At 65.8% G+C, this 225,604-nt stretch carries 213 protein-coding genes, 2 pseudogenes and 1 riboswitch (2 of these 216 running past the window's edge); of the genes and pseudogenes, 121 read left to right on the forward strand and 94 right to left on the reverse strand.

What is annotated here, in order from left to right:
* Positions 1 to 1,774, reverse strand: partial view of an acyltransferase family protein gene (locus E5554_RS09400; protein ID WP_136186620.1) — the 5' portion only. It extends 80 nt beyond the left edge of the window; the window shows 1,774 of its 1,854 coding nt (coding positions 1-1,774); the start codon lies at positions 1,772 to 1,774; its stop codon lies off the left edge, out of view.
* 139 nt (positions 1,775 to 1,913) lie between these two features.
* On the opposite strand from E5554_RS09400, the gene E5554_RS09405 reads away from it, so the two are divergent.
* Positions 1,914 to 3,242: a cytochrome P450 gene (locus tag E5554_RS09405; protein WP_136186621.1), complete on the forward strand. Its 1,329-nt coding sequence runs from the start codon at positions 1,914 to 1,916 to the stop codon at positions 3,240 to 3,242.
* Positions 3,243 to 3,307: 65 nt separating this feature from the next.
* On the opposite strand, the gene E5554_RS09410 is transcribed toward E5554_RS09405, so the two are convergent.
* Positions 3,308 to 4,678, reverse strand: coding sequence for a 3-deoxy-7-phosphoheptulonate synthase class II (locus E5554_RS09410; protein ID WP_136186622.1), 1,371 nt, complete (start codon positions 4,676 to 4,678; stop codon positions 3,308 to 3,310).
* Between the two features lie 127 nt (positions 4,679 to 4,805).
* Complete coding sequence (locus E5554_RS09415) at positions 4,806 to 5,171, reverse strand: Rap1a/Tai family immunity protein (RefSeq protein ID WP_017502598.1); 366 nt, start codon at positions 5,169 to 5,171, stop codon at positions 4,806 to 4,808.
* Positions 5,172 to 5,324: 153 nt separating this feature from the next.
* Here E5554_RS09415 and E5554_RS09420 point away from each other — a divergent pair, with 153 nt between their 5' ends.
* Positions 5,325 to 6,338, forward strand: a complete 1,014-nt coding sequence (locus tag E5554_RS09420) for a 2-hydroxyacid dehydrogenase (protein ID WP_136186623.1) — start codon at positions 5,325 to 5,327, stop codon at positions 6,336 to 6,338.
* On the opposite strand, the gene E5554_RS09425 is transcribed toward E5554_RS09420, so the two are convergent.
* Together E5554_RS09425 and cysS are read right to left on the reverse strand one after the other, a co-directional pair.
* A complete protein-coding gene (locus E5554_RS09425; RefSeq protein ID WP_136186624.1) occupies positions 6,319 to 9,207 on the reverse strand; it encodes a CHAT domain-containing tetratricopeptide repeat protein in 2,889 nt (962 codons plus the stop codon). The genes E5554_RS09420 and E5554_RS09425 overlap by 20 nt on opposite strands.
* Before the next feature lie 63 nt (positions 9,208 to 9,270).
* Complete coding sequence (cysS, locus tag E5554_RS09430; RefSeq protein ID WP_136186625.1) at positions 9,271 to 10,785, reverse strand: cysteine--tRNA ligase; 1,515 nt, start codon at positions 10,783 to 10,785, stop codon at positions 9,271 to 9,273.
* An 86-nt stretch (positions 10,786 to 10,871) separates the two neighbouring features.
* On the opposite strand from cysS, the gene E5554_RS09435 reads away from it, so the two are divergent.
* From E5554_RS09435 to E5554_RS09445, 3 genes are all read left to right on the forward strand, one after another.
* On the forward strand, positions 10,872 to 11,633 hold the full coding sequence (locus E5554_RS09435) for a MerR family transcriptional regulator (protein WP_136186626.1): 762 nt from the start codon (positions 10,872 to 10,874) through the stop codon (positions 11,631 to 11,633).
* A gap of 251 nt (positions 11,634 to 11,884) precedes the next feature.
* Positions 11,885 to 12,577: a Bax inhibitor-1/YccA family protein gene (locus tag E5554_RS09440; protein ID WP_037517646.1), complete on the forward strand. Its 693-nt coding sequence runs from the start codon at positions 11,885 to 11,887 to the stop codon at positions 12,575 to 12,577.
* A 2-nt stretch (positions 12,578 to 12,579) separates the two neighbouring features.
* Positions 12,580 to 12,861 carry a zf-TFIIB domain-containing protein gene (locus tag E5554_RS09445; RefSeq protein WP_004208131.1) on the forward strand — a complete coding sequence of 94 codons (282 nt, stop codon included), beginning with the start codon at positions 12,580 to 12,582 and terminating at the stop codon, positions 12,859 to 12,861.
* Positions 12,862 to 13,015: 154 nt separating this feature from the next.
* Here E5554_RS09445 and E5554_RS09450 read toward each other — a convergent pair whose 3' ends face one another.
* The 3 genes from E5554_RS09450 to E5554_RS09460 form a co-directional block, all read right to left on the reverse strand.
* On the reverse strand, positions 13,016 to 13,309 hold the full coding sequence (locus E5554_RS09450; protein WP_122927875.1) for a GIY-YIG nuclease family protein: 294 nt from the start codon (positions 13,307 to 13,309) through the stop codon (positions 13,016 to 13,018).
* Between the two features lie 109 nt (positions 13,310 to 13,418).
* Entirely contained in the window at positions 13,419 to 16,217 is a 2,799-nt protein-coding gene (polA, locus tag E5554_RS09455) for a DNA polymerase I (protein WP_136186627.1), read from the reverse strand.
* 61 nt (positions 16,218 to 16,278) lie between these two features.
* Positions 16,279 to 17,370, reverse strand: coding sequence for an FUSC family protein (locus tag E5554_RS09460; protein WP_136186628.1), 1,092 nt, complete (start codon positions 17,368 to 17,370; stop codon positions 16,279 to 16,281).
* A gap of 105 nt (positions 17,371 to 17,475) precedes the next feature.
* On the opposite strand from E5554_RS09460, the gene E5554_RS09465 reads away from it, so the two are divergent.
* Positions 17,476 to 18,279, forward strand: a complete 804-nt coding sequence (locus E5554_RS09465) for a transporter (protein WP_136188303.1) — start codon at positions 17,476 to 17,478, stop codon at positions 18,277 to 18,279.
* A gap of 61 nt (positions 18,280 to 18,340) precedes the next feature.
* Here the strand turns inward: E5554_RS09465 and E5554_RS09470 are convergent, their stop codons facing one another.
* On the reverse strand, positions 18,341 to 19,489 hold the full coding sequence (locus E5554_RS09470) for a serine hydrolase (RefSeq protein ID WP_136186629.1): 1,149 nt from the start codon (positions 19,487 to 19,489) through the stop codon (positions 18,341 to 18,343).
* A gap of 155 nt (positions 19,490 to 19,644) precedes the next feature.
* Between E5554_RS09470 and E5554_RS09475 the strand changes: the two genes are divergently transcribed.
* On the forward strand, positions 19,645 to 20,487 hold the full coding sequence (locus E5554_RS09475; RefSeq protein WP_136186630.1) for an alpha/beta hydrolase: 843 nt from the start codon (positions 19,645 to 19,647) through the stop codon (positions 20,485 to 20,487).
* A gap of 115 nt (positions 20,488 to 20,602) precedes the next feature.
* Here the strand turns inward: E5554_RS09475 and nadB are convergent, their stop codons facing one another.
* The 8 genes from nadB to E5554_RS09515 form a co-directional block, all read right to left on the reverse strand.
* Positions 20,603 to 22,222: an L-aspartate oxidase gene (gene nadB / locus E5554_RS09480; protein ID WP_136186631.1), complete on the reverse strand. Its 1,620-nt coding sequence runs from the start codon at positions 22,220 to 22,222 to the stop codon at positions 20,603 to 20,605.
* Positions 22,223 to 22,356: 134 nt separating this feature from the next.
* The gene (locus tag E5554_RS09485) at positions 22,357 to 23,286 is read right to left on the reverse strand and encodes an ABC transporter ATP-binding protein (protein ID WP_136186632.1); all 930 of its coding nucleotides are present in this window, start codon (positions 23,284 to 23,286) and stop codon (positions 22,357 to 22,359) included.
* A 217-nt stretch (positions 23,287 to 23,503) separates the two neighbouring features.
* Complete coding sequence (locus E5554_RS09490; protein WP_136186633.1) at positions 23,504 to 23,791, reverse strand: LysR family transcriptional regulator; 288 nt, start codon at positions 23,789 to 23,791, stop codon at positions 23,504 to 23,506.
* A gap of 84 nt (positions 23,792 to 23,875) precedes the next feature.
* Positions 23,876 to 24,313, reverse strand: a complete 438-nt coding sequence (locus tag E5554_RS09495; protein ID WP_029547593.1) for a RidA family protein — start codon at positions 24,311 to 24,313, stop codon at positions 23,876 to 23,878.
* Positions 24,314 to 24,332: 19 nt separating this feature from the next.
* Entirely contained in the window at positions 24,333 to 25,592 is a 1,260-nt protein-coding gene (locus E5554_RS09500) for an aminotransferase class V-fold PLP-dependent enzyme (protein WP_136186634.1), read from the reverse strand.
* Positions 25,589 to 26,725 (reverse strand): aminotransferase class I/II-fold pyridoxal phosphate-dependent enzyme, encoded by a 1,137-nt coding sequence (locus tag E5554_RS09505; protein ID WP_136186635.1) that lies wholly within the window; start codon positions 26,723 to 26,725, stop codon positions 25,589 to 25,591. The genes E5554_RS09500 and E5554_RS09505 overlap by 4 nt, the downstream gene beginning before the upstream one ends.
* A gap of 157 nt (positions 26,726 to 26,882) precedes the next feature.
* Complete coding sequence (locus E5554_RS09510) at positions 26,883 to 29,453, reverse strand: TonB-dependent receptor (RefSeq protein ID WP_026109329.1); 2,571 nt, start codon at positions 29,451 to 29,453, stop codon at positions 26,883 to 26,885.
* Positions 29,454 to 29,704: 251 nt separating this feature from the next.
* Positions 29,705 to 30,307: a TlpA disulfide reductase family protein gene (locus tag E5554_RS09515; protein WP_136186636.1), complete on the reverse strand. Its 603-nt coding sequence runs from the start codon at positions 30,305 to 30,307 to the stop codon at positions 29,705 to 29,707.
* Positions 30,308 to 30,350: 43 nt separating this feature from the next.
* Between E5554_RS09515 and argH the strand changes: the two genes are divergently transcribed.
* From argH to E5554_RS09535, 4 genes are read left to right on the forward strand one after another with little or no spacing between them, the layout of a single operon-like run.
* A complete protein-coding gene (argH, locus tag E5554_RS09520) occupies positions 30,351 to 31,718 on the forward strand; it encodes an argininosuccinate lyase (protein WP_136188304.1) in 1,368 nt (455 codons plus the stop codon).
* Positions 31,719 to 31,723: 5 nt separating this feature from the next.
* Positions 31,724 to 31,990, forward strand: a complete 267-nt coding sequence (locus tag E5554_RS09525) for a hypothetical protein (RefSeq protein ID WP_004208112.1) — start codon at positions 31,724 to 31,726, stop codon at positions 31,988 to 31,990.
* Between the two features lie 25 nt (positions 31,991 to 32,015).
* Positions 32,016 to 33,281: a diaminopimelate decarboxylase gene (gene lysA, locus E5554_RS09530; RefSeq protein ID WP_037517384.1), complete on the forward strand. Its 1,266-nt coding sequence runs from the start codon at positions 32,016 to 32,018 to the stop codon at positions 33,279 to 33,281.
* Complete coding sequence (locus tag E5554_RS09535) at positions 33,281 to 34,039, forward strand: NAD(P)-dependent oxidoreductase (RefSeq protein ID WP_136186637.1); 759 nt, start codon at positions 33,281 to 33,283, stop codon at positions 34,037 to 34,039. Before lysA ends, E5554_RS09535 begins: the two co-directional genes overlap by 1 nt.
* Here the strand turns inward: E5554_RS09535 and E5554_RS09540 are convergent.
* The gene (locus E5554_RS09540; RefSeq protein WP_037507792.1) at positions 34,020 to 34,643 is read right to left on the reverse strand and encodes a response regulator; all 624 of its coding nucleotides are present in this window, start codon (positions 34,641 to 34,643) and stop codon (positions 34,020 to 34,022) included. The two genes, E5554_RS09535 and E5554_RS09540, sit on opposite strands and share 20 nt — an antisense overlap.
* Positions 34,644 to 34,695: 52 nt before the next feature.
* Entirely contained in the window at positions 34,696 to 35,349 is a 654-nt protein-coding gene (locus tag E5554_RS09545) for a TetR/AcrR family transcriptional regulator (protein WP_026109325.1), read from the reverse strand.
* Between the two features lie 90 nt (positions 35,350 to 35,439).
* Between E5554_RS09545 and E5554_RS09550 the strand changes: the two genes are divergently transcribed.
* The 3 genes from E5554_RS09550 to E5554_RS09560 are packed head-to-tail and all read left to right on the forward strand — an operon-like array spanning position 35,440 to position 39,622.
* The gene (locus tag E5554_RS09550; RefSeq protein ID WP_017501881.1) at positions 35,440 to 36,954 is read left to right on the forward strand and encodes an efflux transporter outer membrane subunit; all 1,515 of its coding nucleotides are present in this window, start codon (positions 35,440 to 35,442) and stop codon (positions 36,952 to 36,954) included.
* The gene (locus E5554_RS09555; RefSeq protein WP_010336804.1) at positions 36,947 to 38,083 is read left to right on the forward strand and encodes an EmrA/EmrK family multidrug efflux transporter periplasmic adaptor subunit; all 1,137 of its coding nucleotides are present in this window, start codon (positions 36,947 to 36,949) and stop codon (positions 38,081 to 38,083) included. The genes E5554_RS09550 and E5554_RS09555 overlap by 8 nt, the downstream gene beginning before the upstream one ends.
* Before the next feature lie 12 nt (positions 38,084 to 38,095).
* Complete coding sequence (locus E5554_RS09560; protein ID WP_004208105.1) at positions 38,096 to 39,622, forward strand: DHA2 family efflux MFS transporter permease subunit; 1,527 nt, start codon at positions 38,096 to 38,098, stop codon at positions 39,620 to 39,622.
* A gap of 78 nt (positions 39,623 to 39,700) precedes the next feature.
* Here the strand turns inward: E5554_RS09560 and E5554_RS09565 are convergent, their stop codons facing one another.
* Positions 39,701 to 41,098 (reverse strand): amino acid permease, encoded by a 1,398-nt coding sequence (locus tag E5554_RS09565; RefSeq protein WP_136186638.1) that lies wholly within the window; start codon positions 41,096 to 41,098, stop codon positions 39,701 to 39,703.
* Positions 41,099 to 41,246: 148 nt separating this feature from the next.
* Between E5554_RS09565 and E5554_RS09570 the strand changes: the two genes are divergently transcribed.
* The 12 genes from E5554_RS09570 (at position 41,247) to E5554_RS09625 (ending at position 51,878) form a co-directional block, all read left to right on the forward strand.
* Positions 41,247 to 41,969, forward strand: coding sequence for a hypothetical protein (locus tag E5554_RS09570; RefSeq protein ID WP_136186639.1), 723 nt, complete (start codon positions 41,247 to 41,249; stop codon positions 41,967 to 41,969).
* 193 nt (positions 41,970 to 42,162) lie between these two features.
* Complete coding sequence (gene ffh, locus E5554_RS09575) at positions 42,163 to 43,653, forward strand: signal recognition particle protein (protein WP_010335520.1); 1,491 nt, start codon at positions 42,163 to 42,165, stop codon at positions 43,651 to 43,653.
* A 41-nt stretch (positions 43,654 to 43,694) separates the two neighbouring features.
* On the forward strand, positions 43,695 to 44,135 hold the full coding sequence (gene rpsP, locus E5554_RS09580) for a 30S ribosomal protein S16 (RefSeq protein WP_004208098.1): 441 nt from the start codon (positions 43,695 to 43,697) through the stop codon (positions 44,133 to 44,135).
* A gap of 5 nt (positions 44,136 to 44,140) precedes the next feature.
* Positions 44,141 to 44,635, forward strand: a complete 495-nt coding sequence (gene rimM / locus E5554_RS09585) for a ribosome maturation factor RimM (RefSeq protein WP_004208097.1) — start codon at positions 44,141 to 44,143, stop codon at positions 44,633 to 44,635.
* Positions 44,636 to 44,666: 31 nt separating this feature from the next.
* Entirely contained in the window at positions 44,667 to 44,933 is a 267-nt protein-coding gene (locus tag E5554_RS09590) for a hypothetical protein (RefSeq protein WP_004208096.1), read from the forward strand.
* Positions 44,930 to 45,328 (forward strand): type II toxin-antitoxin system VapC family toxin, encoded by a 399-nt coding sequence (locus E5554_RS09595; RefSeq protein WP_017501876.1) that lies wholly within the window; start codon positions 44,930 to 44,932, stop codon positions 45,326 to 45,328. Before E5554_RS09590 ends, E5554_RS09595 begins: the two co-directional genes overlap by 4 nt.
* Positions 45,325 to 46,836 carry a serine hydrolase domain-containing protein gene (locus E5554_RS09600; RefSeq protein WP_136186640.1) on the forward strand — a complete coding sequence of 504 codons (1,512 nt, stop codon included), beginning with the start codon at positions 45,325 to 45,327 and terminating at the stop codon, positions 46,834 to 46,836. The genes E5554_RS09595 and E5554_RS09600 overlap by 4 nt, the downstream gene beginning before the upstream one ends.
* Before the next feature lie 54 nt (positions 46,837 to 46,890).
* A complete protein-coding gene (locus E5554_RS09605) occupies positions 46,891 to 47,163 on the forward strand; it encodes a hypothetical protein (RefSeq protein ID WP_004208093.1) in 273 nt (90 codons plus the stop codon).
* A complete protein-coding gene (trmD, locus tag E5554_RS09610) occupies positions 47,160 to 47,897 on the forward strand; it encodes a tRNA (guanosine(37)-N1)-methyltransferase TrmD (protein ID WP_037507758.1) in 738 nt (245 codons plus the stop codon). Before E5554_RS09605 ends, trmD begins: the two co-directional genes overlap by 4 nt.
* A gap of 5 nt (positions 47,898 to 47,902) precedes the next feature.
* A complete protein-coding gene (gene rplS, locus E5554_RS09615) occupies positions 47,903 to 48,271 on the forward strand; it encodes a 50S ribosomal protein L19 (RefSeq protein WP_004208091.1) in 369 nt (122 codons plus the stop codon).
* A gap of 326 nt (positions 48,272 to 48,597) precedes the next feature.
* Positions 48,598 to 51,294 carry a TonB-dependent receptor gene (locus tag E5554_RS09620; protein WP_136186641.1) on the forward strand — a complete coding sequence of 899 codons (2,697 nt, stop codon included), beginning with the start codon at positions 48,598 to 48,600 and terminating at the stop codon, positions 51,292 to 51,294.
* Positions 51,295 to 51,362: 68 nt separating this feature from the next.
* Positions 51,363 to 51,878, forward strand: coding sequence for a GNAT family N-acetyltransferase (locus tag E5554_RS09625; protein ID WP_136186642.1), 516 nt, complete (start codon positions 51,363 to 51,365; stop codon positions 51,876 to 51,878).
* Between the two features lies 1 nt (position 51,879).
* On the opposite strand, the gene E5554_RS09630 is transcribed toward E5554_RS09625, so the two are convergent.
* The 9 genes from E5554_RS09630 to E5554_RS09670 form a co-directional block, all read right to left on the reverse strand.
* On the reverse strand, positions 51,880 to 53,151 hold the full coding sequence (locus tag E5554_RS09630; RefSeq protein WP_136186643.1) for an MFS transporter: 1,272 nt from the start codon (positions 53,149 to 53,151) through the stop codon (positions 51,880 to 51,882).
* Between the two features lie 172 nt (positions 53,152 to 53,323).
* Positions 53,324 to 54,121 carry an RNA methyltransferase gene (locus E5554_RS09635; RefSeq protein WP_136186644.1) on the reverse strand — a complete coding sequence of 266 codons (798 nt, stop codon included), beginning with the start codon at positions 54,119 to 54,121 and terminating at the stop codon, positions 53,324 to 53,326.
* A gap of 88 nt (positions 54,122 to 54,209) precedes the next feature.
* Complete coding sequence (locus tag E5554_RS09640) at positions 54,210 to 55,205, reverse strand: sensor domain-containing diguanylate cyclase (RefSeq protein ID WP_136186645.1); 996 nt, start codon at positions 55,203 to 55,205, stop codon at positions 54,210 to 54,212.
* A gap of 137 nt (positions 55,206 to 55,342) precedes the next feature.
* Positions 55,343 to 55,615: an HPr family phosphocarrier protein gene (locus E5554_RS09645; RefSeq protein WP_004208085.1), complete on the reverse strand. Its 273-nt coding sequence runs from the start codon at positions 55,613 to 55,615 to the stop codon at positions 55,343 to 55,345.
* Positions 55,612 to 56,016 carry a PTS sugar transporter subunit IIA gene (locus tag E5554_RS09650; protein ID WP_004208084.1) on the reverse strand — a complete coding sequence of 135 codons (405 nt, stop codon included), beginning with the start codon at positions 56,014 to 56,016 and terminating at the stop codon, positions 55,612 to 55,614. The genes E5554_RS09645 and E5554_RS09650 overlap by 4 nt, the downstream gene beginning before the upstream one ends.
* A gap of 22 nt (positions 56,017 to 56,038) precedes the next feature.
* Positions 56,039 to 56,977 carry an RNase adapter RapZ gene (gene rapZ, locus E5554_RS09655; protein WP_136186646.1) on the reverse strand — a complete coding sequence of 313 codons (939 nt, stop codon included), beginning with the start codon at positions 56,975 to 56,977 and terminating at the stop codon, positions 56,039 to 56,041.
* Entirely contained in the window at positions 56,974 to 57,408 is a 435-nt protein-coding gene (locus E5554_RS09660) for an HPr kinase/phosphatase C-terminal domain-containing protein (protein WP_004208082.1), read from the reverse strand. Before E5554_RS09660 ends, rapZ begins: the two co-directional genes overlap by 4 nt.
* A gap of 117 nt (positions 57,409 to 57,525) precedes the next feature.
* On the reverse strand, positions 57,526 to 59,121 hold the full coding sequence (locus E5554_RS09665) for an ATP-binding protein (protein ID WP_037517344.1): 1,596 nt from the start codon (positions 59,119 to 59,121) through the stop codon (positions 57,526 to 57,528).
* The gene (locus tag E5554_RS09670) at positions 59,090 to 59,794 is read right to left on the reverse strand and encodes a response regulator transcription factor (RefSeq protein WP_004208080.1); all 705 of its coding nucleotides are present in this window, start codon (positions 59,792 to 59,794) and stop codon (positions 59,090 to 59,092) included. The genes E5554_RS09665 and E5554_RS09670 overlap by 32 nt, the downstream gene beginning before the upstream one ends.
* A gap of 284 nt (positions 59,795 to 60,078) precedes the next feature.
* Between E5554_RS09670 and E5554_RS09675 the strand changes: the two genes are divergently transcribed.
* From E5554_RS09675 to E5554_RS09685, 3 genes are all read left to right on the forward strand, one after another.
* Positions 60,079 to 61,680 carry a phosphoenolpyruvate carboxykinase gene (locus E5554_RS09675; protein WP_136186647.1) on the forward strand — a complete coding sequence of 534 codons (1,602 nt, stop codon included), beginning with the start codon at positions 60,079 to 60,081 and terminating at the stop codon, positions 61,678 to 61,680.
* 126 nt (positions 61,681 to 61,806) lie between these two features.
* On the forward strand, positions 61,807 to 62,124 hold the full coding sequence (locus tag E5554_RS09680) for a hypothetical protein (RefSeq protein ID WP_004208078.1): 318 nt from the start codon (positions 61,807 to 61,809) through the stop codon (positions 62,122 to 62,124).
* A gap of 137 nt (positions 62,125 to 62,261) precedes the next feature.
* The gene (locus E5554_RS09685) at positions 62,262 to 63,110 is read left to right on the forward strand and encodes a ferredoxin--NADP reductase (RefSeq protein WP_010335536.1); all 849 of its coding nucleotides are present in this window, start codon (positions 62,262 to 62,264) and stop codon (positions 63,108 to 63,110) included.
* Positions 63,111 to 63,321: 211 nt separating this feature from the next.
* Here the strand turns inward: E5554_RS09685 and E5554_RS09690 are convergent, their stop codons facing one another.
* The 6 genes from E5554_RS09690 to E5554_RS09720 all read right to left on the reverse strand — a co-directional run bounded on the left by E5554_RS09690 (position 63,322) and on the right by E5554_RS09720 (position 69,785).
* Positions 63,322 to 65,154 carry a DUF885 family protein gene (locus E5554_RS09690; protein ID WP_136186648.1) on the reverse strand — a complete coding sequence of 611 codons (1,833 nt, stop codon included), beginning with the start codon at positions 65,152 to 65,154 and terminating at the stop codon, positions 63,322 to 63,324.
* Between the two features lie 138 nt (positions 65,155 to 65,292).
* Positions 65,293 to 65,787: a hypothetical protein gene (locus E5554_RS09695; RefSeq protein WP_136186649.1), complete on the reverse strand. Its 495-nt coding sequence runs from the start codon at positions 65,785 to 65,787 to the stop codon at positions 65,293 to 65,295.
* A 340-nt stretch (positions 65,788 to 66,127) separates the two neighbouring features.
* Positions 66,128 to 67,282, reverse strand: coding sequence for a hypothetical protein (locus E5554_RS09700; RefSeq protein ID WP_136186650.1), 1,155 nt, complete (start codon positions 67,280 to 67,282; stop codon positions 66,128 to 66,130).
* Complete coding sequence (locus E5554_RS09705) at positions 67,279 to 67,710, reverse strand: hypothetical protein (protein WP_168708696.1); 432 nt, start codon at positions 67,708 to 67,710, stop codon at positions 67,279 to 67,281. The genes E5554_RS09700 and E5554_RS09705 overlap by 4 nt, the downstream gene beginning before the upstream one ends.
* A 274-nt stretch (positions 67,711 to 67,984) precedes the next feature.
* Entirely contained in the window at positions 67,985 to 68,431 is a 447-nt protein-coding gene (locus tag E5554_RS09710) for an NfeD family protein (protein ID WP_136186652.1), read from the reverse strand.
* 382 nt (positions 68,432 to 68,813) lie between these two features.
* Positions 68,814 to 69,785 (reverse strand): SPFH domain-containing protein, encoded by a 972-nt coding sequence (locus E5554_RS09720; protein WP_136186653.1) that lies wholly within the window; start codon positions 69,783 to 69,785, stop codon positions 68,814 to 68,816.
* A 77-nt stretch (positions 69,786 to 69,862) separates the two neighbouring features.
* Between E5554_RS09720 and E5554_RS09725 the strand changes: the two genes are divergently transcribed.
* Both E5554_RS09725 and E5554_RS09730 read left to right on the forward strand, forming a co-directional pair.
* Complete coding sequence (locus E5554_RS09725) at positions 69,863 to 70,678, forward strand: CoA ester lyase (protein WP_136188305.1); 816 nt, start codon at positions 69,863 to 69,865, stop codon at positions 70,676 to 70,678.
* A 16-nt stretch (positions 70,679 to 70,694) separates the two neighbouring features.
* The gene (locus E5554_RS09730; protein ID WP_136186654.1) at positions 70,695 to 71,630 is read left to right on the forward strand and encodes an L-lactate dehydrogenase; all 936 of its coding nucleotides are present in this window, start codon (positions 70,695 to 70,697) and stop codon (positions 71,628 to 71,630) included.
* A 13-nt stretch (positions 71,631 to 71,643) separates the two neighbouring features.
* Here the strand turns inward: E5554_RS09730 and E5554_RS09735 are convergent, their stop codons facing one another.
* Both E5554_RS09735 and E5554_RS09740 read right to left on the reverse strand, forming a co-directional pair.
* Entirely contained in the window at positions 71,644 to 72,597 is a 954-nt protein-coding gene (locus tag E5554_RS09735) for a quinoprotein relay system zinc metallohydrolase 1 (protein WP_136186655.1), read from the reverse strand.
* Positions 72,594 to 73,430: a quinoprotein dehydrogenase-associated SoxYZ-like carrier gene (locus tag E5554_RS09740; RefSeq protein ID WP_136186656.1), complete on the reverse strand. Its 837-nt coding sequence runs from the start codon at positions 73,428 to 73,430 to the stop codon at positions 72,594 to 72,596. The genes E5554_RS09735 and E5554_RS09740 overlap by 4 nt, the downstream gene beginning before the upstream one ends.
* A gap of 84 nt (positions 73,431 to 73,514) precedes the next feature.
* On the opposite strand from E5554_RS09740, the gene E5554_RS09745 reads away from it, so the two are divergent.
* Both E5554_RS09745 and E5554_RS09750 read left to right on the forward strand, forming a co-directional pair.
* Positions 73,515 to 74,066 (forward strand): rhodanese-like domain-containing protein, encoded by a 552-nt coding sequence (locus E5554_RS09745; RefSeq protein WP_136186657.1) that lies wholly within the window; start codon positions 73,515 to 73,517, stop codon positions 74,064 to 74,066.
* An 88-nt stretch (positions 74,067 to 74,154) separates the two neighbouring features.
* On the forward strand, positions 74,155 to 74,598 hold the full coding sequence (locus E5554_RS09750; protein WP_017501382.1) for a pseudoazurin: 444 nt from the start codon (positions 74,155 to 74,157) through the stop codon (positions 74,596 to 74,598).
* A 63-nt stretch (positions 74,599 to 74,661) separates the two neighbouring features.
* Here E5554_RS09750 and E5554_RS09755 read toward each other — a convergent pair whose 3' ends face one another.
* From E5554_RS09755 to E5554_RS09770, 4 genes are read right to left on the reverse strand one after another with little or no spacing between them, the layout of a single operon-like run.
* Positions 74,662 to 77,166 carry an FtsX-like permease family protein gene (locus E5554_RS09755; protein ID WP_136186658.1) on the reverse strand — a complete coding sequence of 835 codons (2,505 nt, stop codon included), beginning with the start codon at positions 77,164 to 77,166 and terminating at the stop codon, positions 74,662 to 74,664.
* A gap of 24 nt (positions 77,167 to 77,190) precedes the next feature.
* Complete coding sequence (locus tag E5554_RS09760; protein WP_004208064.1) at positions 77,191 to 77,883, reverse strand: ABC transporter ATP-binding protein; 693 nt, start codon at positions 77,881 to 77,883, stop codon at positions 77,191 to 77,193.
* Positions 77,884 to 77,894: 11 nt separating this feature from the next.
* Positions 77,895 to 79,211, reverse strand: a complete 1,317-nt coding sequence (locus E5554_RS09765) for an efflux RND transporter periplasmic adaptor subunit (protein WP_136186659.1) — start codon at positions 79,209 to 79,211, stop codon at positions 77,895 to 77,897.
* Positions 79,212 to 79,263: 52 nt separating this feature from the next.
* The gene (locus E5554_RS09770; RefSeq protein ID WP_004208062.1) at positions 79,264 to 79,464 is read right to left on the reverse strand and encodes a hypothetical protein; all 201 of its coding nucleotides are present in this window, start codon (positions 79,462 to 79,464) and stop codon (positions 79,264 to 79,266) included.
* A 183-nt stretch (positions 79,465 to 79,647) separates the two neighbouring features.
* Between E5554_RS09770 and E5554_RS09775 the strand changes: the two genes are divergently transcribed.
* A complete protein-coding gene (locus E5554_RS09775) occupies positions 79,648 to 81,057 on the forward strand; it encodes a sigma-54 dependent transcriptional regulator (RefSeq protein WP_202600499.1) in 1,410 nt (469 codons plus the stop codon).
* Positions 81,047 to 82,387, forward strand: a complete 1,341-nt coding sequence (locus tag E5554_RS09780) for a HAMP domain-containing sensor histidine kinase (protein ID WP_048937703.1) — start codon at positions 81,047 to 81,049, stop codon at positions 82,385 to 82,387. The genes E5554_RS09775 and E5554_RS09780 overlap by 11 nt, the downstream gene beginning before the upstream one ends.
* An 18-nt stretch (positions 82,388 to 82,405) precedes the next feature.
* Here E5554_RS09780 and E5554_RS09785 read toward each other — a convergent pair whose 3' ends face one another.
* Complete coding sequence (locus E5554_RS09785) at positions 82,406 to 83,452, reverse strand: NADP(H)-dependent aldo-keto reductase (RefSeq protein ID WP_010335553.1); 1,047 nt, start codon at positions 83,450 to 83,452, stop codon at positions 82,406 to 82,408.
* 201 nt (positions 83,453 to 83,653) lie between these two features.
* On the opposite strand from E5554_RS09785, the gene E5554_RS09790 reads away from it, so the two are divergent.
* Both E5554_RS09790 and E5554_RS09795 read left to right on the forward strand, forming a co-directional pair.
* A complete protein-coding gene (locus E5554_RS09790; protein ID WP_004208058.1) occupies positions 83,654 to 84,304 on the forward strand; it encodes a DedA family protein in 651 nt (216 codons plus the stop codon).
* 117 nt (positions 84,305 to 84,421) lie between these two features.
* Positions 84,422 to 85,075 carry a YjbE family putative metal transport protein gene (locus tag E5554_RS09795; RefSeq protein WP_136186660.1) on the forward strand — a complete coding sequence of 218 codons (654 nt, stop codon included), beginning with the start codon at positions 84,422 to 84,424 and terminating at the stop codon, positions 85,073 to 85,075.
* A 21-nt stretch (positions 85,076 to 85,096) separates the two neighbouring features.
* On the opposite strand, the gene E5554_RS09800 is transcribed toward E5554_RS09795, so the two are convergent.
* Genes E5554_RS09800 through E5554_RS09815 form a run of 4 tightly spaced genes read right to left on the reverse strand, consistent with a single transcriptional unit; the run spans position 85,097 to position 90,047 of the window.
* Positions 85,097 to 86,140, reverse strand: a complete 1,044-nt coding sequence (locus E5554_RS09800; RefSeq protein WP_017501375.1) for an AbrB family transcriptional regulator — start codon at positions 86,138 to 86,140, stop codon at positions 85,097 to 85,099.
* A 4-nt stretch (positions 86,141 to 86,144) separates the two neighbouring features.
* Entirely contained in the window at positions 86,145 to 87,446 is a 1,302-nt protein-coding gene (locus tag E5554_RS09805) for a CitMHS family transporter (RefSeq protein WP_097384243.1), read from the reverse strand.
* Between the two features lie 34 nt (positions 87,447 to 87,480).
* Positions 87,481 to 88,971: a porin gene (locus tag E5554_RS09810; protein WP_037512768.1), complete on the reverse strand. Its 1,491-nt coding sequence runs from the start codon at positions 88,969 to 88,971 to the stop codon at positions 87,481 to 87,483.
* Positions 88,972 to 88,973: 2 nt separating this feature from the next.
* Positions 88,974 to 90,047, reverse strand: a complete 1,074-nt coding sequence (locus tag E5554_RS09815; RefSeq protein ID WP_136186661.1) for an ABC transporter substrate-binding protein — start codon at positions 90,045 to 90,047, stop codon at positions 88,974 to 88,976.
* Between the two features lie 106 nt (positions 90,048 to 90,153).
* On the opposite strand from E5554_RS09815, the gene E5554_RS09820 reads away from it, so the two are divergent.
* Together E5554_RS09820 and E5554_RS09825 are read left to right on the forward strand one after the other, a co-directional pair.
* Positions 90,154 to 90,807, forward strand: a complete 654-nt coding sequence (locus tag E5554_RS09820) for a response regulator transcription factor (protein ID WP_004208051.1) — start codon at positions 90,154 to 90,156, stop codon at positions 90,805 to 90,807.
* Positions 90,797 to 92,209 carry a sensor histidine kinase gene (locus E5554_RS09825; RefSeq protein WP_097384241.1) on the forward strand — a complete coding sequence of 471 codons (1,413 nt, stop codon included), beginning with the start codon at positions 90,797 to 90,799 and terminating at the stop codon, positions 92,207 to 92,209. Before E5554_RS09820 ends, E5554_RS09825 begins: the two co-directional genes overlap by 11 nt.
* Positions 92,210 to 92,303: 94 nt before the next feature.
* Here E5554_RS09825 and E5554_RS09830 read toward each other — a convergent pair whose 3' ends face one another.
* Positions 92,304 to 94,340 (reverse strand): tetratricopeptide repeat-containing sulfotransferase family protein, encoded by a 2,037-nt coding sequence (locus E5554_RS09830; protein ID WP_136186662.1) that lies wholly within the window; start codon positions 94,338 to 94,340, stop codon positions 92,304 to 92,306.
* 448 nt (positions 94,341 to 94,788) lie between these two features.
* On the opposite strand from E5554_RS09830, the gene E5554_RS09835 reads away from it, so the two are divergent.
* Both E5554_RS09835 and E5554_RS09840 read left to right on the forward strand, forming a co-directional pair.
* Positions 94,789 to 97,416 (forward strand): TonB-dependent receptor, encoded by a 2,628-nt coding sequence (locus E5554_RS09835; protein ID WP_136186663.1) that lies wholly within the window; start codon positions 94,789 to 94,791, stop codon positions 97,414 to 97,416.
* A 50-nt stretch (positions 97,417 to 97,466) separates the two neighbouring features.
* Positions 97,467 to 97,739, forward strand: a complete 273-nt coding sequence (locus E5554_RS09840; RefSeq protein ID WP_136186664.1) for a hypothetical protein — start codon at positions 97,467 to 97,469, stop codon at positions 97,737 to 97,739.
* A gap of 4 nt (positions 97,740 to 97,743) precedes the next feature.
* Here the strand turns inward: E5554_RS09840 and E5554_RS09845 are convergent, their stop codons facing one another.
* From E5554_RS09845 to ubiG, 3 genes are all read right to left on the reverse strand, one after another.
* Complete coding sequence (locus E5554_RS09845; protein ID WP_136186665.1) at positions 97,744 to 98,337, reverse strand: YdeI/OmpD-associated family protein; 594 nt, start codon at positions 98,335 to 98,337, stop codon at positions 97,744 to 97,746.
* A 247-nt stretch (positions 98,338 to 98,584) separates the two neighbouring features.
* On the reverse strand, positions 98,585 to 99,118 hold the full coding sequence (locus E5554_RS09850) for an energy transducer TonB (protein WP_125987420.1): 534 nt from the start codon (positions 99,116 to 99,118) through the stop codon (positions 98,585 to 98,587).
* A gap of 385 nt (positions 99,119 to 99,503) precedes the next feature.
* Entirely contained in the window at positions 99,504 to 100,238 is a 735-nt protein-coding gene (ubiG, locus tag E5554_RS09855; protein WP_136186666.1) for a bifunctional 2-polyprenyl-6-hydroxyphenol methylase/3-demethylubiquinol 3-O-methyltransferase UbiG, read from the reverse strand.
* Between the two features lie 352 nt (positions 100,239 to 100,590).
* On the opposite strand from ubiG, the gene E5554_RS09860 reads away from it, so the two are divergent.
* The 4 genes from E5554_RS09860 (at position 100,591) to E5554_RS09875 (ending at position 105,014) form a co-directional block, all read left to right on the forward strand.
* Complete coding sequence (locus E5554_RS09860) at positions 100,591 to 101,856, forward strand: aspartate kinase (protein WP_004208043.1); 1,266 nt, start codon at positions 100,591 to 100,593, stop codon at positions 101,854 to 101,856.
* A gap of 163 nt (positions 101,857 to 102,019) precedes the next feature.
* Positions 102,020 to 103,033, forward strand: a complete 1,014-nt coding sequence (locus E5554_RS09865) for a nitronate monooxygenase (protein ID WP_017501365.1) — start codon at positions 102,020 to 102,022, stop codon at positions 103,031 to 103,033.
* 85 nt (positions 103,034 to 103,118) lie between these two features.
* Entirely contained in the window at positions 103,119 to 103,877 is a 759-nt protein-coding gene (locus E5554_RS09870; RefSeq protein WP_136186667.1) for a hypothetical protein, read from the forward strand.
* 201 nt (positions 103,878 to 104,078) lie between these two features.
* Positions 104,079 to 105,014: a hypothetical protein gene (locus tag E5554_RS09875; protein ID WP_136186668.1), complete on the forward strand. Its 936-nt coding sequence runs from the start codon at positions 104,079 to 104,081 to the stop codon at positions 105,012 to 105,014.
* Positions 105,015 to 105,021: 7 nt separating this feature from the next.
* Here the strand turns inward: E5554_RS09875 and E5554_RS09880 are convergent, their stop codons facing one another.
* Positions 105,022 to 105,459: a helix-turn-helix domain-containing protein gene (locus E5554_RS09880; protein WP_136186669.1), complete on the reverse strand. Its 438-nt coding sequence runs from the start codon at positions 105,457 to 105,459 to the stop codon at positions 105,022 to 105,024.
* 102 nt (positions 105,460 to 105,561) lie between these two features.
* On the opposite strand from E5554_RS09880, the gene E5554_RS09885 reads away from it, so the two are divergent.
* Together E5554_RS09885 and sugE are read left to right on the forward strand one after the other, a co-directional pair.
* A complete protein-coding gene (locus E5554_RS09885; RefSeq protein ID WP_136186670.1) occupies positions 105,562 to 106,302 on the forward strand; it encodes an SDR family oxidoreductase in 741 nt (246 codons plus the stop codon).
* A 128-nt stretch (positions 106,303 to 106,430) separates the two neighbouring features.
* A complete protein-coding gene (sugE, locus tag E5554_RS09890; protein WP_017501361.1) occupies positions 106,431 to 106,751 on the forward strand; it encodes a quaternary ammonium compound efflux SMR transporter SugE in 321 nt (106 codons plus the stop codon).
* Here sugE and E5554_RS09895 read toward each other — a convergent pair.
* A complete protein-coding gene (locus E5554_RS09895) occupies positions 106,723 to 107,418 on the reverse strand; it encodes a winged helix-turn-helix transcriptional regulator (protein WP_136186671.1) in 696 nt (231 codons plus the stop codon). The genes sugE and E5554_RS09895 overlap by 29 nt on opposite strands.
* Before the next feature lie 124 nt (positions 107,419 to 107,542).
* Here E5554_RS09895 and E5554_RS09900 point away from each other — a divergent pair, with 124 nt between their 5' ends.
* The 5 genes and pseudogenes from E5554_RS09900 (at position 107,543) to E5554_RS09920 (ending at position 110,303) form a co-directional block, all read left to right on the forward strand.
* Positions 107,543 to 107,989 carry a VOC family protein gene (locus E5554_RS09900; RefSeq protein WP_004208034.1) on the forward strand — a complete coding sequence of 149 codons (447 nt, stop codon included), beginning with the start codon at positions 107,543 to 107,545 and terminating at the stop codon, positions 107,987 to 107,989.
* Positions 107,990 to 108,019: 30 nt separating this feature from the next.
* A complete protein-coding gene (locus E5554_RS09905; protein ID WP_136186672.1) occupies positions 108,020 to 108,379 on the forward strand; it encodes a DUF1428 domain-containing protein in 360 nt (119 codons plus the stop codon).
* Positions 108,380 to 108,547: 168 nt separating this feature from the next.
* Entirely contained in the window at positions 108,548 to 109,348 is an 801-nt protein-coding gene (locus E5554_RS09910) for a VOC family protein (RefSeq protein WP_136186673.1), read from the forward strand.
* Complete coding sequence (locus E5554_RS09915) at positions 109,348 to 109,839, forward strand: VOC family protein (RefSeq protein WP_010337558.1); 492 nt, start codon at positions 109,348 to 109,350, stop codon at positions 109,837 to 109,839. The genes E5554_RS09910 and E5554_RS09915 overlap by 1 nt, the downstream gene beginning before the upstream one ends.
* Positions 109,836 to 110,303: pseudogene (locus tag E5554_RS09920) on the forward strand (SRPBCC domain-containing protein). Before E5554_RS09915 ends, E5554_RS09920 begins: the two are co-directional and overlap by 4 nt.
* Here the strand turns inward: E5554_RS09920 and E5554_RS09925 are convergent.
* The 3 genes from E5554_RS09925 to E5554_RS09935 all read right to left on the reverse strand — a co-directional run bounded on the left by E5554_RS09925 (position 110,266) and on the right by E5554_RS09935 (position 113,378).
* Positions 110,266 to 111,225 (reverse strand): hypothetical protein, encoded by a 960-nt coding sequence (locus E5554_RS09925; protein ID WP_136186674.1) that lies wholly within the window; start codon positions 111,223 to 111,225, stop codon positions 110,266 to 110,268. The pseudogene E5554_RS09920 and the gene E5554_RS09925 sit on opposite strands and share 38 nt — an antisense overlap.
* Before the next feature lie 233 nt (positions 111,226 to 111,458).
* A complete protein-coding gene (locus E5554_RS09930) occupies positions 111,459 to 111,854 on the reverse strand; it encodes a hypothetical protein (protein WP_136186675.1) in 396 nt (131 codons plus the stop codon).
* A 264-nt stretch (positions 111,855 to 112,118) separates the two neighbouring features.
* Positions 112,119 to 113,378, reverse strand: coding sequence for an oligogalacturonate lyase family protein (locus tag E5554_RS09935; RefSeq protein ID WP_136186676.1), 1,260 nt, complete (start codon positions 113,376 to 113,378; stop codon positions 112,119 to 112,121).
* A 239-nt stretch (positions 113,379 to 113,617) separates the two neighbouring features.
* Here E5554_RS09935 and E5554_RS09940 point away from each other — a divergent pair, with 239 nt between their 5' ends.
* From E5554_RS09940 to E5554_RS09955, 4 genes are all read left to right on the forward strand, one after another.
* Positions 113,618 to 113,911: a hypothetical protein gene (locus tag E5554_RS09940; protein WP_247594421.1), complete on the forward strand. Its 294-nt coding sequence runs from the start codon at positions 113,618 to 113,620 to the stop codon at positions 113,909 to 113,911.
* A 74-nt stretch (positions 113,912 to 113,985) separates the two neighbouring features.
* Entirely contained in the window at positions 113,986 to 114,720 is a 735-nt protein-coding gene (locus E5554_RS09945) for an EF-hand domain-containing protein (protein WP_136186678.1), read from the forward strand.
* A 14-nt stretch (positions 114,721 to 114,734) separates the two neighbouring features.
* Positions 114,735 to 117,467 carry a TonB-dependent receptor gene (locus tag E5554_RS09950; protein WP_136186679.1) on the forward strand — a complete coding sequence of 911 codons (2,733 nt, stop codon included), beginning with the start codon at positions 114,735 to 114,737 and terminating at the stop codon, positions 117,465 to 117,467.
* A gap of 78 nt (positions 117,468 to 117,545) precedes the next feature.
* Positions 117,546 to 118,082, forward strand: coding sequence for a hypothetical protein (locus E5554_RS09955; RefSeq protein ID WP_136186680.1), 537 nt, complete (start codon positions 117,546 to 117,548; stop codon positions 118,080 to 118,082).
* Positions 118,083 to 118,150: 68 nt separating this feature from the next.
* Here E5554_RS09955 and E5554_RS09960 read toward each other — a convergent pair whose 3' ends face one another.
* Entirely contained in the window at positions 118,151 to 119,317 is a 1,167-nt protein-coding gene (locus E5554_RS09960; protein ID WP_125998088.1) for a pyridoxal phosphate-dependent aminotransferase, read from the reverse strand.
* A gap of 144 nt (positions 119,318 to 119,461) precedes the next feature.
* Positions 119,462 to 120,619: a pyridoxal phosphate-dependent aminotransferase gene (locus tag E5554_RS09965; protein ID WP_136186681.1), complete on the reverse strand. Its 1,158-nt coding sequence runs from the start codon at positions 120,617 to 120,619 to the stop codon at positions 119,462 to 119,464.
* Positions 120,620 to 120,815: 196 nt separating this feature from the next.
* Here E5554_RS09965 and ptsP point away from each other — a divergent pair, with 196 nt between their 5' ends.
* The 6 genes from ptsP (at position 120,816) to ftsH (ending at position 128,466) form a co-directional block, all read left to right on the forward strand.
* Positions 120,816 to 123,089: a phosphoenolpyruvate--protein phosphotransferase gene (gene ptsP / locus E5554_RS09970; RefSeq protein WP_004208020.1), complete on the forward strand. Its 2,274-nt coding sequence runs from the start codon at positions 120,816 to 120,818 to the stop codon at positions 123,087 to 123,089.
* Positions 123,090 to 123,163: 74 nt separating this feature from the next.
* Complete coding sequence (locus E5554_RS09975) at positions 123,164 to 124,102, forward strand: helix-turn-helix domain-containing protein (RefSeq protein ID WP_136186682.1); 939 nt, start codon at positions 123,164 to 123,166, stop codon at positions 124,100 to 124,102.
* Positions 124,103 to 124,198: 96 nt separating this feature from the next.
* Complete coding sequence (locus E5554_RS09980) at positions 124,199 to 125,140, forward strand: hypothetical protein (protein WP_010336235.1); 942 nt, start codon at positions 124,199 to 124,201, stop codon at positions 125,138 to 125,140.
* Between the two features lie 10 nt (positions 125,141 to 125,150).
* On the forward strand, positions 125,151 to 126,098 hold the full coding sequence (gene tilS, locus E5554_RS09985) for a tRNA lysidine(34) synthetase TilS (RefSeq protein ID WP_125987463.1): 948 nt from the start codon (positions 125,151 to 125,153) through the stop codon (positions 126,096 to 126,098).
* A 129-nt stretch (positions 126,099 to 126,227) separates the two neighbouring features.
* Complete coding sequence (locus E5554_RS09990) at positions 126,228 to 126,419, forward strand: hypothetical protein (RefSeq protein WP_017502470.1); 192 nt, start codon at positions 126,228 to 126,230, stop codon at positions 126,417 to 126,419.
* 100 nt (positions 126,420 to 126,519) lie between these two features.
* The gene (ftsH, locus tag E5554_RS09995) at positions 126,520 to 128,466 is read left to right on the forward strand and encodes an ATP-dependent zinc metalloprotease FtsH (protein WP_004208015.1); all 1,947 of its coding nucleotides are present in this window, start codon (positions 126,520 to 126,522) and stop codon (positions 128,464 to 128,466) included.
* Positions 128,467 to 128,540: 74 nt separating this feature from the next.
* Here the strand turns inward: ftsH and E5554_RS10000 are convergent, their stop codons facing one another.
* Positions 128,541 to 130,523 (reverse strand): oleate hydratase, encoded by a 1,983-nt coding sequence (locus E5554_RS10000; RefSeq protein ID WP_136186683.1) that lies wholly within the window; start codon positions 130,521 to 130,523, stop codon positions 128,541 to 128,543.
* 326 nt (positions 130,524 to 130,849) lie between these two features.
* Between E5554_RS10000 and guaB the strand changes: the two genes are divergently transcribed.
* The 3 genes from guaB to E5554_RS10015 all read left to right on the forward strand — a co-directional run bounded on the left by guaB (position 130,850) and on the right by E5554_RS10015 (position 134,259).
* A complete protein-coding gene (gene guaB, locus E5554_RS10005) occupies positions 130,850 to 132,307 on the forward strand; it encodes an IMP dehydrogenase (protein WP_004208012.1) in 1,458 nt (485 codons plus the stop codon).
* 165 nt (positions 132,308 to 132,472) lie between these two features.
* Positions 132,473 to 133,648, forward strand: coding sequence for an RsmB/NOP family class I SAM-dependent RNA methyltransferase (locus tag E5554_RS10010; protein WP_136186684.1), 1,176 nt, complete (start codon positions 132,473 to 132,475; stop codon positions 133,646 to 133,648).
* A 92-nt stretch (positions 133,649 to 133,740) separates the two neighbouring features.
* A complete protein-coding gene (locus tag E5554_RS10015; RefSeq protein ID WP_017503174.1) occupies positions 133,741 to 134,259 on the forward strand; it encodes a tetratricopeptide repeat protein in 519 nt (172 codons plus the stop codon).
* Between the two features lies 1 nt (position 134,260).
* Here E5554_RS10015 and E5554_RS10020 read toward each other — a convergent pair whose 3' ends face one another.
* The 3 genes from E5554_RS10020 to E5554_RS10030 form a co-directional block, all read right to left on the reverse strand.
* Positions 134,261 to 134,761 carry a GNAT family N-acetyltransferase gene (locus E5554_RS10020; protein WP_136186685.1) on the reverse strand — a complete coding sequence of 167 codons (501 nt, stop codon included), beginning with the start codon at positions 134,759 to 134,761 and terminating at the stop codon, positions 134,261 to 134,263.
* 75 nt (positions 134,762 to 134,836) lie between these two features.
* A complete protein-coding gene (locus E5554_RS10025; RefSeq protein ID WP_136186686.1) occupies positions 134,837 to 135,472 on the reverse strand; it encodes a hypothetical protein in 636 nt (211 codons plus the stop codon).
* Positions 135,473 to 135,566: 94 nt separating this feature from the next.
* A complete protein-coding gene (locus tag E5554_RS10030) occupies positions 135,567 to 137,003 on the reverse strand; it encodes a sigma-54 dependent transcriptional regulator (protein WP_017503171.1) in 1,437 nt (478 codons plus the stop codon).
* 154 nt (positions 137,004 to 137,157) lie between these two features.
* On the opposite strand from E5554_RS10030, the gene E5554_RS10035 reads away from it, so the two are divergent.
* The 6 genes from E5554_RS10035 to E5554_RS10060 all read left to right on the forward strand — a co-directional run bounded on the left by E5554_RS10035 (position 137,158) and on the right by E5554_RS10060 (position 141,494).
* Positions 137,158 to 137,283, forward strand: a complete 126-nt coding sequence (locus E5554_RS10035) for an aa3-type cytochrome c oxidase subunit IV (protein ID WP_004208006.1) — start codon at positions 137,158 to 137,160, stop codon at positions 137,281 to 137,283.
* 36 nt (positions 137,284 to 137,319) lie between these two features.
* Entirely contained in the window at positions 137,320 to 138,444 is a 1,125-nt protein-coding gene (locus tag E5554_RS10040; protein ID WP_136186687.1) for an NAD(P) transhydrogenase subunit alpha, read from the forward strand.
* A gap of 183 nt (positions 138,445 to 138,627) precedes the next feature.
* Positions 138,628 to 138,939 carry an endonuclease domain-containing protein gene (locus tag E5554_RS10045; protein WP_247594443.1) on the forward strand — a complete coding sequence of 104 codons (312 nt, stop codon included), beginning with the start codon at positions 138,628 to 138,630 and terminating at the stop codon, positions 138,937 to 138,939.
* A gap of 1 nt (position 138,940) precedes the next feature.
* Positions 138,941 to 139,225 carry an NAD(P) transhydrogenase subunit alpha gene (locus E5554_RS10050; RefSeq protein WP_004208003.1) on the forward strand — a complete coding sequence of 95 codons (285 nt, stop codon included), beginning with the start codon at positions 138,941 to 138,943 and terminating at the stop codon, positions 139,223 to 139,225.
* Entirely contained in the window at positions 139,225 to 140,646 is a 1,422-nt protein-coding gene (locus E5554_RS10055) for an NAD(P)(+) transhydrogenase (Re/Si-specific) subunit beta (protein ID WP_037517256.1), read from the forward strand. Before E5554_RS10050 ends, E5554_RS10055 begins: the two co-directional genes overlap by 1 nt.
* A 155-nt stretch (positions 140,647 to 140,801) precedes the next feature.
* The gene (locus tag E5554_RS10060; RefSeq protein ID WP_004208001.1) at positions 140,802 to 141,494 is read left to right on the forward strand and encodes an amino acid racemase; all 693 of its coding nucleotides are present in this window, start codon (positions 140,802 to 140,804) and stop codon (positions 141,492 to 141,494) included.
* A gap of 24 nt (positions 141,495 to 141,518) precedes the next feature.
* Here E5554_RS10060 and folP read toward each other — a convergent pair whose 3' ends face one another.
* Together folP and E5554_RS10070 are read right to left on the reverse strand one after the other, a co-directional pair.
* Positions 141,519 to 142,643 carry a dihydropteroate synthase gene (folP, locus tag E5554_RS10065; protein WP_136186689.1) on the reverse strand — a complete coding sequence of 375 codons (1,125 nt, stop codon included), beginning with the start codon at positions 142,641 to 142,643 and terminating at the stop codon, positions 141,519 to 141,521.
* An 80-nt stretch (positions 142,644 to 142,723) separates the two neighbouring features.
* Complete coding sequence (locus E5554_RS10070; protein WP_010336249.1) at positions 142,724 to 143,857, reverse strand: site-specific DNA-methyltransferase; 1,134 nt, start codon at positions 143,855 to 143,857, stop codon at positions 142,724 to 142,726.
* A 288-nt stretch (positions 143,858 to 144,145) separates the two neighbouring features.
* On the opposite strand from E5554_RS10070, the gene E5554_RS10075 reads away from it, so the two are divergent.
* On the forward strand, positions 144,146 to 144,484 hold the full coding sequence (locus E5554_RS10075; RefSeq protein WP_004207998.1) for a metalloregulator ArsR/SmtB family transcription factor: 339 nt from the start codon (positions 144,146 to 144,148) through the stop codon (positions 144,482 to 144,484).
* A 69-nt stretch (positions 144,485 to 144,553) separates the two neighbouring features.
* Here E5554_RS10075 and E5554_RS10080 read toward each other — a convergent pair whose 3' ends face one another.
* From E5554_RS10080 to E5554_RS10115, 8 genes are all read right to left on the reverse strand, one after another.
* Positions 144,554 to 144,982 carry a DUF2147 domain-containing protein gene (locus E5554_RS10080; RefSeq protein WP_017503164.1) on the reverse strand — a complete coding sequence of 143 codons (429 nt, stop codon included), beginning with the start codon at positions 144,980 to 144,982 and terminating at the stop codon, positions 144,554 to 144,556.
* Between the two features lie 134 nt (positions 144,983 to 145,116).
* Positions 145,117 to 146,106 (reverse strand): type II secretion system F family protein, encoded by a 990-nt coding sequence (locus tag E5554_RS10085; protein ID WP_004207996.1) that lies wholly within the window; start codon positions 146,104 to 146,106, stop codon positions 145,117 to 145,119.
* 18 nt (positions 146,107 to 146,124) lie between these two features.
* Complete coding sequence (locus E5554_RS10090; protein ID WP_136186690.1) at positions 146,125 to 147,123, reverse strand: type II secretion system F family protein; 999 nt, start codon at positions 147,121 to 147,123, stop codon at positions 146,125 to 146,127.
* Between the two features lie 62 nt (positions 147,124 to 147,185).
* Positions 147,186 to 148,481, reverse strand: coding sequence for a pilus assembly protein CpaE (locus E5554_RS10095; protein WP_136186691.1), 1,296 nt, complete (start codon positions 148,479 to 148,481; stop codon positions 147,186 to 147,188).
* Position 148,482: 1 nt separating this feature from the next.
* Entirely contained in the window at positions 148,483 to 149,136 is a 654-nt protein-coding gene (locus tag E5554_RS10100) for a CpaD family pilus assembly protein (protein WP_136186692.1), read from the reverse strand.
* A gap of 16 nt (positions 149,137 to 149,152) precedes the next feature.
* Positions 149,153 to 150,706, reverse strand: coding sequence for a type II and III secretion system protein family protein (locus tag E5554_RS10105; protein ID WP_136186693.1), 1,554 nt, complete (start codon positions 150,704 to 150,706; stop codon positions 149,153 to 149,155).
* Between the two features lies 1 nt (position 150,707).
* A complete protein-coding gene (cpaB, locus tag E5554_RS10110) occupies positions 150,708 to 151,721 on the reverse strand; it encodes a Flp pilus assembly protein CpaB (protein WP_136186694.1) in 1,014 nt (337 codons plus the stop codon).
* 51 nt (positions 151,722 to 151,772) lie between these two features.
* Positions 151,773 to 152,246 (reverse strand): prepilin peptidase, encoded by a 474-nt coding sequence (locus E5554_RS10115; RefSeq protein ID WP_010336255.1) that lies wholly within the window; start codon positions 152,244 to 152,246, stop codon positions 151,773 to 151,775.
* A 49-nt stretch (positions 152,247 to 152,295) separates the two neighbouring features.
* Here E5554_RS10115 and E5554_RS10120 point away from each other — a divergent pair, with 49 nt between their 5' ends.
* From E5554_RS10120 to E5554_RS10130, 3 genes are read left to right on the forward strand one after another with little or no spacing between them, the layout of a single operon-like run.
* Positions 152,296 to 153,249, forward strand: a complete 954-nt coding sequence (locus tag E5554_RS10120; RefSeq protein WP_136186695.1) for an alpha/beta hydrolase — start codon at positions 152,296 to 152,298, stop codon at positions 153,247 to 153,249.
* Positions 153,246 to 154,349, forward strand: coding sequence for an FAD-binding oxidoreductase (locus tag E5554_RS10125; RefSeq protein ID WP_136186696.1), 1,104 nt, complete (start codon positions 153,246 to 153,248; stop codon positions 154,347 to 154,349). The genes E5554_RS10120 and E5554_RS10125 overlap by 4 nt, the downstream gene beginning before the upstream one ends.
* 21 nt (positions 154,350 to 154,370) lie before the next feature.
* Positions 154,371 to 154,547: a DUF1508 domain-containing protein gene (locus tag E5554_RS10130; RefSeq protein WP_004207987.1), complete on the forward strand. Its 177-nt coding sequence runs from the start codon at positions 154,371 to 154,373 to the stop codon at positions 154,545 to 154,547.
* Positions 154,548 to 154,585: 38 nt separating this feature from the next.
* Here E5554_RS10130 and rnhA read toward each other — a convergent pair whose 3' ends face one another.
* Genes rnhA through ispH form a run of 3 tightly spaced genes read right to left on the reverse strand, consistent with a single transcriptional unit; the run spans position 154,586 to position 156,971 of the window.
* Positions 154,586 to 155,032, reverse strand: coding sequence for a ribonuclease HI (gene rnhA, locus E5554_RS10135; protein WP_004207986.1), 447 nt, complete (start codon positions 155,030 to 155,032; stop codon positions 154,586 to 154,588).
* A complete protein-coding gene (gene thrB / locus E5554_RS10140; RefSeq protein ID WP_136186697.1) occupies positions 155,029 to 156,006 on the reverse strand; it encodes a homoserine kinase in 978 nt (325 codons plus the stop codon). Before thrB ends, rnhA begins: the two co-directional genes overlap by 4 nt.
* 5 nt (positions 156,007 to 156,011) lie before the next feature.
* Positions 156,012 to 156,971, reverse strand: coding sequence for a 4-hydroxy-3-methylbut-2-enyl diphosphate reductase (gene ispH, locus E5554_RS10145; RefSeq protein WP_136186698.1), 960 nt, complete (start codon positions 156,969 to 156,971; stop codon positions 156,012 to 156,014).
* A gap of 167 nt (positions 156,972 to 157,138) precedes the next feature.
* Here ispH and E5554_RS10150 point away from each other — a divergent pair, with 167 nt between their 5' ends.
* The 9 genes from E5554_RS10150 to tatC all read left to right on the forward strand — a co-directional run bounded on the left by E5554_RS10150 (position 157,139) and on the right by tatC (position 164,346).
* Positions 157,139 to 157,747: a hypothetical protein gene (locus E5554_RS10150; RefSeq protein WP_010336260.1), complete on the forward strand. Its 609-nt coding sequence runs from the start codon at positions 157,139 to 157,141 to the stop codon at positions 157,745 to 157,747.
* A gap of 129 nt (positions 157,748 to 157,876) precedes the next feature.
* Positions 157,877 to 159,604 carry an arginine--tRNA ligase gene (gene argS / locus E5554_RS10155; RefSeq protein ID WP_136188306.1) on the forward strand — a complete coding sequence of 576 codons (1,728 nt, stop codon included), beginning with the start codon at positions 157,877 to 157,879 and terminating at the stop codon, positions 159,602 to 159,604.
* Positions 159,605 to 159,623: 19 nt separating this feature from the next.
* Positions 159,624 to 160,343 carry an SPOR domain-containing protein gene (locus tag E5554_RS10160; RefSeq protein WP_004207980.1) on the forward strand — a complete coding sequence of 240 codons (720 nt, stop codon included), beginning with the start codon at positions 159,624 to 159,626 and terminating at the stop codon, positions 160,341 to 160,343.
* 55 nt (positions 160,344 to 160,398) lie between these two features.
* Positions 160,399 to 161,409, forward strand: coding sequence for a beta-N-acetylhexosaminidase (gene nagZ, locus E5554_RS10165; RefSeq protein ID WP_136186699.1), 1,011 nt, complete (start codon positions 160,399 to 160,401; stop codon positions 161,407 to 161,409).
* Between the two features lie 17 nt (positions 161,410 to 161,426).
* On the forward strand, positions 161,427 to 162,209 hold the full coding sequence (locus tag E5554_RS10170) for a ScpA family protein (RefSeq protein WP_136186700.1): 783 nt from the start codon (positions 161,427 to 161,429) through the stop codon (positions 162,207 to 162,209).
* A complete protein-coding gene (gene scpB, locus E5554_RS10175; protein WP_004207977.1) occupies positions 162,206 to 162,799 on the forward strand; it encodes an SMC-Scp complex subunit ScpB in 594 nt (197 codons plus the stop codon). Before E5554_RS10170 ends, scpB begins: the two co-directional genes overlap by 4 nt.
* A 28-nt stretch (positions 162,800 to 162,827) precedes the next feature.
* Positions 162,828 to 163,067 carry a twin-arginine translocase TatA/TatE family subunit gene (locus E5554_RS10180; RefSeq protein ID WP_004207976.1) on the forward strand — a complete coding sequence of 80 codons (240 nt, stop codon included), beginning with the start codon at positions 162,828 to 162,830 and terminating at the stop codon, positions 163,065 to 163,067.
* 26 nt (positions 163,068 to 163,093) lie between these two features.
* Positions 163,094 to 163,558, forward strand: a complete 465-nt coding sequence (locus E5554_RS10185; RefSeq protein WP_136186701.1) for a translocase — start codon at positions 163,094 to 163,096, stop codon at positions 163,556 to 163,558.
* Positions 163,555 to 164,346, forward strand: coding sequence for a twin-arginine translocase subunit TatC (tatC, locus tag E5554_RS10190; RefSeq protein WP_037510477.1), 792 nt, complete (start codon positions 163,555 to 163,557; stop codon positions 164,344 to 164,346). The genes E5554_RS10185 and tatC overlap by 4 nt, the downstream gene beginning before the upstream one ends.
* Positions 164,347 to 164,381: 35 nt before the next feature.
* Here tatC and E5554_RS10195 read toward each other — a convergent pair whose 3' ends face one another.
* Both E5554_RS10195 and E5554_RS10200 read right to left on the reverse strand, forming a co-directional pair.
* Positions 164,382 to 164,510 carry an entericidin A/B family lipoprotein gene (locus E5554_RS10195; protein WP_004207973.1) on the reverse strand — a complete coding sequence of 43 codons (129 nt, stop codon included), beginning with the start codon at positions 164,508 to 164,510 and terminating at the stop codon, positions 164,382 to 164,384.
* Between the two features lie 372 nt (positions 164,511 to 164,882).
* Positions 164,883 to 165,860 (reverse strand): cell wall hydrolase, encoded by a 978-nt coding sequence (locus E5554_RS10200; protein ID WP_136186702.1) that lies wholly within the window; start codon positions 165,858 to 165,860, stop codon positions 164,883 to 164,885.
* Positions 165,861 to 166,057: 197 nt separating this feature from the next.
* Between E5554_RS10200 and E5554_RS10205 the strand changes: the two genes are divergently transcribed.
* The 23 genes from E5554_RS10205 (at position 166,058) to E5554_RS10315 (ending at position 192,121) form a co-directional block, all read left to right on the forward strand.
* Entirely contained in the window at positions 166,058 to 167,050 is a 993-nt protein-coding gene (locus E5554_RS10205) for a cysteine synthase A (protein ID WP_136186703.1), read from the forward strand.
* Between the two features lie 42 nt (positions 167,051 to 167,092).
* Positions 167,093 to 167,410, forward strand: a complete 318-nt coding sequence (locus tag E5554_RS10210) for a hypothetical protein (protein ID WP_004207970.1) — start codon at positions 167,093 to 167,095, stop codon at positions 167,408 to 167,410.
* 6 nt (positions 167,411 to 167,416) lie between these two features.
* Positions 167,417 to 168,640: a Gldg family protein gene (locus tag E5554_RS10215; protein WP_136186704.1), complete on the forward strand. Its 1,224-nt coding sequence runs from the start codon at positions 167,417 to 167,419 to the stop codon at positions 168,638 to 168,640.
* A 183-nt stretch (positions 168,641 to 168,823) separates the two neighbouring features.
* Positions 168,824 to 169,321 carry a division/cell wall cluster transcriptional repressor MraZ gene (locus tag E5554_RS10220; protein WP_004207968.1) on the forward strand — a complete coding sequence of 166 codons (498 nt, stop codon included), beginning with the start codon at positions 168,824 to 168,826 and terminating at the stop codon, positions 169,319 to 169,321.
* Entirely contained in the window at positions 169,318 to 170,265 is a 948-nt protein-coding gene (gene rsmH, locus E5554_RS10225) for a 16S rRNA (cytosine(1402)-N(4))-methyltransferase RsmH (protein ID WP_136186705.1), read from the forward strand. The genes E5554_RS10220 and rsmH overlap by 4 nt, the downstream gene beginning before the upstream one ends.
* Entirely contained in the window at positions 170,262 to 170,915 is a 654-nt protein-coding gene (locus tag E5554_RS10230) for a hypothetical protein (RefSeq protein ID WP_004207966.1), read from the forward strand. Before rsmH ends, E5554_RS10230 begins: the two co-directional genes overlap by 4 nt.
* Complete coding sequence (locus tag E5554_RS10235; protein ID WP_004207965.1) at positions 170,915 to 172,618, forward strand: penicillin-binding protein 2; 1,704 nt, start codon at positions 170,915 to 170,917, stop codon at positions 172,616 to 172,618. Before E5554_RS10230 ends, E5554_RS10235 begins: the two co-directional genes overlap by 1 nt.
* Positions 172,618 to 174,060, forward strand: coding sequence for a UDP-N-acetylmuramoyl-L-alanyl-D-glutamate--2,6-diaminopimelate ligase (locus E5554_RS10240; protein WP_136186706.1), 1,443 nt, complete (start codon positions 172,618 to 172,620; stop codon positions 174,058 to 174,060). Before E5554_RS10235 ends, E5554_RS10240 begins: the two co-directional genes overlap by 1 nt.
* Entirely contained in the window at positions 174,057 to 175,448 is a 1,392-nt protein-coding gene (gene murF / locus E5554_RS10245; RefSeq protein WP_048938798.1) for a UDP-N-acetylmuramoyl-tripeptide--D-alanyl-D-alanine ligase, read from the forward strand. Before E5554_RS10240 ends, murF begins: the two co-directional genes overlap by 4 nt.
* Complete coding sequence (gene mraY, locus E5554_RS10250) at positions 175,448 to 176,521, forward strand: phospho-N-acetylmuramoyl-pentapeptide-transferase (protein ID WP_136186707.1); 1,074 nt, start codon at positions 175,448 to 175,450, stop codon at positions 176,519 to 176,521. The genes murF and mraY overlap by 1 nt, the downstream gene beginning before the upstream one ends.
* Positions 176,522 to 176,525: 4 nt before the next feature.
* Entirely contained in the window at positions 176,526 to 177,899 is a 1,374-nt protein-coding gene (gene murD, locus E5554_RS10255) for a UDP-N-acetylmuramoyl-L-alanine--D-glutamate ligase (RefSeq protein WP_136186708.1), read from the forward strand.
* Positions 177,900 to 177,961: 62 nt separating this feature from the next.
* Positions 177,962 to 179,164, forward strand: coding sequence for a putative peptidoglycan glycosyltransferase FtsW (locus E5554_RS10260; RefSeq protein ID WP_010336276.1), 1,203 nt, complete (start codon positions 177,962 to 177,964; stop codon positions 179,162 to 179,164).
* On the forward strand, positions 179,161 to 180,327 hold the full coding sequence (murG, locus tag E5554_RS10265) for an undecaprenyldiphospho-muramoylpentapeptide beta-N-acetylglucosaminyltransferase (RefSeq protein ID WP_004207959.1): 1,167 nt from the start codon (positions 179,161 to 179,163) through the stop codon (positions 180,325 to 180,327). The genes E5554_RS10260 and murG overlap by 4 nt, the downstream gene beginning before the upstream one ends.
* 139 nt (positions 180,328 to 180,466) lie before the next feature.
* Entirely contained in the window at positions 180,467 to 181,894 is a 1,428-nt protein-coding gene (murC, locus tag E5554_RS10270) for a UDP-N-acetylmuramate--L-alanine ligase (protein WP_007711639.1), read from the forward strand.
* Entirely contained in the window at positions 181,894 to 182,091 is a 198-nt protein-coding gene (locus E5554_RS10275; RefSeq protein ID WP_004207957.1) for a hypothetical protein, read from the forward strand. Before murC ends, E5554_RS10275 begins: the two co-directional genes overlap by 1 nt.
* 5 nt (positions 182,092 to 182,096) lie before the next feature.
* The gene (gene murB / locus E5554_RS10280) at positions 182,097 to 183,023 is read left to right on the forward strand and encodes a UDP-N-acetylmuramate dehydrogenase (RefSeq protein ID WP_210729815.1); all 927 of its coding nucleotides are present in this window, start codon (positions 182,097 to 182,099) and stop codon (positions 183,021 to 183,023) included.
* 121 nt (positions 183,024 to 183,144) lie between these two features.
* The gene (locus E5554_RS10285; protein WP_136186710.1) at positions 183,145 to 184,101 is read left to right on the forward strand and encodes a D-alanine--D-alanine ligase; all 957 of its coding nucleotides are present in this window, start codon (positions 183,145 to 183,147) and stop codon (positions 184,099 to 184,101) included.
* Complete coding sequence (locus E5554_RS10290; RefSeq protein ID WP_136186711.1) at positions 184,094 to 185,053, forward strand: cell division protein FtsQ/DivIB; 960 nt, start codon at positions 184,094 to 184,096, stop codon at positions 185,051 to 185,053. Before E5554_RS10285 ends, E5554_RS10290 begins: the two co-directional genes overlap by 8 nt.
* 3 nt (positions 185,054 to 185,056) lie before the next feature.
* Positions 185,057 to 186,340 (forward strand): cell division protein FtsA, encoded by a 1,284-nt coding sequence (gene ftsA, locus E5554_RS10295; protein WP_004207952.1) that lies wholly within the window; start codon positions 185,057 to 185,059, stop codon positions 186,338 to 186,340.
* Between the two features lie 108 nt (positions 186,341 to 186,448).
* Complete coding sequence (ftsZ, locus tag E5554_RS10300) at positions 186,449 to 187,915, forward strand: cell division protein FtsZ (RefSeq protein ID WP_017501206.1); 1,467 nt, start codon at positions 186,449 to 186,451, stop codon at positions 187,913 to 187,915.
* Between the two features lie 127 nt (positions 187,916 to 188,042).
* Positions 188,043 to 189,983: a tetratricopeptide repeat protein gene (locus E5554_RS10305; RefSeq protein WP_136186712.1), complete on the forward strand. Its 1,941-nt coding sequence runs from the start codon at positions 188,043 to 188,045 to the stop codon at positions 189,981 to 189,983.
* 9 nt (positions 189,984 to 189,992) lie between these two features.
* The gene (locus tag E5554_RS10310) at positions 189,993 to 191,144 is read left to right on the forward strand and encodes a deoxyguanosinetriphosphate triphosphohydrolase (RefSeq protein WP_136186713.1); all 1,152 of its coding nucleotides are present in this window, start codon (positions 189,993 to 189,995) and stop codon (positions 191,142 to 191,144) included.
* A gap of 590 nt (positions 191,145 to 191,734) precedes the next feature.
* Complete coding sequence (locus tag E5554_RS10315) at positions 191,735 to 192,121, forward strand: hypothetical protein (protein ID WP_136186714.1); 387 nt, start codon at positions 191,735 to 191,737, stop codon at positions 192,119 to 192,121.
* Between the two features lie 176 nt (positions 192,122 to 192,297).
* Here the strand turns inward: E5554_RS10315 and E5554_RS10320 are convergent, their stop codons facing one another.
* Positions 192,298 to 192,822 (reverse strand): CvpA family protein, encoded by a 525-nt coding sequence (locus E5554_RS10320; RefSeq protein WP_063977132.1) that lies wholly within the window; start codon positions 192,820 to 192,822, stop codon positions 192,298 to 192,300.
* 10 nt (positions 192,823 to 192,832) lie between these two features.
* On the reverse strand, positions 192,833 to 194,200 hold the full coding sequence (gene radA, locus E5554_RS10325; protein ID WP_010336315.1) for a DNA repair protein RadA: 1,368 nt from the start codon (positions 194,198 to 194,200) through the stop codon (positions 192,833 to 192,835).
* An 89-nt stretch (positions 194,201 to 194,289) separates the two neighbouring features.
* On the opposite strand from radA, the gene E5554_RS10330 reads away from it, so the two are divergent.
* Together E5554_RS10330 and E5554_RS10335 are read left to right on the forward strand one after the other, a co-directional pair.
* The gene (locus tag E5554_RS10330; RefSeq protein ID WP_136186715.1) at positions 194,290 to 194,991 is read left to right on the forward strand and encodes an endonuclease/exonuclease/phosphatase family protein; all 702 of its coding nucleotides are present in this window, start codon (positions 194,290 to 194,292) and stop codon (positions 194,989 to 194,991) included.
* Positions 194,992 to 195,278: 287 nt separating this feature from the next.
* Positions 195,279 to 195,668 carry a hypothetical protein gene (locus E5554_RS10335; RefSeq protein WP_136186716.1) on the forward strand — a complete coding sequence of 130 codons (390 nt, stop codon included), beginning with the start codon at positions 195,279 to 195,281 and terminating at the stop codon, positions 195,666 to 195,668.
* 236 nt (positions 195,669 to 195,904) lie between these two features.
* Here the strand turns inward: E5554_RS10335 and E5554_RS10340 are convergent, their stop codons facing one another.
* The 3 genes from E5554_RS10340 to E5554_RS10350 form a co-directional block, all read right to left on the reverse strand.
* Positions 195,905 to 197,146: a hypothetical protein gene (locus tag E5554_RS10340; protein ID WP_136186717.1), complete on the reverse strand. Its 1,242-nt coding sequence runs from the start codon at positions 197,144 to 197,146 to the stop codon at positions 195,905 to 195,907.
* A 141-nt stretch (positions 197,147 to 197,287) separates the two neighbouring features.
* Positions 197,288 to 197,467, reverse strand: coding sequence for a hypothetical protein (locus tag E5554_RS10345; RefSeq protein WP_348769748.1), 180 nt, complete (start codon positions 197,465 to 197,467; stop codon positions 197,288 to 197,290).
* A complete protein-coding gene (locus tag E5554_RS10350; RefSeq protein WP_136186718.1) occupies positions 197,464 to 199,803 on the reverse strand; it encodes a GH92 family glycosyl hydrolase in 2,340 nt (779 codons plus the stop codon). Before E5554_RS10350 ends, E5554_RS10345 begins: the two co-directional genes overlap by 4 nt.
* A gap of 115 nt (positions 199,804 to 199,918) precedes the next feature.
* On the opposite strand from E5554_RS10350, the gene E5554_RS10355 reads away from it, so the two are divergent.
* Positions 199,919 to 200,620 carry a glutamine amidotransferase gene (locus E5554_RS10355; RefSeq protein ID WP_136186719.1) on the forward strand — a complete coding sequence of 234 codons (702 nt, stop codon included), beginning with the start codon at positions 199,919 to 199,921 and terminating at the stop codon, positions 200,618 to 200,620.
* 18 nt (positions 200,621 to 200,638) lie between these two features.
* Here E5554_RS10355 and E5554_RS10360 read toward each other — a convergent pair whose 3' ends face one another.
* From E5554_RS10360 to E5554_RS10370, 3 genes are read right to left on the reverse strand one after another with little or no spacing between them, the layout of a single operon-like run.
* Positions 200,639 to 201,649, reverse strand: coding sequence for an SMP-30/gluconolactonase/LRE family protein (locus tag E5554_RS10360; RefSeq protein WP_136186720.1), 1,011 nt, complete (start codon positions 201,647 to 201,649; stop codon positions 200,639 to 200,641).
* Positions 201,646 to 202,749, reverse strand: a complete 1,104-nt coding sequence (locus tag E5554_RS10365) for a Gfo/Idh/MocA family oxidoreductase (RefSeq protein ID WP_136186721.1) — start codon at positions 202,747 to 202,749, stop codon at positions 201,646 to 201,648. The genes E5554_RS10360 and E5554_RS10365 overlap by 4 nt, the downstream gene beginning before the upstream one ends.
* Before the next feature lie 28 nt (positions 202,750 to 202,777).
* Complete coding sequence (locus E5554_RS10370; RefSeq protein WP_004211034.1) at positions 202,778 to 203,047, reverse strand: LuxR C-terminal-related transcriptional regulator; 270 nt, start codon at positions 203,045 to 203,047, stop codon at positions 202,778 to 202,780.
* 296 nt (positions 203,048 to 203,343) lie between these two features.
* On the opposite strand from E5554_RS10370, the gene E5554_RS10375 reads away from it, so the two are divergent.
* The 10 genes and pseudogenes from E5554_RS10375 (at position 203,344) to E5554_RS10420 (ending at position 213,336) form a co-directional block, all read left to right on the forward strand.
* The gene (locus E5554_RS10375) at positions 203,344 to 204,690 is read left to right on the forward strand and encodes a gluconate:H+ symporter (RefSeq protein WP_136186722.1); all 1,347 of its coding nucleotides are present in this window, start codon (positions 203,344 to 203,346) and stop codon (positions 204,688 to 204,690) included.
* Between the two features lie 84 nt (positions 204,691 to 204,774).
* Complete coding sequence (locus E5554_RS10380) at positions 204,775 to 205,452, forward strand: FCD domain-containing protein (protein WP_017501752.1); 678 nt, start codon at positions 204,775 to 204,777, stop codon at positions 205,450 to 205,452.
* Positions 205,453 to 205,582: 130 nt separating this feature from the next.
* The gene (locus E5554_RS10385) at positions 205,583 to 205,867 is read left to right on the forward strand and encodes a hypothetical protein (RefSeq protein ID WP_136186723.1); all 285 of its coding nucleotides are present in this window, start codon (positions 205,583 to 205,585) and stop codon (positions 205,865 to 205,867) included.
* A gap of 99 nt (positions 205,868 to 205,966) precedes the next feature.
* Positions 205,967 to 206,067, forward strand: a riboswitch (glycine riboswitch).
* Between the two features lie 175 nt (positions 206,068 to 206,242).
* Positions 206,243 to 207,406 (forward strand): glycine cleavage system aminomethyltransferase GcvT, encoded by a 1,164-nt coding sequence (gcvT, locus tag E5554_RS10390; protein WP_048937461.1) that lies wholly within the window; start codon positions 206,243 to 206,245, stop codon positions 207,404 to 207,406.
* Positions 207,407 to 207,432: 26 nt separating this feature from the next.
* Positions 207,433 to 207,804: a glycine cleavage system protein GcvH gene (gene gcvH / locus E5554_RS10395; protein WP_004207946.1), complete on the forward strand. Its 372-nt coding sequence runs from the start codon at positions 207,433 to 207,435 to the stop codon at positions 207,802 to 207,804.
* Between the two features lie 152 nt (positions 207,805 to 207,956).
* Positions 207,957 to 209,315 carry an aminomethyl-transferring glycine dehydrogenase subunit GcvPA gene (gene gcvPA, locus E5554_RS10400; protein WP_136186724.1) on the forward strand — a complete coding sequence of 453 codons (1,359 nt, stop codon included), beginning with the start codon at positions 207,957 to 207,959 and terminating at the stop codon, positions 209,313 to 209,315.
* Complete coding sequence (gene gcvPB / locus E5554_RS10405; protein WP_048937462.1) at positions 209,312 to 210,883, forward strand: aminomethyl-transferring glycine dehydrogenase subunit GcvPB; 1,572 nt, start codon at positions 209,312 to 209,314, stop codon at positions 210,881 to 210,883. The genes gcvPA and gcvPB overlap by 4 nt, the downstream gene beginning before the upstream one ends.
* A 73-nt stretch (positions 210,884 to 210,956) precedes the next feature.
* Complete coding sequence (locus tag E5554_RS10410; RefSeq protein ID WP_136186725.1) at positions 210,957 to 211,673, forward strand: DUF938 domain-containing protein; 717 nt, start codon at positions 210,957 to 210,959, stop codon at positions 211,671 to 211,673.
* Between the two features lie 405 nt (positions 211,674 to 212,078).
* Positions 212,079 to 212,378, forward strand: a pseudogene (locus tag E5554_RS10415) (DUF938 domain-containing protein); the annotation flags it as partial.
* 76 nt (positions 212,379 to 212,454) lie between these two features.
* Positions 212,455 to 213,336, forward strand: a complete 882-nt coding sequence (locus E5554_RS10420; protein WP_136186726.1) for a hypothetical protein — start codon at positions 212,455 to 212,457, stop codon at positions 213,334 to 213,336.
* On the opposite strand, the gene E5554_RS10425 is transcribed toward E5554_RS10420, so the two are convergent.
* From E5554_RS10425 to E5554_RS10460, 8 genes are all read right to left on the reverse strand, one after another.
* A complete protein-coding gene (locus E5554_RS10425; protein WP_004207939.1) occupies positions 213,293 to 215,284 on the reverse strand; it encodes an ATP-binding protein in 1,992 nt (663 codons plus the stop codon). The genes E5554_RS10420 and E5554_RS10425 overlap by 44 nt on opposite strands.
* A 122-nt stretch (positions 215,285 to 215,406) precedes the next feature.
* Complete coding sequence (locus tag E5554_RS10430) at positions 215,407 to 216,639, reverse strand: aminotransferase class I/II-fold pyridoxal phosphate-dependent enzyme (protein ID WP_004207938.1); 1,233 nt, start codon at positions 216,637 to 216,639, stop codon at positions 215,407 to 215,409.
* A gap of 133 nt (positions 216,640 to 216,772) precedes the next feature.
* Complete coding sequence (locus E5554_RS10435) at positions 216,773 to 217,018, reverse strand: acyl carrier protein (RefSeq protein WP_010336300.1); 246 nt, start codon at positions 217,016 to 217,018, stop codon at positions 216,773 to 216,775.
* Between the two features lie 164 nt (positions 217,019 to 217,182).
* On the reverse strand, positions 217,183 to 217,461 hold the full coding sequence (locus E5554_RS10440) for an ETC complex I subunit (RefSeq protein ID WP_004207936.1): 279 nt from the start codon (positions 217,459 to 217,461) through the stop codon (positions 217,183 to 217,185).
* A gap of 56 nt (positions 217,462 to 217,517) precedes the next feature.
* Positions 217,518 to 219,968 (reverse strand): ATP-dependent helicase HrpB, encoded by a 2,451-nt coding sequence (gene hrpB, locus E5554_RS10445; protein WP_136186727.1) that lies wholly within the window; start codon positions 219,966 to 219,968, stop codon positions 217,518 to 217,520.
* Positions 219,969 to 220,085: 117 nt separating this feature from the next.
* Positions 220,086 to 221,603, reverse strand: a complete 1,518-nt coding sequence (locus E5554_RS10450; protein ID WP_136186728.1) for an arylsulfatase — start codon at positions 221,601 to 221,603, stop codon at positions 220,086 to 220,088.
* 121 nt (positions 221,604 to 221,724) lie between these two features.
* Entirely contained in the window at positions 221,725 to 222,504 is a 780-nt protein-coding gene (locus E5554_RS10455; protein ID WP_097384181.1) for a TSUP family transporter, read from the reverse strand.
* 207 nt (positions 222,505 to 222,711) lie between these two features.
* Entirely contained in the window at positions 222,712 to 223,737 is a 1,026-nt protein-coding gene (locus tag E5554_RS10460) for a polyprenyl synthetase family protein (RefSeq protein ID WP_004207933.1), read from the reverse strand.
* A gap of 161 nt (positions 223,738 to 223,898) precedes the next feature.
* Here E5554_RS10460 and E5554_RS10465 point away from each other — a divergent pair, with 161 nt between their 5' ends.
* Positions 223,899 to 224,177 carry a chorismate mutase gene (locus tag E5554_RS10465; RefSeq protein ID WP_004207932.1) on the forward strand — a complete coding sequence of 93 codons (279 nt, stop codon included), beginning with the start codon at positions 223,899 to 223,901 and terminating at the stop codon, positions 224,175 to 224,177.
* 5 nt (positions 224,178 to 224,182) lie between these two features.
* Here the strand turns inward: E5554_RS10465 and E5554_RS10470 are convergent, their stop codons facing one another.
* Complete coding sequence (locus tag E5554_RS10470; RefSeq protein WP_136186729.1) at positions 224,183 to 225,157, reverse strand: cupin-like domain-containing protein; 975 nt, start codon at positions 225,155 to 225,157, stop codon at positions 224,183 to 224,185.
* A 72-nt stretch (positions 225,158 to 225,229) separates the two neighbouring features.
* Positions 225,230 to 225,604, reverse strand: partial view of a DMT family transporter gene (locus E5554_RS10475; RefSeq protein ID WP_136188307.1) — the end only. Its footprint extends 528 nt past the window's final position; only the last 375 of its 903 coding nucleotides appear in the window; the start codon falls outside the window, past its right edge; its stop codon occupies positions 225,230 to 225,232.

Here is a 225,604-nt window from a genome sequence, read left to right on the forward strand (position 1 = left end):
TGGTGCAGCGGCGGGCATCGCATAGCCGGGCCATCGGATCGATCAGCTTCACGCCCCGTGCCTGCCAGCGGGCAAACAGTGCGCGCAGATTGCGGGTGCGGGCCTCGATCGTGGCGCGGTCCACGCCCTGCGCCTGCGCAAGATCGCCGGCGCGGGCGAGATGGGCCAGGTGGCGCGGCACGTCGAAGGGCTGGGGTGGCACCGGTCCGATCAGGATGACCTGCCGTCCTTCGGCGCGCAGAGCATGGATGGTGGCGTCGAGTTTCGCGACGAAGGTGGGATCATCAAATTCGCCATTGGCCCAGAAGGCGGCGAGATAGACGCGGCGAATGGCCGGATCGGCACGGATGGCGGCAAAGGCGGCCTGGTTGGCGCGGGCGCAGCGGGCATCCTTGGGCGCGTCATAGCCCAGCACCGGCGGGCAACTGGACGTGGTGCGCTCAATCAGTGCGCGGCCTTCTGCCCTGGCCTTGAGCGACAGGGCATAGGCCATTTCCACGCCATGGCTGTCGCCCCAGAGCAGGGCATCGGGTCGGACCCTGGCACCGAGAATGCAGGGCTGGGCACCGCGGGCGAATGTGTCGTGGCAGGCCTTGCGCGCGGGGCTGATGTCGGTGCGGCCGGCGGCGAGTTGCAGCACCTGGGGCACAAAGCGCTGCGGCCAGCCGCCCATCGCCAGCAGCGACAGCGACAGGAGGCACAGCAGCGCCATGGCGCCGCCGGTGAACTGGAAGATGCGCCGGGCGGGGATGCGGCGGGCGTCGCGGAAGGGACGCTCGACGAAGCGCCAGGAGAGGATGGCGGCGACCAAGGAGGCTGTCACGACCGTGATGGCCGTCGATCCGGTCAGGGCCGCATCGGTCGCATATTCGGTGAAGACGATCAGCGGCCAGTGCCACAGATAGAGGGAGTAGGAGATGAGGCCCACGCCGACGAAAAGGCGCAGGCTGAGCAGGCGCCCGACGCTGGTACCCGGCGCGCTGTGCAGCAGCAGCGCCGCGCCCAGCACCGGGGGCAGGGCGGTGATGCCGGGGAAGACGGTTTCGCGGGAGTAGAAGATGACGGCGAAGGCGACAGATAGAAGGCCACTCCACGCAAGCGCCTCCCGCAGCCAGCGCGCCCGTGCGGCCGGGATGGCTCCGAGCGCCAGCAAGGCGCCCGCAAATAATTCCCAGGCGCGGGTGGGCAGCAGGTAGAAGGTGAAGCCGCTGGTGTCGCGCTGAAGCGTGATCGCCAGTGCCAGCGACAGCGCGGCGATCGCGCCGACGATCAGGCGGCGCCAGCGGGCGGCAAAGCGCGCGACCAGCATCAGCAGGATCGGGAAGCCGAGATAATATTGCTCCTCCACCGCCAGCGACCAAGTGTGGAGCAGGGGCTTTACGTCGGCGCCGCCGGCGAAATAGCCGGTGTCGGTGAAGAACCAGAGGTTGGAGGCGAACAGCGTGGCGGCGAGCGCGGATTTCGGCACGCCTTCTATATCGCCGGGCAGATAGAGCCAGCAGGCCGCCGCCAGCACGGCCAGGATCATCAGGCTGAGCGCCGGCATGATCCGGCGGAAGCGGCGTTCGTAGAAATGGACGAGCGAGAAGCGCTGTTCATCCACCTCGCGCGCGATGATGCCGGTGATGAGGAAGCCGGAGATCACGAAGAAGATGTCGACGCCGACATAGCCGCCAGAAAAGCCGGGCACATGGGCGTGGAAGAACAGCACCGGCAGGATGGCGATGGCGCGCAGCCCGTCAATGTCGCGGCGATAACGACCCGCCCCGATCATGCTGCTTTCCTGTGGTGCCGACCCATGCATGGCGCTGTCCTAGCGCGAAAGCCCTGCGATTTGCTTTACCATTTTGCCGTCGTTGACAGCGGCAGGGCGAATGATATGATCCAATGTATATCATAAATGGGTGAGGATCATGCGCGACTACGCCACGGCGGACTTCTACAAGGATGTGGATCTGGTTGATGATCCCCATGCCTATTTCGACTTTCTGCGCGCCCAGGGGCCGGTGACGCGGCTGCCCCATCGCAATGTGGTGGCGGTGACGGGCTATGAGGAAACGGTGCAGGTGATGCTCGATACCGAGCATTTTTCCAGCATCAACGCCGTGACCGGGCCGATGACGGACCTGCCCTTCACGCCGCAGGGCGACGACATCGCGGCGGAACTGGAGGCGGCGCGGCCCAAGATCGCCTTCGCCGACCAGATCGTGACGGAAAGCGGCACCCGTCATGCCAAGCTGCGGTCGGTGATCGGCAGCCTGTTCACCCCCAGCCGCTTGAAGGCGCTGGAGCCATCCCTCTATGCGACCGCCGACAGCCTGATCGACGAGTTTGCCGCCGATGGTAAGGTCGATCTGGTGCGCCAATATGGCGGCCCCTATGCGACGCTGGTGATCGCCGACCTGCTGGGCATCCCGGCCAAGGGGCGTGCGGCCTTCCGCATCCTGCTGGAAGGGGCGGTGCCGGCCCAGATCGACGGATCGCCCGAGGATCTGAAGCACAACCCGCTGGTCGGCCTTGGCAAGCATATGTTCCGCTACATCGCCTGGCGCCGCTTCCTGAACCATCCGGCGGTGCTGCCGGTGCGCAGGCTGCTGGGCGCGGACACGGGGAAGAAGGACATATTGACGACGCTGGCGCTGGCGAAGTTCCCGGATGGGACGAGCCCGACCCTGGTCGATCTGACGGCGATGGCGGCCTTCCTGTTCGGGGCGGGGCAGGACACGACCAACCGGCTGCTGGCCAACGCCTTCCGCATCATTGCGATCCGGCCGGATATCCAGGCCCAGTTGCGCGCCGACCCCAAGCGCATCCCCAATTTCCTGGAGGAAGTGCTGCGCTATGACGGGTCGGTGAAGAGTGGCGGGCGCATCTGCACGCGGACGACAGAGCTGGGCGGGGTCGAGATCAAGGCGGGGACGACGATCCTGATGTCGCACATGGCCGCCAATCGCGATCCGCGCCGCTTCGACAATCCGGCGCAGTTCGACATGGATCGGCCGCGTGCCAAGGAGCATCTGGCCTTTGGCCGGGGTGCCCATACCTGCATCGGCGCGCCGCTGGCCCGGCGCGAGGTGGCGGTCAGCATCGAACGGCTATTGGCGCGGATGGGCAATATCCGCCTGTCTCCGGCCCATCATGGGTCGGGTGAGGCGCTGCGCTTCGATTATGAGCCCACCTATATATTGCGGGCGCTGCGGCACCTGCATCTGGAGTTCGACCCGATCGCGGATCCCGGCTGAACAGGGGGCAGAGGCCGGATGAACCGGCCCCTCCTTGCGGTTCGGAGGGGCCGGTTCCTTTTTCGTCAGGCCGCGGCGCGGCGTTCCTTCAGTTCCTCGTTCAGCATTTCTGCCAGCAGGAAAGCCAGTTCCAGGCTCTGCGCCGCATTGAGGCGCGGATCGCAATGGGTGTGATATCGATCGGCCAGACCTTCGTCGGTGATCGCGATCGCGCCGCCGGTGCACTCGGTCACATTCTGGCCGGTCATTTCGGCATGGATCCCGCCGCCGAACGTCCCTTCGGCGCGATGCACGGCAAAGAAGCCGCGCACTTCGGCCAGGATGCGGTCGAACGGCCGCGTCTTGTAGCCATTGGCGGCCTTGATGACATTGCCGTGCATCGGGTCGCAGGACCAGACCACCGAATGCCCCTCGCGCTTCACCGCGCGCACCAGCTTGGGCAGGCCGGCCTCGATCTTGTCATGGCCATAGCGGGTGATGAGCGTGATGCGCCCGGCTTCCCGCTTCGGGTTCAACAGGTCGAGCAGGCGCAGCAATTCGTCCGGCTCCAGGGTCGGGCCGCACTTCATGCCGATCGGGTTGCCGATGCCGCGCAGATATTCGACATGGGCCGACCCCTCGAAGCGGGTGCGGTCGCCGATCCACAACATGTGCGCCGAGGTGTCATACCAGTCGCCGGTCAGGCTGTCCTGACGGGTCAGCGCCTGTTCGAACGGCAGCAGCAGCGCTTCATGGCTGGTGTAGAAGCTGGTGCCGCCAAGCTGGGGCACGCTGTCCGCGTCCAGGCCACAGGCACGCATGAAGTCGAGCGCCTGGCCGATCTGGTCGGCCATCGCCTCGAACTTCGCGGCCCAGGGGCTGCGACCCATGAAATCGAGCATCCAGCCATGCACCCGGTCGAGGCTGGCATAGCCGCCGGTCGAGAAGGCGCGCACCAGGTTCAGCGTCGCCGCCGACTGGTTATAGGCGCGGATCATCCGCTGCGGATCGGGCTCGCGCGCTTCGGGCGTGAAGGCGATGTCGTTGACATTGTCGCCGCGATAGCTGGGCAGTTCCACGCCGCCGATCGTCTCGGTATCGGCCGAGCGGGGCTTTGCGAACTGGCCCGCCATGCGGCCGACCTTCACCACCGGCAGCTTCGAGGCGAAGGTCAGGACGACCGCCATCTGCAGCAGCACGCGGAACGTGTCGCGGATATTGTTCGGATGGAACTCGGCAAAGCTCTCGGCGCAATCGCCGCCCTGCAGCAGGAAGGCTTCGCCGTTCGCGACGCGGCCAAGATCGGCCTTCAGATTCCGTGCCTCGCCCGCAAAGACGAGGGGCGGAAACTGGCCAAGCTGGGCCTCTACCGAGGCAAGCGCCTCCTGGTCCCGATAAAAGGGCATCTGGATGCCCTTATGCTCCCGCCAGCTTTCCGGCGTCCACTTCGCCGCCACGTCGAGTCTCCTTCACGTCAAAAAAATAGGGGCCGCATCTACGCGCAACCGCCCGGCAGGGCAAGTTTATAGCGGTTGCGGCGCCTCTTTGCGCAAGGATACTATCGATCAGACTGATCGAGCGGCTTTATTTCTGGCAGGGATAGCGATCGTTGAGGGCGATGCTGACCAGCGCCGACGCCGCCGCGCCGCGCTGATCGGGGTAGCGCTCCAGATAGGCGACCACGGTGCTTTTTACATCCTCGGCCGCCATCCGCTTGGGCCAGCAGACGGTGCGGGCGCGGCCCAGGAACATCTCCTTGCGGATGCCGTCGGTCGCCCCGGCGATGTATGCGGTGCAGGCCAGCTTATATTCCGGCGCCTTGTTGCGGCATTTGGCGAGCAGGCTGGTGCCGGTCTCGAACATGTAGATGCCGCCTTCGTCCGATGCAGGCGGTGGCGGCGGAACCTTGCTCGATGACGCGGCGGCGATCGCCAGCAGAAGCGCAAACATGGGGGCGGGGCACTCATATCGGATCGTTGAGGATGCGACGCAAAGTGCCGTCTTTGCGATAGCCTGTCCAACCGGACTGGCCGACATGTGAAACGGACTGGCTCAGTATATGCCGCGGCTTGACGATGGCGGGCGGGCGGGCACTATGGCGCCATGCGCATCGCGATCTTCGGCACCAAGGGCTATGACCGGCATTTCCTGTCGGCCGCCAATCAGGGACATGAACTGCATTTCCTGGAACCCCGTCTGGACGCGGACACCGCGAGCCTGGGCGAAGGGTTCGAGGCGGTCTGCGTGTTCGTCAACGACCGTCTGGACGCGGCCGTGCTGGCCAAGCTGGCGGCGGGCGGCACGCGGCTGATCGCGCTGCGCTGTGCCGGCTATAATAATGTCGATCTGGTCGCGGCGGCGGATCTGGGGCTGACGGTAGTGCGGGTGCCGGCCTATTCGCCCCATGCGGTTGCCGAATTCACCGTCGCGCTGCTGATGGCGCTCGACCGGCGCATCCATCGCGCCTGGGCGCGGGTACGGGAAAATAATTTCGCGCTGGACGGGCTGATCGGCCGCAACCTCCATGGCCGGGTGGCGGGCGTGATCGGCACCGGGCGGATCGGCGCGCTGGTCGCCCGCACGCTGAAGCTGGGCTTTGGCTGCGAGGTGCTGGCAAGCGATGTGATCGAAGACCCAGACCTGCTGGCGATGGGCGTGCGCTATGTGCCGCCACGCGACCTGCTGGAACAGGTCGACATCGTCTCGCTCCATTGCCCGCTGACCCCGGATACGCGCCATATCATCAATGCCGACGCGATCGGCCGGGCGCGCGATGGACTGGTGATCGTCAATACCAGCCGCGGCGCGCTGATCGATACGCAGGCGCTGGTGGCGGGGCTCAAGTCACGCAAGATCGGCGGTGTCGCGCTCGACGTCTATGAGCAGGAGGCCGACCTGTTCTTCGAGGATCTGTCCAACGAGATTATCGAGGATGATCTGTTCCAACGACTGCTGACCTTCCCCAATGTGCTGGTCACCGGGCATCAGGCCTTTCTGACCGAAGAGGCGCTGGCGAGCATCGCAGAGACGACGATGACCAATATCAGCGATTTCGCCGCCGGTCGTCCGCTCGCCAACCGGGTCGATCCGCAAGCGGCTATTGCCCCACGAGGATGAACGGCGCCCAGACATAGGGCTGCACCGCGTCGGGTTTGCCGGACCGGATCAGCTTCAGCATCGCCCGTTGCAACGCCACCCCGCGATAGGCGCCGCGCCGGTTGGCCTTGACCGTCTCGACCGTGATGAAGGTGCCGGCATCGTCCCGCACCGGCCAGTGCGACACCAGCAGGGCGCCGGCGCCGGCATAGCGGAATGCCTGGGCCAGGCCGGAATAGGTCGGCGCCTGGGCGCTGCTGCCGGCGGCGGTGTTGCAGGCGGACAGGATCACCCAGTCAGCACCGATCCGCATCTGCGCCACTTCCGATGCCGTCAGTATCCCGTCATTGCCGGAATCCGTATCGGGGGACGACAGCAGCAGGGCCGGTTCGTCCAGTCCCTCCATCTGGCCGCCGACCAGCCCATGGGTGGCGAACAGCATGACCGAATAGGGGCGCAGGTCGCTGGTGCGCAGGATCGCCTCGCTGGCATTCGCGCCGATCAGCAACCGGGCATGATCGGGGCCGAAATAGCGCGCAACCGATCGCAATTCCTCGGCCGATCCGGGCAGGGGCGGCAATTGCGCCAGCGTGGCCGCGCCGCCGCCGCGCTGCTTGAGGGCGATCGCCTGCGTCTCCTGCGAAAAGGGCAGGGGCGCGCCGATGCCCAGCATCCGGTCATCCTGCGCCGCCAGCTTTTGCGGCACGACGGGGCGGAAGCCGCTGTCGATCCGCAGCGCATAGCGCCGGATCAGCCAGGGTGTGTTCCGGTCGATATGCTCCACCGGCTTTTGCGGCAGCATGGCAAAGGGCAGGGCAGCAAAGGCACCGGTCGGCACGACCCGCAGGCGCGGCGCCTTGCCCAGCGCGTCTTGGACATCGGGCGTGAAGATCTGGGTGTAGAGGATATGGGCGCCTTCCTGGTCGAAGCCGGTGGCGCTCAGCGATGCGCGCAAGCGCGCGATCCGGCCGACCAGATCGGCGCGCGTCTCCTGCGCCCGGATGATGGCGGTCCGTTCGCGGCTGACGGCCAGGATATAGACGCCGTCAAAGGCAGGCGTCACCGCCAGCAGCGCCTCGTCCGCCGCCAGATTGGCGCGCAGCGATGCCAGGTCGGGCAGGGCGCCGCCGCGCGCCTCCAGCCATCGGGGGAAATCATGGGCGATGGCGGTGCGGTCGGCATCGACCTGCTTGGCGAGCGTAGCACGACTGGCGCGTGCAGCCGCGACGCCTTCGTCGCGGGCGAGCGCCTGCAGCAACAGGCTGTCGGCGGCCTGTAGCGCGCGGGTCCGGTCCTGCAGCGCGCGGACCCGGTTGCCCAGTGCGGGGTCGTCCACCATCCGCTGCGCGACCAGATGATTGGCCTGGACGATGCCCGATCCGGCAAGCAGGGCCATCGCGTCCATCGCTAGCCCGGCGTCGCGCGCCTGTGTCGCGATCGCCAGCACGCTGTCCAGCGCGGCGCGCTGATCCTCAGTCAGGGCGCCGTCCTCCTGCAGGCTGAGGCTGGTGCGCAGCAGCGCGATCAGCCGGCAGGCCGCATCGACGCTGTCGCCGCCATTGGCCCAGGCGGACAGCATGCCGGCATTGGCGATGGCGAAGCCGGGCAGATTGTCGAGTTGGCGGGTCTCCCGGTCGAAATCGGCGGCGGCAGCGCGCGCCTCGTCCATCCGGCCGGCCTGGATCAGCGCCGGGATCAGAAAGGGATAGACGCGCTGCCCCATGTCGCGATCCTCGGCGCTGCCGGTACGGCCGCGGGCCAGCGCGGTCTGTAGCCGGCTGATCGCTTCTTCCCTGCGTCCCTGGGCGAAAGCGGCGACGCCGGCAAAGGCCAGCGCGCGTGCGGATTGCGGACTGGTGTCACCTTCGATGTCACGAAAGCCGCGCTCGGCCTCCAGGAACAGCGGTTCGGCCTCGTCATAGCGTTCCAGCGGCAGCAGCAGATTGCCGAGATTCTGCAGCGCGAAATCAAAGGCGAGGCTCTTCGTGCCGCTGGTCTCGCGCTTGATCGCGATCGATCGTTCCAGATAGGCGAGGCTTTCGTTGCGCCGCCCGGTGCGCGAGAGCAGCAGGCCGAGCGCTTCGAGCGCGCGGGCATAATTGGGATGCTTGCGATCGACATGGTCGGTCGCGGTATCCACCGCCAGACGGGCATAGATTTCCGCCTCGGCATCGCGATCCGCGCGCGAGAGCATCTGCGCATACATATAATAGGCGCCGACCGCGTCCGCGCTGTTCTGGCCGCTGGCGGCGACCCGCGCCTCCATGCTGCGGCGCTGCGCCTCGACCGCCTCGCTGTTGCGGCCAAGCCGGGACAGTGCCTGGGCATGGGCGAAGGCGATGTTGGACTTCAGCATCATCGCCGATTCATCCAGTGCCTTGGGATCGGTGCGGGCGAAATAGCCGTCGATATAGCGGCTGGCTTCGGCCAGCGTCTCGACCCCGGCGCCGATCTGGTTCAGCGTGACCTGGACATAGCCTTTGATTGACAGGCCCTGCATCCAGTAGATCGGATAGGCGTCGCGGAAGGGCGACAGCAGGGCAAGGCCGCGGTCCGCATGAGCGAGCGCGTCGGGGTTGCGGCCGTCGATCTGGTCCATCGACGACAGGTTGATGAGCGCGACCCCTGCCAGCGGATGGGCCTCGCCCTGCACCTTGCTGTGGGATGCCGCCGTTTCGAGCGCTGTCCAGGCGTCGCGCGTCTTCTGCGACATGGACAGGGCATAATCGTCGCTCTCGAACAGCGCGTCGGCCTTGTCCTCCAGCGCGTAGAGCCGGGCATAGCGCGGGTCATCGGTGCGGAAGGCAGGCGGCGGGGCGGCGGCAGCGGGCAGCAGCGCGGGGCCGGCCAAGGCCAGCAGCAACGCGCCCGCGCGCGTGGAAAACAGCATGATGCGCCCCACTTTTCTCGACCCGATACCGTCTTGGGTCGAACCCGGGACGGCGTCAAGCCATCAGGCCAGTGTCAGGCGCCAGTCCCAGCGCAGCGTATCGCCGTCCATCACCTCGACCCCGCGCGCGATCAGCGCGTCGCGTATCTCGTCCGACAGGGCGAAATCCTTCTCGGCGCGGGCGGCGGTGCGGCGTTCCAGTTCGGCCTCGATCTCTTCCGGTGTGATCTGCGCATCCTTGGGCTGCACCCGCAACTCGGCGCGGGTGAGGTCGAGCAGGCGCAGGCCCAGCGCCTGCTCGAACGCGGCGATCAGGCACAGCTTCTCGTCGACCGGCACCTTCTTCATGCTGATCGCTTCCTCCAGCAGCGGCAAGGCGCGGGGCGTCATCAGGTCGTCGGCGATCGCGGCGTCGAACTGCTCCAGCAGCGGCACCAGCTTGGGGTGAAGATTGGCACGCAGATAATCGAGCGTCACCGACTGCCAGGTGATCCCCTCGGCCCGGCTTTTCAGCCCCTCGACACCCATGACCAGCCGCTTGAGGCGGGTCAGTGCGGCGGCCAGATTGTCGGCGCTGAACTCCAGCTCGCTGCGATAATGGGCGCCCAGGCACAGCAGGCGATAGGCGATCGGATGCACGCCGGCATCGACCAGGCTGAACAGGGTGGTGAAGCCGCCCTTCGACTTCGACATCTTCCCCTGCCGGTCGACCAGGAAATTATTGTGCATCCACCAGCGCGCGCCGGTGAAGTCGGGCTGCGCATCGGTGCAGCCGCAATAGGCCTGGTTCTGGGCGATCTCGTTGGGATGATGAATCTCGCGATGATCGATGCCGCCGGTATGGATGTCGAACGGCTGGCCGAGGCGGGCCTGGCTCATGACCGAGCATTCCAGGTGCCAGCCCGGCGCGCCCTTGCCCCAGGGGCTGTCCCATTCCATCTGGCGCTGCTCGCCCGGCGGCGACTTGCGCCAGATGGCGAAGTCGCTCGGGTTGCGCTTGCCCGCCACCGGGTCGATGCGGGCGTGGGCGGCATCGTCGCGACCACCGGCCAGCGCACCATAATTGGGCACGGTCGAGCTGTCGAAATAAAGGCCGCTCTCCAGTTCGTAGCAATGCGCGTCGGCGATCTTCTGCGCGAACGCGATCATCTGCGGCACATAGTCGGTCGCGACCGTCCATTCGCTGGGCGCCATGATGTTGAGGTCGGCGATATTGGCCTTGAATGCTTCGGTATAATGGGCCGCGATGTCCCAGATGCTCTTGGCGCTGGCGCGGGCGGCGGCCTCCATCTTGTCGTCGCCGGCATCGGCGTCCGACGTCAGATGGCCGACATCGGTGATGTTGATGATCTGGGTGACGTCCAGTCCCTTCCACAGCAGGGTACGGCGCAGCGTGTCGACGAACACATAGGCGCGCAGATTGCCGATATGGGCATAATTATAGACGGTCGGGCCGCAGCTATAGACGCGCGCATGGTCGGGCTCGATCGGCGCGAACGGCTCGATCGACCGGGTCAGGCTGTTGAACAGGCGCAGGGGCGCATCGCTATGCTGGTCTTGGCTCATGGCGCCAGCCATGTCGCGAGACGGCGCGATCGTCAACGGGGCAGGTACCTCAAAAAAAGCGCTTGAACTTGACCTTGGGTCAAGCGGTAGCAGGGGGCATGACCGATATATTGGATATTGCCGCCGTCGCCCGCGCCACCGGCCTCACCAGCCGGGCGCTGCGTTTCTATGAGGCGCGCGGGCTGGTCGCGCCGCTGCGCACCGCATCGGGGCGGCGCCTGTTCGGCCCGGCCGAGCTGGCGCGGCTGCATGAATTGCTGGCGCTCAAGCGCGCAGGGCTGAGCCTCGCCCAGATCAAGACGTTGTTCGACGGTCGGCCGATCGACCTTGGCGCGCTGCTGCGCGCGCAGGTCGCGGCGATCGACGCGCAGGCGCAGGAACTGGCGCAGGCGCGCAGCCATCTGGAAACCGCCTTGTCCCGCATCGACCGTGGCGAGCCGCTCGATGCCGCGACCTTTTGCTCGCTGATCCGCAGTGGAGGAAGCATGACCATGCAAGAAGAATGGAAGGCGGTCAGTGGCCGCTATATCAGCGCCCAGGCCGAGGCCGATTTTGCCGAGACGATGCCCAACATGCCGGCCGATTTCGATCAGGCGGCCTATAGCGCGCAATGGGCGGACCTCACCGCCCGGATCGAGGCGGCGCTGCCACTCGACCCGGCCAGCGCCGCAGCCGGGGCCTTTTATGACGAATGGCAGGCGCTGCTCGCGCCCTTCACCGCCATCGCCACGCCGGCGATGATGGAGGGGGTGACGCGGATGTACGACCATGTCGACGAGTGGAAGGACGAGCGGCAGCCGCCCTTCGCCTCGGACGTGTGGGACTTCATCCGCAGCGTCGGCGCGGCGCGCCGAATGTAATAAATTGTTGCTCGGGCGGTGGCGCCTTGCGCGATCGTCCGGGCCACCCGATATTGCTGGAGCGGACCGGGCCCCTCTGGCGACATGGATCTCTTCCCCCTTGATCCAGGTCGCGATGTCGGACCGCATCGGGTGCGCCCGGTGCAGGTTTTGTGGCAATTCCCCCCTCTTTTTGCCGCAGGAGACCGCACCGGGCTCACTCGAACCACATTTATGATGGAGTGAGTGAAGCCGTGAACAATCCCGTACGCATGCCGGGCTATGGTGCCAGCCAGACGGCGCAGACCGATGCTGGCCTGCGCGCGCACATGCTCGGCGTTTTCCGCAATATGGGCATCGGCCTGGTCATCACCGGCCTGGTCGCCGCCCTGGTCGGCAATACCCCCGTGCTGGCCGCTGCCATCTTCGGCACGCCGCTGAAGTGGGTCGCGATCTTCGCCCCACTGGCCTTTGTCTTCTTCTTCAGCTTCCGCATCGACAAGATGACGACGGCTGGCGCGCGCACTGCCTTCTACGCCTTCGCGGCGGTGATGGGTGTGTCGCTGGGCAGCGTCTTCCTGGTCTTCACCGGCGGCAGCATCGCCCAGGCCTTCTTCTCGGCGGCGGTGATGTTCCTTGCCATGGCGCTCTGGGGCTATACCACCCAGCGTGACCTGACCAAGATGGGCAGCTTCCTGATGATGGGCCTGATCGGCATCGTCGTCGCCAGCCTGATCAACATCTTCATCGGCTCGTCGGCGATGGCGATGGTCATCTCGATCATCGGCGTGGTGGTCTTCACCGGCCTCACCGCCTGGGACGTGCAGCGCATCAAGTCGGAATATTTCTATTATGCCGGCCATGAGGTGGCGCAGAAGATGCAGGTGATGGGCGCGCTGTCGCTATACCTCAACTTCGTCAACCTGTTCCAGATGCTGCTGAGCCTGACCGGCGAGCGCGAATAAGCATGCGGGATCAGGCCACCGTGTCGGCCATGCTCTGCCCGGTCTGCCATGTGGGGCTCCACATGAGCGACCGGCAGGGGGTGGAGATCGACTATTGCCCGCAATGTCGCGGCGTCTGGCTGGACCGGGGCGAACTCGACAAGATCATCGAGCGTTCGGTTCAGCCGGCTCCGGCGCCCGCCGCGCCACAGATGAGTTATCGCCCGGACCGCGACTATCGCGACGATGGGCGCGGCTATCCCAAGAAACGCCGGAAGAGCTTTCTGGAAGAACTGTTCGATTGAGAAAAAGGCCGGTCCCGATGGGGCCGGCCTTTTTCGTTGGAAGGGGGAAGAAGAGAGATCCCAGCCTGGGCTGGGATGACGGCAGTGGATAGTGGTTCCTATACTCCGTCATGCCAGCGAAGGCTGGCATCCCACTTCCTTCTGGCGCCGCGCTTCAGTCCATGTGCAGCGTATCGAATAAATCCTGCCATTTGGGATTGATGCTTTCGATCAACTGCACTTTCCACTCGCGCTTCCACGCCTTCATCGCCTTTTCTCGGGCGATGGCATCGATGATCGCTGCATGCCGCTCGGCATAGACCAGGCGATCCAGACCATATCGGCGACAGAAGTCCGAACCCGTCCCGTCGCGATGCTGCATGGTTCGATGCGGCAGGCTGGATGTCACGCCAATATACAACACGCCATAAGCGCGGTTCGTCATGATATAGATCCAGCCGCCCGTCATGGCCGTGATGCTGCGTCAAAAGGCATTGGGATGCCAGCCTTCGCTGGCATGACGGGGAGTGGAGGGTCACAGCCCGGTCATGCCAGCAGATGTTGGTATCTTGGATTTTTTAGTGCGCCGCGCCCCAACTCGGGCCGGTGCCGATTTCCACGCCCAGCGGCACGGACAGGCTGACCATCGGTTCGGCGGCGCTTTCCATGACCTGGCGGATCACCTTGCTCGCCGCCTCGACATCGGCTTCGGGCAGTTCGAACACCAGTTCGTCATGCACCTGCAGCAGCATGCGCACGCGCGGCAGGCCGGCGGCTTCGAGCGCCGGGCCCACGCGGGCCATCGCCCGCTTGATGATGTCGGCGCTGGTGCCCTGGATCGGCGCGTTGATCGCGGCGCGTTCGGCGCCCTGCCGTTCGTGCTGGACCGCGGCCTTGATGCGCGGGAACCAGGTCTTGCGGCCGAACAGGGTTTCGGTGAAGCCGTTGGCGCGCGCCTTTTCCAGTGTCTCGTTGATATAGACGCTGATGCCGGGGAAGCGCTCATAATAGCGGCTGATCATGTCCTGCGCCTCGTCGGCGCTGATTTCCAGCCGACCGGCCAGCCCCCAGCGCGAAATGCCGTAGAGGATCGCGAAGTTGATCGTCTTGGCGCGGCCACGCGTGTCGCGATTGACCTCGCCGAACAATTCCATGGCCGTGCGGTTATGAATATCCTCGCCCTGCTCGAACGCGTCCTTGAGCGCGGGCACGTCGGCCATGTGCGCGGCCAGCCGCAGCTCGATCTGGCTATAGTCCGCCGCCAGGATGACATTGCCGGGTTCGGCGACGAAGGCGTGGCGGATCTGCCGGCCGATCTCGGTGCGGATCGGGATATTCTGCAGGTTGGGATCGGTCGAGGACAGGCGGCCGGTCTGGGCGCCGGTCAGCGAGTAGCTGGTATGGACCCGGCCGGTGTCGCGGTTGATCTGCTGCTGCAGCGCGTCGGTATAGGTCGACTTGAGCTTGGAGAGCTGGCGCCATTCCAGCACCAGCCCGCAAATGGCCGAGCCTTCGGCCTTGAGCTTCTCCAGCACGGTGACGTCGGTGGAATAGGTGCCGCTCTTGCCCTTCTTGCCGCCTTTGAGGCCCATTTCGTCGAACAGCACGACGCCGAGCTGCTGCGGCGATCCGATGGTGAAGGGATGGCCGGCGAGTTCGTGGATTTCGGCTTCGAGGCCAGCGATCGACTGCGAGAAGCTGCCCGAGAGGCGGGACAGGGCTTCGCGGTCGACCTTGATCCCCTGCCGCTCCATGCCGGCGACCACCGGGATCAGCGGCCGGTCGACCAGCTGGTAGACCCGCGTCGCGCCTTCGGCCGGCAGGCGGCCCGACAGCTTGTGCCACAGACGCCAGGTGACCTCGGCATCCTCGGCGGCATAGGCGGTGGCCTTGTCGAGCGGCACATGGGCGAAGCTGATCGCCTTCTTGCCGGTGCCGGTCACCTCCTTGAAGCTGATGCAGGTGTGATTGAGGTGGGCGCTCGCCGCCTCGTCCATGCCATGGCCGCCCAGCGACTTGCCGGCGTCGAGGTCGAAGCTCATCACCATCGAATCGTCGATCGGCGTCACCTCCAGCCCGACGCGGGCGAGGACGTTGAGGTCATATTTGATATTATGGCCGACCTTGAGCACCGCATCGTCGGCGAGCAGGGGCTTGAGCAACCGGATCGCGTCATCGAGCGCGATCTGCTGCGGCACTTCGCCGAACATGTCGTCCGCGGAGCGATGGGCGAGCGGGATGTAGCAGGCGCGGCCGGGGCCAGTGGACAGGCTGATGCCGACCAGGCCTGATTCCATGCTGTCGAGCGCATCGGTCTCGGTATCGACCGCGACCACGCCGAGCGCGCGGGCTTCGTCGATCCAGACCTGCAGCGCCTCGACCGTGGTGACGGTTTCATAGAGGGCGCAGTCGATCGGCGGATGCTCGACCTCGATTACCGGGGGCGGCGGTGGCGCGTCGGCGCCGCTGGTCGCAGCGGCCGCGCTGGCGACCGCAACCGTAGCGGCCGGCGCGCCCAGGCGGTTGAGCAGGGTCTTGAAGCCATGATGCGACAGGAAGGCCTGCAACGGCTCCTTGGGAATGCCCTTCAAGGTCAGGTCGTCCAGCGGCTCGGGCAGGTCCATGCTGTCATGCAGCGCGACCAGCCGGCGCGACAGGCGCGCCATGTCGGCATGAGCGATGAGGTTTTCCTGCATCTTCGACTTCTTCATCGAAGGGGCCGCGTCCAGCGCTGCTTCCAGCGTGCCATATTCGGTGATCAGCTTGGCCGCCGTCTTGGGGCCGATGCCCGGCACGCCCGGCACATTGTCGACGCTGTCGCCCATCAGCGCCAGCACATCGCCCAATTGCTCGGGCAGCACGCCGAACTTGCCCATGACATAGTCGGCGCCGCGCCGCTCATTCTTCATCGTGTCGTACATGTCGACGCCGGGCTGGATCAGCTGCATCAGATCCTTGTCGGAACTCACGATGGTGACATGCCAGCCGGCGCGCACGGCGGCCTGGGTGTAGCTGGCGATGATGTCGTCCGCCTCGAACCCGGCTTCCTCGATGCAGGGGAGCGAGAAGGCGCGGGTGGCGTCGCGGATCATCGGGAACTGGGGGACCAGATCCTCGGGCGCGGGCGGCCGGTTCGCCTTATATTGATCATACATGTCGTTGCGGAAGGTGTGGCTGCCCTTGTCCAGCACGACGGCCAGATGGGTCGGGCCTTCCGCTTTGCCCAACTCCTCGGCCAGCTTCCAAAGCATGGTGGTATAGCCATAGACCGCGCCGACCGGCTGGCCATGCTGGTTGGTGAGCGGCGGAAGCTGGTGATAGGCGCGGAAGATATAGCCGCTGCCGTCGACCAGATAGAGATGATTCTGCTGAGACATGGGGCAGGGGATAGCGGGGATTGGCCCGCCGCTCCAGTGCCGGGCGCTCCTGTATCCGCGCTTATACGCCGCCGCTCTCGCCGCTGGCCGGGGCGGTCGCTTCGTCGGTGCGCCGGCCGCTCAGCAAATGGCCGACCAGCAGCACCGGCATCAGCACGGCCATGCCGATGAAGATCGCCATCAGCCGCTCGACGCCCGGTTCCAGCACCAGCTGGTCATAGCGGTCGGGCACCAGCATCACCAGCACCGCCAGGGTGAACTGGGTGCCGACATAGCGATGGGTCGGATCGCCATTTTCCAGATGCCGGCCCAGCATCACGCCGATCGCGGTGGCGCCCAGCAGCAGCGCCATATTGTCGGCACCCGCGACCAGGAAGAAGGCCGCGAACAGGGCGCCGCCGATGCAGCCGATCATGCGTTGCAATATGCGCTGGCTGACCGGGGCGAGGCCGCTCGACCCGATGCCGGTGACCGGCAGCAGCATCACCGCCATGATCATGATCGCGCCCTGCGCCAGCGCGGGCACAGGAATCCAGGCATTGAGCGCCACCAGCAGCGCCAGCGCCACGCCGGCCTGCAGCGCGTGGCGCAGCGAATCCCCGTGCCAGCCCGCGCCGGTCGCGGCGGGCGTGCGTTTGGCCGGCCAGCGGCGGCGCAGCGTCAGGGTGGAGGCCAGGCTGACGATCAGGCTGGCGGCGATGCCGGCCAGCGTTTCCAGCACGCGGGTCTGGACGAATTCGGGCAGGGCGATCGCGGGATGCTCGATCTTGTCGAGTACGACCATCGCATAGGTCAGGCCGAAGAAGAGCCAGGCATAGGAACGGCGCGAGGTGATCGCGGCATAGAGGCTGATCGTGCCCATCAGCGCCAGCGCCGCGGCGGCGGCGGGCCAGTAGCCGACAATGAAGGGCGCGCTGCCCAGCGCGATCAGCCCGCCCGCGACCGTACCGACGATCCGCAGCACGCCGCGCGCCAGCGTTTCGGCGGCATGGCCACGCATCACCATATAGCCGGCAAAGGCGGCCCAGGAGACATGGGTGGCACCGAGCAGATGGGCGAGCAGGATCGCGCCCAGCACCGACAGCGCACATTCCAGTTCATCGATGGTGCGCGGCGTCACGCGGTCGAGCAGCGAGGAAAAGGGGCGCGGCATAGGGACTTAGTGCCGCAGCGGGACAGTAAAGGCCAGCGCGGGATATTTGCCGCTTCCTATCCGTTTCGTTGCGCTGGAAACAGATTGGGAAGGGGAGGGCATGTGATGCGGGCATGGGGCGCGGCGATGCTGCTGGCGATGGCGGCGCAGGGTGGCGCGGCCTGGGCGCAGGATGATCGGGAATTCTGCGCCGACCGGCCGGGGCTCGACACGCCGCCCTGCACCATGGCGCCGGGCAAGGTTCAGGTCGAACTGGGGCTGGGCGACTGGACCCGCGAGCAGGATGCGGAGAACCGCATCGACACTGTGAACGTCGGCGACGCATTGCTGCGCATCGGCCTGACCGACAGCCTGGAAGCGCAACTGGGCTGGACCGCCTTTGGCCATGTGCGCACGCGCGATCGGGCGACCGGCGCGGTCGAGCAGGACAGCGGCATCGGCGACATGCGCGTCGCGCTGCGGCAGAATTTGCGCAATCCCGATGGTTCGGGCTTCTCGATCGCGGTCATGCCCTATGCCAGCCTGCCGACCGGCGGCGACGCGATCGGCGAGGGTGATTGGGGCGCCGGGATGCTGGTGCCGATCAGCTATGATCTGGGCCATGGCTTGACGCTCCAGGCCACGCCAGAAGTGGATGCGGCGGTCGATGAGGATGGCGATGGCCGGCATCTCGCCTATGGCAGCGTTGCCGGGCTGGGCTTCGATATCAGCGACAACCTGTCCGGATCGATCGAGGCATCGCTGATGCGCGACGATGATCCCGGCGGCCATGCCACCCAGGCGCTGGCCGGGCTGTCGCTGGGCTGGCAGGCGGGCGACGACATGCAGTTCGATGCCGGCGCCAATCTGGGCCTCAACCATGACAGCCCCGACGCCGAACTCTATGTCGGCATCGTCAGGCGCTTCTGATCCTTAGAGCATCGTCCGATTAGGGTGAAACGGAGGATGCTCTAATTTTCTTCAGAATGTTCTAGCGCTTCTCGTGATTGGCGACCACGGCGCGCGAGACGGCCTGCATCAGCTGCCAGCGTTCGGGGATCGAGACGGTGGTGCTGCCGATCATCACCGCAACTGCATAGCTGGTGCCGTCGGGCGCGGTCATGATGCCGACATCATTATAGCCCGTCGATCGCGGCGGCAGATCCTGCCCGGTGCCGGTCTTGTGCATATAGGTCCAGCTATGGGGGACACCGCCCTTGATCCGCTGCGGCCCGGTCTTGGCTTCCTCCATGAAGTTCATCAGCACGCGGGCCGATGCGGAAGAGAGCATGTCGCCTTCCTTGAGCTTGGCCAGCGCCTGCACGATCGACGCCGGCGCGGCGCCATCGGGCGGGCTGGCGAGATAATTGTCGAGCGCCTTCTGCCGCACCGACATGGGCAGCGCGGCGCGGGCGGCGTAGAAATTGCGGCCGATCGAATAATCCTGTCGCCAGTCGAGGCCGGCGGTGGTCGATTGCAGCAGGCGTTCGCCCGGACCAAAGCGGATATTGGCGATGTGGCGGCGCGCCAGATAGCCGCGCACCGCGTCCGGCCCGCCGACCGCGCGCAGCAGCGTGTCGTTGGCGGTATTGTCGCTCTGCGTCATCGCGCGGCGCATCAGGTCGGAATAGGTGGTGGTCCAGCCGCCCGATCCCACCATCGCCGCGCTCGGCTGGTGGAACAGGGTCAGATCCTTCTTCGTGATGGTGGTCGAATCGGCGAGACGAATCTTGCCGCGATCGACCGCGTCCAGGAAGGTCATCGACACCCACAGCTTCGACACGCTCTGCTGCGGGAACAGGGCATTGCCATTATAGGCGACGGTCCAGTCCGCCCCGACCCGGCGCACCGCGATGCCGACCTTGCCGCGGAAGCTCTGACCCAGATTCTGGATCACGCTGACGAGTGCGGGCGAGGGCTGCTCGCGCTGGTCGATATCCTTGTAGGGGGCGGGGGGATTGGCGACCTGCTTGATCGGCCATGTGTTGGTCGTGGGCTGCACCGTCTGGCGCGGCGGATTATTCGGTCGCGCGCTGCTGGCCTGGGCACCCGGCTGGGGTGGCGCGCCGACGCAGGCGGACAAGGCAACCACCGCAAGCACAAGGCGCGACGAGACGCGCCTGCTATCATTCGAACTCATCACTAACCCCGCACTTCAAGCCGTTACAAGGCGCGGCGACCCGCATTGTAGGCAAGGACGATGCGACGAATGATTCCACAATTGCGATGTAAGGAGTCTGAACGGCGGAACGGCGCTCAGTTGCGATTCAGCGGCGGGGCGGCAATAGGGAGCGGATGACGGATGGACTGATGGATCGACGCAGCCTGCTCTGCGGCGCGGGCGCGCTTGCAGCGGGATGGGCGATGCCGGCACTGGCGGCGGATTTTGCCTCGCGCCGGATCATGGTGACGGTGCGCGGCAGCGGCCGGGACGTGCTGCTGATCCCCGGTCTTGCCAGCGGTCCGGGCATCTGGAACGGCGTGACGGGGCAGATGCCGGGCTATCGCTGGCATCTGGTCCATGTCCGCGGCTTTGCTGGACTGGCCGCCGACGCCAATGGCAGTGGGCCGGTGGTGCAGCCGGTGGCGGACGAGATTGCCCGCTATATCGCTGCCGCGGGACTGCTGCGGCCGGCGGTGGTCGGGCACAGCATGGGCGGCACGCTGGCGATGATGCAGGGCCTAAAAGGCCTCGCCAGCCGGGTGATGGTGGTCGACATGCTGCCCGCCGGGGCGGCGATGGTCGGCGGCACCGCCAATGGCATGGGCTATCTGGCCGACCAGCTGAGCCAATATTTCACCGGCACGGCGGCCGGGCGCCGCTACCTCGCCCAGATCGTCGCGCAGGCGCCGGGGGCGGAGGGCAGCAATCCGGAGGTGATCGCCACCGCGCTGCGTGACCTGGCCAATACCGATCTTGGTCCCCAGCTCGGCCGGATCGGGGTGCCGATGTCGGTGGTCTATGCCGTCGGCGCGGACCAGGCCCAGTCGGTCGAGATCACCCGGCGCTTCCGGGCCGCCTATGCGGCCAAGAAGGACGCGAAGCTGATGCCGATCGGGCCGAGCGGCCATGTCGTGATGGCCGACCAGCCGACCCGGTTCAATGCGGCGCTCGGCAATTTCCTCAAGGGCGTTTGACCTCGATCAAAGCGCGGGCCTGGATCGGCGCTAATTTGGTCGGCGAGACGACGCCCCTGGCGTTTGCTCCTCCTCCCTTCAAAGGCGCGGCTGCCCGGCCGCGCCTCTTTTTTGGTCAGGGCGCCAGCACCGTGTCGACGGCTTGCGCCAGCGTCTCGGGATAATCGAGCGTGTAGTGCAGGCCCCGGCTTTCCTTGCGATGGAGCGCCGAGCGGACCACCAGCCGGGCGACTTCGAGCAGGTTGCGCAGCTCGATCAGGTCCGGCGTGACCCGGAAATTGCCGTAATATTCATCGACTTCCTTCGACAGCAGGTCGATGCGATGCTGGGCGCGCTCCAGCCGCTTGGTTGTGCGGACGATGCCGACATAGTCCCACATGAAGCGGCGGATTTCCTTCCAGTTATGCTGGACGATGACCTCTTCGTCGCCATTGGTGACGCGGCTTTCGTCCCATGGCCGGATTGGCGGAGGGGCGGGCAGTTCGTCCCAATGGGCGCGGATATGCTTGGCCGCTGCCTCGCCGAAGACGAAACATTCAAGCAGCGAGTTGGAGGCGAGGCGATTGGCGCCGTGCAGGCCGCTTTCGGTCACTTCGCCCGCGGCATAGAGGCCGGGCAGGTCGGTGCGGCCGTCCAGGTCGATGATGACGCCGCCACAGGTATAATGCTGCGCCGGGACGACCGGGATCGGTTCCTTGGTGATGTCGATGTCGAGGTCGAGCAGCCGGGCATAGATGGTCGGGAAATGCTGCTTCACGAACTCGGGCGGCTTGTGACTGATGTCGAGATGGACATAGTCGAGGCCAAGCCGCTTGATCTCATGGTCGATGGCGCGCGCCACCACGTCGCGCGGCGCCAGTTCGGCGCGGGCGTCGAACCGGGGCATGAAGCGCTCGCCACCGCCGGGCACGCCGGGCGGGAGCTTCAGTTGGCCGCCTTCGCCGCGCACCGCCTCGGTAATCAGGAAATTCTTGACCTCCAGATTATAGAGGCAGGTGGGGTGGAACTGGTTCATCTCCATGTTCGACACGCGGCAGCCCGCGCGCCAGGCCATGGCGATGCCGTCACCGGTCGCGCCACGCGGCGCGGTGGAGAAGAGATAGGTACGGCCCGCGCCGCCGGTGCAGAGGATGGTCGCGCGGCCGAGGATCGTGTCGACATGGCCGGTCTGCTTGTTGAAGGCATAGACGCCCCAGACATGGCCGTCGCCCGAATAGCGTTCGCCATGGCGCGAGGTGATGAGGTCGACCGCGACCATATCCTCCATCAGGGTGATGTTGGGATTGGCGCGCGCGGCCTTGAGCAATGCGACCTGCACGGCATGGCCGGTGGCGTCGTCGACATGGACGATGCGGCGATGGCTGTGGCCGCCCTCGCGCGTCAAATGCCAGCGTTCGCCGAACTCGTCGCCATCCCCCTCTTCATTGGGATTGAAGGGCACGCCCAGTTCCGCCAGCCGCTCGATCGCGGCGGGGGCTTCGGAGACGACAAACTCGACCGTGTCCTGATCGTTGAGGCCGGCGCCCGCGACCATCGTGTCATGGACATGGGCCGCAAAACTGTCACCCGCATCGAGTACCGCGGCAATGCCGCCCTGCGCCCAGTTGGTCGATCCGCCATCCAGCGCGCCCTTGGCCAGCACCACCACCTTGCGATCCTGCGCGAGGTTGATGGCGGCTGTCAGCCCGGCCGCGCCGGAACCGATGATGACGACGTCATGGGTGATGGTGGGCATGAACTGGCCTTCTATTTCCCAATATCCGTTCGCCCTGAGCGAAGTCGAAGGGCCAGGCCGAACGCAGTGAGGTTTTGCCTTCGCTACGCTCAGGCGTGGGCTTCGACAAGCTCAGCCCGAACGGAGATTTTCGGTCACGCAGCCGCCGTCAGGTTGAGGAAGACATCCTCCAGGTCGGGGTCGCGGGTGACCACGTCGACGATGGCGAGGCCGCCGGCCTGCACTGCGCTCAGCACCTGGCCCGCATTGGCGCGGTTCTTCATATAGGTGATGGTGAGGGTGCGCTCGTCGGTCAGTTCGACCTTCTCGAAGCTGGGATCGCTGGGCGGGGTGGCGATGTCGCGGTCGACCGTCACCTGCACCACCTTTTCCTGCGCCATCGCGATGAGCTCGCGGGTCGGCTTGTCGGTGATGACCCGACCATGGTTGATGATGCCGATGCGGTCGCACAGTTCCTCGGCCTCTTCGAGATAATGGGTGGTGAGGACGATCGTCACCCCCATGGCGTTCAGTTCCTTCACATAGGCCCAGAGCTGCTGGCGCAACTGCACATCGACGCCGGCGGTGGGTTCGTCCAGCACCAGGATCGGCGGCGAATGGACCATCGCCTTGGCCACCAGCAGCCGGCGCTTCATGCCGCCCGACAGCGTGCGGGCATAGGCATTGGCCTTGTCCTCCAGATGGACCGCGCGCAGCAGCTCCATCGAGCGGCGCTTGTCCTTTGGCACGCCATAATAGCCGGCCTGGTTCTCCAGCGTCTCGAACGGCGTGAAGAAGGGATCGAAGACGATCTCCTGCGGCACGATGCCGATGCTGTTCTTGGCATTGCGTGGATTGGCGTCGATGTCGAAGCCCCAGATGCTGGCCGAGCCGCTGGTCTTGTTGACGAGGCCGGCGAGGATGTTGATCGTGGTCGACTTGCCGGCGCCATTGGGGCCGAGCAGGCCATAGATCTGGCCGCGCGGGATGGTGAGGTTGATCCCGTCGAGCGCGCGCTTGCCGCCCTTATAGACCTTGGTCAGGTCGCGGATCTCGATGGCGGCTTGCGCAGGCTGGTCGGTCATGGCTGATCTCTATGGGGATCGAAGCGGGGGAAGGGAAGGGGGCGAAACGACGCGACAGTTGAAAGTTCACAGTGTCGTGCGTCGCGATTTCCGGGCGATTTTGGCGGAAACGCGCCTGCGACGCACCGGTGACGCGACACGGAAGCGACAATGGGGTCATAGCGAGGCGACCCTGACGCGACAGTGACGCGACAGCCAGGCGACAGGGACGCGACATTTATCGGCCGATCGGCCCCCTGCGCGGGCGGATCGGCGCGAGCGGATCGGCTAGGCGGGCGGCGTGGAGCGCCAGTGCGCTGGCCCAGCTGCGATCAAAGCCGGTGCCGGCCAGCCGATCGCGCAAGCGGTGGGCGCTGGAGCGGGACATGCCGACCAGTTGCGCGGCATGGCTGATATTGCCGGTTTCGAGCAGCGCGGCCAGGAAGCGGCGCTGACGATCAGGCGTCCATTGGCGGCGACGCGACCGGGTTGCGGGGACGGGTGGATTGGGGAGGGGCTGGTCCATCCGTCAGGATAGATCAGGAAAAGCGCGTGTAGGAAAGACGGGAGGCTCGCCTGTCCGTGACGGTCCAGGCGAGGCCCGGCTGGCCTATTTGAACGAGGCCAGACATTCCACTTCGAGCGGGGCGCCGAGCGCCAGGCCGTCGGCACCGAAGGCGCTGCGGGTGGGCAGGCGCTTGCCCTCGAAATAGCTGACATAGGTGGTGTTGAAACGCGGCCAGTCGGCCATGTCGTCCAGCATCACCGTGCATTTGACGACATGGCCGAAGTCGAGGCCATTGTCCTTGAGGATCTTGCCGATCGAATCCATCGCGTTCTTCACTGCCGCATCGAACCCTTCCTTGTGCGGATCCATGCCGTCGGGCACCTGGCCGATCTGGCCCGACATGTAGAGCATGTCGCCGACCCGGATCGCGGGCGAGAAGGGCAGCTTGGCCGGCAGCGGCTTCTGTGCGGCGGCGGGGGCGGCGATCATCAGGGCGGCCAGCAGGGTCATTGGCAGGGCAGGGGCGAGCAGCTTTTTCATCATAGGGCTCCGAAAAGGATCAGACGCGGGGCAGGGCGGCGATCAGCCGTTCGACATCCCTGTCATCGTTGAAGACCGATGGAGAGATGCGGAAATAAGTGTCGTGGACGGACAGGCGGACCTGCGCCCGCGCCAGCGGATCGGTGAGCAGGCCCTTCGCATTGGGCAGGATGCAACTGAGCAGCGGGCTGGTCGTGCCCGGCGGGGTGATGAGGCGATAGCCCTTGCGCGGCAGTTCGTCGCGCAACTGGCCGATCAATTGCTGGGCATGGGCCTGGATCGCCGGGACGGTGAGGGTCGAGATATAGCTGATCGAATGATCGAGCATGGCGCTGATCGCCTGGGCATAGGTGCCGGTGCCGAAATGGCCGAGCGCGCCGGGGCGGGCGACATAGCTGGTCGGTGCATCGCCGTGCGGATCGAGCGGGAAGATATGGGTTTGCGGCGGGGACAGGCCGATGCCCGGCGGCGCATCGGGCGCGGCAAAGCCATAATAGCCATATTCGCTGCGGGGCAGCCGGTCCGCGACACCGCGCCGGACATAGAGGAAGCCCAGGCCGAAATCGCCCATCAGCCATTTATAGGTGGCGCAGGCTGCGAAATCGACGCCGCTGTCATGCAGGTCGATCGGCACCGCGCCGGCGGCATGGATGATGTCGGCATAAACCAGCGCGCCGACCTTGTGCGCCATCGCGCTGATCGCCTTCAGGTCATGCTGAAAGCCATTATAGGTGGAGACGGCCGAGACGCTGACCAGCTTCGTTCCCGGCGTGATGGCGCGGGCCATGTCCTCGGGCGCGATGCGGCCCTCGCGCGCCTGCACCCAGGCAACATCGACGCCCTGTTTCGCCATTTCCTGATACATGGGGAAGGCGGCGTAGAAATGGAGCGTGTCGGTGACGACGCGGCCGCCGTCATGCGGGAAGCCCAATGCGCGCAGCACCGCCTGTTCGCCCATGGTGGTGGACTGGACCCAGGTGATCTCGTCCGCATCGGCGCCCATCAGTGTGGCGAATTTCGCGATCAGCGCGGCGCGATCGACCGGCTTGCGCACGGCGGCGACGGGATCGAGCGTGCGGCCGGCGAGATAGGCGTCGGCGGCGGCTTTGGCGCCCAGGCTCACCGGATGGGTGGAGGCGCTGTCGAGATAGGCGACCGGGGTGGCGGCGAAGCTGGCCTTGCCGGGGAGCGATGGCGGTGCGGCGACGGCGCGGGCTGCCTGTGCCGCCAGCGGCACGGCGAGCGCTGCCCCCAGTGCCTGGCGCCGGCTGAGGCTCATGCCATGATCCGGGCGAGCGCGGTCTTGAACGCCTGCATCTCGGCCGGCGTGCCGAAGGAGACGCGGACCCAATCGTCCATATGCTTGCGCGGGCCGCCGATGAAGACCTTCTCTTTGGCGAGGGCGGCGGTGACATCGGCGCCGGGGCGACCGACATGGATCATCGCGAAGCTGGTCTGCGAGGGAAGATATTTGAGGCCGCGCGCGTCGAGCCAGGCGAAGAGATCGTCGCGCACCGCCTTGTTATAGGCCTTGCGCTGGGGCAGCAGGGGCGGGTCGAGCAGGCTGGCTTCGGCCGCGACCACGGCGGGCATCGGCGTGATGTTGACGCCATAGTCGGCCATGCCGTCGAGCAGATCCTTGCGCCCGGCGATCAGGCCGCAGCGCAGGCCGGCCAGGCCGTAGATTTTCGAGAAGGTGCGGGTGACCAGCACGTCCGCGCCCTTCGCCACCAGATCGAGGCAGCTTTGCGCGTCGCTATAGTGGATATAGGCCTCGTCGACGAGCAGGACCGAGCCGGCCGGCTTGTTGGCGAGCAGCCATTCGATGTCGGCGCGCGGGATCGGCAGGCCGGTCGGGTTGTTGGGATTGCAGAGATAATAGACGCCAGCGTCGGGCGCGGCGGCCAGCAGCTTGCGGACATCGGCGGTGAAGTCGCCGGCCAGCGGCAGGGCGACGGCGCGGGTGACCGGCTGGTTGCCCTTGCCCAGGAAGCCCTGATCGAAGGTCGGCTCGAAATAGGCGATCGGGCGGGTTTTCGACGAGTAGGTCAGCGCGACCGAGCGCAATGGCATGAAGGAGCCGGGATGGACCTGAACCTGGTCGGGTGCCAGGCCGTTCTGGCGAGCGAACAGGCTTTCCAGCTTCGAGGCGAAGGCCATGCCATAGCGGCCGGCGAGCGGATCGAGCCCGGACAGCGCCTGCAGCGCGGCGGGGGCGGGGCCGAGCGGGTTTTCGTTGCTGTTGATGAAGATGCCGTCGGTCAGCGTGGCGACCATGGCCTTGGGATCATCACTCATCGCCACCTTGCGGTCGCGCTGGGCGAGGGCGGGGGCCGCACCGGCTATTGCCGCCGCGCCCATGGCACCGCGCATCAGCATGCGGCGGCTGAGAGTATCCGGACGGTCGGTCATGGTTTTCGCTTCCCCCTGATGGGGATCGAGGCATCGATCCACATCCCTATCATTGTTGCCACGTCCTGCGAGCCGCCGGTTATGCCGACCGGCTTCAGAACGCTAACAAAGCAAAAGGGCCGGTCTCCTGGGAGACCGGCCCTTCAGTTCTAGCCTATCAGAACTTGAAGTCGATACGCGCGTAGTAATAGCCGCCCGAGGTGCCGTAGGGGCCAAAGCCATAGGGGCTGTTATAGGTGGTCGACCCGTTGATATAGGGCGACGTGCCCGCCGGGATGGTCACGCCCGTCAGCAGGGCCGGGGTTTCCGGGACCTTGTCGAACAGGTTGTTCGCGCCGAGCGAGAAGGTCATGGCGTCGTTGAACGCATAGCTGACTTCCAGATCGGTGATGCCGGTCGGCTTGACCTTCGCTTCATAGATGGTCGGCAGGCCGGCGGCGATCAGCGAAGCGCTCGACACGCCCGGCTGCACCAGCACGCTGGTCTTGCCATAGAAGGTCTCGCGCAGGTTGACCGTGAAGGCACCGCTCTTGAACAGGGCGCCCAGCACGACCTTGTAGTCGGGCGAAGCGTCTTCGACATAGCTTTCAGAGATATTGCTGAAGACCGTCGGGATCTTGTTCTTGGTGATCTTCGTCTTGTTGTAGTTGGCCGAGACCGACAGGTTCAGGCTGCCGAAGTCCAGAGCCACCGGATAGGCGGCCGAGAAGTCGATGCCCCAGGTGCGGGTGTCGATGCCGTTGGTGAAGCTCTGCGCACCGATGTTCGGCAGCGCCGCGTCAAACACCACGCCAGCTGCCTGCAGCGCCGAGATGATCGCCGGGGCTTCCGCCGTCGCAACGCCGCCCTGGACGGCATAACGGGCCGCGGTCAGGGCGATGCGATCCTTGATCTTGATGAGATAGCCATCAAGCGTGACCGCGAGCTTGGGGATCGGACGGAAGACGAAGCCGCCCGAGAAGTTGGTCGACTTTTCCGGCTTCAGCGCGGAGAAGCCCAGCAGGGTCGCCGCAGGCGAACCGGCCGGCAGCACCGCAACGGCGCTGGTCGGGCCGACGGCCACGGTCGAATAATGCTGTTCGGCGAGCGTCGGTGCACGGAAGCCGGTGCTGACGGTGCCGCGGATGGCGACCGCATCGCTGAAGTCGAAGCGGGTGGTGGCCTTGCCGATCAGCGTGTCGCCGAAGTCCGAATAATCTTCGTAACGGCCGGCAAGGTCGACGGTCCATTTTTCGACCGGGTTGACGATGACGTTGATGTAGCCGGCCTTGGCACTGCGGTTCCAGTCGCCCGCGTCGCTTTCCTTGTAGCCGGGGAAGGACTGAACGCCGGTCTTGTAGGTGGAATAATAGTCGCCCGCGACGATGGTGTAGGTGTCGCGGCGATATTCGCCACCGAAGGCGAAGGTCAGCGGATCGGCCAGGCCAAGATCGAATTCCTTGCGGATGTCGGCCGTGACCGTGGTCTGGCTCAGGCGGAAGCCGCCGTCATAGGCCGAGTCCGGCGTGTTGGGCAGGACGCCCGAACCGTTCAGATACTGGGCATAGGTTTCCTGCCAGACTTCGCGATGGGCCGAATTTTCGGTCCAGATCTCGTTCTTGTCATGGCCATAGGTGGTCGACAGGTCATAGTTCCAGCCGCCGCCAAATTCGCCCTTGGCGCCGACGGTGAAGCTATATTCGTCCTCGGTCACATGCTGCAGCGGCACCATGCCGACGACGCCGGTATTGCCATAGCAGATGCTGGGATCATAGGCCGCCGTGGTGACGCTGCCGCCCAGATTGCCGCTTTCGTAGCAGACGCGCTTGGGATGGCGATAACCCTGCTTGGCATAGCCGATGCGGCGGGCATAGTTACCGAAGCTGTAGAGTTCGACGCCGCCGAAATCATAGCCCATATTGTAGAAGAATTCGGTCAGATAGGTCTTGGGCTGGCCGCCGTTGATGCCCGCCAGCGCGTCGCCGGTCAGGTTCGACCATTGCGCGGGAGCGTTGGGCTGCAGCGAACCGTCGAGCTGCGTTACCTGAACCTGGCCGGTGCCGGTGGTGGTGTAGTCCTGGCGACGGTGGAAACCGCTGAGGTTGAAATAGCCATCCTCGCCCAGCTTGAAGCCGACATTGCCCGAGACCGAGAAGGTTTCGCCTTCGCTGTCGTAATTCTGGCCGCCGGTGATCTTGAAGCTGCCGCCTTCGGTATCGTCCTTCAGGATCAGGTTGATGACGCCGGCGATCGCGTCGGTGCCGTAAACGGCGGCGGCGCCTTCCTGCAGGATTTCGATGCGTTCGACGGCATCAGGCGGAATGAGGTCGAGGCTGGGCGCGGCGGAGCCGCCGAACGGGCCGGTGGCGACCTGAAGAATGGCCGAGCCGTGGCGACGCTTGCCATTGACCAGCAGCAGCGTGTGGTTCGGGCTCAGGCCGCGCAGACGGGCCGACAGCGAGAAGCTCGACATGTCGGTGCCCTGGGTCTGGGCGGTGAAGCTGGGAACGATCTGGGTCAGCGCCTGGTTGAGGTTCGGCTGACCGACATGGGCGATGGCTTCTTCGCTGAGCACCTGAACGGGTGCGGCAGCTTCGGCGGCCGACATGCCGACGGCACGGGTGCCGGTAACGATGATGGCTGCACCTTCATCGGCCTGCGGTTCCTGCGGTGCTTCCTGCGCCATGGCGCAGGCCGACCAGGATGTCGCAATCACGAGAGAAAGCTTGAGCGCGGAAAGTCTCTTCATTCTATGCCCCCTGATATTGTCATTATCTTGACACTCGGAGGGACGAACGATCTGCGGACTATCCTCTATTGCGCCGCACAAAATTTAAGTAAAAGTGACATATTTCACGCATATTTCAGCGACTGAACTCTGCAGCATATTTTTTGTTGCATCAATGTCGCAATGTTCAATTTTGCATTTTTCATGTGCATTTTGCAATCAACTGGCATGGCGGATTTTTGATCCTGGTTCGTTGTTGATTTACTTGTGCCTCATTCGCCCTTGGCCATGGCGATGAGCTTGCGGGCCTCTGCGCCGGTCCAGTCCATCGCGCCGACCACGCGCGCAACCTCCTTGCCCTTGGCATCATAGAGGACGGTGGTCGGCAGGACGCCGGTGGCATAGCCGAGGCCCAGCTTGTTCTCGGGATCGGTCCAGCCTTTGAGGTGGGGCAGCTTGTGCTTGGCGAAGAAGGGCTTGATCGCGGCCTGGCCCTGCACGTCCTGCGAAATCGTCAATACCGCCAGACTCCTGTCACCTTCGCTGTCACTTTGCGCGGCGAGGGCGTCGAGCGTCGGCATCTCCGCGACGCAGGGCGCGCACCAGGTCGCCCAGAGATTGACCAGCAGGGGGCGGCCGGCAAAGTCCTGCAGGGTCGCCGTGCCGCCCTGCGGATTTTCGAACGCGAAGCTCGGCGCAGGCGTGCCTGCCTTGCTGCGGTCGATCGTGTAGTTGAATTCGCCCTTCGCGCTGCCGCCGGCAGCGGGTTGCACCTCGTCGCCCGTCACCTTGTCGCTGGCGCTCGCATTGGCTTGCCCCGCGGGCGGGGATTGCCTATCGCATGCCGCCAGCCCAGCCAGCAGGAGCAGTGTCATTACCGAGCGCAAGGACGATATCATGGAAGCAGGCTCCAACAGCATGTGGGGTGGCCGGTTCGCGGCCGGCCCGGCATCGATCATGCGTGAGATAAATGCCTCCATCCCCTTCGACAAGCGCTTGTGGAAACAGGATATCGCCGGGTCCAAGGCGCATGTCGCGATGCTGGCCAAGCAGGGCATCGTCGATGGCGAGGATGCGCAGGCGATCACCGAGGGGCTGAACCGGATCGCGGCGGAATATGAAGCCAATGGCGTTCCGGTCAATCTGGACCTGGAAGATATCCACATGGTCACGGAGTCGCGGCTGGCCGAACTGATCGGCCCGGCCGCCGGGCGCCTGCACACCGCGCGCAGCCGCAACGACCAGGTGGCGACCGATTTCCGCCTGTGGGTTCGCGACGCCATGGATGAGGTGATGGCGGGCCTGACCGGGTTGCAGCAGGCACTGCTCGCCCGCGCCGAGGAGCATGCCGATGCGGTGATGCCGGGCTTCACGCACCTTCAGTCGGCGCAGCCGGTGACGCTGGGCCATCATCTGATGGCCTATTATGAAATGGTGCGCCGCGACCGCAGCCGCTTTGCCGATGCGCGCGTGCGCCTGGACGAATGCCCGCTGGGCGCCGCTGCGCTGGCCGGCACCGGCTTCCCGATCGATCGCCATGCCACGGCGGCGGCGCTGGGCTTTGCCAAGCCGACCGACAACAGCCTGGACAGCGTGTCCGACCGCGACTTCGCGCTCGACTATCTGATGGCCGCGACCCAGGCGTCGCTGCACCTGTCGCGCCTGGCCGAGGAATTCATCATCTGGGCGAGCCAGCCCTTCGGCTTCGTCAAGCTGCCCGACGCCTATTCGACCGGCAGTTCGATCATGCCGCAGAAGCGCAATCCCGACGCGGCCGAACTGGTGCGCGGCCATGCCGGCCGCATCATGGGCTGCATGAACGCGCTGTGCGTGACGATGAAGGGCCTGCCGCTCGCCTATTCCAAGGACATGCAGGACGACAAGCCGCCGGTGTTCGAGGCGCATGACCTGCTGGGCCTGTCGATCGCGGCGATGACCGGCATGATCGAGACGGTGACGTTCCGCACCGACCGGATGCGGGGGCTGGCCGAAAGCGGCTTTGCCACCGCGACGGACCTGGCCGACTGGCTGGTGCGCGAGGGCGACATTCCCTTCCGCGAGGCGCATCATATCACCGGGCGCGCGGTGGCGGCTGCGGAAGAGGCGGGCGTGCAACTGGCCGACCTGCCGCTCGAAACGCTCAAGGCCATTGATGCGCGTATCGACGATCGCATCTATGCGGTATTGACGGTCGATGCGTCGGTCGCCAGCCGCAAGAGCCATGGCGGCACGGCGCCCGATCAGGTGCGCGCGCGGATCGCCGCGGCGCGCGCGACACAGGAGTGAGGCAGATGGCACGGCATGTCCGCAATGGGCTGATGATCGGGGCAATGGCGCTGGCGCTGGCCTCCTGCGGTGGCCGTGAATCGCTTAAACCCGTGGCGGGCCAGAAATTGCCTGCCGTGCCGGTGGGGGCGGCGACCGCGCCGACCGCCGCCGACATGATGGATCCGGGCACCCAGGCTCGCCCGGAACGTAACGTCGAACTGCTGACCCAGTCGCGCCAGCGCGGCAATGACGAGTTCGACCTGCCGCCGGAAAGCCGGCCGCAACAATAGTCCCTATTCCCGCAAGGATCAGACCTTGGACCATTTCGATTATGTAGACGGCACCATGCATGTGGAGCAGGTGCCGATGACGGAAATTGCGCAGCAGGTCGGCACCCCGGTCTATGTCTATTCGACCGCGACGCTGGAACGCCATGTCGGCGTGTTCCGCGAAGGGCTGTCCCAGCTCGACAATCCGCTGATCGCCTTTGCCGTGAAGGCCAATCCCAACGCCGCCGTGCTGGCGACGCTGGCGAAGCTGGGGCTGGGCGCGGACGTGGTGTCGGGCGGCGAGTTGCAGCGCGCTGTGGCTGCGGGCATTCCGGCCGATCGCATCGTCTTTTCGGGCGTCGGCAAGACCGCCGAGGAAATGAAGCTGGCGCTGGAGCTGGGCATTTTCCAGTTCAACCTGGAAAGCGAGCCGGAAGCGGAAATGCTGTCGGAGGTGGCGCTGTCGATGGGGAAGAAGGCGCCGGTCGCCTATCGCATCAACCCCGATGTCGATGCCGGCACCCATGCCAAGATTTCGACGGGCAAGTCGGAAAACAAGTTCGGCATCCCCTATGACCGGGCGCTGGAAAGCTATGCCGCCGCGCGCGACCTGCCGGGCCTCGATGTCCAGGGCGTCGCCGTGCATATCGGCAGCCAGCTGACCGACCTGGCGCCGCTGGAGGCGGCCTTCGTCAAGGTCGGCGCGCTGATCGCGCAGTTGCGCGCGGCGGGCCATGACATCCGCACCGCCGATCTGGGCGGTGGCCTGGGCGTGCCTTATGACCCTTCTCAGCCGCTGCCGCCGAGCCCGGCCGACTATGGCGCGATGGTGACGCGGGTGACGCAGGGCTGGGATGCGCGGCTGATGTTCGAGCCGGGCCGGGTGATCGTCGGCAATGCCGGCGTGCTGCTGTCGAAGGTGATTCGCGTCAAGCAGGGCGCGCAGGCGCCGTTCGTGATTGTCGATGCGGCGATGAACGACCTGATGCGCCCGAGCCTCTATGACGCCTGGCACGATATCCGCGCGGTGGCGCCGGACGGCAACCGGATCGCGTCGAACGTGGTCGGGCCGGTGTGCGAAACCGGCGATACCTTTGCCATGGGCCGCGACATGGATGTGGTGGCGGCCGGTGACCTGCTGACCTTCATGACGGCCGGCGCCTATGGTGCAACCATGGCGGGCACCTATAACAGCCGATCGCTGACCCCCGAGGTGCTGGTGTCGGGCGACAAATGGGCGGTGGTCCGCGCGCGTCCGCCGATCGAGGCGCTGATCGCGGGCGATCATATCCCCGATTGGGTGGCTGGCTGATGCACAGCCTGCCCGTCTTTCTGCGGCTGGAGGGGCGGGCGGTCATCCTGACCGGAGAAGGCGAGGCGGCCGATGCCAAGCGCCGGCTGCTGGAGCGCGCCGGCGCGCGCATCGTCGGCGAGGATGATGCGGATGCGCGGGTCGCGATCGTGTCGGATGGCGACGCGGCGGTGGTGGCACGACTGCGCGCGCGCGGCGTGCTGGTCAACGCCACCGACAAGCCGGACCTGTGCGATTTCACCCTGCCGGCGATCGTCGATCGCAATCCGGTGCTGATCGCGATCGGCACGGGTGGGGCGTCGGCGGGACTGGCGGCGGCGCTGCGGCAGCGGATCGAGGTCTTGTTGCCGAGCGGGCTGGGCGATCTGGCGCGGGCGCTGTTCGCGGCGCGGGGGCGCTTGCGCGACCTGTGGCCCGATGCGGGCGCGCGGCGGCAGGCGATCGGAAAGGCGCTGGCGCCGGGCGGGGCGATCGATCCGATGGGGGGTGATCCGGATGTTGATGTCTGGCTGGCGGAGGGTCCGGAGGCGGACAATAGCGCGCTATATTATGTCCGGCTGTCCTCCGCCGATCCCGACGACCTGAGCGTGCGCGATGCGCGGATGCTGGCGCTGGCCGACCGGGTCTATCATGATGGGTCGGTGGCGCCGGCGATATTGGACCGGGCGCGGGCGGATGCCGAGCGGATCGCGGCGGATGGTCCGCCCGAACGGCTTGAAACCGGCCTCAGTCTGTGGGTCAGTTCTGCCGCGCGCTGAGGCGGGCGACTTCATCCTGCAAGGCCTGGATCGAGGAGACGAGGCGGGCGCGGTCGAGCTGCATTTCCTGCAGGGCATCGCGGGTTTCGCCCAGTTCCACCGCGCGGCGGGCGATGCGGGCGTCGAGTTCGGCATTGTGCCGGCTGAGCATGCCGAGCCGTTCGGCGCGGGCGCACAGATGGCGCAGCCGCGCATCGAGCAGGTCGAAATCGAACGGCTTGACGATATGGTCGTCGGCGCCGGCCTCCAGCACTTCGACGGCGGACTGGCTGTCGATGCGGCCGGTCAGCATGACGATGCAGGCATGGGGGGCGAGGGCGGTGGCGCGGATGCGCTTCATCGTCGCCACGGCGGGCAGCATCAGCAGGTCCATGTCGATCAGGATCAGGTCGACCGGACGCGTGACCAGCAGGTTGAGGGCGATGAAGCCATTTTCGGCCAGCACCACGTCATAGTTAAGCCGCGACAGGCGGCGGGCGATGACGGCGCGGGCGGTCGCATTCTCGTCGATCAGCAGCACGCGCAGCCGACGCGAGGCTGTGGCCCCGCTTTCTGGCTGCTGCGCGACGATCTGATGAAGGGGCTTGCGCTTGAAAAACGGCATTGGATAGCAACTCCTGCGATCGGCAGGATAGAAGCTGGCGGCAAAGAAATGGTTAACGCGCCATGCCTTCGGCGCCATAGGCGCGCAGGAAGATGTCGACGGCGAAGGCGGCGTCGCTTTCCATCTGTTGCGGCGTGACCCGTTCGATCTGGCTGAGCAGCAGCAATTCATGGCAGCCGGATGTCGTCAGGCGCATCAGCACGCGGGCGGCCTTGTCGGGGTCGTCGCGGCGCAACTGGCCGCGGTCCATCGCGCCTTCGAGGAAGCGGGCAAGCAGCATCCGGGTATGGCTGGGCGCCATTTCATAGAAGATGCGGCTCATTTCCGGGAAACGGCCACCTTCCGACGCGATCAGCCGGTGCAGGGCGATCGCTTCGGGCGATGTCACCTTTTCGAGCAGGCTGAGCGCGGTGCGGTGCAGCGTCGAGGGGAGGTCGCCGCCGGGGTCCAATATTTCCGAAAGTCGCGCGCGATAGGTGCTGGTCGCATTTTCGAGAACCGCGCGAAACAATTCCTCCTTGGAAGGGAAATGATTCCACAACGTGCCCTTTGACCCGCCCAATATGGCGGCGATGGCCGACATGCTGGTCGCGGCATAGCCATTTTCCAGAAAATGCCGGGCAGCCACCTCCAATATCGTCTGGCGCCGGTCGAGGCGGCGGGCCTCCCGACGACTGGGGGCTAAAGCTTTTTCCGGGCATGTCATATAAGCGTACCATAGAGTACGCTATTTATATTGACAAGGGTGGTACGGCGGGGCAAAGGCGATTTTCATACTGGATGGTACGGTTTGGATATGTCCGTGAGTCGCATCAGTTTTTCCATTCGCACCGGCGGTATTGCAGTGACAGCGCTGCTTCTGGCCGGCTGTGCTTCAATACCCGATCTGGGCGACAAGCCCGAGATTCGCGCGCCGCAGAGCGTGGAGGCGGGGCGCAGCCTGAGCGCCGACACGGTTGCCTGGCCCAGCGAGAATTGGTGGAGCGCCTATGGCGATCCGCAGCTGACATCGCTGATCGAGGAGGGGCTGCGCAATTCGCCCGACATGGCGGTGGCGCTGGCGCGCTTTCGCCAGGCGACGGCGATGGCCCAGCAATCGGGCGCGGCGCTGCTGCCCACGGTCGACGCCACGGCCAATGCCGGCGTGACCAAGCAGAGCTATAATATGGGCATGCCCAAGGATTTCGTGCCGCAGGGCTGGCTGGGCACCGGCAAGGTCGGGCTGGACTTTGGTCTGGACATCGACCTGTGGGGCAAGAACCGGGCGTCGCTGGCGGCCGCCACGTCGGAGGCCCGCGCGGCCGAGATCGACGCGCAGCAGGCGCGCCTGGCGCTGACCACCGCGATTGCCGATGCCTATGCCGACCTGGCCCGCCTCTATGACGAGGCGGAAATCCAGGAGCGCACGCTGGAAATCCGCACGGCCAGCCAGAAGCTGGTCGCCGATCGGCGGCAGAATGGCCTGGAAACGCGCGGCAGCGTGCGCCAGGCCGACGCCACCGTGTCCTCGGCCAAGGCGCAACTGGCGGCCGCCCGCGTGGCGATCGAACTGCGCCAGCATCAGATCGCCGCGCTGATCGGCGCCGGGCCGGACCGTGGCCTGGCGATGACCCGGCCGCAGATCGGCCAGTTGGCGCCACTGGGCCTGCCGGCGGACGTCACCACCAATCTGGTGGCGCGTCGTCCCGACGTCGCCGCCGCGCTGGCCCGGACGCAGGCCGCCGCCAGCCGGATCAAGGTGGCGCGGGCATCCTTCTATCCGGCGGTGAGCCTGAGCGCCCTGATCGGCGTCCAGTCGCTGGGGTATGAGACGCTGTTCACCGGCACCGGTGCTTCGGGCGGTTCGACGTCGTTCGCGGACAATCTGTTCAAGAAGGATTCGCTGTTCGGCAGTGCCGGCCCGGCGATCAGCCTGCCGATCTTCCATGGCGGGCAGTTGCGCGGCCAGTATCGTGGCGCGCGCGCGACCTATGACGAGGCGGTCGCCAGCTATGACAAGACGGTGCTGGGCGCCTATCAGGACGTAGCCGACGCCGTGACCAGCCGCCGGACGCTGGACCAGCGGCTGACCGACGCCAAGGCGGCGCTGACCGCGTCGCAGGATGCCTATGGCGTCGCCCAGCAACGCTACAAGGGCGGGCTTTCCACCTATCTCGACGTGCTGAACGTCGAAGACCAGCTGCTCGCGGCGCGTCAGTCCGTCGCGCAGCTGGAAGCGAGCGCCTTCTCTCTCGATATTGCCCTCATTCGCGCGCTCGGCGGCGGCTTTGCCGCGAGCGACGCTCAGTCCAAGGATCGACCCAATGGCTGATGCCGCCACCGAAACTTCCCCCGAACTGGCCGAGCAGCGCGGCAATGCCCGCAAGACCTGGCTGACCCGTCTGGCGATCGCCGTGCTGGTGGTCGGTGTCCTGTGGGCGGCCTGGTATTTCCTGATCGGCCGCAACCATGTCAGCACCGACAATGCCTATGTGAATGCGGAGGTCGCCCAGGTGACCCCCTTGCTGTCGGCGCAGGCGATCGAGGTCAACGTCACCGACACCCAGACGGTGAAGCGTGGCGACATCCTGGTGAAGCTGGACCCGACCGATGCGCAGATCGCGCTGCAGCAGGCCGAGGCCGATCTGGCCGATGCCCGTCGCCGCTTCCGCCAGACCAGCGCGACCAGCGGTTCGCTGTCGGCGCAGGTCGAGGCGCGTGGCGCCGACATCGTCCAGGCCCGTGCCCAGCTGGCGACCGCGCAGGCCGATTTCGACAAGGCCCGCATCGACCTGCAGCGCCGCGAGGCGCTGGTCGCGGGCGGCGCGGTTTCGGGTGACGAAGTCACCGCGGCGCGCAAATCCTATGCCGCTGCCAAGGCGGCACTGGACCTGGCGCGTGCCGGTGTCGAGACCGCGCAGGCGACCCGCAATGCCGCCACCGGCCAGTTGGCCGCCAATGATGCGCTGATCCGCGGTTCGACCGAGGAAAGTGATCCCGCGGTGATGGTTGCCAAGGCGAAGCTGGAAGACGCCAAGCTGGACCTGGAACGCACGATCATCCGTGCGCCGATCGACGGCGTTGTGACCAAGCGTGCGGTCCAGATCGGCCAGCGTGTCGCGCAGGGCAGCCCGATCATGAGCATCGTCCCGCTGTCGCAGGTCTATGTCGACGCCAATTTCAAGGAGCGCCAGCTGCGCCATGTGAAGGTGGGCATGCCCGCCACGGTGGTGGCCGACATCTATGGCGGCGACGTCGTCTATCATGGCAAGGTCGTGGGCTTCTCCGGCGGCACCGGTTCGTCGCTGTCGCTGATCCCGGCGCAGAACGCGACCGGCAACTGGATCAAGGTGGTCCAGCGCCTGCCGGTGCGCATCGCGCTCGACCCCAAGGAACTGGCAGAGCATCCGCTGCGCGTGGGCTTGTCCACCGAAGTCGAGATCGATCTGGCCGGCAAGTAAGGGAGCGAGCGCGTGAGCGGTCCCGAAACCTTCAATCTGCTCTCGCCGCGCACCCGCACGCTTGCCGGGCTGGTGCTGGCGCTGAGCAACTTCATGGTCGTGCTCGACCTGACCATCGCCAATGTCTCGGTGCCGCATATCGCCGGCAATCTGGGCATCTCCGGCGACCAGGGCACCTGGATCATCACATCCTATGCGGTGGCGGAGGCGATCTGCGTGCCGCTGACCGGCTGGCTGGCGCTGCGTTTCGGCGTGGTGCGGACCTTCATCTGGGCGATGATCGGCTTCGGCTTCTTCTCGATGATGTGCGGCCTGTCGACCACGCTGGGCATGATCGTGGCCGCGCGCCTGGGTCAGGGCATCTGTGGCGGGCCGATCATGCCGATGTCGCAGACCCTGTTGCTGCGCATCTTCCCGCCGGAAATGCGACCGCGCGCCATGGGCCTGTGGGCGATGACGACGCTGCTGGGGCCGGCCATGGGGCCGATCGTTGGCGGCTATATCAGCGACAATTGGAGCTGGCACTGGATCTTCTTCATCAACCTGCCGATCGCGGCGCTGTGCGTGTTCGCGGCGATGGCGATGCTGCGGCCGGTGGAGACCGATACGGCGCACCAGCCGATCGACAAGATCGGCCTGTGCCTGCTGATCTTCTGGATCGGCTGCCTGCAGGTCATGCTGGACATCGGTCGCGACCATGACTGGTTCTCCGATCCGCTGATCCTGACGCTCGCCATCCTGGCCGGCATCGGCTTCATCGTCTTCATCATCTGGGAGCTGACCGAGGAGCATCCGATCGTCGACCTGCGGGTGTTCCGACATATCGGCTTCTCGTCGGGCGTCTTCACTCTGGCCCTGGCATTCGGCGCCTATTTCTCCAGCATCGTGGTCATCCCGCAATGGCTGCAGATGTCGATGGGCTATACCGCGACCTGGTCGGGCATCGTTACGGCCTTCACGGCGATGGCGGCGGTGATGAGCGCGCCCTTCGCGGCCCGCTTCACCGGCAAGGTCGATCCGCGCATCATGATTTCGGGCGCGGTCTTCTGGCTGGGCTGCATGACCTTGTGGCGGGCGCACTGGACCAGCGGCATCGACTTTTTCGGACTGGCGCTGCCGCAGTTCGTGCAGGGCTTTGCCATGCCCTTCTTCATGATCCCGCTGACGACGCTGACCCTGGGGTCGGTGCCGCCGAGCGAGACGGCGTCGGCGGCCGGCCTGCAGAATTTCCTGCGGACCATGGCGATCGCGATCGCGACGTCGCTGGTGCTGACCGGGTGGAGCGACAGTCAGCGCGTGTCGCGCAACGAACTGGCGGGCGCCTTGCAGCCCGACGATGCGCAGCGCGCGCTGTCCGGCATGGGGATGACGACCGAGCAGATCCGCCAGACCATCTCCAATCTGGTGGAGCAGGAGGCGATCGCCATTTCGGTCGACTATGTCTTCTTCATCTCCGCGCTGGTGCTGTTTGCGGCGGCGGTGATCGTCTGGCTGGCGCCCAAGCCCAGCGGGCCGGTGGACACGTCGGCGGCGCACTGAGCAGCGCTGTCGAGACCAAGAAAAAGCCTCCCGTTGCTGGTGCAGCGGGAGGCTTTTTCGTTCTAGCAAGCTGATGCCTCAGCGGGCGGCGGCAGCGCGCTTCTGTCCATAGAGGAAATAGACGACGAGGCCGATCGCGTTCCAGATCAGGCAGGCATAGATGGTCTTCATCGGCAGGCTGAGGAACAGATAGGCGCAGCCGAGCACGGCGCCCAGGCCAACCAGCGTCGCCGCCGGGGTGCGGAACGGGCGCTTGAGGTCCGGTGCGCGGCGGCGCAGGATTAGCAGGCAGGCGCCCACCGCGGTGAAGGCGATCAGCGTGCCGGCATTGGCGAGCGCGGCGATCTGGTCGATCGGCAGCACGCCGGCGATGACCGCGACCAGCACGGCCGTGACGGCGGTGATGCGCGCAGGGGTGCCGCGCTTCGAGATGCGGGCGAGCGATTGCGGCAGGAAGCCGTCGCGCGCCATCACCAGGAAGATGCGGCTCTGGCCGTAGAGAAAGCCCAGCAGCACGGTGGGAAGCGCAATGACGGCGGCGATCGCGACGATCCGGGCGATCGACCCCTGGCCCATTTCGCGCAGGATGAGGGCAAGCGGTTCCGGGCTGTCGGCGAAGCGGGTGAAGGGCATGGCGCCCACCGCTGCGGCGGCGACCAGCACATAGATGAGGGTGCAGACGATCAGCGAGCCGACGATGCCGATGGCCAGGTCACGGTCCGGATTCTTGGCTTCCTCGGCCGCGGTCGAGATCGCGTCGAAGCCGTAGAAGGCGAAGAAGATGATCGCGGCGGCGGCCATCACGCCGCGCTCGATGCCGTCAGGCCCCATATGCTTGGCAAAGCCGAAGGGCATGAAGGGTTCGAGATGCTGGGCGTCGAAGGCGGGCAGGGCGACCCAGACGAACAGGCTCAAGGTCGCGATCTTGATCAGCACCAGCAGCGTGTTGAGCCGGGCGCTTTCGCGCGTGCCGAACATCAGCAGGGCAGCGACGACGCCGATGATGAAGATGGCGGGGATGTTGATGAGGCCGCCAAGCTCCGGCCCCTTGGTCAGCGCCTCGGGAAAGCCGAGCGGCGTGAGGAGCGGGGCGGCATAGCCCGACCAGCCCACCGCCACGGTCGAGACGACCAGCGAATATTCCAGGATCAGGCTCCAGCCCACGATCCAGGCAATGCCCTCGCCCAGCACCACATAGGAGTAGCTGTAGGCGCTGCCCGCTGCCGGCATCATGGTCGACAGTTCGGCATAGGCGAGCGCGGCGCAGGCGCAGATCGCGCCGGCAATGGCGAAGGAGATGAGGACGGCCGGGCCGGCGCGATCGGCGCCGACGCCGATCAGGGTGAGGATGCCGGTGCCGACGATCGCGCCGACGCCCAGCGCCAGCAGATGCGGCCAGGACAGGGTGCGCGCCATGCTGTGGCCGCCTCCCTGGGGCGTCATCGCCTCCATCGGCTTGCGACGTGTCCAACTCATAGAAAGCTCCCCCTGTTATGCGGTCTGTGGCGGGTTTGCTGGCGCAAACGACGGGCCGGCGCAAGCGCCGAGCCGGAACGTGGCGACTTCTTACAATATTGGGCCTGGTTGCTGCGCTATTGTTGCCAAAGAGCGGGAGGTCGACGCAATGGCGACGGCAATCGGTGCAGTGGAACGACAGGCGCGGGAACGGCGCATCTTTACCGGCATGGCGGCGCTGGTCGCCGTCACCGTGGTCGGTGGCTTCGGCAGCTTTGCCCTGCGCGGCTATGTCGACGTGGCGTCCGTGCCCTGGTGGGTGCATGTCCATGCGCTGTCGCTGCTGGCATGGACGCTACTGTTTCTGGCGCAGGCACTGCTGGTGGCGCAGCGGCGGACCGATCTCCATCGCCAGTTGGGCTGGGTTGCGGCCGGGCTTGCCTGTTTCCTGATCCCTTGGGGCATTGCGACGTCGATCCTGGCGGTACAGATGGGGCGGGTGCCGCCCTTTTTTCCGCCGGGCATCTTCCTGGTGCTGGGACCGCTCGACATGCTGGCCTTTGGTGCGCTGACGCTGGCGGCGATCCTGCTGCGGCAGCGGAGCGACTGGCACAAGCGGCTGATATTGTGCGGGACCATCGCGATGATGGAGCCGGCATTCGGTCGGATATTGCCGATGCCGTTGCTGGGGCCATGGGCCGGCGCCTGCGCGACGCTGATGCAGTTGCTCTATGTCGGGATCGCGATGCGCGCCGATGCCGGGCTGCGCGGCGCGGTGCATCCGGCCTATCGCTGGGGGCTGGCGGTGATCGCCGGACGATTGCTGCTGGTCGAGTTGCTGGGGCGCACGGCGATCGTCATTGGGGCGGCGGCCGCGCTGGCTGCGGGATAGCGCACTTGCGCTTGCGGCCGCTTTGGCTTAAGGGGCACCCTGCATCCGGGACTCTGGTCCTGGAACCCTGACGACTCCAGGATATCCAAGAGGGATATCGAATGGACGCTGGCCGGCGAGTTTTCGCCCGCCGGCGATTTTGTCGTTTTGGGGTGGTGCATGGATTTTCCGGGCCTTGGCCCGAATTGAGGTGATGATGTTCGATTCGCTAAGCGATCGTCTCGGTGGGGTATTCGACAAGCTGCGTGGGCGCGGTGCGCTTACGGAGGACGATGTCCGTGCCGCGATGCGCGAAGTGCGAGTCGCACTGCTGGAAGCCGACGTGGCGCTGCCCGTGGTTCGCCAGTTCGTCGACCAGGCGACCGAAAAGGCTGTCGGCAGCGATGTGCTGCGCTCGATCACGCCCGGCCAGATGGTCGTCAAGATCGTCTCCGACACGCTGACCGAGACGCTGGGCGCCGAAACCAGCGACCTGCTGATCGACGTGACCCCGCCCGCCGTCATCATGATGGTCGGCCTGCAGGGTTCGGGCAAGACGACCTCGACCGCGAAGATCGCCAAGCGCCTGAAGGATAAGGAGCGCAAGAAGGTGCTGATGGCGTCGCTCGACGTCCAGCGCCCGGCCGCGCAGGAACAGCTTGCCGTCCTTGGCACCCAGATCGATGTCGCGACCCTGCCGATCGTCGCCGGCCAGCAGCCGGTCGAGATTGCCAAGCGCGCGCTGCAGTCGGCCAAGCTGCAGGGCTTCGACGTGGTCATGCTCGACACCGCCGGCCGACTGCATGTCGACCAGGCGCTGATGGACGAGATGAAGGCGGTCGCCGACGTCGCCAATCCGGCGGAAATCCTGCTGGTGGTCGACTCGCTGACCGGCCAGGACGCCGTGAACGTGGCGACCAGCTTTACCGCGCAGGTGCCGCTGACCGGTGTCGTGCTGACCCGTATGGACGGCGACGCCCGTGGCGGCGCGGCGCTGTCGATGCGCGCGGTCACCGGCCGTCCGATCAAGTTTGCCGGCACCGGTGAAAAGCTGGATGCGCTTGAGCCCTTCCATCCGGCCCGCGTTGCCCAGCGCATCCTGGGCATGGGCGACGTCGTCAGCCTGGTCGAGAAGGCCGCTGAGACGATCGACGCCGAGGAAGCCGACAAGCTGGCCAAGAAGATGGCCAAGGGTCAGTTCGACATGAACGACCTGCGCAGCCAGCTCAACCAGATGCGCCGCATGGGCGGTCTGGGCGCGCTGGCCGGTATGCTGCCGGGCCTCAAGAAGGCGCAGGCGGCGATGGCCAATAGCGGCGCCAACGACAAGACGCTGCTGCATCTGGACGCGATGATCGGGTCGATGACCCCCAAGGAGCGCGAGAAGCCCGCGCTGATCAACGCCAAGCGCAAGATCCGTATCGCCAAGGGCGCCGGCCGCACCGTGCAGGACGTCAACCGTCTCCTGAAAATGCATCAGGAAATGGAAACGGCGATGAAGAAGATCCGCAAGATGGGCGGCCTCAAGGGGCTGGCCAAGATGTTCACCGGCGGTGGCATGGGTGGATTGGGCGGCCTGGGTGGTCCGGGCGGCGCGGATGGGCAGGGCGGTCCGCCCGACCTGTCGGGTCTGGGTGGCCTTGGTGGCCTGGGCGGCAACATGCCCAAGCTTCCGCCCGGCTTTCAGAATTTCATGAAGAAATAAGCAATTTCCGTAATTTGGTTTGAATAGAAAGGTCTAGTTCCATGGCAACCTCCATCCGTCTGTCGCGCGGCGGCTCCAAGAAGCGCCCCTATTACCGCATCGTCGTGGCCGACAGCCGCGCTCCGCGTGACGGCAAGTTCATCGAGCGCATCGGCAGCTACAACCCCGTCCTGCCCAAGGGCGACGAAAAGCGCGTCATCATCGACGTCGAGCGTGCGAAGCACTGGGTTGCCGCCGGCGCCCAGGCGACCGACCGCGTTGCCCGCTTCCTCGACGCCGCTGGCGTGAAGGAGCGCGCTGCTCGCAACAACCCGAAGAAGGCAGAGCCGGGCCAGAAGGCCAAGGACCGCGCTGAAGACCGCGCCGCCAAGGCTGCCGAAGCTGAAGAAGCTGCGCGCGAAGCCGCTGCCGCTGCCGCTGCTCCGGCCGCTGAAGAAGCCGCTCCCGCCGAGGAAGCCGCTGCCGAGCAGGCTGAGGGCTGATCCTCTTGACCGACAAGCCCGTCACCCTGGCCGCGATCATCGGTGCCCATGGCGTGGCGGGCGAAGTCCGTCTGAAGCTGTTTGGCGAAGGGGCAGAGGCCCTGAAAAGCTACAAGAGCTTCGATGCGGCGGGGCGCACATTGACGTTGAAGTCGGTGCGCCCCGGCCCCAATGGCGCGGTGGCCCGCTTTGCCGAGATCGGCGATCGCGGCGCGGCCGAAGCCCTGCGTGGCACGGCGCTGACCGTCCCGCGTTCCGCTCTGCCGGCCTTGCCCGAGGGCGAATATTATCATGCCGACCTGGTCGGCCTTCCCTGCACCAGCAGCACCGGCGAAACGCTGGGCGAGATCATCGCGGTCGAGAATTTCGGCGCCGGTGACATCATCGAGGTGCAGCGTCCGTCGATCGAGGGCAAGCCCGGCAAGCGCTTCATGGCGCCGATGCATGTGGTGGTGCTGAGCGAGGACGGCGCCGTGATTGACGCGGCTTTTACCGAATAGTATATACGCTCCGTATATACGGAGCTTCTCCATGGGCGAAGAATATCGGGCCAAGGTCTTCAAGTCGGGCAACAGCCTGGCGTTGCGGCTGCCAAAGAGTCTGGGCCTGAATGACGGCGAGGAAGTCGTCATGATACCGCATGCCGATGGCAGTTTTTCCTTCTGGAAGCAGGGGCAGCAGCGCGACATCCTTTTGTCCCTGTTCGGCAGCATGTCGGCGGGCTTCATGGCGGAAGGACGCGGCGATATCGATCAGGGTGATCGCGATTGGACCGGGCCGGCGTCGTCTGCGGCATGACGCAGGTCGCTTATCTGCTCGACACCAATGTTTGCATCGATTTCCTGCTCGGACGGAGCGCCCGTCTGGCCGAGCGGATGGCGGCCGAGTTCGATCGCCTGTCGGTTTCCGCTGTCACCGCTGCCGAATTGCGGGTCGGCAATCGCGGCTCGAGCGATCCGGTCGGCGACCTGCGGCGTGTCGATACATTTCTGGCGCTGCTGAATATCTTGCCCTTCGATGATGCCGCCGCGCGCACCTATGCCGAGATGGTACGCCTGGTGGGGGTGCGCCGTCGGGGTTTCGACCGGTTGATCGGAGCGCAGGCGATGGCGTCGGCCATGGTGCTGGTGACGCGCAACGAAAAGGATTTCGCGGATATTCCCGGCCTGACAGTGGAGGATTGGAGCGCATGATGACCATGGCTGTGCGCATGGTGACCCTGTCGGGGTTTCTGTCGATCCTGTCCGCGCCGGCCATGGCTGCCGATGCCAGGAAGATCGACGCTGCCATCCCCGAGATTGACCGTCTCTTTGCCGATTTCCAGGTCGATAGCCATGCGCCGGGCCTGGTCTATGGCATCGTCGCCGATGGCAGGCTGGTCCATGTGAAGGGCTTTGGTGTGCAGGATTTGGTGCAGAAGCGGCCGGTAACGGCCGACAGCCTGTTCCGCATCGCATCCATGACCAAGGCGTTCACGGCGCTGTCGATCCTGAAGCTGCGGGAGGAGGGCAAGCTCTCGCTCGATGATCTGGCCGAGACTTATGTGCCGGAAATGCGTGGCTGGACCTATGCGACCAAGGATAGTCCGCGCATCCGCATCCGCGATCTGCTGACGCACAGCGCGGGCTTTGTTGATGATAATCCATGGGGTGACCGGCAGACGCCGCTACCCGACGCGGACTTCACCCGGATGCTGGAGCAAGGCGTGCCGATGAGCAGCGCGCCGGCGACCCATTATGAATATTCCAACTTCGGCTATGCGCTGTTGGGGCGGATCATCGCCAATGTCTCGGGCATGCCCTATCGCCGCTATGTCGAGCAGAACCTGTTGACGCCGCTGGGCATGGCGTCGAGCGGCTATCAACTGAGCGAATGGCCGGTTGCGCGGCGGTCGCTCGGCTATCGCTGGGAAGATGGGCGCTGGAAGCGCGAGCCCGACATGGCCGACGGTGCCTTTGGCGCGATGGGCGGGCTGCAGACCAGTGCCAATGACTATGCCCGCTGGGTGGCCTTTCTGCTGTCGGCCTGGCCGCCGCGCGACGATGCGGAGAGCGGCCCGGTCAGCCGGGCATCGGTGCGGATGCTGGCGGAGGGCAGCAATTTCATGAGCGTTGGCCAGCGCAACGGCAAGAGCGGGGCGACCGCCTGCCGCCAGGCCGCGGCCTATGGCTTTGCCATGCGGATCGCGCAGGATTGCGACCTGGGGCTGACCCTGTCCCATGGCGGCGGCTATCCCGGCTATGGCAGCCATGTGATGCTGATGCCGGATTATGGTGTCGGCATCTTCGTCTTCACCAATCGCACCTATAATGGCGGGGCGGGTGCCGCTTGGGATGCGGCGATGCTGTTGCAGAAGGCGGGAGCACTGATCGCGCGGGACGTGCCGGTCAGTCCGCTGCTGGCGCAGGGCTATGCCGCGGCGGGGCGCATCTATGCGTCGGGCGATGTGCTGGCCGCCCGCGACAATCTGGCGATGAATTTCCTCATGGACGCCGATGCGGTGCATTGGGGCAAGCGCCTGGCGGCGTTGAAGGGAGAGGTCGGTAGCTGCGCGGTCGATGCACCGCTGAGCGCGACAGGCAATCTGTCGGGCAAGTTCACCTGGACCTGCGAGAAGGGGCGGGTGGCGGGCAGCCTGTTGCTGGCGCCGACCGCCGACGCGGAAATCCAGGAACTGAAACTGGAGGTCAAGGCGCCCTGAGCGCGGCGCGATCGACAGTTTCCCCTGCGGCGAAAATGCTCTAGGCGCGCTGCCATGGCGCAAATTTTGACCGCAATCTATCTGCTGATGATGCTGGCCGGGGGCTGGCGGCTGTTCGGCCTTGGCTGGCCGCTCTGGGTGAAGGGGCTGGTGGCGATCGGGCTGGTCTGTCCCCTGCCGCTGCTGGTGCTGCTGCCGGGCATGCTGCATCCCGAACGGCCCTTTGCCGACATGCTGCGGATGATCGGCTTCGTGATGATGGGCTGCGGTGCGCTCTGCCTGGTTGGCGGCCTGTCCGCCGCCCGGCTGCGGGCGCGCCGGCGATGAGCTTTGCGGCCCAGATCCTGACCCTCTATCCCGAGATGTTTCCGGGCCCCTTGGGCGTGTCGCTTGCGGGACGTGCGCTGGCCGAGGGGAAATGGTCGTGCGATCCGATCCAGATGCGCGGCTTTGCGACCGACAAGCATCGCACCGTCGACGATACGCCGGCCGGGGGCGGGGCGGGCATGGTGCTGAAGCCCGACATCTTGGCGCGCGGCATCGACCATGCGCTGGCGCAGCGGCCCGACCTGCCGATCCTGGCGATGACGCCGCGCGGCAAACCGATCACGCAGGCGCGGATCCGGGCGCTGGCGGATGGTCCCGGCGTGACCTTGCTGTGCGGGCGGTTCGAGGGCTTTGACGAGCGTATTTTCGAGGCCCGGCCGATCGAGCAGGTTTCGATGGGGGACATCATCCTGTCCGGCGGGGAAATGGGCGCGCTGATGCTGCTGGATGCTTGCATCCGCCTGCTTCCCGGTGTAATGGGCGCCGCTTCCAGCGGTGTCGAGGAATCCTTTGAAACGGGGCTTCTTGAATATCCGCATTATACCCGACCAGTCGAATGGGAGGGGCGCAGGATTCCCGAAGTGTTGCGATCGGGGGATCATGCGAAGATCGCCGCCTGGCGGAAACAACAGGCGGAGGCAGATACACGGCTAAGGCGGCCGGACCTTTGGGAACGCCATATCGGTGTTCGGGACCAGTCGCCCTCTGGTGCGCAACGCGAAAATAAGGACTGAGTTACATGAACTTGATCCAGCAGATCGAGGCCGAAAACATTGCCGCCCTGGCGAAGGAAATCCCCGATTTCCGTCCCGGTGACACCCTGCGCGTCGGCGTGAAGGTTGTCGAAGGCGAGCGCAGCCGCGTCCAGAACTATGAAGGCGTCTGCATTGCCCGTTCCAACAAGGGCATGGGCAGCAACTTCACCGTTCGCAAGATTTCGTTCGGCGAAGGCGTGGAGCGCGTGTTCCCGCTCTACTCGCCCAACCTCGATTCGATCACCGTCGTTCGTCGCGGTGTCGTGCGTCGTGCCAAGCTCTATTATCTGCGTGGCCGCACCGGCAAGCGCGCTCGTATTGCCGAGCGCCGCGATACCCGCACCGAAGGTTGATCCTTCAAAACTGTCCTTGACAGTTGTAAAAATGAAACAGGCGGTGGCCCCCAGGGCTGCCGCCTTTTTCTTTGTGTTACAATGATTTGACACATTGTTTTACGGCACGAATTATTGCGCTTGCGAACAAATTTTTGCGGCCGCCCAAAGGGCCATTTCGCAGTCGATGCAATTATGCCAGCCTGATATTTCCAGATGTTACTGAGTGAAACGCACTGAAATTTCCGATTTCAGGAACGGATAGTTGCGTCCATTCCGATCTCATCCGGCAACAAGAAGAGGGAGGTGTCGAAAGGTCTCTAAAAAAAGAAATAGGGGGCTTTTTGATGAAGTATCAGGGTCTGTTTTCATGCAGTGCGATTGCCATTGCACTGTCCTATTCCATGCCTGTTCTTGCGCAGGATGTTGCGCCCCAGGCGGCCGCAGCGGAAACGCCCGGCCAGACGATCATCGTCACCGGCACGCGGCGTACCGACCGTACCGTCGCCGAATCGCCGACGCCGATCGATGTCTATTCCGGCGAGGAGCTGCAGAAGCAGGGCGTCGCCGACATGAACCAGGTGATCCAGAACCTGGTCCCGTCCTTTTCGGTGGCGCGCTATGCCATTGGTGACGGCTCCTCCTTCGTCCGGCCGCCCAACCTGCGCGGGCTGGCGCCCGACCAGACGCTGGTGATGGTGAACGGCAAGCGCATGCACCGTTCCGCGCTGGTCCAGATCGGTGCGAACGCCCAGTCCGCTGGCGCCCATTCGGCCGACCTTGCACAGATTCCGGCGATTGCGGTGCGCAGCGTCGAAGTGCTGCGCGACGGCGCTTCGGCCCAATATGGTTCCGACGCGATCGCCGGCGTCATCAATATGGCGCTGCGCGACGATACCGACGGCATTTCGGGCTATGCCCGCTATGGCCAATATTATCGCGGCGATGGCGAGGATTATCAGGTTGCGCTGAACGGTGGTTTCAAGCTGGGCGACAATGGCTTCATCAACATCAGCGGCGAATATGTGAACGCCGGCAAGACCAGCCGCGGCGTCACCCGACCCGGCGCGCTGGAACTGTCGCAGGAGCAGCCCGACATCGGCGTGCCCAAGCTGGCGCAGCGCTATGGCAATCCGAAGATGGAATCCTATCGCTTCTTCGTGAATGGCGGCTTCGACCTGGGCGACGAAAGCAGCATCTACTTCTTTGGCAATTATGGCCACAGCTTCCAGGAAGAGAGCTTCAACTATCGCCAGTCGGTCAATTCCGCCAATTTCGGCCTGAACGGCATTTTCAACGACTATTTCACCGATTTCGACAACACGACGCCGGGCATCCAGACCGGCGCGGCGGGCGGCAATGTCTATGCGCCCAACGATTATGACCCCACGACGCGGGATTATACGCAGGTGTCGGATTGCTCCGATCCGCTGGTCCAGAACTGGAGCTGCGTCTATTCGGGCGGCTTCACGCCGATCTTCTTCGGCAAGATCGACGATATTTCGGGCACCGTCGGCTACAAGGGCACGCTCGGCTTTGGCCTGAACTATGACCTGTCGGGCAGCTATGGCCAGTCGACGCTGAAATATACCATGGACGGCACGATGAACCCGTCGCTGGGCATCACGTCGCCGACCGAATTCTACCTCGGCAAGCTGGAACAGCGCGAAACGCTGTTCAATGCGGACTTCAGCTATCCCTGGGAAGTCGGGCTGGCGAGCCCGATCACGATTGCGTTTGGTGGGCAGTATTTCCGGGAATCCTATGAACTGGGCCTGGGCGACGCCGCTTCCTATGCGATCGGGCCCTATACCGGGAACCTGGTCTTCCATCAGGATGGCACGCCGGTGTTGAACGCGGATGGCAGCCAGCTCTCGGTCGCGCTGCCGGTCGGTGCCAATGGCTTCCCTGGCTATGGTCCGGCGATCGCGGGTGAGAGCAGCCGCAATTCCAAGGGCCTCTATATCGACGTGGAAGGCGACATCACCGAAGCCTTCTCGCTGGGTTTTGCCGGCCGCTACGAGCATCTGTCCGACTTCGGCAATTCGACCACGGGCAAGGTGTCGGCACGCTACGCCATCGTGCCGGATGTGTTCGCGGTTCGCGGCACGCTGTCGACCGGCTTCCGTGCGCCGACGCCGGGCCAGACCAACACCAGCAGCATCGCGACCACCTTCAATCCGGGTAATCCCAACGCGATCGAGTTCATGACGCTGCCGGTCGCCAGCCCGGTCGCCCAATATCTGGGCGCGGTGCCGCTGAAGCCGGAAGAGTCGGTCAGCTTCTCGGCCGGTACGGTGTTCACGCCGGCCCCCGGCGCGTCGCTGACGATCGACTATTACAACATCAAGGTGAAGGACCGCATCGGCACCACAGGATCGCGGGTGATCACCGACGATCAGCGGCCCGAACTTCAGGCGCTGGGCCTGGCCAACTATGCCACGGTCAACGAGGTGCAGTTCCTGACCAATGCCTTCGATACCCGGACCCAGGGTGTCGACGTGGTCGGCAGCTATCGCTTCTCGACCGACAGCATGGGGACGTTCAACACCACGCTGGCCTTCAACTACAACAAGACGAAGGTCATCCGTGTCGGGCTCGACCCCGATACCGGGTCGCCGATCATCAGCGACACGCGCATCATGCAGCTGCAGAATACGCTGCCCAAGACGCGCGTGATCCTGACCGAGAACTGGACCAGCGGCGCGCTGTCGGTGCTGGGCCGGGCGAACTGGTATGGCAAGTACAAGGTCTATGATGACGGCACCGGTGCGAACGGCGAAAGCTATGTCAATCAGAGCTTTGGCAGCGAGTTCGTGTTCGATCTGGAAGTCAGCTATCAGCTCAATGACAATTTCACGCTGAGTGCCGGCGCGCAGAACCTGTTCAGCAACTATCCCGACAAATATGACAATCGCGCTGGCGGGCTGGGGCCGGTCTATGCGTCGACGGGTGGTCGCTTCACCGGTGACATCTATCCCGACGTATCGCCCTTCGGCTTCAACGGCGGCTTCTGGTATGCGAAGGTCGGATTCAAGTTCTGATCCCGCATCATCATGATCCGATCGGCCGGTCCCTTGCGGGGCCGGCCGATTTCGTTGCAGGAGGGGCCATGTCCTTGACCAACCGCCTGGCGACCGCCGCCGACGAACCCGCTTTGTCCACCCTGATGACGCTGGCCATCGAGCAATTGCAGTCGGCCTATCTGACCGCGGCGCAGGTGCAGGCCAGCCATGGCTTCATGGGGCTGGACCGGCGGCTGATCGGTGATCGGACCTATTTCGTGGTGGAGGCGGATGGCGCGATCGCCGGATGTGGCGGATGGAGCCGTCGGGCGACCGCCTATGGCGGCGACCACACGGCCGGGCGCGACGACCGCATGCTCGATCCCGCGACCGAGGCGGCGAAGGTGCGGGCGATGTACACCCATCCCGACCATGTCCGCAAAGGGGTCGGCACGACCATCCTGGCGCTGTGCGAGGCCGCCGCGCGGCAGGAGGGCTTTGCCGCGCTGGAATTGTCGGCGACGATGGCCGGCGTGCCGCTCTATCGCAGCTTCGGATTCATCGACGTCCGCCCGTTCGAGGATAGCGGCGTGCCGATGATCCTGATGCGCAAGGCAATCTGATTCAGTTGCGGCTGGTCCACCACAGGCCGGCGAGGCTGATGAGGGCAGCCGCCGACATGTAGAGGCCGACGAGCGCGACGCCCTGCATCCCGATCAGCCAGGTCGCGACGATCGGCGCCAGCGCGCCGCCCAGGATACCGCCCAGATTGAAGGCGAAGGACGCCCCGGTATAGCGCAGCTGGGTCGGGAAGAGGGCGGGCAGATAGGCGCCGAGCGGGCCGTAGATGAAGCCCATCACGAACAGAGCGAGGCTGAGCGCGACGAAGATCGGCAACAGCGCCGCGGTGCCGATCAGCGGGCCGAAGACGATGCCCATGACCAGCGTGCCGGCACAGCCCCAGGCGAGGACGCGGGTGGGGCTGCTCTTGTCCGACCACCAGCCGGCGATCACGATGCTGAGCGCCATGAACATGATGGCGCCAAGCTGGATCGCGAGGAAGATTTCCCGGTCGATCTTGAGTGCGGTGGTGCCATAGCCCAGCGCAAAGGCGGTCGCGATATAATAGACGGCGAAGCAGGCGGCGCAGGCGAAGGTGCCGGCGATGGCCGCGCCCAGATGGGTCGAGAGCAGGGTGGCAAGCGGCACGGCAGGCGGCGGTGCTTCTTGCTGCGCGGCGGCGAATTCGGGCGTCTCGGTGAGTTTGAGGCGGACCCAGAGGCCGAGGATCACCAGGACCGAACTGCCCAGGAACGGCAGGCGCCAGCCCCAGGCGAAGAATTCCGCATCGGTCAGGAAGGCGCCGAGCAGCAGGAACAGGCCGTTGGCGGCGATGAAGCCGACCGGGGCGCCCAGCTGCGGGAACATGCCGAAGCGGGCGCGCCAGCCTTCGGGTGCATTTTCGACCGCCAGCAGCGCCGCGCCACCCCATTCGCCGCCCAGGCCAAAGCCCTGGCCGAAACGCAGCACGCACAGGATCAGCGGCGCCCAGAAGCCGATCATGAGATAGGTCGGCAGGAAGCCGATCAGCAATGTGCAGCCGCCCATCAGCATCAGCGAGGTGACGAGCGTCGCCTTGCGCCCGATGCGGTCGCCATAATGGCCGAAGACGGCAGCGCCGAGCGGCCGGGCGAGGAAGGCGAGGGCGAGGCTGCCATAGGAGGCCATCAACTGCGCCGAGGGCGAGGAGGCCGGGAAGAAGAGCGAGGGGAAGATCAGGCTGGCGGCGGTGGCATAGATGTAGAAGTCGTAAAATTCGACCGCCGTGCCGATGAGGCTGGCCGCCAGCACCCGCTTGTGCAGCCACATTGCGCCCATGCCGCTCGTCTTCGTCATCGCCCCCATCCTTCTCAATCCCTTCGCGCCGCCATCCTCCCCTGCAAGGGGAGGGGGACCATTTGCCTGGCAAATGGTGGAGGGGTGGTGCCGCGCGCAATAGGGCGACCCCCCTCCGTCAGGGCTTCGCCCTGCCACCTCCCCTTGCAGGGGAGGATGATGACATTCGCCTCTATTTCCGTCGTTTCTGGTTCAGCAGCTCATAGGCCATGACCGCTGTCGCGACCGCGGCGTTGAGGCTGTCGGCCTTGCCCAGCATCGGCATCTTCACCAGCTGGTCGCATTCGGCCTCATAGCTTTCGGGCAGGCCCTGCGCCTCATTGCCGACCAGCAGGAAGCAGGGGCTCTGATAGCTCGGTTCCTGATAATCCTGGGTCGCTTTCAGGCTGGTGCCGATCAGTTCGCCCGGCCCCTGGCGCAGCCAGTGCATGAATTCGCCCCAGCGTGCCTGGGTGATCGACTGGGTGAACAGGGCGCCCATGCTGGCGCGCACCGATTCGACCGAGAAGGGGTCGACGCAATCGTCGATCAGGATGAGGCCGCCGGCACCGACCGCGTCGCCGGTGCGCAATATGGTGCCGAGATTGCCGGGGTCGCGCAGCGACTGGGCGACGATCCAGATGTCGGCCGTGCTGCGATCGAGCTTCTCCAGCGGGGTCAGCCGGTCGCGATAGACGCCGACCACGGCCTGGGCATTATCCTTGCCACTGATCTTGGACAGGATGTCGGGCGTGGTTTCGATCACGTCGCCGCCGTCCGCCTCGATCGCGTCGATCAGGTCGAGCGCGAGCGGGTGGGTGGAGCCGGCATGGAAGAGCATTTCGGGCAGCACGCCTTCCTCGCGCGCTTCGGTCAGGATGCGCAGCCCTTCGGCGAGGAACAGCCCTTCGACCTTGCGATATTTCTTTTCCCGCAGCGAGCGCACGCGCTTGACCAGCGGGTTGGAAAAACCGGTGATTTCGCGTGCCACGTTCTGCGTCCTGCCTTCTGGTCCGCGACCAGTGCGGACGAAGCGGCCTCTCTATCGAGGGAATGGGGAAAAGGACAGCCTTTCGGTGTCAGTCGGGCTGGGCGGCGTCCGTTTTCGCGATGACCACGCGATTGCGACCGCCATGCTTGGCCGCATAGAGGGCGACATCGGCGGCGGCGATCCAGGCGTCGCTGCTGATCCGGTCAGGCCCGATCTCGGCAATGCCGAAGCTGGCGGTGACGCGCAGCGGCGGCATATGGGCGATTTCCAGCGCGGCGATGGCATCGCAGAAACGCTGGGCGGCGGCCCCGGCCTGCGCTGCATTGCTTTCGGGGAGCAGTACGCCGAACTCTTCTCCGCCAAGCCGGCCCAATATGTCGTTCGGGCGCTTGGTCCGGTCGCAACAGGCGGCGACCTCGCGGATCACGACATCGCCGGCCGGGTGGCCATGGGTGTCATTGACCCGCTTGAAATGGTCGATGTCGAACAGCAACAGGCTGGCCGGACGCGCATAGCGGCGGAAGAGGGCGATATGCTTGTCCATCTCCGCCACGAAGGCGCGGCGGGTGAGGGCGCCGCTCAGATGGTCGCGCTCGGCAATGCGGCGCAGTTCCAGTTGCTCCACCACCAGCGCGCCGAGATTTTCGAGGATGGCGATCTGGCCGGGATCAAATTCGCGCGGCACGGTATCGATCGCGCAGAGGGTGCCGACATTATAGCCATCGGGCGTCGCCAGCGGGACACCGGCATAGCTGCGGATATTGGGATCGCCGGTGACCAGCGGATTGCTGCTGAATCGCTGGTCGGAACAGGCATCGGGGACGACCATCGGCACGCGGTCGCGGATGGTGTGGTTGCAGAAGGCGATGTCGCGCGGGGTTTCGGTTGCGTCGATGCCGGTGCGCGACTTGAACCATTGGCGATCGCCGTCGATCAGCGACACGACCGACATCGGCACGCCCAGGATCGACCGGACAAGCTGGGTGATGCGATCAAAGGCGGGCTCGGGCGGCGTGTCGAGAATTTCGTAGCGCCCGAGCGCAGCCAGGCGGGCGGCTTCGTCGTTCAATTTCGTGTCGAGCATGGCGCCTATCCACTTGAACCGGTGGCGAATGCTGCCTCCCGATCAGCGGTCGCCCTATGTCGCAAGATGGGGCGGCCGGGCCGTGACGTCAATGTCGGGATGGGAACCCGTCGCGGCAACGCGGCCGCTGGTCGCGCCTATTCCTCGCCGAACTTGTCTTCGACCAGGGCGACGAGTTGGTGCAGGCTGTCATGCGCGTCGGGGCCGGCGGCGCTGATGGTGATGCTGTCGCCCATGGCGGCGCCGAGCATCATCAGGCCCATGATCGACGTGCCGGTGACTTCGCTGCCATCCTTGCTGACGGTGATCTGGGCGGGGAGGCCGCTGGCCAGGGTCACGAATTTCGCGCTGGCGCGGGCATGGAGGCCGCGCTTGTTGCTGATCCTGACTTCCCGGCTGATATCATTCATGAGGTGCTGCCCAGCAATTCCGATGCGACGCTGATATATTTCTGGCCTGCTTCGCGGGCAGCGGCGACGGCGGCGCGCACGTCCATCACCTTGCGGGCGCTTTCCAGGCGGATGAGCATGGGCAGGTTGATGCCCGCGATCACCTCGATCTCACCGGCCTTGAGCAGCGAGATGGCGAGGTTGGAGGGGGTGCCGCCGAACAGGTCGGTCAGCAGGATGACGCCGGCGCCGTCATTGACGCGCGCGACCGCCGCCGCGATGTCCGCGCGGCGCAATTCCATGTCATCTTCCGGCCCGATGCAGATCGTTTCGATCTGCTGTTGCGGTCCCACGACATGTTCCATGGCCACGACGAATTCCGTCGCAAGCGACCCATGGGTGACGAGTACGAGTCCGATCATCTGCTTCCGCGGCCCACCTTTGTCATGATATTGCTTTCGGGCCTCCCGGTCTGCGCTTCTCCAGACTGTCCTGGGGCGCTGATTCCATATTGCGGTGCGAGACGGTGGGCGAAAAGCCCGCATCTTGCAAGTATCTAGCGACATGTTCGGCGACATGGACCGAGCGATGGCGCCCGCCGGTGCAGCCGAAAGCCACGGTAATATAGGTTTTGCCGGCTTCGGCGTAGCGCGGCAGCAGGGTCGTCAGCAGATCCTGGATCTTGCCCAGCGCCTCCTGATAGGCCGGGTCGGCCTGGATATAGGCGGCGACATCGGCGTCGAGGCCGGTCTTGGGGCGCAAATCCTCGTCCCAGAAGGGGTTACGCAGGAAGCGCATGTCGAACATCAGGTCGACATTGCGTGGCACGCCGCGCGAATAGCCGAAGGAGAGGATGGTCAGCACCGGGTCGGAGAGCTGTTCGCGGGCGAAGCGGGCGCGCATTTCCTGCTGCAGCGCGTTGGTCGACAGGCTGGTGGTGTCGATCAGCTGGGCCGACCAGCGGCGCAGCGGTTCGGTCAGTTCGCGTTCGCGAGCGATGCCGTCGGCGGCCGGGCGATCCTGCGCCAGCGGGTGGCGGCGGCGGGTTTCGGCATAGCGGCGTTCCAGCTCGGCGCCCGAGCAGTCGAGGAACAATGTCTCGATATCATGGCCGTGCCGTTCGCGCAGCGCCTTGATCCGCTGGACGATGGCATTGGCGTCGAAGCCGCGGGTGCGTGCGTCGATGCCGAGCGCCAGCGGCCGGTCATCCTCCCCGCCATGGCCGGCGGGCAGGGGCGTGTCGAGCAGGCGGTCGAGCAGCACCAGCGGCAGATTGTCCACCACTTCCCAGCCCATATCCTCCAGCGTCTTGAGCGCCGTGGTCTTGCCGGCGCCCGACAGGCCGGAGACGAGCAGGATGGTCTTGGGCGCGATATCGCTCATGTCTTGCCCAGGGCCTTGAGCGCCAGTTCGACCTTGATCGGGGCGGACGCCTCATGCGCGACGACGGCGACCAGCGGAATTTCGACCCCGGCGATGGTGCGGGTGGCGGCGTGCATCGGCATGCGTTCGACCGTTTCGGCCAGATCGACGATCAGCGCGACCGGCGAATCGCCGACATGGGGCACGGGCACGATGCCGATGCCGCGCACTTCCATCTTGCCGCTGATGGTTTCGGGGGCGGTGGCGATCAGCCGGCCGTCGACCCGCTTGAGCAGGGTATAATCGTCGGAAACCAGCGTCGCACCCCGATCGATCAGGCGCAGGGCGAGGTCGGACTTGCCCATGCCGCTGGCGCCATAGAGCAGCACCGAGCGTCCCTCGATCGCGACGGTCGTTGCGTGAAGCGTCTCTGATGAAAGTGCCCGCACCATGTTCCCCTGCCTTCCTGCTTCTAGCCCCAGTTCGCTGCGTTGGAAATCGAATTGCGTCGATTCACGCGACATCGCAGCGGAGCATTGTGGCCAGCAGGAATGAACAGCTTATTGCTTTCATTCGGACATTATGCCGGGGTCGCGTTCCACGGCCATGGGCAGGCGGACGATGAAGCGGGCGCCGCTCAGCCTATCCTCGCGGTCGGCGATGCTGATCTTGCCCTGATGCCCCTCGACGATCGAGCGGGCGATGGCGAGACCGAGGCCCGAATGCTTGCCGAACGCCTCACCTTCCGGGCGGACGCTGTGGAAGCGGCGGAAGACATGCTCGCGCTCGCCCTCGGGCACGCCGGGGCCTTCATCCTCGACGCTGACCAGCACTTCATTGTCGGCGACGGTGGCGATGATCTGCACCAGCCCTTCGTCGGGCGAGAAGGAGATCGCGTTGTCGATCAGATTGTCGAGCACGCGCACGATCCGCTGTTCCTCGCCGAGAACGACGGCGACTTCCTTGCGTGGGCGGGCAAAGGCGAGGCGGATGCCGCGTGGCACGCCGCGTGCTTCGCGCGCCAGCACCATGCGCTCGATCAGCAGGCCAAGGTCGATCGGCTCGAACCGGGTGCGGGACAATTGGGCGTCGATGCGGGAGGCTTCGGCGATGTCGGTGACGAGCCGGTCGAGCCGGCGGACATCATCCTGCGCGATCGCCATCAACTGGTCGCGCAGGTCCGGCCGGTCCACCCGTTCGAGCGAATCGAGCGCGGAGCGGAGCGAGGCGATCGGGTTCTTGAGTTCATGGCTGACGTCGGCGGCGAAGGCGTCGGTCGCGTCGATCCGCTGGCGCAGCGCATGGCTCATGTCCGACAGGGCGCGGGCGAGCATGCCGATCTCGTCGCGGCGCTCGGGCAGGCGGGGCACGGTGACCTCCCGCGCGCGGCCGAGGCGAACGCGCACGGCGGCACGGGCCAGGCGCTGGAGCGGCTGGACGATGGTGCGGGCGAGGAACAGCGACAGCAGCACAGAGGCGAGGACGGCGGCGGCCAGCACGATGCCCAGGCGCAGCCGTTCGGCGCGGACGATGCGGGTGATGTCGCGCGCATTTTCGGTCGCGAGCAGGCCCGAGCCGTCGCGCACGGCGACGGCGGCCGAGATCATGAAGGTGCGATCGGGCGCGTAGCGGTTCATCGCCTGGGGCTGGCGCGTCTTGGCGGCCAGCACCAGTTCGGGCCAGGCGCTGGCGCGATCGACGGCGGGTTCCTCGAAATTGGGCGGGCGATCGGCGGAGACGACGCGGTCGACCGCCTTGTCGAGGAAGCGGGCGACATGGCGCTGCCATTCCTCTTCCGAGGGCAGGCGCAGTCGATAGCGCGGCGCATCCATGGCGAAGCTGTCGGCCATCAGATTGCCGGCCGCGTCATAGCGGCGCACCCGGTCGCCGGTCTGGCGCGCATAGGCGGCGATCAGCGCATTCTGCCGGTCGGCAGGCGCATTTTCCAGGCCGATGGCGAGCAGCTTCAGCTCGCGCGCCGACTGTTCCAGCCGATCGTCGACGATCCGCGTGCGATAGCTGTCCAGATAGAAGAAGCCGCCCGCCAGCAGGGCGAGCGCGAAGACATTGACCGCCAGGATGCGCGGGGTGAGGCTCAATCGCCCCGACCAGCGCACCGCGAGCGGCGCGTCCTCATTCTTCGGAGAAGCGGTATCCGGCGCCATAGAGCGTGTCGATTGCGTTGAAGTCAGGGTCTACCTCTCGGAATTTGCGACGCAGCCGCTTGATATGGCTGTCGATCGTGCGGTCGTCGACATAGACGTCGTCCTGATAGGCGGCGTCCATGAGCTGGTTGCGGTTCTTCACCACGCCGGGCCGTGCAGCAAGGGTTTCCAGGATCAGGAATTCGGTGACGGTCAGCGTCACATCCTTGCCGTCCCATTTCACCCGGTGGCGGGGCGGGTCCATCTCCAGCCGGCCGCGCACGATCGGATCGGATGGCGGTTCGTCGGCGGCTTCGGGTGTGCGGCTGATCTCCGCGCGGCGCAGGATGGCGCGGATGCGCGCGATCAGCAGCCGCTGCGAGAAGGGCTTGGAGATATAATCATCCGCGCCCATGGCCAGGCCCAGCGCCTCGTCCAGCTCGTCCGCCTTGGAGGTCAGGAAGATGACCGGCATCTGGCTCTTTTCGCGCAGGCGGCGCAGCAGTTCCAGCCCGTCCATCTGCGGCATCTTGATGTCGAACACGCCAAGGTCGGCCGGATTATCGGTCAGCGCCTTCAGCGCAGCTTCCGGGTCGGTATAGATGCGCGTGACGAACCCTTCGGTCTGCAGCGCGATCGACACCGACGTCAGGATATTCTTGTCATCATCCACCAGCGCGATGGTTGCGGTCATGCTGCGTCCCGGAACGTCATGATAAAATGGGTGAAGGCATCCAGCGTTAGACGATGGCTGCCGGGCCTGCAAGGAAGGGGCGTTGCAATTGTTGCTGCGACCCGTGCGTCGTTTTTCGGGACGGGCTGTGGTTCGCCCCTATTTGACGGCCGTAGCGCAAAGCCCTATGCCGGTATGGCTTGAAGGGGAGGATGTCCGCGCGACAAGGATCGCGGCGCTCCCGGACGGGCCGGTCGCATAAAAAGACAAGCGACTAAGGGACTTTTTACATCAGGAGCTAAGGCGTGCAGGCCAAATCCTCAATCACCCTGGTCGACCAGGGCATCTCCACCCATGCCACCCAGTTTTGGAACCTCGGCACCGCGCCGCTGGTCGAGGCCGCGCTTGCCAATGGCGAGGGCATTTTGGCCAAGGACGGCCCGCTGGTCGTCAAGACCGGCAAGCATACCGGCCGCAGCGCCAGCGACAAGTTCATCGTCCAGGATGCCGAGACGCAGGACACCGTCTGGTGGGGCAAGACCAATGTGCCGATGACGCCGGCGCACTTCGCCGCGCTGAAGGAGGATTTCTTCAAGGCGCTTGGCGAGAAGGACAAGCTCTATGTCGCCGACCTCTATGGCGGGTCGCAGCCCGAATATCGGGTCAATGTGCGCGTCATCAACGAGTTTGCCTGGCATAACCTGTTCATCCGCACCCTGCTGGTGCGGCCCGAGGCGGCGTCGCTGGCCGACTTCGCACCCGAATATACCATCATCGACCTGCCGACCTTCGTCGCCGATCCGGCACGCCATGGCTGCCGCAGCGAGACGGTGATCGCGGTCAACTTCACCGAGAAGCTGATCCTGATCGGCGGCACCCGCTATGCCGGCGAGATGAAGAAGTCGGTGTTCGGCATCCTCAATTATCTGCTGCCGACCAAGGGCGTGATGCCGATGCACTGTTCGGCCAATATCGGCCCGAATGGCGACACGGCCGTCTTCTTCGGCCTGAGCGGCACCGGCAAGACGACGCTGTCGGCGGACGCCAGCCGCACCCTGATCGGCGATGACGAGCATGGCTGGTCGGATCAGGCGGTCTTCAATTTCGAGGGCGGCTGCTATGCCAAGATGATCAACCTGTCGGCCGAGGCCGAGCCGGAGATCTTCGCCACCACCAAGCGGTTCGGCACGGTGCTGGAAAATGTCGTGATCGACGAGGAAAGTCGCGAGATCGACCTGGACGACAACTCGCTGGCGGAGAATAGCCGCGGTTCCTACCCGATCGACTTCATCCCGAACACGTCGGAGAAGAATCTGGGGCCGGTGCCCAAGAACATCATCTTCCTGACAGCCGACGCTTACGGCGTTCTCCCGCCGATCGCGCGGCTGACTCCGGAGCAGGCGATGTATCACTTCCTGTCCGGTTACACCGCGCGCGTCGCGGGCACCGAGATCGGCGTGACCGAGCCGACAGCGACCTTCTCGACCTGCTTCGGCGCGCCGTTCATGCCGCGCCACCCCAGCGTCTATGGCAATCTGCTGAAAGAGCGGATCAACAAGGGCGGCGTCACCTGCTGGCTGGTCAACACCGGCTGGGCCGGTGGCAAGGCGACCATGCCGGGGATCAAGCGCATGCCGATCAAGGTAACGCGCGCGCTGCTCAACGCGGCGCTCGACGGCAGCCTGAACAGCGCCGAATTCCGCACCGATCCCAATTTCGGGTTCGAGGTGCCGGTGGCGGTGAATGGCGTCGACAGCCAGATCCTCGACCCGCGCGCTATGTGGGCGGACAAGGACGGCTATGACGCGACGGCGGCGACGCTGGTGAAGGCCTTTGTCGACAATTTCGCCCAGTTCGAGGAGCATGTCGACGATGGTGTGCGCAGCGCGGCGCTGACGGCGGCCTGAATGGGCGCCTGATCGGACGCAGCAATGTAGTGAAGGGGCCGGGGCGGGAACGCTCCGGCTCTTTTGCTTTTGGCGGGGCGCGCGGCGGTGCTATGCTGTCCGCCTATCATGGCAGCGGAGATTAGCATGGGCATGTTCGACAATCTGATGGGCAATCTGGGCGGGCTGGAAGCGATCGCGCAGAAGGTCGGGCTGGAGCCGGAGCAGATGCAGGGCCTGCTGAACGAGATCGGCGCCAAGATCGGCAGCGGCGAGACCAGCGTGTCGGCACTGGCCGAGACGGCGGCCGAGCATGGCGTGTCGGCGGATGCGCTGCAGCAGTTGCTGGGCCAGTTTGGCGGGCCGGAGGCGATATTGGGCCAGTTGGGCGGCTTCCTGGACCGCGATGGCGACGGCAATCCGCTCAATGAGCTGAGTGGCCTGGCCAAGGGGCTGTTCGGCTGACGTAACGCGGGGGCGGGCCGGCAAAAGCCGGCCCTTGGCCGCCCCCAAGTTTTTTTGGCCTTGCCTTCGCGATGCGGTGGGGCCATTTGCGGACTACGCCATTATTGCGAATGATCCGCAACTAGCGCCGCCCGATCATGGCGGCGCCGACGAAATGCAAGGATAAGGTCTTGACCGACGTGACGATCGAAAAGCCGGTTCTGGAACCCACCGGCGCGCTTTCCGTGGAAACCGTGCTGTCGGTGAAGCACTGGAACGAGCATCTGTTCAGCTTCCGCATCACCCGCCCGGCAAGCTTCCGCTTCCGTTCGGGCGAGTTCATCATGATCGGCCTGAAGGGCGATAACGGCAAGCCGTTGCTGCGCGCTTACTCGATCGCCAGCCCCGCCTGGGACGAGGAAATCGAATTCCTGTCGATCAAGGTGCAGGACGGTCCGCTGACCAGCAAGCTGCAGAAGATCGAGCCGGGCGACCAGATCTATCTCGGCCGCAAGCCGACCGGCACGCTGGTGACCGACGCGCTGCTGCCGGGCAAGCGGCTGTTCATGCTGTCGACCGGCACCGGCCTGGCGCCGTTCCTCAGCCTGCCGCGCGACCCGGATGTCTATGAATTCTACGAGCAGGTCGTGGTGGTGCATTCGGTGCGCCGGGTGAGCGACCTGGCCTTCCGCGACGAGATGGAAGGCAAGTGGGCCGAAGATCCGCTGGTGTCGGAGCAGGCCGCCGGCCAGTTCCATTATGTGCCGACCGTGACGCGGGAGGAGTTCCCCAACAATGAGCGCATCGACAAGCTGGTCGAGAGCGGCAAGCTGTTCGAGGGGATTCCCGGCGCGGCCAAGTTCGACCCCGAGACCGACCGGATCATGATGTGCGGCAGCATGGAAATGATCAAGCAGTTCGCGGCCTATTTCGAGGAGCAGGGCTTCACCGAAGGCTCCAACGCGGCGCCGGGCCAGTTCGTGATCGAGCGCGCCTTTGTAGGCTAAGGGCTGCGGCAGCGAGAATAGAGAAGGGCCGGGGGAGCGATCCTCCGGCCTTTTTTTGTTGTCCTGTCCCCCTCTCGTAAACGGGAGGGGCGGCGAGACTTAATGAGCGTAGCGAATTTAGTCGCAGCGGGGTGGGCAGGTTCGACGTTGCGCAGGCCCACCCCCTAACCCCCTCCCGCCTGCGGGAGGGGGGACAGATTATTGCCGGCTGTTACGCCCCCTTCCTCTGGGCGACATAGGCGTCGACATTTTTCGCCAGCACCGTCATCGGCACGCCGCCGCCCTTGACCACGGCGTCGTTGAACAGGCGGAAGTCGAACTTGTCGCCCAGCGCCTGTTGCGCCTGTGCCCGCAGGCGGACGATTTCGCCATGGCCGACCTTGTAGCCGCAGGCCTGGCCCGGCCAGGCGCAGTAACGGTCGACCTCGCCCTGCACATCCTCGACCGTGGAGCCGTTGGTGGTGGCGAACCAGTGGATCGCTTGGGTCCGCGTCCAGCGCTTGGCATGAAGGCCGGTGTCGACCACCAGGCGGCAACAGCGATAGGCGATCGACTGGAGATAGCCCAGCCGCCCGGCGACATCGCCGTCATAAGCGCCCAACTCGTCGCCCAGCTGCTCGGCATAGAGCGCCCAGCCCTCCGAATAGGCGTTGAAGGCGAGCATGGAGCGGATCAGCGGCAGCTTGTAGGTATATTCGCCCTGCCAGATATGGCCCGGAATCCCCTCATGATAGCAAAGCGTCGGCAGCGAATAGCGCGGCCAGATGCTGGTATCGCGCAGGTTGATATAATAATTGCCCGGCACGCTGCCGTCGATCGTGCCCGCGCCGGCATAGGCGCCCGGCGCGCCGGCCTCGATCTCCACCGGCACCCGCTTCACCACCAGCCTGGCCGGCACCAGGGTCGCGAAGGCGCGGGGCAGGCGGGTGCGGATATCGGCCAGGCGCCCGTCGATATAGGAGAGGATCTGCTGGCGCCCCTTGTCGTCATTGGGGAAGATATAGCGCGGATCCTTGCCCATCGCCGTCATCCGCTCGCCCACGGTCCCCTTGGTCATGCCGAGGGATTTCAAGAGCCGGTCCATTTCCGACTGGAGGGCTTTGAGCTGTTCCTGGCCCAGCGCATGGACTTCGTTGGGCGACATGGTGGTGGTGCCGGCCTGCAGCGCCCAGGCATAATAAGCCTCGCCCTGCGGCAGTTTCCACACGCCCGCATCCATGGTGGCAAGGCCACGCTGGCGGGTGAGTTCGGCGGCCTGGCGGGCGAGGGCGGGGGCGATGGCGGTGCGGGTGATCTGTTCCGCCTTGGCGGCATAATCGCCCTGCATGTCGCGGGTGCGGCGCGCGATCGAGGCGACCGGCACCCACTGGTCGATCGGCTGGCCCTGCACCGCCTTCATCTGGCCCAGCGTCTTGTCGAGCAGGAAGGCGGGGGCGACGACGCCGACGCCGGCGTCATGCTTCAACCGCTCGGTCTCGCCGTCGAGATTGGCGGCATATTGGGTCAGGCGTTCGAGATAGGCGTCGGCGTCGGCCGGGGTGGCGATGCCATGATTGGCGTCGAGGAAGTCGGGCGTCTCGATGAAGGCGCCGGTATTCTGGGCGACGGCATAGGGCGCGTTGCGATAGGACCAGTTGCTGTTCATCATCGCCATGTCGCCAAAGGGGAAGGCGAAGCCGGCATCGGCCAGTTCATGGGCGGCGCGCACCACCTCCACATCGGTGCGGGTGGCGGGGGACAGGGCGTCGAGATCGACGGCGCGCAGCTGGGTCAGGCGATCCTTCACATGGGCGGCGATCCGGGCCTGGCCGGCCGGGCTCTTGTCGCCCAGGCGCGCTTTGAGCGGGGCGCGGGCGCCGGTGTCGAGGCCAAGGCCGCTCGCGGTTTCGGGCGCATCGGCCAGCATCGCCTCGGCCATGCCGGCGAGCAGGGCTTCGGCGCGGGCGTCGGCTGTCGTTGCCTGCGCCAGGGTGCGGGCGGGGAGGGCGGACAGGGCAAGGGCGGAGGAGCCGGCGACGAGAAAATCGCGGCGGGAGGTCGTCATGAGGATTGGGTCTCCGTAGGAAATCACGCGGCTGGCGCGATTTCCGAGTCATCCGGCGGGGCGCCGGGTTGGAAATCGCCCTCTTAACTTCGCATATTTCCCGCACATTTCGACATCTTATTTCCTACCCGCGACAGATCATAATAATCGGGCGATGCAGCCAAGGTCGATCTCCGGCGCGCTGATCGAGAGTTCCGCGACCAGATCGCGCAGGGCGATGCGCTGGCGATGGGGCATGGCGGCGCGGGCGCCGCTGCGCTCGGCACAGATGGTGCGCATCGCCGCCAGCATCACCCGATTGTCGGGCGCGCGGCGATGGCCGACCACCACGCCGCGCCGGACGATGGGGCGGACCTGCGCGCAGCGGGCCAGCGCGATCGCCTGGGCACGGGCGGCGTCCAGCCCCATCTCCAGCGCCCAGTCCCAGGCGGCGGCAAAACTCTCCGCCCCCTGTTTCTGCCGCAGCTGATAGGCCGAGCGCGGCGAGCAGCCGACGCTGCGCGCCGCCTGCGCCACCACGCCACAGCGCGCCAGCATGTCGATAAAGGCCCGCTGCGCGGCCGGCGACCAGCCCGACGCGCGCCGGCGCAGCATCGGGACGGAGGTGAAATGGAGAAGGGGCATGTCGGTCATGCCGGCGAGGCTATCATGCGGGTGGAGGTGTAGGACAGGGATGGGCGCGAATGGCCGTTTCCGGACTGGCAGGTTCCAGGTGATCAAATCGCTAAAGCTGCCGCATCCGTTGGATGTTGGTTCGCTACAGCTTCCGACCAGCCCCATCCCTGGGTTAAGCGCGAACGTCTCTTTATGCCGAAATCGGTCGTTGGCTTGCTCGGCCGAAAGCCACAGGCCGCGTTCAAATGTCGGCGGGAGCAGCTTCGGAGTGCAGCGCTCAAGCCGCGACCGACCTTCTTTGACGCGAGGTGATCCGATTGCCGGCGCTTCGCGAGCTTCCATTGAAAGGCGGCCGACCTCATGGAACTAGCGCAATCAACTCGACGCTTTCGCGCCTGACGGCGGTGACGATATTTCGATAACGCTTTGAGTTCATGTAGCCACGCACCGAATGCACTTGGTCATTCACTAAGGTGACCCATAGTTTCGGTCGGCGGAGGAAAACACGATCGTCGCTTTCAACGACCACGCCCATCTCTGTGTTATCGGTTGACAGGACGCGTCCCGGCGCAGCGAAACTTCCAAGCTCTCGAGGATTTTCGGTAATTTGATTTCGATCAGTTGCGGCCAAACGCTTGATGGTGCCGTCGTGGAACTCTACCCAGATAGTGCTCTTGAACAGAAACATCCGCTTCGCGGACGATCCGGCATGTTCGATGAGCTCTCTGAATTGCGCCGATTGCTCTTGGTAGTCCAGCCCGCCGACCGTCATTAGCTCGACTTCCTGCCGTCCGCTTTCTTCAGCCTCAAGTTTATTTTGCACGGACAAAGCAGTACGTCCGGATTCTGCGTGGTAGAATTCCACTTGAGTAGGCGTCCGCAGGTTTGAAATGGCATCGGTGTTCAACTCGATCCCATACGACTGCGAAGCAAACTCCTGGAACGAGATTTCCCACTCGCTTTCCTCGGTGTTCGTCCCAAACGCGATTAGTCCGCCGTTTTTTCCGCACGCGGCGCTGACTGCACCATAACGGCATCGAAATTGTCGAGAGGCCAAATCCGACACCCGTCGCTGATTAAGTGGAGTTTTGGCAGTGCGCCCGAGACCGCCGAAATCGAGATTATCGCGATCGAGCGCCTTAAACTGATAAATACTTTTTTCAGTGCTGAAGTAAGCACGTCCATAGTAAAAACGAAAATCCAAGACCGATTTGAAATCTATCCTGCTGCCAAAGGTGTACGAGAACCGCTCGACGTCATCTTCGCTGACATCGATTGTGGCATCGGTTTGCAATAGGCGATCAATCTCCTGATCCGGCCTGCCAGGAACAATTCTGCGGTTATCGGCGAACAGTTTGCCTGCGGCGGCGCCGCTACCATTAAGTCGCTTGTTGCAGAACTCTTGAATATCAAACGCGCGAATTAGACCATCTTTCGAGATCAGCCACGCAAAATCAAAATAAAGATAGCACTCAACGAATGATCCGTGCAGACTGAGCGTCTTCTGCCTCATATTTTGCCCTTCCGGATGCGGCCAGCGACCAGGTCGTCAATCCGCGGTTTATCGCCGGCTTCCCACGTCGAAACGACCTCCTCTGGGATTTCATAATGCTCGTCATTGGAAGGAGATACTGGGTAGCCGTGCCACGGCCCTGGGTGATTGCCGCAGTGAGGAAAGAATGCGACCCGCTCGCCAAAGTTGCCGACGACGCGAGAAGCGTTCTGGGAAATCCACCAATAGTTTTCTTGGTCGCATTTCCAGATTTTATAATCACTCGTATCGAAAAAATCGGCTTCCTCTGAAACGCTCACTGTCTTAGACCATAGCGTCTTCCCGGCTTTTATTTTATTACGATGATAGTTCATCGACTTGTAAGTCCGATCGTTGCGGGATGTGTAGCCGAATACGATTCCGTCAATTTCTGCAGCCAGCCGTTGCAACTTCGCCTCACTTTGTTAACCCAACCCACGCACGTAGGTTCATCGTCGTTCCGCTCGTAAATTGGATTGCGGCATAGCGCGAGCAGAATTGAAATAGATAAACATGTAAGGCGCGAACGCGGCTCGTGTTGGAAGCCGGCGTTCAACGGTTTACATGGGTATGACTGCAATGCCCGAACACCGCCGGCCAAATCGACCAATAGCACTGTCTGCTTTCGGGCATTCGCCGGACTGGTCGTAATGACTGGGATGGGAGCCAGCCGGTCGTCGCGCCCTAAATCCCCTCCACCCACAGCACCGCGCCTTCTGCGCCCGTCACGCGCACCCGCGCGCCCGCTTCGCTGTCCGGGCCGCGGGCGGTCCAGACGCTGTCGCCGACCTTGACCCGGCCTTCGCCGCCGCGGATCGGCTCCACGACGGTCACCAGTTCGCCGATCAGGCGGGCGGTGCGGTCGTTGAGATTGGGGTCGGTCGAGGGCACCGGATTGTCCACATACCAGCGCCGCCCGGCCCAGACCGAGATGACCGAGAGCGCGGCGAAGATCAGCAGCTGGAGCGGGATGCCGATCGGCAGCGCCAGCGCGGCGAGGCCGGTGATGGCGGCGGCGATCGCGATCCAGATCAGGAAGACGCCGGGGATCAGCACTTCCGCAATGGCCAGCAGTGCGGCGAAGACCAGCCAGGCCCAATGATCCTGCAGCAGGGTGAGCCAGTCGGTCATGGGGTGGTCCTGTGGTTGGTGGGGTGGGGTGTTTTTGTGTCGTTTCGGCGGCGGCAGGGCGCAATTGCTCTGGCGTCGCGGATAGCGGAAAGTGTGGGAGATGGGTTCCCGCTTTCGCGGGAATGACGTGGGTGGGTGGGGCCAGCTTTCGTCCGTTCGGGCTGCGCTTGTCGAAGCCCTTTTCCTTTAGAAAAAGAGAGCCCCCCTTCGACTGCCTGCCTGCGGCAGGCGCTCAGGACAGGCTTCGACAGGCTCAGGGCGAACGGTTTTAGGAGGATGCGTTGCGTTGTCGGCTTCTCGACTTCGCTCGAAGCGAACGGAAGGTGGGGGGCTCGATTGCTCAGGGAGGACCGGTTGCGCAGCGGCGCCATCGCTCTCGCCCTCAGCCCTGGGTCTGGCCGAACGGGCCCCGGCGGGACGCGGCGGGTGGCGTTGGCGGGGTGGGGGTGTCGGCCAGCGCTTCCTTGGCGAGCTGGCCGATGCCGCCGAGCGTGCCGATGAGCTGGGTCGCCTCGACCGGGAAGAGAATGGTCTTGGCATTGGGCGAGGTGGCGAATTGTTGCACCGCGTCGGTATATTTCTGGGCGATGAAGTAATTGAGCGCCTGCGGATTGCCGGCCGCGATCGCGTCCGACACCATCTGGGTCGCCTTGGCTTCGGCTTCCGCCTCGCGCTCGCGCGCTTCGGCATCGCGGAAGGCGGCTTCGCGGCGGCCTTCGGCTTCCAGGATCTGCGACTGTTTCTGGCCTTCGGCGCGCAGGATCTCGCTGCTTTTCAGGCCCTCCGCCTCCAGGATGTTGGCGCGCTTCTCGCGCTCCGCCTTCATCTGGCGCCCCATGGCGTTGACGATGTCGGCGGGCGGGCGGATGTCCTTGAGTTCGACGCGGGTGATCTTGATGCCCCAGGCGTTGGTGGCGTGATCGACCACCGAGAGGAGGCGGGCGTTGATCTCGTCGCGCTTCGACAGGGTTTCGTCGAGGTCCATCGAGCCCATCACGGTGCGCAAATTGGTGGTGGCGAGCTGCATGATGGCGACATAGAGTTCGGACACTTCATAGGCGGCCTTGGCGGCGTCGAGCACCTGGAAGAAGACCACGCCGTCGACCGACACCATGGCATTGTCCTTGGTGATGATTTCCTGCCCCGGAATGTCGACGACCTGCTCCATCATGTTGATCTTGCGGCCGACGGCGTAGAAGAAGGCGGGGTAGAAATTGAGGCCGGGCTTCGCCACCTCGGTAAAGCGGCCGAAACGCTCGATCGTATATTGATAGCCCTGCCGCACCACCTTGACGCTGACCGCCAGGTAGAAGAGCACCAGAAACGTGACCGTGAGTGCGAAGGTCGTCACCATATGTCCTCCCCAATGTGGGAGCGCACTATGGCGGCTATTCGTTAACGGGAAAAGGCAAAGTGATGGAGAGACATAAGATGCAGTTGCGCCACGCCCGATCCCTGCTGTTCCTGCCCGCGTCCAATCCGCGCGCGGTGGCCAAGGCGCGCACGCTGGCGTGCGACATGGTGATCCTGGACCTGGAGGATGCGGTGCCCGACGCGGACAAGGCGGCGGCGCTGGACGCGGCGGTGGAGGCCGTGGGCGAGGGCTTTGGCGGGCGGCTGATGGCGGTGCGGATCAATGTCGAGGGGATGCCGTCGCACGGGCCAGAGATGGTGGCATTGAAGCGCACCGCGGCCGACTATGTGGTGCTGCCCAAGGTCGAGAATGCCAAGCAGGTGAAGGATGTCTATTCCGTCGCGCAGAAGCCGGTGATCGCGATGATCGAGAGCGCGAAGGGCGTGCTGGCGGCGCCGGGAATCGCGGCGGGCGAGGGTTGCGCGGCGCTGTTCGTGGGCACCAATGACCTGCGCAAGGATCTGGCCATTCCGCCCTCGGCCGGGCGGGCGGGGCTGGCCCATGTGCTGCAGAGCGTGGTGCTGGCGGCGCGCGCTGCGGGGATCGCGGTGTTCGACGGTGTGTTCAACCGGCTGGATGATGAAGCGGGGCTGGAGGCGGAATGCGCCGAGGGCCATGGCTTCGGCTTTGACGGCAAGACGCTGATCCACCCCGGACAGGTGCCGGTGGCGAACCAGGCGTTCGGCCCGAACGCGCAGGCGGTGGCGGATGCGCGCCGGCTGATCGAGGCGGCGACCGGCGGGGCCGAGCGCTTCGAGGGGCGGATGATCGAGGCGATGCATGTCGACGAGGCGCGGGCGCTGGTGGCGCGGGCGGAGGCGGTCGGGCAATAGCGAAAGGCGACAAGGCATGGCGGTACGGTTCGACAAGGTTGCGATCATCGGGACCGGCCATGTCGGTGCCACGGCCGCCTATGCGATGATGCTGCGCGGGCTGTTCACGCAGATATTGCTGATCGATGCGGACGGGCCGCGCGCACAGGCCGAGGCGCTGGACATTGCCGACGCCAATGCGCTGGCGCGGCCGGCCCATGTCCTGCGCGGCGATTATCGGGATGCGGGCGATGCGGCGATCGTGGTCATCACGGCGGGCGCGACCACCCATGGCGAGGAAAGCCGGCTGTCGGTGGCCGGACGCAGCGCCGCCATCGTGGCGGACTGTGCGCGGCGGGTGGTGGAGGCGGGCTTTGGCGGGGTGATGATCGTCGCGTCCAACCCGGTCGATGCGATGGCGCAGGTGGCGCAGCGCGCGTCGGGCCTGCCGGTGGGGCAGGTGATTGGCACCGGGACGCTGCTCGACAGTGCGCGCTTCCGCCGGCGGCTGGCCGACCGGCTGGGGGTGGCGCCGGTGTCGGTCGAGGGACAGGTGCTGGGCGAGCATGGCGACAGCGAGGTGGCGGTCTTTTCGGGCGTGCGGATCGGCGGGGTGACGCTGGACCAGTTTCGCGGCGGCGCTGTGCTGGACCGGGCGGAACTGGCGCATGAGACGATGCGGGCGGGCTATGCGATCAACTATGGCAAGGGTCATACAAGCTATGGCGTGGCGACGGCGATCGTGCGGCTGTGCGAGGCGGTGCGGCGCGACGAGCAGGTGGTGCTGCCGGTGTCGACCCTGGCCCATGGCGAATGCGGGGTGGCGGGCGTCTATCTGAGCCTGCCCTGCGTGATCGGGGCGCTGGGGGTGAGCCGGGTGCTGGCGCCGGACCTGGATGCGGAGGAGCGGGCGGCGCTGCAGGCGTCGGCAGCGGTGCTGCAGGGCATCATGGACGGGCTGGAATCCCATTGAAAATCGCCGGCGATCATCCCTCCGGCAGATCCACCCTGGGCAGCAGTTCCGCCTCCAGCGCGGGATAGAGATGGGCGACGCTGCGTTGCAGCTCGTAGCGGGCGGCGGCGATGGTGGCGAAGCGGTCGGGGATGGGGAGAGTGCCGGCCTCCACCATGTCGAGGCCGGACTGCACGGCGGTGCGCAGCGTCGTGTCGAGCCAGTCGAGCCAGTCGCGGGTCTGGGCGATGGCGCGGGTGCCGCCGGGATCGAACGGGCCATGGCCGGGGATCGCCGCCTTGTGCGGTAATCTGGCGAGCGCATCCAGGCTCTCGCGCCAGCGGCCAAGGTTTGCGGTCGGCGTGCTGGGCGCGCGGTCGAGGAAGAGCAGGTCGCCGCCGATCAGCGTGCCGGTGCGTTCGTCCAACAAGGCGAGATCGGCATTGCTGTGGCCGGCGAGCGGCAGCAGTTGCAGGCGGCGGCCGCCGAAATCCTCCGCCGGCTGGTCGATCCGCCGGCCCGGCAGGGCGAGGTCGGTGCCGCGCATCCAGTCGCCCAGCAGGCGATAGAGCGCATCGGAAAAACCGCGCCCGTCCCGTTCCATGTCGGCGATCGTGCCGGGCAGGGCGGCGACGATGGCGGGATCGAAGGCGGCGATGCCCATGCCATGGTCGGGATGGAGATGGGTGACATAGACCCGCACGACCGGCTGGCCGGTCAGCGTCTCCGCCACTTTCCTGAGCATGTGGCCATAGCGGATCGACGGGCCGGCATCGACCAGCAGCGTGCCGGCCGGGGTGGCGATGATCGCGATATTGGCGATCGCGCCGCCATTGGCGAACAGCATCGGTTCGTCGGCGCCATGGATCATCCAGAGGCCATCGGCGACCGGCTGCGGATCGATGCGATAATCGTCCGGTGCGGCCCCGGTCAGCAGCGGGAGGGCGCCGGTCATGCCGGCCAGCGCCTGTCGGCGGTTGAGCATCATCGGCCGGTCGCGCCGGTGGCAGTGGGCAGGGGCGACTGGCGGGCGACCGTCACCTTGGCGAGATAGGCGCGGCCATTGGTGTCGCGCGCGGCGATGGAGAGCGTGTCGCCGGGATGGGCGCGGGGCATCAGCGTGATGGCGGGGTCTTCGGCGACGGCGGCCCATATCTCCATCTGACCGAGCAGTTGGCCGTCAGGGCCGGTCACGCGCATCTGTTCGATATGATAGGTCGGGATATTGGCGACGAAGCCGGTGTCCATCGGATGGCGGAAGGTGACGCGCAGCCGGCTGGCGCCGTCGGCCATCGGCCAGGCTTCGCCCCGCATTTCGCCCAGATGCTGGGCCCAGTCGCCCTTCACCCGGCTGACCGGCGGGGCCGAGCAGCCGCCGCCCGCCGCATCGACCCAGCCGCCGCTGACCAGCCATTGGCCGTCCGCCAGTTGCACCGCGCCGCGCACCGGGGTGCGTTGGTCGAGCTTGATGCGGGTGGCGACATAAGGTTCGGCGCCGTCGGGCCGATAATCGATGGCGATCGGGATGGGATTGAGATCGGCCAGGATCAGCATGCGCCTGACCGGACCGAGGCCCGGACCGAGGCCGCGCGCGTCGAGCGCGACCGGGAAGCTGCGCTGGTTTTCCGCGATTTCGGGATAGCTGACCTTCACGCGCGGATCGAAGCTGACCGGATCGTCGCCGAAGATGGTCTGCGCATGGGCGGTCCACATCGGCGAATGCAGCGGATCGGCGGGATAGGGCGCGCGGGCAGGCGCGATGCTGCCGGCTGCCAGCAGGCAGGACATGGCCATGGCTGTCAGGGTCTTGCGCCTGTTCATCCTCTTCTCCCAAAGTCCATGCCTAGCGCCGGGAAAAACCGGCTACCATTGCACCTTGGGTCGTGGAGCCTGGAAGGGATGGGGATGCGGGCGAGGATCGGGCTGATGGCGGTGCTGCTGCTGGTGCCTGGCGTGACGCAGGCGCGGGCGCAGGAGGCTGGCCTGTTCGACGCAGAGGGGTATCGCATTGCCCATTATCGTGGGCCGGTGCATCGCTCGCCCGAGGGGGTAGGCAGGATCGCGCCGGCCGCGATCGCCGGGCTGCGGCCGGATGTCGACATGATCCTGATTGACGTGCTGCCGGCCGAGGGCGGCCATCGCGCGGCGGACGGACGCTGGCAACTGGCGCAGCCGCATGAGAGCATTCCCGGTGCCCACTGGTTTCCCGAAAGCGGGCGGGGCGCGCCGATGCCGGATATCGCCGACTGGTTCGCGCGCGGCGTCGCGCGGCTGACCGGGGGAAAGCGGGACCGGATGATCGTCACCTTCTGCCGGGCGGATTGCTGGATGGGCTGGAATGCGGCGCGACGGCTGCGGGCGATGGGCTATCGCAACATCTGGTGGCTGGCCGAGGGGACCGACGGCTGGCGCGATCTGGGCCGCGACCTGAGGCCCGTCCAACCCGCGCGCCGATAGGACCAAAGGTCAATTGTCCGGCGCCCGATTTGCGGCATGTTGCACGCTAACGGGGTAGTTCAAACCATTGATTTTCGGGAGAGAGTAAATGCTTCATCGTTCGGCGCTGGCGATCATCGGCGGCCTGGCCATGGCCAGTGCGATGCCGGCCGCGGCCAAGGACATCACCGTCCATATGAAGAACAAGGGCGCCGATGGCGCGATGGTGTTCGAACCGTCCTTCGTGAAGGCGGCGCCGGGCGACGTGATCCATTTCCAGCCGACCGATCCCAGCCATAATGCCGAGACCATTTCCACCATGTTGCCGGCCGGCGCGACCCCGATGAAAGGGGCGATGAACAAGGAGGCGGTGCTGACCGTCAGCAAGCCGGGCCTCTATGGCATCAAATGCATGCCCCATTATTCGATGGGCATGGTGGCGCTGGTGCAGGTGGGCAAGCCGACAGCGGCCGATGTGACGGCGGCCAAGGCGGTCAAGCTGCCGCCCTTCGCCGCCAAGCGGATGAATGCGGCGCTGGCCCAGGTGAAATAAGCGCGGGCCAGTCCCGCGAACAGGCAGGCCGGTCATCCACCAGGATGGCCGGCCTGTTTTCTGTCATTCGTAGCGCAGCGCGTGGATCGGGTTGGTGCGCGCGACGCGGAAGCTGTGCGCGCCGATCGTGAGGATCGCGATCAGCAGCGCCAGCCCGCCTGCCAGCAGGAAGGGCAGGGGCGTCAGCGCGATGCGGGAGTCAAAGCCGTTGAGCCAGTCGCGCATCACCCACCAGGCGACCGGCCAGGCGATGAGGTTGGCGATCAGCACCGGGCGGGTGAACTGCCAGACCAGCAGCTGCACGATCTTGCCCGTGCTGGCGCCCAGCACCTTGCGGATGCCGATTTCCTTGGTCCGGCGCTGCGCGGTGAAGGCGGACAGGCCGAACAGGCCAAGGCAGCCGACGATCACCGCCAGCAGGGCGAAGGCGGCGAAGGCCTGGGCCCGTGCTTCTTCGGCATGATAGACTTCGCGCACGATGTCGTCGCTGAAGCGGGCGCTGAAGGGCACTTCGGGAGCGAGCCGCTTCCACACGCTTTCGATCCGCGCCAGCACCGTCGCCGGATTGCCATGATAGCGGATCAGCATTTCGTTATGATTGTCCCGATCGAAGAGGAAGAAGATCGGGTCCATCGGGTCGCGGATCGAGCGGAAGCGCGAATCCTGGACGACGCCGATGATGGTGATGGGCACGCTGCCGCCAAATTCGTCGCGCACCAGGCCGCCGCGCACCTGCTTGCCGATCGCGTCCTGCGGTGAGGCAAAGCCCAGCCGCTTGACCGCCAGTTCGTTGACCACGGTATTGGCGCCGCGCGCGGCAAAGGCCCGCTCGGCCTCCGGAACCTCCGGGAAGGGACGGGTGATGTCGTCGATCGGCCGGTTGATGTCGAAGCTCCGCCCGGCGAGCAGCTTGATGCCCATCGTGTCGAAGAATTTGGTGTCGACCTGATAGATGCCCATGCTGATCGGCTCTTCACGGCCGGGCACGAGGATGCCGCTATTGGTGTTGTTGGTGGTGCTGATGCCGATATTGGTGCGGCCGACCGAGGTCACGCCGTCGACCTTCTCGATTTCCCGCACCATCGTGTCGAGCACCGGATCGAGCTGGCGGCGGCTGATGCCCGAAATCTGGATCAGCCCCTCGCGCTTGTAGCCGGGATCGGAATTGCGGGCGTAGAGGGTCTGGGCATAGACCACCGCCGTGCAGATGATGAGGCCGATCGACACCGCGAACTGGGCGACGACCAGCGCACTGCGCAACCGGCCCGATCCTTCCGCATCGGCCGCCGACTTGTTGGCCTTGAGCACGCGGGCAGGCTGGAAGCGGGACAGGTAGAAGGCGGGATAGGCGCCGCCGGCCACGCCGACCAGCAGCACCAGGCCGATGATCGGCAGGATGAGGCCGCCGCTGCCGAAATAATGGAGACTGAGGTCCGCGTCGAGGAAGCGGCTGACCAGCGGCAGCAGCAATTCGGTCAGCGCCAGCGCGACCAGCATCGCCACCGCCGAGACCAGGATGGATTCGCCGATGAATTGCAGCACCAACTGGCGGCGATTGGCGCCCAGTACCTTGCGCAGGGCAACCTCCCGCGCGCGCTGGCTGGCGCGGGCGGTGGCGAGATTGACGAAATTGACGCAGGCCATGCCCAGGATGAGCAGGGCGACGATGGCAAAGGTGATGATCGAGCCGCGATCATTGCCCGGCGTCATCGACCCGTTCTGAGCCCGGCCGAGATGGACGTCGCGGACATTGACGAGGGCGAAGTTCATGTCGTCGCCCTGGTTGAAGCGACGGCCGCCGAAAAACTGGTCGGGGATGTTGCGCTTTTCCCATTGCGGCAGCTGCGCATTGATCGCCTTGACGTCGGCGCCGGGCTTCAGCCGGACATAGATCCAGCCCGATTGCCAGCCATATTGGCTGAGGAAATCGGGCGTCTGCGCCCAGTAGCTGGGCGGATCATAGCGGGCGAGCATGGTGAGTTTGAGGTGCGAGGCCTTGGGCAGATCCTTGAGCACGCCATTGACGCGATAGTCGGTCGAGATGCCGCGCGAGATGAGCGTCAGCGTCTGGCCCATCGGGTCTTCGCTGCCGAAACGGCGCTTCGCCTCGCTGTCGGTCAGCACCATGTCGCCGGGCTTTGCGAGCGCGGTACGCGGATCGCCCTTCACCAGCGGCAGGTCGAGCACATCGAACACCGGGCCGTCGACGAATTTCATGTCGTCGACTTCGGTCGCGACGCCGTTGCGCAGCACGACCGGCCCGGCCGACAGCAGATGGACGGCCGCCGCGATCTGGGGGAAATCCTTCCGCAGCGCCGCCTGCGCGACATAGGGCGCCATCTGGAGATTGTTTTCGCGGCCGCCATGCGGATCGGTATAATAGGTCTGGAACTGGAAGGTCCGGTCCGCCTGCGGCATCCAGGCGTCGAAGGTCAGTTCATTGCGGACGAACAGCAGGATGATGAGGCAGGCCGCCATGCCGGTCGCCAGCCCCAATATGTTGATCGCCGCATAGGTGCGGCTCTTGAGCAGTGACCGCAGGCCGACCGTCAGATAATTGCGCCACATGGGAAGTCTCTCCGTCTTGGGCTATCAGGCGGCGCGGCGCCGTTCCTGCAGGATGCGGCCGTCCAGCATGTGGACGACGCGGCTGGCATAATCGGCATGGGCGGGCGAATGGGTGACCATGACGATGGTCGATCCTTCGGCGTTGAGCGTCTGGAGCATCTTCATCACTTCCTCGCCATGGCTGGTGTCGAGGTTGCCGGTCGGTTCGTCGGCCAGGATCAGGCGGGGTTCGGACACCAGCGCGCGGGCGACGGCAACGCGCTGCTGCTGGCCGCCCGACAGCTGGCTGGGCCGGTGGCGGGCGCGATGGGCGATGCCGACCCGGTCCATCACCGCCTCGACCTTCGCCTTGCGCTCGGCGGCGGGCATGGCGTGATAGAGCAAAGCCAGCTCGATATTCTCGGCCACGCTCAGCTCGTCGATCAGGTTGAAGCTCTGGAAGATGAAGCCCAGATGCGTCTTGCGGATGCCCGCCAGCCTGGGCTCGGGCAGGCCCGCAATCTCGGTGTCGCCAAAGCGGTAGGAGCCGCTCGACGGGCTGTCGAGCATGCCGATCATGTTCAGCAGGGTCGACTTGCCGCAGCCCGACGGGCCCATGATCGCGACAAATTCGCCCTGGAAGATGTCGAGGTCGATCGCGTCGAGCGCGGTGGTTTCGACCATGTCGGTGCGATAGACGCGGCTGAGTTCACGCAGGCTGAGCAACGCTTGGGTCATGTCTTTGCCTTTCACTTCTTCTCGAGGACCAGCCGATCCTTGTCGGCAAACCCGGTATAGGGGGATGTGAGCACCTGCTCGCCGGGCTCCAGCCCGTCGAGAATCTCGATATAGTCGGCGTTGCGCCGGCCGAGGCGCACGGCGCGCTTCACCGCCTCGCCGCCGTCGGGCGTCACCACGAACACCCAGCTGCCGCCGGTGTCATTGTAGAAGCTGCCATTGGGGATCAGGCGCGCGCGCACCGGATCGCCCAGGGTCAGCTTGGCCTGGAGCGTCTGGCCGCGCTGGATCTGGGGCGGTTCGCCGTCGAGGAATTGCAGGTCGATCTCGAACTGGCCGTTGCGCACGGTCGGATAGATTTTCGCGACCTTCATCCGGTAGCTCTTGCCGTTCCAGTCGACCATCGCGGTCTGGCCGAGCTGGACGCGGGGCAAATAGAATTCGTCGATCCCGGCGACCAGCTTGTTGCGGCCGGGGCTGTCGATCTGGCCCAGTCGCTCGCCGCGCGCCATCGACTGGCCGACCTGGATCGAGAAGGCGGAGACGGTGCCGGCGACCGGCGCGCGCAGGTTGAGCGCCTCCAGGCTGGCGCGGGCGACGCCGAGGCTGGACTGGAGGGTTTCGGCCGAGGCGCGCAACTGGGCGAGCTGGCTGGTCTGGAGCCGCTCGTCGGTCTGCTGGGTATGGGCGAGGACGGCCCGCCGGTCGCGCTGATAGGCAAGGTCGTCGCGCGTGTCGGCAAAGGTCCGGCCGGCGACGAAACCGCGCGCGGCCAGCGGCGCTTCCCGCTCATATTGGCGCTGCGCCTTCTTGAGGTCGAGATCGGCCTCCAGCATGGCGCGGTTGTTGGTGAGCCGGTTCTGCGACAGCGCCAGTTCCTGGCTGCGCATGGAATTGAGCTGCTGCGTCACTTCGGTCTGGCGGGCGAGGACCGACAGTTGCAGTTCGGCGTTGGACAGGCGGGCGAGCAGCTGGCCCTTCTGGACGGTGGCGCCATCCTCGACCAGCACCTCTTCGACCCGGCCGCCCTCGATCGCGTCGAGATAGACGGTGATGAGCGGAGTGACGCGGGCGCGCAGCGGCAGGAAATCGTCGAACCGGCCCTGGCTGACGGTGGAGACGACGATGCGGTCGGCCGGCAGGGTCTGGCTGTTGCTGCTGGGCATATAATACCAGGCGGTGCCGATCAGCGCGATCGCGCCGGCGGCACCCAGTGCGACCTTGGCGCGCAGCGGCAGGGTCTTGCGCGCCACCACTCGGTCCATCGCGCCGCCGCTGGTAGGCGCGGCGGCCCGCGGCGTTTCGCTCGGCATGCTGACGACGCTCATGCGCGGTCGCTCCACTGTCCGATTCCGAACATTGCTTGTCCGATAGCGAACATCAGGCGAGGAAGGGCTTGCAGCCGGTGCCGGCGCGGGCGGGACAGCGGAGATGCCCGGCCTCGGCCGCCATCTGGCGCGGCGCTTCGCAGCCGAATGGCCGGGAAGCGGCCTGCGGCGCGGCCATCACCAGCAGGGTGGCGGCGATGCCGAGCAGGATCGAAAGCGGTTTTGACAGCGAGGAGCCGGGCCGGCGATACATTGTCAGTCTCCATCTGGACTTGGGGCACATGCCCTTTGCCCGATGCTTCGCAAGCGGCGTGCCAGTTGCCTTGTTGCGGGCATGTGCGGGACGGGATCCGGGCCGTGACGGGTCTGGCACGGATATTGATTGCACGGTTCCGGACAGGCGCTGTACGGGAGCGAACGGATGACAGAGGGGCGGATGACACAGGAGAAGCCATTCGAGCTGTGCGTCGTCATCGATGATGATGACGACATATTGCTGGCCGCGCGCCTGTTGCTGCGCGCGATCTTTGGCGAAGTGCTGACCTTTCGCGACCCGGAATCCGCCTTTGCCGCGACCGCCGGCCTGACCCCCGAAGCAATCCTGCTCGACGCCAATTTCTCGCGCGGGGCGACCAATGCGGCGGAAGGGTTCGAATGGCTGGGCCGTTTCCTGGCGCGCGATCCGCAGGCGGTGATCGTGATGATTACCGCCCATGCCGGGGTGCAGGTCGCGATCGAGGCGATGAAGCGCGGGGCCACCGATTTCGTGACCAAGCCCTGGTCGAACGAGCGGCTGCTGGCGACGGTGCGCACGGCCGCAGCGCTGCGCGCATCGCGCAAGGCGGTGGCGCAGAAGGACAAGGTAGCGATGATCGCGGCGGCGCCGGCCGGGGAGACGCCGCTGCTTGGCACGTCGCCGGCGATGGCGCGGGTGCAGCAACTGATCGACCGTGCCGCGCCGACCGACGCCAATGTGCTGATCCTGGGCGAGAATGGCACGGGCAAGGAACTGGTCGCGCGCGAACTGCATCGCCGATCACGCCGGGCCGAGCGGATCATGCTGCCGGTCGACCTGGGCGCGGTGGCCGAAAGCGTGATCGATTCCGAATTGTTCGGGCATGTGAAGGGCGCCTTCACCGATGCGCGGGCCGACCGGATCGGGCGGTTGCAGGCGGCCGATGGCGGCACCTTGTTCCTGGACGAGATCGGCAATCTGCCGCTGCACCTGCAGCCCAAGCTGCTGACCGCGCTGGAGCAGCGCAAGGTGACGCCGGTGGGCGCCAACAAGCCGGTGCCGGTGGACATCAGGGTGATCGCCGCGACCAACCTGAGCGCCGGGCAGATCGCGGACGAGGGGCGGTTCCGCCAGGATCTGCTGTTCCGCCTGAATACGGTCGAGATAGTGCTGCCGCCGCTGCGCGAGCGGCGCGAGGATATTCCCGCGCTGGTCGCCCATTATCATGCGCTCTATGCCCGTAAATATGCCCGGCCGGTCCATCCGATCGCGCCCGAGCTGATGGCGGCGCTGGTCGCCTATGACTGGCCCGGCAATGTCCGCGCGCTGCGCCATGCGATTGAGCGCGCGGTGATCCTGGCCGGGGACGCGCCCTTTGGCATCGAGGATATCCCGCTGCGCAGCCATGGCAGTCCGGAGCCGGTCCGGATCGACCGGGCCGCCGTGGTGGAGGCGCCGCCACCACCCGACGACATGAATCTGGAACGGGTCGAGCGCCGGCTGGTCGAGACCGCGTTGATGAAGCATGGCTATAATATCTCCAGCGCCGCCGCCGAACTGGGCCTGACCCGCGCCTCCCTCTATCGCCGCATGGAAAAACATGGGCTTTGATCGACGCTTCTCGATCGGCCTGGCGCTGCGGCTCATCATGGCGATGGCGTGCCTGGCGGCGCTTGCCTGGGCGTTGATGACGCCGGACCTGGGCGCCGTGCGCATCCTGTGCGCGATCGGCGCGGCGGTCAGTGCGATGGCGCTATGGCATCATGTGCGCCGCGCCAATTTCGAACTGGCCCGCTTCGTCGAGGCGATCGAGTTCGGCGACCTGCAGGCGCGCTTTGCCCGGCCGGGGTCGGACAGCGGCTTCGACCAGCTGGGCGCAGCGCTCGATCGCGGCATCCGCAAGCTGCGCGACGACCGGGTCCGCTTGCAGGAGGCATCGCGCTTCTATGAGGCGCTGGCCGATGATGCGCCCGCCGCGCTGCTGACGATCGCGCCCGATGGCCGGATCGAACCGGTGAACAAGGCGGCGCGCAAGCTGTTCAACCGCCATGCCGGGGTGCGGCCGGACGATTATGCCCCCTATGGCGGCCATTTCGCCGCGACGCTGACCGCGCTGGAGCCGGGGCGCAGCCAGACCATGTTGATCGAGACCGATATCGGGCCGCAGCGCGTGCTGATCCGCTGCGCCAGCCTGACCCGGCTGGGCGGGGCGACGCGGGTGATTGCGGTGCAGGTGATCCAGCAGGCTTTGAACGCGGTCGAGGTGGCGGCGCAGAGCGACCTTATCCGCGTGCTGACGCATGAGATCATGAATTCGATGACGCCGGTGACATCGCTCGCCCGCACCGCGTCGGACCTGATGGCGCAGGCGGACGATGGCGGCGATCCGCTGATCGCCGATGCCCGTGCCGCCGTCGATACGCTGGCCCGGCGCGCCGACGGGGTGATGCATTTCGTCGAAACCTATCGCACCATCACCCGCCCGCCGCTGGTCGATCGTCGGTTGTTCGCGGCGCGGCCCTTTGCCGATGAACTGGCCAAGCTGTTTGCGGCCGATGCCGATCGCGCGAGCGTGCATCTGGATGTGCGGGTCAGCCCGGCCGACCATCGCATCGATGCCGATCCCGACCTGTTGGCGCAGGTGGTCATCAACCTGCTGCGCAATGCGGCGGATGCGGCCGAATGCCATCGCGACCGGCCGGAAGTGTCGCTGAGCATCGCCGCGATCAGCGCCGGGCGCACCCGGATCGAGGTGGCGGACAATGGCCCCGGCGTGCCCGAGGCGCTGCGCCACGACATCTTCCTGCCCTTCTTCACCACCAAGAAGACCGGCAGCGGGATCGGCCTGAGCCTTGGCCGGCAGGTGCTGCTGGCGCATGACGGCACGATCGAGATCGACAGCGCGCCGTCGGGCGGCGCGCTGTTCCGGCTGACGCTGTAGCGCGGCGGCCGGCCCCGGTCAGGGGCAGGGGTCGGGCAGGTCGCGATGCACCGCCTCGATCGCGGCGATGGCGTCGGCGCTGAGCGTCAGGTTGACGCTGTCGATGTCGGCCCTGAGCTGGTCCAGCGAGGTCGCGCCGATGATCGTCGCAGTGACGAACGGGCGGCTGTTGACATAGGCGAGCGCGAGCTGGGCGGGATCAAGGCCATGGGCATGGGCGATCGCGACATAGCGGGCGGCGGCCGGTGCCTGGCCGGGCAGATCGTAGCGGACGAACTGGCGCGCGACGTCGCGGCGGGTGCCGGGCGCGATCACCCCGCCCAGATATTTGCCGGTCAGATTGCCGCCGGCGAGCGGCGAATAGGCGAGCAGGCCGACATCTTCACGCAGGGCAAATTCGGACAGGCCGATTTCGAACACGCGGTTGAGCAGATTATAGGCGTTCTGGATCGACGCGATACGGGGCAGGCCCTGGTCCCGCGCCAGGCGCAGATACTCGCTGACGCCCCAGGGCGTTTCGTTCGACACGCCGACATGGCGGATCTTGCCCGCCTTCACCAGATCGGCAAGGGCATCGAGCGTTTCCTCGATCGGCACGGTGTCGGGCCGGTCGGCCAGGGCGGACAGGCCGCGCACGCCGAAGGAGGGGACGGGCCGGTCGGGCCAGTGGACCTGGTAGAGATCGATATAGTCGGTCTGCAACCGGCGCAGGCTGTCGTCGATTGCCTGTTCGATGTTCCGGCGATCCAGCCGGTCCGCGGTGCGGATGCCGCGCGAGGGATCGCGGGCGGGGCCGGCCACCTTGGTCGCCAGGATGATGTCGTCGCGCTTCTTTCGCCCGGCGATCCAGCTGCCGATATAGGCTTCGGTCAGGCCCTGGGTCTCGCGGCTGACCGGGGTGACCGGATACATTTCGGCGGTGTCGATGAAATTGACGCCCTGGCCGATCGCATAATCGAGCTGGGCGTGCGCTTCGGCTTCGCTGTTCTGCGATCCCCAGGTCATGGTGCCAAGGCAGATCAGGCTGACCCAGAGGTCGGTGCGACCGAGCGTGCGATATTCCATATGTCATGGCCCTTTCGTGGCAAGCGACTGGTTTCTAGCCGTTTGTCAGGAAATGCAAAGCCATGGCGGGATCGGTTGAGAAACTATCATTGACAGCATCCGTCCGGCCGCAGACAGGAAACAGCTCGTCCATCGGTTAACCAAAGGCTCATCGGATCGCCCTAGGTTGCGACTCCTTCCCTGTTGGTGCGTTGATCGAGCATGTCTGACCTGTCTGATCTCATCCTGGACATGATTACCCGCTATGGCTGGTGGAGCGGGCCGATCATCGGCGTGCTGGCCTTTTTCGAATCGCTGGTGGTGATCGGGCTGTTCGTGCCGGCGATCGCCACCATGATCGCGGTCGGCGGGCTGATCGGGGCGGGGCTGGTCGATCCGGCGCCGGTGTTCGCCTGCGCCGTGTTCGGCGCGATCCTGGGCGACTGGGTATCCTATACGCTGGGGCGGTCGGTCGGGCCGGCCATCTATCGCCATCGCTGGCTGCGCGGGCACCGGCTGGCCTTTGCGCGGGCGCGGCTCTTCTTTCGCCGCTATGGCTTCATCTCGGTGCTGCTCGGCCGCTTCCTGGGGCCGGTCCGTTCGACCGTGCCGGTGGTCGCGGGCGTGGTGAAGATGCCGCATGGCCCGTTCCAGATCGCCAATATCCTGTCCGCCCTGTTGTGGGTGCCGGCGCTGCTGCTGCCCGGCTATCTGGCCGGCGGCCGGCTGACCCATTTCGATTTCGAGGCGGAGCATTTCGCCATGATGGCGCTGGGCCTGTGCCTGGTGCCGCTGCTGCTGGGGTGGCTGGCGATCCGTTTCTTCAACAAGCCGCGCCAGCGGCATCGCACCATGTCCGCACAGCGCGGCTGAAAGGTTGATGACAGGCTGCTTCGCTAATCGGCGGCGGCCCAATTCACACCCAATAGGCTGTTCGCTGCGGCGGTGATGTTCTTCACGTCGTTGCCTTGCGGGACGGCGAGAGGATTTATGAACGACATCTGGACTCACATAGTCGCCGATTTTTCCAATCTCGGCTCTCCATCCGCGCTGGCCGCCTTTGGCCAGGTGGTGCTGATCGACATCATGCTGGCGGCGGACAATGCGATCGTCGTCGGCGCGCTGGCGGCCGGCCTGCCGCCTGCATCGCGGCGCAAGGTGATCGCGATCGGCGTGATCGCCGCGCTGTTGCTGCGCATCGCCTTTGCCCTGCTGGTGACGCAGCTGATGCAGCTTGTCGGCCTGGTCTTTGCCGGCGGCCTGTTGCTGGTCTGGGTCGGCTGGAAGATGTGGCGCGAGCTGCGCGCACATGGCGAACCGGAAGATGCCGAGGATATTGCCGGCAAGGCAGCGCCCAAGGGCTTTGCCCAGGCCGCCTGGGCGGTCGCGATCGCCGACGTCAGCATGAGCCTGGACAATGTGCTGGCGGTCGCCGGCGCGGCGCGGGAGCATCCCGGCATCCTGGTGATCGGCCTTGTCCTGTCGGTGGCGCTGATGGGCGTGGCGGCGAACCTGCTGGCCCGCGTGATCGAACGCTATCGCGCGATCGCCTATTTCGGCCTGATCGTGATCCTCTATGTCGCCGGCAAGATGATCTATGAAGGCGCGATCGACCCGGCCACGGGCCTCATCACCTTGTTCTGATAAAGAGAATGGCGGGGCCGGTCAGTCGGCCCCGTTCTTCCTTCCCATGGAGGCAAAGCCGAGCGGCGCGCCGATCAGCACCAGGATGACGCGGGTCAGATGGTGGATGACGACGACGCCCGGCTCCAGCGCCAGGCTGAGCGCGACCATGCTCATTTCGGCGAGACCGCCCGGCGAATAAGCGAGCGTCAGCAGCACCGGATCGACCCCTGCGAGCGTGCCGATCCCCGCCGCCCAGGCAAAGGTGACAGCCAGCAGGATCGCCGTCGACCCCGCCGCCAGCGCCAGGATGCGCAGCAATTCCTTCAACGTCAGGCCAACGAAGCGGCAGCCCATGGTGGCGCCAAGGCCGACCTGTGCCGCGGCCAGTGCCCAGCCGGGAATGCGGAAATCGGCGAGGCCGCTCATATGCACGGCGGCGCTGACCGCCAGCGGCCCGACCAGATGCCAGGCGGGCAGGCGCAGCAGCCGGCCGATCAGCAGGCCCAGAAGCGCGCAGCCCAGCCCCCAGAAGAGCAGCGACCAGCTGGCGACATCGCCGGTCACCGGGGTGATGGCGCTGGCCGCGACCGGCGCATGGTCGAGCCGGATCAGGAAGGGCAGGATGAAGACGACGAGGAAGATGCGCGCGCCATGGATCAGGCCGATGGCGCGCTCGTCGGCGCCGCGCTCCGCCCCCATCACCACCATCTCGGCAATGCCGCCGGGCATGCCGGCGAAATAGGCGGTGGCCGGATCGAACTTCGCGACCTTGCGGAAATAGGTGACGCACAGCAGGGCGGCGGTGGCGAGGAAGAAGGGCAGGGCGGCGAGCGGGATGATCCAGTCGCGCGCCTGCGGCAACAGGTGTGGGCCAAAGCTGCTGCCCAGCACCACGCCGATCACCGCCGCCATCGGGCGGCGGGTGGCGGCGGAGGCCTGAATCGGCAAACCGGCGACGCTGGCGACCGCGCAGGCCGCCATCGATCCGAGCACCCAGGGCAGTGGCGCATGGATCGACCAGAAAAGCGCGCCGCCGGCCGCCCCGACGGCAAGCGCCGCCAGGAAGCGGAGAAGTGTGTCCACCCCCCTAGGCGACAAAGGGGAAAGCCAGGGCGATCATGCCGACCAGGGTCATGACGATGCCGACCGCGGCGGCGGGCAACAGGGTGAAGCGCTGATGATCGGCCAGGTCCACGCCCGCCAGGCTGACCAGCAGATAGGTGGAGGGGACCAGCGGGCTGAGCAGATGGACCGGCTGGCCCATCAGCGAGGCGCGGGCGATCGCCATCGGTTCGACGCCATAATGAGCGCCGGCTTCGGCGAGGATCGGCAGCATGCCGAAATAGAAGGCATCGTTGGAGATGAAGAAGGTGAAGGGCATGGAGAGCAGGGCGGTGATCGGCGCCATATAGGGGCCGAGCGCGGGCGGGATGACGCCGACGACTTCCTTGCTCATCGCCTCCACCATGCCGGTACCGCCCAGGATGCCGGTGAAGATGCCGGCGGCGAAGATCAGCGACACGACCGACAGGACATTGCCGGCATGGGCGGCGATCCGTTCCTTCTGCTGGGCGACGCCGGGATAGTTGACGATCATGGCGATGGCGAAGGCGATCATCATCAGCACCGAGAGCGGCAGCACGCCCCACACCAGCAGGACGAGCAGCGCCACCACCAGCAGGCCGTTGAACCAGCGCAGATGCGGCCGGCGCGCTTCGGGATATTGCGAGACGCCCAGATCCGACGGGGCGACCGACTGGCGCGCCTGCACCTTGCCCAGGCGCCGGCGTTCCTTGATGCCGAACCAGAAGGCGAGGCCGAGCAGGAAGGCGAGGCCGGCGATCATGCCGGGGATGAGCGGCAGGAACAGGGTGGCCGGGTCCAGCTTCAGCGCGCTCGCGGCGCGGGCGGTCGGCCCGCCCCACGGGGTCAGGTTCATGATCCCGCTCGTCACCATCAGCAGGCAGACGAGGTAGAGCCGGTTCATGTCGAACCTTTTGTAGAGGGGGAGCAGCGCAGCGATGGTGATGATGTAGGTGGTCGACCCGTCGCCGTCGAGGCTGACGACCGAGCAGAGCACCACCGTGCCCAGCAGGATCAGCAGCGGATCGCCATGCACGATCTTCACCAGCCGGGCGACCAGCGGGTCGAACAGGCCGGTGTCGGTCATGGTCGAGAAGAAGAGGATGGCGAACAGCAGCATGACGCCGGTCGGCGCCAGATTCTTGATGCCGTCGATCATCATGTCGCCAAGGCCGGCGGCCTGACCGGCGATCACGCCGAACAGCGAGGGGATGACGATCAGCGCGACCAGCGGCGTCATCCGCTTGGTCATGATCAGCGTCATGAAGGTGGCGACCATCAGGAAGCCGAGCAGGGCAAGATTCATCGCTGCGTCCTTGAGGGGGCTGGAGGAAGGAGGATCAGAAGGTCACGCCGACACGGGCGCTGACGGTCTGGCCGTCATCGCCGCCCGTGTAGGTGCCGGCGCGGTTGTTGGTGTGCCACTGGATGCCGTTGAGCTGGATCCGGGTGAAGCTGTTGAGATACCAGTTGACGCCCAGCGTCGCGGCCCAGCCGTCGCCGCCCAGCACCAGGTCGGTATAATCGAGATTTTCGTAGCGGGCGGTCAGCTCGATCGCGCCGAGGCCGCCGTCCAGTACGGGATCGAGCACATTGGGCTGGCCGAAGCTGCCGAGGCGCGGGTTGTAGGGCGGCAGTTCGCCGGTCAGGAACAGGCCGCTCGACAGGCTCCAGGCCTTGCTTTCGAAGCTGGGGCGTCCGCCGTCGAGCCGTGCGATGCGGCGGCCGGCCTCACCCATCACCCACAGGCCGCCGACATAGCCGCCCAGTTCCGCGCCATAGCCGGTGGTCGAGCGGCCGCCGAGCAGTTCGCCGGTGGTGACGCGGACCGCGCCGTTGAAGCGGCCGCCGATGACGGTGCTGCGGGTCAGCGTGGTCGCGGCGGACGACAGGGCTTCGTCGAAGAACCAGCCGCCGACATGGAGCAGAGAGCGATCGGTCCTGATCGGGTTCCAGTGCGCACGGCCGCTGAAGGTGCGGCTGTCATTGGTGGCCTGTTCGCCATCGACGCGGTCGCCGGTCACGCTGAGCGAGGCATGCCAGTTGGGGCCGAACATGCGGCCCATGATGCCGATGCCGTAGAAGCCGCGCTGCGGGATGATGGCGGTCGACACCACGCCCCGTTCCAGGAAGGGGGTGGAGTCCGAACCGGTACTGCCTTCGAAGGCGCGGTCGTTGAACAGGTGCCCCGCGCGCACGTCATAATCGACCTTGCTGCTGATCTTGTTGCGATAGCCCAGGAAGGCGGTGACGATGTCGACCTCATTCTCCGAAAAATCGCTTTCGAACTGGTAGAAGAAATGTGGGCCGACGCCGCCTTCCAGACCCAGGCGCAGCGCGCGCATGCCGGTCGTCGTCGTGTTGCGGCCGCCATATTTCGACCCCATGGTCGAGCTGACGTCGACCAGGATGCGGCCGCGCGGCTTGTAGGTGAAGACGCCGTCGGCCGAGCGGAAGACGGGCAGGCCCGCGCCCCATTCGGTGGTGACGCCGGACGGATTGGCGGCGACCGCGCGGGCCTGGGCCACGTCGATATCGGCCGGGCCGGGCGGCACGATCTGCGGCGCGAAAGGGGCGATGACCAGCGGCTGGGCCGTGTCCTGCTGTGCCATTTGCGGCGCGGGCTGCGCAGCGGCGGGGGGCGTCGCGGCCTGAGCGGCGGCCTGCTGCCCCTCGATCTTGTCGAGCCGGGCCTTGAGCGCGGCGATCTCGGCCGCCTGGGCCTTCACCAGTGCGGCCAGGTCATCGGCGCTGGGCGCCTGGGCGAGGGCGGGCGTGGCGACGATCAGTGCCAGCGCGGCGCAACCGCCGCGCAACATCAGATGGGACATGCTTATCGGGCTCCGGAAATAAGGGCCGCCTGCCATTCGCGCAGGAAGCGCTGGCGCGTGAGGCGGTCGAGATTGACGAGAAGCTGCGGGCCGACGCGGATCGAGCGAGCCTGGGCAGCGGGCAGGCGGCGGCCGTTGATGTCGGTCCGCACCGGCCAGAGGCTATGTTGCGCGAGCAGCGATTGCCCTTCGCGTGAGAGGAGGAAGTCGAGGAACAGCTTGGCGGCGGCAGGGTGCCGCGCCTCGCGCGCGATGAAGGCGATGCGCGACATCACGATGGTATAATCTTCGGGAAAGACGACGCCGATGCGCGGGTCGCGGCGGGCGCGTTCCTGCGCGTAGGAGCCGATCACATTATAGGCGATCGAGAATTTGCCTTCGGCCACGCCGCGCAGCATCGGTTCGGTGGTGATGTGCAGTTGCGGCCGGGTCGCGGCCATCGCCTCCACCAGCGAACCGGTGTCGCGGGTGATGGCATAATCCTGCGTCAGATAGAGATAGCCGGTGTTCGAGCGGGCAGGATCGAAGGTCGCGACCTTGCCGGTCAGGGGCTTGCGATCCTTGCGCAGCATCGCCTCCAGCGCGGCGTGGCTGCGCGGCGGATTGGGAATCGCCTTCTTGTTGTAGGCATAGGCGATCGGCTCTGCGGTGACGCCAAAGCCCATATTCTTCCACACCGCGTTGGCGGGCAGGGCGGGCTTTTCGGGGCTGGCATAGGCCTGGGCAAAGCCGTCATTGATGAGCTTGACCTGCTGGTCCATCGCCGACGACCAGACCAGGTCGGCCGACATCCGGCCGCTGCGCGCCTCGGTCGAGAAGCGGCGGAACATCTCGTTCGATCCGAGGTCGGAATAGCTGACGGTGACGCCGGGATAGCGGCGCTGGAACGCCAGGATGACCGGTGCCATTTCCGACGTGTCGGCATTGGCATAGACGATGACCTGGCGTTCGGCACGGGCATCGCCGATCAGATCGTCATAGGAACGCGGATAGCCGGTTGGCCTTTGCGCTACCGCTGTCGCGCTGGTGACGGACAGGCTTGCCAGCGCCGCCACTATCTGAATAACCCTTCGCATCGACCCTGCTCCTCACATGTTCCGTTCTTCTGTCGGATTGGGAGAGGCAGTTACGAAGCCAAGCTGTCATCAACCTTTCAGCATCGGGTGCCCTATTCGGATTTTGATGATCGAGGATGACGCCGCACTGGCGCGCAGCATTGCAGCCCTACTGCGGGCGGGCGGCCATGCGGTGGACCATGTCGCGACCGGCGAGGATGCGCTGGCGGTGGTGGGCGGCGAACCCTATGCGCTGGTGATACTGGATGTGGGCCTGCCCGATATCGACGGCTTCACCGTATTGGCGGAATTGCGCCGGCGCGGCGAGAAAGTGCCGGTGCTGATGCTGACCGCGCGCGATGCGCTGGACGATCGGGTGCGGGGGCTGGACCTGGGGGCCGACGATTATCTGCGCAAGCCCTTCGAGCCGCAGGAACTGGAGGCGCGGGTGCGGGCGTTGGGGCGGCGGCGGGGCGGCGATCCGACCCCGGAAATCACGGTCGGGCCGCTGACCATCAATCGATCGACCGGGGCCGCCGATGTCGCCGGACGGGCGCTGGACCTGCGCCGGCGCGAACTGGCGGTGCTCGAGTCGCTGGCGACCAGGGCCGGGCAGGTGGTGCCGCGCGAATTGCTGATCGGCGAGGTGTTCGGCTTTGACGAGCCGGTCGGCAGCAATGCGATCGAGGTGCATGTGACCCGGCTGCGCGGCAAGCTGGCGCCCGACGGGCCGGGCATCCGCACGGTGCGCGGCGTGGGCTATATGCTCGATGCCCAATGAGGGACGGCCATCGGGCGAGGGGCGGGCCATTGCCCTGCGCACCCGCCTGCTGGCGGCGATGCTGGGGCCGATGCTGGGCGCGGCGGCGATCATCGGCGTGGGCGGCGCGACGCTGATTTCCGATGTGGTCCGCCGAACCAACGACCGGGTGCTGGGCGGCGCGCTGGGCGCGATCGCCGAAACCGTTCAGGTGGAACGGGGCGAGGTGACGCTGGACCTGCCGCCCGCCGCCTTCGGCATGCTGGAAAATAGCGAGCGGGACAATGTCTATTACCGGATCGCGGTGGGCGGCACTTTGCTGACCGGCTATGCCGATCTGCCCGCGCCCGACCCGCGGACCATGCCGGTCGACCAGCCGCGATTCCGCTTTGCCCGGTATCGCGGGCAGGACATCCGCATCGGCGAGGTGAAGCGCAGCCTGCCGCGGATCGCCGACCCGGTGATCGTGCAGGTGGCCGAGACGCTGGATAACCGGCGGGCGCTGATGCACCGGCTGATGATCGCGCTGCTGATCGGCGAACTGACGCTGGTGGGGGTGGCGATCCTGCTGCTGCGGCCGGCGCTGGGCTGGAGCCTGCGGCCGTTGCTGCGGCTGCGGCGCGCGGTCGAGGTGCGCGATGGCGGCGCGCGGCCGGATTTCTCGGCGCTGGATGCGGGGCCGCTGCCGAGCGAATTGCGGCCATTGGCGCGGGCGTTCAACCGGCTGCTGCGCCAGTTGGACCAGGCCACGGGGGGCGTGCGCCGCTTCACCGCCGATGCCTCGCACCAGATGCGCACGCCCATTTCGGTCCTGAAGGTGCAGATCGAGCTGGCGCGCCGGGGATCGCGCGAGGCGTTCGACGAGATTGCCGATGCGGCGCAGCGGCTGGAGCGGCTGGTGACGCAGTTGCTGGCGCTGGCGCGGGCCGAGGAAGCCGGGGCATCGCCGCCGCTGGAGACGGTGGACCTGAAAGAGGTCAGCGCGGTGGTGGTCAACCGGCTGATCAACCAGGCGATCCAGGCGCAGGTCGAACTCAATCTGGAAGCGTCGGACGCGGAAAGCTATCGCGTCGAGGCGCATCGCACGCTGGTGTTCGAGATATTGGCTAATCTGGTCGATAATGGCATCCGCTATAACCGGCCCGGCGGCACGGTGACGATCGCGCTGGCGCAGGGCGAGGACGCGACCCTGATGACGGTCAGCGACGACGGCCCCGGCATTGCGGTGGAGCATCGCGACAAGGTGTTCGAACGCTTCTTCCGCGTGGGCGGCGCCAGCGCGCCGGAGGGGACGGGGCTGGGCCTTGCCATCGTCCAGTCCGCCGCGTCGCGCATGGGCGCGCAGGTGGAGATTGTCGAGGGTGGCGCGGGCACGCATATTCGCGTGCGCTTTCCGCGACGGGGGGAGGATGGCGCGGTTTAGCGCGCGCCTGCTCACTGGCGCGTAGGCCGCCGCTTCGCGGTGCACCCACCCCCGGCCTCTCCCTTGGAAGGGAGGGGCGTAAAGGCGCGCATGATCAGCGCGGCGGCAGGTCGGGATAGCTTTGCGCGATCGGCCCGAGCGCGTCGGCCAGCGGGGCCAGCCAGGATTCGAAGCGTCGCCAATGATCGACGCCGCCGGTGTAGATGGGCTGGCGCACCTGTTCGGAACTGGCGGTGCGCACCGCCCGATCGGTCTGCCAGAAGGACAGGCAGGCGGTCTCGAAATCGAGGCCGAGATAGGCGAGCAGCCGGTCGACCTCGCCGGGCGTGTCGGCGACCATCTGTTCGTAGATGACGCGGTGGACCCGGCCCGGCGCAGCCGCGTCATAGGCGGCCATCAGCGCGACATAGTCGCGATAATAAAGGCCGATGTCGGTGAGGTCATAGGTGAAGGCCTGGCCGCGCGCAAAATGCTGTTTCCAGCCGGAAAAGCAGCAGCCCATCGGATGGCGGCGCGCGTCGATGATGCTGGCATTGGGCAGGATCAGCTTGATGAGGCCGACATGCTGCCAGTTGTTGGGCATCTTGTCGATGAAGCGCGGCTTGCCGCTCTGGCGGTGGACGCGGGTCTGTTCGACATATTCCTCGCCCAGCCGTCGGCGATCGGCCGGGGTGAGCGATGCCGCCATGGCTGCGAAATCGGCAAATTCGCCTTCATCCACCCGCGATTGCAGGCGGCTGGCGATCATCATCATCTCGGGCAGTTCCATCGTGCCTTCGACCCGGCTGTGGCTGGCGAGGATCTGTTCGACCAATGTCGATCCGGCGCGCGGCAGGCCGACGATGAAGATCGGGTCGGGCGCGGGGCAGCCGCCATCGCCCATGGCGGCGATGAAGGGCGCGCTGAAGGTCGTGGCGGTGGCCGCGACTTCGGCGGAAAATTCGCCGGCATCATGGCGGATCATCGCGCGGCGCAGCCGGTTGCCGGCGTCATAATGGCGGAAGGCCGCTTCGTCCGCCTTGCGATCCTCCTGCGCCTTGCCGAGCGAGAAATGGAGGTGGAAGACATCCTCGCCCTCCGTCTGGCCATCGCGGGCCAGGGTTTCGAGCGCGCGCTCCATCGTGGCGATGTCGGCGGCGTCCAGCTTCACGGTCTTGAGGTTGGCGAGGCTCCACCAGGCTTCGCCCATGGTCGGGCGATGATGGACCGCCTGGCGATAGGCATGGACCGCGTCGGCCTGTCGGCCCAGCGTCTTGAGCGCATGGCCCAGATTCTGCCAGACCTGCGGCTGGTCGGCGCGGTCGGCCAGCAACCGCTCATAGATGGCGCGTGCCGCGTCCTGATCGCCCAGCCGCACCAGCACCGATGCGCGGATCAGGTCATAGCCCGGATTATGGATCGGCGAGCGGGCGAGGATTTCGGCATGGGCCAGCGCTTCGCTCAGGCGGTTGTTCTGCAACAGCAGGCGGATGAGGAAATCGCGGGCGAGGTCGAAGCCGGGTGCCAGCGCGACGGCGCGCTCGACATGAGCGAGGGCGGCATTCATGTCGCCGCGCCGCCATTGCACCTCACCCATGAGGCGGATGCCGGCGGGATCGTCGGGCAGGCGATCGGCGCGCGCCGTGAGAAGCGCGGCCGCATCGTCCAGTCGCCCCTCGTTCATCGCCATTGCCGCTGCCAGCAGGTCGCGATCGCGCGAGGCGGCATGGACGCCCGACAGGTCGGCGCGCCAGGCATCGCTGTCCCGCCCACTCGCGCGGAGCAGCCCGGCCAGCAGGAACCAGCCGCCGGGCACGCCGGGTTGCTGGCGGGTCAGGCTTTCGAGCGCGGCGATCGCCTGGCGCTGGTCGCCGGCTTCCCGCGCGGCCTGGGCCAGTTCCCACAATATCGCGGGCACGCTGGGATGCTGGCGGGCGAGGGGAGCGAGCCGGGCCAGTGCGGCCTTGGGCTTGCCGAGGCGGCGCAGCGCCTGGCCGATCAGCAGTTCGGCGGGGGGCAGGCGCCCGGCCCGGCGCAGGATCGCCTCGGCCTGCGCCAAGGCCGCATCGGGGCGGGCGTCGAGCAGGGCGGCGGCGTCTGCCAGCGCCGTCTGGATGCTGTCGGTTGCCGGTACGGCGGACGCGTTCCCCATAGCCCCTCATACTTGTGCGACTGCTCAAAATCTTATGTCGGCTGCAGGCAGGCGTCGAGTCAGCTTGTCGTAAAAGTTTCAAAAAGTCGCCGAACAGCCGCTTGACAGGGCGTGTCTGATCGGCAGTATCGAATTTAGGACAGTTGTTCTGATTGCTGCAAAAGCGAACTGTCCGGGGATTATGGAACAGATAAACAGCGTGGCCAGCGTCTGGCGGCGATCCTGAAAGAGTCTCTCTTTCGGGCGGGGCATCCTTCGCCCTGTCGGCCGCCGGTGCGCGAGGCCGTGCGAACGCGTGATCAGGGAAGGAGACCCGGAGCACCGGGCGAATTTCGCAGGAGAGGACGAGTCGCAACGCGTATCAGGGGGTATTCGTATGGCCATTCGTCTCCGCTCGCGAAGAGTGCGCACGTTCTGCGCGCTTGGTACGAGCACGTTCCTCACACCGATGATCCTGTCCGCGCCGGCACTGGCGCAGGCCCCGGCAGCCGATGCCGCCGCCGCCGATGCGGCCGCCGCCGAGGCCGAGCAGGGGCTGGGCGAGATCGTCGTCACCGCGACGCGCAGCGCGCAGAGCATCCAGAAGGTGCCGATTTCGATGCAGGCGCTGGGCGCGGAGAAATTGCAGGAACGACAGGTGAAGGGTCTGAGCGATTTCGCCGCCCTGCTGCCGTCGGTCTCGTTCGAGGGCATTGGCCCCGGCCGCAACACCGCCTTCTTCCGCGGTATCGTACCCGCCGGCGGCGCCTATGCCTCGGTCGGCTATTATCTCGACGACATGCCGATCACCGGCACCGAAGTGCCCGATATCCATGCCTATGACCTGGAGCGGGTCGAGGCGCTGTCGGGGCCGCAGGGCACGCTCTATGGCGCGGGCTCGCTGGCCGGCACCATCCGCCTGATCACCAACAAGCCCAAGCTCGACACGTTCGAGTTCGGCTATGACGTGGAAGCCAATAAATATGGCAAGGGCGATTTCGGCGGCCAGCTGGAATCCTACATCAACGTGCCGCTGGCGCCGACGCTCGCGGTGCGGGCCATGGGCTATTATCGGCGCGACGGCGGCTATATCGACAATACGCCCAACAATGGCACGTTCAACGATGGCAGTTCGTCGACGCTGACGCTGGGCGACAACAACCCCAACACATCCTACACGCTCGACAATAGCGACATCGCCAAGGATGATTACAACACCATCCGCGAATTTGGCGGCCGCTTCCAGCTGCTGTGGCAGCCGACCGAGGGCTGGGACATCACGCCCGAGATCACGGCCCAGAAGCAGGTGGCACGCGGCTATTTCGGCTATGATCCGCGGGTCGGCGACCTGGAAGTCCATGACTATGACCAGACCAAGAATGACGATCGCTGGTATCAGGCGGCGCTGTCGATCCACGGCCATATCGGCGATTGGGACATCGTTTCGGCTACCGGCTATTTCAAGCGCCGTACCCGCACGCTGAACGACTATACCTACTACACGGTCACCTATGACGGCTTCGGGCCGGGCTATGAAAGCTATCTGCAATTTTTCGACAATTGCACGGGCTCAGGCGCCAGCCAGCAGTGCCAGATGATCAACCCGACCCAATATTATCATGCCGACACGCACCGCAACAAATTCACCCAGGAATTGCGGATCTCGACGCCCAAGGACTGGCCGTTCGACGTGACCATCGGTGGCTTCTACCAGCGGCAGAAGAATGAGCTGAACACCAGCTATGCGATCCGCGGACTGGATACGATCACCGGCTATACCGCGACCGGCGGCGGCGATGTGGCGGGCGGGCTGATCGGCGTGCCGGCCATGTATGGCATCGCCTATGACGAGGACGGCAATCCCTATTTCGATACCAGCGACGTCATCAACGCCAACGGCAATCCGCTCGGCACGATGATCCTGGGCACCCAGGCGGTGAAGGGCGACGCCTTCTACTATGTCGAGCAGGACCAGCTCTATCATGACAAGGCGATCTTTGCCGAAGGCCATTACAACATCACGCCGACGCTGAAGCTGACCGGCGGCATCCGCTATTTCTGGACCGACTACAAGGTTCGGGGCTTTGCCGGCGTGGCCGGATCGGCCGCAGGCGTGGGTTGCACCACGCCGCTGCCCGATGACGAGCGGCTGACCTGCGTCAACACCAACCCCAATGCGGCGGACGGCACCGGCCGCTACAAGGAGGATGGCGAGACCCACAAGGTCGCGCTCGACTGGCAGTTCCAGCCCGACAAGATGGTCTATTTCAACTATTCGACCGGCTTCCGCCCTGGCGGGTTCAACCGGCCGCTGCGCATCCGCAGCCTGGGCAAGATCGTCAATGTCGCGCCGTTCAAGTCGGAAACGCTGACCAATTTCGAGGTCGGCGTGAAGACGACCTGGAACAATATCTTCCGCTTCAACGCCGCCGTCTATTATGAGAAGTGGAACAATATCCAATATGGCGTGGTCGTGTCGGGCGCACAGGGCGCGGGCATGACCGGAAATGCCGGCAAGGCCGAGGTCAAGGGCATCGAATATGATGCCGACCTGCGGCTGGGCAAGGTGACGATCTCCACCTCCGGCGCGTTCAACGATGCCAAGCTGAAGGGCGATTTCTGCAACTTCGCACTCAATACCGAGACCGAGTCCATTGCGCAGCTGAGCAGCTGTACGCTGGGCGAGTTCGTCGAAGGATCGAGCCCGCCGACGCCGCAGGTCGCGGCCGCCAACGGCACCCGCCTGCCGCGCCAGCCGCGCTTCAAGGGCACGACATCGATCCGCTATGACACCGACCTGGGCGACTATGCCGCCTATATCCAGGGCGCGGCGCTCTACCAGACCGGCGCGACGCAGGATCTGAACGTCGAGAGCAACGAGCTGCTGGGCAATACCAAGGGCTTTGTCAGCTTCGATTTTTCGGGCGGGATCAAGAAGGATAATTGGAGCGTCACTCTGTTCCTGCAGAACGCCTTCGACAAGCGTGGGCAGCTGACGCGCAACACCTTCTGCTCGATCGACTTCTGCGCCAACAGCTCGCGCACCTTCACGATCAAGCCGCAATTCTTCGGCATAAGGTTCGGCCAAAAATTCTAAACAGGTCGCCGAACAGGATGGCCATGCCCCGCACGATATGCGCGCGGGGCATGGCCATTTTCATGGGGGTGGCGGGCATGCTGTTCGCCATGCCGGATCGGCCGCGCGCGCAGGAGGATCATTCCGGCCTGACGCGCGCGGCCTATCGCGCCCGATGCCTGATGTGCCACAGCCGCGCCGCGCCAGAGGGTGTCTCGCCGGAGATATTGGCGGGGCTGCATCCCGAACCGGGGCTGAAGCCCGCGGCCGCGATGCCGGGCGTCAGTTGCTGGCGGCGCTGCACCAATTGCTGGCCCGCAGAGCCGCGGGAGGGACGGAAGTAGATCCCTATTTCTTCTCATATTTCCAGTTGCGGCCCTTGCCCTCGCCAATCCAGTCGACGGCCTGGGCGATGCGCTTGTCGCGGGTGGCTTCGGTCTTCGCCTCATTGATCCACTCGCAATAGTCGCGGATCTTGCCGGGTGGGAAGGCGGCCCAGATGGCGGCGGCGGCCGGGGCAGCGGCAATGGCGGTCGCGAAGGTAGGATGGACGGGCAAAGGCGCTTTGGGCGGTTTGGGGCCGGTGCGTGGGCGATCGCCGGCGTCGATCAGGGCCATGGCCTGGGCGATCAGGCCGGCGATGGCGGCATCGGACGGGAGGTCGGAAAGGGCGGTGAGGCGGCCGAACTGGCCCATGGCGTCGTCGCTGGCATCTTCCCTGCCAACCTTGTCATGCCAGAAGCCGAAGGCGGCATGGCCCTTGAAGGCGGCCATGTTGGCGAGATTCTGGTCCTTGTAGGTGAAGAAGGGCATGCCCCATTTGACCGCTTCGCCGATGTCCGGCGATGCGGCGTGCATCAGCGCGCGGATATGGTCGAGAATGGGGCGGGCGAAGTCCGCCTGGGCGGCGATATAGGCGTCGATCCGCGGATCCATGGCCATAGGATGATCCCCCTCGCTGTGCCGCGGGCTCAAGCGGCTGTCCCGATCGGCTGGTGATGCCATCAGCCGGCGGGCAGTGCAACGCACGGGGCGCAGCGAGGGGGACTGCGGGCGCGCCCCTTTCACGCGCCCGCAGAGCCTAGAGCGCGCTGCGTTATATCCGACGCAGGTCGCGCGCTCTAAGTTTCTGTTGCCGCATCGTTTTAAGCGCAAAACCGGTTCCCACTTTTGCGCACGATGCTCTAGCTCAGTTGGCGGCGCGCGGGGTGTCCGGCGTGTCGAGCAGGGCGATGGCCATGGCGGGGCCACCCGCGCGACGGGCGAAGCGGGCATTATTGTCGAGCGCCTGCCGCTGGAGATCGCGGATCTGCCGATTGTAGCTGGCCTGGGTCGTGGCGAAGAGGATGGTGGCGACATAATTCTGCCCGGCGCCGATGCCGGCGGGCAGCGGATGCAGGGTCGGGATGCTCTGGATGGCGCGCATCGCCGCCTTGTCGAGTTGGCGCGAGCCGGACGAGTTGAGCAGGGCGATGCCGGCCGGCGCGCCGCTGTCGCTGCAGGCGAACTTGACCTGGACGATGCCTTCCTCCGGCCCGGACAGGATGGTGGGATAGCGCAGCCGGTTGGAGAGGATGTTGCCGGTGCGTTCGACCCAGCGGTCGAGCGTGGGCGGGGCGGTGGTGGGCGCCGTCACGTCGATCGAGGGGGCGGATGATTGGGCGCGGGATGCGGCCGGCAGCAGCAGCGGCACGGCAAGGCAGAGGCAGAAAAGCAGTTTCATGTTTCGATCTCCTGAGAGCGGATGATCGGCCGGGGGCGGGAAGGACGTCGTTGGTCGGCCCGCATGCGGTCGAAGGTGCAGACGGCGACCCGGCAATGTCTGCACCCGCATTTTTTATCAGGCGAAAGATGAAATGACAATTTGGTAAATGAATTTGCCATTTAGATGCTTAAGATGTTTGGAAATTAAAATTTAGTTGCAAATGCTTTTCGTGAGAACAGCGTTTCTTGGGCGGCCTCTCTGGCGCTGGATGGCAGGGGAAGGGAGGAAGTCCCGGAAAGCGGGGCGTTATTCCGGCGCGCGGGCCGGCCTGGCGCAGGATGGCGGGGGCACATGTCGACCATGGCGGGACGGTCGACTTGAGGCTGGCGCGCCCGAGTCTTCGTCAGCCCTTGTGCCGCGCCGTCAGCAGATAGTTGATCGCTGTGTTCGCCGACAGGGTGAAGCCGCGCGCCGGATCGAAGGCAAGGCCGCTGCTGTCGGTGACTTCAAGGCCGGCGTCTTCGAGCAGGGCGGTCAGTTCATCGGGGGTGATGAACTTGGACCAGTCATGCGTGCCCTTGGGAATGCCGCCGATGCTTTCACCGATGGTGATCATGGCGAGGCGCGACATCGGCGTGCGGTTGGGGGTGGACAGGATCATCAGCCCGTCGGGCGCAAGCCTGGCCGCGAGGGCGCGGACGAAGGCGGCGGGATCGGCGACATGTTCGATCACCTCCATCGAGGTGACGAGGTCATAGCCGCTGTCGCTGACCTGTTCGACCGGGGTAGCGCGATAGTCGATGGCGAGGCCCTGGCCCTGTGCATGGGCGACAGCGACGGCGATATTTTCGGGCGCGGCGTCGAGGCCGGTGACGCTGGCGCCGAGGCGGGCGAGCGGTTCGGCCAGCAGGCCGGCGCCGCAGCCGACGTCGAGCGCGCGCTTGCCGCCGAGCGGACGGAAGCCATGATCGTCGCTGTCCCAATGCCGATCGATCGCGGTGCGGATATAGGCGAGGCGGACCGGGTTCAGCTTGTGCAGCATCGCGCTCGACCCCTTGGGATCCCACCAGTCGGCGGCCATGGTGCCGAAATGGGCGGCTTCCTTCGGGTCGATCGTCGCGGTCGTCTCAGTCATCATGCACCTTGGGTCTTGCTGGGTGGCGAAGCACCCGTGCCGCGGTTCTAGCAGCGGGCGGCGGGAAGGCCAATGTGCCAAGCTGTCATAGCTATGTCTTTGAAGGCGGGGCATGTAGGAGCGCGGGTGGCTGCAAGGAGGGCGAGCGGATGGCGGGATTGCTTGCCATATCCGTCGCGGCTGCTAATAGGGCAGCCGTTTTGCCCCTTTGGGACATTTTGTTTCACAATTGGAGCAATGTCCGATCCGATTGCATCGGTTCGGCTGCTCCATATCTTTTGTTGGTCGCGTTTTCTGAAGTCAGCAGGTGTTCCACCTGCTTCGAAAACGCTTAAAGGACAGGTTCGACAAGCAAATGGCGCGCATCGTGATGAAATTCGGCGGCACCTCCATGGCGGGGATGGAGCGAATTCGCAACGTGGCCGCGCGCGTCAAACATGTCGTCGACCAGGGCCATGAAGTGGCGGTCGTGGTATCGGCCATGGCCGGCGAGACCGATCGCTTGGTCGGCTTCTGCAAGGAAGCCTCGGCGCTTTACGACCCGGCCGAATATGATGTCGTCGTGGCGGCGGGCGAACAGGTCACCAGCGGCCTGCTGGCGATGACGCTCAAGGCGATCGGCGTGGACGCGCGCAGCTGGCTGGGCTGGCAATTGCCGATCCGCACGATCGAGGCCCATGCCAAGGCGCGCATCAGCACGATCGAGACCGATGCGCTGATCGCGGCGATGCAGTCCGGCCAGGTCGCCGTCATCCCCGGTTTCCAGGGCATGATGGACGATGGCCGCGTGTCGACGCTGGGCCGTGGCGGTTCGGACACGTCGGCGGTTGCGGTGGCCGCGGCGGTCAAGGCCGATCGCTGCGACATCTATACCGACGTCGACGGCGTCTACACCACCGACCCGCGCATCGTGGCGCGTGCCCGCAAGCTGGACCTCGTCACCTATGAGGAAATGCTGGAACTGGCCTCGGTCGGCGCCAAGGTGCTCCAGACCCGCTCGGTCGGCCTCGCCATGAAGGAAGGCGTGGTCGTGCAGGTGCTTTCCTCCTTCGATGATCCCACCCAGGACGACCTCCCCGGCACGCTGATCGTGAGCGACGAGGAACTGGAAGCCAAGCTCAAGGAAACCAAGATGGAACGTCAGCTCATCACCGGCATCGCCCATGACAAGAATGAGGCGAAGATCATCGTCACCCGCGTGCCCGACAAGCCGGGCGCGGTGGCCAGCATCTTCACCCCGCTGGCCGATGCGGCGATCAACGTCGACATGATCATCCAGAATGACTCGAAGGACAATGAGGAGACCGACGTCACCTTCACCGTCCCGCGCGCGGACCTGGCCCGCAGCGTCGACATCCTGGAAGCGAACAAGGACGCGATCGGCTTCCGCCGGATCATCACCGACACCGAAGTCGCCAAGATCAGCGTCGTGGGCGTGGGCATGCGCAGCCATGCCGGCGTCGCCGCCACCATGTTCAAGACGCTGGCCGAACGCGGCATCAACATCGAGGCGATCTCCACCAGCGAGATCAAGGTTTCGGTGCTGATCGACGAGGACGAGACCGAACTGGCGGTGCGCGTGCTGCATACCGCCTATGGTCTGGACGCCCCGGCGGCTTGACAGACATACTCCCCTCCCTTCTAGGGAGGGGCATGGGGGTGGGTGCGATTGCGTCAGCAATCGCCGCCTGCCTTGGTGGATAGGGAGGAAGCTCGCTTCGCTCGCTACCCACCCCAACCCCTCCTTGAAAGGGAGGGGCTTTTTTATGTTGTAGGATATGACGATGACCACTGCCAAACTCGCTTCCCTGATGGCCCGCGGCACCGAATTTCTGGGCTGCGAGAGCGCGATCCTGTGCGGGGCGATGAGCTGGGTCAGCGAGCGGCATCTGGTGTCGGCCATTTCCAACGCCGGCGGTTTCGGCGTGATTGCCTGTGGCGCGATGTCGCCCGAATTGCTGGACGCGGAAATCGCGGCGACCAGGGCGTTGACCGACAAGCCGTTCGGCGTGAACCTGATCACCATGCATCCGCAGCTGTTCGACCTGATCGCGGTGTGCGCCAAGCATGAGGTATCCCATGTGGTGCTGGCCGGTGGCCTGCCGCCCAAGGGCAGCATCGAGGCGATCAAGGCCAATGGCGCCAAGCTGATCTGCTTCGCGCCCGCGCTGGCGCTGGCGAAGAAGCTGGTGCGATCGGGCGTCGACGCGCTGGTGGTCGAGGGCATGGAAGCGGGCGGCCATATCGGCCCGGTCGCGACCAGCGTGCTGGCGCAGGAAATCCTGCCCGAAATGGCGCAGCAGGTTCCGGTGTTCGTGGCTGGCGGCATCGGCCGGGGCGAGGCGATCGCCGCCTATCTGGAAATGGGCGCCGCCGGCGTGCAGCTGGGCACCCGTTTCGCCTGCGCGAGCGAGAGCATCGCCCATCCTGCGTTCAAGAAGGCCTTCTTCCGCGCGTCGGCGCGCGATGCCATTGCGAGCGTGCAGATCGACCCGCGCCTGCCGGTGATCCCGGTGCGCGCGCTCAAAAATGCCGGCACCGAAGCCTTCACCGCGAAGCAGCGCGAAGTCGCCAACCTGCTGGACAGCGGCGCAGTCGACATGGGCGAGGCGCAGTTGCAGATCGAGCATTATTGGGCCGGCGCGCTGCGCAAGGCGGTGATCGACGGCGATGTCGAGGGCGGGTCGCTGATGGCGGGCCAGTCGGTCGGCATGGTGACCAAGGAAGAGCCGGTCGCCGACATCATCGCCGAACTGATGGCGCAGGCCGCAACGGCGCTGGAACGCCGCGCGGCCTGATCCTCGCTGCCTGAAAAACAGGCTTTATCGGCTTTTAACCAATATCGGGCATGGTTTCCGGCATCAGATTTGCCGGAGACCGTCCATGCGTGCCTCGATCCGTCACCTGCTCTTGTGCCCGCTGGGCGGGATTGCGCTGCTGTCGGGCTGCGCGGGGCAGCGGGAGGTGGCGGTTGCGCCGCCGCCTGTGCCGGTGCGGACGCAGCCCGTGCCCCAGCCGCTGCCGCCGATGGGCGCGACAGCCAATATGCAGATACCGCCGGTCGGCGCCGATGGTCAGCGCGTCACGCCCAACCGCGATCTGAGCGGGCCGGCGACGCTATGGCATATGCGCATGGCGCTGAATGTGGCGGCCCTGTCCTGCCAGGGGAACGGTGACGCGGCGCGGCTGCAATATAATGCGCTGCTGGCCCGGCACAGGGCGGCGCTGACGCGGGCCAATGCGCAGGTCGAGGGAGAATTTAAGGGGCAGTTCGGCGGCGGCGCGATCGCGCAGCGCGAGCGGCTGAACACTATCGTCTATAATTTCTTTGCGCTGCCGCCGGCACAGGCGGCCTTCTGCGCGGAGGCGGTGCGGGTGGGGGCGACCGTCAACAGCCTGCCCGCGGACCAGTTGCTGGCCTATGCGCCGACCGGCCTCGCCGCGCTGGAAAAGCCCTTCACCGATTTCTTCGATGCCTATGCCCGCTATCAGACCGACCTGGCCGCATGGCGTTCGGGGCGGACGCTGGCGATGGCGCCGGTGGTGCTGGAGGTCCGGCTGAGCCGGGCGGACCTGATCGCCGATGATGGCGTGACGGTGCCGAAGGGGGCGATGCCGCGCCTGCTGGCGCGCGCCGACTGAGAAAAATCGGCTATTTCCGGCCTTTTTCGCGATGCTCGGCTTGCCGCATTGCAACCAATTGGGATAGCGGGCTTTTAACAGCAACCGGGCGGGGGTTCAGCGGTGAACCACAGGCGGGGCCGTCCTTGGCTGCGCGTTAAGCATATTTCCTCCGGTGGAAATGCCCGGCATGTTGGCCGGGCCAGATCGTCGGAGTAGTTGATGTTCCTGCCACGTTCCCTGTCTTCCCGTCTGTCGCTGCTTGCTCTGACGGCGCTGGCGGCCTGTGCGACGCCGGTGAAGCAAGTGCCGCCCACGCCGCCGCCGGCGGTGGTGCCTACGGTAATGCCGACCCCGCCGCGCAATTCCGCGCCCGACATGGTGCCGCCGGACAAGGACGAGGCCGGGAAGTTCATCACCCCCAATCGCGATTCCCAGGGCGACCAGGCGCTGTGGCATGTGCGCATGGGGCTGAACGTCGCGGCGCTGGGCTGTCCCGAGACCAATGGCCAGACGCGCATATTGTATAACCAGATGCTGACCGTGCATGGCGCGTCGCTGAAGCGCGCCAACGACACGCTGGAGGTCAGCTATCAGCAGCGTTACGGCAGCAGCGCGATCCGCATGCGCGAAGTGCTGAACACGCTGGTCTATAATTTCTTCGCCCTGCCGCCGGCGCAGAAGGCCTTCTGCCAGAAGGCGGTGGCGACGATGACGATCATCAACGGGCTGACGCCCGAGGCGCTGGCCGCCTATGCGCCCAAGGCGCTGGACGAGCTGGAACAGCCCTTCCGCGATTTCTGGGCGGAATATGAGGATTATCTGCGGCGGCTGGAGGAATGGCGCAAGCGCTTCGGCGCGACGGTGAAGCTGGTCGGCCCGGTCGGCGGCGATGATCTGAACGACCATGAACCGCCGGCACCGACCGCGCCCGCGCCGATGGGGCAGGTGCCGGCCACGCCGATGCAGCGGCCGTCGGACATGATCCTGCCCGATGCGCCGGCTTCCGCGCCCGCGCCTGCTGCTCCGGCTCCGTCTGCGCCGACCCCGGCTGTTCCGGGAACGCCGAGCGCGCCGCCGCCGGTGGTGCCGACCCAGCCGCAGGTGCAGGCGCCCAAATTGCCGTTGCAGCCGGTTCCCGCGCCGCCCGAAAGCTGATCGCCGGTCAGGCGTCGCGCGCGTCGAAGCGGGCGCGGGCGTCCTCGACCGTGGCGAGATTGCGTTCGGCCCAGACCCATACGCCGCAGAAGGCGGCGCTGAGGCTGTTGCCGAGCGGGGTGAGGGCATAGTCGACGCGCGGCGGCACGACCGGATGGACGGTGCGGGTGAGCAGGCCGTCGCGCTCCATCTGGCGCAGCGTCTGGGTCAGCATCTTCTGGCTGATCCCCTCGACCGCGCGGCCGATCTCGGTAAAGCGCAGCGTGCCGCGCTCCTCCAGCAGTTCCAGGATCAGCATCGTCCATTTGTCGGCCACCCGGCCGATCAGTTCATTGACGAGTCGCTCCACCCGCGGATCTAGTTCGGTCGGCGGATCATGGTCGAGATAGCGCTCGGCGGCCGCTATTTCAGCGGTAGCGAAGCGGGATTCCAGAGGATTTGCCATTTCTTACCTTTGGGTGACTATGGCACTTTACGGTGCCTTCTTTCCAAAAGAGAGTGTGGGGCTAAATTAGTGGGCAAGCAACCAGTCACAGGAGCTTTCCCCATGAAAAATTCCGGCAACACCATCCTCATCACCGGCGGCGGTTCGGGCATCGGCGCGGCGCTGGCGCATGAATTTCACGCGGCGGGCAACCAGGTCATCATCGCGGGACGGCGGCAGGCGGCGCTCGACGAGGTGGTCGCGGCCCACCCTGGCATGGCGTCGATGGTGATCGACATGGAAGATCCGGCGGCGATCGCGGCCTTCGCGGCAAAGCTGGTCGCCGATTTTCCGGCGCTCGACGCGGTGCTGCTGAATGCCGGCATCATGGTGGCGGAGGACCAGATCGACCTCGCCATCGCCGAGGCGACGGTGGCGACCAATCTGCTCGGCCCGATCCGCCTGACCCATGCCCTGCTGCCGCATCTGCTGGCGCAGAAGAGCGCGACGATCCTGACCGTGTCGTCGGGCCTGGCCTTCGTCCCGCTGGCGGCGACGCCGACCTACAGCGCGACCAAGGCAGCGATCCATGGCTGGTCGCTGGCGATGCGCGAGCAGCTCAAGGGCACGGCCGTCGATGTGGTGGAGATCGTGCCGCCGGGCGTGCAGACCGACCTGATGCCGGGTCATGCCGACAATCCGCAGATGATGCCGCTGGCCGATTTCATCAGCGAGACGATGGGCCTGTTGCGGCAGGAGCCGACCCCGGCCGAAATCCATGTCGAGCGCGTCAAGTTCCTGAGCGAGGCGACCAAGCGCGGCGAGTTCGACCAGGTGTTCGGGATGCTGAACGGGGCGCATTGAGGCCCGCAAAGCTTGCCTCCCGCATGGGAGAGGACTATCTGGGCTTCGTCAAGCGAGGCCACGTCCTCCCCCGCCATGCGGGTTTCAAGTCCGGGACGGCCCGGCGCCCCTTGTGAAGGAGCGCCATCATGGCCTGGATTGCCCTGTTTTTTGCCGGATTGCTGGAAATCGTCTGGGCCTTTGCGATGAAGCAGTCGCATGGTTTCACCCGGCTGGTGCCGAGCCTCATCACCCTTGGCGCGATGATCGCCAGTTTCGGCCTGTTGTCGATGGCGATGCGCAGCCTGCCGCTGGGCACCGCCTATATGATCTGGACCGGGATCGGGGCGCTGGGGGCCTTTGCCGTCGGCGTCGCCTTCCTGGGCGAGGCGATCAGCCCGGCGCGGCTGGCGGCGGCGGCGCTGATCCTCTCCGGTCTTGTCATGATGAAGCTGGCGTCGCCTGGCTGACGGTGGAGGGCGCCTTGGGCGGCAGGGGGAAGAGGCGGACGAAGCGTTCCGCCAGCGCCCGGTCGCCCTCTACCTGCAGGGCCGGGGCCATCGCGGCGAAGGACTGGCCGCCATAGACGATCGCGGCGAGGGCATTCTGGTCGCCGGTGAAGATCGCATCGGCGCCAGCGGCGTCGCCCCGGTCGATGCGGAAATCGCCATCGTGCAGCGTGGCGCGAAATTCCTCCTCGCCGAAGCGGAAGCCGATGGTCGCTTCGAGATCACCGATCGCGGCGCGATCGATCATCGTGCGCATCGACATCACCACCGACACCTGGCTCATCGGCATGCCCGGCTGCATCGTGGGCGATTGGCAGGCCCAGCGGCCCAGCACCATGAACAATATTTCCGACTCGCGGCCCCATTCGGTCAGCTCGTAAATCTGGCTGGCGGCGGGCGGGGGCAGTCGGCGGCGGACAAGGATGCTGGCCGCTTCCAGCTCCTCCAGCCGCTGGGTCAGCACATTGGCGCTGATTCCGGGCAGGCTGGCGCGCAGGTCGGTGAAGCGCTTGGGGCCGAGCAGCAATTCCCGCATGATCGGCATCGCCCAGCGATCCCCGATCAGATCGAGCGCGTGGGCGGTGGCACAGCCATCCTGATAGGCGCGTTTGCGCGGATTGGGACTCATTGGTTATCTTTTCTAACTTGTCTGTTGCATAATATAATCTTCGGGCGCACAAAGTTCAAGTCGGCGACTCAAGTCCGGAATTTTTCGGGGTGCGCGCCGCCATGAAAGCATGAGGAGAGAGACGATGGCCGATGCGCCCGCGCCGAAGATGATCTTCGTCAACCTGCCTGTCACCGACCTGCCCGCCGCGATCGCCTTCTATGAAGCGGTCGGCGCCGTGCGGAACAATGATTTCGCCGATGACAGCGCGCAGATGATCAGTTTTTCCGAGACGATCCATGCGATGCTGCTAACCCATGAACGGTTCGCCGGCTTTACCCCGCGCAAGATCCCCAATGCCCATGAAACCGCGCAGGTACTGCTGTGTTTGAGCGAGACGAGCCGGGATGCGGTGGACGCGACGGTGGACAGGGCGCTGGCGGCGGGCGGGACCGAGCCGAACCCCAAGCAGGATCATGGCTTCATGTATGGCCGCAATTTTGCCGATCTGGACGGCCATATCTGGGAAGTGATGTGGATGGATGTCGCCGCCGCGATGGCCGCGAACCAGGGAGAAACTGCCGACGCCTGATGTCGACGACCTTGCAGAAGGAGAGAGACGATGAGCTATATGGACGGGTTCGTGATCCCGGTGCCCAAGGGCAACAAGGAACGCTACAAGGAGGTCGCTGCCTTCGCCGCGCCGATCTTCATCGAATATGGCGCGCTGCGCGTGGTCGAATGCTGGGGCAACGACATCAAGCCCGGCAAGGTCAATGATTTCCGCACCGCCGTCATCGCCGAAGAGGATGAGGAGGTCGTCTTCTCCTGGATCGAATGGCCCGACAAGGCGACCCGCGATGCCGGCGCCGAGAAGGTGATGAAGGATGAGCGCATGCAGCCCAAGGAAGGCGAGGACATGCCCTTCATCGGCGCGCGGCTGATCTATGGCGGGTTCGAGGTGCTGGTCGACCACAAGTAAGATTGACCGCCATTCCGCCCAGGCGGGCCTGCAAAGCGCGCTTTTCTGCGTTCCGGTGCTCACGTACTTTAAGTACGCTGCGCTCCGTTACTCGAAAATCACGCTTTTCGGCTCCACCTGACCGCAATGACGATCAATCCTGGAACTCGTGTTTTCGGGAGACGGACGATGACCGACTTCAATGGCAAATTCTTCTGGTATGAACTGATGACCAGCGATCCCAAGGCGGCGCTGGCCTTTTATGGCGATGTCGTCGGCTGGACGGCAGAGCCGTTTGGCGGCGATCTGCCCGACGGCCCTTATCAGGTGATTTCCGGCAGCGCCGGGGCGCTGGGCGGGGTGATGGCGATCCCGGCGGAGGCGAAGGAGTGCGGCATGACGCCCTGGTGGGGCGGCTATGTCGGGTCGGCCGATGTCGATGCGGATGCCGAACGGCTGAGCGGGGCGGGTGGCAGCGTGAAGCGGCCGCCCGAGGATATTCCGGGCGTCGGCCGCTTTGCGGTGCTGGCCGATCCGGGCGGCGCGGTGTTCATGCTGCTCAAGGGATCAAGCCCCGAGGGGATGGATGCGCCGCCGCCAATGGCGCCGGGCCATGTCGGCTGGCACGAGCTATATGCCGGCGATTTCGACAAGGATCTGGCCTTCTATACCGGGCAGCTCGGCTGGTCGAAGGGCGAGGCCATGGATATGGGCGAGATGGGCAGTTACCAGCTTGTCTCGCAGACCGGCTCGACGGACTTTGACGGCATGACCGGCGGCATCATGCCGGTGCCGCCGATGATGCCGGTGCCGCTATGGCTGTTCTACTTCACCGTCGGCGACATCGATGCGGCGGTCGCGCGGGTGACGGCCGGTGGCGGCACGGTGCTACAGGGGCCGATGGAGGTGCCGGGTGGCGCCTGGATTATCCAGGCGACCGATCCGCAGGGCGCGATGTTTGCGCTGGTCGGCAGCAAGGGAGAGGGGTGATGGACAAGATTTCGCCCTGCCTGTGGTTCGACGGCCAGGCCGAGGAGGCGGCGCATTATTATGTGTCGGTCTTCGGCGGATCGGTTGACCATGTGAGCTATTATCCCGAGGTCAATCCGTCGCCTTCGCCCCTGCCGGGCGGGAGCGTGCTGCTGGTCGAGTTCAGCCTGTTCGGGCAAAGCTATCAGGCGTTGAACGGCGGGCCGCAATTCACCTTCGACGAGGCGATATCGCTGTCGGTGGCATGCGCGGACCAGGCCGAGCTGGACGGCTATTTCGATCGGCTGACCGGCGACGGCGGCACGGCCGGCCCGTGCGGTTGGGTGACCGACAAATATGGCCTCTCCTGGCAGTTGGTGACGCGCCAGATCATGGACAATTATCATAGCGGCGACCGCGCCGGCATTGCCCGCATGATGCAGGCGATGATGACGATGCAGAAGCTGGACAGCGGCGCGATGCACGCGGCGTTCCTGGGAGAGGCGGCATGAGCGGGGCGGAGCATGAATTGTCGGTCACCTGCCTGATCGAGGCGCCGCGCGAGATTTGCTGGAAGGTGTGGACCGACCTGAAGGACGAATGGTTCTGTCCCAAGCCCTGACGCGCCGAGGTGATCGAGGAGGATATGCGCCCCGGCGGCCGCAGCGCGGTGCAGATGTTCGGGCCGAATGGCGAGGAAACCGGGCCGATGGAGGGCATTTTCCTGGAGGTGGTGCCCGGCGCGCGGATCGTCACCACCGACGCCTATGCCGCCGGCTGGATACCGCAGAGCCCGTTCATGACCGCGATCTGGGATTTTGCGGCGGAGGGCGATGGCACCCGCTTCACCGCGACAGCGCGCCACTGGGACGCGGAGGCGAAGGCGCGGCATGAGGAAATGGGCTTCCATCCCGGCTGGGACGAGATGATGGCCCAGTTCAAGGCGCTGTGCGAGACGTCGGCCGCGAGCGCCTGAGCGGATCGCCGACGGGCTGGTCGGGCACCAATATTTCCGCCGGGTCCATTTTCGACATGGCGATGGCGGCGCGCATGAAGAGCAGGGCGGGGCGCAGCGATGTGTCGCCGCCTTCCTGCACCAGTTCCCGCAGCGCGCGAACGAACAGGTCGGGCCAGCGTTCGATATCCACGCCCTGGCCGCGCAGGATCAGCGCGGTGGCGCTCCAGTGGCGCTGGAGCAGGCCTATCATGTCGGCATAGTCGCGGGAGTCGCCGACACAGGCATCGGTCATCTCGCGGAAGATCGGCCCGAGCAGCAGTTGCGGCTTGCCATCGCCCACGCCCGCCCAGAGCGAGCCGGGATATTCGGCGAGCAGGCCATTCAGGGCATCGCCGAAATAGCGCAGCCGCCCGTCATGGGTCGCGACCTCGATCAACGGGGCGGGGGTGCCTTCCTGTTCGGCGCGATGGCGCAGCAGCATCTGGCAGGCGAAACCGGCCAGGGCGCCCAGCGTCTCTTCGGCCGAGCGGGTGCGCGGCGGACGGACCCGGTCGAGCAGGCGGCGGGCGAGCGCCTCGTCCGGATCGAGCAGGGCGGGCATGCCCCGTTGCGCGTGATCGACGCGGTGCAGGCCGCGCGTGGCGTGGCGGACCCAGAGGAAGAAGGTGATGCTGAACAGCGCGAAGCTGACCGCCATCGCGCCGAGCAGCGGCAGGGCGTAGGCGTTGCGCAGCGGCGGCAGGAACAGCGCGAACAGGCAGAATATCGGCAGCAGGGCGAGCGGCAGCAGGCGCGCGACGCCGCGACGCAGGCGCTGCGCGGTGGCCATGTCGGGGATGGCATATTGGCCGCCGATCAGGCCGAAGGGCATGAACAGCGGGCGGCCGTCCGCGCCATGGCCAAAGGCGCTGTCGAGGAAGCTGGTCGTGAGGCGGCGCATGGCAAGGGTCCGGCAGGAAGGAATGCGGGCGCGCCGCGGCGACAGCCTGACGGGGAAGCTGTTACCGGAATATGAGGGAATGGGCTGAAGGGAGTATTTACCCTTCCGCGCGATGTCGCGATTTCAATTAAACGCTATTCTTTGCTTGTGCGCCGCTGGGACAAATTCGGACGGTCTGCAAACGACCATTTGTGGTCGTTCATCAGCCATAGCGGCGCACCTGATAGCCGCTGTCAGATAGGCCTGTAGCGCCGGTAAAATTCACGGTCTTCCCATCCATCCACCATAGCGTCTGCGATACGTCGTCCAGTGTCACACCAAGCATTTGGGAAGCGAGCCACGCGATCAGAAGCAAGCGTTACAAACTCTGGCCAGCGAAATTCGTGAGCCGCAAGTTCTATCAATTCACTCGGTATCTCATCGGGTGAATTTTCGGCCCCAAGATCCTTCGCCAACGCACTCTTGACCTTGGCTAAGAGCAATTGCCTGAGGCCCGGATGTTCTCGCACGAGATCAACAACCTCGAACATGGCAGCTTCGGCTCGATCAACACCGAAGTTAGCGGCCAAGATACGACGGCAGTTCTCAATGAGGATGATCAAAAGATTTTCTGCATGTTCGAGGTCCAACGCATTCTCCCCAAGCTGAGAAGCCAATAATAACCTGCATCACGAATGGCTGCTATGCCAAGGCGGCAACTCAAAACCGGACTATCCGCTTCCCACCCCTTTCCGTCATTCCCGCGCAGGCGGGAATCCATCTCCTGATCTTGCATCTGGTCCGACGCTGGGGAGATGGATCCCCGCCTGCGCGGGGATGACCCTATGAAACAGGTGGCCAGCTTCCCACCCATCCTCGCCATTCGGCGGGCGCCGGGCTTGTCCGCCCGCGGCCTAGCGGGGGTTCGCGATTTCGACGGCGTAGATGGCGGGGCTGCCGGCGACATTGCTGCGATAGACCAGCCATTTGCCGTCGGGCGTGAAATGCTGGTTGGGTTCGAGCGTATAGTCGTGGCTTGCGAGATCGACGAGCCGTTCCGTCTCCAGCGTGCCGGTGGCGATCAGCGTGTCGCCGTCCAGCGTGTTGCGGGCGCGGGGATTGTCGTCGGGGCGGGGGTGGAAGAGGCTGATATATTTGCCGTCATTGGCGCCGTCGCCCGAGAAGCTGCGGCCGTCGGGCGATGAGGCGAAATGATAGGAGCCCTGGCCCGGACGGATCGCATACCAGCGGCGCGCGCTATTGGCGACGTCATGGCCGGCGAGCCAGCGCATCCCCTGCGGCATGATGAGGTCGTACCAGATGGTGCGTCCGTCGGGCGCCCAATATTCATGGCCGGCAATCTCGCCCTGCAGGATGCGCTGATGCACCTTGGTTTTGGCGCTGCCGTCGGTGCGGATGGTCCAGATGCGGTCGACCTGCTGCCAGGGGCCTTCATGGCAATACATGAGCAGATCAGGATCGGTCGGCGAGAATTGGACATGGTTGAGCCAGTCCTTCGACGCGGTGATGCGGCGCTGCTGGCCGGTGGCGATGTCGATCGCGAAGATTTCCATCGGCACGCCGGCGGCGAGCCGGGCCTCCATCCATTTTTCCTTGGCGGCGGCGAAGGAGAGGGGGCGGCCCTGATCGTCGGTGCCGCTATAGCTGGGCGAGCCGGTTTTCGGATCGCGCTTGCCCTGGGCGGCGATGGCGGGCGGCGGCGGGGCGAGTTCGCGATGGCCGGCAAGCAGCGTGTCGTCAGCATTGATGGATTCGATGCGGCCGCCCGGCATTGCCGCGATCCGGCGGCGCTTGCCGCTGTCGAGATCGACCGACCAGACGATGAAGGACGGCTCGCCCTCGCTGCTGCCGGTCGGGTTGGTGGTATAATAAGCGACATTGGCGCGGTGGCCGACGAACAGCAGCCGGTCGACCTTTTCCTTCAGCACCAGCCGGGTTCGCCAGTTGCTGGTGTCGGTGACGCGGATCCCCTCCGGCGTCAGATAGACCATGCGCTTTCCGTCGGGGGTGAAGGGATTATAATTGAAATAGAGGCCATAATTGCCCGGCCGGTCATCGACGCGGACGATGCGGTGGCCGGTGGTCGGGTCGGTCCAGCTGGCGGGCGAGGGTGCTTGCGCTGCGACGAGCAGGGGGAGGGCCAGCCCGATCATTGCCTGCCTCAACCGCATCCCATCCTCCCACTTCAAGTTCAATTTGCGGGATTGGATACCGCATATCGGGAATTTGGCAAGGCGGCTGTGATGCGGGCGCGCCGTATGCTTGCCGGGCCAAGTCTTTGACAGAGGAAGGCAATAAGGCGCGGGCTTCTGAAATATTCGTGAAATGACGGGGCAAAATCGGGTGGCCACAGACGGGGCGGAGATTTTCCACCCAGATGAAAGGCCATGACATGACTTATCCCTCGCTCCTGACCCTGGGCGCCGCCGCGCTGATGGCGACGCTGGGCGCGCCGGCCATGGCGCAGGCGCCGCATCATGGCGCGAGCCAGCCGGTGAGCAGCAAGGCGCCGGCCAAGAAGCCTGCTCCGGTAAAGGCCCAGCCGGCCAAGGCCCAGTCCGCCAAGGCCCAGGGCCGTTCGACCGGCGCGGCGCACCAGAAGGCCTGCCGCAATCGCTACAAGAGCTATGACGCCAGGCTGGACAGCTATCTCTATCGCGGCAAGCGGGTGCGCTGCACGCTCTGATCGCGATCGACGCGGGGCGGTGCCGGGGGACGGCGCCGCCCCGTTCCTGTTTTCATGAAGAAGGACGAGGCGCGATGCGCAAGATGATGATCGGGGCGGCGCTGCTGCTCTGTTCGGCGCCGTTGCTGGCCCAGGGGGGCATGGGTGGCGGCATGGGCGGCGGCGGCATGGGGGGAGGCATGGGCGGTGGCCCGCGCGGCGGCGGCGGCCCTCCCGGTGGCGGCGAAGGCCGGCTGCAAAAGCCGCGCGAGATGAAGCCGATCAAGCGCAGCCAGATCGACAGGATCGTGACCGCCATGTTTGCCGAAGCCGACAGCAATCGCGACGGCATGGTGACGATCGACGAATTGCGGCTGGTGGTGCAGGCGCGGCGCGAAGCGATCATCCGCACGCGTTTCGACGCGATCGACAGCAATCATGACGGCACGCTGAGCCTGGCCGAGTTCCAGGCCTGGCAAAGCAGCATGGGATCGGTAGCCTTGTCGGAAACGGGCGCGATGGGCGATCAGGGCGGGCCGGTGGCCGAGGCGATCATGCCCAAGCTGGGCGACGACCCCGAGGATGCGATATTGGGCCGGCTGATCGAACCGCTCAATGCCAGCGCGATCGCCCAGGCCAACAGCAATTATGATGCCGGCGCATCGCTGGAGGAAGTGCTGGCGTTCGAACATGCCCGCTTCGATGCGGCGGACGCCGATCATGACGGGGTACTGTCGGCCGAGGAGATGCGCAGCCTGATGCCGCGGCGTGGTCCCGGTGGTGGGCCCGGTGGACCGGGCGGCGCGGGCGGACCACCGCCGCGCAACTGACGGGATTGATGCCGATGCCTTGCCTATCCTTGTCCTGCCGTCGGGCGGGCAGCGCCCTGCTGCTCGCCGGATGCAGCCTGTTCTCCCTTTCGACGCCCGCTGCGGCGCAGAGCGTGGCGAGCGACGATATCGTCGTCACCGGGCAGGCGCCGCCGGGCGCGGTGATCGGCGATATTCCCGCGCAGAACCAGCTCGGCCGTGCCGACATCGATGCCTATGGCGTCGGCACGGTCAGCGAATTGCTGGACGAGATCGCGTCGCAGACCAGCAGCAACCAGGGGCGCAGCGATGACGGTCCGGTGGTGCTGGTCAACGGCAAGCGGATTTCGGGCGTCAACGAGGTCAGCGACCTGCCGACCGAGGCGATCTTGCGGCTCGACATCCTGCCCGAGGAGGTCGCGCTCAAATATGGCTATGATGCGCAGCGCAAGGTGGTGAACATCATCCTGCACCGCCGCTTCCGATCGCAGGTCGCCAATGCGGGCGGCGGGATCGCGACGGCGGGGCAGGGCGAAAATCTGGCCGGCGATGTCGGCTATACCCGCATTCGCGACAATGACCGGGTGAGTGTGACCGCGCGGGCCAAATCCTCCGCCTCACTGCTGGAAAGCGAGCGCGATGTGATCGTCGATCCGGAGGCGGCGGGCGATCCGACCGGGCGGGTCAGTGACGACCGTGCCTATCGCACCCTGTCGCCCGCCACCCGCAGCTACATGCTGAACGCCACGGTCGCGCATCAGTTGAGCGGGACGGCGAACCTGTCCTGGAACGGGCGGGCGGACTACAAGACAAGCAAGGCGCTGAATGGCCTGCCCACCGGCAGCCTGACCGACGGCGACGAGACGGTCGACCGCATCCTGTCGCTCGATCCGCTGCATCAGGACACGCGCGCGCTGACGCTGAGCAGCGGCGTCAGCCTGAATATCGACCTGTCCAAGACCTGGCGCATGTCGGTGATCGGCAGCTACAGCCACAGCGATAGCCGGACCGACAGCGATCGCGGCTATGATCTGGACGATGTGCAGGCGGCGCTGGACGCGGGCGATGTGGCGGCCGATGGCGTGCTGCCCGCGAGCCTGCTGGGGGCCATGGGTACGCAGAAGGCGCGTGCGTTGCAGGACACGGGCAGCGCCAGCCTGCTAATCAATGGCAAGCTGTTCAAGCTGCCGGCCGGCAATGTCGGCATGAACCTGCGCCTGAGCGGCGACACGAGCAGCCTGCGATCGTCCAGCACGCTGGACGGGGTGATGTCGCAGCGGACCGCGAGCCGCACCAATGGCGGCGCCCAGATCAGTTTCGACCTGCCGATCGCCAGCCGGCGCAATGGCTTCCTGCCGGTGCTGGGAACGCTGACCGCCAATATGAACGCGTCGGTGACGCAGGTTTCCGACTATGGCGCGCTCGGCACGCTGGGCTATGGCCTCAGCTGGACGCCGCGCACCGGCATCACCATCATCGCGGCGGTCAATAATGACCGGACCGCGCCGACGCTGGACCAGCGCAACAGCCCGACCATCACGACCAGCAATGTGCGCGTCTATGACTATGTGCGCGGGCAAAGCGTGACGGTGACGCAGGTGAGCGGCGGCAATCCGGCGCTGACCGCCGACAATCGCCACCAGTTCAAGCTGGGCGCGACGGTGAAGCCGCTCACCAAGGTCAACCTGAGCCTGTCGGCCAATTATGTGAGCAGCGAGACGCGCGACGCGATCATCAGCCTGACCGGCGTGTCTTCCGCATTGGAGGCAGCCTTCCCCGATCGCTACAGCCGCGACGAGGACGGGATGCTGATGCGGATCGACACACGGTCCGTCAATGTCGCGCGCGAGGAGGTAAAGCAGCTGCGCTGGGGCCTCAATTTCACGCAGATATTGCGCAAGCCCAAGCGGCCCGAGCCGCCGGCCGGCTTCGTGCCGCCATGGCGGCGGGCGGCGGTGCAGGGCGATGAGGCGCAGATGGCGGCGCCAAAGGCGGAGGGTGGCGACGGGCAGCCCGCAGAGGGCGCGCCCGGCGGTGGTCCCGATGCCGAGCAGGATGCGATCCTGGTCGACGGCCACCGGCCCGATGATGCGACGCCGATGGGGCCGCCCGGCGGCTTTGGCGGGCCGGATGGCTTTGGTCCGCCGCCTGGCCCTCCGCCCGATGGCATGGGGCCGCCCGATGGTCCGCCGCCCGGCGGTGGACCTGGTGGTCCGGGCGGTCCCGGTGGGCCGGGCGGACGGGGCGGTTTCGGTCCGCCCGGTGGCGGTCCGTTCGGCGGCGGCAGCGATAATGGCGCGCGGCTGCAGCTCTCGCTCTATCACAGCATCATGCTGCGCGACGCGGTGCTGCTGAGCGAGGGGGGGCCATGGGTCGACCTGTTGAACGGCGGCACGCTGGGCGGTAGTCCGCAGCCGCGCCACAAGGTGCAGCTGAGCAGTGGCGTGATCGACAATGGCGTCGGCATCCGGCTGGACGGCAACTGGCAGAGCGCGTCGCATGTGACCGGGGACCAGACGGCGTCGGGTGGCGACCTGCGCTTTGGCCAGCTGGTGACGTTCGACCTGCGGCTGTTCGCCAACATGGCCAACCGGTTCCGCGGGCAGGATTGGGCGCGGGGCATGCGGGTGAGTTTCACCGTCGGCAACCTGCTCAACCGGCGTCAGAAGGTGACCGATGGCACGGGTGCGACGCCCGTCGCCTATCAGCCCGCCTATCTCGATCCCGAAGGGCGGACGCTGATGCTGTCGGTGCGGAAGATATTCTGAGCGGGAAAGGGGCGGCTGATGGCGGCCTGCCCCTTCAACCTGATTGAAAATCCATCATAAAATGCGCATCTGGCGTGGATGAGCAAATTTTCTTTCCTTGCCCGGATGGTGGCGCCGATCGGCGTCCTGCTGGGGACGCCCGCCGCTGCGCAGGAGGCACCGGACTTTTTCGGCGCGGCGCTGTGCCAGCCGCCCTATTCGACCGACAGCGCGACCGCCCTGTATGAAGCCGCCGAAAAGGTCGCCAAAGCAGATACATCGATGTTGGGGGCGGCGATCTATACGCTGCCCACGCCGATCGAGCGGGACGGCTTTGTGGCGCGGGCGGTGGTCTTCGCCGGCATGTCGGTTGGCGTGCTGCTGGATGGCGAGGTCGCGGAGGCCGCGGCCGCCCGTTATGGGCTTGCCAGGGAAAAGAGCCGCCTGTTCGGCGCGTCGAGCCTGGGCTTTGCGCGGCAACTGGACGATGCGGCGCAGGACATGCGCGAGATGGGGCTGATTTCCGTCGTTGCGCGGCAGGGACCTGCCATGGCCGGGCGGACATTGCTGACCTGCGAGTTCGTGTCGCATGAGGATCGCAAGGCGCTGGACAGTCAGGAAGGCGATGCGCCCTGATATGAAAAGGGGCGCCCGGTGTCCGGACGCCCCTCCTTCGTGACGGCTTTGCTATGGGGTGCCGTGGCTCAGGCCTTGTAGACCTTGTCCACAGCCGCACAGAATTTCGTCATGTCTTCGGCCGAACCGACGGTGACGCGCGAGACATTGGGCCAGATCGGCCAGTTGCGGCCGATCTGCACCTTTTCCGGCGAGGCGAGCAGGGCGGCCTGCATTTCCTTGGCCGGCTTCTTCCAGTTGACCATGAACATGTTGGCCTGGCTGCCCGGCTGGACTTCGATGCCCTTCTTGGTGAGCCAGGCAATGGTCTGGTCGCGGGCGGCGATCATCTCGTCGCGGCGCGCCTTGATGAGCGCAGCTTCGGGATAGACGGCGTTGCCGCAGGCCATGGCGGTGATCGACAGGCCGCCGGCCGACGGGCCGAACAGCATCAGGCGCTTCTGCACTTCGGGATCGGCGAAGGTGAGGCCGAGGCGGATGCCGGCCATGCCGAACAGCTTCGAGAAGGTCCGCATGACGATGATGTCCTTGCGGTTGCCGATCAGCGAAGCGGCGCTGGGCGCGTCCGAGAAGTGGATATAGGCTTCGTCGACCAGCAGCATGGCGTCGGCCGGCTTGTTGTCGAGCAGCCACTTGATGTCGGCGATCGGCGTGATCGTGCCGGTCGGGTTGTTGGGCGTGCAGATATAGTAGAGGCCGGCGTTCGGGTTGGCGGCCAGCATGGCCTTGACGTCATGGCCCTTGCCGACGGCCTGGGGCGCCTTGGCGATCGGCGCCTTGAGGTAATCGGCGGTGCGCCAGGCGGATTCGAAGGTCGGGTCGGCGGTCACCAGGCCCTTGGTCGGCGAGCAATAGGCCGCGACGGTCGAGACCAGCGGGCCGCCCGAGCCGGGCCACAGCATCACCTGGGCTTCGGGAATGCCCTCCACCTTGGCGATGGTCGAGACCAGGTCGCCACGATAATTGTCGGGGTCATACCAGTTGCCGACGGCGCCGGCCTTGGCGATGGCGTCGACGCCCGAGGGGAAGGGGCCGGTCCAGCATTCGTTCGAGCCGATGCGCACCGCGCCCTTGATGCCGCGGGCGGCCTGCTGCTGCGCGAAGGCGGGCGCGGCCAGCATTTCGTGCATCGCGGCGCCGGCGCCGATCAGGGCGGCAACCTTGGCAAGCTGGCGGCGCGAATAGCCGCGCTCGATCAGGTCTTCCCGCGCTTCCTTGTCCAACATCATGGTCATGCCGATTGTCCCCTTGTTTTCCTGCGAAATGCCTTGGATTTCGTCTGGAGAAACGAAGGCGGAAACAATTTCCGCAATGCAAAAGGGGCTGCGGCACGCTTTATTTTGCGTGCCGCAGCCCCTTTTTCGTAAGGTCAGGTCAGATCAGGCCTTCCAGACCGCATCCACGGCCTTGCAGAAGGCGTCCATTTCGCTGGCCGAGCCGACCGAGATGCGCGAGACATTGGGCCAGATCGGCCAGTTGCGGCCGATCTGCACCTTCTGCGTCAGCAGGGCGGCCTGCATGTCCTTGGCGGGCTTGCCCCAGTCGACCATGAACATGTTCGCCATGCTGCCCGGCAGCACCTTGATCCCCTTCTTGGTCAGATGGGCGATCGCCTTGTCACGGTTGGCCGCCATTTCGGCCTGGCGCGCCTTGATGAGATCGGCCTGGGCGACCGAGACGGTGCCGCAGGCGACGGCCGTCATCGGCAGCATGGCGGTGACCTGGCCACCGTCATAGCGCATCATCTTTTCCATCAGCGACGGCGCGGCGAAGGTGAGGCCGAGGCGCATGCCGGCCATGCCGAACAGCTTCGAGAAGGTGCGCAGCACCAGCACGTCGTCGCGGGTGGCGGCGAGCTTGGCGGCGCGCGGCGTGTCGGTCCAGTGGATATAGGCTTCGTCGACCACCAGCACCGAATCCTTGGGCTTGTTGGCGGCCAGCCATTCGATGTCGCCGATCGGCGTAATCGTGCCGGTCGGGTTGTTGGGCGAGCAGATATAATAGACGCCGGCATTGGGATCCGCCGCCAGCATCGCCTTCACGTCATGGGCATTGTCCTTGGTCAGCGGCACCTTCGTCACCTTGGCGCCGAGCCAGGCGCCGGTGCGCCAGATCGCTTCATAGGTCGGGTCGGCGGTGACGATGCCCTTGGTCGGCGAGGCGAAGGCGACGGCGACGCGGCTCAGCGGATCGGACGAGCCGGGCCAGGCGACGATGCGGTTGGCCGGGATGCCTTCGACCTGCGCGACGGCGGCGAACAGCTTTTCATGCTCATTGTCGGGTTCGTAGCGATTGCCTTCGGTCACCAGCTTGAAGGCGGCTTCGGCGGCGACCGGGAAGGGGCCGGTCCAGCATTCGTTGGCGCCGATGCGGACCGCGCCTTCGACCGGCTTGGCGGCCTGCTGCGCGGCGGCACCGACGGTGCGCATCGCGACGGCGCCGGCGCCGAGCAGCGCGGTCACCTTGGCCAGCTGGCGGCGCGAATAGCCGCGGTCCAGAAGCTCCTGTTCAAACTCCGTTGGCGTGGTCGTTTCCATGATCCCTGACTCCCAGACATGCTTGATGCTGCCTTTGCGGCGTTAGACGAATGTACAGCATGTATCCGCCACGCAAATGAGGAAGATGACCTAGCTTATCAGCGATGCGCAACAATCGTGCTTTTCTGCGGGGTTCATGAACATATCGCGAGGAAAGCGCTTGGAAAGAAAGCCATCCATCTGTTAGCGATTTGCCATGCCCAGTACGCCCGCCGCCGCCGCCCGCCAGATCCTCGTCCGCCTGCAGGAGGTGATGGCGGCGCGCACCAGCGCGCAGGCCAAGCTGAACAAGGTGGTGGAGATCATCGGCGAATCGCTGTCGAGCGAGGTCTGCTCCATCTATCTGGTGCGCGAGGGCGTGCTGGAACTGTTCGCGACCCGCGGCCTGAAGCAGGAGGCGGTGCATGTCACCCGCATGGCCAAGGGCGAGGGGCTGGTCGGGCTGATCGCCACCAATGTCGAGCCGCTGAACCTGGACGAGGCCGCCGCCCATCCCGACTTTTCCTATCGCCCGGAAACCGGCGAGGAACTGTTCCACAGCTTTGCCGGCGTGCCGATCGTGCGGCGCGAGCGCGCGCTGGGCGTGCTGTGCGTGCAGCATGTCGAGCCGCGCAAATATGAAGAGGTCGAGATCGAGGCGCTGCAGACGGTGGCCATGGTGCTGTCCGAGCTGATCGCCAATGCCGAACTGGCCGATGACGGCCCGACCGATGCGCGGGTACAGGAAACCGGATCGAACATCATGACCGGCTTGCAACTGGTGATGGGCATGGCGCGGGGCCATGTCGTCTTCCACCAGCCGCGCGTCCATATCGAGCATACCGTCGCCGAGGATACGGAAGCGGAGCGGCAGCGGGTCATTTCCGCCTTTGCCAAGATGCGCGAACAGATCGACCGGATGACCGGCACGGCCGATTTCGGGACCGAGGGCGAGCATCAGGAGGTGCTCGAAACCTACAAGATGTTCGCCTATGACGAGGGCTGGATCCGCCGCATCAACGAGGCGATCGACAGCGGCCTGACCGCCGAGGCGGCGATCGAGCGAGTGCAGCAGCGCACCCGGATGCGGATGCGCCAGATCGACGATCCGCTGTTGCAGGACCGGATGCACGATCTGGAGGACATGGCCAACCGGCTGCTGCGCATCGTGTCCGGGCAATTGGGCACGGCGGCGCAACTGGGGTTGCGGCAGGACGCCATCCTGATCGCGCGCAACCTGGGGCCGGCGGAGCTGCTGGAATATGACCGGCGGCGGCTGAAGGGCGTGATCCTGGAGGAAGGGTCGCTGACCGCCCATGTCACCATCGTCGCCCGCGCCATGGGCGTGCCGGTGCTGGGCCGGGTGCGCGACATTCGCCACCGGGTCAATGAAGGCGACCTGATCCTGATGGATGTCGCCGAAAATGCGCTGCTGATCCGGCCGACGCCCGACATGGAGGAGGCGTTCGAGACCAAGCTGCACATCACCCAGAAGCGGCGGGCGGAATTTGCCGCGCTGCGCGACCTGCCATCGGTGACGCAGGATGGCGCGCGGATCGAGCTGATGGTCAATGCCGGTCTGCGCGAGGATGCGCAGGCGCTGGACATGGTCGGCGCCGACGGCATCGGCCTGTTCCGCACCGAATTCCAGTTCCTGGTGTCGGCGACGCTGCCGCAGCGCGAGAAGCAGCAGCGGCTCTACAAGGATGTGCTGGACGCGGCCGGCGACCGGCCCGTCATTTTCCGCACCGTCGACATCGGCGGTGACAAGGCGCTGCCCTACATGACGCGCGAGGATGACGAGCATGAGGATAATCCGGCGATGGGCTGGCGCGCGATCCGGCTGGCGCTGGACCGCGACGGCCTGATGAAGGCGCAGGCGCGCGCCTTGCTGGAGGCGAGCGCGGGCAAGGTGCTGAACATCATGTTCCCGATGGTGTCGGAGCCCTGGGAGTTCGAGGAGGCGCGAACGCTGGTCGAGCATCAGCGGCAATGGCTGATCGGGCAGAAGAAGAAGTTGCCGGTGGCGGTGCGCTATGGCGCGATGCTGGAGGTGCCGGCGCTGGCCGAGGTGCTGGACCTGCTGCTGCCGCAGCTCGATTTCCTGTCGATCGGCACCAACGACCTGACTCAGTTCCTGTTCGCCGCCGACCGTGCCCATCCCAAGCTGGCGGAGCGCTATGACTGGCTGAGCCTGGCGATCCTGCGTTTCCTGGATCGGGTGGTGCGGATCTGCGAGATCTACAAGGTGCCGGTCGGCGTCTGTGGCGAAATGGGCGGACGCACGCTGGAGGCGATGGCGCTGATTGGCCTGGGCGTGCGGCGGCTGTCGATCACGCCGGCGTCGGTCGGGCCGGTCAAGGCGATGATCCGCGCGATCGATGCGGCCGAATTGCAGGCGCTGATGCGCGATCTGCTGGACAGCGGGGCGAGCGATCTGCGCGCGCAATTGACCAGCTGGGCCGAGCAGCGGAACATCGAGCTGGCCTGAAAAGACACCGCCCCGGCGTTGACAAGCGCCGTCCCGCAATGAGACAAGGCCGCCAATCAAGGTCGCGGAGCAGCATGGCAGACGAACCCGAATTCGAACCCGTCGCGGACGACGCGACGGCAGCGCAGCCCAGCACCCCCGGCGCCAAGTTGCGCGCCGCGCGCGAGGCGCAGGGGCTGTCGGTGCAGGATATCGCCACCCGGACGCGCATCGCCCAGCGCCAGCTGGAGGCGATCGAGCGGGACGATTATGGCGCCTTGCCGGGCATTCCCTATGCGGTGGGTTTCGCCCGCGCCTATGCCCGCGCGATCGATCTGGACGAGGTGGCGATCGCCGCCGACGTGCGCAATGCCGTGCATAATTCCGACATGGGGGCGACCCGCTACGAAGCGTTCGAGCCGGCCGACCCGGCGCGGGTGCCATCGCGCACCCTGGCCTGGACCGCGGCGGTGATCGGCATCATCGTGATTGCCGGCTTCACCATCTGGCGCACCCAGTTGCTGACCCCGCCGACCGGCGAGGAAATCGCCGAGCAGCAGGCGGAAAAGCCGGCCGCCGCACCCAAGGCCGGCGTGCAGGCGCCGATTGCGGCGCCCGTGACCGGGCCGGTGGTGTTCACCGCCAATGACGATGTGTGGATGCGTATCGTCGATGAGGCGGGCGAGCGGCTGAAGGACGGGCTGCTGAAGAAGGGCGAGAGCTTCACCCTGCCGGCTGGCGCACGCAATCCGACGATCCTGACCGGTCGCCCGCAGGCGCTGGACGTGACCGTGGGTGGCAAGGCGATCCCGCCGCTGGGCGCGGCCGACCGCACCATCGCCGACGTTCCGGTCAGTGCCGAGGCGCTGCTGGCACGGGCCGCTGCACCGGCAGGGGCTCCGGCGGGCGCTCCGGCACCGGCTGGCCAGCTGCCGCGCGCGCCGACGACGCCCGCGGCCGGGCAGGGGAGCGTGCCGACGCCGGCTGCGCCACCGCCGCCGACCGCCGCGCCGCAGCCCAGCGCGGGCAACTGACTCGTCCCATAGCCGGACAGGTACGAGCGGGCCGCGCTTTGTTGCGTGGCGCGTCCGCCTATGGTTAAAGGCGGAAAGATTTAGTCGGGGATCATCATGCGTTACGCCTTTTTCGCCACCACCGCCATCGCGCTGGCGGCCCCGCTGCTGTCGGCCGTGCCGGCCGCTGCTCAGCAGAATCCCACGGTCGAACTGCGGGTCGACCGGCTGGAAAAGGAAATGCGGGCGGTGCAGCGCAAGGTGTTCCCGGCCGGCACGCCGGTAGAGGCGGAAATCACCCGTCCCCAGACGCCGACCATCGCGCCGGGCAGTCCGACGTCGAGCCCGGTGGCCGACCTGACCGCGCGGGTGGGGGCGCTGGAATCGCAGCTCGCCTCGATCACCGGCCAGGTCGAGGAAAACAGCTACAAGCTCAAGCAGTTGGAAGAGGCATTCAACCGCTACAAGGCGGAAGCCGAAGCGCGCGCGGCAACGCCGGTCGAAGCCGGTCCGCCGGTGATGCGTCCGACGGTCGCGACCGATGCGCCCGCGCCCAAGCCGGCCGCCGCCAAGCCGACGACCCCGCCCGCAAAGTCCGCCGCCGCGCCGGTGGCCAGCGATGCGCGCAAGACGGCGGTGGCGGCGATCGAGAAGCCGGATACCGGCGATGCGGCGGGCGATGCCTATAGCTATGGTTTCCGTCTGTGGGACGCGAAATTCTATCCCGAGGCGCAGGCCCAGCTCAAGGCGACGGTCGACAAATATGGCGACGGGTCGGTCGGCAGCCGCGCCGCCAACCTGCTGGGCCGCGCCTATCTGGACGATGGCAAGCCGGCGCTGGCGTCGGTCGCCTTCTACGAAAATTACCAGAAGCGCCCGCGTGGCGAGCGCGCGCCCGACAGCCTGGCCTATCTGGGCGAGGCGCTGATCCAGCTCAAGAAGCCTGCGGACGCCTGCAAGGTCTATGCGGAGCTGGAACAGGTCTATGGTTCGACCCTGTCGAGCGGCCTGCGCGGCATGATGGACAAGGGCCGGACCAAGGCCAAGTGCAGCGTGTGAGCCGATAGACGTGCCGGAGCTGGCACCTTCCCATCGCCCCGATGCGCTGCGGCTGGCCGTGCGCGCGCTGGTGGATGGGGAGGAGACGGCCCGGTTCGGCATTGCGGTGTCGGGCGGGCCGGACAGTATGGCGCTGCTGGACCTGGCGGTGCAGGCCTGGCCCGGTCGGGTGGCGGCGGCGACGCTGGATCATGGATTGCGGGCTGAATCCGCGGCCGAGGCGGCGATGGTCGCGCGCTGGTGTGCGGAGCGGCGCGTCCCCCATGCGACCCTGGCGCCGGAGACTGCGGTGTCCGGCAATATTCAGGACTGGGCGCGGCGACAGCGTTATGCCCAGCTGGAGGCATGGCGGGCCGGGGCCGGGCTGGACTGGATATTGACCGCCCATCATGCCGACGACCAGCTGGAAACCCTGTTGATGCGGCTCAACCGGGGATCGGGGGTCGGCGGCCTGGCCGGGGTGCGGGCGCGGGCGGGCCGGGTGCTGCGGCCGTTGCTGACGGTGCGCAAGGCGCAGTTGCAGGCCCATGCCGACCAGGCGGGGCTACCCTATGTGCTGGACCCGTCCAATGCCGATCCGCGCTTCGACCGGGCGGCGCTGCGCAAGCGGCTGGATGGTGTCGACTGGATCGATGCCGAGGCGGCGGCACGCAGTGCGGCGGCGTTGGCGGAGGCGGAAGCGGCGTTGCAATGGACGGTGGCGGGGCTGGCGGCCACGCATATCCATCCATCGACCGACGCCTGGGTGCTGGACCGCACCGACCTGCCGCGCGAGCTTTTGCGCCGGTTGCTGATCGAGATGCTCTGTTCTGCCGACCCGGAGATCGTGCTGCCGCGCGGCGAGGCGCTGGATCGGGCGATTGCCGCGGCGCGGGCGGGGCGGCAGGCGAGTCTGGGCGACTGGCTGCTGCGCGGTGGCGCGGTATGGACCCTGTCGCCGGCACCCCCGCGACGCTAAGATTTCGGAAAAGTTCCACCATCCGACGCGGGACATCAACGGCCGGTCGCTTTTGGGCGGCATGCTGACCGGTTCTTAACCCATGGGCCGTTAACCACATGGCGTGAGCAATAGCGGGATTTGTTCGGAATGATGGAATTTGCGGCGCTGACCTATGGCTTGCTGGTCAGCGTGATCCTCTCGGCCGTGAAGCGGAACCGGAAGCTGAACAAGGCGCATCCGCCGCTGCTTCTCTACATGGGCTATCTGCTGTGCGGCCTGTCCGCCGGCCTGGCGCTGGTGCTGGCCTATGTCGCGCTGTTCCAGCTGACCGGTAACTGACCAGCTGGACATCGACAGGGCCGGAAATCGGCAGCGGACGGCGCGTCCAGCTTGCGCTTTGCCGGCCACACCCTATCTTGCGGGGTGAAAGAGAGTGATGATGAACGACGAAAAAGACCCACAGGGTAATCCCTGGATCAAGAGTGCGATGATTTGGGCAGGGGTCATCATCGCCCTGCTCCTGTTCGTTTCGCTGTTCGAGCGCCCGACCACCCAGGCCGGCAGCGCCATCGCCTATTCGGAATTCCGTGCCAAGGTGCAGGAAGGCCAGGTCAAGGATGTGGCGATCGCGCCCGACCGGATCACCGGCACCCTGTCGAGTGGCCAGGGTTTCAGCACGGTCCCGGTCAATGACCCCAAGCTGACCGACCTGCTGGACGATTATAACGTCAAATATTCGGGCCAGGCCGAACAGCAGCCCAGCTTCTGGCAGATCATGCTGTATCAGTCGCTGCCGTTCCTGCTGATCCTGGGCATCGCCTTCTTCGTGCTGCGCCAGATGCAGAAGGGCGGCGGCGCCGGTGGCGCGATGGGCTTTGGCAAGTCCAAGGCCAAGCTGCTGACCGAAAAGCATGGCAAGGTGACGTTCGATGACGTCGCCGGCATCGACGAAGCGCGTGAGGAACTGCAGGAAATCGTCGAATTCCTGAAGGACCCGAGCAAGTTCGCACGGCTGGGCGGCAAGATCCCCAAGGGCGCGCTGCTGGTCGGTTCGCCCGGCACCGGCAAGACGCTGCTGGCCCGCGCGATTGCGGGTGAAGCGGGCGTGCCCTTCTTCACCATTTCGGGTTCCGACTTTGTCGAGATGTTCGTCGGCGTCGGCGCGAGCCGCGTGCGCGACATGTTCGAACAGGCCAAGAAGAATGCGCCGTGCATCGTCTTCATCGACGAAATCGACGCGGTCGGGCGCCATCGCGGCGCGGGCCTGGGCAATGGCAATGACGAGCGCGAGCAGACGTTGAACCAGCTGCTGGTCGAAATGGACGGCTTCGAGGCCAATGAGGGCATCATCATCGTTGCGGCGACCAACCGCCCCGACGTGCTGGACCCCGCGCTGCTGCGTCCGGGCCGTTTCGACCGTCAGGTCGTGGTGCCCCGTCCCGACATCGAGGGCCGCGAGAAGATTCTGGCTGTCCACATGAAGAAGGTGCCGCTGGCGCCCGACGTCAACCCGCGCACCATCGCGCGCGGCACGCCGGGCTTCTCGGGCGCGGACCTTGCCAACCTGGTCAACGAAGCCGCCCTGATGGCAGCCCGTCGCGGCAAGCGTCTGGTCGCCATGGACGAGTTCGAGGCGGCCAAGGACAAGGTCATGATGGGCAGCGAGCGCCGCTCCATGGTCATGACCGACGATGAGAAGAAGATGACCGCCTATCATGAGGCGGGCCATGCCATCGTCGCGGTCCATGAGCCGGCGTCCGACCCGATCCACAAGGCGACGATCATCCCGCGCGGCCGTGCGCTGGGCATGGTGATGCGCCTGCCGGAACGGGACAGCTACAGCTATCATCGTGACAAGATGCACGCGAACATGGCCGTGGCCATGGGCGGCCGGGTCGCCGAGGAAATCATCTTCGGCTATGACAAGGTGTCGTCGGGTGCGTCGGGCGATATCCAATATGCCACCAAGCTGGCGCGCGACATGGTCACCCAGTGGGGCATGTCCGACAAGCTGGGGCCGCTGCAATATGAAGAGCAGCAGGGCGAGACCTTCCTTGGCTATTCGCAGAGCCAGCGCGTCCATATGTCGGACGAGACGGCGAAGCTGATCGACAAGGAAATCCGTGGTCTGGTGGAGCAGGGCTATGCCCGTGCACAGGAATTGCTGAAGGGTCATGAGGACCAGCTGCACCTGCTGGCCAATGCCATGCTGGAATATGAGACGCTCTCCGGCGAGGAGATCAAGGCGCTGCTGGAGAAGGGCGAGATCACCCGCGACGACGGCACCACGATCAAGCCGTCGGTGATCCCGGCGGCGGGTTCGTCCATCCCCAAGACGCGCAAGCGCAAGGGGCCGTTCGGCGATCCGACCCCCGCTGGCGCCTAAGCGCCGAGCAGGCAATGGAATGAAAAAGGGGCGCGGCCATGATGGTCGCGCCCCTTTTTGTTTGGTTGGGCAGGTCAGTCGCCCCGGCGTTGCAGCGCATCGCGGAAGCCGCTGAGCCAGGTGCCGACCCGCTGGATCGCGTCGCCGCCCTTGCCGAGCAGGCCGCGCAATTCCTCCTCTGCCCGATCAAGCGGTGCGCCGTCGGGGGCGGGCGGCAGGATATGGGCGAAATAGGTGCGGTCGAGCAGGCGACGCAGCAGTCGCTCGCCGATGAAGGGCTCGCCATTGTTGAGCGCGCGGGCGGCTTTCAGCAGATTGCGGATATCATATTGGGTCGGGCTGAGGTCCGGCACGGCCTTGGGGATGTCGAGCAGTGTGTAGACCGCGACCCGCGCGGTGCGGACCGAGCTTTCCATGGTGAAGACCACATCATTGTTGGTTTCCACGAACTGGCCGAGCAGGCCGAGATTGGTGCAACCCTCCGGCACGATGCGGGGGCGGTCGCCAGCGGCGCGGGGCATGAATTCGGCCGTGATATAGGGCATCAGCGCCAGGCGCACCCTGGTATTGGCGGCGACGGCGTCGATCTGGTCTGCGATGCCCAGATGATAGCAGAGTTCGGCCAATATCTCGCGGCCCGTGCAGGCCGGCATCGGCTTCTTCACATGATTGCCATCCTTGTCCATCAGCAGGGCATAGACCCACAGCACCAGCACATCGCCGGGCTGGTCGGGGAAATGGGGCTGGCGGTTGCAGGTGAAGCTCATCACCCAATTGCTGTCGGTGAAGGTGATGACCCCGCCGGTGACGGTGCGGCCCGAATAGGGATCATTGACGGACAATTGCTTCAGGCGATCGACCAGCGGCGATGGCTTGCAGGTCAGCGTCGCCGATTCCCAGGTGGAACGGTCCGCATCGCCATAGAATTTTTCGGGCCGACCGAAGACCGGCGACTTGGCGGCGAGATTCTTCCACAGCGTCCAGTCGCTGTCCGGGCCGGGATCGGCCTTGCCCCGTTCCAGCACCGGGGCATGGTCCATGTCGCCATAGGCCGTCCCCTCGGTGATCGATCCGGTGAGGGCGAAGACCAGATCGCGGGGACCGATGGCGATGCTGTCTTCCCGGCCGCCGATGCGGCAGAGGAGGTCGGTGACGGTGCGCCGGTCGCCCTCCAGGCGCATGCGCATGTCGCGCACCTGGGTGTCGAAGCGGATCTGCACGCCCTTGTCGCGCAAGAGCTTGCTGAGCGGGCGGACGAAGCTGTCAAACTGGTTATATTTGGGGAAGACCAGCGCCGACATGTCGTGCAGCCCGTCGAGCGCATCGAGGAAGCGGTGCATGTAGAGCTTCATTTCCAGCAGGCTCTGCCAGTTCTGGAAGGCAAACATGGAGCGCCAGAGGAACCAGAAATTGCTCTGGAGAAAGCCCTTGGAGAAATAATCCTCGATCGTCAGGTCATCCAGATCCTCCTTGCGCTTGAGCAGCAGGCGAATGAGTTCCCATTGCTGGGCACGGGTGAGGCCGAGGGTCGAGAAGTCGCGTATCTCGCCCTGCCGATGCATCAGCCGGGCCTTCGACCAGTTGGGGTCATTGTCGTTGACCATCCGATATTCGTCCAGGACGCTGAACCCTTCGGGCAGCTCGAGCGCGGGCACGTCCTGGAACATGTCCCACAGATTGTCGTAGTTCCAGTTCATCTCGCGCCCGCCGCGGATGATATAGCCGTCCTGCGCATTGCCCGCGCCATCGAGCGAACCGCCCTCGATATGAAGATTTTCGAGGATCATGATGTTGGCCGGCGGCATATGCGCGTCGCGGATCAGATAATAAGCGGCGGCAAGGCCGGCGATGCCGCCGCCGATGATATAGGCCTTGCGCGTGTCGATGCCGTCCGTGGGCAGGGGGCGATTGCGCTGATAGGCGGCCACCATGTCGGGCGGGGGCAGGGTGTTGGCGGCGCTGTTTTCCCAGAAGGCACCGGCTGCGTCGGGTTCGTGGACGAATCCGTCGGGGGCGGTGCGGGGAATGTCGAAACCCGGTATCGGCGATTGGGGCATATCTGCCGTCTCCTTCGCTTGGATCGCGGAACGATCGCAGGGGAAAGCCTTGGTCGGGGTCGGTCTAGCAGCCGGTGAAGGGCGTGGGCATTGCGTAAATACCCTGAGACAGGGCAGAAAATCCCATGTGGCTGGGAAGGGGAGCATATTGCGCCTGGCCGCGTCCGGGCCGTTGGACCGGCGGCTGCAGGATGCCGCATAGGTGCCGCAATAAAATGACGCCGGGGTCTGGCCGTTTTGCGGGTTAATGGTTACATGGGCCGCCACGAATCCCCAGCGGTCCGGTTCCCCTCCGCCCGACCCGCGCAGCAGAAAGTGGCTTTCACATGGACATCCGCCTTGGCCTCACCTTTGACGACGTGCTGTTGCAGCCCGCCGAATCCGATGTGCTGCCCAGCCAGGCCGACACGTCCACCCATGTGACCAAGGCGATCAAGCTGAACATCCCGATCCTGTCGTCGGCGATGGATACGGTGACCGAGGCCGACATGGCGATCGTCATGGCGCAGCTGGGCGGCATCGGCGTGCTGCACCGTAACCTGACGGTCGAGGAGCAGGCCGATGCGGTCCGCGCGGTCAAGCGCTTCGAAAGCGGCATGGTCGTCAACCCCATCACCATCCTGCCGACCGCCACGCTAGCCGACGCGCAGATGCTGATGCAGCGCCACAGGATCAGCGGCATTCCGGTCGTCGAGGCCAGCGGCAAGCTGGTCGGCATCCTGACCCATCGCGATACCCGCTTTGCCGAGAATCCCGGCCAGCCGGTCAGCGAGCTGATGACCAAGGACAATCTGGCGACGGTCAAGGCCGGTGTCGGCCAGGATGAGGCGATGCGCCTGCTGCATGCCCGCCGGATCGAGAAGCTGCTGGTGGTGGACGATAATTATCACTGCGTGGGCCTGATCACGGTCAAGGATATCGAGAAGGCCGTCACCTATCCGCAGGCGACCAAGGATGCGTCGGGCCGGCTGCGCGTCGCCGCGGCATCGACCGTGGGCGACAAGGGGCTGGAGCGCAGCAAGGCGCTGATCGACGCGGAATGCGACCTGATCGTCATCGACACCGCCCATGGCCACAGCAAGCAGGTCGCGGTCGCGGTCGAAGCGGTCAAGAAGCTGTCCAACCATGTCCAGGTCGTGGCCGGCAATGTCGCCACCGCCGAAGCGACCAAGGCGCTGATCGACGCCGGCGCGGACTGCGTGAAGGTCGGCATCGGCCCCGGCTCCATCTGCACCACCCGCGTCGTCGCCGGCGTGGGCGTGCCGCAACTGACCGCCGTCATGGATTCGGCCAATGAGGCGCACAAGCATGGCGTGCCGGTGATCGCGGATGGCGGCCTGCGTACGTCGGGTGACGTCGCCAAGGCACTGGCCGCGGGCGCGGGCTGCGTCATGGTGGGCTCGCTGCTGGCGGGCACGGCCGAAGCGCCGGGCGAAACCTTCCTGTATCAGGGCCGCGCCTATAAGAGCTATCGCGGCATGGGCAGCGTCGGCGCGATGGCGCGCGGCAGCGCCGACCGCTATTTCCAGGCCGACATCAAGGACCAGATGAAGCTGGTGCCCGAGGGTATCGAAGGCCAGGTGCCGTTCAAGGGCCCGGCCAAGGATGTCATCCATCAGCTGGTCGGCGGCGTGAAGGCCGCGATGGGCTATACCGGCAGCCGCACGATCAAGGATCTGCAGGAGCGTGCCCGCTTCGTCCAGATCACCAATGCCGGCCTGTCGGAAAGCCATGTCCACGACGTGACAATCACGCGTGAGGCCCCCAACTATCCGACGCGCTAACCCATTTCATTCCCCTCCCTTTCAAGGGATGGGTCGATCAGAGGCACGTGACTCTGATCGAGGGTGGGTAGCGAGCGGAGCGAGCCTCCTGCGGAGGCACCCACCCTTAACCGGAGACACGTGTCTCCGGTTAACCCTCCCTGGAAGGGAGGGGGGAAGGTATAAATGACTCCATCCGCCCGTATCCAAGCCGCGATCGACCTGCTGGACGCGATCATTGCCGCCGCCCGTGATGGCGGGCCGGCGGCGGACACGCTGATCGCGCGCTATTTCAAGGAACGGCGCTATGCCGGGTCGCGCGATCGCCGCGCTGTGCGCGACCATGTCTATGACGCGATCCGCCGCGTCGCCGATCGGCCCGAGACTGGCCGCGCGGCGATGATCGGCCTGGTCGAGGCCCAACCGGAGTTGGCCGCGCTGTTCGACGGATCGGCCCATGCGCCGCTGCCGATCGAGCCGGGCGAAGCAGGCGCGGCGGCGGGCGCGGTGCCGGGATGGTTGCAGCCCCTGCTGGCCGCATCGGTGGAGCAGGACGCGCTGCTGGGTCGCGCGCCGGTGGACCTGCGCGTCAATCGACTGAAGGCGACGTCCGCGCAAGTGGCGCCCGAATTGCCGGATGCGACGCCGATCGAGGGCATCCCGGACGCGCTGCGCCTGCCCGAAGGCTATCCGGTCGAGCAGAGCGAGGCGTGGAAGCGCGGCGCGGTCGAGGTGCAGGATGCCGGTAGCCAGCTCATTTCGGCGGCATGCGGGGCGCAGGCCGGCCAGACGGTGATCGACCTGTGCGCGGGTGCGGGCGGCAAGACGCTGGCGCTGGCTGCGGCGATGGGCGGCAAGGGCCGGCTGATCGCCGCCGACACGATCCGCAACCGGATCGACCGGCTGGCGCCGCGCGCCGAGCGGGCGGGCGTGACCTGCATCGAGAGGCTGCTGCTGGACCAGGGGCATGAGGCGCGCGCGCTGGCGCCGCTGGCGGGGCAGGCGGACATCGTGCTGGTCGATGCGCCCTGTTCGGGCACGGGCACCTGGCGCCGCAATCCCGAGGCGCGCTGGCGCCTGACCCAGGCGCGGCTCGACCGGCTGGTGTCGGAACAGGCCCGGATTCTGGATTTCGCCGCGCCCTTGCTGGCGCCCGGCGGTCTGCTGGTCTATGCTACCTGTGCATTGACCGACAGAGAGGGGCGGGATCAGGTGGATGCGTTTCTGGCGCGTCAGGCCGGCTGGAGTGCCGAGCCGATCGAAGCGGATATGGGCCGCGCCCATGGCCATGGGCTGCTGCTGACGCCCGGCCATGACGGCACCGATGGCTTCTACTTCGCCCGGCTGCGGAGGACCGCCTGAAACAGGCCATGGACAAGCGCGCGCAAAATAGCGACACTTGCCCTTCGGTCTGCGGGCCTGAGTCAATGCCTGAAACATGGCTGGAGATTTTGATGCGTTTCACCCCGGCCTCGATTGCCCTTGCCGTCCTTCTGACCACCGTTTCCAGCGTGGGCCTGACCCAGCGCCCCGATACCCAGATCGAACCGCGATCGATCGAATGGCAGAAGGCGGGCGAGGCGGCGCGCAAGGCGGGCAATCTGACCGGCGCCACCGACGCGCTGGAAAGCGCGCTGGCGGTGGATCCGCGCAACCGTGCGGCCTATATCGAACTGGCCGAAGTGGCGCGGGCGCAGGGGCTGCAGGGCAAGGCCATCCGCCTCTACAAGGAAGCGTTGCTGCTCGACCCGACCGATGTGACCGCGATCGCCGGGCAGGGCGAGGCGATGGTCGCAAAGGGCGCAATCGCCAAGGCCAAGGAAAATCTGGCCCAGGCGCAGAGCCTGTGCAAGGGCAGCTGCCCCGAAGTCGCGCAGCTCAATGCGGCGATCCAGAAGGGACCGCCGGCAGTCGCGATGACCAGCAAGGAAGCGGTGCCGGGCGCCAAGGCCAACAGCACCGATAATCCGTAATCTATCCGGCTTCCGCCGGTTCGATCGATTTTTCGTAGAAGCGCGTGTCGACCGCCATCCTGGGGAAGGCGGGCGGCAGGTAGTCGGCTTCGACCAGTATGAAGCCATTCTTCTCGTAGAAGCGATGCGCCGCCAGGAAACGGGCGGTGGTGCCGAGATAGATTTGGGCGAGGCCGCGGTCGGTCGCCGCGTCGAGCAGATGGTCGAGCAGCGCCTGGGCGACACCAGCGGCGCGGCCGCGATGGCTGGACGCCACGAACATCTTGCGCAGCGCGCCCTGATTTTGGCCGATATCCTTAAGCGCGATCGTGCCGACGATCCGGCCGTCCTCCTCCGCGACCCAGAAGCCGCCGGTGCCGGGCAAATAGAAGCCCGCTATGTCGGTGAGGTCCGGCTGGTCCGCTGCGGTGATGGCGATGCCATATTCGTCGCGCTGGATGCCCAGGATCAGGTCGAGAATGCCCGGCTGGTCGGCGGGGGCGAAGGGGCGGATCAGGGGCAAGGGGCTGGGCTTCCTGGCAGCGGTTCGGAATGATCGATGCGGACGGAAACGAACGACCGCGCCGAAAGCCGCCGGTCAGTTGCTGGCGTTGGCGGCTGGTGCGGGCGTGGCCGTGGCGCTGGCTCCCTCCGGCGTATGGGCCTTGGGTGCGAAGATGCGCAGGCTGTCGAGCAGGGCCTGCGCGATCGGCTGATATTGTTCGCTCAGCATTTCGGGATAGACGAAGGTGGCGGTGACGATCGCGCCGTCAGGCTGTTTCAGCAGGCGCAGCGCGACATTATTGCCTTCGCCGTCATTGGCTGTGCCGCGATATTCATTCTCGCCGATGAAATCGCCATCCACGCCCTCGGCGCCGTCGGACAGTGCCTCGACGATCTGTTGCAGTGTCTGGTCATTGTCATTCTTCTGCCAGAAGACGCGGACGTCGGCCCCTGCGCCGGGATCCTGATAGACGACGCCATCGGCATTGCTGGCTTCGCCATCCTTCATCCAGCCTTCGGGCATGGTAACGGAATAGCCATGGTCGATATTCACATAGTTGCGGCTGTCGCCGGCATCATCCTTCTGCGCGTTGGCCAGCGCATTGGCAGCGGCCGCATTCGCGGCGGCGGCCAGTTCCTCCTGGCTCGGCATGTCCGCGACCGGTTCGGCGCGGCCACAGGCGACCAGCAGCAGGAGGGGGGAGCAGGTGGCGAGGAGGGGCGCTTTCATGCCCCGTTCAAAAGCATAGGCGCGGGGATAATTCAACGCCGTAGCGGAACCCCCGCGACAATATGCCCCGGCCGCAGGGCGCCCGGTCCCGCGATCAGGCCGCGTTGTCGATGCCGAGTTCTGCGAGCTTGCGATAGAGGGTCGAACGGCCGATCCCCAGCCGACGGGCGACTTCGGTCATGCGGCCGCGATAATGGCCGATGGCCAGGCGGATGACGTCGGCCTCGATCTCGGCGAGCTGGCGGACATGGCCGTCGCCTTCGAACAGGGTGATGCCGGCCGCTTCGCGCGGTGGCGTGGCGGCGGCGCGCTGGCGCGGACCGCTGGCGCCGCGCGACAGGATATGGGCGGCGACCTGCGGGAAATCATGCGGGGTCAGCGCATCGCCCTCGCACAGCACGGCGGCGCGGAACAGGGCGTTCTGGAGTTGGCGGACATTGCCCGGCCAGTCATGCTGCATCAGCAGCGCCAGCGCATCGTCGGTGAGGCCGAGGCCGCGCAGGCCCGGCTGCGTCGCGATGCGGGCGAGGAGGTGGCGGCACAGGGCGGGAATGTCGCCCATACGCTCCCGCAATGGGGGCACGGTCAACTGGACGACGTTGAGGCGATAATAGAGATCCTCGCGGAACCGGCCCGCCTCGATCTCGTCGCTGAGCTTCTTGTTGGTGGCGGCGATGACGCGGACATCGACATGAACGGGGCGGCGCGCGCCGATCGGCTGCACCTCGCCATCCTGAAGCACGCGCAGCAGCTTGACCTGCGCGTCGAGCGGCATTTCGCTGACTTCGTCGAGGAAGATGGTGCCCATGTCGGCCGACAGGAATTTGCCGACATGGCGGTCGAATGCGCCGGTGAAGGCGCCGCGTTCATGACCGAACAGTTCTGATTCGACGAGGTTGGCGGGGATCGCGCCGCAATTGACGGTCACCATCGCCTGCTTGTGGCGCGGCGAGGCGGCATGGATGGCGCGGGCGACGACATCCTTGCCGACACCGCTTTCGCCCTCGATCAGCACCGGTACGCGGGCGCGTGCGGCTTTTGCCGCGATGGCAAGGGCAGTGCGGAACTGGGGCGCGGCGCCGACGACATCCTCGAACGCCAGCGGGGCGCTGATCTTCTCGGTGAGCGGGCGCAGTTCGCCGCGCACATTGCCCTCCAGCGTCGCGTTGAGCGCGGCGAGCAGCCGTTCGGGGGCGATCGGCTTGGAGAGATAGTCGGTGGCGCCGGCGCGCATCGCCTGCACCGCGACGGCGACGCTGTTATGCGCCGTCAGCACCAGGATCGGCAGGGCGGGGCGCTGCGCATGGATGTCGCCGATCAGGTCGGCGGGATCGAAATCCGGGCTCCATTGATCGATCAGGACCGCGTCGAGCTGCATGCCGTCCTGCGTGCCCAGCGTCGCCAGGGCGGTTTCGGCATCGCTGGCGAAGATGGTTCGCCATCCCGCGCGCGCGGCCAGCGCGGACACCAGCCGGCGCTGCGCCGGCTCGTCGTCGATCAACATCAGCAAGGGAACGCCTTCGCGAACCATCTGGACCCCTCTTGTGCAAACAGGAGGTCATCCTAGGCGCCGGGGGTAAAAGCGCCCTTAACCTGTAAAGATTTTCTTGTGCCCCTACGGCTTGAGGGGGGTGGGGGGACAGGATAAGAGGTTGCACAACGATGTAATAACTAGGGGAACGGATATGGCTTCTGACGGGAACATCAAGAGCGCAACCCAGACCTATGAAGGGTTTGTCGGCTTCGTGAAGTGGGGCACCATTGCCTGCCTCATCGTCGCCGCGATTGTCGTGCTGCTGATCTCCAGCTGAGCCATGTCCACGCTATAGGAGGGGGATGCTGATATAATGAAAATTGCGATATTGAAGGAACAGGCTGCGGGCGAACGGCGCGTGGCCGGTACGCCCGAGACCGTGAAGAAATTCATCGCGCTGGGCGCAAGCGTGGCTGTCGAGGCCGGCGCTGGCGCGACGGCGTCGATTGCCGACGACGCCTATGCGGCGGCCGGTGCCAGCGTTGGCGATCGTGCCGCGACGCTGGCGGGCGCCGATATCCTGCTGGGCGTGCAAGGCCCCGATCCGGCCAGCCTTGGTGGCGCTGCGGCGGGTGCCTGGATCGTCGCGGGCCTCAACCCGTTCGGCGAGCGGGCACGGGTCGATGCCTATGCCGCCGGTGGCTATGAGGCGCTGGCGATGGAATTCATGCCGCGCATCACCCGTGCGCAGTCGATGGATATCTTGTCGTCCCAGTCGAACCTGTCGGGATACAAGGCGGTGCTGGATGCGGCGGCCGAATATGACCGCGCCTTCCCGATGATGATGACGGCGGCGGGCACCGTGTCGGCGGCCAAATGCTTCGTCATGGGCGTGGGCGTGGCCGGTCTTCAGGCGATCGCCACCGCGCGGCGCCTGGGCGCGCAGGTGAGTGCGACCGACGTGCGCGCCGCGACCAAGGAGCAGATCGAATCGCTCGGCGCCAAGGCGATCTTCGTGGAGAAGGTGGCCGGCATCGAGGGGGAAGGCACCGGTGGTTATGCCACGGAAATGTCGGACGAATATAAGGCGGCCCAGGCCGAGCTGGTCTCGTCGCACATCGCCAAGCAGGACATCGTCATCACCACGGCGCTGATCCCCGGCCGGCCCGCGCCGCGTCTGATCAGCGACGCGCAGATCGCATCGATGAAGCCGGGCAGCGTGATCGTCGACCTGGCGGTCGAGCAGGGCGGCAATGTCGAGGGCGCGGTCGCCGGCGAAGTGGTCGTGCGCCACGGCGTCAAGATCGTGGGTCATCGCAACGTGCCCAGCCGCCTGGCCGCCGACACCTCCGCCCTGTTCTCGCGCAATCTCTATAATTTCCTGTCCGCCTTCTGGGACAAGGAGAAGAACGCGCCGGTGCTGGACGAGGAAATCGGCAACGCCATCCGCCTGACCCAGGGGGGCAAGGTCGTCAACGAACGACTGCTGGCAAGCTGATGCGGGCCATGGTCCCCATCCTCCCCTGCAAGGGGAGGGGGACCAGCCGCAGGCTGGTGGAGGGGTATCGCCCTGTCATGAACGGGACACCCCTCCGTCTGGCTTCGCCAGCCACCTCCCCTTCCAGGGGAGGATGATGTGCTGCAAGGGCAGGCGAACAGGGCACGGCAGTTGCGCAAGGCGATGTCGAAGCCGGAAGTCCTGCTCTGGCAGATATTGAGGCAAAGGCCGCAAGGTCTGAAATTTCGCCGTCAGCACCCGTCCGGTCCCTATGTGGCAGACTTTTACTGCCATGAGGCGCGGCTGGTGATCGAGGTCGACGGCGAAGCGCATGCAAGAGGGGATGCGCCGATGAGGGATGAGCAACGCGACTGCTGGTTTGCGGAACAGGGACTGTCCGTTCTGCGTCTGCCGGCCGCCGCAATCATGAATGATAGGGACAATGCCGTAGCCGCGATCCTGGCCAGGGCAGTCGAAACAAGTGGGGAGGACTAGAATGGACTTCATTGCCATCCTGTCGATTTTCGTGCTGGCGTGCTTCGTCGGCTATTATGTGGTCTGGTCGGTGACGCCGGCGCTGCACACGCCGCTGATGGCGGTCACCAATGCCATTTCGTCGGTCATCATTGTCGGCGCGCTGGTCGCGTCGGCGGAGGCCGGTAGCCTGGCGGCCAAGCTGCTGGGGCTGGTCGCGGTGGTCTTTGCGTCGGTCAACATCTTCGGCGGCTTTGCCGTGACCGAACGCATGCTGGCCATGTACAAGAAGAAGGAGCGCAAGTGATGCACGAGCTTGCGCCCGTCTCGCCCTTTGTTGCGCTGGCCTATCTGGTTTCCGGCGTCCTCTTCATCCTGGCGCTGCGCGGCCTGTCGAGCCCGTCGACCAGCCGTCGCGGCAACCGCATGGGCATGGTCGGCATGGCGATCGCCGTGGTCACGACCCTTTATACCCATGACGTGCTGAGCCTGCCCGAAATTCTGGGCGCCATCGCCATCGGTGGCGGCATCGGCTTCATCATCGCCCGTCGCATCGAGATGACGGCCATGCCGCAGCTGGTTGCAGCCTTCCACTCGCTGGTCGGCCTGGCCGCCGTGCTGGTCGGCGCGGCCGCCTATCTCAATCCCGGCGCGTTCGGCATTCTCGATCCGCTGACGAACGAGATTCATAATGCCAGCCGCATCGAGATGGGGCTGGGCGTCGCGATCGGCGCGATCACCTTCTCGGGGTCGGTCATCGCCTTCCTGAAGCTGAACGGCAACATGTCGGGCAAGCCGATCATGCTGCCGGGCCGCCATGTCATCAATCTGGCGACGCTGGCGGCGATCCTGGGCCTGATCGCCTATTTCGTGACCGACCAGTCGCCCTGGATCTTCTGGACCGTGACGGCGCTGAGCTTCGTCATCGGCTTCCTGCTGATCATCCCGATCGGCGGCGCGGACATGCCGGTCGTGGTGTCGATGCTGAACAGCTATTCGGGCTGGGCCGCCGCGGCCATGGGCTTTACCCTGGGCAACACGGCGATGATCATCACCGGCGCGCTGGTGGGCAGCTCCGGTGCGATCCTGTCCTACATCATGTGCAAGGCGATGAACCGCAGCTTCATCAGCGTGATCGCTGGCGGCTTCGGCGCGGAAGCGGGCCCGTCGGGCGGCGGCGCGGCGGCGGTCGACCGTCCCTACAAGCGCGGCAGCGCCGAGGATGCGGCCTTCCTGATGAGCCAGGCGGACAATGTCATCATTGTGCCCGGTTACGGCATGGCGGTCAGCCAGGCGCAGCATGCGCTGCGCGAAATGGCCGACCTGCTCAAGAAGGAAGGCGTGAACGTCAAATATGCGATCCACCCGGTCGCAGGGCGCATGCCCGGCCACATGAACGTGCTGCTGGCCGAAGCGAACGTTCCCTATGACGAGGTGTTCGAGCTGGAGGACATCAACAGCGAGTTCGGCCAGGCCGACGTTGCCTTCGTCATCGGCGCCAATGACGTGACCAATCCGGCGGCCAAGACCGATAAGACGTCGCCCATCTATGGCATGCCGATCCTGGACGTCGCCAACGCCAAGTCGGTGCTGTTCGTGAAGCGCTCCATGGGCGGGGCCGGCTATGCCGGCGTCGACAATGAGGTCTTCTACATGGACAACACCATGATGCTGCTGGCCGACGCCAAGAAGATGGTCGAGGAGATCGTCAAGGCGCTGGCCCACTAAAGTGACCCGATCCACCCGCGCCGGATCGCCCCGTCGACGGGGCGGGTGGATCGTCCTGACTTGTCGAAGCCGGCATCTTTCGTAAAAGAAGGGCTGGGGCACCGACATGCCCGGCCCGCACGGGGCCGGACAGGCGCCCCCATATTGGGAGCGACATGCGTAAACTTGGTCTGATTGGTGGTCTCAGCTGGACGTCCACCGCCCGCTATTATGAGATCATCAACCAGGCGATTCACCGGGCCAAGGGTGGCCAGCACAGTGCGCGGCTGCTGATCGAAAGCCTCGATTTCGCGCAGGTTTCCGGTTGCATCACGCAGGAAGACTGGGATTGCGCATCGGGCCACCTGATCGGCGCGGCCCAGCGGCTGGAACAGGGCGGGGCGGAAGCGCTGCTGATCTGTGCCAACTCCATGCACCGCATCTATGACCGGATCCAGGCGAGTATCGCCATTCCCATCATCCACATCGCCGATGTCGTCGGCACGCGGATGAAGGCCGACCGGATCGATCGCGCCGCCCTGATCGGCACGCGCAACGTGATGACCGAGAAATATTATCGCCAGCGGCTGGTGTCGCACGGCGTGTCGCTGCTGCCGGCCGATGTCGCGCTGGCCGAGCGGATCGACCGGATCGTCTATGACGAACTGACCGTCGGCAAGATCAACCGCGATTCCGAGCGTTTCATGAAGTCGGAACTGACCGACATTGCCAAGGAGGATGTGCAGGCCGTCGTGCTGGCCTGCACCGAACTGGAGATGATCGTCGACGTGAAGGCCAATGTGCTGCCGATCTACGACTGCACCGAAATCCATGCCATGGCGGGCGTCGACTTCATCCTGAGCGAATAAGGATGGCGGTGGCCGGGCGCGGTGTCAGACCGCGCTCAGCCCCGCATCGGCCAGGCCGCGCCACAGATGGAGGGCCTGGACGCTTTCCTTGACGTCATGGACGCGCACCATCTGTGCGCCCAGTTGCGCGGCGCGGAAGGCGAGGGCGACCGAGCCGCCGAGCCGGTCTGGCGCCGCTGCCTCGTTCGACAGGGCGCCGATCAGGCGCTTGCGGCTGCCGGCAAAGAGCAGCGGCACGCCCAGCCCCTGGAAGGTGGCAAGGCCGTTCACCAGTGCCAGATTGTCCGCCAGGCTCTTGCCGAAGCCCAGCCCCGGATCGACCATGATCTTCTCGCGCGCGATGCCGGCGTCGAGGCAGGCGGCGATGCGGGCATCGAGATAGTCGAACACGTCGCTGACGACATCGGCATAGCCGCTGGGATTGTCGTGCGGATCGTCACCGGCCGAAGGCGCATGCATCAGGATCACCGGGCAACCGGCGCGGGCCGCGACCTCCAGGCTGCGGGGATCATGCTCCAGCGCGCTGACGTCGTTGATGACATGGGCGCCGGCGGCCAGCGCCGCCTCCATCACCGCGGCCTTGCGCGTGTCGACCGACATGGCGACGCCGGCTGCGGTGAGCTTCTCGATCACCGGCACGATGCGGGCGATCTCATCGCCCTCCCATAGCTTGGGCGCCTTGGGCCGGGTGGATTCGCCGCCGACATCGATCAGAGCGGCGCCGGCCGCCGCCATGGCAAAGCCGGCATCGGCCGCCGCCTGCGGGTCGGCCATATGCTTGCCGCCGTCGGAGAAGCTGTCGGGCGTGATGTTGAGGATTGCCATCGCCTGCGGCGCATCGAAGCGGATGACGCGATCGCCAAGGCTGAGCGGCGCGCGCTGGGCGGAGATGTTGGTTGCGAGCTGGCGGGCACGCTCGGCCAGTGGATCGGGCAGGGTGGCGGTGATCGCCTCGAACGCGGCGACCGGGATGGTGTCGCGGGCGATGCGGCGGCCGGCATGGCGCGCCGTCAGCTCATAGGCCTGGAACCAGATCAGGCCATTGCCCATCCGCGCCGCCGATCCGTCCGCCAGACCGATCGGGCTCGGCACGAACCAGGTCGGCTTGAGGTAGAGCCGGGCGTCAGCGGGGATGGAGGAGAGGGTCATAAAGCTCCGTTCGCCCCGGACGGGTTGGGGCCATGTCTTGGAAGAACTATGGCTGCCTCAACCCGAACGGGGGACGGAAATCAAGGCTCGTTGGCGAGCAGATAGGTCTGGCGCAGCGTGTCGATCGGGTGGAGCTTGCCCGCCTTCTCGATATGCCAGAAGGTCCAGCCGTTGCAGCTCGGCGCGCCCTGAAGCGTGGCGCCCAGCTTGTGGATCGAACCGGTGTCGCTGCCCACGGCGAGCGAGCCGTCGGCGCGCACGGTGGCGCTCCAGCGGCGCTTACTGTCCATCACCACCGAACCGGGCTGAAGATAGCCGGTTTCGACCAGCGTGCCGAAGGCGACTTTGGGCTGCTGGCGTGCGGTTTGCATGATGGCGAGCGCGGATTCATCGAGCGGCAGCGCCTCGGCAATGCGTTCCTCGGCAACCTCGATATAGTCGGGCTCGCGCTCGATACCGATCCACTGGCGACCCAGGCGCTTGGCGACGGCGCCGGTGGTGCCGGTGCCGAAGAAGGGATCGAGCACGATGTCGCCCGGCTTGGTGCAGGACAGCATCACGCGATAGAGCAGCGATTCCGGCTTCTGCGTCGGATGCGCCTTGGTGCCGTTGCGCTTCAGCCGCTCCTGGCCACCGCAGATCGGCAGCACCCAGTCGGAGCGCATCTGCAGCTCGTCATTGAGCGTCTTCATCGCCTTGTAGTTGAAGGTGTACTTGGCGTCCTCGCCCTGGCTGGCCCAGATCAGCGTTTCATGCGCGTTGGTGAAGCGGGTGCCCTTGAAATTGGGCATCGGGTTCGCCTTGCGCCAGATGATGTCGTTGAGGATCCAGAAGCCCTCATCCTGCAAGGCAGCGCCGACGCGGAAGATGTTGTGATAGCTGCCGATCACCCAGATCGTGCCATTGGGCTTGAGGATGCGGCGCGCCTGCGCCAGCCACGCCTTGGTGAAGCGGTCATAGCTGCTGAGCGTGTCGAACTTGTCCCAGTCATTGTCGACCGCATCGACGCGGCCGCCTTCGGGGCGGAACAGGTCGCCGCCGAGCTGAAGATTATAAGGCGGATCGGCAAAGATCATGTCGATGCAGCCGTCGGGCAGCTTGGCCATTTCCGCGATACAGTCACCGCGCAGCAGGCGATTTGCCTCGATCGCCGGTGCCGGCGCGAGCGCAACCGCCTTCTTCCGCCGCGGTGCGACGCGTTCCATGACACCCATGTGTGCAACCCCCATATGTTTCGTCCATCAGCACTGAGTCCTCAGGAGTCTGCCGTCAAGGTCAGGCATTTAGCGCTCATCCCTGTCAGGATTGCGAGGATGGTGGAGAACGAAGCGGGTAGCCACAACATATTGAGTCAGGCGAGTCGCGTGAGACTCATCATCGGGTGGTGTGACTCAAAAGACTCAGCGGGGAGGCGGTTCGCACTTTTTTTCGTTAATGGCGCGGCCGAGTCGAAAATCATCCTCCGCTTGACCAATTCATAACCAGATGATTATGAAATTTGCATGACGGAAGTGAAATTCAGAGGCGACCTTGGAGCGAACAGCGATTCACTCTTCAAGGCGCTGTCCGACGGCACGCGACGTGCCCTGCTGGAATATCTGGTGCGCGAAGGGGAGCAGAATGTCGTCGCGCTGACGGCCGTGGCCGGCGTGTCGCAACCGATGGTGTCGCGCCATATGGGCAAGCTCAAGCGGGCCGGTCTGGTGACGGCCCGGCGGACGGGGCGCGAAACCTGGTTTGCGGCGCGGACCAAGGGACTGGGGCCGGTGGTGCAGTGGATGGCGATCTATGGCGCGCTCTGGTCGCAGCGCTTCACGCCGATGGAGCATGCCGGGGACTGAACGGGACTGTATCGACAGAAAAAGGGGCGCCAATGGCGCCCCTTTCGGTTTTCCAGGCTGTGCGCGGAATCAGCGCAGCGGCGTCCAGGTCTGGGTCTTGCAGAAGAAGGCGATGCAGCCCTGCACCTTGAGCGTGCCGTCGCCATTGCGGCTGACCTTGGACGTATAGCTCTTGCCGCTTTCCGGGTCGTAGATCGTGCCCTTCCAGATATCGCCCGCATCGCTGAAGCCCGACAGCAGGGCAAGGCCGACCAGCGGCTTGGAGCGCAGCGCCGGATCGGGGTTCTTGATGTCGGTCTGCGGGCGGCCTGGCGTCGGCTTCACGATCTTCTCGATCTTGCCGCAGATGCTCTTTCCGCACGGCGCGATCTGGACGATCGCCTTGCCATCGACGGTCGACCAGCGGCCGGTGATGGGCTGGGCCGCATAGGCGGGCAGGACGGTGGTGAAGGCGGCCAGAGCGGCGATGGCGACGCGAGCGCCGGTCTTGATGGTCATGATGCGATCCTCTCCTTTTGGGTTGAGGGTGAGAATAAGGGAGGAAAATGCGGCGCGCCAGCGCTTCGCTTGCAGTTTACGGAAACGGAAGGAGGGGACGCTACGGCAGCGCCCCCTCCTTGCCCTGAATTTTTTTAGAAAGCCGTGCTGATCGAGCAGGCAGCCGGACCCAGGATGACGACGAACAGGGTCGGCAGGATGAAGAGAATCAGCGGCACGGTCATGATCGCGGGCAGACGTGCGGCCTTTTCCTCCGCGCGCATCATGCGTTCATGGCGGAACTCGGCCGACAGCACGCGCAGCGCGGAGGCGAGCGGCGTACCATATTTTTCGGTCTGGATCATGGTCGTGACCACGCCCTTGACCGCGTCCAGTTTTACGCGCGTGGCGAGGTTTTCAAAGGCCATGCGCCGTTCGGTGAGGAAGCTCAGTTCGATCGCCGTCAACTGGAACTCGTCGCCCAATTCGGGATAGGCGCGGCCCAGTTCGCGGGCAACGCGGCTGAAGGCGGCGTCGACGGTCAGGCCGGCCTCGGCGCAGATCACCAGCAGGTCGAGCGCGTCTGGCAGACCCTTGCGGATCGCGGCGGAGCGCTTGGCGATCTTGTTGTCGATGAAGAGGTCGGGGGCCTTGTAGGCGAGCAGCAATGCGCCGGCGAAGGCCATGAACCGCTTGGCACCGCCCCATTCGGGATAGATGCCCACGGCATAGAGCAGGATCGCGGCGGTGCCGCCGATCAGGATCGGCATGATCATGCGGCCGAAGATGACGGCGACGGCCCAGTCCTTGGAGCGGATGCCAGCCTGGGCCAGGCGGATCTGCGCGTCCTTGAGCTGGTCATCCTGCAGCACCTTGAGGCTGGTCAGGAAGGACCGCATCTGGTCGGTCGTCTGGTTCTTGTTGACCAGCTTGGCGCGGCGCTTGGCGGTCGAGGCGGTGATGCCGGCCTTGAGCTGTTCACGGCGTTCGTTGAGCGCCTTGACCCGCTTGGCCATCGGATCGCGCACCGTCATCACGGCATAGAGCGCGTAGAGGGTGGCGAGCGTGGCCAGCGCGGCAAGCAGCGTCCCGAAATCGGTCGCGGTCATGCCGAACAGGGTGCCGGTGGGGGTAGGGGCGTCCATATCTCTATCCGTTCCCCGTCAAATCTCGAAATTGATCATCTGGGCCATGATGAAGGCGCCGATGCCCATCCAGCACATGCCGCCAATGCCGACGACCTGCATGGTCGAAAGCCCGAAAATGCCCGCCGGATCGGGGGTGAAGAAGGGGCTCATATAGTTGAAGTTGATGTAGCAGATCATGCCGAACACCAGGAAAGGCAGGACGCCGATGATATAGGCCGACGCCTTGGATTCCGATGACATGGCGCGGATCTTGAGCTTCATCTGGGCGCGCTGGCGCAGCACAGTGGCAAGGTTCTGCAACGTTTCGGCGAGGTTGCCGCCGGTTTCGCGCTGGATCGCCAAAGTGATGACGAAGAACTGGAATTCGGGCGTGCCCAGGCGATCAGCGGTTTCCTGCAGCGCCTGGTCCATGCTCTTGCCGATCTTGATCCGTTCGGTGATCAGCTTGAATTCCTCGCCGACCGGGCCGGGGATTTCGCTCGACACGATGCCCAGCGTCTCGCCGACCGGCAGGCCCGAGCGCAGACCGCGGGTCAGCAGTTCAAGCGCGTCGGGAAATTTCGTCGTGAACTGGTTGATCCGCTTCTTGATCAGTCGGCCGATCCACAGATGCGGCAGGCCGAGCCCCGCGGCCAGCCCGACCATCAGGGCGAGCAGGAAGGGAAAACCGCGCATCAGCAGGAACAGGGTGGTCAGCAGGAAGACCACCGCGCAGGACGTCATATATTGGCTGAGCGTCCATTTCTTGCCGGTCATGCGGATACGCTTGGCCAGATTCTCCGGATTGGGAACGAGCGAAACCAGCATCTTGGCTTCGTTGCCGGTCACGCGATTGGAGATGGCCTTGCGCATGCGCGCTTCCATCATCGCCTCGGTGGAGTCGCTGTGGCGGCCACGGATCAGCGCGACCCGGCGTTTCTGGGCCTTGTCGGGCGAAGGGCCGGCAAAGGCGACCACGACGAGGCCAAGCATCGTCGCGATCAGCACCAAGATCAGAAGGAAATTGCCGTCCATTGCTCGCCCGTTCCCCGTGCGTGAATATGCCTGTGCGCCGCCGCCCTAGGGCGGCCCGCGCATCAACCTTCCAGTGCCGTCGCCTTGTCCTTGCGGCGCGACGGGATCATGTTCTTGAAGTCGCCGATCTTGCCGAGCAGGGAATCGCCCTTCTTGGCTGCGGACTTGCCGCCCGCATTGTCGGCTTCATCGCCGGCCAGGCCCATCACTTCGTCCAGCATCGCCGTGCAGGCGGCGCCGACCTTGCTGCCCTTGGCGGTTTCCGCCAGCGTCTTGCCGAGCTTGGCCGCCTGAGCGCCGATGCGCAGGTCGAACGGCACGATCACATCGACCTTGCGCTCGATCGACTGTTCGAAATCCTTGCGGCTGATTTCCGGCGCGCCGGGATGAACGCGATTGGCGACCACCAGAACGCGGGTCTGCGGCGCGTTCGACCGGAGCCAGGAGAGGATGCGGATCGAGTCCCGCGCCGCCGCCAGGCTGAGTTCCGTCACCACGACAGCAACATTAACGTCGGTCATCAGGTGGGTATGCTGGATCAGCATGTTGCGTGGCAGGTCGATGACGCTGCATTCGAAGGCCTGACGAAACTCTTCCAGCAACTGGTAGAAGGCGCCGCCATCGGTCATCATCGGCTGGTTGATCGGGGCTTCGGCCGACAGGATGGCCAGCATGTCGCTGGCGCGAACCATGGCGCGTTCGATGAACAGCCCGTCGATGCGGCTGGGGTTTTCGATCGCGTCGGTCAGGCCGCGGCCCGGTTCCAGATCCATCGCCAGCGCATTGGTGCCGAAATGGATATCGAGGTCGAGCAGGGCGGTCGGGCGCTTCTTCTTTTCGCTCAGCAACCAGGCGAGCGAGGTCGCCATGCTGGAGGCGCCGACGCCGCCGCGCGTACCGATGACCGCAACGGTCATGTGCGGACGTTCCGGGCCTGCGTCACGCGGGGCGAGGAACACGGCCTGCGCCTGGGCCAGCGCGTCGCGCAGCTGGTCAGCACCGAAGGGCTTGAGCAGATAATCCTGGATGCCGCTGGCGACCAGATCGCGGTAGAGGCGCACATCATTGACCTGGCCGGCCGCGATCACGACGGTGCCGGGTTCGCAGACCTCGGCGAGGCTGTTGATGTCGTTCAGCGGATCGCCGCTTTCGGACATGTCGACGAACAGAATCTGCGGGCTGGCGGTGATCGACAGGCTCTGCACTGCGTTGCGCATGCCGCCCTTGTTCACCTTTTCCGGTGCCCAGCCCATTTCGGATGCGACTGCGCGCAGCAGATCGAAGCTGTGATCGTCACAAACGAAGGCGTGGAAGGGGTCACGCTGGCCCACGGAACCATGTTTCCAGGGTGCGTTCATCTTACTGGCCTCCGTTCGAGAGCTGCTTGAGGTCGCCCGAGCCGGTCGGTGCCTTGTCGCGATAGGTGGAAATGGCGCGGTTCGAGGTCGCGGTGCGCAATTCGCTGTCCGTGCTCTGGCCGCGGACCAGATCTTCGGGATCGGCAACCATCGCCGCCAGATTGCTGTTCACGCCGCAGCCGAAATTGGACGACGCGCCCAGGCTCATCGGCGTTTCGGCCTTGTTCGACCAGTCGGGGCAGCCGGGGACCGAGGCGGTGGTGCGGCGGACGACCAGACGGATCGTGCCTTCGGGGGCGGAGCCGGCGGCGGCCGAGCTGTCCTGGCCCAGCAGCATGCCGTGGCGGGCGACGACATTGGCGATGTCTTCGCCAAGATCGGGGCTATAATAGCCTGCGTCAGTGACGATCGCGACCTGGTCGCCATAGCCAAGCTTGATCGTGGCGAACCAGTCGTCGAGGCGCGCGGCCTCGGCGGGCGCAAGGCGCGCGCCGCCGGCCTGCACGTCGAACGTGTAGCTGGCATAGCTGACGACCGGCTGATGGACCGAGTCGACGCCGCGATTGGGGCTGTCGGTCGAGCAGGCGGCCAATGGCAGTGCCAGCAGAGCGAGGGCGCCGAGGCGGACGAAGGTCTTGCGGGAGGTGGAAGTCATGTCGTTCGTCCTTCCGTCAGAAACTGAAGCCGGGGGTCGCGCCGCCGGACTTGCCGGACGACCGGCTGTCGTCGCGGGCCGCGAGCGCGGGCGCCGCGATCGAGGCCTGCGGGCCGGGCGTGGGCGCCACGGGCGAACCGGGCGCGCGGGTCGGCATATTGGGCTGGGCGCCGCTGACGCCGTCATGCATCTGCTGCAGGAACAGGCCCTGGCCGACATTGGCGTTGCGGAAGCCATCGGTCGGCAGGCGAATGTCGGACGCGTTGACCGGCTTCACCAGATAGGGGGTCACGACGATCACCAGCTCGGTCTCGTTGCGCTGGAAGCTGCGCGACTTGAACAGGCTGCCCAGGACCGGGATATTGCCCAGGCCCGGCACCTTGTTGACCGTGTTGCCGGTTTCGTTGTTGAGCAGGCCCGCGATCATGAAGCCCTGACCCGAGCCTAGTTCCACCGTGGTTTCGGCGGTGCGGCTCTTGAGTGCAGGAACCGTGCTGCTGACGCTGAAGTCGAGGCTCGACACGGTCGGGCGGACGCGCAGCGAGATGCGGCCGTCGGCCAGAACCGTCGGGGTGAAGGCCAGTTGCACGCCATATTGCTTGAACTGGATGCTGTTGCCCGACGAGGGGCCGTTATTGACCGTGTAGGGATATTCGCCGCCGGCCAGGAAGCTGGCGGTTTCGCCCGACAAGGCAGTCAGGTTCGGCTGCGCCAGGGTGGTCGCGAGACCGCTGGATTCGGCGAGGTCGAGCGCACCGGCAATGTCCATGCCGAACAGGCGGGCAACGCCGCCCAGGCTGTAGGAGCCATCGCTAGGGGTGGAGAATGCCCATTCGGCAGGCTTGGTGATCAACCCGGTGGCGGTATCAATTTCCGGCTTGGTGTAGGTCGAGAAAGCCCGACCGCCGCCACCTATGAAGCCCAGATTGCCGCCGCTGCGATCTGCGCTGGCAAAGTTGGTACCGATCTTGTGGCCGACATCCCTGCTGACTTCGGCGATCTTCACCTGCAGCATGACCTGCAGCGGGGTCGCCATCAGCAGGCGGCTGACCACGGTCGTTTCCTTGCCGACGAAGGCCTGAGTCAGGCGTTCGGCCTCGGCCGCGTCCTCGGGCGCCTTGATCGTACCGGTCAACAGCACCATGCCGTTCATCTTGTTGACGGCGATGTTGGCACCCGGCATCGCCAGGCGCAGCATGTCGTCGATGGTGGTCAGGTTGTTGCCGACCCGCACCGTGCCGGAGAACAGCACCTTGCCATTGCCGGCAGTGACGAAGATGGTCGTTTCACCCGGCTTCTTCGCGATCAGATAGAGCTGGTTGTTGGTCCGGACATGGACATCGACGACTTCGGGGTTGGCGATGACGACGTCCGACATTTTGGCCGGCAGGTTGACGACCTTGCTGCCGCCGACCGACATCAGGATCGCATTGTCCTGATCGGCTGCGGGGGCGGCATTGAGGGCGGTGGTCGGCGCGGCGACCATGGCAAGCGCCAGGCCAAGCGCGATCGCCGGGGCGGCGAGCGGACGGGCCGCCTTGTGCCGCGCGAGCATCTGGTAAGCGTTCATCTTACTTCCCCCCGACCGGAACTTCGGTCACATTGGTGCCGCGGGCGATGCGGACGGTCGGCCCCTTGAAGACGGCCGTGCCGACCGGTGCGCCACCCGGCGCGGCCATGGCGGGCATGCCGGCATCAGGCTTGGCCGGGACGCTGCTGCGCTGGTAGCGCGACACGTCGGCGCCCGTGGAATAGGTGGAGCCGCGATCGACCGGGCGGGCCGCGATCTTGGCAATGATCGACTTTTCCGAACCCGGATTGGTGCCATCGGGCAGGTCGACGTCGGAACCGGCAATGGCGGCGTCAAGGTCCGATGCGGTGTCGGCGATCGAGCGCAGCGACAGCGACAGCGAGCCGATGGTCTGCGACACGGCGAGCTTTTCGGCGATCTTGGGCGTCACTTCGACCGTGACGTTGGAGTAGGTCTGGACGACGGGCTTGCCATCGGGGCCCATGGCGTCGGTGCGCTGGTCGGTGGCGAGCACGCGCAGGTTGCGCAGGATCGTTTCCGAAACCTTGAGCGGGGCGCCATCGCCGCCGCCCGAGACCGCCTGGGTCAGCACCAGGTCGATGCGGTCGCCAGGGAAGACGAAGCCGGCAACCGCATTCTGGGCCGAGACCGGCACGGTGACGGCGCGCATGCCCGGACCCAGAGCCGCGGCCAGGAAGCCACGGTCGCCCGGACGGATGACGGCGCCCTGGGTCAGCGGCTGGCCGGCGGTGATCGCATTGCGCACGACGCTGCCTGCAAGCTTGAGCGGATCGGCCTGGCCCTTCAGATAATAGGCGGCCTCGATCAGATCCTTGGGCCAGGGCTGGAAGCGGAAGCTTTCCGCGTCCAGGATGGTCCCCACCGGCAGGGCCTTGGTCGCCACCAGAACATGCGGCTGGTCCGCCTCGTTCGGCATTGCGGCCGCGTTCACCTGCGGCGTAGATGAAGAACTCAGCATGCTGCGCGCAAGCAAGGCTGTAGTGACCGCTATGATTAGCGCCCCCACCAGCAGCACGATCTTCTTAGCATCCATGACGAAACTCGCCTTTCTCAAATGGGCGGCCTGCCCCCAGGGGCCCAATCATCACGCAAATTGGTTAAGATATCGTTCGCCAAGTAACCAAAGGGCGGCGATCGATATGGCTACGCCGTAGGGTATTTCGGGTTGGCCCTGCTTCCGGCGGAGGCGGTGGTGGATCACCGTGACGATCGTCACGGCCCCACCCAGAATCGCCATCAGCGTCAACAGGGTCAGCACCGCCTGCCACGGAAACCACAGCGCCAGCGCGCCAAGCAGCTTCACATCGCCCCCGCCCATCATGCCGAACGCGAACAGCGCGGCGAACAGGACGAAGACCAGCAGGCCGACCAGCAACTGCACCGCCATGCCCGGCCAGAGCGGCAAGCCGCAGGCGATCCACCATAGTGGCGCCAGGGCGGCGACGCCCAGGTTCAGCCGGTTGGAGATGATGCGCGCGCGCAGGTCCGTGATCGCGGCTGCGATCAGCAGAATGCCCAGTGCGGCGATCAGCGCCAGTCTGAAATATTCCCCCAACATGAGGGTCAGGCACTAGACCATATGGCTTACCAAACCGTAACCATGGCCCATGGATTCGCCGATCTTCCCGTCGCCCGCCCTTGACCGTCGTGCCTGGCCGATGGGTGGCCAGCTGGATTATTGGCAGGCCCCTGACGGCTGGCCGATCCGCCGCTATCGGCTGGGCGCTGGCACCCGTGGCCGGATGCTGATCCTCAACGGTCGCGGCGACATGATCGAGAAATATCTGGAGGTGATCCACCACTGGGCGCAGCGCGGCTGGGCGGTGACCAGTTTCGACTGGCGCGGACAGGGCGGGTCGGGCCGGCTGACCGATGATCCACTGTGCGGCCATATCGACGACTTCGCCCGGTGGGTTGGCGATTTGCGCGCGCTTTCAGATGATTGGCGCGCGGAGGGCAGCGGCCCGACGGTCATGCTGGGCCACAGCATGGGCGGGCATATGCTGTTGCGGGCGCTGGCCGAAGGCCTGCCTGCACCCGATGCGGCCGTGGCCGTGGCGCCGATGCTGGGCCTGCATACGGCCCCGCTACCGCGCTGGCTGGCGGTGGCGATCGCCAATTTCATGTGCGGGATCGGCCAGGGGGAAAAGCAGGCCTGGACACAGAAGGAAGAGAGCGAGCGGCAGCGCCAGATGCGGCAGAAGCGGCTGACCCATGACCCCGATCGCTATGCCGATGAAATCTGGTGGCGGGACCATAGTCGGGACATCGCGCTGGGGCCGCCGAGCTGGAACTGGGTGCGGCTCGCGCTCGAGTCGACTCGCGCCTTGGAGGCGGGAAACGGACCGGAGCGAATCGCGACGCCGACCCTGATCCTGGCCGCCTGTCGCGATCAACTGGTGGCGACGCCCGCCATCCGGCGCATCGCGGCGCGCTTGCCCGATGCCCGCCTGCATGTCTATGGGCGCGAGGCCGCGCATGAAATCCTGCGCGAGCTCGACCCGGTGCGGCTCGATGCGCTGGGGCGGATCGACCGTTTCCTGGATGAGGTTGCCCGTTGAACAGACCCGATATCGTGATTGTCGGTGGCGGGATTGCAGGCGCCAGCCTGGGCGCGGTGCTGGCGGAAACGGCGCGGGTGCTGATCCTGGAGATGGAAGGCAGCGCCGGCTATCATGCGACGGGGCGATCGGTCGCCTTCTGGGAAGAAACCTATGGCGGGCCGGTGGTCCAGCCGCTCACCACGGCCTCGGGCAGGCTGCTGGAGTCGCCCGATCCCGATTTCTTCGATGGCTCCTTCCTGTCGCCGCGCCGCACGCTGCATATCGGTCGGGCCGGGGATGAGGGGCTGCGCGACGCGCTGCTGGCCGATTTTGCCGGGGCGGTCGAATTGCAGCCGGTGGTGCCGGCGAGCCTGGTGCCGGGGTTGCGGCCCGACTGGGTGCTGGGTGTGCTGGAGCCGAGTTGCCGCGATATCGATGTCGCGGCGCTGCATCAGGCCTATCTGCGCCGGTTCCGCAAGCTGGGCGGCGAAATGCGGCTGGGCGCCAGGCTGGAGCACGCGGAACGACAAGGCGATGGCTGGCGGATCGAGGCCCGTGACGGGCCGATCGAATGCGGCCTGCTGGTCAATGCCGCCGGAGCTTGGGCGGATGATGTCGCCACGGCCTGCGGTGTCGCGCCGGTCGGCATCACGCCCTATCGCCGGACGGTGGTGCAGTTGCGGCTGGAGGATATGCCCGCCGACGAGATGCCGCTGGTGATGGACATGCAGGGCGGCTTCTATTTCAAGCCCGAGGGGCAGGGGCGGATCTGGCTGACGCCGCATGACGAGGTTGCCTCGCCCCCCTGCGACGCCGCGCCCGAGGAACTGGCGATCGCGCAGGCGATCGACCGGTTCCAGGCGGCGGTCGACTGGCGGATCGCGGCGGTCGAGCGCAAATGGGCGGGCCTGCGCAGCTTCGCGCCGGATCGGGTGCCGGTCTATGGCTTCGAGCCGACGGTCGAGGGTTTCTTCTGGTTTGCCGGGCAGGGCGGTTTCGGCATCCAGACCGCGCCGGCGGCGGCGCTGCTGGGGGGCAGCCTGTTGACCGGCGCGGTCCTGCCGCAGGCGATTGCCAGCCTCGATATCGCTGCTTATGCTCCCGAACGGTTTCGATAGCGCAACCAGCAGGAGAGCATGATGGCGCACAAGTTCGTGATCGAGAAGAACAAGGCCGGCGAGTTCGTGGCCAAGTTCAAATATAATGCCGAGATCATCTTCTGGACCGAGGGCTACAGCTCCAAGGCGAGCGCGAAGAATGCGATCGAGTCGATCCTGAAGAACGGCCCCGGCGCGCCGATCGAAGAAGCCGAATAATCCGTGCGGCGCGGGGAGGCTGATCTCCCCGTCCGTCCCTATTTGCGGAAGCTTTCCGCAGCAGCGCAGGCGAGGGCATCGGCCCGCTCATTTTCCGGGTGGCCGGCATGGCCCTTGACCCATTGCCATGTCAGCTTGTGCCGGGCGGCGGCCTTCACCAGTTCCTGCCAGATCTCGACATTCTTGACCGGCTTGTTGTCGGCCGTCTTCCAGCCGCGCTTCTGCCAGCCGAAGATCCATTTGGTGATGCCGTCCATGACATATTTGCTGTCGGTGTAGAGCGTCACCTGGCACGGCTTCTTGAGCGTGTTGAGCGCCTCGACCGCCGCCATCATTTCCATGCGGTTGTTGGTGGTCATCGCCTCGCCGCCGGAGATTTCCTTCTCCTGGTCGCCAAAGCGCAGCACCGCGCCCCAGCCGCCCGGACCAGGATTGCCCTTGCACGCGCCGTCGGTGAAGATCTGGACTTGCGGTAGGTCGCTCATGCGCCGAGCAGTTCCGCCGGATCGGCCTTGGCGTAGAAATCCATGCGGCGCAGATAGGCGAGCGGATCCTTGCGCGTCACCAGTGCGTCGGCGGGCGTGTTGATCCAGTCATAGGCGCGCGTCAGCAGGAAGCGCAGCGCCGCGCCGCGGCACAGGATCGGGAAGGCGGCCCGTTCGGCATCGGTCAGGCCATGGGCGGCGGCATAGCCTGCGCCGATCGCGGCCGCGCGGTCGCCAAACCAGGTGGCGCCGTCATTGCTGAAGCACCAGGCGCTGTGGGTGACGGCCAGATCATAGGCGCGAATGTCGGTGCAGCTGAAATAGAAGTCGATGAGGCCAGTGACTTCATCGCCCAGCATCAGGACGTTGTCCGGGAACAGGTCGGCATGGATCACCGAACGCGGCAGATCGGCCGGCCAGTGGGCGTCGAGAAAGGCCAGTTCCTCCGCCACGCGGGCGCCAAGGCCCGGCGCGATCTGGTCGAAATCATCGCCGCACTTGGCGGCCAGCGCGTGCCAGCCATCCTTGTCGAGCGCATTGCGCCGTTCGCCGGCAAAACCCTGCGCCGCCTTGTGCAGTTCGCCCAGCGCCACGCCGCAGGCGCGCGCCTGGGCCGGGGTCGGTTCGGTCACGGAAATGCCGGTCAGGAATTCGATCAGGCAGGCCGGGCGCCCGCCCAGCTGTTGCAGCCGCTTGCCATCGGTGTCGGCAATGAAGCGCGGCACCAGGCAGCCGCGCGCGCCCAGATGGTCGAGCAGGTCCATGAAGAAGGGCAGGTCCGCTTCATCCACCCGCTTTTCATAGAGGGTCAGGATATAGCGGTGGCCGTTTCCGTCATGGCCGGTGGTTTCGAGCAGATAATTGCTGTTTTCCACCCCTTCGGCGATGCCCTTGGCGGACACCAGCCGGCCGGCATCATAGCGGGTGAGGAAGGCGTCAATCTCTTCGGCGGGAACATGCGTGTAAACGGCCATGGGGGTTATGCGACCTCCAGTCCGCGCGGCAGCTTGAAGGAGATATTCTCCTGCGCCGTTTCCACCTGTTCCTCGGTCACGGCAAAGCGCTCGGCGATCCGCTCGACGACTTCGCGCACCAATATTTCCGGCGCGGAGGCGCCGGCGGTGAGGCCGAGCGTCGTCACGCCGTCCAGCCAGGCAAAGTCGATTTCCTCGGCGCGCTGGATCAGGCGGGCGGGGGTGCCTTCGCGCTCGGCGACCTCGACCAGGCGCAGCGAGTTGGAGCTGTTGGGCGCGCCGATCACATAGACGGCGTCGCAGCGGGCGGCGATCGCCTTGACCGCCGTCTGGCGGTTCGACGTCGCGTAGCAGATATCCTCGCCCTTGGGCGCGATGATCGAGGGGAAGCGGCGCTCCAGCGTGGCGACGATCGCGGCGGTGTCGTCCACCGACAGGGTGGTCTGGGTCAGGAAGGCGAGATTGTCGGCGTCGGTGGGCGCCAGCGCCTCGGCATCCTCGACCGTTTCGATCAGCGTCATCGTGCCTTCGGGCACCTGGCCGAAGGTGCCGATCACCTCCGGATGGCCCTTGTGGCCGATGAACAGGATGTGGCGACCGGCGGTCACCATGCGTTCGGCCTGGCGATGCACCTTGCTGACCAGCGGGCAGGTGGCGTCGAGATAGTCGAGGCCGCGCTCCTCCGCCTTGGCCGGCACCGCCTTGGGTACGCCATGGGCGGAAAAGACGACCGGCACGCCGTCGGGCACCTGGTCCAGTTCCTCGACGAAGATCGCGCCCTTGGCCTTCAGGCTGTCGACCACGAACTTGTTGTGGACGATTTCATGGCGGACATAGACCGGCGCGCCATATTTCTCGATTGCGCGCTCGACGATGATGATGGCGCGGTCGACACCGGCACAGAAGCCGCGCGGGGCAGCGATCAACAGGGTCATCGGCGGGCGAGGGGCGGGGCTCTGCGTCATGGGCGCGGCTTAGGGCAATGTCGCGCCCGAAGGAAGGGCCAACGCAAATCACCGCGCTTTGTGTTGCGTGGGCGGCGGGGGATGGATAAGGAAGCCGGACGCCTCTGTCCAAGGGGCATGCTGAGGAATTGCTGCCTGTGACATTGTCCCGAATTGCGTTGACCGGAATGCTCGCCCTTGCCCTTGCCGGCTGTTCTCGCCGGGGGGAAATCGACCCGACGGGCGGTATCGTCACGGTGCGTTCGGCTTGCCCGGTGGCTGCAATCCCGGCCTATACCGGTGACGTGACCCTGTTCAATCCGGCCCAGAGCCGCGATGCCTCCGCGATCGACGTGGTGGCGAACATCACCGATCTGCGCTCGACCTGTTCCGATGGCGCCCAGCTTTACACCCAGGCGACCTTCGTGGTGAATGCGCGTCGCAACGACGCCAGCGCCGCGCGCCAGGTGACCTTGCCCTATTTCTCGGCGATCGTGCGCGGCGGCAGCGCCGTCGTCGCCAAGCGGATCGGCCAGGTGACGCTGAACTTCGCGCCGGGCGAATATCGCGCGACCGCGACTGCCACGGCCGGCTCCTATGTCGACAAGGCATCGGCCACGCTGCCGCCGGAAATTCAGCAGAAGATCACGCAGAAGCGCAAGGCCGGCGATGCGGATGCCGCGATCGACCCCTTCGCCCAGCCGGACGTCAAGGCGGCGCTGCAGCGAACCAGCTTCGAGCTGCTCGTGGGTTTCAACCTGACCCAGGATCAGCTCAAATATAACGCGACCCGTTAAGCCCGTTGATTTGTTTCCGTTCGGGCTGAGCGAAGTCGAAGCCCGCCACTGAGCGAAGCGAAGTGCTTCACTCCGTTCAGCCTGGCCCTTCGACTTCGCTCAGGGCGAACGGAGTTGAAGGAAATGCCCGTGTCCCTTTACACCCGTTTCACCGCCCATCTCGATGCCGTGCTCGACGCGCTGGAGGCCGAAGGCAAGCTGCCCGCCGGGCTCAACCGCAAGCCGGTGACGGTGGAGCCGCCGCGCGATCCCAGCCATGGCGACCTGGCCACCAACGCCGCGATGGTGCTGGCCAAGCCCGCCGGCACCAATCCGCGCGCGCTGGCCGATGCGATCGTGACCAAGCTGCAGGCGCTGGATGAGGTGGAGGCAGCCAGCATCGCCGGCCCCGGCTTCATCAACCTGACCCTGACCGACCCGACCTGGCGCGCCGAACTGGCGGCGATCCATGCCGAGGCCGCCGATTATGGCCGGTCCGATTTCGGCGCGGGCACGACCGTGAATGTCGAATATGTCTCGGCCAACCCCACCGGTCCCATGCATATGGGTCACTGCCGCGGCGCCGTGGTGGGCGACGCGCTCGCGACCCTGCTGGAATATGCCGGGCACAAGGTGATCCGCGAATATTATATCAATGATGCGGGCGGCCAGGTCGACGTGCTCGCCCGCTCGGCGCATGTCCGCTATCGCGAGGCACTGGGCGAGGATGTCGGCGCGATCCCCGAGGGGCTTTATCCGGGCGATTATCTGGTGCCGGTGGGCCAGGCGCTGGCCGCCGAATATGGCGACAGGTTCGTCGGCGCACCCGAAGCCGACTGGCTGGTCCTGTTCCGCACCTTTGCCGTGGCGAAGATGATGGACATGATCCGCAGCGATCTCGCGCTGCTGGGCATCCACCACAACATCTTCTCGTCGGAGGCGGAACTGCAGGCGGCGGGCAAGCCGGCCGAGGCCGAGGCCTGGCTGCGTGCCCATGACCTGGTCTATGACGGCGTGCTGGATGCGCCCAAGGGCGAACTGCCCGACGATTGGGAGCCGGTGGAACTGCCGCTGTTCCGTTCGACCAGGTTCGGCGACGACCAGGATCGGCCGATCAAGAAGTCGAATGGCAGCTGGACCTATTTCGGCGCCGACATGGCCTATCATTTCCAGAAGGCGCAGAGCGCCGACCAGCTGATCGACATCTGGGGCGCGGACCATGCCGGCACGGTGAAGCGCATCCAGGCCGCCGTCGCCGCCCTGACCGAGGGCAAGGCGCGGTTCGACGTCAAGCTGATCCAGATGGTCCGGCTGTTGCGCGACGGCGAGCCGGTGAAGATGTCCAAGCGCGCCGGCAATTTCGTGACGCTGGCCGATGTCGTGCGCGAAGTGGGCAAGGATGTCGTCCGCTTCACCATGCTGACGCGCAAGGCCGATGCCCAGATGGACTTCGACTTCGCCAAGGTGGTGGAAGCGTCGAAGGACAATCCGGTCTTCTATGTGCAATATGCCCATGCCCGTATTTCCTCGCTCGGCCGCCGCGCCGAAGAAGCCGGGATCGACCTTCCCGCGCCCGACCTGTCCCTGCTTGGGACGGCGGAGCTGAACCTGGTGAAGCTGGCAGCGCAGTTCCCGCGCGTCGTCGAAGGATCGGCGCAGGCCCGCGAACCGCATCGTATTGCCTTCTATCTCAATGACTTGGCTTCGGCATTCCATGGCTGGTGGAATATGGGCAATGATGATCCGCGCGCGCGCGTCGTGCTGGCGGACGATCCGGCCCTTACCTCGGCCCGGCTTTTCTTGAGCCGCGGAATCGGGCAGATCATCCGCAACGGCCTTGCCCTGATGGGTGTGGTCGCGCTGACCGAAATGCAGTGAGCCGAGCGGAGTTTCGATAATGGGTGACTATGCACGTGGGCGACTTGACCTCGATGACGAGGACCGGCTGCCCTGGCTGGAACCTGCGCTCGACGAGGCGGATGAGGAGCGGATTTCGCCGCTGCGCCTGCTGGGCCTCATCATCCTGGGGCTGGTGCTGATCGGCGCAGTGGTCGCGGGCATGTGGTGGCTGCAGAACCGCAATGGCGGTGGCGCGGGCGAGGGGCAGCTGATCGCCGCGCCGCAGGGCGACTACAAGATCGCTGCCAAGGAAGCGGACGCCAAGAAGTTCCAGGGCGAGGGCGATGCCAGCTTCGCCGCGAGCGAGGGCGTGGCCCGCGATGGCCAGATCGACCCGAGCCGCGTGCCCGAAGCGCCGATCACCCCGACCGGCGCTGCCCCCGCAGGCACCAAGCCCGCTGTTCCGGCCAAGCCGGCGCAGAGCGTCACCGCCAAGGTCGAGGACGAGACCAGGGCCGCACCCAAGGCAGCCGCGCCCAAGGCGGCCGGCAGCGGCGTCATCCAGTTGGGCGCCTATGGCAGCGCGTCGGGCGCCAAGGATGCTTGGGGCCGCCTGTCGAAGCGCTTTGCCTATCTGGCGCCGCTCGCTATGTCGGTCGAACCGGCCGAAGTGGGCGGCAGCACCGTCTATCGCCTGCGCGCCAGCGCCGGCGGACAGGCGGGCACCGTTTGCGGCAAGCTGAAGGTCGCGGGCGAAAGCTGCATCATCGTCAATTGACCCAAACAGGGCGCGGGCGTCGACAGCCCGCGCCTTAGTCATTAGCATCGGCGTCATGAAACCCGTCATCTTCGGCCTATCCGGCGAAACCCTAACCGCCGACGAGCGCGCCTTCTTTGCCGAGGCGCAGCCGGCCGGCTATATCTTGTTCAAGCGCAACATTGCCGATCGCGCGCAGGTGCGGGCGCTGACCGACGATCTGCGCGCGCTGCACGGGCGCGACGACCTGCTGATCATGATCGATCAGGAGGGCGGCCGGGTCGCGCGGATGCAGGCGCCGGTCTGGCCCAGCTTTCCCGCCGGCGCCGTGTTCGACCGCCTCTATGACATTGCGCCGTCCAGCGCGATCGCTGCGGCGCGGGCCAATGCGCGGGCTCTGGCGCTGATGCTGGCGGAGGTTGGCATCACGGTCGATGCACTGCCGCTGCTGGACGTGCGGCAGGAAGGCGCGAGCGACATCATGGGCGACCGGACGCTGGGCGCCGAGCCGATGCGCGTCGCGGCGCTTGGCCGGGCCGTGATCGAGGGGCTGGCCGACGGCAATGTCGTGGGCATCGTCAAGCATATGCCCGGCCATGGCCGCGCGCTGGTCGACAGCCATCTGGAACTGCCGGTCGTCCATGCCGGGACGGAGGAACTGGAAACCGACCTGGCGCCGTTCCGCGCGCTCAAGGATGCACCGATGGGCATGACCGCCCATGTCGTCTACACCGCCTGGGATGCCGACCGGCCGGCCAGCCTGTCGCCGATCGTGATCGAGGAGATTATTCGCCAGCGCATCGGCTTTGACGGGCTGCTGATGTCCGACGATCTCGACATGAAGGCGCTCAAGGGCTCGATTCCCGAACTGGCCGCCGGCGTGGTCGCGGCCGGGTGCGACCTAGCGCTCAATTGCTGGGGGCGGATGGACGATATGGTCGGCATTGCCAATCTGCTGCCGGAGATCACGCCGGCTGCGCGGGCGCGGCTCGATCGGGCGATGGGCTCGGCCCATGTCGCCGACCTGCCGCCGTTCGAGGAGTTGCTGGCGACCCGCGATACGTTGCTGGCGCTGGTTCCGGCCTGATCGCGGACGCGGGGGCGATGGACGATCTCTTCACCGCCCCGGCTGCGACGCCCGCCGAGGTCCTGACCGTCAGCTTCGAAAGCTGGGAGGGGCCGCTCGACCTGTTGCTGGCGCTGGCGCGGACGCAGAAGGTCGACCTGCGCGAAATCTCCATCCTGGCGCTGGTCGAGCAATATCTGGCTTATGTCGATGGTGCGCGGCAGCTGAAGCTGGAACTGGCGGCCGACTATCTGGTGATGGCGGCCTGGCTGGCCTATCTCAAATCGGCGATGCTGCTGCCCAAGGAAGCGCAGCCCGAGCCCAGTCCCGAGGAAATGGCGCTGCGGCTGCAATTGCGGCTGCAACGGCTGCACGCCATGCGCGAGGCGGGCGCGCGGCTGATGGCCGGCGATCGAATCGGGCGCGACGTGTTCGTCCGCCCCCGGCCCGAGGGGCTGCACATGGTGCGGCGGGCGAAGTGGAGCGCCAGCCTTTATGATCTGATCCAGGCCTATGGCCAGATCCGCGCGCGTAACCAGCCGGTGGTGCATATGGTCGCGGTGCAGCCGGTGATGACCCTGGACGAGGCGATCCAGCGGGTGAGTACGCTGGTCGGATCGGCGCTCGACTGGACGGCCCTGGAATCCTTCCTGCCCGACGATCGCGACGGACCGATGGCGAAATCGGCGCTGGCCAGCAGTTTCGTGGCGATGCTGGAACTGGCCAAGCAGGGGCGGGTGGACATAAGGCAGGACGGAATATTCGAGCCGATCTATCTGCGGGCGGCGCTGTCGGGCGATCAATGGGAGCAGTTGCGGTGATCCGGGAGATGGACGATTTCGCGCGCGCGGTGGAGGCGGCCTTGTTCGCGTCGGAGGAGCCGCTGACGCCCGCCGAACTGCGCGCCCATGTCGGCGATGGCGGCGACCTGCCCGCGACGCTGGCCGGGCTGGCGCAGGATTATGCCGGGCGCGGCGTCAATCTGGTCGAGCGGGGCGGGCGCTGGCATTTCCAGACGGCGGCCGACCTGGCGCATATCTTGCGGCGGGAACGGGACGAGACGCGCAAACTGTCGCGCGCGGCGATGGAGACGCTGGCGATCATCGCCTATCATGAGCCGGTGAGCCGGGCGGAGATCGAGGCGATTCGCGGGGTTCAGGTGGCCAAGGGCACGCTGGATGTGCTGATGGAGGCCGGCTGGGTGCGTCCGGTGGGGCGGCGCGAAGTGCCGGGTCGCCCGCTCATCTATGCGACCAGCGTAGAGTTTCTGTCACATTTTGGCCTTAGCAGCCGCCGGGACTTGCCGGGTCTGGACGATTTGCGGGCTGCGGGGTTGCTGGATCCGGTGGATTTGGCGCTGGAGGGTCTGGGCGGTCAATCCGTTCTGGAAAAGGATGAGGAAGAGGCCTAGAAAGGCCTCCTTTCAGGAGTATGTGAAAATGGGTTCTTTCTCGCTGATGCACTGGGTGATCGTGCTCCTGGTCGTCATGCTGCTGTTCGGTGGCGGCCGGATTTCCGGCCTGATGGGTGACGTGGCCAAGGGCATCAAGAGCTTCAAGAAGGGCATGGCCGACGACGAGGATGACGCGACGCCGGCAAAGCCCGCGACCCGGATCGAGGGTCATCGCGTGCCCGAGCAGGACGCGCCGAGTGCGACCGAAGAAAAGACCAAGGCCTGATCTCTAACGCAGGCTGGTAGTCGCGCATGTTTGGCATCGATTCGACCGAATTTCTGGTGATCGTGATCATTGCGGTGATCGTGATCGGCCCGAAGGATCTTCCGCGCGCGCTCTACAAGGTGGGGCAGATCGTGGGGAAGGCCCAGGGCATGGCCCGGCATTTCCGCACCGGCATTGATGCCATGGTGCGGGAAGTCGAGCTGGAGGAGCTGGAAAAGAAATGGGCCGAGCAGAATAAGCGCATCATGGCCGAGCATCCGCCCGAGACCCAGGTTCCCGAAACCCAGGTCATCGAGCATGGTTCGGCCAGTGATGCGACCGCTGCTTCGGCTGTAGACGACAAGCCGCCTTATGTGGCGGAAGCGCCGGCGGCCCCCGTTGCCGATGCGCCGCCCTATGTGGCGGAGGCCGCGCCGCCGCCGGTGGCGGACAAGCCACCCTATGTTGCCGAGGAGCCGGTGGCGCCCAAGCAGGGGGATGCGGCGGCATGATCGGCGAGATTGACGACAGCAAGGCGCCTTTGCTGGACCATCTGATCGAGCTGCGCAGCCGCCTGCTCAAATGCGTCTATGCGCTGTTCATCACCGGGGGGATCTGTTTCTATTTCTCCGAACAGCTCTTTGCCATCCTGGTCCATCCGCTCAAGGAAGCCTTTGGCGACGCCGGCGGCAAGCTGGTCTACACCAAACTCTACGAAGCCTTTTTCGTGCAGATCAAGATCGCGGCCTTCGGTGCGTTCTGCCTGTCCTTTCCGATCATCGCCAACCAGCTCTGGGCGTTCGTTGCGCCGGGCCTGTATGCGAAGGAAAAGAAGGCGCTGCTGCCGTTCCTGATCGCCACGCCCTTCCTATTCGCCCTGGGCGCGAGCCTGGCTTATTTCGTGGTGATGCCGACTGCCTTCCATTTCTTCCTGGGCTATCAGGGGAATGCAAGCGGGCTGCAGATCGAGGCGCTGCCGAGCGCGGACAGCTATCTGGGCCTGGTGATGCAGTTCATCCTGGCCTTTGGCATCTGTTTCCTGCTGCCGGTGCTGCTGATGCTGCTCAACCGGGCCGGCTTCGTGTCGCGCGACCAGCTCAAGGGCATGCGCCGCTACATGATCGTCGGCGCCTTCATCCTGGCCGCGGTGCTGACCCCGCCGGATGTGGTGTCGCAGCTGATGCTCGCCATCCCGCTGCTGCTGCTCTACGAAATCACGCTGGTCGCGATCTGGTTTACCGATCGCAGCCAGGCGAAACGTGCCGCCGCAGAAGCGGCAGCCGAGGAAGCATCCGCATAAGAAAAGGCCCGCGAAACGCGGGCCTTTTTATGTGATCAGTTGGCCGACTTCTCGACGGCCTTGCCGGCGCTCTGCACGTCCCTGCCAGCGCCTTCCACCGTGTTGCAGGCGGATACCAGCAGCGAGCCGGTGAGCAGCAGGGCGGTGACGATTGTCTTGGTCATCGGTTTCTCCTTCCGAAATATCGGCCGACCGCATGGCAAGCCATATCGGTGACCGCTGGAGAACACGCCTGGACGGGAAGGGTTCCGCAGGCTGGCGCTGGTTCGACGATGAGGGAGGGCGGCCCGAAAAAGTCTGAGCCCGGAACGCGTCGGGGGGGGGATGATGCGTTCCGGGCTCATATTTTTTGGATAGCAAGAGCGGGGGGCAAAAGATTTGCTATCCGAAATGCAGAACGAGCGGCAAAGCGGGTGGTTCCCGATTTCCGCTCCTGATCGCGAATTTTAATTGCCCTTGTTTTCAGGCATTTCGCTGGTTGATTGGATATTAACCTAAAATAATCTCGCCAGGCGAGCGCAAAAAGATGGTGCGGTTCAACCGAGCGGCCGGCCGCTGTTGCGATATTCGGGACGGATCGTCGATTCCGGCAGATTGTCGATCGGCGCGGTGAGGGGCGCGGTTGGGGCGGGCTGTGTCGCCGGCGTGGAGGGCGCGACCGTCGGCAGGGGCACATAGGCGGTTGCCGGTCCCGCGCTCATCAATTCGACGGGCGTCACCGGCTGGACCGGCCAGATCCGGCGGGCAGGGCCGGATATCAGTTCGCGCCCCGGATAGGCGTCGCTAAAGGCGGCGGGCGTACCGTTGAAGCCCATGCCGCGATAGAAGATATGGGCGCCGATCACGGCAACCGGCTGCAGCGTGGCGGACCAGGCCGGGCGGACGGCCAGCGTATGATAATGGGTGGCAAGGCCCACCGGGGCATAGGCTTTGCCCGACAGGGCCTGCTGGGCGATGCCGCGCGCGCGGACCCAGGCGACGGCGTTGGGCAGGCGGGCCATGGCGCCGTCGCAGCTGAAGGTGAACTGGCAGTGGAAGTCGGTGCGTTCCGACCCCTGATAGACCACGCCGCAGACGCTGTTGGGCCAGAGCGGGCTGCGCACGCGGTTCAATACCACCTGCGCCACGGCGCGCTGACCCTCCTCCGGCTCGTTCCCGGCTTCATAATAGATGGCCGATGTCAGGCAGTTGAGCGCGCGATAGCTGTCGGTTGCGGTGAGCCCGCGGAAGGTGGCGGCCGGCGCTGCCTTGACCTCGGCCAGGCCCATGACATGCGGGCTCTGGATGGTGAGCGCGCCGGGCGCCGGATCGAAGGCGCCCTCGGCATAGAAGAAGGCGGAGCCGGGGAAATTCGCGCCCGCCTGCTCGGCCGGATCGGGGCCATGATGATCTTCGGCCAGCATGTCGAGCGGCGCGGCGGTGATGAGGTGCGGCACGACCAGCACTGCAAGCGCCAGTGCGCCCAGGCCGCCATGCCAGATCCATCGTTCCTGTTGTCGCGAAAGCCGCATCATCCAGCCGGTATCGAGCGGGCCTGATTGCCGCGCGGCCCTGACATAGCCGATTTTCCTTTCCAATTCCTCCACGGAATCGGGGCGGCCCCGGATCGGGGGCGGGCAACCGGCGCGCAAAGCCGGGGCAAACCGGCTCTTTTCGTGGCGCAGCATTCCCTTGCTTGGCAAGCACGTATCGGCTCCGCTATGCGGGGTGCATGCTGCTCCAGAAAGATAGCCTCGCCCTGATCGGTAATACCCCGATGGTGCGTCTCGCCGGTCCGTCCGAAGCCACCGGATGCGATATCTACGCCAAGTGCGAATTCGCCAATCCCGGCGCGTCGGTGAAGGATCGCGCCGCCCTGTTCATCGTCAATGATGCCGAGGAGAAGGGGCTGCTGAAGCCCGGCGGCACGATCGTCGAGGGGACGGCCGGCAATACCGGCATCGGCCTGGCGCTGGTCGCCAATGCCAAGGGGTACAAGTCGATCATCGTCATGCCCGAGACGCAGAGCCGGGAAAAGATGGACACGCTGCGCGCGCTGGGCGCGGAACTGGTGACGGTGCCGGCGGCGCCCTATTCCAATCCCGGCCATTTCGTCCACACCTCGCGCCGCCTGGCCGAGGAGACGGAAGGCGCGATCTGGGCCAACCAGTTCGACAATATCGCCAATCGCAAGGCGCATATCGTCGGCACGGCCGAGGAGATCTGGACCCAGATGGAAGGGCGGATCGACGGCTTCATCTGTGCGGCCGGCACCGGCGGCACGATCGCCGGCGTGGGCCTGGGCCTCAAGGCGCATGACGAGAATATCGTCATCGGCCTCGCCGATCCTCATGGCGCGGCGCTCTATAATTATTACGCCCATGGCGAGTTGAAGGCGGAGGGCAATTCGGTCGCCGAAGGTATCGGCCAGGGGCGCATCACCGCCAATCTGGAAGGCGCGCCGATCGATACCCAGTTCCGCATTTCCGACGAGGAAGGGCTGGAGTGGGTCCGCCGCCTGCTGGCCGAGGAGGGGCTGTGCCTGGGCCTGTCGTCGGGCATCAATGTCGCGGGTGCCGTTGCGCTTGCGAAACAGCTTGGGCCGGGCAAGAAAATCGTGACAATCCTGTGCGATACTGGCTTCCGCTATCTGTCGACCCTCTACAACCGGCAGTGGCTCGAATCGAAGGGCTTGACGATATTCCCCTGGCCCGCGCACAATTGACGGGCCGACACGGGTCGCGGCGGCATAAAATAGAGCATGTTCATGGCTGATCATTCCCGCCGACAGGAGGGGTTGCAGCGCGTTCAGATAGGGCTGACCGGCCTGGCAGGCGTTGTCCTGCTGGTCGGACTGGCGAACATCGTCATCGACAAGGCGCGGGTGGACGATATTGCGTCCGCGCCGCCGGCCGTGCCGACGATCGACGTCAATGCCGCTGTCGCCGCCACCACGCCCAAGGAGCCGCTCGCCGAACTGGGTGTGCAGCCCGCACCGGAAATGGCGCCGATCGTCCCCGATCTGCAGCCTGATCCCAAGATCCGCAAGCCGATGGACCAGGAACCCACGCCGCAGACGCCCTGACGGGCGATGATGTCGTTCGTTCGCTGTCTTTCGCGATTGCTCACCCTGTTGCTGCCGGCGACGCTGATGCTGCTCGCCGGTCTCGCGGCTGCCTGGCGGACGGGGCAGGCGGACCCATGGTGCTGGGGCTGGCCGGCGCTGCTGTTGCTCGTGCCGACGGGGTGGTGGCTGGCGCGGCAGGACTTTCTGCATGCGCTGTGGGTGGGGCTGGGTGGCGCCGGGATGGCGCTGCTCTTCTGCGCCCTGGCCGCTGCACGCATGCCCGACCCCTGGGCCATGATCGGCTTGCTGCTGCTGGCGCTGGCGGCGGCCGCTGGTGGCGCTTTGCTGTGGCAGCGGCGCTGGCTGCCGGCATGTGTCACATTGGTCATGGCGCTGCTGCTGCTCGGCGTCGGTCCGGCCCGTCCCATTTCCTCCCGGCCTGATCGTCCGCTGCTCGCCGTGATCACTGCGCTGCCGCTCTTCTGGGAAGAGGGTGGAACGGGGACAAGGCGGGACGCGCCGATCGTGACGCTGCTGCGCAGCCGGTTCGAGGTGCGGCCGATCGATGATGTGCGGGCGCTGGCCGCATCCGGCGCGCCGGTCCTGCTGCTGGCGCAGCCCCGACCGATGACGCCGCAGGCACTGGTCGCGCTTGACCGCTGGGTCCGGGATGGCGGCCGGCTGCTGCTGCTGACCGATCCGCGCCTGCGCTGGCCGTCCGATCTGCCGCTGGGCGACCGACGCCGGGCGCCGATGGTCGGCACGCTCGGCCCTCTGCTGGCGCATTGGGGTGTGCGGGGCGGGGCCGTGCGCGACCAGGAAATGCGCCATTTCCTGCCCGATGGGCGGCTTTTGACGATGGCCGGGATGCAGCCCCTGTCATTGGAGGGGCAGGAGGGCGCTGTTCCGCTGCGACTACGGATCGGCCGCGGGGAGGCGCTGCTGCTGGGTGACGCGGACCTGATCGACGACCGGCTGTGGCTGGCCGATCTGGCGCGGCCGCTCGATCCGCGCGCCTGGAGCGCGGACACGCCGGCGCTGGTGGCGCAGTGGCTGGGCGCGGATATGCCGGATGGCCGCCGCTGGATGCGGGATGTCGCGGATGTCCGGCTGGGGCTGCGATCGGCGCTTCTGGCTGGGACAGGCTGGGCGATACTGGGTCTGATGCTGCTGCGCCGTCGTTCCGGGCGGAATGACATGAGAACAAAAAGTGAAAATAAGCTGGTGAAAGGAGGAAAAAACGGTTAATCCCGTTTCTGACCGGCTTTTCCCAACTTCACCCAATATTTCCCTTTGCAGGCCGCCTCATGCTTGGTAGATATTCCAACATTGGGGTTAGTCAGGCTTTGCGAGAGTCTTGCGCCGGGAGTCGAAAACGCGATTCTGGCGACGGGAAGCCTGCGCCCTGCTTAAAAGGGGCGAATTTCCAGCGTGTCGGACGTCATTCTCTATTCGGGCAACGCGTTCAGCGTCGCGGACGGCAAGGGCCGTTTCGTGCTGCCCCTGGAGATGCGCCGCCAGGTGAAGCTGGCGAGCGGCGGCGAAAACCGTCTGTGCCTGTCGGTCCATATGGACAATGGCTGCGCCACTGGCTTCGGCCTGTCCCACAAGCTGTTCCTGTTCGAGGAAGTGAATGAGCTGGAGCGCGAGGCGCGCGCTGCCAATCGCCCCTTCAACGGTGACCTGGAGCGCGAGAATCGCCTGGGCACGATCGAGGACGTGAATTTCGACGAGGGTGGCCGCTTCTTCCTGCACCCCGATATCAAGGAAGAGGCCGGTATCACCGACGTCGTGTTCTTCTATGGCGTTGGCCGTTATTTCCAGATCTGGAAGCCTGAGGCGCTGGTCGAAAGCCCGGATCGCCCGGCGCTGATCCGCAACAAGGTGCGCCGCTGGCTGGAACAGCGCGCAGCGGAGGGCGGCAAGTGAGCGCCGCGCCGCATATCCCCGTCCTCCTGACCGAAGTGCTCGATGCGCTCGCCATTACCCCAGGTGAGCGGCATGTCGACGGCACCTTCGGCGCGGGCGGCTATTCCAGCGCCATGGCGGCGGCTGGCGCGCAGGTCTTTGCCTTTGATCGCGACCCCGATGCGATCCGGGAAGGGCGGGCGCTGGCCGATGAAAAGGGTATCACGCTGATCCCCGGCGAATTTTCGCGGATGGAGGAGCTGTTGGCCGAACGTGGCGTCAGCAGCGTGTCGGGCATCACGCTGGATATCGGCGTGTCGTCGATGCAGCTCGACCGGCCCGAACGCGGCTTTTCCTTCCAGGCGGACGGCCCGCTCGACATGACGATGAGCCAGGGCGGCATGAGCGCGGCCGATTTCCTCAACACCGCCGCGGAAGAGGATATTGCCGACGTCATCTATCGCTATGGCGAGGAGCCGCGGTCGCGCCGGGTTGCCCGCGCGATCGTCGATGCGCGGCCGCTGGAGCGGACCGGGCAGCTTGCTGCCGTGGTGCGCCGGGCGCTGGGCTACAAGCCGCATGACAAGAAGGATCCCTCGACCCGCACCTTCCAGGCGATCCGCATCCATGTGAATCGCGAACTGGAGGAGCTGGAGCGCGCGCTCGAAGCGGCGGAGGCGCTGCTGGAGCCGGGCGGCCGCCTTGCGATCGTGACCTTCCACAGTCTGGAGGACCGCATCGTCAAGCAGTTCCTGCGCAAGCGCAGCGGCAGCGAGGCGGGCGGATCGCGCCACCTGCCCGAGAAGAAGGCCGAGGTCGCGCCTGCATTCGAAAAGCCCGCCAAGGCCGTAAGGCCCGGCGAAATCGAACTGGCGCGCAATCCGCGTGCCCGTTCCGCCACCCTGCGCAGCGCCGTGCGGACCGGCGCCCCTGTTGCCAATGCCCATCGGAGTGCCCGGCCATGATCGCGGTCAAGAGATTGCAGAGCCTGATCTGGGTGTTGCTGGTGGCGCTTGGTGCGCTTGGCGCCTATCTCGTCTCCTTGAAGGTCGCGACCGAGCGCAATGACGTGATGCGGGTGCGGATGCAGATCGCGCAGGCGCGCGGCGATATCCGCTATCTGGAAACCGAGTTCAGCGCGCGCGCCAGCATGCGCCAGCTGGAGCGGTGGAACCAGGACGACTTCATGTATGCGACGCCGACCGCCGGCCAGTATCTGGCGGGCGAACAGGCGCTGGCGCATCTGGATGGCGTTCAGCCCAACGGCCCGGACTATGTCGCGCCGCCGGTGATGGTGGCGATGGTCGAGACCCCGGCCGACCTACCGTCCGCGCCGCAGGCCGCGCCGGCCAGCCCCGCCGCCAGCCAGATCCGCAGCGATATTGCCGTAATCCGCGAGGCGCATGCCGCCGACAATGTCGAGAAGCTGGCCAAACCCGCCGCGCCCGTGAAACTGGCCGAACAGCGTGCCAAGGCCGACGCGGATGTGTCACGGCCCAACCCGGTCGCGCGCCGGGCCGAGCGCATGGCGATGCTGGATGCCAAGCTGCTGGACGACAGCACCATGGGTGACCTCAGCGCCCGTGCGGCGCGCGAGCGAAAGGGAGGCCGCTAATGGCCACGATCATCGTCCAGCCGGGCGGCGCCCGTGCCGGGCGGCAACGGGTCAACCTGACGGCGATCGCCCATAATCGCCTGATGTTGCTGTTGATCCTGTTCATGATGATCACGGCCGTGCTGATCCTGCGACTGACCTGGGTCGGCATTTTCGCGAGCGGCAACGGCAATGGCGATGGGTTGTCGGGTTTCACCCCGGCACGTGCGGACATTGTCGACCGCAATGGCGTGCCGCTGGCGCGGACCATGGACGCCTATTCGATCGCGGTGCGCCCGTCCAAGCTGATCGGCGATCCCGACGAACTGGCGCGCAAGCTGCACGAAATCTTCCCGGACGAGTCCGAGGCAGTCTTCGCCAAGAAGCTGAGGGGGCGCGGCTGGGCCTATCTGCGCCGCCGTGCGCTGCCCGAGGAAGTGGCGGCGGTGAACGCGCTGGGTGAGATCGGCATCGAATTTCCGCGCGAGAAGGAGCGCCTCTATCCCCAGCGCACGCTGGCCGCGCATATTCTCGGCTTTGCGCCCAATGCCGAGGGCAAGGGCGGCATGGGCGTGGAGGCCGCATTCAACGATCGGATGATCGACCCGGCGCAGCGCAGCCGGCCCTTCGCCATGTCGATCGACAGCCGGGTGCAGGGCGCGCTGGAAAGCGAGCTCTATGCCCAGTTGGTCCAGACGCGGGCCAAGGGCGCCGGCGGCATCATCCTGGACGTCAATACCGGCGAAGTGATCGCCATGGCATCGATCCCGGTGTTCGATCCCAACAAGCTGCAAAATTATGCCGGCAAGCGCTGCTCCGAATCGCCGCTCTGCAACCATATGGTGCAGGCCCGCTACGAACTGGGTTCGGCGTTCAAGCCGCTGTCGATCGCGGCGGCCATGGATGCGGGCGTCGTGACCTCGATGAGCAAGCGTTATGACGCGACCGCGCCGCTGGCCGTCGGCGGCTTCCGCATCAAGGACGACCACTCGCTTGGCCGCTGGATCAACGTGCCGGAAATCCTGGTCCACAGCTCCAATATCGGTACCGCCCGGATCGCCGACGAAATGGGCGCCGCGCCGTTGCAGAAGCTGTTCCGCAGCCTGGATTTCGACCAGCGTGCGCCGATCGAGTTCAATGAGCGTGCCGGTGGCCTGTGGCCGACCAATTGGGGCCGGATCACCAGCATGACCACGTCCTACGGCCATGGCATCGCGGTGACGCCGCTGCATCTGGCGGCGGCCTATGCGGCGCTGGTCAATGGCGGCATCTGGCGCCCGGCGACGATCCGCAAGCTCAAGGCCGATGAAGTGCCCGAGGGGCGCCGCGTCTTTTCCGCCGCGACCAGCGCGCGCATGCGCCAGCTGTTGCGGATGATCGTGTCGGCGGGTACAGGGCGTAGCGCCGACGCCAAGGGATTCCGGGTGGGCGGCAAGACGGGTTCCGCTGAAAAGCCCCAGGAAGGGCGCTACAACAAGACTTCGCTGGTGACGACTTTCGCTTCCGCCTTCCCGATGGACAATCCCCGCTATGTGGTTCTCGTCACGATGGACGAGGCGACGGGCCAATATGGCCTGCGCACTGCTGCATGGACGGCGGCGCCGGTGGTGAAGCGGGTGGTGGAGCGCACCGGGCCGATGCTTGGCGTAATGCCGGACGAGCGGCGGGACGTGGATATTTCGGATTTGATGCCGCTGTTGCACGGCGACAAGGAGACAGAGTGATGCGCCTCGGGTCGCTAATCGAGGAGCTGGGCGTCGAGGTCGGTGGCAACACCGGCCTCGACACGTCCGTGACGGGTTTTGCCATCGACAATCGCAAGGTTGCGCCGGGCACCATCTTCGGTGCCTTTCAGGGCCTGCGCGTCAATGGCGAGGATTTTATTGCCGATGCGGTGAAGGCCGGCGCGGTTGCGGTCGTCGCCCGGCCGGAGGCGAAGGTCGAGGGCGCGGTGCATATCGCCGACGCCAATCCCCGCCGCCTGTTCGCGCAACTGGCCGCGCGCTATTTCGCGCCATTCCCTGATGTGACCGTCGCCGTCACCGGCACCAATGGCAAGACCAGCACGGTCGAACTGGCGCGCCAGCTGTGGCGCATGCTGGGCCACAAGTCGGCCTCGATCGGGACGCTGGGCGTCACCACCTCGGTCGATCAGGTGTCGACCGGCCTCACCACGCCGGACATCGTCACCTTCCTTGCCAACATGTCGGGCCTCAAGCGCGAGGGTATCACCCATGCCGCGTTCGAGGCGTCGAGCCATGGCCTCGACCAGTATCGCACCGAAGGCCTGCCGGTTGCGGCCGGCGCCTTCACCAACCTGTCGCGCGATCATCTCGATTATCATGGCGACATGGACAGCTATTTCGACGCCAAGATGCGCCTGTTCGACGAAGTCGTGGGCGATGGCGGCGCGGCCGTCATCTGGGCCGACGATGAATGGTCGGACAAGGCGATCCAGCGGGCTACGAAGCGGGGGCTTCGTGTGCTGAGCGTCGGGGTGCAGGGGCAGGCATTGCGTCTTGCCAACCGCACCCCGACCCAGTTGGGCCAGACGCTGGAAATCGAAGCCGATGGCAAGCTCTATAAGGTCAACCTGCCGCTGATCGGCGCCTATCAGGCGGCCAATGCGCTGACGGCGGCCGGTCTGGTCATCGCGACCGGCGGCGATACCGCCAAGGTGCTGGAATTGCTGGGCCGGGTCCAGCCGGTGCGCGGCCGTCTGGAACGCGCGGTCATCAGCAAGGCGGGCGCGCCCGTCTATGTCGACTATGCCCATACGCCCGACGGCCTGCGCGCCGCGATCGAGGCGCTGCGTCCCCATACCAGGGGCAAGCTGATCGCGCTGTTCGGCGCGGGCGGCGATCGCGATGCGGGCAAGCGCCCGCTGATGGGCAAGGTCGCGGCGGATCTGGCCGACCATGTCATCGTGACCGACGACAATCCCCGTTCGGAAGAACCCTCCGCGATCCGCGCCGCCGTGATGGCGGGCGCGCCGGGGGCGGAGGAAATTGGCGGGCGCCGCGCGGCGATTGCCGCGGCCATCGGTCAGGCGGGGGGCGACGATATCGTCCTGCTCGCCGGCAAGGGGCATGAGCAGGGCCAGATCATCGGCGACCGGGTGCTACCCTTTGACGATGTCACCGTGGCACGGGAGTGCGCGGGTTGAGTGATCTCTGGACCTCGGCCGAGATCGCAGACGCTACGGGCGGCGCCGTGTCGGCGCCGTTCGCCGTTTCTGGCGTCGCCTTCGACAGTCGCGAGGTGGGCGCGGGCGACCTGTTCGTCGCGATGAAGGGCGAAACGACCGACGGCCACAAGTTCGTCGACAAGGCCTTTGCCCAGGGCGCGGCCGGCGCGATCGTCAGCGAACCGGTCGATTATCCCCATGTGCTGGTGGCCGACAGTGCCGCCGCGCTGGAGGCGTTGGGCCGGGCATCGCGCAAGCGCAGCAGTGCGAAGATCATCGGCGTGACCGGGTCGGTCGGCAAGACCGGCACCAAGGAAGCGCTGTTCCATGCCCTTGAACGGGCCTGTCCGGGCGGCGTCCATCGGTCGGTAAAGAGCTATAACAACCATGTCGGCGTGCCGCTGAGCCTGGCGCGGATGCCGCGTGATGCGGCCTATGGCGTGTTCGAAATGGGCATGAACCATGCCGGCGAACTGGCTGCGCTGACGCGGCAGGTACGCCCGAACGTGGCGATCGTCACCGCCATCGCGCCGGCCCATATCGAATTTTTCGGGACCGAGGAAAAGATCGCCGAAGCCAAGGCCGAGATTTTCGAAGGTTTGGAGCCGGGCGGCACCGCTGTCATTCCCTATGACAGCCCGCATGTCGCGACCCTCTATGGCAAGGCGGAGCGTCATGCCGATCATATCCTGACCTTCGGCTTCAGCCCGGAAGCGGATATTTTCGTGCGCGATACGGTGCCGGCGCCGGGTGGCGGCACGCTGGTGACCGCCGCGCTGCCGGGGGTGGAACTGTGCTTCACCGTCGGCGCGCCGGGCGACCATTGGGTGTCCAATTCGCTCGCCGTGCTGGCCGCGGTCGAGGCGCTGGGCGGCGATCTGGCCGCTGCGGGCCTGGCGCTCGCGGAAATGCCGGGCCTGCCCGGACGCGGCGCGCGCCGCATCCTGCCGGTGGCGGGTGGCGAAGCGCTGCTGATCGACGAAAGCTATAACGCCAACCCCTTGAGCATGGCCGCGACGCTCAAGCAATTGGGGCGCGAGCAGGCCGACCGCCGCATCGCCGTGCTGGGCGGCATGCGCGAACTGGGCAGCCGCAGCACCGAACTGCACGCCGCACTCTCGCAACCATTGAGCGAGAATGGCGTCGACTATGCGATATTGGTGGGCGAGGAGATGGCGCCGCTGGCCGACGCCCTTGGCGGCCTCGTCGCCTTCGACCATGTGCCGGACGCCGCGTCGGCCACCGATCTGATCAACAAGGAAATGCGTGCGGGTGACGCGATCCTGGTCAAGGGCTCCAATGGCATCGGGCTGTCCCGCCTGGTCGCCGCCCTTGGCGATGCCGCCCGCGACGGAGATAAAGACTGATGCTCTACTGGCTTGCCCAGACCCTGGATTTTGCGGGGGCCTTCAACCTCATCCGCTACCTGTCCTTCCGGGCGGGCGCGGCGATCGCGACCGCGCTGATCATCGGCCTGGTCATCGGCCCCAAGTTCATCGGCTGGCTGCGCGTGCGCCAGGGCAAGGGTCAGCCGATCCGCAGCGACGGGCCGCAGACCCATCTGGCCAAGCGCGGCACGCCGACCATGGGCGGCCTGATGATCCTGACCTCCATGGTCATATCGGTGCTGCTGTGGATGGACCTGTCCTCCACCTATGTCTGGGCCTGCCTGTTCGTGACCCTGGGTTTCGGCGCGATCGGCTTCCTCGACGATTATGACAAGGTGACCAAGGCCAGCCACAAGGGGCTGTCGGCCAAGATGCGCCTGGCCTTCGAGTTCCTCATCGCCGGTTTCGCCGCCTGGATGATCGTCAACCAGCATGGCAACACCGCGCTCTACGTGCCCTTCTACAATGGGCCTGCGATCGAGCTTGGGCCCTTCTATTTCCTGTTCGCCGCCTTCGTCATCGTCGCCTTCGGCAATGCGGTGAACCTGACCGACGGGCTCGATGGCCTGGCCACCATGCCGGTCATCATCGCCTGCATGGCGTTCATGGCGATCGTCTATCTGGTCGGCCGCGCGGACTTCGCCACCTATCTGGGCATCCCGCATGTGCCGGGCGCGGGCAATCTCACCATATTGTGCGGGGCGATCATCGGCGCGGGGCTGGCCTTCCTCTGGTTCAACGCGCCGCCGGCTGCCGTCTTCATGGGCGATACCGGCAGTCTGGCGCTGGGTGGCACGATCGGCGTGATCGCCGTCACCGCCCATCATGAAATCGTTCTGGGCGTCGTCGGCGGCCTGTTCGTGGTCGAGGCACTGTCGGTCATCATCCAGGTCTTCTTCTACAAGCGGACCGGCAAGCGCGTGTTCAAGATGGCGCCGATCCACCATCATTTCGAACAGCTTGGCTGGGCCGAACCTACCGTGGTGATCCGCTTCTGGATCATCTCCTTCGTGCTGGCGCTCGCCGGCCTCGCCACGCTGAAGCTGAGGTAAGCGGATGATCGTTTCAGACGTCTTTCGCGGGAAACGCTATGCCGTGCTGGGGTTGGCGCGGTCGGGTATTGCCACCGTCGCATGTCTCATCGAAAGCGGCGCGCGGGTCACTGCTTGGGATTCCAATCCAGCTAGTATTGAGGCAGTTCGCGGGAGCTTCAACCGCGCTGCAGACGAGTCAATCGACCGCATCGCATTCCCGGCAACTGGTGCGACGCTGGAATTCGGCGACCCGATGGAGATCGACCTGGCCGGTTTCGACGGCATCGTCGTGTCGCCGGGCGTGCCGCTCAACAAGCATCCGATCGCGATGCGCGCGAAGATCGCCGGCGTGCCGATCATCGGCGACATCGAACTGTTCGCGCTCGCCCGGCCGACGCTGCCGCCGCACAAGGTCGTCGGCATCACCGGCACCAATGGCAAGTCGACCACGACCGCGCTGATCCATCACATCATCGAACAGGCGGGCTTCCCGGCGCGGATGGGCGGCAATATCGGCCTGCCGATCCTCGGCCAGGAGCCGCTGGAGCCGAACCTGCATGGCGTGGGCGTCTATGTGCTGGAACTGTCCAGCTATCAGATCGACCTGACCCACAGTCTCGACTGCGATGTTGCCGTGCTGCTCAACATCACGCCCGACCATCTTGATCGCTACAATGGCTTTGCCGGCTATGTCGCGTCGAAGGCGCGGCTGTTCGCCATGCAATCGGCCGACCATGTCGCGGTCATCGCGACCGAGGATGAGCCGAGCCGTGGCATCGCCGCATCGGCCCCGGCGCAGCTGCGCGAAGTGAAGGCCGCCGATATCGATCCGGAGGCTCAGCTTGGCTGGCCGTCGCTGCAGGGGCCGCACAATGCCCAGAATGCCGCGGTCGCGATCGCGGTCGGCCGGGCATTGGGCATCAATGACGCGACCATCATGGCCGCGCTCGCCAGCTATGCCAGCCTGCCGCACCGGATGCAGGCGGTGGGCACGCATAATGGCGTGCTCTATGTCAATGACAGCAAGGCGACCAATGCCGCCTCGACCGCGCCGGCATTGGGTGCCTGGCCGGCCAGGGATGGCAAGCCCCGCATCCACTGGATTTTGGGCGGCGTCGCCAAGTCCGACAATCTGGACGAATGCGCGCCTTATTACGGCAATATCGCCCATGCCTACACCATTGGTGAGGCGGGCCACATGTTTGCCGACCTGTTGCGGCCGCACATGGCGGTCGATGACAGCGAGATGCTGAGCGCCGCCGTCCGTCGCGCCGCGCGCATCGCCCAGCCGGGCGATGTCGTGCTGTTGTCGCCGGCCTGCGCCAGTTTCGACCAGTTCCGGGATTTCGAGGCGCGCGGCGATGCCTTTGCCGCGGCCGTGAACGCACTGGAATAGAACGCACTGGAATAGGCAGGGCGATCGGGGGCAACGGGATGGATAGCGAGGGACGTAAGGGCATGTTCAGGGCGGGCGAACTGGTGAAGGGCTTCAAGACCCGCACCGTGCCGCGCGAGCGTACCGCGCTGGCCATCTGGTTCTGGGAAATCGACCGGGTGCTGCTGTCGCTGATCGTCGCGCTGATGGCGATCGGGCTGGTCGCCGTGGCCGCCGCATCGCCGGTGGCCGCGATCGACCGCTCGACCGCGCAGGTGGCGGTCAATCCGCTGATCTATTTCTATCGCCAGCTGATGTGGGTGTTCATCGGCCTGCCGATCATGCTGGTCATCTCCATGCTGCCCCGGCCACAGGCGCGGCGGCTGGCAATCTTCCTGGCCGTCTTCTTCTTCCTGATGTTGCTGTTCGTGCCGTTGCTGGGTTCCACCGTGAACGGCGCCAAGCGCTGGATCGACCTGCCGGGCTTCCGCTTTCAGCCCTCGGAATTTCTGAAGCCCGTCTATGTCGTGACGCTGGCCTGGCTGCTGTCGCTGCGCGCCAAGGACCAGAGCCTGCCGGTGATGCCGCTCACGGGCGCGATGACGCTGCTGATCGCGGCGATCCTGATGAAGCAGCCGGACTTTGGCCAGACGGTCATCTTCCTGGCCTGCTGGGGCGTGCTGCTGATGCTCTCGGGCCTCGAAATGCGCTGGATCGCCATGCTGGGCGGGCTGGCGCTGGCGGGGCTGGTCGCGGTCTACATGTTCTATGAAAATGGCCGGCAGCGCATCAACGACTTCCTGGGCATCGGTGTCCAGATGGATACCGGCCCGGACCAGACGGACCTGGCGTTCCGCACCATCACCCATGGTGGTTTCACCGGTGTCGGGCCGGGCGGGGGGCAGAACAAGTTCCGCCTGCCCGAAGCCCATACCGACTATATCTTCTCGGTGATCGGGGAGGAGTTCGGCCTGCTCGCCTGCATCGCCATCGCCTGCGTCTATCTGGCGATCGTCGTGCGCGTGCTGCTGCGCCTGCTGGACGAGGAGGATAATTTCACCATCCTCGCCGCCGCCGGCCTCACGACCCAGTTCGGGCTGCAGGCGATCATCAATATGGGCGTCAATGCGCAGATTTTTCCGTCAAAGGGCATGACGCTGCCCTTTATCAGCTACGGTGGCTCCTCTATGCTCGCGCTTTGTATCGGCGTCGGCCTGCTGCTCGCATTCACGCGGCGCAACCCCTTCATGGGTCGGCACACGGTCGTCAAATGGAGTGGTCGATGAGCATTTCCCGTCACTTCGTCCTCGCCGCCGGCGGGACGGGTGGTCATATGATTCCCGCGCATGCGGTGGCAGAGGAACTGATGGCGCGCGGCCATCATGTCGCCCTCGTCACCGATGAGCGGGGCGCGAAGATCCCCGGCATCTTCGACAAGGCGCAGGTCCATGTCATGCCGGCGGGCCGCATGACCAAGAATCCGGCGAGCTGGCCCGGTGCCTTGAAGGCGATCCTGGCCGGCCGGGCGATGGCCCGTCGGCTCAACGACACGTTCAAGCCGACCGCCGTGGTCGGCTTTGGCGGCTATCCCGCTATGCCTGCGCTGCTGGGCGCGCTGGCGGACGGCATCCCGACCGCGATCCACGAACAGAATGCGGTGCTGGGCCGGGTCAACCGCCTGCTCGCCGGCCGGGTCGACGCGATCGCCACCGCCTATCCGGTGGTCGAGCGCCTCAAGGACAAATATGCCGGCAAGGTGCATCTGGTCGGCAATCCGGTGCGCGAGGAAGTGAAGGCGCTGCGCGACGAGGAATTTCCCGCGCTGACCGACGAGAGCGTGTTCCGCGTGCTGGTGATCGGCGGCAGCCAGGGGGCGAGCATCCTGTCGAGCGTCGTGCCCGAAGGGCTGTCGATGCTGCCGATCGCGTTGCGCCGCCGCCTTCAGGTGACGCAGCAGTGCCGCGCCGAGGATATCGAGCGGGTGCGCGCCACCTATGCCGAGATGGAAATCCCGGCCGATCTTGCCACCTATTTCAACGACGTGCCCGAAAAGCTGGGCTGGTCGCACCTGATGATCGCGCGGGCAGGGGCGTCGACCCTGGCCGAGCTGACCTGTGCCGGCCGCCCTGCCATCCTGGTGCCGCTGCCCAGCGCCATGGACGATCATCAGACCGCCAATGCGCGCGAGATGACCGAGGCTGGTGGCGCCCGCACCATTCCCCAGTCGCGCTTCACCGCCGTGGAGCTGGCCAAGCAGATGCAGAAGATGGCGCTGGAACCCGGCGCCCTGCAAAATGCCGCCAAGCGCGCCCGTGCCTGTGGCCGCCCGGATGCGGCGCGCGACATGGCAGACTTGCTCGAAAGCATCGGTCCCGCGCCGATCATGAATGACCCGCTTCGCGTCGGCCCCACGCCGACCACGCTCAATTTGCAGGGCGTCCCTGCATGATCCGCACATATCTCTCCCCGTTCGGGCTGAGCCTGTCGAAGCCCTCTGCTGAGCGGAGCGAAGCCGCTTCGCCTGCGGCTCTGCTGGGCCCTTCGACTTCGCTCAGGGCGAACGGATATTGGAACAAGGAATATCAGGCATGAAGGGTGTCGGCACCGACATCGGCACGATCCATTTCATCGGCATTGGCGGCATCGGCATGTCCGGTATCGCCGAAGTCATGCATAATCTGGGTTACAAGGTTCAAGGATCCGACGTCGCCGAAGGCTATGTCGTGGAAGGGCTGCGCGCCAAAGGCATCAAGGTGATGATCGGCCACAAGGCCGAAAATCTGGGCGATGCCGCCGTGGTCGTCACCTCGACCGCGATCAAGCGGGGCAATCCGGAAGTCGAACTGGCGCTGGAAAATCGCGTGCCGGTGATCCGCCGCGCGGAAATGCTGGCCGAACTGATGCGTTTGAAGTCCACGGTCGCCATCGCCGGCACCCATGGCAAGACCACGACCACCTCGATGGTCGCGGCGCTGCTGGACGCGGGCGGGGTTGATCCGACCGTCATCAACGGCGGCATCATCAACAGCTATGGCTCCAACGCGCGCCTGGGCAACAGCGACTGGATGGTCGTGGAAGCCGATGAGAGCGATGGCAGCTTCCTGCGCCTCGACGGCACGATCGCGGTCGTGACCAATATCGATCCCGAGCATCTCGACCATTATGGCAGCTTCGACGCGGTGAAGGACGCCTTCGTCGAGTTCGTCGAAAATGTGCCCTTCTATGGCGCGGCGATGCTCTGCCTCGACCATCCCGAGGTGCAGGCCATCCTGCCGCGCGTGCAGGACCGCCGCATCGTCACCTATGGCTTCTCCGCCCAGGCCGATATTCGCGGCGAGAATGTCCAGCCCGTGCCCGGCGGCAATCGCTTCGACGTCCAGATCCGCGAGCGCGACGGCGCGACCCGCCGGATCGAGGGGATCGAACTGCCGATGCCCGGCCGCCACAATGTGCTGAACGCCATGGCCGCGATCGGCGTGGCGCTGCAGATGGGCATTGATGACGCGACCATCCAGACCGGCTTCGCCAAGTTCGGCGGCGTGAAGCGCCGCTTCACCAAGGTCGGGGAAATCCCGGCGGGGGCAGGCGTGGCCACCGTCATCGACGATTATGGCCACCATCCGGTCGAGATCAAGGCGGTGCTCGCCGCCGCCCGCGAAGGCGCGAAGGGCCGAGTGATCGCCGTGGTCCAGCCGCATCGCTTCACCCGCCTGCGCGACCTGATGGATGATTTCCAGCAGGCCTTCAACGACGCCGACATCGTCTATGCCGCCCCGGTCTATACCGCTGGCGAGCAGCCGATCGAGGATGTCGATAGCGCAGCGCTGGTCGCCGGGCTCAAGCGCCGTGGCCATCGCAACGCCGCCACTGTCGCCGATGCGGACGATCTTGCCCGCGTCATCGCCGCCGATGTCCAGGCCGACGACATGATCATCTGCCTGGGGGCCGGCGACATCACCAAATGGGCGGCGGGCCTGTCCGCTGCGGTCACCGCCAAGGTCAAGGAAACCGCCTGATGTTCGAGCTCTTCAATGTCGGCCTCGAAATGCAGAAGCGCATGATCGACATGCAGATGCAGGGCGTGGAAGTCGCGCGCGACATGGTCGAGGCGGCGCAGAAGCAGGTGCAGACCGGCATGGCCGCGCATCAGGCCGGCGAGGCGGGCATGAAGGCGATGAAGAGCTGGATGAATCTCTGGGGCGTGCGCGGTTGACGGTGATGGCTTCTCTCCCGGCCGTTCGCGGCGCGCTCAAGGCCGATGCGCCGCTGGCACCGCTCGTCTGGTTCAAGGCGGGCGGGGCGGCGCAATGGCTGTTCGAGCCCAAGGATGCCGACGACCTGTCCGATTTCCTGGCCATGCTCGATCCGGCGATGCCGGTGATGGCGCTCGGCCTCGGCTCCAACCTGATCGTTCGCGATGGCGGCGTGCCGGGCGTGGTCGTGCGCCTGGGCAAACCCTTCGCCAAGGTGGAGGCGCTGGACGCCACCACCCTGGTCTGCGGCGGTGGTGCGTCGGGCATCCTCGTCTCCTCGACCGCGCGGGATGCCGGCATTGCCGGTCTCGAATTTCTCCGCTCCATCCCCGGCACGGTCGGCGGCTTCGTGCGGATGAACGGCGGCGCCTATGGCCGCGAGACTGCGGACATATTGGTCGAATGCGAGGTGGTGCTGCGCTCGGGCGAGCAGGTGACCTTGCTCAACCGCGATCTTCATTACAGCTATCGCCACTCCAACATGGTCGACGGCGCGGTTGTCGTGTCGGCCACCTTCCGCGGCGAACCCGGCGAGCCAGCCGCGATCCAGGCGGAAATGGACCGCATCGCCACCGCGCGCGAGGAAAGCCAGCCGCTGCGCAGCAAGACCGGCGGATCGACCTTCAAGAACCCGGACGGGCACAAGGCCTGGGCGCTGGTCGATGAAGCGGGCTGTCGCGGCCTCGCGCTGGGCGGAGCGCAGGTGAGCGAGAAGCACACCAACTTCCTGCTCAACACCGGCGACGCCACCAGCGCCGACATCGAAGCGCTGGGCGAGGAAGTCCGCCGCCGCGTCAAGGCAAAGAGTGGCGTCGAGCTGGAATGGGAAATCCAGCGTGTCGGCATGTTTGCCGACGGCGCAAACAGAGATGCCGTGGGGTTGGCGAAGTGATTTGTGCTTCCAATCCGTCATCCCAGCGAAGGCTGGGATCCCTCTTTTCTTCCTTCGCTGCGTTCAAAGGCAGTGAGATGCCAGCCTTCGCTGGCATGACGATGTATCTGGAGTGTTACGCATGAGCCGTGGTCCCTGGCATGTCGCCGTTCTGATGGGCGGCTGGTCGGCGGAGCGGCCGGTGTCGCTGTCGAGCGGCGAGGGCGTTGCCAAGGCGCTGGAATCGCGCGGGCATCGGGTCACGCGGATCGACATGGATCGCGACGTCGCCGCTCGCCTGACCGAGACCAAGGCGGACGTGGTGTTCAACGCGCTGCATGGCGTGCCGGGCGAGGATGGCACGGTGCAGGGCATGATGGACCTGATGGGCCTCACCTACACCCATAGCGGCCTTGCCACATCGGTCATCGCGATCGACAAGCAACTGACCAAGCAGGCGCTGGTACCGCACGGCATCCCCATGCCCGGCGGCCATATCGTGACGAGCGAGAGCCTCTATGCCGGCGATCCGCTGCCGCGCCCCTATGTTCTGAAGCCCGTCAATGAGGGCAGCTCGGTCGGCGTCGCGATCGTCACGGCCGAGGGCAATTATGGCAACCCCATCGCCCGTGACAGCGTCGGCCCCTGGCAGGAATTTCCCGAGCTTCTGGCCGAACCCTATATTCGCGGGCGCGAACTGACCACCGCCGTGCTGGGCGATGAGGCGCTGCTCGTCACCGAGCTGCGCCCCAAGAGCGGCTTCTATGATTTCGACGCCAAATATACCGACGGCATGACCGAACATGTCTGCCCGGCGGAGATACCGGACGAGATCACGCACGCGTGCAAGGCGATCGCGCTCCAGGCGCATCAGCTGCTCGGTTGCAAGGGCGCGTCGCGCTCCGACTTCCGCTGGGACGACAACCAGGGCGTCGAGGGGCTTTACCTGCTGGAGGTCAATACCCAGCCGGGTATGACCCCCTTGAGCCTGGTGCCGGAACAGGCGAAAAAGCTGGGTATCGAATATGCCGAGCTGGTCGAGCGGATCTGCGAGGAAGCATTGACGAGGGGGCCGAACATGGGGGCTGGCAATGGCTGAGGCACGGATCCGGCGCGGCGGCACGGCGCGGCTGAGCACGGCGCGGGGCAAGGTGCGCGCCAAGGCCGGATCGGGCCGTGGCCGCCAGCTCAAGCGCCAATCCTCCTTCGATCGGCTGCTCGAATTGCTGCCGATCAGCGAGGATACGCTCCAGAAGCTGGCGACCTGGGCCATCTTCGGGATCTTCGGCGGCCTGGCGATCGCCATCGCCATCTATGCGGGGCTACCCGATATGGCGCGCCAGCAGGCGGCAAGCCTGGCCGCGCGCGCCGGTTTCGAGGTGGAGAAGGTCGAGGTGCGCGGCGTCGAGCGCATGGACGAGATGCCGGTTTATAATATCGCGCTCGGCCAGGTCGATCGCTCGATGCTCTCGCTCGACCTGCCCAAGGTGCGGCAGGAAATGCTGAAGCTTGGCTGGGTCAAGGATGCGCGCATTTCCCGCCGCCTGCCCGACACGCTGGTCGTCGATATCGTCGAGCGTGATCCGGTCGCGGTGTGGCAGCATGACGGGCAACTGCATCTGATCGATGTGGCGGGCGTGGTGCTGCAATCGGTGTCGGCCGGGGCGATGCCCGACCTGCCGCTGGTGGTCGGCCCCAACGCCAATCTCCAGACCGCTGGCCTAAACAAGCTGATGGAAAGCGCGCCTGCGTTGAAGCCGATGCTGGCTGGCGCGACCTGGGTCGGGAACCGTCGCTGGGATCTGCGCTTTCAGTCTGGGGAAACGCTGTCGCTGCCTGAGGGCGAACAGACATCGGCGGCCGCGCTGGTGAATTTCGCGCGCATGGATGGCGTCAACCGGTTGCTTGGCCGGGGCATCGTCAAGTTCGACATGCGCGATCCCGATCGTTTCGTGCTGCGTCTGCCGCAGGGCCAGACCAGCGATAAGCCGGCAGCGGACGCCAAGGCGGAAAAGACCGCAAGTGCGCCGGCCGCGGGCGAGGAAGGCTAAGTCATGGCACAGCCCAAGGTCGAAAAGCTCATCACCGCGATCGATATCGGATCGTGGAAGGTGTCCGCGCTGATCGCGGGGCGCACCGATACGGGTGAGCTGGCGATCCTGGGCACTGGCCAGCGCGAAAGCCGGGGCGTGCGCCGCGGCTTCATCGCCGACATGGAACGCACCGAACTGGCCGTGCGCGAGACGGTGGAACAGGCCGAGCGTGTCGCCGGCACCAATATCGAGGATGTCTGGGTCAGCTTCTCGGGCGGCAGCCTGGTGAGCGACGTCGTCACGGTCGAGCGCGACATGGGCGGCTATCGCGTCGAGCAGCCGGACATCGACGATCTGCTGACCACCGGCCAGCAGGGCATCGACCCCGATGGCCGCATCATCCTGCACGCGCAGCCGACCTGCTTCACCATCAATGGCAAGGTGCCGGTGAAGAAGCCGCTGGGCATGCATGCCGATCTGCTGGGCGTCGACATCCATGTCGTGCTGGCCGATGGCGCGCCGCTCGCCAATCTCGACCTGTGCGTGCGTGGCGCTTATCTCAACGTCAATTCGATCGTCGCCTCGCCGATCGCGACCGGGCTTGCCTGCCTGTCCGAAGAAGAACGCGACCTGGGCGTGGCGCTGGTCGAGATGGGGGCAGGGGTCACCAATGTCTCGCTCTATGCCGGCGGCATGCTGGTGGGGCTGCATTCGATCCCGATGGGCGCGTCCGACATTACCGACGATATCGCTTCGGCCTTCGGCATCCGCCGCAGCCAGGCGGAGCGGATCAAATGCTTCTATGGTTCGGCGATGCAGAACCGCCGCGACTTCCGCGAGATGATCGAGATCGCGACGCCCCATGGCGATGTCGCCATTCCGGGGCAGAGCGCCGGCCCTAACGCGGAAGGCGGCAAGATCACCCGCGCGGCGCTGGTCGGCGTCATTTGCGAACGACTGAACCAGATCATGGCGGAAGTGAATGCGGCGCTGGCCGGCATGGGCTTCAACAGCACCGGGCGCCAGGTCGTGTTGACCGGCGGTGGCGCGGAGATGAAGGGCATTGCCGACTATGCGCAAGGCGCATTGGGGCGTGCAGTGCGGGTCGGTCGCCCACGCGGCTTGTCAGCCATGCCCGAAGCGCATAGTGGCCCGGCCTTCGCCACTTTGGCCGGATTGGCGCTTTACGGCGCTTCAAACCCGGTTGATCTTAGGGCGATGGCGCCTGCGCCGCAAACCGTGCATCGTCTGGGCGCCCCGCAATGGTGGCAGCGCATGATGCGGGCGATGCGGACGAATTACTGAGCGAATTTGAACGAAAACGAAAATAGCAGGTGAAATACTCTATTTTCTGGTGTTAACAATTGATGACGGTTGTCACTTCCTGACGAGGAAGCTGAGGGAGCAAAGTATATGAGCATCGAGATCAGCCCGCCGCATGTGGACGAATTGAAGCCACGCATTGCGGTGATAGGCGTTGGCGGTGCAGGCGGTAACGCCATCGCGAACATGATCGCGGCCAGCGTCGAGGGCGTCGATTTCATCGTCGCCAACACCGACGCGCAGGCGCTGAACGCCTCGCCGGCCGAACGGCGCATCCAGCTTGGCCCGCAGATCACCGAGGGTCTGGGCGCCGGTTCGCGCCCCGAAATCGGTCGCGCGGCTGCGGAAGAAACCATCATCACCGTCGAACAGGCGCTGGAAGGCGCCCATATGTGCTTCATCACCGCCGGCATGGGCGGCGGCACCGGCACCGGTGCGGCCCCGGTCATCGCCAAGGCGGCGCGTGAAAAGGGCATCCTGACCGTCGGCGTCGTGACCAAGCCCTTCACCTTCGAGGGCAATCGCCGCATGAAGTCGGCGGAAAGCGGCATCGACGAGCTGCAGAAGCATGTCGACACGCTGATCGTCATCCCGAACCAGAATCTGTTCCTGATCGCCAACCCGAACACGACCTTCAAGGAAGCGTTCCAGATGGCGGACGAGGTGCTGCAGCAGGGCGTGCGCTCGATCACCGACCTGATGATCATGCCGGGCCTCATCAACCTCGACTTCGCCGACGTGCGTTCGGTGATGGGCGAGATGGGCAAGGCGATGATGGGCACCGGCGAAGCGGAAGGCGACGGCCGTGCGCTCCAGGCGGCGGAAAAGGCGATCGCCAACCCGCTGCTCGACGGCGTGTCGATGCGCGGCGCCAAGGGCGTGATCGTGTCGATCGTCGGTGGCGACGACATGCGCCTGATGGAAGTCGACGAAGCGGCCAACCATATCCGCGAACTGGTCGATCCCGATGCGAACATCATCTGGGGCAGCGCCTTCAACGACAATCTGAACGGCAAGATCCGCGTGTCGGTCGTCGCGACCGGCATCGACAATGAAGTCGGCAGCCAGGCCGCACCGCTGACCCAGCCGTTCAGCTTCGCCAGCCGTCCGGCCGTCGCCGTGCCGCAGGCACCGCGTCCGGCACCGGTGGCCGCACCTGCCCCGGCCGCGCCGGTCGCTGCTGCGCCGGCTCCGGTCGCCGCGCCCGAGCCCGAAGCGCTGGAACTGGACGTGCCCGAAGCCCCGGCGCCCGCGCCGATCGCCGCGCCTGCCGCCGAAAAGGCGCCGCCGGCCTTCGCGCCGGCGCGTCCCGCGGCCGTCTTCTCCGACGAGGATCCCTCGCAGGATGAACTGCTGCTCGGCGCCGAAGCGGCCGAACCGACCGCACCGGAAGCCGCGCCCAAGCCCGCCCAGCCGGCGCCGCGCGTCGCGACCGGTGGCACGCTGTTCGAGCGTATGGCCGGCCTTACCCGTGGCAGCGAAAAGGCACCGGGCGCCGAAGAAGGCACGCAGGGTCTGGATATCCCGCGCTTCCTCAACCGCCAGAACAACCAGTAAGGCCAGCGTGCGGGCACAGGCCCGCACCGGCCTGCCAAAGGCGCGCCGTCGGTCGCTTCGGGCGACCCGGCGCGCTTTTTTGTGCAGGTCATTTCCCATTGCTTCCGCGATCCGCTAAGGCAGCCATGTGACACGATCTCATCTATGGATTCTCGGCAGCCTGCTTCTTGCCACGGCTGCGCAGGCGCAAACCGACCAGGCCGATCTGGTCCGGCCCTCGGGCGCCGCAGACCTCAACAATAATCTGGCGAAACTGGCCACCAATCCGCGGGATTTCAACGCGTTGGTGGGGGCTGGCGAAGCTGCGCTGGAGCTGGACGATGCCCGTGCGGCCGCCGGTTTCTTTGCCCGCGCCGACGCGATCCAGCCCAATAATGGGCGCACCAAGGCGGGCCTGGGCCGGGTCATGCTGAAGATGCAGAACCCGGCCGAAGCGCTGCGCCTGTTCGACCAGGCGACCCGTGCCGGCTATCCCGAAGCGACCATCCAGGGCGATCGCGGGCTGGCGCGTGACATGACCGGCGACCAGGCCGGGGCGCAGCGCGATTATCATGCCGCCCTGCAACGCACCCCGGACGATGCCGAACTGGTGCGCCGCTACGCCGCCTCGCTCGGTATTTCGGGACAGGTGGATGCCGCCGACAAGGTGTTGCAGCCGCTGCTCTACAAGAGCGACCGGGCCGCCTGGCGCTATAATGCCTTCATCCTGGCGATGAACAACCGCCAGGCCGAGGCCAAGAAGGTGGTCGACCAGACCATGCCGGCCCAGCTGGCGAGCGCCATCACCCCCTATATGCAGAAAATGCCCTATCTGACGGCGGCGCAGAAGGCGGCTGCGGTCCATTTCGGCCATTTCCCGCAGGTCGTCGCGACCAGCATCACGCCGATCGTGCCGACCCCGCCGGCGCCGGGTATCCAGCTGGCGTCGCGCGACGCCGCACCTGCCGCCGCCGCGTCGACCGCGACGGCCCAGGGGGATCGCCGCACGACCCGCAACGGCAGTGGCCGGCAGCGCGGCACGTCGCTGGCCCGCGCGCCGCTCGGCACGCCTGCTGCCAGCCAGCCCGCGCCGACCCAGAGCCGGCCGCCGGTGGCCGCACAAGCCACGCAGCCCACTGTCCCCGCGCCCGCGCCCGCAACCGTCCAGCCGCTGCCCGCCGACACGCGCGGACGCCAGCCGGTCGTCCAGCCGACGCCGAGCCAGAGCGCCCGTTCGGAGATGGTGCAGTCGGTGCCCGGTCAGGCGACGACCCAGGCGCCAGCGCCCGCGCCGACCCCGGCACCAACTCCCGCCCCGGTCCGCAGCGCATCGGTCGATGTGCAGGGGCCGCCTGCGCCGGGCCTCGACGCGCTGGACGGCGGCGCGCCGCGCTCGACCGCGCCGGCACCGACCACCGGCCAGCCAAGCACGGCCTCGCAGCTCAATTCGAGCGCCCTTGCCCAGGCGTCGAGCGTGACCCCGCCCGCGCCGCAGGGCACGCCGCCCGCGGAGATGCCATCGGCGCCGGTCGCCACTGAATTCACGCCGCCGGCCGACAGCGCTACGCCGCAGCCGGCGCCGGAGGCGACCCGGAGCCTGGCCGACATCATCCACGCCATCGACGTGCCCGACAGCGAGCGCCGCTCGAACGTGGTCGCGGTCGACCTGGCCGAGGTCGAGAAGCTGCAGGCCGCCCGCCGCGCCGCTGCGCGCCAGGCGGAGGCCGACAAGGCGAAGAAGGCGGCCGCCGCCAAGGCCAAGGCGGAAGCCGACGCCAAGGCGAAGAAGGAAGCCGAGGAAAAGAAGCGCCTGGCCGCCAACCCCGCGCGCAACTGGGTGCAGATCGGCACCGGGCAGAAGAGCGCGCTGGCCTTCACCTTCAAGCGCTTGCAGGGCAAATATGACGCGGTCGCGCCGCAGGATGGCTGGAGCGCCAGCTGGGGCCAGACCTCGCGCCTGCTAATCGGTCCCTTTGCCAGCTTCACCCGCGCCAGGGCGGTTGAGGCGGACCTCAAGAAGGCCGGCGCCGACGCCTTCGCCTGGCAAAGCGACGCGGGCGAGGTGGTCGAAAAGCTGGGCAGCAAATAAGGGGTTCGCATGACGATGCTCGCATCCTACGCCTCTCAGCCCGACCAGAGCCGGGGACGGCTCCATGCCGAACCGGGCGGCGAGATGCGCGGCCCGCGCGATATGTTCCAGCGCGACCGCGACCGCATCATTCATTCGATCTCCTTCCGCCGGCTGCGGCACAAGACGCAGGTGTTCGTGTCGCCCGACGGCGATCATTATCGCGTGCGCATGACCCACAGCCTGGAGGTGGCGCAGATTGGCCGCGCCATCGCCCGCACGCTTGCCCTCAACGAGGATCTGACCGAGGCGCTGTGCCTGGCCCATGATATCGGCCATCCGCCCTTCGGCCATGCCGGCGAGGATGCGCTGGAGGCGGCGCTGGAGGATCATGGCGGCTTCGATCATAATGCGCACACGCTGCGCACGCTGATGCTGCTGGATTCGCCCTATCCGCGCTTTCGCGGCCTCAACCTCAGCTGGGAAATGCTGGAGGGGCTGGCCAAGCATAATGGGCCGGTGACCAGGCCCGGCTGGGCGATGCGCGAACTGGACGCGCTGTTCCCGCTCGACCTTGCCAGCCATGCCTCGCTGGAGGCGCAGCTGGCGGCGCTGTCGGACGATATCGCCTATGACAATCACGACATTGACGATGGCCTGCGCGCCGGACTGCTGAGCCTGGAACAGCTTTTGACCGTGCCGCTGGTGCGCCATTGCTGGGACCGGGTGACGGCCCGCTATCCCGACGTGCCGCAGGATCGCCTGCTGCGCGAACTGGTGCGCGAACAGATTGGCGTGATGGCCAATGACCTGCTCACCACCACCCGCGCCAATATCGCGGCCGCCGGGGTGGAGACGGTCGCCGATGTCCGCGCGCTGGGCCGCACGCTGGTCGCTTTCTCGCCCGAACTGGCGGCGCAGGAACGCGAGCTGAAGCGCTTCATGTATGCGACCCTCTATCATCATCCCGACCAGCTGGCTGCCGCCGACCGGGCGCGGGTGATCGTGATCGACCTGTTCCGCGCCTATCTGGCCGACCCCGCCCTGATGCCACCCGAATGGCGCGACGAATGCGCGCTGGAGGAACCGACCCGCAGCCGCCACATCGCCGACTTCATCGCCGGCATGACCGATCGCTATGCCGAAAAGCGGCATGCCGAGATTTGCGGGGCACTGGTCTAGGGGCGCACCGCCGGTCGGGGGTCAATACAAAGTACCGGAATGGAAAAAGGGGGCGATGGTGGCATCGGGCTGTGACGCTTAACGACCAGAAGCGGCTGTAAAATCCTCCCCTGCAAGGGGAGGGGGACCACGAAGTGGTGGAGGGGTGTCGCCCTATCGAGAGGGGAAGCCCCCCTTCCGTCTGGCCTTCGGCCAGCCACCTCCCCTTCCTGGGGAGGATGGTCTCAAAGCTACCAGTAGCAGACATGTAGCGGCCTGCGCGCTAGGTTGTCCAAGGATGCCTCCTGTGGCCATATTGCTGCTTTGGACCGTCCAAGTGGCATCAGCTAGATCGGTGGATACGCCCGAGCCCAAGCGAAGCGCTTCGCCAACTGCAGCTTAGGGCTCCAAATACATCGACCATAACGCAAAAAGGCTCTCTCGCTATATAATGGCACGTTAAGCTTCAGACCCATCCTTCCACGAGCAATCAATGCTGGCAGCGCTATAGATGAGCCATCGCACGGGCGTAAAACACTGTCCTAGATTTCATTTCGACAGCGTGACATATTTTTTAACGCGGTGATAACGTCTCTCTGGGGGGAGAGGGCATGAGTAAAACTGGCACAGAAGGAAATGATGAATGGGGGCAGCCCACTGAAACACGTTCCATCAAGTTGGACGGATCAGTATCCGCTTTTGATATCGACAGCTTCGCGACTTCCAACAAGGTCAAAATAGGAAAAGTTTCCGTCAGATGGATTGAGGCGGATAAATGCTGTCATGAGCATAAAATTAATTCTGAGTGGAAAATTGCTGTCGAGAGATGGATTCAAGATCAGTTAAAAATTAATGCAAATTATAATTTAATTTCTCATGGATGGGGGATGGTTATCGGCGAATGTGAATTGTGGGAAAATCACCCAAAAGGATTTAGATGCCGCGGAACTTTGTGTGGATCTGTGTGGGCTTGCTTCCAACGCGATGAACCTTCCTGACAATGATACGCAGCTTTTTTTTGATCCTGTATTATTATAAATTAGCCGACTCCTGGGCTCTTCAGTGCTACGCATCGTGGTCGTACCCGAAATGCGCTCCATTATGCGACCAGGCGCAATCACAAGCCTTGGACCGCGGGTGAAAATTCGGTCAGTCCGCTTCCCACCCACCCCGGTCACGCCGCCGGATCGGACTCCGCCGGCTTCTGCGCGCGCTGTTCATCGACAAATTCGCTGATCGCCTTGCCGCTGGCGTTGAGCAGCGGATAGGTGCGGGCGTCGGACAGCCAGTCGGGGCGGCGCGCGCCGCTACCGTAGAATGTGTCATAGACCAGGGAGAAGGCGAGGAAGACCAGGGTCGCGCCAATCAGCCCCTTGATCGCGCCGAAGCCGCCGCCCAGCACCCGGTCGATCGGGCCGAGCACCGACTGGCGGGTGCGCTGGCCGATCGATCGGGCGAGCAGCTTGCCTGCGCCGAAGGTGACGGCGAAGATCAGGAAGAAGGCCAGCACCGCCGCCCCGCTCTCGCTGCCGACGAAGCTGGTCAGCAATTCGGTGACGGAAGCGTGGAACAGGCTGATCGCGAAGATGCCCGCGACCCAGGCGATCAGCGACAGGGTTTCGGTCACGAACCCGCGCAGCAGGCCGAATATGGCGCAACCGCCGATGAGGAGGAGGACGAGGATATCGACGGCGTTCATGCCGCGCTGGCTATCCGCGCCCGAGCATCTGGTCAACCAGCTGTGCAAGGGTGCGAAAGCCGCTGACCGAAATCCCCTTCACCCCGTCCGCGCCCGACGCCGGCACGAAGGCGCGGTTGAAGCCCAGTTTCGCCGATTCCCGCAGCCGCAGCGGCGTGTGCGAGACGGGGCGAATTTCGCTCGACAGCGCAATCTCGCCGAACAGCACGACATCGGCGGGCACCGGCCGTTCCGACAAGGCCGACATCAAAGCGGCGGCGACGGCCAGGTCGGCGGCCGGATCGGACAGCCGATAGCCGCCCGCGACGTTGAGATAGACTTCGCAGGTCGAGAAGCTGAGCCCGCAGCGCGCCTCCAGCACGGCCAGGATCATCGCCAGCCGGCCGCTGTCCCAGCCGACCACCGCGCGCCGGGGCGTCGCCCCGCTCGACAGCCGCACCACCAGCGCCTGGATCTCGACCAGCACCGGCCGCGTTCCTTCGAGCGCGGGGAAGACGGTGGCGCCCGTCACCGTCTCGTCGCGATTGGTGAGGAACAAAGCGGACGGATTGGCGACCTCCTCCAGCCCCTCGGCAACCATCGAGAAGACGCCGATCTCGTCGGTGCCGCCAAAGCGGTTCTTGATCGCGCGCAGGATGCGATATTGGTGGCTGCGCTCACCCTCGAACGCCAGCACCGTATCGACCATATGTTCCAGCACGCGCGGGCCGGCGATGCTGCCATCCTTGGTGACATGGCCGACCAGGATCAGCGCGGTGCCGCGCTGCTTGGCGAATTTGATCAGTTCCTGGCTCGACGCGCGCACCTGGCTCACGGTGCCTGGCGCGCCCTCGATCAGGTCGCTGTGCATGGTCTGGATCGAATCGATGATCAGCAAGGCGGGCGGCACGCCCTCGCTCAGCGTCGTCAGGATATCGCGCACCGATGTCGCGCTCGCCAGTTGCACCGGCGCATTGCCCAGCCCCAGCCGCTGGGCACGCAGCCGCACCTGGTCCGACGCCTCCTCGCCGCTGATATAGGCGACGGTCAGCCCGCGCGAGGCGACCCGCGCTGCCGCCTGCAACAACAGGGTCGACTTGCCGATGCCCGGATCGCCGCCGATCAGCGTGGCCGATCCCGGCACGATGCCGCCGCCCAGCGCCCGATCGAACTCGGCAATGCCGGTGCTGGTGCGCGAGGGCAGTTCCACCTTGCTGTCGAGGCCGATGAGCGTGATCGCCCGGCCGCCGCCCTGCAGGTCATGCTTGGCGGAAAAGACGGTCTCGGCCGCTTCCTCGACGATGCTGTTCCATTCGCCACAGTCATCGCACTGCCCCTGCCACCGGCCGGAAACGGTGCCGCATTGTTGACAGACGAATTTGCGCTTTGCCTTGGCCATGGCCCACGCATAACAGAACATAAAAGGAACACAAACGCGATCTTGCATCGAGGCTGGAAACCCCGGCGCGGCTGGCGCATTGAAGCAGCATGTCCGCCACGATCCGCGTCGCCAGCTATAATATCCGCAAGGCCATCGGCACCGACCGCCGCCGTTCACCCGAGCGGGTGATCGACGTGCTGAACGAGGTGGATGCCGACATCATCGCGCTGCAGGAGGCCGACCGGCGCTTCGGCATACGCTATGCCGCGATCCCGCCGCTGCTGCTCGAGCGCCAGAGCGGCTACAAGCCGGTGCCTCTCAACGTCCAGACCGACAGCATGGGCTGGCACGGCAACGCCATCATCGTCCGCAAGGAGGCGGAGGTCGCCGCCTATGACGTGCTGCACCTCCCTTGCCTGGAACCGCGCGGCGCGACCATGGCGGAGGTCGCGATCAAGGGCGCGACCCTGCGCGTGTTCGGCATGCATCTCGACCTGTCGGGCCTGTGGCGGCGCAAGCAGGCGGCGGCGGTCATCCATGCCGCGGCCCAGGGCCATACCCTGCCGACGGTGTTGATGGGCGACCTCAACGAATGGAGCGCCGAGCGCGGCTGCCTCGCCGACTTTGCCCGCCATTACAGCTTTGCGCCCTGCGGCCGCAGCTTTCACGCGCGCCGCCCGGTCGCCCGGCTCGACCGGATCATGCATTGCGGCCGCATCCGCCTGGTCGACAGCGGCGTCCACGAAAGCGCCGCCGCGCGCAAGGCGTCGGACCATCTGCCGATCTGGGCGGAGTTCAAGCTGGGGTGAATGCGGGCGCGTGTTGGGGGGGACGGCAGAGGGCCTAGAAGCGACCAGAAGCGACTGTAAATTCCTCCCCTGCAAGGTTCGGCAGAGGCACGCGACTCTGCCGAAGGGGACCACGAAGTGGTGGAGGGGTGTCACGCTATCGAGAGGGGGATACCCCTCCGTCTGGCCTTCGGCCAGCCACCTCCCCTTGCAGGGGAGGATGGTCTGAAAACGACCATAGCGGACCCTGGAGATGCTCCGCGAGTTTCCCGGTTGCGGACATTCGCTCGTCGCTCCATTGGGTAGCAATGCAGCACGCTTCCCTCGTCGCTTTCCTTTCCGGCAACCTCACTCCGAAGGCGTTCATGGAAGAAATCGCCGATGAGGTCGCCGATTTCTATGCTGACCTCCGGCAGACAAGGCATGGTTTCATTCTGATTTCGGATGGGCCGCTTTTTGTGATGACTCGCTTTGCTGCGCGCCGGTTCCTGAATGCGGTTGCAAGTCAGCAATTGTCTTCCGACGCCGCAGTCTATGTTGCTGATTGCCTTGTAGCGAGCGACGACATCGAGTTTGAGGATGAGGCGACCCGTGACGCTGTCTCCTTCCTCGAAGACGACAGCAATCGCTTCATAGAAGAGCGGAGCGACCTATGGACGGCTGAGGAAATCTCAAAGGTGCTGGCTTCGCTTGATTAAGTGTCCGCTTTGGGGGGGGGGGAGCCCCTGATTGCTGCCTATCCGCTTCCCACCCTTTAGCGCCGTTCCGAAGACCGAACTCGCGGGGGAGGGACCGAACGGGCAGCATTCGGGGATCAGTTTTCGTTCCCTCCCTCTTCCAACTGGCACATGGGGCGGGGGACTTCATCCTTCTCCCTCCAAGGGAGAAGGAACGGCAAAAACGGGTCGAAACCTCGCCGGCCATTTTCGGCCCATCAGTCGGCGTCGTTTTCTGTAATCTGGAAGCTGCGGATGTGCAGTTTCTCGCCGGGGCGGCGGATGCGGGTGTGGCTTTTTTGCGGAAGTTCCAGGTCGGCCGTCAGCAAGAAGCGTTCGCGTTGCCACAGGCCCGGCGATCCGGCCGCCAGAGCGAGAGGCAAATAGCGGCGCTGGGCCAGCGCTTCGCCGACCAGGTCGGCCCAAGCTTCCGGGGCGACATGGCTGGTCGCTCGGCCTCTACCCACCTGCTCGATCGCGTCGATCCGGCCGTCGGGCGTGATGAGATAGCGAAACTCCGCCCAATGGCCCGATGGATTGGCGGGCAGAAGCGCATGTTTGCGCCGGTCGTCGGTCCACAGGACCAGGCTGTTACCCTGGGCTTCTATCTGCGGGCCGACCACCAGCAGGGGCGACGCGGAACGCAGGCCCGACAGGCGGCGCGTCAGTTCCTCCTCGGACAGGCCATTTTTCATCAGTTCCAGTTTCGCCAGCATGATTAGCGCAGCGTCCTGATAGGGGCGGATGGCAGGAACTGTCCGGCTTTTCAATGCCGCGTAGCGGCGTTGCGCCTCGTCATCATAGGCCGGGTCGACACTGGCTGCAGTCGCATAGGCGGTGAGGCCGCGAAACAGGGCGAACCCTTCCATCTCGGGCCAGCCCTGGGCGCTCGCTTCCTTGGCTACGCGGTCGTAAAAACCGGTGGCGCTGCGCATCTTGCCCTGACGCAGAAAGACGTCGCCAACGTGCATCCGCTGCATGGCGATGCGGCGATCCTGCGGGGGCAGTCCAGCCTTGAGCGCGTCGAGCGCATCGATGGTGCCGGTGCGGCTATAGTCCGCCAGCCCCCTGTAGGACGCGACCTCGGCATCGAAGTCGAGCAGTTGGCCGACCTGAACCGGATAATCCCGCTGGTGGCGGTGGTTGCGGGCGCGGGCCTGACGCAGCGTATCGCGCGCGCCCTGATGATCGCCCGCCAGCAACTGATTTTCAGCGTGGACGGTGGCAGCCTCCATATCTTCGTCTGGAGGGCATGACCGGGCGAGGCAGGCCGCCAGCGCCGCAGCGCTGGCATCGATGCGGACGCCGTCGACGATCAGCATGGTATCTTCGTTGCCGACCGGCGATGGTGCAGGGGGCGTCGAAGGGCGAGAGACGGTCATGGATGCCATGATTGTCGGCCACTTGGAGGCGGACGGGGCAGCGCCAGTGTGCGCGGCCATCATCATCGCGATCAGCATGGATCCTCCCTCGGAGTGTCAGCGGCCGTCGGGGCGACTATGATCCTGCGCCGGGGCGACCGCAATCCGGAAATGCGATCTGGCCTGCCGCCTACGCGGCGCGGAAGCGCTGCTGGATCTTGCTGCGGTGGGTCTTTTCCATCACGAGATGGTGTCGGCCCAGCGCAGCATTTCATTGTCCAATGGCGTTTCCGCATCATGGTTGGTGCCCGCCGACAGGGTTTCGATGCCGGGATGGTCAGCGAAAATCTGTTCGGCGGTCGGGCTGCGCAGCTTGTTCTGGCTGCAGACGAAGAGATAATGCCGGTCCCGCGCCTTCACTTGCCATAGCCGGTCATGGAGAAGGGGCGGGCCTTCACGCCGGTCGCCCATGTCTTGTTGGGGCTGGCCTGCATGGTGAAGCGCAGTTCGCCGCCAGCGCGGATTTCCGCGTCGGTGATATAGCCGCGATCGAGCGACTTGCCGTTCAGCGTCACCTGGCCGACATAGCGATTGGCGTCGGAGAGGCTGTCGGCAATCACGATAAAGCGGTGGCCGCTGGGCAAGGTCATCTCGGCGCGGTCGACGAAGGGGCGGCCGATCACATATTGGTTGCTGCCCGGCGCCACGGGATAGAAGCCCAAGGCGGTGAAGACCAGCCAGGCGGACATCTGGCCCAGATCGTCATTGCCGGCCAGGCCCTCGGCCGTTGGCTTATACTGGCTGTCGACGATCTGCTTCAGGCGTTCCTGCGTGCGCCAGGGCTGGCCCGCATAGCTGTAGAGATAGGCGACATGGTGGCTGGGTTCGTTGCCATGGATATATTGGCCGATCAGGCCGGAAATATCCTCGGCATGGCTATAGTCGATCTTGCTATTGTCATAGTCGAACATGGCGTCGAGCTTGGCGATGGTTTTCGCATCGCCGCCCAGCAGGCGGAACAGGCCGCCCTGATCGTGCGGCATGAACCAGCTATATTGCCAGGCATTCCCCTCCGTATAGTCGCTGCCATAGTTGATCGCGGTCGGATCGAAGGGGGTACGGAAAGAGCCGTCGGCCTTGCGCGCACGCAGGAAGCCGGTCTTGGCGTCGAAGCTGTTGCGCCAGTTTTGGGCGCGCTTCTCGAAGCGCTCTGCCGTCGCGGTGTCGCCCAGTTGGCGGGCGAGGCGGGCGATGGTCCAGTCGTCATAGGCATATTCGACCGTCTTGGACGCGGCTTCGGGTTCGCGGTCGATCGGGACATAGCCAAGCTTCATATAGTCGCCGAGGCCGCCATAGGGGGCATAGTCGGCGCTGGCGACCATGGCCTTGAGCGCGGCGGCGCAGTCGATGCCCCTGATCCCTTTCAGGCAGGCGTCGGCAATGACGGGAACGGCATGATAGCCGATCATCGTCCAGGTTTCCTTGCCGCCAAACTGCCAGACGGGGAGGATGCCGAAGGGGCTGGTCTTTTGCCCCGCGACCAGCGAATTCACGAAATCGGCATTTTTCTCTTCAGGCTGGATCAGCGTCAGCAGCGGATGTTCGGCGCGGAACGTATCCCACAGCGAGAAGGTGGAATGCATGGTGAAGCCCCGGCCATCCAGCATCCCGGCATGGACCTGATCATCCGGCCCGCGCCAGCGGCCATCGGCATCGCTCCAGACGCTGGGCGCCATCAGGCTGTGATAGAGGGCGGTGTAGACATTGGTGCGCATCGCTTTGGGCGCGTCGATCTGCACCGTGCCCAGTGCATCGTTCCAGGCGGTGCGGGTCTTCGCGCGGATCGCGTCGAAATCGCCCGGCTCGCTGGCAAGGTTGGCGATGGCACCATCCTCGTCCACGCCCGACAGCGCGACCTTCGCCTCCAGCGGCTTCGTCAGCGTGCCAAAGTCGAGCTGCGCCACCAGCGCGCGGCCGGAGAGGGAATCCAGCGTCTCGGGGCCGCGACCGGGGCCCTTGAAGCCCTTGTAGAGGATATCCTTCTCGGTGCTGACGAAGCGGTGGCCGGTCAGCGGCGCGGAAAAGCGGATGGCGAAGAAGATGCGCCGCGGCGTGGCCCAACCGCGCACCTCGCGCGATCCGGTAATCGTGCCATCGGGGCGGATGCGGATCGAGGACCAGAGGATCTTGCCGGGATAATCATAGATGATCGAGCGCAGGTCCAGCACCAGATGCGCCGCCTTGCCGGTGGGGAAGGCATAGCGGTGGACGCCGACACGGGTGCCGGCCGTCATTTCCGCACGCACGCCCGGATCGGTCAGGGTGACGGCATAATAGCCGGCCGAGGCGACCTCATCGGCCTTGTGCGAGCGGAAGCCGGGCGTCTTGTCGTCGCCGGCCTCCAGCGGGACGCTGTCGCCGCTGACCGGCATCACCAGGAAATCGCCCAGGTCGCTATGGCCCGCGCCGGAAAAATGGGTGTGGGAAAAGCCGAGGATCACCGGGTCTTCATGGCGATAGCCGGCGGCCCAATTATAGGTCTGGCGCGCCGGGCCGACATGGGTGTCGGGCGAGAGCTGGACCATGCCGAAAGGGGCGACGGCGCCGGGGAAGGTATGGCCTTCGCCCGAGGTGCCGATGAAGGGATCGACCGCATCGACCGGCGCGGAAGGCGCTTCGCTGGTCTGGGCGGAAAGGGCGGTGCCGGCGAGCAAAGTGGCCAGCAGGACGGGGCGAGCGATGCGGGTCAGGATCATGGGGTGCGGTTAAATCACGGGCGGGCGGCCGGGCCAAGCCGATAGCGGCAATTTTCTGTCCCCAAGAAAGGCTGGGCTGGCGTCGGCGGGTTTGGCTGGCTAGCTATCGCAGGTAATGAAAAGAGCGTTGATCGTCCGACATGTGCCGCGCGAGGGTGCGGCAGGCTATCTCCAGCCGATCGAGGCGGCCGGCTATCAGATCGAGCGGATCGATGTGGCCAGCCCCGATTTCGCCGATATCGACCTGACCGAACCGGACCTGCTCATCATGATGGGCGGGCCGATGGGCGTCTATGAACAGGATGTGCATCCCTGGATCCCGGTGCAGATCGGCAAGCTTTCCGCACGGCTGGCGGCGGACCGTCCGACGCTGGGCGTGTGCCTGGGCAGCCAGATGATCGCGGCGGCGCTGGGCGCGCGGGTCTATCCGGGCGGCCATATGGAGCTGGGCTTTGCGCCGGTCAGCGTCAACGTGGCGGGGGCGGCCTCGCCGCTGCGCCATATCGATGGAGTGCCAGTGCTGCACTGGCATAGCGACACGTTCGACCTGCCCGATCAGGTCGAACTGCTGGGATCAACCGACCGCTATGCGCATCAGGCTTTCCGGCGCGGAACCAATCTGTTGGCGCTGCAATTCCACGCCGAAATGGGCGAGGATCCGCGCTTCGAGGACTGGCTGACCCATTTCTGGGCCGATCTGGACGTCGCCGGAAAATGCGGCAGCGCGCTTCGGAAGGACCATGACGATCATGGGCCGGGCGCGGTGGCAGCGGGCCGGGCGATGATTGACGAGTGGCTGGCGGGGATCAGGGCGTAAGGAGCCCGCCTCCTTTCGCTAGCCACTGCTGGATATCAGCGGCACTGCGGCCAGCCGGTCGGCCGATGTCAGGAACAGGGTCGCACCGCCCTCGCCGATGCAGCAATTGGCGATTGCCTTGCCGGTGCGGATCTTGCCGAGCAATCTGCCGTCGGGCGCGCAGACATGGACGCCGCCGGGGCCGGTGGCAAAGACGGTGCCGTCGGGCGCGGTCTTGATGCCGTCGGGCAGGCCCGGCTCGCCGGCCGCCAGTTCCCTGGCCATGTCGCGGAACAGGCGCTGGCCCGTGGGCATGCCGTCCGCGCCCAGGCTATAGGCCAGCACCTGCGGCCGCTTCTCGTCCGACAGCGCCAGATACAGTGTGCGGCCATCGGGCGAGAGGGTCACGCCATTGGGCCGGCGATGGCTGCCGTCTATCAGCGTCACCATGCCATCGGGCGTCAGGCGGTAAAGGCCGTTGAAACCGATCTCGCGCAGCGATGACGTGTCGCCATCGGTCAGGCCATAGGGCGGGTCGCTGAAATAGATGCTGCCATCGGCCGCGATGGTCAGGTCATTGGGGCTGTTGAAGCGCTTGCCCTGATAGCGATCGGCGAGGGTGGTCCGCGCCCTGGTCTTGAGGTCCACCCGCACGATCGCGCGCGCGCCGCTGTCGGCGCCAACCAGATGGCCGTCCCTGTCGATCGCGATGCCGTTGAGGCCGGCTTCGCGTATCTCCTTGGGGATCGCGGTCTGCAGGCCCGAGGGCAAGAGGAAGGGCGACACGCCATCCTTGCGGGTCCAGCGATAGACGATGTTGGACGGCGGATCGCCGAACAGCAGCGCGTCGATCGGCGCGGCCCAGGTCGGCCCCTCGGCCCAGCGATAGCCCTGCGCCAATATCTCCACCTGCGCGCCGGGCGCGATGATGCGGTCCAGTGCCGGGTCGATCCGGTCGATCCGCGCGGCCGGCAGGTCGGCGGCGTGGGCGAGCGCGTGGGTGAACGGCAGGGCGGCCATCCCGGCCAGCAGGGTGCGACGATCGATCATGCGGTGAGGCTAACCGAATGATGCTCCGCCGCCGAGCGATAGATCGCCTCGATCACGCGCAGGTCGGCCAGCCCCTCCTCGCCCGCGACGATCGGCGCGGTGCCGTTCGCGATACATTCGGGCAGATGGTCGAGCTGGGCGGCAAACTGGTTCTTCGCCGGCGCCGGCAGGCTGCGCGGCGCGGTTACGCCATCCTTGCGGATCATCATCGTCTGGCCGCTATATTGGGTCGCAGGTTCCATATCGATCCAGCCCTGGGTGCCGATCACCCGATAGCCATTATGGGCCGAGCTGTAGCTCGACACGCAATTGGCGATGATGCCCGACGGAAAGCGCAGCATGAAGTTTATCCGGTCCTCGACGGTGGCAAAGCGCGGATCGCTGCGGTCGGTGCTGGCGATGGCGCTCACCTCCACCGGCTCCTCGCCGGTCAGGTAGCGCGCGGCGTTGAGGCTGTAGATGCCGATGTCCATCATCGATCCGCCGCCCGACAGGGGACGGTCGAGCCGCCATTGGCCGGCCTTGATCGGGAAGCCATGTTCGGCGGTGATGATCCGCGTCGGCCCGACATGGCCGCCGCGCGCCAGCTCGATCGCAAGCCTGTTATAAGGCTCGAAGCGCGAGCGATAGCCGATCATCAGCTTGCGCCCGGCCTTGGCGCAGGCGGCGATCATCGCCTGGCATTCGGCCACCGACACCGCCATCGGCTTCTCGCACATCACATGCTTGCCCGCCTGCGCCGCGCGGATGCTGTACTCGGCATGGAGGCTGTTGGGCAGGACGATATAGACGATGTCGATATCGGGATTGTCGCGGATGCGGTCGAACTCGGCATAGCTGTAGCGATGCGTTTTCGGGATGCCGTACTGGTCGCCATATTGCGCCAGCTTGGCCGGGGTGCCGCTGACCAGCGCGACCAGCTTCGCATGCTCGCAGCCGGCGAAATTGGGCATGATCTGCTGCGTGGCATAATAGCCCAGGCCCACAATGGCATAGCCCAGCTTGCGCTGTGGCGCGGCGCAGGCGGTCGTGCTGCCCATGCCGGCCAGCACCAGCCCGGCGCCGATGCCCCCCATCAACTCGCGTCGCGATCGATCCATGCGGCGTCTCCCGCCAAGAGGGTGGTGTTCAGTCCGCGGCGCGGCTCAGCGCCGGGCGCATCCAGCCGAAATGGCTGGCGGCGATGGCGACCTGGGTGCGGTTGCGGACGTTGAGCTTGCGCATGAGCGCGGTCATATGGACCTTCACCGTCGCCTCGGCCATGCCCAGCTCATAGGCGATCTGCTTGTTGAGCAGGCCGGAATGGACGCAGCGCATCACCTTCATCTGGGTCGGCGTGAGATGTGGGGCTTCGGGGACCATCTGGTCCTGGCGATCGAGAATATGCAGATCCTGCATCCTGCCTCTCCCTCTGATTGATCCGCGTTGGGGCCTGGACCGGCCCAAGGATTCGTTAGCGCTAACGGTACTGGAATCAGTCAGACAGGTTCAAGCGAAAATTTGCAATATTCGGGAAATAACCTAGCGCATGGCCGAAATGCGGCTATAACCTGTCTAACAGATTTTCGGGATTCGCCCTGCGAATGACCGGCTACGCATAGGAAAGAGAGGGTGGGGATGGCGTTACCATATCGTCGATCGGTGCCATGTGGCCGGGCGTTCAGCCAGGGCGGACTACAGGGAGGCATTGGCCGATGACCCCCGCCGATTATCGCCTGCTGATCGCCGCCGTCATCGGCATCGCCCTTTCCATCGCCCTCATCATCCGGGGCCGGCTCCATCCCTTTGTCGGCCTGCTGTGCGGTGCCTTCACCGTCGGCCTGATCGCCGGCCTGCCGATGGAGGAAACCGCCAAGGCGGTCGAAAAGGGCGCGGGCACCATATTGGGCGGCACCGGCCTGGTCGTGGCGCTGGGCCTGGGCCTCGGCGCGATGCTGCAATTGTCGGACGGCGCCGGCGGCCTTGCCCGCTCGGCGCTGCGCATCTCCGGCGTGAAGGGTGCGCCCTGGGCCAGCCTGTTCACCGCCATCGTCATCGGCCTGCCGCTGTTCTTCGAGACCGGCCTCGTCCTGCTGCTGCCGATCGTCGCGTCGGCCGCCGCCGCGCTGCCCGCCGGGCAGAATGGCGATACCGCCAAGCTCAAGCTGATGCTGCCCGCGCTGTCGGGCCTGTCCGTGGTCCATGCGCTGGTGCCGCCGCATCCCGGCCCGCTGCTCGCGGTCAATGCGCTCGGCGCCAATCTCGGCCTCACCCTTCTCTATGGCCTGATCGTCGGCATCCCGACCGCGATCATCGCTGGTCCCGTACTGGCCCGCTTCACCGCCCCCGGCGCGAAACTGAACCCGCCGCTGCTCGATCCGGTCAAGGTCGATGTCGCCACCCCCTCGGTCGGCCGCGCGCTCGCGGCCGTGCTGCTGCCGGTGGTGCTGATCGCCGCTGGGCAGGCGGTGGCGCTGCTGCCGGCGTCGGTCGCGCCGCATTTCCACTGGCTTGGCTGGGTCAGCGACCCGGTCGTCGCGCTGCTGATCGCGGTGCTGGCCGCGCTGCCTTTGCTGTTCGGCCGCCGCATCACCGATGCAAAGATCCAGAACGCGATCTGGTCCGAAGCGATGATCCCGGCCGGCGGCATCATTCTGGCGATCGGCGCGGGCGGCGCGCTCAAGCAGGTGCTGGTGACGACCGGGCTTTCCGATCTGCTGGTCCGCTTTGCTGCCGGCGGCGCGATTTCGCCGATCCTGCTCGCCTGGGGGGTGTCGGTCTGCATCCGCCTCGCCACCGGTTCGGCCACCGTCGCGACGATCACCACCGCCGGCGTGATGCAGGGGCTGGTCGCCGCATCGGGCGTGGAGCCCGAATGGATGGTGCTGGCGATCGGCGCGGGATCGCTCTTCTTCTCCCACGTCAATGATCCCGGCTTCTGGCTCGTCAAATCCTATCTCGGCACCGACATGCCGGGCACGTTCAAGACCTGGTCGATCATGGAAACCGTGGTCGCGGTGGTCGGCCTGCTGCTGGTGCTGGTCGCGAGCAGCATCTTCTGACCAGAGCGCTGCTGACGCTTGTCGTCAGCAGCCTCTCATGACTAGGAGGCACAGGATGTTGCCCAGCGATCGACAGGTGCGCCGATGAACCAGGCCCGATTGTCCGACCATGCCTATGCCGGCATTGTCGAGATCATCAACGACCAGGATCTGGCGGTCGGCGATCGCCTGCCGTCGGAGGCGGCGCTGGCGGAGCGGTTCGGCGTCTCCCGCGCGATCGTGCGCGAGGCGCTGGTCCGCCTTGCCTCGGACGGCATTACCGAGGCGCGCCGGGGTGCCGGCTCCTTCGTGAAAAGCCGTCCGTCGCAGCGCCTGGCCGCCTTCATGCCGGCGACCGAACTGCCCGCAACGCTCGGCAGCTATGAGGTGCGCTTCGTGCTGGAGGCGGAGGCCGCGCGCCTTGCCGCCACCCGCCGCAGTCCGATCGAAATGGCCCATGTCGAGGAAGGGATGGAGATGCTGCGCACCGCCCTCCTGTCGAGCGAACCCGCCCATGCCGAGGATATGGAACTGCACCGCCGCATTGCCGAGGCGACCGGCAACCCCGCCTTCCTGATCGCCTTCGACGCGCTCCATGCCGATGTCGACAAGGTGATGCGCGCCGGCGTCGACATCAGCCGATCGCGCCCGCCCGAGGTGATCGCGACCATGCTGCGCGAACATGAACAGATCGTAGCCGCCATCCGCGCCCAGGACGCCGAAGGCGCCGCGCTGGCGATGCGCTGGCATCTGTGGGAGGGGCGGCGACGGCTGATGCCGTGAGGGCAGGCGGATAGCGGCGCACGATGACGGGACAGGAAGGGAGCAAGCTCCCCCAACTCCGCCAACGGAAACGCTGCGTTGGCATTCGGCCGGCCGGTCCGGTCGTTGCGCGGGCTTTATCTCTCTGCCCATGACACTGCATCCCCAGATCGCGGCCTTTGCCGCCCAGCTTGACGATCTTTCCCGCCTGTTGCGGGCACAGGGCGCGCGACCCTGGGCGGATCGGATCGACCTCATCCAGCGCGCCGTCGCGGATTCCAACTATGCCGGCGTCAGCCGCTTCCTGGACATGTTCGAGGGGGAGGGCGGCTTTGCCGACCTGACCCTCTCGGACGAAGCGGCCGATGCGGCGCTCTCCGAATGCCGGGCGGCGGCATTGGCGATGGCGCAGCGGCTGGCGCGCGAGGAAGGCTGATCCGGCCATAACCTGCGTCCCTGCGACATTTGCCCGATTGACGCCGCCCGCGCTTTGGGCAAATGCGTGGGGCGTCTCCGGTGCCGAGGATTCGGCAGCGGGCACGATGCGGGAGAGCATGGGCGCCTTTCAGGCTTGAGCCCGTCGCCGAAGGAGCAACCGCCCCGGAATCTCTCAGGCCAAAGGACCGCATCGCGCGTAGATACTCTGGAAAGCGGACGGCCCCGTGCCGTCCCACCGAAGGGGTAAGCCAGCCGGTCCCAGGCCGCTGGTCAAAGCTCTCAGGTTCCGTGACAGAGGGGGTGGCATGCCGGAAGCGCCGATTCGTCGGCTGCGCTGGCCTGTCGCCGATCCCTCCTACGGAAAGGTCTTGCCATGACCGCCACTGACGACGTCGCCGCCCTCGAAGCGGAACTGCCCCTCGAAGCCCTGCCGCTGGACGCCTGGCACCGTGCCAAGGGCGCGCGCATGGTCGGCTTCGCCGGCTATCACATGCCGATCCAGTATGAAGGCATCATGGCCGAACATAGCTGGACCCGCGAACATGCCGGCCTGTTCGACGTCAGCCATATGGGCCAGCTGACCTTCTCCGACGAGACCGGCGGCGCCAGCGTCGATGCCGCGCTCGAAACCCTGCTGCCCAGCGACATCAAGGGATTGAAGCCCTTCCGCCAGCGCTATTCAATGCTGCTGGACGCGGAAGGCGGCATCCTCGACGACCTGATGGTCTCGCGTCCCGGCGACGGTGCATTCGAAGGCGCGGCGATCTACATGGTCGTCAATGGCGCGACCAAATATGACGATATCGGCTGGATGATCGAGCATCTGCCCGACGACGTCACCATGAACCATATGGCCGATCAGGCGCTGCTGGCGCTGCAGGGCCCCGAAGCGGGCGAGGCGATGGCCGCGCTCATCCCCGAAACCGCCGACCTCATCTTCATGCAGTCCGGTCCCTTCACCTGGCGTGGCGTGCCGCTGTGGATCAGCCGGTCTGGCTATACCGGCGAGGATGGCTTTGAAATCAGCGTGCCGGGCGATTCCGTCGCGCTGCTGGCCGATGCGCTGTGCGCGCTGCCGCAGGTCAAGCCGATCGGCCTTGGCGCGCGTGACTCGCTGCGTCTGGAAGCCGGCCTGCCGCTCTATGGCCATGACCTGTCGCCCGCCGTCAGCACCATCGGTGCGGACCTGGGCTTTGCCATCCAGAAGCGCCGCCGCGAGGAAGGTGGCTTTATCGGCCATGCCCGCGTGATGAAGGAACTGGCCGAAGGCCCCGGTTCCAAGCGTGTCGGCCTGAAGATCGAAGGCCGCCTGCCGGCCCGCGAAGGCGCGCAAATCTACGCCGGCGACGTGTTGGTGGGCGAAGTCACCTCGGGCGGTTTCGCGCCGAGCGTGGGCGCGCCGATCGCCATGGGCTGGGTCAGCCTGCCTTATTCCGCGCTCGACACCGCGCTGGAGATCGAGGTGCGCGGCAAGCGGATTGCAGCGGCGGTTGCGCCGATGCCGTTCGTTCCGCATCGTTATCGCCGCAAGGCCTGAATTACCGCTTTTCGAGGAGAGCAAGCATGAGCCGCTATTTCACCGACGAACATGAATGGATCGACGTTGCAGGCGACATCGCCACCGTCGGCATCACCGATTATGCGCAGGAACAGTTGGGCGACATCGTGTTCGTAGAACTGCCCGCCGAAGGCACGACCTTCGAAAAGGGCGACGACGCCGCCGTCGTGGAATCGGTCAAGGCCGCGTCCGACGTCTATGCCCCGATCTCGGGCGAAGTCGTCGAGGCCAATGGCGCGCTGGAAGACGAGCCGGCGCTGGTCAACAGCGATGCCGAGGAAGATGGCTGGTTCTTCAAGCTGCGCATTGCTGATGCGAGCGAGCTGGAAGGCCTGATGAACGAAGCCGCCTACAAGAAGTTCGTGGCGAGCCTCTGATCCGATAATCGCCCCTCCCTTTCAAGGGAGGGGGTGGGGTGGGTGGCGAGCGAAGCGAGCCTTGCAACCTGGCCTCAGGCGTTGCCGGCGATTGCTGCGCAATCGCACCCACCCCCGGCCCCTCCCTAAAAGGGAGGGGAGTGGAGAAATACATGCGCTACCTACCCCTTACCGACACCGACCGGCAGGAAATGCTGTCCGTCATCGGCGCCGAGACGATCGATGACCTGTTCATCGACGTGCCCGCCGAAGCCCGCCTGAGCGGCACCATCGCCGGCCTGCCCGATCATGCCAGCGAACTGGCGGTCGAGCGCCATATGGGTGCGCTCGCTCGCAAGAATCTGTCGGCAGGGGAAGCGCCCTTCTTCCTGGGCGCCGGCGCCTACAAGCATCATGTACCCGCCAGCGTCGATCATCTGATCCAGCGCGGCGAGTTCCTGACCGCCTACACGCCCTATCAGCCGGAAATCGCGCAGGGCACGCTGCAGGTGCTGTTCGAGTTCCAGACCCAGGTCGCCCGCCTGCTGGGCGTCGATGTCGCCAACGCCTCCATGTATGACGGCTCGACCGCCTGCTGGGAAGCGATCGGCATGGCCCGCCGCATCACCAAGCGCGGCAAGGCGCTGCTGTCGTCGGGCCTGCACCCCCATTATGTCTCGGTCGCCAACACCATGGCGAAGTTTACCGGCGACGCGCTGGTGCATCAGGCGCCGACGCTGGACGCCGCGACCGATATCGACGCGCTGATCGCATCGATCGACAAGGACACGAGCTGCGTCGTCGTCCAATATCCCGACATTCTCGGCCGCATCGCCGACCTGAGCCCGCTGGCCGAAGCGGCGCACGCCGCCGGCGCGCTGCTCGTCGCGGTCGTCACCGAGCCGGTGGCGCTGGGCGCGATCAAGGCGCCGGGTCATATGGGCGCGGACATCGTCGTGGGTGAAGGCCAGTCGATCGGCGTCGGCCTGCAGTTTGGCGGTCCTTATCTCGGCCTGTTCGGCTGCAAGCAGAAATATGTCCGCCAGATGCCGGGCCGCCTGTGCGGCGAAACCGTCGATGCGGCCGGCAAGCGTGGCTTCGTGCTGACGCTTTCCACCCGCGAGCAGCATATCCGCCGCGAGAAGGCGACGTCGAACATCTGCACCAACTCGGGCCTGTGCGCGCTGGCATTCAGCATCCACATGACCCTGCTGGGCGAGAAGGGCCTGCGCGAGCTGGCGACCCTGAACCACGGCCTGGCTATGCAGGCTGCTGACCGTCTGGCCAAGGTGCCGGGCGTGACCCTGCTCAACGACGGCTTCTTCAACGAATTCACGCTGGTCCTGACCAAGGATGCGCGTGACGTCGTCCGCAACCTCGCCGACAAGGGCGTGCTGGCCGGCGTTTCGCTCGGCCGCCTGTTCCCGGACGCGCCGGAGATCGGCAACGGCCTGGTCGTCGCCGTGACGGAAACCGTCACGCCGGAGGATATCGAAACCCTTGCCGCAGCGCTTGAGGAGGAACTGGCATGACCATGTTGAAGGAAGGTCGCCCGACCACCCCGCAGGCCGTCGCGCAGGAGCATATGGCCCCGGAAACCGCCACCGGCAACCGCGCGCTGATGCTGGAGGAAAAGCTGATCTTCGAGATCGGCTCGACCGACACCACCGGCGTGGATTTCGCCGATGCGCCCAAGGTGGCCAGCCGCCTCGGTTCGCTCGCCCGCACCGACAGCATCGGCCTGCCCGGCCTGTCGGAGCAGGAAACGGTGCGCCACTACACCCGCCTGTCGCGCCAGAACTACGCCATCGATCTTGGCCTGTTCCCGCTCGGCAGCTGCACCATGAAGCACAATCCGCGCCTCAACGAAAAGGTCGCGCGGATGCCCGGTTTCGCCGACATCCACCCGCTGCAGCCGCAGTCGACGGTGCAGGGCGCGCTGGCGGTCATCCATGAACTGGCCGCCTGGCTGGTGACGCTGACCGGCATGCACTCGGTCGCCATGTCGCCCAAGGCGGGCGCCCATGGCGAACTGTGCGGCCTGCTGGCGATCCGCGCCGCGCTCGAAGCCCGTGGCGACGCCCGCAGCGTCATCCTGGTGCCGGAAAGCGCCCATGGCACCAATCCCGCCACCGCCGCCTTCTGCGGCTACAAGGTGGAGGATATTCCGGCGACCCCCGATGGCCGCGTCGATCTGGAAGCCTTGAAGGCCCGTCTGGGGCCGGACGTTGCGGCGGTGATGATCACCAACCCCAACACCTGCGGCCTGTTCGAGCGCGACATGAAGACCATCTCCGACGCGGTCCATGCCGCCGGGGCCTTCGTCTATTGCGACGGCGCGAACTTCAACGCCATTGTCGGCCGGGTCCGCCCCGGCGACCTGGGCGTCGACGCGATGCACATCAACCTGCACAAGACCTTCTCGACGCCCCATGGCGGCGGTGGTCCGGGTTCGGGTCCGGTGGTGCTGTCGGAAGCGCTCACGCCCTTCGCGCCGCTCCCCTTCGTGGAAAAGCAGGCCGACAAGTTCGTGCTGGTCGAAGAGGAAACGGCGGAGGATCATCACGCCCAGACCTTTGGCCGGATGGTCGCCTTCCATGGCCAGATGGGCATGTTCACCCGCGCGCTGACCTATATCCTCAGCCACGGCGCCGACGGCCTGCGCCAGGTCGCGAGCGATGCGGTGCTGAACGCCAATTACATCCTGCGCAGCCTAGATGACGTGCTCGACGCGCCCTTCGGTGCGGCTGGCCCGTGCATGCATGAGGCACTGTTCAGCGACAAGGGGCTGGCCGAAGGCTTCACCACGCTCGACATCGCCAAGGGCCTGATCGACGAAGGCTTCCACCCGATGACCATGTATTTCCCGCTGGTCGTCCATGGCGCGATGCTGGTCGAACCGACCGAGACGGAAAGCAAGGCCGCGCTCGACCAGTTCATCATGGCGCTGCGCAGTCTGGCCGAACGGGCCAAGGCGGGTGACGAGGCGCTGAAGGGCGCGCCCTATCACGCCCCGCGCCGTCGTCTCGACGAGACGCTGGCCGCGCGCAAGCCGGTGCTGACCTGGTCCGAGCCGGACCTGGCGGTCGCCGCCGAATAAGCCGGAAGCAAAGGGCGGTGGAGGATCTCCACCGCCCTTTTTGCATCGGCCGGCCACAGACAAGGATTTGTCCATGACACAGGATGCCCCCGCACCCTGGACGCCGCAGGGCGACGGCCCCGATCCGCGCCGCCATGCCCCTGCGACGCTGCGCAACCGCGATGCGATCGCGACTGTCCTGCGGAACGAACTGCCCGATGCCGGGCTGGTGCTGGAAGTGGCGAGCGGCAGCGGCGAACATGTCGTCCACTTCGCCGTCACCTTCCCCGCGCTCGATTGGCAGCCCAGTGATCCCGATCCCGCCGCGCTGGCCTCGATCGCGGCCCTGCGCGGCGACGCCAATCTGCCCAATCTGCGCGCGCCGCTGCTGCTCGACGCGGCGGGCGCCGACTGGCCGATCGATGCGGCCGACGCGCTCCTGTGCATCAACATGCAGTCTAACAGTTGTGGGGAAGAAAAATCAGTAGGTTATGTTGCCTGTTTATGTATCAACATGACCCATATAAGCGAATGGGCAGCAACAGTAGGACTATTCAGGGGATGCGAGAGGCTGCTGCCATCTGCGGCACCGCTGATCCTTTATGGCCCGTATCTGGAAGATGGTGTCGAAATTGCGCCGTCGAATTTGGCCTTTGATCGCTCATTGATGGAGCGTAACCCGAAGTGGGGCATTCGTAACGTGTCTGACATAGATAAGGTCGCTGTTGAGTTTGGATTCAAACGGGTCCGGCGGGTTGAAATGCCAGCTAACAATCTGATGCTGATCTACCATCACGACCAAGATATCTGAAAACGACCATTTCTTGCCGTTTATACTGCTTGCAGCGCTCCCCAGAAGCAGACACATATGCCGTCGAGCGAAAGAATTGGCCATCCGATGAGCGAAGACCTGCGTAACTCTCTATTTTTGTGGTTCAACGGCTTGGCTTTTGCTGCCTTGCTTTGGGCGGGTCTCCATTTTAGCCCGTTGCAGGGGGTTAAGCGCGATTGGATGAATTTGGGCGGAGGGCTGCTCTGCTTGTTTAATTTAGGTTGGCTGTGCTGGGGGCTTTGGCGACGCCGGGCATCCCCCCAATAGCCCAAGCCGCCCTTCGTAGATTTCTCTGTCAGGTATTGGCTTGAAACAGGGTGGAAGCCGCCGGTCCGCTTCTCACCCAAAAGTGCTGCTCCACTCAGAGTGACCGTGGCGTAGTGGTTAACCATGAACATGGTGCATATCAGCCCCTGGGGCGCTACGCTGGGGCTGCTGGCGCGTGGCGCGCAATTGCTGGCGCCGGGCGCGCCGCTGATCCTCTATGGCCCCTATGTCGAGGATGATGTGCCGACCGCCTCCTCCAATCTGGCGTTCGACCTGTCGCTGAAGGATCGCAACCCGCAATGGGGCCTGCGGACCTTGACCGATGTCGACCGTGCGGCGGCCGATGTCGGGTTGAAACGCACCCGGCGGGTGGCGATGCCGGCCAATAATCTGATGCTGGTCTATCGTCGGGGATAGGGCGCTGATGGTCGTGCGCGCATGATCCGCGGAAGATGCTTCCACCCGGCGGGATCAGGCTCTAAAGCGCTTGGCGATGACCAACAGCCTGTTCTCGCTCGTCGCTGCCGAACTGTCCGCGTCGGCCGATCCGCGCGCGGCCGCCATGGCGGGGGCGCTGGCGGCGAAATATCCCGGTGCGGCACGGGCGGTGCTCTTCTACGGCTCCTGCCTGCGCGAGGCCAATCTCGACGGGCTGATGCTCGATTTCTACCTGATCGTCTCCGATTATGAGGCGGCCTATGGCAAGGGCTGGCTGGCGCGCGCCAACCGGGCGATCCCGCCCAATGTCTTTCCGTTCGAACATGGCGGCCTGATCGCCAAATATGCCGTGCTGTCGGAGGCCGACTTTGCCCGGCTGAACAGCATGAAGGCGGACAACGTCTCGGTCTGGGCGCGCTTTGCCCAGCCGTCCCGGCTGCTGTGGGCGGCGGATGATCTGGCGCGCCAGCGCGCGCTGGCGGCGGTGGCGCAGGCCGCGCCGACCCTGTTGTCGCTCGCCCGACCGATGGCGCAGGGGCAGGGCGATGACCCCGTGGCGCTGTGGAAGGTCGGCTTCACGCTGACCTATAATGCCGAATTGCGGGCGGAGAAGACGGGGCGTTCGCTCTCGATCGTCGATGCCGATCCTGAGCGCTATCGCCGTTTCGGCGCGGCGGCGCTGGCCGAGGGGCTGCCGCCGTCGCCCGACCATGCGGACAAGCTGTGGCGCGGGCTGCAGCGGCGCGGTAAATATCTGTCGGTGGTGCGCCTCGCCAAGGCGAGCTTCACCTATGCCGGCGGGATCGATTATCTGGCGTGGAAGATCAACCGCCATGCCGGCACCGCAATCGAGATCAAGCCCTGGCAGCGGCGCTGGCCACTGCTGGGCGCGGTCACTCTGCTGCCGCGGCTGTTCCTGGGTGGTTCGATCCGCTGAGCGCGTTCGACAGCGCAAGGCCCAGGGCATTGAGCGTGTAGGGCTTGCGCAGCACTTCATGCCCCCGGAAATCGTCGCTGTCGGTCGCATCGCCGGTGAAGCCGGTGACGAACAGCACCGGCAGATGGCGCATATGGGCGGGCAGGGTGCGGATCATTTCCGGCCCGGTCATGTCGGGCATCAGCACGTCGCTCATGATCAGGCCGATATCGGCATTGTTGCTGAGCAGCTTGGCCGCCTTGCTGGGATGGTCGCAGGCGATCGGCAGGTGACCGAGTTCGGCCAGCGCCGCCATGGTCTGGTTCAGCACGCGCGGATCATCCTCCACCACCAGGATGCGGGTCGGGGGATGGAGCGTGTGCAGCTGTTCGCTCGCCGGGGCCTCTGCCGCGGCCTCCTGTTCGGTGAGGATGCGGCGCGGCAGGTAGATATGGACGCTGGTGCCGGTGCCCAGTTCGGACTCGATGCGGATTTCGCCCTGGCTCTGGCGCACGAAGCCGAAAATCTGGCTGAGGCCAAGGCCGGTGCCCTTGCCGACCGGCTTGGTGGTGAAGAAGGGCTCGAACACGCGGGCGGCGACCTCGGCCGTCATGCCACAGCCATTGTCGGTGACGCTGACGGTGACATAGTCGCCGGCCGGGCATTCGCCGATCTGGTTGGCGGCAAGCTGCGCCTGGCCGGTCGAGATGGTCAGCTTGCCCCGGCCCTCCATCGCGTCGCGGGCGTTGACGCACAGGTTGAGCAGGGCGTTTTCCATCTGATGCTGGTCGACGAAGATGCGCCAGCCGCTCGCCTTGTGGGCGAAGCTGACGATGATCTGGTCGCCGATCGTGCGGTCGACCAGATCGGCCATGCCGCGCAGCAGGCTGTCGGGATCGACCGCATTGGGCAGCAGCGGCTCGGAACGGGCAAAGGCTAGCAGGCGGCGGGTCAGCGCGGCGGCGCGGTTGGCGCCCTCCATCGCATTGTCGAGATGATGGCCGGCCTCGGCCGGTTTCAGTCGCAGCTTGCGCTTGGCCAGTTCCAGCCCGCCGACGACGACCGCCAGCATATTGTTGAAGTCATGGGCGATGCCGCCGGTCAACTGGCCGACCGCGTCCATCTTCTGCATCTGGCGCAGATTATCCTCGGCGGCGGCGCGCTCGGCGGATTCGCGCTTCAACTGCTCATAGGCGTCCGACAATTCGCTGGTGCGGGCGGAAACGGCCTCTTCCAGCCGGTCGGCGCGTTCCGCCTCCATATCCGCCATGCGGCGCGCGTTGCGCCGTTCGGTATAGGCGGCATTGACCAGCCACAGCGCGAACAGCACGCAGACCAGCAGGGCGAGGCCGACCATGCGCGACGTCTTGCCGACCAGTTCGGTGCGGTCGCCCGCCAGGCTGACGGCCAGGCTGCGTTCGCGCAGCCGCGCATTTTCGGCCTGGATCACCAGGTCGATCAGCGCCGTCAGTCGCTTGATATCCTGCGATCGCCCGGCCTGATGGAATTGCGCCAGCGCGCCCATCTTCTGGTCATAGGTGGTGCGCAGGCCGATTTCGCTCAGCGTCTTGCCGCGCTGTTCGAAGGCGGCCTGGAGCGCGCGGACATTGCCGCGCTGCCAGTCGGACTTGCGGGTGGCATAGGTCAGCGACTTGAGCTGGCTGGCGGCGGTGCGCCACTGGTCCTGGAACAGGCGGCCGGTGTCGGGATCAAGGCTGATGACATAGCGGGCCAGCGTCACTTCGGCGCGGGCGGTCTTGGCCTCGAAGGCGCGGGCAAGCGCCATGATTTCCCAGCTGCGCTGCTGTTCGGCGAGGGCGCGCTGATGATCGCGCGAGGCGCTGCTGGCGCTGTAGAGCAGGGCGCCGAGCGATCCGATCAGCAATATGCCAAGGACCAGGGGCATGTAGCGCCGCGCCGCGGCGCGCCAGCCCCGGTCCTGTTCATCGATCACTTCGCGTTCCGCCATATACCGTTACACTAACCGAACTATGTTAACCGCGCGAATATGCAGGTTAGATGGTTCCGCTGCTGTAGCAGATTCTATCGCAGGAAATACCCGGTCGATCGTCGGAGTGTCGAAAAGCGCGATCAGTTGATCGCGCCGGTGGCCTTGCCGGCGGTTTCGAACATGGCGATGATCTGTTCGACCTGTTCGTCGCTATGTTCGGCGCAGAGCGAGCAGCGCAGCAGGAAGGTGCCGGCCGGGGTTGCCGGCGGGCGCGCCATGTTGACGTAGAGGCCCAGCTCCAGCAGCGTCTGCCACATCGCCACCGCCTGCATCTGGTCGGTCAGGATGACGGCGATGATCGCCGACTGCGGCGTGGCGCTGCCCAGCTTGAAGCCGAGGTCGGTGAGGCCCTGGTGCAGGCGCTGGCTGTTCTTCCACAGATGCGCGCGCTTCTCGCCGGCATGCATCAGCTTGCGGATGCTGGTCGCGGCGGTGGCGACGACGCTGGGCGGCAGCGAGGCGGTGAAGACATAGGGGCGGCAGACGAGGCGCAGGATTTCGAACTTGGGATGGTTCGAGACGCAGAAGCCGCCGACCGTGCCGACCGACTTGGAGAAGGTGCCGACCACGAAGTCGATCTCGCCCTCGACGCCCTGTTCCTCATAGGCGCCACGGCCGTTCGGGCCGAAAAAGCCCATGCCATGGGCCTCGTCGCACAGGATCATGCAATTGGGGTGCTTGCGGATGGCGGCGACCATCTCGGGCAGCGGGGCGACGTCGCCCAGCATCGAATAGACGCCTTCCAGCACGACCAGCTTCAGCGCATCGGCGGGCAGGCGGCCCAGGCGCTTGTCCAGATCCTCGACGCTGTTGTGGCGGAAGCGGACGATCTCCGCATTGCCCATCGCGCAGCCGTCATAGATGGAGGCATGGCTGTCGGCGTCGAGCACGACATAATCGCCCTTGCCCGCGAGGGTGGAGATGATGCCCAGGTTAGCCTGATAGCCGGTCGAGAAGACCATGGCGCCCGACGTGCCGTAGAACTCCTTGAGCGCGTCCTCGACTTCCTTGTGGCCCTGATAGGTGCCGTTGAGGACGCGGCTGCCGGTGGTGCCGGCGCCGAACTCGTCCAGCGCCTTCTTGCCGGCTTCCACCACGTCGGGGTCGAAGGTCATGCCCATATAATTATAGGTGCCGAGCAGGATGGTTTCCTTGCCCTTGATGATCGCGCGGGTGGGCGAGAGCACCTGGTCCATGACGATCGCATAGGGATCGCGCACGCCCGTCGCCAGCAGCGCCTCGCGCTCGTTGATCAGCGGATCGAACTTGGAGAAGAGATCGCGGGTTTCGGTGGCGATGGCGGCGTCGGTCATAATATCAATGATCCCAAACCCGTTCGTCCTGAGCGAAGTCGAAGGACGCTGCTGAGCGAAGGCGAAGCATGGAGCCTCGGCTCCGCTCGGCAATGGGCTTCGACTTCGCTCAGCCCGAACGGTAGTTAAAGTGTCAGGCGGCCTTGAGCTTGGCGACCGCGTCGACCAACTGGCCCACGGTCTCGATCTCGGCCTGCATGTTCATGGTGATGATGATGTCGAACTCGTCCTCGATGGCGGCGACGAAATCCATCACGGTCAGGCTGTCCCATTCCAGGTCGCCGGCAAAGGTGGTGGCTTCGGTCAGCTCGACGCCCTTCTTGTTGAAGGGGGCGATCTGCGCTGCGACGCTGTCGAAAATCTCGCTGCGATCGGTCATTATCTCTTCAATCTTTCCATGAAAGCACGGCTTTTGCCGCCTCACGCCGCTCTTTGGCAAGCGAATAAGGCGTCAATCGGGCAGCATCTGGGGCAAAATGCCTTGTTCGCGGCGCGCCGTGTCGCGCCGCGCTCTGCTATTCCAGCCCCGCAGGGGCGGGAGGATCAGCGGAAATTGTCGGCGTAGGCCTGAATTTTCAGCGTCTTGGGCGGGGTCGCGATGACGGTGTAGGCGATCTTCTCACGCTCGGCATAGGCGACGGCAGCGTCCTGCGAGGAGAAGCTGAGCTTCAACTGCTGCTTGGTGTCGCCCGAACCGGCCCAGCCGGTCAGCGGATCGGCCTTCTTCGCTTCGGCGGGCGCATATTCCAGCACCCACTTGTGAGTCAGCGCCTTGCCGGACTGGAGGGCGTTCTTCTGGATCTGGTAAATGCGCGCGGTCATCGCGATGAAACTCCGTAAAATCGTCATTGTGCGTTGCACCAGCGGTCACGCCCAAGTCAAGAGTTCCGGCGCGCGTCCGCATTTTTGGTGCGCAATGTGGCATTGGCGCTCGCCGGATCGTCCGGCCAGGGGTGGCGGGGATAGCGGCCGCGCATTTCCTTGGCCACGTCGCGCCAGTTGCCGGCCCAGAAGCCGGGCAGGTCGCGCGTCGTCTGGATCGGCCGGCCGGCGGGGGATGTGAGCGAGAGGACCAGCGGGATGCGCTGGTTGCCGACGGTCGGATGCTGCGACAGGCCGAACAGCGCCTGCACCCGCAATTCCACGCGCGGGCCACCCTCGGCCGCATAGTCGATCGCATGGGTGGAGCCGGCGGGCGATCGGAAATCGGGCGGGGCGAGCCGGTCGAGCTGCTGCTTGCCGTCCCAGCCGATCAGCGTTTCTAGGACGCCCGAAAGCTGCGACCGGTCGATGTCGGACAGCCGGCGCTTGCCCGCCAGCAGCGGCGGGATCCACTCGTCCAGCGTGTCGATCAGGGCGGCGTCGGACAGCGGCTCGATCCCGGCAAAGTCCGCCCGCATCCGCAGCGATTGCGCGGCCTCCGACCAGGGGAGGAGGGCAAGGCCGCCCTGCCGCACGCCATCGACCAGCGCGGCGACGACGGCATCGGGGTCGGGTCGGTCGTCGGAACCGGACGACAGGCGCACTGCGCCCAGCCGGCGTTCCCGCAGCGCCTCGATCCCGCCATTGGCAGGGCGGAACTTCACCGTGCGATGCTCGGCGATGCGCTCGCCGAACAAAGCGATCACCTCCGCCTCGCCGATCGGGGCGGCGGAAAGGATGCGGGCGCCGGCGGCGCTGCCCTGCACTTCGCCCACCGCCAGCCAGGTTTCGCTGGCCAATGGCGAGAGCGGATCGAGCCGGAAGCCGCGCCCGCCCACGCTGGCCCAGTCGGCGCCATCGGCGGAGCGGCGCTTGGCGACGCGATCGGGAAAGGCAAGGGCAAGGCAGAGGCCGACATCGTGCAGTCCGCCCTCTGCGGGTGGCTGGGCATCGACCAGTCGCGTCCAGCGCTTCGCCAATCCCCGTCCGGCTTCGGCCCGCTTGCCGCCCTCGCGGCGCCAGCGCTGGAGCCGCAGGGTGAGGTCGGTATCCTGCCCGCCAAGGCCGCGTTCGCCGAGCAATACGGCGATTTCGGCGGCGGTGCGGGCGAGGCCGCGCTCACCGGCGCGCACCAGCATATGGGCGATGCGCGGCGCCAGCGGCAGGGTGGCCAGCGCCTTGCCATGGGCCGTGATGCGGCCGTCGGCGTCGAGCGCCTCCAGGGCGGTCAGGCGCTTGCGCGCCTCTGCCACGGCGGCGGTGGGCGGCGCGTCGAGCCAGCGCAGGTTGGCCGGATCGCTGACGCCCCACAGCGCGCAGTCGAGCAGCAGGCTGGACAGATCGCTTTCCAATATTTCGGGCGGGTCGAAGGGCGGCATGCCCGCCGTCGCCGCGGCCTCCCACAGGCGATAGGCGACGCCGGGGCGCTGGCGCGCGGCGCGGCCGGCGCGCTGGGTCGCCGATGCCTGGCTGGCCCGTTCGGTGACGAGGCGGGTCACGCCGGCGGCGCGGTCATAGCGCGGGCGCCGGGCTAGGCCGGAGTCGACGACGATGCGCACGCCATCGATGGTCAGGCTGGTCTCGGCGATCGAGGTGGCCAGGATCACCTTGCGCCGCCCTTCGCGCGACGGGCGGATGGCGGCGCGCTGCGCGCCCGGCTCCAGGCTGCCGTGCAACATGTGGACCTCGAATGCGCCACCCTCGATCCGTTCGGCGGTGCGCTCGATTTCCCGGACGCCGGGCAGGAAGGCGAGCAGGTCGCCCTGCGTTTCTTCCTCCAGCGCGCGGCGGATGGCGGCGGCCATCTCATCCTCGATCCGCTTTTCGGCATGGCGGCCGATATGGCGTAGTTCGAGCGGCTGGATTTTGCCCTCGCTCTCGATGACGGGCGCGCCATCGAGCAGTGTCGAGAAACGCGCGCCATCGAGCGTGGCCGACATCGGCAGGATACGCAGGTCCGGGCGCAGCGCCGCCTGCGCATCGAGCGCCAGCGCCAGGCCGAAATCGCTGTCCAGGCTGCGCTCATGCACTTCGTCGAACAGTACCGCCGACACGCCCGCCAGTTCGGGATCATCCTGGATGCGGCGGACGAAAATGCCCTCGGTCAGCACCAGCAGCCGCGTCTTCGCGCTGACCTTGCTGTCCATCCGCGTGGCATAGCCGACCGTGCCGCCGGGCTGCTCGCCCAGCATCTCGGCAATGCGCTCGGCCGCGGCCCGCGCGGCGAGACGGCGGGGGGAGAGTAGCAGCACCTGCCCCTCGCACCAGGGCTGGTCGAGCAGGGCGGGGGCCACCGCCGTCGTCTTGCCCGCGCCCGGCGGCGCCACCAGCACCGCATTGCTGCTAGCGCGTAGGGCGGCGAGCAGGTCGGGCAGGACGGCATGGATCGGCAAAGCAGGGGCGGTCATGATCCGCCCCCTCTCGCGCCAATCAGGCCAGAGCGCAAGGCGCGCAGGATAGAACGGCGATGCCCGAAGCCGTGCGGCTCCGGGCATCGCGTCTATTCCGGCGCTGGCGCGCGACGCTCAGTCGTGGCCCTTGCTCATGAACTGTTCGACCACGTTGGACATGTCGAAGCTCTTGCCGCCCTGGACCGGTGGATATTGGGCGAGCGTCGTCAGATGTTCCGTCATCAGTGCCTTCAGTGGCCCGGTCTGCCACGCGACCTTCTGGATCAGGTGGCCGTAGGAGTCGCTGTTGTCATAGCTTTCGAACGGATCCATGCGGATGTTGAAGACCATCGGCTTGGAGCGGCCGACCATGGTGCCGTAATAATCCTCGTTGGTCGAGAAATGCCATTTCCACGGCCCCATGCGCAACGCTGTGAGCTTCGATTCATTATAGTGGAACACATGGTTCCGCGCCGAATCCTCGGCCTTGCCCGTCCAATAGTCGAGGTTGTTGACGCCATCGATATACTGGCTCTTCTCCTTGAGAACCTGCTCGTTCACGTCCGTGACGCCGGCGGCGACGGCGAGGGTGGTGAACATGTCCTGATGGCACTGGATGCCGTTCTTGAGCTGCATCGGCGCGATCACGCCGGGCCATTTCAGCATCGAGATGACGCGGACGCCGCCTTCATAGGTGGTCATCTTCTCGCCGCGCCAGGGCGTGGTCGCGCCATGCGGCCAGGAGGAATGTTCCGGGCCATTGTCGGTCGAATACCAGACGATGGTATCCTCCTCCAGGCCGCTTTCCTTCAGCCAGTCGAGCACGATCCCGATATCATGGTCATGCTGCAGCATGCCCGAGCCGTGCAGGTCCGCGTCCGACGTGTATTTCTCCGCCGCATAGCGCCATTTGTCGTTGAGGCGGGTGTAGAGGTGCATGCGGCTGGTGTTGAGCCAGACGAAGAAGGGTTCGTCGGCATCCTTGGCCTTCTGCATGAACTCCAGCGCGGGCGGGATGAATTCCTTTTCGTCCACCTCGTGCATCCGTTCCTGGTGCAGCGGGCCGGTGTCGACGATCTTCTGCTTGCCGACCTTGCCGTAGCGCGGATCCTCGGTCGGATCATCGACATCGGTGGCCCAGCTGTGGATCACGCCGCGCGGCCCAAATTTCTTCATATAGGCTTCGACGCTGCCCGAATGGGCCTTGGCGAAATTCTGGTAATCGCGCTGCTCTTCCTCTTCCGACACGTTGAGATGGTAGAGGTTGCCGAAAAACTCGTCGAAGCCATGGTTGGTCGGCAGATGCTCGTAGCGATCGCCCAGATGGCTCTTGCCGAAATGGCCGGTGCGATAACCCGCCGCCTTGAGCACTTCAGCCAGGCAGGGAGATGCCGGCTGAAGCCCGAGCGGATCGCCCGGCTGGCCCACCGTCACCATGCCCGAGCGGATCGGATATTGGCCGGTGATGAAGGCGGCGCGGCCGGCGGTGCAGCTTTGCTGCGCATAATGGTCGGTAAAGCGGATGCCGCCATAGCCGATGCTGTCGATATTGGGCGTGGTATAGCCCATCGTGCCCAGGCCATAGGCGCTGACATTCTGCCAGCCGATATCGTCACCCCAGATGACCAGGATATTGGGTTTCTTCGTAGCCATGCCGAGTCTCCGACCATGATGGATCGGCGGAAGGCTAATGGCGGGCGGTCCGCGACGCTGCATGGGGATAATCCCGAGAAGCGGCGGGGACATCCCCTATGCCCGGAGAAGGCGCGCGCCCCTAGCCGAACAGATAGATGTGGATCGGGTTCTTCGGATCGAGCAGCATCTTGGTCGTCAGTGCCAGCGACATGATGATGAGCAATGGCTTGATCAGCTTCGAGCCGAACCGCATGGCGAGGTGCGATCCGATCTGGCCGCCGGTGATCGATCCGACCGCCATGGCGAGGCCCGCGATCCAGATGACATGGCCGCCAGCCACCATGGTCAGCAGCCCTGCGACATTCGAGGCGAAATTGGCCGCCTTGGTCTGGGCGGTGGCGCGCAGCAGCGACAGGCCGCCCAGCGCGATGAAGATGGTGGTGTAGAAGGCGCCAGCCCCCGGCCCGAAGAAGCCGTCATAAAATCCGACCACGCCAATCATGCCGGACAGGCCCCATAGGCCGACGCGGGCATGGCGATCGGCATCGCTGAGCTTGGGCGAGAAGGTGAAATAGGCCGCCATCGCGATCAGCAGCGCGGGCATCAGCCCGGCCAGGATCGACGGATCGACCCGTTGCAGCAGCCAGGCGCCGCCGATCGACCCGATGAAGGCGGCGATCACCGGCCCCTTGTAGGTCGCAAGGTCCATATGGCCGCGCCGGGCATAGGCGACGCACGCGCCGAAGGTGCCAAGGCAGCTTTGCAGCTTGTTGGTGGCGACCGCCGGCACCGGCGGTACGCCGGCGGCGAGCAATGCGGGCAGGGCAATGAGGCCGCCCCCGCCCGCCATCGCGTCGATGCAGCCGGCCATGAAGGCGGCGGCCATGAGGAAGGCGATGGTTTCGGGGGAGAGGATCATTATATTTACCCCGTTCGGGCTGAGCGAAGTCGAAGCCCGCACCAGAGCGAAGCGAAGGAACTTCGCCTGCGGCTCAGTTTTGCCCTTCGACTTCGCTCAGGGCGAACGGATATTGGAAGGGGAAACGAGCAGAAGTGCCCGTCTCCTCAACTTATGGTTTGCCGCATTTTCCGAGTCAGCGGACGTGCCGTCCGCTTCGAAAATGCTTCAATATGCCCGTGCTATCGCGAATTCGACCGCTTCGGTAAGGGCCGCTTTCGCCTTGCCGGCATCGAACATGCCCAGCGCGTCGATCGCGCGCTGGCCATAATGGCGGGCGCGGGCCAGCGTGTCGGCGATCGCGCCGGTCTGGCGCAGCAGCTGCGTGGCGTGGGCCAGATCCTCGTCGCTGATGCGATGGCCCGAGATCGCGGCCTTCCAGAAGGCCTTGTCCTCGTCCGACCCGCGCGCATAGGCCAGGATCACCGGCAGCGTGACCTTGCCATCGCGGAAATCGTCGCCGGCATCCTTGCCCATGGTGGCGCCGTCCGATTCATAGTCGATCGCGTCGTCGATCAGCTGGAAGGCGATGCCCAGGTTGCGGCCATAGACGTCGAGCGCATGTTCCTCCGCCTCGCTGCGGTCGGCGACCACGGCGGAAATGCGGCAGGCGGCGGCGAACAGGGCGGCGGTCTTGGCGCCGATGATGTCCAGATATTGTTCTTCGCTGGTGTCGATCTTGCGCTGGGCGGTCAGCTGGTTGACCTCGCCCTCGGCGATGATCGCCGATGCGCCCGACAGGATCTTGAGCACCTTGAGCGACTCGGCCTCGACCATCAGTTCGAACGAGCGGGAGAAGAGGAAGTCGCCGACCAGCACCGAGGCGCTGTTGCCCCAGATGATATTGGCGGTCTTGCGGCCGCGGCGCAGGCCCGATCCGTCGACGACATCGTCATGCAGCAGCGTGGCAGTGTGGATGAATTCGACCGATGCGGCCAGCTTGTAATGGCGCGATCCGGCATAGCCGACCAGGTCGGCGCAGGCGAGCGTCAGCATCGGCCGCAGTCGCTTGCCGCCGCCGGCGATCAGATGGCCGGCCAGTTCCGGGATCAGCGGGATGCGCGACTGCATCCGGTCCAGGATCACGCTGTTCACCTGGTTCATGCCATCGGCGACGAGCGCCATGATGGGAGCGAGCGAAGGGGCGCTGGTGCGGCCGATCGGGTGGACGTTGCCGGGGGAGGATGCAGTCATGACAAGCGTCCTCTGGCGGGGCAAAAAGCAGATGGCAAGCGGGAATAGCTTGCCTGCGCGGCGCAATGGCGCAAAAAGCGCGCCGGACGATTGATTGACGCATCGCAGTAACGGAAAAGCCACGCCTTTTCCCGCCGCGGTGCCGCTGTGGAGAATGCCAGGTGGACGAGACTTTGAAGCGCTATCGCGAGAGCATCGACAATATCGACGCGGCGCTCGTCTTCATGCTGGCGGAACGGTTCAAGGTCACCCAGGCGGTCGGCGAATATAAGGCGACCCACGACCTGCCGCCGGCCGATCCGGGCCGCGAGGAACGCCAGATTTCGCGCCTGCGCCAGCTCGCGCTCGACGCCAATCTCGACCCCGACTTCACCGAGAAGTTCCTGCGCTTCATCATCGATGAGGTGATCCGCCATCATGAGCGGCTGCGGGAGGGATAAGGGGCTCACCCCGCGGGATAATTTTCATGGCCTGCATTGGGCCAGTGGAAATGCGTGTAGGTCAGCATGGTCGAGAAGCTTTCCGATCGGACCTGATGCCACCAGCCGATCGGGATGAAGAGCAGGTCGCCCGGCGTCAGCCGCACTTCGTAGCGCAGAACGTCGCGGGCGCGCGGGTATCGAGCCAGCCGCGCCGGATCGGTGAGGTCGCCGACATCGCTGAAGACATGGCGATTATGCGCCAGCCGACCGGTCTGCGATGGCGGCACCAGGATGACATGCTTGGTGCCGGTCACCTGCGCCAGCAGATTGTTGGTGAGGTCGAAATGCAGCGGGGTGAAGGCACCCGCGCCGCCGATCCAGAGCATGCCGGGCATCGGCGCAAGATAGGCGTCGGGATGGCCAAGGTCGGCCTGTAGCGGCGCGAGGGCCGGGCCGTTCGCCGCGCTGTTATAGGCGGTCAGATAGGCGTCATTGCCGCCATCGCGCACCAGATCGATGAACTGGCGAAAGGGCGCGCGGCGCTTGTGCCGGTCCTTGGCCAGTTCATAGTCGGCGGCCTGTGCGCGGCCGCCCTGATATTCGATTTCCGCCGCGCCAATGGCATCGGCCAGATAGTCCGGCGTCCATTTCGCGCGGGCGGGCCAGCCCTCCATCGCCCCCTTGATCAGGATCGGGCGGCCGGGCGCATAGAAATTATGCAGGAAATCCTCGCCCGACAGCGCGTCGGCGGTCAGCAGGCCGGAGGCATAGGGGGACAGGGCGCGCTGCTGCTCCATGACATTCAGCAGCCAGTCGCGCCGCTTGAGCGCGAGCGCGCTGTCGTCGCGCGGCGCGGGCGCAGGCTTGAGCGGCACATGGGGCACGGCATTGGCGGACGGCGCGCCAAAGCCGACCTGGCGCAGGGTCATCTGCATCTGCATGTCCGCCGCCTGCGACAGGATCGAGGGAAGCGGCGGGGTGCGGCCGGATTTGCTCATGACCCGCCCTAGCGCGCGATCATGACCGCCATGTTGCAGGATGTGACGAACCTGTGACGGCGCGGTGGCGGTTCAGGCCGGCTCCACCACCTCGGTCCGCTTCGGCTGCGACCGGCCCAGCAGCACGCCGCCCAGCGCCAGCGCGAAGCCGGCGATCTGCACCGGGCCGAGCTTCTCGCCGAACAGCAGCCAGGCCTCCACCGCGGCCAGTGGCGGCACCAGCAGCAGCAGCATCGACATGCGCGTCGGTCCCTGGGTGCGCACCAGCCAGACCAGCAGCGACAGGCCGGCGGCCGACAGGCCCAGCACCGACCAGCTGAGGCCGATCCACAACATCGGGCTATTGTCCCAGCGCCATTCGCCCACGATCAGGGTGGCGGCGATCGCCACCAGCGCGCCGCCGGCATTCTGCACCGCGCCCGATACCCAGATCGGATCGCCGCCGAT

This window comes from Sphingobium sp. PAMC28499 (assembly GCF_004795815.1).
In the GTDB taxonomy this organism is placed as follows: domain Bacteria; phylum Pseudomonadota; class Alphaproteobacteria; order Sphingomonadales; family Sphingomonadaceae; genus Sphingobium; species Sphingobium yanoikuyae.

Coding starts and splice junctions, on each gene's coding strand:
- E5554_RS09405 (WP_136186621.1), top strand. CDS start 1,914: ATGCGCGACTACGCCACGGCGGACTTCTACAAGGATGTGGATCTGGTT.
- E5554_RS09415 (WP_017502598.1), bottom strand. CDS start 5,171: ATGTTTGCGCTTCTGCTGGCGATCGCCGCCGCGTCATCGAGCAAGGTT.
- E5554_RS09420 (WP_136186623.1), top strand. CDS start 5,325: ATGCGCATCGCGATCTTCGGCACCAAGGGCTATGACCGGCATTTCCTG.
- E5554_RS09425 (WP_136186624.1), bottom strand. CDS start 9,207: ATGCTGTTTTCCACGCGCGCGGGCGCGTTGCTGCTGGCCTTGGCCGGC.
- cysS (WP_136186625.1), bottom strand. CDS start 10,785: ATGGCTGGCGCCATGAGCCAAGACCAGCATAGCGATGCGCCCCTGCGC.
- E5554_RS09435 (WP_136186626.1), top strand. CDS start 10,872: ATGACCGATATATTGGATATTGCCGCCGTCGCCCGCGCCACCGGCCTC.
- E5554_RS09440 (WP_037517646.1), top strand. CDS start 11,885: ATGCCGGGCTATGGTGCCAGCCAGACGGCGCAGACCGATGCTGGCCTG.
- E5554_RS09445 (WP_004208131.1), top strand. CDS start 12,580: ATGCGGGATCAGGCCACCGTGTCGGCCATGCTCTGCCCGGTCTGCCAT.
- E5554_RS09450 (WP_122927875.1), bottom strand. CDS start 13,309: ATGACGGGCGGCTGGATCTATATCATGACGAACCGCGCTTATGGCGTG.
- polA (WP_136186627.1), bottom strand. CDS start 16,217: ATGTCTCAGCAGAATCATCTCTATCTGGTCGACGGCAGCGGCTATATC.
- E5554_RS09460 (WP_136186628.1), bottom strand. CDS start 17,370: ATGCCGCGCCCCTTTTCCTCGCTGCTCGACCGCGTGACGCCGCGCACC.
- E5554_RS09465 (WP_136188303.1), top strand. CDS start 17,476: ATGCGGGCATGGGGCGCGGCGATGCTGCTGGCGATGGCGGCGCAGGGT.
- E5554_RS09470 (WP_136186629.1), bottom strand. CDS start 19,489: ATGAGTTCGAATGATAGCAGGCGCGTCTCGTCGCGCCTTGTGCTTGCG.
- E5554_RS09475 (WP_136186630.1), top strand. CDS start 19,645: ATGACGGATGGACTGATGGATCGACGCAGCCTGCTCTGCGGCGCGGGC.
- nadB (WP_136186631.1), bottom strand. CDS start 22,222: ATGCCCACCATCACCCATGACGTCGTCATCATCGGTTCCGGCGCGGCC.
- E5554_RS09485 (WP_136186632.1), bottom strand. CDS start 23,286: ATGACCGACCAGCCTGCGCAAGCCGCCATCGAGATCCGCGACCTGACC.
- E5554_RS09490 (WP_136186633.1), bottom strand. CDS start 23,791: ATGGACCAGCCCCTCCCCAATCCACCCGTCCCCGCAACCCGGTCGCGT.
- E5554_RS09495 (WP_029547593.1), bottom strand. CDS start 24,313: ATGAAAAAGCTGCTCGCCCCTGCCCTGCCAATGACCCTGCTGGCCGCC.
- E5554_RS09500 (WP_136186634.1), bottom strand. CDS start 25,592: ATGAGCCTCAGCCGGCGCCAGGCACTGGGGGCAGCGCTCGCCGTGCCG.
- E5554_RS09505 (WP_136186635.1), bottom strand. CDS start 26,725: ATGACCGACCGTCCGGATACTCTCAGCCGCCGCATGCTGATGCGCGGT.
- E5554_RS09510 (WP_026109329.1), bottom strand. CDS start 29,453: ATGAAGAGACTTTCCGCGCTCAAGCTTTCTCTCGTGATTGCGACATCC.
- E5554_RS09515 (WP_136186636.1), bottom strand. CDS start 30,307: ATGACACTGCTCCTGCTGGCTGGGCTGGCGGCATGCGATAGGCAATCC.
- argH (WP_136188304.1), top strand. CDS start 30,351: ATGTGGGGTGGCCGGTTCGCGGCCGGCCCGGCATCGATCATGCGTGAG.
- E5554_RS09525 (WP_004208112.1), top strand. CDS start 31,724: ATGGCACGGCATGTCCGCAATGGGCTGATGATCGGGGCAATGGCGCTG.
- E5554_RS09535 (WP_136186637.1), top strand. CDS start 33,281: ATGCACAGCCTGCCCGTCTTTCTGCGGCTGGAGGGGCGGGCGGTCATC.
- E5554_RS09540 (WP_037507792.1), bottom strand. CDS start 34,643: ATGCCGTTTTTCAAGCGCAAGCCCCTTCATCAGATCGTCGCGCAGCAG.
- E5554_RS09545 (WP_026109325.1), bottom strand. CDS start 35,349: ATGACATGCCCGGAAAAAGCTTTAGCCCCCAGTCGTCGGGAGGCCCGC.
- E5554_RS09550 (WP_017501881.1), top strand. CDS start 35,440: ATGTCCGTGAGTCGCATCAGTTTTTCCATTCGCACCGGCGGTATTGCA.
- E5554_RS09555 (WP_010336804.1), top strand. CDS start 36,947: ATGGCTGATGCCGCCACCGAAACTTCCCCCGAACTGGCCGAGCAGCGC.
- E5554_RS09565 (WP_136186638.1), bottom strand. CDS start 41,098: ATGAGTTGGACACGTCGCAAGCCGATGGAGGCGATGACGCCCCAGGGA.
- E5554_RS09570 (WP_136186639.1), top strand. CDS start 41,247: ATGGCGACGGCAATCGGTGCAGTGGAACGACAGGCGCGGGAACGGCGC.
- ffh (WP_010335520.1), top strand. CDS start 42,163: ATGATGTTCGATTCGCTAAGCGATCGTCTCGGTGGGGTATTCGACAAG.
- rpsP (WP_004208098.1), top strand. CDS start 43,695: ATGGCAACCTCCATCCGTCTGTCGCGCGGCGGCTCCAAGAAGCGCCCC.
- E5554_RS09590 (WP_004208096.1), top strand. CDS start 44,667: ATGGGCGAAGAATATCGGGCCAAGGTCTTCAAGTCGGGCAACAGCCTG.
- E5554_RS09595 (WP_017501876.1), top strand. CDS start 44,930: ATGACGCAGGTCGCTTATCTGCTCGACACCAATGTTTGCATCGATTTC.
- E5554_RS09600 (WP_136186640.1), top strand. CDS start 45,325: ATGATGACCATGGCTGTGCGCATGGTGACCCTGTCGGGGTTTCTGTCG.
- E5554_RS09605 (WP_004208093.1), top strand. CDS start 46,891: ATGGCGCAAATTTTGACCGCAATCTATCTGCTGATGATGCTGGCCGGG.
- trmD (WP_037507758.1), top strand. CDS start 47,160: ATGAGCTTTGCGGCCCAGATCCTGACCCTCTATCCCGAGATGTTTCCG.
- rplS (WP_004208091.1), top strand. CDS start 47,903: ATGAACTTGATCCAGCAGATCGAGGCCGAAAACATTGCCGCCCTGGCG.
- E5554_RS09620 (WP_136186641.1), top strand. CDS start 48,598: ATGAAGTATCAGGGTCTGTTTTCATGCAGTGCGATTGCCATTGCACTG.
- E5554_RS09625 (WP_136186642.1), top strand. CDS start 51,363: ATGTCCTTGACCAACCGCCTGGCGACCGCCGCCGACGAACCCGCTTTG.
- E5554_RS09630 (WP_136186643.1), bottom strand. CDS start 53,151: ATGACGAAGACGAGCGGCATGGGCGCAATGTGGCTGCACAAGCGGGTG.
- E5554_RS09640 (WP_136186645.1), bottom strand. CDS start 55,205: ATGCTCGACACGAAATTGAACGACGAAGCCGCCCGCCTGGCTGCGCTC.
- E5554_RS09645 (WP_004208085.1), bottom strand. CDS start 55,615: ATGAATGATATCAGCCGGGAAGTCAGGATCAGCAACAAGCGCGGCCTC.
- E5554_RS09650 (WP_004208084.1), bottom strand. CDS start 56,016: ATGATCGGACTCGTACTCGTCACCCATGGGTCGCTTGCGACGGAATTC.
- rapZ (WP_136186646.1), bottom strand. CDS start 56,977: ATGAGCGATATCGCGCCCAAGACCATCCTGCTCGTCTCCGGCCTGTCG.
- E5554_RS09660 (WP_004208082.1), bottom strand. CDS start 57,408: ATGGTGCGGGCACTTTCATCAGAGACGCTTCACGCAACGACCGTCGCG.
- E5554_RS09665 (WP_037517344.1), bottom strand. CDS start 59,121: ATGGCGCCGGATACCGCTTCTCCGAAGAATGAGGACGCGCCGCTCGCG.
- E5554_RS09670 (WP_004208080.1), bottom strand. CDS start 59,794: ATGACCGCAACCATCGCGCTGGTGGATGATGACAAGAATATCCTGACG.
- E5554_RS09680 (WP_004208078.1), top strand. CDS start 61,807: ATGGGCATGTTCGACAATCTGATGGGCAATCTGGGCGGGCTGGAAGCG.
- E5554_RS09685 (WP_010335536.1), top strand. CDS start 62,262: ATGGCGGCGCCGACGAAATGCAAGGATAAGGTCTTGACCGACGTGACG.
- E5554_RS09690 (WP_136186648.1), bottom strand. CDS start 65,154: ATGACGACCTCCCGCCGCGATTTTCTCGTCGCCGGCTCCTCCGCCCTT.
- E5554_RS09695 (WP_136186649.1), bottom strand. CDS start 65,787: ATGACCGACATGCCCCTTCTCCATTTCACCTCCGTCCCGATGCTGCGC.
- E5554_RS09700 (WP_136186650.1), bottom strand. CDS start 67,282: ATGAGGCAGAAGACGCTCAGTCTGCACGGATCATTCGTTGAGTGCTAT.
- E5554_RS09710 (WP_136186652.1), bottom strand. CDS start 68,431: ATGACCGACTGGCTCACCCTGCTGCAGGATCATTGGGCCTGGCTGGTC.
- E5554_RS09720 (WP_136186653.1), bottom strand. CDS start 69,785: ATGGTGACGACCTTCGCACTCACGGTCACGTTTCTGGTGCTCTTCTAC.
- E5554_RS09725 (WP_136188305.1), top strand. CDS start 69,863: ATGCAGTTGCGCCACGCCCGATCCCTGCTGTTCCTGCCCGCGTCCAAT.
- E5554_RS09730 (WP_136186654.1), top strand. CDS start 70,695: ATGGCGGTACGGTTCGACAAGGTTGCGATCATCGGGACCGGCCATGTC.
- E5554_RS09735 (WP_136186655.1), bottom strand. CDS start 72,597: ATGATGCTCAACCGCCGACAGGCGCTGGCCGGCATGACCGGCGCCCTC.
- E5554_RS09740 (WP_136186656.1), bottom strand. CDS start 73,430: ATGAACAGGCGCAAGACCCTGACAGCCATGGCCATGTCCTGCCTGCTG.
- E5554_RS09745 (WP_136186657.1), top strand. CDS start 73,515: ATGCGGGCGAGGATCGGGCTGATGGCGGTGCTGCTGCTGGTGCCTGGC.
- E5554_RS09750 (WP_017501382.1), top strand. CDS start 74,155: ATGCTTCATCGTTCGGCGCTGGCGATCATCGGCGGCCTGGCCATGGCC.
- E5554_RS09755 (WP_136186658.1), bottom strand. CDS start 77,166: ATGTGGCGCAATTATCTGACGGTCGGCCTGCGGTCACTGCTCAAGAGC.
- E5554_RS09760 (WP_004208064.1), bottom strand. CDS start 77,883: ATGACCCAAGCGTTGCTCAGCCTGCGTGAACTCAGCCGCGTCTATCGC.
- E5554_RS09765 (WP_136186659.1), bottom strand. CDS start 79,211: ATGAGCGTCGTCAGCATGCCGAGCGAAACGCCGCGGGCCGCCGCGCCT.
- E5554_RS09770 (WP_004208062.1), bottom strand. CDS start 79,464: ATGTATCGCCGGCCCGGCTCCTCGCTGTCAAAACCGCTTTCGATCCTG.
- E5554_RS09775 (WP_202600499.1), top strand. CDS start 79,648: ATGACACAGGAGAAGCCATTCGAGCTGTGCGTCGTCATCGATGATGAT.
- E5554_RS09780 (WP_048937703.1), top strand. CDS start 81,047: ATGGGCTTTGATCGACGCTTCTCGATCGGCCTGGCGCTGCGGCTCATC.
- E5554_RS09785 (WP_010335553.1), bottom strand. CDS start 83,452: ATGGAATATCGCACGCTCGGTCGCACCGACCTCTGGGTCAGCCTGATC.
- E5554_RS09790 (WP_004208058.1), top strand. CDS start 83,654: ATGTCTGACCTGTCTGATCTCATCCTGGACATGATTACCCGCTATGGC.
- E5554_RS09795 (WP_136186660.1), top strand. CDS start 84,422: ATGAACGACATCTGGACTCACATAGTCGCCGATTTTTCCAATCTCGGC.
- E5554_RS09805 (WP_097384243.1), bottom strand. CDS start 87,446: ATGAATCTTGCCCTGCTCGGCTTCCTGATGGTCGCCACCTTCATGACG.
- E5554_RS09810 (WP_037512768.1), bottom strand. CDS start 88,971: ATGTCCCATCTGATGTTGCGCGGCGGTTGCGCCGCGCTGGCACTGATC.
- E5554_RS09815 (WP_136186661.1), bottom strand. CDS start 90,047: ATGCGAAGGGTTATTCAGATAGTGGCGGCGCTGGCAAGCCTGTCCGTC.
- E5554_RS09820 (WP_004208051.1), top strand. CDS start 90,154: ATGATCGAGGATGACGCCGCACTGGCGCGCAGCATTGCAGCCCTACTG.
- E5554_RS09825 (WP_097384241.1), top strand. CDS start 90,797: ATGCCCAATGAGGGACGGCCATCGGGCGAGGGGCGGGCCATTGCCCTG.
- E5554_RS09830 (WP_136186662.1), bottom strand. CDS start 94,340: ATGGGGAACGCGTCCGCCGTACCGGCAACCGACAGCATCCAGACGGCG.
- E5554_RS09835 (WP_136186663.1), top strand. CDS start 94,789: ATGATCCTGTCCGCGCCGGCACTGGCGCAGGCCCCGGCAGCCGATGCC.
- E5554_RS09840 (WP_136186664.1), top strand. CDS start 97,467: ATGGCCATTTTCATGGGGGTGGCGGGCATGCTGTTCGCCATGCCGGAT.
- E5554_RS09845 (WP_136186665.1), bottom strand. CDS start 98,337: ATGGCCATGGATCCGCGGATCGACGCCTATATCGCCGCCCAGGCGGAC.
- E5554_RS09850 (WP_125987420.1), bottom strand. CDS start 99,118: ATGAAACTGCTTTTCTGCCTCTGCCTTGCCGTGCCGCTGCTGCTGCCG.
- ubiG (WP_136186666.1), bottom strand. CDS start 100,238: ATGATGACTGAGACGACCGCGACGATCGACCCGAAGGAAGCCGCCCAT.
- E5554_RS09860 (WP_004208043.1), top strand. CDS start 100,591: ATGGCGCGCATCGTGATGAAATTCGGCGGCACCTCCATGGCGGGGATG.
- E5554_RS09865 (WP_017501365.1), top strand. CDS start 102,020: ATGACCACTGCCAAACTCGCTTCCCTGATGGCCCGCGGCACCGAATTT.
- E5554_RS09870 (WP_136186667.1), top strand. CDS start 103,119: ATGCGTGCCTCGATCCGTCACCTGCTCTTGTGCCCGCTGGGCGGGATT.
- E5554_RS09875 (WP_136186668.1), top strand. CDS start 104,079: ATGTTCCTGCCACGTTCCCTGTCTTCCCGTCTGTCGCTGCTTGCTCTG.
- E5554_RS09880 (WP_136186669.1), bottom strand. CDS start 105,459: ATGGCAAATCCTCTGGAATCCCGCTTCGCTACCGCTGAAATAGCGGCC.
- E5554_RS09885 (WP_136186670.1), top strand. CDS start 105,562: ATGAAAAATTCCGGCAACACCATCCTCATCACCGGCGGCGGTTCGGGC.
- sugE (WP_017501361.1), top strand. CDS start 106,431: ATGGCCTGGATTGCCCTGTTTTTTGCCGGATTGCTGGAAATCGTCTGG.
- E5554_RS09895 (WP_136186671.1), bottom strand. CDS start 107,418: ATGAGTCCCAATCCGCGCAAACGCGCCTATCAGGATGGCTGTGCCACC.
- E5554_RS09900 (WP_004208034.1), top strand. CDS start 107,543: ATGGCCGATGCGCCCGCGCCGAAGATGATCTTCGTCAACCTGCCTGTC.
- E5554_RS09905 (WP_136186672.1), top strand. CDS start 108,020: ATGAGCTATATGGACGGGTTCGTGATCCCGGTGCCCAAGGGCAACAAG.
- E5554_RS09910 (WP_136186673.1), top strand. CDS start 108,548: ATGACCGACTTCAATGGCAAATTCTTCTGGTATGAACTGATGACCAGC.
- E5554_RS09915 (WP_010337558.1), top strand. CDS start 109,348: ATGGACAAGATTTCGCCCTGCCTGTGGTTCGACGGCCAGGCCGAGGAG.
- E5554_RS09925 (WP_136186674.1), bottom strand. CDS start 111,225: ATGCGCCGCCTCACGACCAGCTTCCTCGACAGCGCCTTTGGCCATGGC.
- E5554_RS09935 (WP_136186676.1), bottom strand. CDS start 113,378: ATGATCGGGCTGGCCCTCCCCCTGCTCGTCGCAGCGCAAGCACCCTCG.
- E5554_RS09940 (WP_247594421.1), top strand. CDS start 113,618: ATGACTTATCCCTCGCTCCTGACCCTGGGCGCCGCCGCGCTGATGGCG.
- E5554_RS09945 (WP_136186678.1), top strand. CDS start 113,986: ATGCGCAAGATGATGATCGGGGCGGCGCTGCTGCTCTGTTCGGCGCCG.
- E5554_RS09950 (WP_136186679.1), top strand. CDS start 114,735: ATGCCTTGCCTATCCTTGTCCTGCCGTCGGGCGGGCAGCGCCCTGCTG.
- E5554_RS09955 (WP_136186680.1), top strand. CDS start 117,546: ATGAGCAAATTTTCTTTCCTTGCCCGGATGGTGGCGCCGATCGGCGTC.
- E5554_RS09960 (WP_125998088.1), bottom strand. CDS start 119,317: ATGACCATGATGTTGGACAAGGAAGCGCGGGAAGACCTGATCGAGCGC.
- E5554_RS09965 (WP_136186681.1), bottom strand. CDS start 120,619: ATGGAAACGACCACGCCAACGGAGTTTGAACAGGAGCTTCTGGACCGC.
- ptsP (WP_004208020.1), top strand. CDS start 120,816: ATGCCCAGTACGCCCGCCGCCGCCGCCCGCCAGATCCTCGTCCGCCTG.
- E5554_RS09975 (WP_136186682.1), top strand. CDS start 123,164: ATGGCAGACGAACCCGAATTCGAACCCGTCGCGGACGACGCGACGGCA.
- E5554_RS09980 (WP_010336235.1), top strand. CDS start 124,199: ATGCGTTACGCCTTTTTCGCCACCACCGCCATCGCGCTGGCGGCCCCG.
- E5554_RS09990 (WP_017502470.1), top strand. CDS start 126,228: ATGATGGAATTTGCGGCGCTGACCTATGGCTTGCTGGTCAGCGTGATC.
- ftsH (WP_004208015.1), top strand. CDS start 126,520: ATGAACGACGAAAAAGACCCACAGGGTAATCCCTGGATCAAGAGTGCG.
- E5554_RS10000 (WP_136186683.1), bottom strand. CDS start 130,523: ATGCCCCAATCGCCGATACCGGGTTTCGACATTCCCCGCACCGCCCCC.
- guaB (WP_004208012.1), top strand. CDS start 130,850: ATGGACATCCGCCTTGGCCTCACCTTTGACGACGTGCTGTTGCAGCCC.
- E5554_RS10010 (WP_136186684.1), top strand. CDS start 132,473: ATGACTCCATCCGCCCGTATCCAAGCCGCGATCGACCTGCTGGACGCG.
- E5554_RS10015 (WP_017503174.1), top strand. CDS start 133,741: ATGCGTTTCACCCCGGCCTCGATTGCCCTTGCCGTCCTTCTGACCACC.
- E5554_RS10025 (WP_136186686.1), bottom strand. CDS start 135,472: ATGAAAGCGCCCCTCCTCGCCACCTGCTCCCCCCTCCTGCTGCTGGTC.
- E5554_RS10030 (WP_017503171.1), bottom strand. CDS start 137,003: ATGGTTCGCGAAGGCGTTCCCTTGCTGATGTTGATCGACGACGAGCCG.
- E5554_RS10035 (WP_004208006.1), top strand. CDS start 137,158: ATGGCTTCTGACGGGAACATCAAGAGCGCAACCCAGACCTATGAAGGG.
- E5554_RS10040 (WP_136186687.1), top strand. CDS start 137,320: ATGAAAATTGCGATATTGAAGGAACAGGCTGCGGGCGAACGGCGCGTG.
- E5554_RS10045 (WP_247594443.1), top strand. CDS start 138,628: ATGTCGAAGCCGGAAGTCCTGCTCTGGCAGATATTGAGGCAAAGGCCG.
- E5554_RS10050 (WP_004208003.1), top strand. CDS start 138,941: ATGGACTTCATTGCCATCCTGTCGATTTTCGTGCTGGCGTGCTTCGTC.
- E5554_RS10055 (WP_037517256.1), top strand. CDS start 139,225: ATGCACGAGCTTGCGCCCGTCTCGCCCTTTGTTGCGCTGGCCTATCTG.
- E5554_RS10060 (WP_004208001.1), top strand. CDS start 140,802: ATGCGTAAACTTGGTCTGATTGGTGGTCTCAGCTGGACGTCCACCGCC.
- folP (WP_136186689.1), bottom strand. CDS start 142,643: ATGACCCTCTCCTCCATCCCCGCTGACGCCCGGCTCTACCTCAAGCCG.
- E5554_RS10070 (WP_010336249.1), bottom strand. CDS start 143,857: ATGGGTGTCATGGAACGCGTCGCACCGCGGCGGAAGAAGGCGGTTGCG.
- E5554_RS10075 (WP_004207998.1), top strand. CDS start 144,146: ATGACGGAAGTGAAATTCAGAGGCGACCTTGGAGCGAACAGCGATTCA.
- E5554_RS10080 (WP_017503164.1), bottom strand. CDS start 144,982: ATGACCATCAAGACCGGCGCTCGCGTCGCCATCGCCGCTCTGGCCGCC.
- E5554_RS10085 (WP_004207996.1), bottom strand. CDS start 146,106: ATGGACGCCCCTACCCCCACCGGCACCCTGTTCGGCATGACCGCGACC.
- E5554_RS10090 (WP_136186690.1), bottom strand. CDS start 147,123: ATGGACGGCAATTTCCTTCTGATCTTGGTGCTGATCGCGACGATGCTT.
- E5554_RS10095 (WP_136186691.1), bottom strand. CDS start 148,481: ATGAACGCACCCTGGAAACATGGTTCCGTGGGCCAGCGTGACCCCTTC.
- E5554_RS10100 (WP_136186692.1), bottom strand. CDS start 149,136: ATGACTTCCACCTCCCGCAAGACCTTCGTCCGCCTCGGCGCCCTCGCT.
- E5554_RS10105 (WP_136186693.1), bottom strand. CDS start 150,706: ATGAACGCTTACCAGATGCTCGCGCGGCACAAGGCGGCCCGTCCGCTC.
- cpaB (WP_136186694.1), bottom strand. CDS start 151,721: ATGGATGCTAAGAAGATCGTGCTGCTGGTGGGGGCGCTAATCATAGCG.
- E5554_RS10115 (WP_010336255.1), bottom strand. CDS start 152,246: ATGTTGGGGGAATATTTCAGACTGGCGCTGATCGCCGCACTGGGCATT.
- E5554_RS10120 (WP_136186695.1), top strand. CDS start 152,296: ATGGATTCGCCGATCTTCCCGTCGCCCGCCCTTGACCGTCGTGCCTGG.
- E5554_RS10130 (WP_004207987.1), top strand. CDS start 154,371: ATGGCGCACAAGTTCGTGATCGAGAAGAACAAGGCCGGCGAGTTCGTG.
- rnhA (WP_004207986.1), bottom strand. CDS start 155,032: ATGAGCGACCTACCGCAAGTCCAGATCTTCACCGACGGCGCGTGCAAG.
- thrB (WP_136186697.1), bottom strand. CDS start 156,006: ATGGCCGTTTACACGCATGTTCCCGCCGAAGAGATTGACGCCTTCCTC.
- ispH (WP_136186698.1), bottom strand. CDS start 156,971: ATGACGCAGAGCCCCGCCCCTCGCCCGCCGATGACCCTGTTGATCGCT.
- E5554_RS10150 (WP_010336260.1), top strand. CDS start 157,139: ATGCTCGCCCTTGCCCTTGCCGGCTGTTCTCGCCGGGGGGAAATCGAC.
- E5554_RS10160 (WP_004207980.1), top strand. CDS start 159,624: ATGGGTGACTATGCACGTGGGCGACTTGACCTCGATGACGAGGACCGG.
- nagZ (WP_136186699.1), top strand. CDS start 160,399: ATGAAACCCGTCATCTTCGGCCTATCCGGCGAAACCCTAACCGCCGAC.
- E5554_RS10170 (WP_136186700.1), top strand. CDS start 161,427: ATGGACGATCTCTTCACCGCCCCGGCTGCGACGCCCGCCGAGGTCCTG.
- E5554_RS10180 (WP_004207976.1), top strand. CDS start 162,828: ATGGGTTCTTTCTCGCTGATGCACTGGGTGATCGTGCTCCTGGTCGTC.
- E5554_RS10185 (WP_136186701.1), top strand. CDS start 163,094: ATGTTTGGCATCGATTCGACCGAATTTCTGGTGATCGTGATCATTGCG.
- tatC (WP_037510477.1), top strand. CDS start 163,555: ATGATCGGCGAGATTGACGACAGCAAGGCGCCTTTGCTGGACCATCTG.
- E5554_RS10195 (WP_004207973.1), bottom strand. CDS start 164,510: ATGACCAAGACAATCGTCACCGCCCTGCTGCTCACCGGCTCGCTGCTG.
- E5554_RS10200 (WP_136186702.1), bottom strand. CDS start 165,860: ATGATGCGGCTTTCGCGACAACAGGAACGATGGATCTGGCATGGCGGC.
- E5554_RS10205 (WP_136186703.1), top strand. CDS start 166,058: ATGCTGCTCCAGAAAGATAGCCTCGCCCTGATCGGTAATACCCCGATG.
- E5554_RS10210 (WP_004207970.1), top strand. CDS start 167,093: ATGGCTGATCATTCCCGCCGACAGGAGGGGTTGCAGCGCGTTCAGATA.
- E5554_RS10215 (WP_136186704.1), top strand. CDS start 167,417: ATGATGTCGTTCGTTCGCTGTCTTTCGCGATTGCTCACCCTGTTGCTG.
- E5554_RS10230 (WP_004207966.1), top strand. CDS start 170,262: ATGATCGCGGTCAAGAGATTGCAGAGCCTGATCTGGGTGTTGCTGGTG.
- E5554_RS10235 (WP_004207965.1), top strand. CDS start 170,915: ATGGCCACGATCATCGTCCAGCCGGGCGGCGCCCGTGCCGGGCGGCAA.
- E5554_RS10240 (WP_136186706.1), top strand. CDS start 172,618: ATGCGCCTCGGGTCGCTAATCGAGGAGCTGGGCGTCGAGGTCGGTGGC.
- mraY (WP_136186707.1), top strand. CDS start 175,448: ATGCTCTACTGGCTTGCCCAGACCCTGGATTTTGCGGGGGCCTTCAAC.
- murD (WP_136186708.1), top strand. CDS start 176,526: ATGATCGTTTCAGACGTCTTTCGCGGGAAACGCTATGCCGTGCTGGGG.
- E5554_RS10260 (WP_010336276.1), top strand. CDS start 177,962: ATGTTCAGGGCGGGCGAACTGGTGAAGGGCTTCAAGACCCGCACCGTG.
- murG (WP_004207959.1), top strand. CDS start 179,161: ATGAGCATTTCCCGTCACTTCGTCCTCGCCGCCGGCGGGACGGGTGGT.
- murC (WP_007711639.1), top strand. CDS start 180,467: ATGAAGGGTGTCGGCACCGACATCGGCACGATCCATTTCATCGGCATT.
- E5554_RS10275 (WP_004207957.1), top strand. CDS start 181,894: ATGTTCGAGCTCTTCAATGTCGGCCTCGAAATGCAGAAGCGCATGATC.
- murB (WP_210729815.1), top strand. CDS start 182,097: ATGGCTTCTCTCCCGGCCGTTCGCGGCGCGCTCAAGGCCGATGCGCCG.
- E5554_RS10285 (WP_136186710.1), top strand. CDS start 183,145: ATGAGCCGTGGTCCCTGGCATGTCGCCGTTCTGATGGGCGGCTGGTCG.
- E5554_RS10290 (WP_136186711.1), top strand. CDS start 184,094: ATGGCTGAGGCACGGATCCGGCGCGGCGGCACGGCGCGGCTGAGCACG.
- ftsA (WP_004207952.1), top strand. CDS start 185,057: ATGGCACAGCCCAAGGTCGAAAAGCTCATCACCGCGATCGATATCGGA.
- ftsZ (WP_017501206.1), top strand. CDS start 186,449: ATGAGCATCGAGATCAGCCCGCCGCATGTGGACGAATTGAAGCCACGC.
- E5554_RS10310 (WP_136186713.1), top strand. CDS start 189,993: ATGACGATGCTCGCATCCTACGCCTCTCAGCCCGACCAGAGCCGGGGA.
- E5554_RS10315 (WP_136186714.1), top strand. CDS start 191,735: ATGAGTAAAACTGGCACAGAAGGAAATGATGAATGGGGGCAGCCCACT.
- E5554_RS10320 (WP_063977132.1), bottom strand. CDS start 192,822: ATGAACGCCGTCGATATCCTCGTCCTCCTCCTCATCGGCGGTTGCGCC.
- radA (WP_010336315.1), bottom strand. CDS start 194,200: ATGGCCAAGGCAAAGCGCAAATTCGTCTGTCAACAATGCGGCACCGTT.
- E5554_RS10330 (WP_136186715.1), top strand. CDS start 194,290: ATGTCCGCCACGATCCGCGTCGCCAGCTATAATATCCGCAAGGCCATC.
- E5554_RS10335 (WP_136186716.1), top strand. CDS start 195,279: ATGCAGCACGCTTCCCTCGTCGCTTTCCTTTCCGGCAACCTCACTCCG.
- E5554_RS10340 (WP_136186717.1), bottom strand. CDS start 197,146: ATGCTGATCGCGATGATGATGGCCGCGCACACTGGCGCTGCCCCGTCC.
- E5554_RS10350 (WP_136186718.1), bottom strand. CDS start 199,803: ATGATCCTGACCCGCATCGCTCGCCCCGTCCTGCTGGCCACTTTGCTC.
- E5554_RS10355 (WP_136186719.1), top strand. CDS start 199,919: ATGAAAAGAGCGTTGATCGTCCGACATGTGCCGCGCGAGGGTGCGGCA.
- E5554_RS10360 (WP_136186720.1), bottom strand. CDS start 201,649: ATGATCGATCGTCGCACCCTGCTGGCCGGGATGGCCGCCCTGCCGTTC.
- E5554_RS10365 (WP_136186721.1), bottom strand. CDS start 202,749: ATGGATCGATCGCGACGCGAGTTGATGGGGGGCATCGGCGCCGGGCTG.
- E5554_RS10370 (WP_004211034.1), bottom strand. CDS start 203,047: ATGCAGGATCTGCATATTCTCGATCGCCAGGACCAGATGGTCCCCGAA.
- E5554_RS10375 (WP_136186722.1), top strand. CDS start 203,344: ATGACCCCCGCCGATTATCGCCTGCTGATCGCCGCCGTCATCGGCATC.
- E5554_RS10380 (WP_017501752.1), top strand. CDS start 204,775: ATGAACCAGGCCCGATTGTCCGACCATGCCTATGCCGGCATTGTCGAG.
- E5554_RS10385 (WP_136186723.1), top strand. CDS start 205,583: ATGACACTGCATCCCCAGATCGCGGCCTTTGCCGCCCAGCTTGACGAT.
- gcvT (WP_048937461.1), top strand. CDS start 206,243: ATGACCGCCACTGACGACGTCGCCGCCCTCGAAGCGGAACTGCCCCTC.
- gcvH (WP_004207946.1), top strand. CDS start 207,433: ATGAGCCGCTATTTCACCGACGAACATGAATGGATCGACGTTGCAGGC.
- gcvPA (WP_136186724.1), top strand. CDS start 207,957: ATGCGCTACCTACCCCTTACCGACACCGACCGGCAGGAAATGCTGTCC.
- gcvPB (WP_048937462.1), top strand. CDS start 209,312: ATGACCATGTTGAAGGAAGGTCGCCCGACCACCCCGCAGGCCGTCGCG.
- E5554_RS10410 (WP_136186725.1), top strand. CDS start 210,957: ATGACACAGGATGCCCCCGCACCCTGGACGCCGCAGGGCGACGGCCCC.
- E5554_RS10420 (WP_136186726.1), top strand. CDS start 212,455: ATGACCAACAGCCTGTTCTCGCTCGTCGCTGCCGAACTGTCCGCGTCG.
- E5554_RS10425 (WP_004207939.1), bottom strand. CDS start 215,284: ATGGCGGAACGCGAAGTGATCGATGAACAGGACCGGGGCTGGCGCGCC.
- E5554_RS10430 (WP_004207938.1), bottom strand. CDS start 216,639: ATGACCGACGCCGCCATCGCCACCGAAACCCGCGATCTCTTCTCCAAG.
- E5554_RS10435 (WP_010336300.1), bottom strand. CDS start 217,018: ATGACCGATCGCAGCGAGATTTTCGACAGCGTCGCAGCGCAGATCGCC.
- E5554_RS10440 (WP_004207936.1), bottom strand. CDS start 217,461: ATGACCGCGCGCATTTACCAGATCCAGAAGAACGCCCTCCAGTCCGGC.
- hrpB (WP_136186727.1), bottom strand. CDS start 219,968: ATGACCGCCCCTGCTTTGCCGATCCATGCCGTCCTGCCCGACCTGCTC.
- E5554_RS10450 (WP_136186728.1), bottom strand. CDS start 221,603: ATGGCTACGAAGAAACCCAATATCCTGGTCATCTGGGGTGACGATATC.
- E5554_RS10455 (WP_097384181.1), bottom strand. CDS start 222,504: ATGATCCTCTCCCCCGAAACCATCGCCTTCCTCATGGCCGCCGCCTTC.
- E5554_RS10460 (WP_004207933.1), bottom strand. CDS start 223,737: ATGACTGCATCCTCCCCCGGCAACGTCCACCCGATCGGCCGCACCAGC.
- E5554_RS10470 (WP_136186729.1), bottom strand. CDS start 225,157: ATGAGCAAATCCGGCCGCACCCCGCCGCTTCCCTCGATCCTGTCGCAG.